Origin of the sequence: Roseibium marinum, assembly GCF_002906165.1 — a bacterium.
Taxonomy (GTDB): Bacteria; Pseudomonadota; Alphaproteobacteria; order Rhizobiales; family Stappiaceae; genus Roseibium; species Roseibium marinum.
Genome location: NZ_PPCN01000001.1, coordinates 399,474 through 630,159 on the forward strand (window position 1 = coordinate 399,474; position 230,686 = coordinate 630,159).

At 60.7% G+C, this 230,686-nt stretch carries 212 protein-coding genes, 2 tRNA genes and 1 other RNA gene (2 of these 215 only partly in view); 142 read left to right on the top strand and 73 right to left on the bottom strand.

Features of this window, described 5'->3' with window-relative positions:
* The 9 genes from CLV41_RS01875 to CLV41_RS01915 form a co-directional block, all read left to right on the top strand.
* Positions 1-20 carry the end of an abortive infection family protein gene (locus CLV41_RS01875; protein WP_103220576.1) on the top strand. The gene continues 760 nt to the left of window position 1, outside the view, so 20 of the gene's 780 nt are visible here — the last part of the coding sequence; the start codon falls outside the window, past its left edge; the stop codon is at positions 18-20.
* A 156-nt stretch (positions 21-176) separates the two neighbouring features.
* On the top strand, positions 177-461 hold the full coding sequence (locus CLV41_RS01880; RefSeq protein ID WP_103220577.1) for a helix-turn-helix transcriptional regulator: 285 nt from the start codon (positions 177-179) through the stop codon (positions 459-461).
* Positions 458-964, top strand: a complete 507-nt coding sequence (locus tag CLV41_RS01885; protein ID WP_103220578.1) for a DUF2840 domain-containing protein — start codon at positions 458-460, stop codon at positions 962-964. The genes CLV41_RS01880 and CLV41_RS01885 overlap by 4 nt, the downstream gene beginning before the upstream one ends.
* Complete coding sequence (locus tag CLV41_RS01890; protein WP_103220579.1) at positions 961-1,539, top strand: S26 family signal peptidase; 579 nt, start codon at positions 961-963, stop codon at positions 1,537-1,539. The genes CLV41_RS01885 and CLV41_RS01890 overlap by 4 nt, the downstream gene beginning before the upstream one ends.
* 13 nt (positions 1,540-1,552) lie before the next feature.
* Entirely contained in the window at positions 1,553-1,900 is a 348-nt protein-coding gene (locus tag CLV41_RS01895) for a DUF736 domain-containing protein (protein WP_103220580.1), read from the top strand.
* A gap of 22 nt (positions 1,901-1,922) precedes the next feature.
* Positions 1,923-2,606, top strand: a complete 684-nt coding sequence (locus tag CLV41_RS01900) for a lytic transglycosylase domain-containing protein (protein WP_103220581.1) — start codon at positions 1,923-1,925, stop codon at positions 2,604-2,606.
* A 247-nt stretch (positions 2,607-2,853) separates the two neighbouring features.
* The gene (locus CLV41_RS01905; RefSeq protein WP_103220582.1) at positions 2,854-4,611 is read left to right on the top strand and encodes a relaxase/mobilization nuclease domain-containing protein; all 1,758 of its coding nucleotides are present in this window, start codon (positions 2,854-2,856) and stop codon (positions 4,609-4,611) included.
* Between the two features lie 23 nt (positions 4,612-4,634).
* Positions 4,635-6,644, top strand: a complete 2,010-nt coding sequence (locus CLV41_RS01910) for a conjugal transfer protein TraG (RefSeq protein WP_103220583.1) — start codon at positions 4,635-4,637, stop codon at positions 6,642-6,644.
* Positions 6,645-6,652: 8 nt separating this feature from the next.
* The gene (locus tag CLV41_RS01915) at positions 6,653-7,078 is read left to right on the top strand and encodes a ribbon-helix-helix domain-containing protein (RefSeq protein ID WP_103220584.1); all 426 of its coding nucleotides are present in this window, start codon (positions 6,653-6,655) and stop codon (positions 7,076-7,078) included.
* Positions 7,079-7,147: 69 nt separating this feature from the next.
* On the opposite strand, the gene CLV41_RS01920 is transcribed toward CLV41_RS01915, so the two are convergent.
* Positions 7,148-8,449: a hypothetical protein gene (locus CLV41_RS01920; protein ID WP_103220585.1), complete on the bottom strand. Its 1,302-nt coding sequence runs from the start codon at positions 8,447-8,449 to the stop codon at positions 7,148-7,150.
* A gap of 280 nt (positions 8,450-8,729) precedes the next feature.
* Here CLV41_RS01920 and trbB point away from each other — a divergent pair, with 280 nt between their 5' ends.
* Genes trbB through CLV41_RS01975 form a run of 11 tightly spaced genes read left to right on the top strand, consistent with a single transcriptional unit; the run spans position 8,730 to position 18,183 of the window.
* Positions 8,730-9,665 (top strand): P-type conjugative transfer ATPase TrbB, encoded by a 936-nt coding sequence (gene trbB / locus CLV41_RS01925; RefSeq protein WP_208987317.1) that lies wholly within the window; start codon positions 8,730-8,732, stop codon positions 9,663-9,665.
* Entirely contained in the window at positions 9,662-9,991 is a 330-nt protein-coding gene (locus tag CLV41_RS01930) for a TrbC/VirB2 family protein (protein WP_103220587.1), read from the top strand. Before trbB ends, CLV41_RS01930 begins: the two co-directional genes overlap by 4 nt.
* A complete protein-coding gene (locus tag CLV41_RS01935; protein WP_103220588.1) occupies positions 9,991-10,260 on the top strand; it encodes a VirB3 family type IV secretion system protein in 270 nt (89 codons plus the stop codon). The genes CLV41_RS01930 and CLV41_RS01935 overlap by 1 nt, the downstream gene beginning before the upstream one ends.
* Positions 10,261-10,263: 3 nt before the next feature.
* A complete protein-coding gene (trbE, locus tag CLV41_RS01940; protein WP_103220589.1) occupies positions 10,264-12,723 on the top strand; it encodes a conjugal transfer protein TrbE in 2,460 nt (819 codons plus the stop codon).
* Positions 12,716-13,456: a P-type conjugative transfer protein TrbJ gene (trbJ, locus tag CLV41_RS01945; protein ID WP_208987225.1), complete on the top strand. Its 741-nt coding sequence runs from the start codon at positions 12,716-12,718 to the stop codon at positions 13,454-13,456. Before trbE ends, trbJ begins: the two co-directional genes overlap by 8 nt.
* A 5-nt stretch (positions 13,457-13,461) precedes the next feature.
* Positions 13,462-13,734 carry a putative entry exclusion protein TrbK-alt gene (trbK-alt, locus tag CLV41_RS01950; RefSeq protein WP_103220591.1) on the top strand — a complete coding sequence of 91 codons (273 nt, stop codon included), beginning with the start codon at positions 13,462-13,464 and terminating at the stop codon, positions 13,732-13,734.
* Between the two features lie 3 nt (positions 13,735-13,737).
* Complete coding sequence (trbL, locus tag CLV41_RS01955; RefSeq protein ID WP_103220592.1) at positions 13,738-15,021, top strand: P-type conjugative transfer protein TrbL; 1,284 nt, start codon at positions 13,738-13,740, stop codon at positions 15,019-15,021.
* The gene (trbF, locus tag CLV41_RS01960; RefSeq protein WP_103220593.1) at positions 15,021-15,704 is read left to right on the top strand and encodes a conjugal transfer protein TrbF; all 684 of its coding nucleotides are present in this window, start codon (positions 15,021-15,023) and stop codon (positions 15,702-15,704) included. Before trbL ends, trbF begins: the two co-directional genes overlap by 1 nt.
* Positions 15,701-16,738, top strand: coding sequence for a P-type conjugative transfer protein TrbG (gene trbG, locus CLV41_RS01965; protein WP_103220594.1), 1,038 nt, complete (start codon positions 15,701-15,703; stop codon positions 16,736-16,738). Before trbF ends, trbG begins: the two co-directional genes overlap by 4 nt.
* Positions 16,735-17,913: a TrbI/VirB10 family protein gene (locus CLV41_RS01970; RefSeq protein ID WP_103220595.1), complete on the top strand. Its 1,179-nt coding sequence runs from the start codon at positions 16,735-16,737 to the stop codon at positions 17,911-17,913. Before trbG ends, CLV41_RS01970 begins: the two co-directional genes overlap by 4 nt.
* Before the next feature lie 3 nt (positions 17,914-17,916).
* Complete coding sequence (locus CLV41_RS01975) at positions 17,917-18,183, top strand: DUF2274 domain-containing protein (RefSeq protein WP_103220596.1); 267 nt, start codon at positions 17,917-17,919, stop codon at positions 18,181-18,183.
* Here CLV41_RS01975 and CLV41_RS01980 read toward each other — a convergent pair.
* From CLV41_RS01980 to CLV41_RS01995, 4 genes are all read right to left on the bottom strand, one after another.
* Entirely contained in the window at positions 18,157-19,071 is a 915-nt protein-coding gene (locus tag CLV41_RS01980) for a LysR family transcriptional regulator (protein WP_103220597.1), read from the bottom strand. The genes CLV41_RS01975 and CLV41_RS01980 overlap by 27 nt on opposite strands.
* Positions 19,072-19,099: 28 nt before the next feature.
* The gene (locus CLV41_RS01985; RefSeq protein ID WP_103220598.1) at positions 19,100-19,960 is read right to left on the bottom strand and encodes an NmrA family NAD(P)-binding protein; all 861 of its coding nucleotides are present in this window, start codon (positions 19,958-19,960) and stop codon (positions 19,100-19,102) included.
* 74 nt (positions 19,961-20,034) lie between these two features.
* The gene (locus tag CLV41_RS01990) at positions 20,035-20,721 is read right to left on the bottom strand and encodes a helix-turn-helix transcriptional regulator (protein WP_103220599.1); all 687 of its coding nucleotides are present in this window, start codon (positions 20,719-20,721) and stop codon (positions 20,035-20,037) included.
* A gap of 43 nt (positions 20,722-20,764) precedes the next feature.
* A complete protein-coding gene (locus tag CLV41_RS01995; RefSeq protein WP_103220600.1) occupies positions 20,765-21,382 on the bottom strand; it encodes a TetR/AcrR family transcriptional regulator in 618 nt (205 codons plus the stop codon).
* Positions 21,383-21,451: 69 nt separating this feature from the next.
* Here CLV41_RS01995 and CLV41_RS02000 point away from each other — a divergent pair, with 69 nt between their 5' ends.
* Positions 21,452-21,880, top strand: a complete 429-nt coding sequence (locus CLV41_RS02000) for a VOC family protein (RefSeq protein WP_103220601.1) — start codon at positions 21,452-21,454, stop codon at positions 21,878-21,880.
* Positions 21,881-22,180: 300 nt separating this feature from the next.
* On the opposite strand, the gene CLV41_RS02005 is transcribed toward CLV41_RS02000, so the two are convergent.
* A tRNA-Arg gene (locus CLV41_RS02005) sits at positions 22,181-22,257 on the bottom strand.
* Positions 22,258-23,332: 1,075 nt separating this feature from the next.
* Complete coding sequence (locus tag CLV41_RS02020) at positions 23,333-23,749, bottom strand: septal ring lytic transglycosylase RlpA family protein (protein ID WP_103221477.1); 417 nt, start codon at positions 23,747-23,749, stop codon at positions 23,333-23,335.
* 339 nt (positions 23,750-24,088) lie between these two features.
* Here CLV41_RS02020 and CLV41_RS02025 point away from each other — a divergent pair, with 339 nt between their 5' ends.
* From CLV41_RS02025 to CLV41_RS02045, 5 genes are all read left to right on the top strand, one after another.
* Positions 24,089-26,233 carry a GGDEF and EAL domain-containing protein gene (locus CLV41_RS02025; protein ID WP_208987226.1) on the top strand — a complete coding sequence of 715 codons (2,145 nt, stop codon included), beginning with the start codon at positions 24,089-24,091 and terminating at the stop codon, positions 26,231-26,233.
* A gap of 507 nt (positions 26,234-26,740) precedes the next feature.
* Positions 26,741-27,667, top strand: a complete 927-nt coding sequence (locus CLV41_RS02030; RefSeq protein ID WP_103220603.1) for an ABC transporter substrate-binding protein — start codon at positions 26,741-26,743, stop codon at positions 27,665-27,667.
* A gap of 65 nt (positions 27,668-27,732) precedes the next feature.
* The gene (locus CLV41_RS02035; protein ID WP_103220604.1) at positions 27,733-29,334 is read left to right on the top strand and encodes an amino acid ABC transporter permease/ATP-binding protein; all 1,602 of its coding nucleotides are present in this window, start codon (positions 27,733-27,735) and stop codon (positions 29,332-29,334) included.
* Between the two features lie 116 nt (positions 29,335-29,450).
* Complete coding sequence (locus CLV41_RS02040; RefSeq protein WP_103220605.1) at positions 29,451-30,692, top strand: acetamidase/formamidase family protein; 1,242 nt, start codon at positions 29,451-29,453, stop codon at positions 30,690-30,692.
* Positions 30,693-30,778: 86 nt separating this feature from the next.
* Complete coding sequence (locus tag CLV41_RS02045) at positions 30,779-33,088, top strand: acetamidase/formamidase family protein (RefSeq protein WP_103221479.1); 2,310 nt, start codon at positions 30,779-30,781, stop codon at positions 33,086-33,088.
* A 241-nt stretch (positions 33,089-33,329) separates the two neighbouring features.
* Here the strand turns inward: CLV41_RS02045 and gyrB are convergent, their stop codons facing one another.
* The 8 genes from gyrB to mutM all read right to left on the bottom strand — a co-directional run bounded on the left by gyrB (position 33,330) and on the right by mutM (position 43,453).
* A complete protein-coding gene (gene gyrB / locus CLV41_RS02050) occupies positions 33,330-35,783 on the bottom strand; it encodes a DNA topoisomerase (ATP-hydrolyzing) subunit B (protein ID WP_103220606.1) in 2,454 nt (817 codons plus the stop codon).
* 131 nt (positions 35,784-35,914) lie between these two features.
* Positions 35,915-37,063, bottom strand: a complete 1,149-nt coding sequence (gene recF / locus CLV41_RS02055; protein WP_103220607.1) for a DNA replication/repair protein RecF — start codon at positions 37,061-37,063, stop codon at positions 35,915-35,917.
* A gap of 46 nt (positions 37,064-37,109) precedes the next feature.
* Entirely contained in the window at positions 37,110-38,228 is a 1,119-nt protein-coding gene (gene dnaN, locus CLV41_RS02060) for a DNA polymerase III subunit beta (RefSeq protein WP_103220608.1), read from the bottom strand.
* 305 nt (positions 38,229-38,533) lie between these two features.
* Positions 38,534-39,997, bottom strand: coding sequence for a chromosomal replication initiator protein DnaA (gene dnaA, locus CLV41_RS02065; RefSeq protein ID WP_103220609.1), 1,464 nt, complete (start codon positions 39,995-39,997; stop codon positions 38,534-38,536).
* A gap of 157 nt (positions 39,998-40,154) precedes the next feature.
* On the bottom strand, positions 40,155-40,595 hold the full coding sequence (locus CLV41_RS02070; RefSeq protein WP_103220610.1) for a rhodanese-like domain-containing protein: 441 nt from the start codon (positions 40,593-40,595) through the stop codon (positions 40,155-40,157).
* Between the two features lie 645 nt (positions 40,596-41,240).
* Entirely contained in the window at positions 41,241-41,507 is a 267-nt protein-coding gene (rpsT, locus tag CLV41_RS02075) for a 30S ribosomal protein S20 (protein WP_068408966.1), read from the bottom strand.
* Positions 41,508-41,685: 178 nt separating this feature from the next.
* Positions 41,686-42,459, bottom strand: coding sequence for an enoyl-CoA hydratase (locus CLV41_RS02080; RefSeq protein WP_103220611.1), 774 nt, complete (start codon positions 42,457-42,459; stop codon positions 41,686-41,688).
* 100 nt (positions 42,460-42,559) lie between these two features.
* Positions 42,560-43,453, bottom strand: a complete 894-nt coding sequence (mutM, locus tag CLV41_RS02085) for a bifunctional DNA-formamidopyrimidine glycosylase/DNA-(apurinic or apyrimidinic site) lyase (RefSeq protein WP_103220612.1) — start codon at positions 43,451-43,453, stop codon at positions 42,560-42,562.
* 239 nt (positions 43,454-43,692) lie between these two features.
* Between mutM and ubiE the strand changes: the two genes are divergently transcribed.
* Positions 43,693-44,496 carry a bifunctional demethylmenaquinone methyltransferase/2-methoxy-6-polyprenyl-1,4-benzoquinol methylase UbiE gene (ubiE, locus tag CLV41_RS02090; RefSeq protein ID WP_103220613.1) on the top strand — a complete coding sequence of 268 codons (804 nt, stop codon included), beginning with the start codon at positions 43,693-43,695 and terminating at the stop codon, positions 44,494-44,496.
* Between the two features lie 3 nt (positions 44,497-44,499).
* Positions 44,500-46,083, top strand: a complete 1,584-nt coding sequence (ubiB, locus tag CLV41_RS02095; protein ID WP_103220614.1) for a 2-polyprenylphenol 6-hydroxylase — start codon at positions 44,500-44,502, stop codon at positions 46,081-46,083.
* Positions 46,084-46,125: 42 nt separating this feature from the next.
* Here the strand turns inward: ubiB and CLV41_RS02100 are convergent, their stop codons facing one another.
* The 3 genes from CLV41_RS02100 to CLV41_RS02110 all read right to left on the bottom strand — a co-directional run bounded on the left by CLV41_RS02100 (position 46,126) and on the right by CLV41_RS02110 (position 49,001).
* Positions 46,126-47,301, bottom strand: coding sequence for a pyridoxal phosphate-dependent aminotransferase (locus CLV41_RS02100; protein ID WP_103220615.1), 1,176 nt, complete (start codon positions 47,299-47,301; stop codon positions 46,126-46,128).
* A 15-nt stretch (positions 47,302-47,316) separates the two neighbouring features.
* On the bottom strand, positions 47,317-47,967 hold the full coding sequence (locus CLV41_RS02105; protein WP_103220616.1) for a TetR family transcriptional regulator C-terminal domain-containing protein: 651 nt from the start codon (positions 47,965-47,967) through the stop codon (positions 47,317-47,319).
* Positions 47,968-48,044: 77 nt separating this feature from the next.
* Positions 48,045-49,001, bottom strand: coding sequence for an NAD(P)-dependent oxidoreductase (locus tag CLV41_RS02110; RefSeq protein ID WP_103220617.1), 957 nt, complete (start codon positions 48,999-49,001; stop codon positions 48,045-48,047).
* A 141-nt stretch (positions 49,002-49,142) separates the two neighbouring features.
* Between CLV41_RS02110 and CLV41_RS02115 the strand changes: the two genes are divergently transcribed.
* The 3 genes from CLV41_RS02115 to CLV41_RS02125 all read left to right on the top strand — a co-directional run bounded on the left by CLV41_RS02115 (position 49,143) and on the right by CLV41_RS02125 (position 51,861).
* Positions 49,143-49,904 carry a class II aldolase/adducin family protein gene (locus CLV41_RS02115; protein WP_103220618.1) on the top strand — a complete coding sequence of 254 codons (762 nt, stop codon included), beginning with the start codon at positions 49,143-49,145 and terminating at the stop codon, positions 49,902-49,904.
* Between the two features lie 583 nt (positions 49,905-50,487).
* The gene (locus tag CLV41_RS02120; protein WP_103220619.1) at positions 50,488-50,688 is read left to right on the top strand and encodes a hypothetical protein; all 201 of its coding nucleotides are present in this window, start codon (positions 50,488-50,490) and stop codon (positions 50,686-50,688) included.
* A gap of 237 nt (positions 50,689-50,925) precedes the next feature.
* Positions 50,926-51,861, top strand: a complete 936-nt coding sequence (locus tag CLV41_RS02125; protein ID WP_208987227.1) for a hypothetical protein — start codon at positions 50,926-50,928, stop codon at positions 51,859-51,861.
* 35 nt (positions 51,862-51,896) lie between these two features.
* Here CLV41_RS02125 and CLV41_RS02130 read toward each other — a convergent pair whose 3' ends face one another.
* Positions 51,897-52,523, bottom strand: a complete 627-nt coding sequence (locus CLV41_RS02130) for an alpha-ketoglutarate-dependent dioxygenase AlkB family protein (protein WP_103220620.1) — start codon at positions 52,521-52,523, stop codon at positions 51,897-51,899.
* A gap of 276 nt (positions 52,524-52,799) precedes the next feature.
* On the opposite strand from CLV41_RS02130, the gene dnaK reads away from it, so the two are divergent.
* The 29 genes from dnaK to pnp all read left to right on the top strand — a co-directional run bounded on the left by dnaK (position 52,800) and on the right by pnp (position 84,566).
* Positions 52,800-54,722 (top strand): molecular chaperone DnaK, encoded by a 1,923-nt coding sequence (gene dnaK, locus CLV41_RS02135; RefSeq protein ID WP_103220621.1) that lies wholly within the window; start codon positions 52,800-52,802, stop codon positions 54,720-54,722.
* 163 nt (positions 54,723-54,885) lie between these two features.
* A complete protein-coding gene (dnaJ, locus tag CLV41_RS02140; protein ID WP_103220622.1) occupies positions 54,886-56,004 on the top strand; it encodes a molecular chaperone DnaJ in 1,119 nt (372 codons plus the stop codon).
* A 241-nt stretch (positions 56,005-56,245) separates the two neighbouring features.
* Positions 56,246-56,908, top strand: coding sequence for a class I SAM-dependent methyltransferase (locus tag CLV41_RS02145; RefSeq protein ID WP_103220623.1), 663 nt, complete (start codon positions 56,246-56,248; stop codon positions 56,906-56,908).
* A 103-nt stretch (positions 56,909-57,011) separates the two neighbouring features.
* A complete protein-coding gene (locus tag CLV41_RS02150) occupies positions 57,012-57,593 on the top strand; it encodes an NADPH-dependent FMN reductase (RefSeq protein ID WP_103220624.1) in 582 nt (193 codons plus the stop codon).
* A gap of 224 nt (positions 57,594-57,817) precedes the next feature.
* Positions 57,818-58,378 carry an ATP-dependent protease subunit HslV gene (hslV, locus tag CLV41_RS02155; protein ID WP_103220625.1) on the top strand — a complete coding sequence of 187 codons (561 nt, stop codon included), beginning with the start codon at positions 57,818-57,820 and terminating at the stop codon, positions 58,376-58,378.
* A 127-nt stretch (positions 58,379-58,505) separates the two neighbouring features.
* Entirely contained in the window at positions 58,506-59,810 is a 1,305-nt protein-coding gene (gene hslU, locus CLV41_RS02160; protein WP_103220626.1) for an ATP-dependent protease ATPase subunit HslU, read from the top strand.
* A gap of 69 nt (positions 59,811-59,879) precedes the next feature.
* Complete coding sequence (locus tag CLV41_RS02165; RefSeq protein WP_103220627.1) at positions 59,880-60,374, top strand: universal stress protein; 495 nt, start codon at positions 59,880-59,882, stop codon at positions 60,372-60,374.
* Positions 60,375-60,562: 188 nt separating this feature from the next.
* Positions 60,563-61,120 (top strand): NifU family protein, encoded by a 558-nt coding sequence (locus CLV41_RS02170; RefSeq protein WP_103220628.1) that lies wholly within the window; start codon positions 60,563-60,565, stop codon positions 61,118-61,120.
* Positions 61,121-61,330: 210 nt separating this feature from the next.
* A complete protein-coding gene (gene tsaB, locus CLV41_RS02175; protein ID WP_103220629.1) occupies positions 61,331-62,008 on the top strand; it encodes a tRNA (adenosine(37)-N6)-threonylcarbamoyltransferase complex dimerization subunit type 1 TsaB in 678 nt (225 codons plus the stop codon).
* The gene (gene rimI, locus CLV41_RS02180; RefSeq protein ID WP_103220630.1) at positions 62,005-62,493 is read left to right on the top strand and encodes a ribosomal protein S18-alanine N-acetyltransferase; all 489 of its coding nucleotides are present in this window, start codon (positions 62,005-62,007) and stop codon (positions 62,491-62,493) included. The genes tsaB and rimI overlap by 4 nt, the downstream gene beginning before the upstream one ends.
* A gap of 147 nt (positions 62,494-62,640) precedes the next feature.
* Positions 62,641-63,090 (top strand): Fur family transcriptional regulator, encoded by a 450-nt coding sequence (locus tag CLV41_RS02185; protein WP_103220631.1) that lies wholly within the window; start codon positions 62,641-62,643, stop codon positions 63,088-63,090.
* Positions 63,083-63,967 (top strand): lysophospholipid acyltransferase family protein, encoded by an 885-nt coding sequence (locus tag CLV41_RS02190; protein ID WP_103220632.1) that lies wholly within the window; start codon positions 63,083-63,085, stop codon positions 63,965-63,967. Before CLV41_RS02185 ends, CLV41_RS02190 begins: the two co-directional genes overlap by 8 nt.
* Before the next feature lie 125 nt (positions 63,968-64,092).
* Positions 64,093-65,577 carry a tRNA (N6-isopentenyl adenosine(37)-C2)-methylthiotransferase MiaB gene (gene miaB / locus CLV41_RS02195; protein ID WP_103220633.1) on the top strand — a complete coding sequence of 495 codons (1,485 nt, stop codon included), beginning with the start codon at positions 64,093-64,095 and terminating at the stop codon, positions 65,575-65,577.
* 91 nt (positions 65,578-65,668) lie between these two features.
* A complete protein-coding gene (locus CLV41_RS02200) occupies positions 65,669-66,730 on the top strand; it encodes a PhoH family protein (protein ID WP_103221481.1) in 1,062 nt (353 codons plus the stop codon).
* Positions 66,731-66,747: 17 nt separating this feature from the next.
* Entirely contained in the window at positions 66,748-67,263 is a 516-nt protein-coding gene (ybeY, locus tag CLV41_RS02205) for an rRNA maturation RNase YbeY (protein WP_103220634.1), read from the top strand.
* Positions 67,264-67,299: 36 nt separating this feature from the next.
* Entirely contained in the window at positions 67,300-68,517 is a 1,218-nt protein-coding gene (locus tag CLV41_RS02210) for a hemolysin family protein (RefSeq protein WP_103220635.1), read from the top strand.
* A gap of 67 nt (positions 68,518-68,584) precedes the next feature.
* Positions 68,585-70,201: an apolipoprotein N-acyltransferase gene (lnt, locus tag CLV41_RS02215; RefSeq protein WP_103220636.1), complete on the top strand. Its 1,617-nt coding sequence runs from the start codon at positions 68,585-68,587 to the stop codon at positions 70,199-70,201.
* Between the two features lie 191 nt (positions 70,202-70,392).
* Positions 70,393-70,797, top strand: a complete 405-nt coding sequence (locus tag CLV41_RS02220) for a helix-turn-helix domain-containing protein (protein WP_068409002.1) — start codon at positions 70,393-70,395, stop codon at positions 70,795-70,797.
* A gap of 113 nt (positions 70,798-70,910) precedes the next feature.
* The gene (gene metK, locus CLV41_RS02225; RefSeq protein ID WP_103220637.1) at positions 70,911-72,083 is read left to right on the top strand and encodes a methionine adenosyltransferase; all 1,173 of its coding nucleotides are present in this window, start codon (positions 70,911-70,913) and stop codon (positions 72,081-72,083) included.
* A gap of 74 nt (positions 72,084-72,157) precedes the next feature.
* Complete coding sequence (trmB, locus tag CLV41_RS02230) at positions 72,158-72,844, top strand: tRNA (guanine(46)-N(7))-methyltransferase TrmB (RefSeq protein WP_103220638.1); 687 nt, start codon at positions 72,158-72,160, stop codon at positions 72,842-72,844.
* A 263-nt stretch (positions 72,845-73,107) separates the two neighbouring features.
* Complete coding sequence (gene rimP, locus CLV41_RS02235) at positions 73,108-73,701, top strand: ribosome maturation factor RimP (protein ID WP_103220639.1); 594 nt, start codon at positions 73,108-73,110, stop codon at positions 73,699-73,701.
* Between the two features lie 76 nt (positions 73,702-73,777).
* Positions 73,778-75,433 (top strand): transcription termination factor NusA, encoded by a 1,656-nt coding sequence (gene nusA, locus CLV41_RS02240; protein ID WP_103220640.1) that lies wholly within the window; start codon positions 73,778-73,780, stop codon positions 75,431-75,433.
* A 140-nt stretch (positions 75,434-75,573) separates the two neighbouring features.
* Complete coding sequence (locus CLV41_RS02245) at positions 75,574-76,230, top strand: RNA-binding protein (protein WP_103221482.1); 657 nt, start codon at positions 75,574-75,576, stop codon at positions 76,228-76,230.
* A 7-nt stretch (positions 76,231-76,237) separates the two neighbouring features.
* Complete coding sequence (gene infB / locus CLV41_RS02250; protein WP_103220641.1) at positions 76,238-78,943, top strand: translation initiation factor IF-2; 2,706 nt, start codon at positions 76,238-76,240, stop codon at positions 78,941-78,943.
* 166 nt (positions 78,944-79,109) lie between these two features.
* Complete coding sequence (rbfA, locus tag CLV41_RS02255) at positions 79,110-79,517, top strand: 30S ribosome-binding factor RbfA (RefSeq protein ID WP_103221483.1); 408 nt, start codon at positions 79,110-79,112, stop codon at positions 79,515-79,517.
* Between the two features lie 117 nt (positions 79,518-79,634).
* A complete protein-coding gene (gene truB / locus CLV41_RS02260; RefSeq protein WP_103220642.1) occupies positions 79,635-80,579 on the top strand; it encodes a tRNA pseudouridine(55) synthase TruB in 945 nt (314 codons plus the stop codon).
* 122 nt (positions 80,580-80,701) lie between these two features.
* Positions 80,702-81,511 (top strand): nucleotidyltransferase domain-containing protein, encoded by an 810-nt coding sequence (locus CLV41_RS02265; protein WP_103220643.1) that lies wholly within the window; start codon positions 80,702-80,704, stop codon positions 81,509-81,511.
* A gap of 251 nt (positions 81,512-81,762) precedes the next feature.
* Positions 81,763-82,032 carry a 30S ribosomal protein S15 gene (gene rpsO, locus CLV41_RS02270; RefSeq protein ID WP_103220644.1) on the top strand — a complete coding sequence of 90 codons (270 nt, stop codon included), beginning with the start codon at positions 81,763-81,765 and terminating at the stop codon, positions 82,030-82,032.
* Between the two features lie 407 nt (positions 82,033-82,439).
* On the top strand, positions 82,440-84,566 hold the full coding sequence (pnp, locus tag CLV41_RS02275; protein ID WP_103221484.1) for a polyribonucleotide nucleotidyltransferase: 2,127 nt from the start codon (positions 82,440-82,442) through the stop codon (positions 84,564-84,566).
* A 179-nt stretch (positions 84,567-84,745) separates the two neighbouring features.
* Here the strand turns inward: pnp and CLV41_RS02280 are convergent, their stop codons facing one another.
* Positions 84,746-87,499: an EAL domain-containing protein gene (locus CLV41_RS02280; protein ID WP_146048478.1), complete on the bottom strand. Its 2,754-nt coding sequence runs from the start codon at positions 87,497-87,499 to the stop codon at positions 84,746-84,748.
* 619 nt (positions 87,500-88,118) lie between these two features.
* On the opposite strand from CLV41_RS02280, the gene dapB reads away from it, so the two are divergent.
* A complete protein-coding gene (gene dapB, locus CLV41_RS02285) occupies positions 88,119-88,922 on the top strand; it encodes a 4-hydroxy-tetrahydrodipicolinate reductase (protein ID WP_103221485.1) in 804 nt (267 codons plus the stop codon).
* Between the two features lie 131 nt (positions 88,923-89,053).
* Entirely contained in the window at positions 89,054-89,674 is a 621-nt protein-coding gene (locus tag CLV41_RS02290; protein ID WP_103220646.1) for a 2,3-bisphosphoglycerate-dependent phosphoglycerate mutase, read from the top strand.
* Between the two features lie 61 nt (positions 89,675-89,735).
* On the opposite strand, the gene CLV41_RS02295 is transcribed toward CLV41_RS02290, so the two are convergent.
* The 3 genes from CLV41_RS02295 to CLV41_RS02305 form a co-directional block, all read right to left on the bottom strand.
* The gene (locus CLV41_RS02295; RefSeq protein ID WP_103220647.1) at positions 89,736-90,737 is read right to left on the bottom strand and encodes an adenosine kinase; all 1,002 of its coding nucleotides are present in this window, start codon (positions 90,735-90,737) and stop codon (positions 89,736-89,738) included.
* A gap of 32 nt (positions 90,738-90,769) precedes the next feature.
* Positions 90,770-91,660: a prephenate dehydratase gene (locus CLV41_RS02300; protein ID WP_103220648.1), complete on the bottom strand. Its 891-nt coding sequence runs from the start codon at positions 91,658-91,660 to the stop codon at positions 90,770-90,772.
* A gap of 90 nt (positions 91,661-91,750) precedes the next feature.
* Positions 91,751-92,497: a 3-deoxy-manno-octulosonate cytidylyltransferase gene (locus CLV41_RS02305; RefSeq protein ID WP_103220649.1), complete on the bottom strand. Its 747-nt coding sequence runs from the start codon at positions 92,495-92,497 to the stop codon at positions 91,751-91,753.
* Positions 92,498-92,684: 187 nt separating this feature from the next.
* Here CLV41_RS02305 and CLV41_RS02310 point away from each other — a divergent pair, with 187 nt between their 5' ends.
* The 11 genes from CLV41_RS02310 (at position 92,685) to CLV41_RS02360 (ending at position 105,887) form a co-directional block, all read left to right on the top strand.
* The gene (locus tag CLV41_RS02310) at positions 92,685-93,236 is read left to right on the top strand and encodes a c-type cytochrome (protein ID WP_103220650.1); all 552 of its coding nucleotides are present in this window, start codon (positions 92,685-92,687) and stop codon (positions 93,234-93,236) included.
* A 147-nt stretch (positions 93,237-93,383) separates the two neighbouring features.
* The gene (locus CLV41_RS02315) at positions 93,384-94,820 is read left to right on the top strand and encodes a diguanylate cyclase (RefSeq protein ID WP_103220651.1); all 1,437 of its coding nucleotides are present in this window, start codon (positions 93,384-93,386) and stop codon (positions 94,818-94,820) included.
* A gap of 112 nt (positions 94,821-94,932) precedes the next feature.
* Positions 94,933-96,843 carry an extracellular solute-binding protein gene (locus CLV41_RS02320; RefSeq protein WP_103220652.1) on the top strand — a complete coding sequence of 637 codons (1,911 nt, stop codon included), beginning with the start codon at positions 94,933-94,935 and terminating at the stop codon, positions 96,841-96,843.
* Entirely contained in the window at positions 96,840-98,735 is a 1,896-nt protein-coding gene (locus tag CLV41_RS02325) for an extracellular solute-binding protein (RefSeq protein WP_103220653.1), read from the top strand. Before CLV41_RS02320 ends, CLV41_RS02325 begins: the two co-directional genes overlap by 4 nt.
* Positions 98,736-98,800: 65 nt before the next feature.
* Positions 98,801-99,922, top strand: a complete 1,122-nt coding sequence (locus CLV41_RS02330; protein WP_103220654.1) for a microcin C ABC transporter permease YejB — start codon at positions 98,801-98,803, stop codon at positions 99,920-99,922.
* A gap of 3 nt (positions 99,923-99,925) precedes the next feature.
* Entirely contained in the window at positions 99,926-101,110 is a 1,185-nt protein-coding gene (locus tag CLV41_RS02335) for an ABC transporter permease (RefSeq protein WP_103220655.1), read from the top strand.
* Positions 101,111-101,141: 31 nt separating this feature from the next.
* Positions 101,142-101,384 carry a hypothetical protein gene (locus CLV41_RS02340; RefSeq protein ID WP_146048479.1) on the top strand — a complete coding sequence of 81 codons (243 nt, stop codon included), beginning with the start codon at positions 101,142-101,144 and terminating at the stop codon, positions 101,382-101,384.
* Positions 101,384-101,875 carry a type II toxin-antitoxin system VapC family toxin gene (locus CLV41_RS02345; RefSeq protein WP_103220657.1) on the top strand — a complete coding sequence of 164 codons (492 nt, stop codon included), beginning with the start codon at positions 101,384-101,386 and terminating at the stop codon, positions 101,873-101,875. Before CLV41_RS02340 ends, CLV41_RS02345 begins: the two co-directional genes overlap by 1 nt.
* Positions 101,872-103,503 carry an ABC transporter ATP-binding protein gene (locus CLV41_RS02350; protein WP_103220658.1) on the top strand — a complete coding sequence of 544 codons (1,632 nt, stop codon included), beginning with the start codon at positions 101,872-101,874 and terminating at the stop codon, positions 103,501-103,503. The genes CLV41_RS02345 and CLV41_RS02350 overlap by 4 nt, the downstream gene beginning before the upstream one ends.
* A 266-nt stretch (positions 103,504-103,769) precedes the next feature.
* Positions 103,770-104,042, top strand: coding sequence for a helix-turn-helix domain-containing protein (locus tag CLV41_RS02355; protein WP_103220659.1), 273 nt, complete (start codon positions 103,770-103,772; stop codon positions 104,040-104,042).
* 135 nt (positions 104,043-104,177) lie between these two features.
* Positions 104,178-105,887 (top strand): SulP family inorganic anion transporter, encoded by a 1,710-nt coding sequence (locus tag CLV41_RS02360; RefSeq protein WP_170107091.1) that lies wholly within the window; start codon positions 104,178-104,180, stop codon positions 105,885-105,887.
* Between the two features lie 60 nt (positions 105,888-105,947).
* Here the strand turns inward: CLV41_RS02360 and CLV41_RS02365 are convergent, their stop codons facing one another.
* The 4 genes from CLV41_RS02365 to CLV41_RS02380 all read right to left on the bottom strand — a co-directional run bounded on the left by CLV41_RS02365 (position 105,948) and on the right by CLV41_RS02380 (position 109,343).
* Entirely contained in the window at positions 105,948-107,162 is a 1,215-nt protein-coding gene (locus CLV41_RS02365) for a lytic murein transglycosylase (RefSeq protein WP_103220661.1), read from the bottom strand.
* A gap of 66 nt (positions 107,163-107,228) precedes the next feature.
* Positions 107,229-107,807 carry a histidine phosphatase family protein gene (locus CLV41_RS02370; protein WP_103220662.1) on the bottom strand — a complete coding sequence of 193 codons (579 nt, stop codon included), beginning with the start codon at positions 107,805-107,807 and terminating at the stop codon, positions 107,229-107,231.
* A gap of 31 nt (positions 107,808-107,838) precedes the next feature.
* A complete protein-coding gene (gene nudC, locus CLV41_RS02375; RefSeq protein ID WP_208987229.1) occupies positions 107,839-108,846 on the bottom strand; it encodes an NAD(+) diphosphatase in 1,008 nt (335 codons plus the stop codon).
* A 77-nt stretch (positions 108,847-108,923) separates the two neighbouring features.
* On the bottom strand, positions 108,924-109,343 hold the full coding sequence (locus CLV41_RS02380) for an HIT domain-containing protein (RefSeq protein ID WP_103220663.1): 420 nt from the start codon (positions 109,341-109,343) through the stop codon (positions 108,924-108,926).
* Between the two features lie 173 nt (positions 109,344-109,516).
* Here CLV41_RS02380 and CLV41_RS02385 point away from each other — a divergent pair, with 173 nt between their 5' ends.
* The 4 genes from CLV41_RS02385 to CLV41_RS02400 all read left to right on the top strand — a co-directional run bounded on the left by CLV41_RS02385 (position 109,517) and on the right by CLV41_RS02400 (position 111,165).
* Positions 109,517-110,149: a LysE family translocator gene (locus tag CLV41_RS02385; protein WP_103220664.1), complete on the top strand. Its 633-nt coding sequence runs from the start codon at positions 109,517-109,519 to the stop codon at positions 110,147-110,149.
* Positions 110,150-110,242: 93 nt separating this feature from the next.
* Positions 110,243-110,340, top strand: an RNA gene (ffs, locus tag CLV41_RS02390) — signal recognition particle sRNA small type.
* Between the two features lie 173 nt (positions 110,341-110,513).
* Positions 110,514-110,780 (top strand): hypothetical protein, encoded by a 267-nt coding sequence (locus CLV41_RS02395; protein ID WP_103220665.1) that lies wholly within the window; start codon positions 110,514-110,516, stop codon positions 110,778-110,780.
* Positions 110,764-111,165: a hypothetical protein gene (locus CLV41_RS02400; RefSeq protein WP_103220666.1), complete on the top strand. Its 402-nt coding sequence runs from the start codon at positions 110,764-110,766 to the stop codon at positions 111,163-111,165. Before CLV41_RS02395 ends, CLV41_RS02400 begins: the two co-directional genes overlap by 17 nt.
* 10 nt (positions 111,166-111,175) lie before the next feature.
* Here the strand turns inward: CLV41_RS02400 and CLV41_RS02405 are convergent, their stop codons facing one another.
* Positions 111,176-111,499 (bottom strand): hypothetical protein, encoded by a 324-nt coding sequence (locus CLV41_RS02405; protein WP_103220667.1) that lies wholly within the window; start codon positions 111,497-111,499, stop codon positions 111,176-111,178.
* A gap of 268 nt (positions 111,500-111,767) precedes the next feature.
* On the opposite strand from CLV41_RS02405, the gene CLV41_RS02410 reads away from it, so the two are divergent.
* From CLV41_RS02410 to CLV41_RS02460, 11 genes are all read left to right on the top strand, one after another.
* A complete protein-coding gene (locus tag CLV41_RS02410) occupies positions 111,768-113,726 on the top strand; it encodes a DNA polymerase III subunit gamma/tau (protein ID WP_408013409.1) in 1,959 nt (652 codons plus the stop codon).
* A 45-nt stretch (positions 113,727-113,771) separates the two neighbouring features.
* Complete coding sequence (locus CLV41_RS02415; protein WP_208987230.1) at positions 113,772-114,137, top strand: YbaB/EbfC family nucleoid-associated protein; 366 nt, start codon at positions 113,772-113,774, stop codon at positions 114,135-114,137.
* Positions 114,138-114,148: 11 nt separating this feature from the next.
* On the top strand, positions 114,149-114,682 hold the full coding sequence (locus tag CLV41_RS27405) for a hypothetical protein (protein ID WP_146048480.1): 534 nt from the start codon (positions 114,149-114,151) through the stop codon (positions 114,680-114,682).
* Positions 114,682-115,293, top strand: coding sequence for a recombination mediator RecR (recR, locus tag CLV41_RS02425; RefSeq protein WP_103220671.1), 612 nt, complete (start codon positions 114,682-114,684; stop codon positions 115,291-115,293). Before CLV41_RS27405 ends, recR begins: the two co-directional genes overlap by 1 nt.
* Positions 115,294-115,583: 290 nt before the next feature.
* Positions 115,584-116,264, top strand: a complete 681-nt coding sequence (locus tag CLV41_RS02430; protein ID WP_103220672.1) for a sulfate transporter family protein — start codon at positions 115,584-115,586, stop codon at positions 116,262-116,264.
* A gap of 178 nt (positions 116,265-116,442) precedes the next feature.
* Positions 116,443-117,378, top strand: coding sequence for a glutaminase (locus CLV41_RS02435; protein WP_103220673.1), 936 nt, complete (start codon positions 116,443-116,445; stop codon positions 117,376-117,378).
* Positions 117,379-117,707: 329 nt separating this feature from the next.
* Entirely contained in the window at positions 117,708-118,106 is a 399-nt protein-coding gene (sdhC, locus tag CLV41_RS02440; RefSeq protein ID WP_103220674.1) for a succinate dehydrogenase, cytochrome b556 subunit, read from the top strand.
* A gap of 10 nt (positions 118,107-118,116) precedes the next feature.
* A complete protein-coding gene (sdhD, locus tag CLV41_RS02445) occupies positions 118,117-118,500 on the top strand; it encodes a succinate dehydrogenase, hydrophobic membrane anchor protein (RefSeq protein WP_103220675.1) in 384 nt (127 codons plus the stop codon).
* A 5-nt stretch (positions 118,501-118,505) separates the two neighbouring features.
* Positions 118,506-120,332, top strand: coding sequence for a succinate dehydrogenase flavoprotein subunit (gene sdhA, locus CLV41_RS02450; RefSeq protein WP_103220676.1), 1,827 nt, complete (start codon positions 118,506-118,508; stop codon positions 120,330-120,332).
* Between the two features lie 13 nt (positions 120,333-120,345).
* The gene (locus CLV41_RS02455; protein ID WP_208987231.1) at positions 120,346-121,185 is read left to right on the top strand and encodes an FkbM family methyltransferase; all 840 of its coding nucleotides are present in this window, start codon (positions 120,346-120,348) and stop codon (positions 121,183-121,185) included.
* 64 nt (positions 121,186-121,249) lie between these two features.
* The gene (locus CLV41_RS02460) at positions 121,250-122,032 is read left to right on the top strand and encodes a succinate dehydrogenase iron-sulfur subunit (RefSeq protein ID WP_103220677.1); all 783 of its coding nucleotides are present in this window, start codon (positions 121,250-121,252) and stop codon (positions 122,030-122,032) included.
* 96 nt (positions 122,033-122,128) lie between these two features.
* Here CLV41_RS02460 and CLV41_RS02465 read toward each other — a convergent pair whose 3' ends face one another.
* Positions 122,129-123,859 carry a phospholipase D-like domain-containing protein gene (locus CLV41_RS02465; protein WP_103220678.1) on the bottom strand — a complete coding sequence of 577 codons (1,731 nt, stop codon included), beginning with the start codon at positions 123,857-123,859 and terminating at the stop codon, positions 122,129-122,131.
* A 256-nt stretch (positions 123,860-124,115) separates the two neighbouring features.
* On the opposite strand from CLV41_RS02465, the gene msrA reads away from it, so the two are divergent.
* Both msrA and CLV41_RS02475 read left to right on the top strand, forming a co-directional pair.
* Positions 124,116-124,760: a peptide-methionine (S)-S-oxide reductase MsrA gene (gene msrA / locus CLV41_RS02470; RefSeq protein WP_103220679.1), complete on the top strand. Its 645-nt coding sequence runs from the start codon at positions 124,116-124,118 to the stop codon at positions 124,758-124,760.
* Positions 124,761-124,866: 106 nt separating this feature from the next.
* Positions 124,867-125,388, top strand: a complete 522-nt coding sequence (locus tag CLV41_RS02475; RefSeq protein WP_146048481.1) for a hypothetical protein — start codon at positions 124,867-124,869, stop codon at positions 125,386-125,388.
* A 25-nt stretch (positions 125,389-125,413) separates the two neighbouring features.
* On the opposite strand, the gene CLV41_RS02480 is transcribed toward CLV41_RS02475, so the two are convergent.
* From CLV41_RS02480 to CLV41_RS02495, 4 genes are all read right to left on the bottom strand, one after another.
* A complete protein-coding gene (locus CLV41_RS02480) occupies positions 125,414-126,133 on the bottom strand; it encodes an outer membrane protein (protein ID WP_103220681.1) in 720 nt (239 codons plus the stop codon).
* 79 nt (positions 126,134-126,212) lie between these two features.
* Positions 126,213-128,102, bottom strand: coding sequence for a DNA helicase RecQ (gene recQ, locus CLV41_RS02485; RefSeq protein WP_103220682.1), 1,890 nt, complete (start codon positions 128,100-128,102; stop codon positions 126,213-126,215).
* Between the two features lie 115 nt (positions 128,103-128,217).
* On the bottom strand, positions 128,218-129,111 hold the full coding sequence (locus CLV41_RS02490) for a GNAT family N-acetyltransferase (RefSeq protein ID WP_103221488.1): 894 nt from the start codon (positions 129,109-129,111) through the stop codon (positions 128,218-128,220).
* A 117-nt stretch (positions 129,112-129,228) separates the two neighbouring features.
* Positions 129,229-129,606: an MAPEG family protein gene (locus CLV41_RS02495; RefSeq protein ID WP_103220683.1), complete on the bottom strand. Its 378-nt coding sequence runs from the start codon at positions 129,604-129,606 to the stop codon at positions 129,229-129,231.
* Between the two features lie 285 nt (positions 129,607-129,891).
* Here CLV41_RS02495 and CLV41_RS02505 point away from each other — a divergent pair, with 285 nt between their 5' ends.
* From CLV41_RS02505 to CLV41_RS02515, 3 genes are all read left to right on the top strand, one after another.
* A complete protein-coding gene (locus CLV41_RS02505) occupies positions 129,892-130,347 on the top strand; it encodes an arsenate-mycothiol transferase ArsC (RefSeq protein WP_208987232.1) in 456 nt (151 codons plus the stop codon).
* A gap of 165 nt (positions 130,348-130,512) precedes the next feature.
* A complete protein-coding gene (locus tag CLV41_RS02510; RefSeq protein WP_208987233.1) occupies positions 130,513-131,010 on the top strand; it encodes a protease inhibitor Inh/omp19 family protein in 498 nt (165 codons plus the stop codon).
* A gap of 76 nt (positions 131,011-131,086) precedes the next feature.
* Positions 131,087-131,866, top strand: a complete 780-nt coding sequence (locus CLV41_RS02515; protein WP_103220687.1) for a DUF7662 domain-containing protein — start codon at positions 131,087-131,089, stop codon at positions 131,864-131,866.
* A 124-nt stretch (positions 131,867-131,990) separates the two neighbouring features.
* Here the strand turns inward: CLV41_RS02515 and CLV41_RS02520 are convergent, their stop codons facing one another.
* The 7 genes from CLV41_RS02520 to CLV41_RS02550 are packed head-to-tail and all read right to left on the bottom strand — an operon-like array spanning position 131,991 to position 138,031.
* Positions 131,991-132,335, bottom strand: a complete 345-nt coding sequence (locus CLV41_RS02520; RefSeq protein WP_103220688.1) for a RidA family protein — start codon at positions 132,333-132,335, stop codon at positions 131,991-131,993.
* A complete protein-coding gene (locus CLV41_RS02525) occupies positions 132,332-133,738 on the bottom strand; it encodes an NAD(P)/FAD-dependent oxidoreductase (protein WP_103220689.1) in 1,407 nt (468 codons plus the stop codon). Before CLV41_RS02525 ends, CLV41_RS02520 begins: the two co-directional genes overlap by 4 nt.
* Entirely contained in the window at positions 133,731-134,036 is a 306-nt protein-coding gene (locus CLV41_RS02530) for a (2Fe-2S)-binding protein (protein ID WP_103220690.1), read from the bottom strand. The genes CLV41_RS02525 and CLV41_RS02530 overlap by 8 nt, the downstream gene beginning before the upstream one ends.
* A complete protein-coding gene (locus CLV41_RS02535; RefSeq protein WP_103220691.1) occupies positions 134,011-135,111 on the bottom strand; it encodes an NAD(P)/FAD-dependent oxidoreductase in 1,101 nt (366 codons plus the stop codon). The genes CLV41_RS02530 and CLV41_RS02535 overlap by 26 nt, the downstream gene beginning before the upstream one ends.
* 8 nt (positions 135,112-135,119) lie before the next feature.
* Positions 135,120-136,208 (bottom strand): TRAP transporter substrate-binding protein DctP, encoded by a 1,089-nt coding sequence (gene dctP, locus CLV41_RS02540; RefSeq protein WP_208987234.1) that lies wholly within the window; start codon positions 136,206-136,208, stop codon positions 135,120-135,122.
* Positions 136,209-136,265: 57 nt separating this feature from the next.
* Complete coding sequence (locus tag CLV41_RS02545; protein WP_103220692.1) at positions 136,266-137,564, bottom strand: TRAP transporter large permease; 1,299 nt, start codon at positions 137,562-137,564, stop codon at positions 136,266-136,268.
* Positions 137,561-138,031, bottom strand: coding sequence for a TRAP transporter small permease (locus CLV41_RS02550; RefSeq protein ID WP_103221489.1), 471 nt, complete (start codon positions 138,029-138,031; stop codon positions 137,561-137,563). Before CLV41_RS02550 ends, CLV41_RS02545 begins: the two co-directional genes overlap by 4 nt.
* 129 nt (positions 138,032-138,160) lie before the next feature.
* Between CLV41_RS02550 and CLV41_RS02555 the strand changes: the two genes are divergently transcribed.
* The 12 genes from CLV41_RS02555 (at position 138,161) to CLV41_RS02610 (ending at position 153,610) form a co-directional block, all read left to right on the top strand.
* Positions 138,161-139,102: a LysR substrate-binding domain-containing protein gene (locus CLV41_RS02555; protein WP_103220693.1), complete on the top strand. Its 942-nt coding sequence runs from the start codon at positions 138,161-138,163 to the stop codon at positions 139,100-139,102.
* 172 nt (positions 139,103-139,274) lie between these two features.
* Positions 139,275-140,456 carry a cell division protein ZapE gene (zapE, locus tag CLV41_RS02560; protein WP_408013414.1) on the top strand — a complete coding sequence of 394 codons (1,182 nt, stop codon included), beginning with the start codon at positions 139,275-139,277 and terminating at the stop codon, positions 140,454-140,456.
* Between the two features lie 172 nt (positions 140,457-140,628).
* Positions 140,629-141,591 carry a malate dehydrogenase gene (gene mdh / locus CLV41_RS02565; protein ID WP_103220695.1) on the top strand — a complete coding sequence of 321 codons (963 nt, stop codon included), beginning with the start codon at positions 140,629-140,631 and terminating at the stop codon, positions 141,589-141,591.
* A 71-nt stretch (positions 141,592-141,662) separates the two neighbouring features.
* Positions 141,663-142,862 carry an ADP-forming succinate--CoA ligase subunit beta gene (sucC, locus tag CLV41_RS02570; RefSeq protein ID WP_103220696.1) on the top strand — a complete coding sequence of 400 codons (1,200 nt, stop codon included), beginning with the start codon at positions 141,663-141,665 and terminating at the stop codon, positions 142,860-142,862.
* Positions 142,863-143,771, top strand: a complete 909-nt coding sequence (gene sucD, locus CLV41_RS02575) for a succinate--CoA ligase subunit alpha (protein ID WP_103220697.1) — start codon at positions 142,863-142,865, stop codon at positions 143,769-143,771.
* 206 nt (positions 143,772-143,977) lie between these two features.
* Entirely contained in the window at positions 143,978-146,968 is a 2,991-nt protein-coding gene (locus CLV41_RS02580; protein ID WP_103221490.1) for a 2-oxoglutarate dehydrogenase E1 component, read from the top strand.
* Between the two features lie 64 nt (positions 146,969-147,032).
* Positions 147,033-148,565: a 2-oxoglutarate dehydrogenase complex dihydrolipoyllysine-residue succinyltransferase gene (gene odhB, locus CLV41_RS02585; protein WP_103220698.1), complete on the top strand. Its 1,533-nt coding sequence runs from the start codon at positions 147,033-147,035 to the stop codon at positions 148,563-148,565.
* Between the two features lie 28 nt (positions 148,566-148,593).
* Positions 148,594-149,208, top strand: coding sequence for a LysE family translocator (locus CLV41_RS02590; RefSeq protein WP_103220699.1), 615 nt, complete (start codon positions 148,594-148,596; stop codon positions 149,206-149,208).
* Between the two features lie 17 nt (positions 149,209-149,225).
* Positions 149,226-149,642, top strand: a complete 417-nt coding sequence (gene lfb1, locus CLV41_RS02595; protein ID WP_103220700.1) for an LIC10280 family protein — start codon at positions 149,226-149,228, stop codon at positions 149,640-149,642.
* 25 nt (positions 149,643-149,667) lie between these two features.
* Positions 149,668-150,426, top strand: coding sequence for an SDR family oxidoreductase (locus CLV41_RS02600; protein WP_103220701.1), 759 nt, complete (start codon positions 149,668-149,670; stop codon positions 150,424-150,426).
* Positions 150,427-150,471: 45 nt separating this feature from the next.
* Entirely contained in the window at positions 150,472-151,875 is a 1,404-nt protein-coding gene (gene lpdA / locus CLV41_RS02605) for a dihydrolipoyl dehydrogenase (protein ID WP_103220702.1), read from the top strand.
* Between the two features lie 199 nt (positions 151,876-152,074).
* Positions 152,075-153,610 carry a hypothetical protein gene (locus tag CLV41_RS02610; protein ID WP_146048482.1) on the top strand — a complete coding sequence of 512 codons (1,536 nt, stop codon included), beginning with the start codon at positions 152,075-152,077 and terminating at the stop codon, positions 153,608-153,610.
* Here CLV41_RS02610 and CLV41_RS02615 read toward each other — a convergent pair.
* On the bottom strand, positions 153,607-154,044 hold the full coding sequence (locus tag CLV41_RS02615; RefSeq protein ID WP_103220704.1) for a MerR family transcriptional regulator: 438 nt from the start codon (positions 154,042-154,044) through the stop codon (positions 153,607-153,609). The two genes, CLV41_RS02610 and CLV41_RS02615, sit on opposite strands and share 4 nt — an antisense overlap.
* Before the next feature lie 78 nt (positions 154,045-154,122).
* On the opposite strand from CLV41_RS02615, the gene CLV41_RS02620 reads away from it, so the two are divergent.
* The gene (locus CLV41_RS02620; RefSeq protein ID WP_103220705.1) at positions 154,123-154,761 is read left to right on the top strand and encodes a cation transporter; all 639 of its coding nucleotides are present in this window, start codon (positions 154,123-154,125) and stop codon (positions 154,759-154,761) included.
* A 71-nt stretch (positions 154,762-154,832) separates the two neighbouring features.
* Here CLV41_RS02620 and CLV41_RS02625 read toward each other — a convergent pair whose 3' ends face one another.
* The 3 genes from CLV41_RS02625 to CLV41_RS02635 form a co-directional block, all read right to left on the bottom strand.
* Positions 154,833-155,069, bottom strand: a complete 237-nt coding sequence (locus CLV41_RS02625; protein ID WP_103220706.1) for a hypothetical protein — start codon at positions 155,067-155,069, stop codon at positions 154,833-154,835.
* Positions 155,070-155,188: 119 nt separating this feature from the next.
* The gene (locus CLV41_RS02630) at positions 155,189-155,596 is read right to left on the bottom strand and encodes a serine/threonine protein kinase (protein WP_103220707.1); all 408 of its coding nucleotides are present in this window, start codon (positions 155,594-155,596) and stop codon (positions 155,189-155,191) included.
* Positions 155,597-155,741: 145 nt separating this feature from the next.
* Positions 155,742-156,701: a tyrosine recombinase XerC gene (locus CLV41_RS02635; protein WP_103220708.1), complete on the bottom strand. Its 960-nt coding sequence runs from the start codon at positions 156,699-156,701 to the stop codon at positions 155,742-155,744.
* A gap of 278 nt (positions 156,702-156,979) precedes the next feature.
* On the opposite strand from CLV41_RS02635, the gene CLV41_RS02640 reads away from it, so the two are divergent.
* From CLV41_RS02640 to CLV41_RS02670, 7 genes are all read left to right on the top strand, one after another.
* Positions 156,980-158,503 carry an ABC transporter substrate-binding protein gene (locus tag CLV41_RS02640; RefSeq protein WP_103220709.1) on the top strand — a complete coding sequence of 508 codons (1,524 nt, stop codon included), beginning with the start codon at positions 156,980-156,982 and terminating at the stop codon, positions 158,501-158,503.
* 67 nt (positions 158,504-158,570) lie between these two features.
* On the top strand, positions 158,571-159,512 hold the full coding sequence (locus CLV41_RS02645) for an ABC transporter permease (protein WP_103220710.1): 942 nt from the start codon (positions 158,571-158,573) through the stop codon (positions 159,510-159,512).
* A 3-nt stretch (positions 159,513-159,515) separates the two neighbouring features.
* Positions 159,516-160,373: an ABC transporter permease gene (locus tag CLV41_RS02650; RefSeq protein ID WP_103220711.1), complete on the top strand. Its 858-nt coding sequence runs from the start codon at positions 159,516-159,518 to the stop codon at positions 160,371-160,373.
* Position 160,374: 1 nt separating this feature from the next.
* Positions 160,375-161,484 carry an amidohydrolase/deacetylase family metallohydrolase gene (locus tag CLV41_RS02655; protein ID WP_103220712.1) on the top strand — a complete coding sequence of 370 codons (1,110 nt, stop codon included), beginning with the start codon at positions 160,375-160,377 and terminating at the stop codon, positions 161,482-161,484.
* Positions 161,481-162,479, top strand: coding sequence for an ABC transporter ATP-binding protein (locus tag CLV41_RS02660; protein WP_103220713.1), 999 nt, complete (start codon positions 161,481-161,483; stop codon positions 162,477-162,479). Before CLV41_RS02655 ends, CLV41_RS02660 begins: the two co-directional genes overlap by 4 nt.
* A complete protein-coding gene (locus tag CLV41_RS02665) occupies positions 162,472-163,455 on the top strand; it encodes an ABC transporter ATP-binding protein (RefSeq protein ID WP_103220714.1) in 984 nt (327 codons plus the stop codon). The genes CLV41_RS02660 and CLV41_RS02665 overlap by 8 nt, the downstream gene beginning before the upstream one ends.
* Positions 163,424-163,921 carry a RidA family protein gene (locus CLV41_RS02670; protein ID WP_103220715.1) on the top strand — a complete coding sequence of 166 codons (498 nt, stop codon included), beginning with the start codon at positions 163,424-163,426 and terminating at the stop codon, positions 163,919-163,921. Before CLV41_RS02665 ends, CLV41_RS02670 begins: the two co-directional genes overlap by 32 nt.
* Positions 163,922-163,923: 2 nt before the next feature.
* On the opposite strand, the gene CLV41_RS02675 is transcribed toward CLV41_RS02670, so the two are convergent.
* Entirely contained in the window at positions 163,924-164,694 is a 771-nt protein-coding gene (locus CLV41_RS02675) for an IclR family transcriptional regulator (protein ID WP_103220716.1), read from the bottom strand.
* A gap of 73 nt (positions 164,695-164,767) precedes the next feature.
* On the opposite strand from CLV41_RS02675, the gene CLV41_RS02680 reads away from it, so the two are divergent.
* The 7 genes from CLV41_RS02680 to CLV41_RS02710 all read left to right on the top strand — a co-directional run bounded on the left by CLV41_RS02680 (position 164,768) and on the right by CLV41_RS02710 (position 173,923).
* Positions 164,768-165,991 (top strand): aminotransferase class V-fold PLP-dependent enzyme, encoded by a 1,224-nt coding sequence (locus tag CLV41_RS02680; RefSeq protein ID WP_103220717.1) that lies wholly within the window; start codon positions 164,768-164,770, stop codon positions 165,989-165,991.
* A 417-nt stretch (positions 165,992-166,408) separates the two neighbouring features.
* Positions 166,409-168,607: a primosomal protein N' gene (locus CLV41_RS02685; RefSeq protein ID WP_103220718.1), complete on the top strand. Its 2,199-nt coding sequence runs from the start codon at positions 166,409-166,411 to the stop codon at positions 168,605-168,607.
* A 286-nt stretch (positions 168,608-168,893) separates the two neighbouring features.
* Positions 168,894-169,454, top strand: coding sequence for a F0F1 ATP synthase subunit delta (locus tag CLV41_RS02690; RefSeq protein WP_103220719.1), 561 nt, complete (start codon positions 168,894-168,896; stop codon positions 169,452-169,454).
* Complete coding sequence (gene atpA, locus CLV41_RS02695) at positions 169,454-170,983, top strand: F0F1 ATP synthase subunit alpha (protein WP_103220720.1); 1,530 nt, start codon at positions 169,454-169,456, stop codon at positions 170,981-170,983. The genes CLV41_RS02690 and atpA overlap by 1 nt, the downstream gene beginning before the upstream one ends.
* Before the next feature lie 34 nt (positions 170,984-171,017).
* The gene (locus CLV41_RS02700; protein ID WP_103220721.1) at positions 171,018-171,902 is read left to right on the top strand and encodes a F0F1 ATP synthase subunit gamma; all 885 of its coding nucleotides are present in this window, start codon (positions 171,018-171,020) and stop codon (positions 171,900-171,902) included.
* A 25-nt stretch (positions 171,903-171,927) separates the two neighbouring features.
* Positions 171,928-173,352: a F0F1 ATP synthase subunit beta gene (gene atpD / locus CLV41_RS02705; protein WP_103220722.1), complete on the top strand. Its 1,425-nt coding sequence runs from the start codon at positions 171,928-171,930 to the stop codon at positions 173,350-173,352.
* 163 nt (positions 173,353-173,515) lie between these two features.
* Positions 173,516-173,923 (top strand): F0F1 ATP synthase subunit epsilon, encoded by a 408-nt coding sequence (locus tag CLV41_RS02710; protein ID WP_103220723.1) that lies wholly within the window; start codon positions 173,516-173,518, stop codon positions 173,921-173,923.
* 85 nt (positions 173,924-174,008) lie between these two features.
* Here CLV41_RS02710 and CLV41_RS02715 read toward each other — a convergent pair whose 3' ends face one another.
* From CLV41_RS02715 to CLV41_RS02765, 11 genes are all read right to left on the bottom strand, one after another.
* Positions 174,009-176,621 carry a sensor domain-containing diguanylate cyclase gene (locus tag CLV41_RS02715; RefSeq protein WP_103220724.1) on the bottom strand — a complete coding sequence of 871 codons (2,613 nt, stop codon included), beginning with the start codon at positions 176,619-176,621 and terminating at the stop codon, positions 174,009-174,011.
* Positions 176,622-177,023: 402 nt separating this feature from the next.
* Positions 177,024-177,230 (bottom strand): hypothetical protein, encoded by a 207-nt coding sequence (locus CLV41_RS02720; RefSeq protein WP_068409120.1) that lies wholly within the window; start codon positions 177,228-177,230, stop codon positions 177,024-177,026.
* A gap of 246 nt (positions 177,231-177,476) precedes the next feature.
* Positions 177,477-179,093 carry an NTP transferase domain-containing protein gene (locus CLV41_RS02725; protein ID WP_103220725.1) on the bottom strand — a complete coding sequence of 539 codons (1,617 nt, stop codon included), beginning with the start codon at positions 179,091-179,093 and terminating at the stop codon, positions 177,477-177,479.
* Positions 179,090-179,785 carry an XdhC family protein gene (locus CLV41_RS02730; RefSeq protein WP_103220726.1) on the bottom strand — a complete coding sequence of 232 codons (696 nt, stop codon included), beginning with the start codon at positions 179,783-179,785 and terminating at the stop codon, positions 179,090-179,092. Before CLV41_RS02730 ends, CLV41_RS02725 begins: the two co-directional genes overlap by 4 nt.
* A gap of 3 nt (positions 179,786-179,788) precedes the next feature.
* Positions 179,789-180,415 carry a LysE family translocator gene (locus tag CLV41_RS02735; protein ID WP_103220727.1) on the bottom strand — a complete coding sequence of 209 codons (627 nt, stop codon included), beginning with the start codon at positions 180,413-180,415 and terminating at the stop codon, positions 179,789-179,791.
* Between the two features lie 9 nt (positions 180,416-180,424).
* On the bottom strand, positions 180,425-180,760 hold the full coding sequence (locus CLV41_RS02740) for an XdhC family protein (RefSeq protein ID WP_103220728.1): 336 nt from the start codon (positions 180,758-180,760) through the stop codon (positions 180,425-180,427).
* A gap of 179 nt (positions 180,761-180,939) precedes the next feature.
* Positions 180,940-182,550 carry a phosphoenolpyruvate carboxykinase gene (locus tag CLV41_RS02745; RefSeq protein WP_103220729.1) on the bottom strand — a complete coding sequence of 537 codons (1,611 nt, stop codon included), beginning with the start codon at positions 182,548-182,550 and terminating at the stop codon, positions 180,940-180,942.
* A 401-nt stretch (positions 182,551-182,951) separates the two neighbouring features.
* Positions 182,952-183,695, bottom strand: a complete 744-nt coding sequence (locus tag CLV41_RS02750) for a GntR family transcriptional regulator (protein WP_103220730.1) — start codon at positions 183,693-183,695, stop codon at positions 182,952-182,954.
* Between the two features lie 34 nt (positions 183,696-183,729).
* Positions 183,730-185,013 carry a TRAP transporter large permease gene (locus CLV41_RS02755; RefSeq protein WP_103220731.1) on the bottom strand — a complete coding sequence of 428 codons (1,284 nt, stop codon included), beginning with the start codon at positions 185,011-185,013 and terminating at the stop codon, positions 183,730-183,732.
* Entirely contained in the window at positions 185,013-185,465 is a 453-nt protein-coding gene (locus CLV41_RS02760; protein WP_103220732.1) for a TRAP transporter small permease, read from the bottom strand. The genes CLV41_RS02755 and CLV41_RS02760 overlap by 1 nt, the downstream gene beginning before the upstream one ends.
* Before the next feature lie 202 nt (positions 185,466-185,667).
* Entirely contained in the window at positions 185,668-186,648 is a 981-nt protein-coding gene (locus CLV41_RS02765) for a C4-dicarboxylate TRAP transporter substrate-binding protein (RefSeq protein ID WP_103220733.1), read from the bottom strand.
* A 381-nt stretch (positions 186,649-187,029) separates the two neighbouring features.
* On the opposite strand from CLV41_RS02765, the gene CLV41_RS27410 reads away from it, so the two are divergent.
* The 18 genes from CLV41_RS27410 to CLV41_RS02850 all read left to right on the top strand — a co-directional run bounded on the left by CLV41_RS27410 (position 187,030) and on the right by CLV41_RS02850 (position 209,250).
* Positions 187,030-187,233 carry a hypothetical protein gene (locus tag CLV41_RS27410; RefSeq protein ID WP_146048483.1) on the top strand — a complete coding sequence of 68 codons (204 nt, stop codon included), beginning with the start codon at positions 187,030-187,032 and terminating at the stop codon, positions 187,231-187,233.
* A gap of 3 nt (positions 187,234-187,236) precedes the next feature.
* Complete coding sequence (locus CLV41_RS02770; protein WP_068409253.1) at positions 187,237-187,935, top strand: response regulator transcription factor; 699 nt, start codon at positions 187,237-187,239, stop codon at positions 187,933-187,935.
* A 96-nt stretch (positions 187,936-188,031) separates the two neighbouring features.
* Positions 188,032-189,849: a sensor histidine kinase gene (locus CLV41_RS02775; protein WP_103220734.1), complete on the top strand. Its 1,818-nt coding sequence runs from the start codon at positions 188,032-188,034 to the stop codon at positions 189,847-189,849.
* The gene (locus CLV41_RS02780; protein WP_103220735.1) at positions 189,846-190,313 is read left to right on the top strand and encodes an HPr kinase/phosphorylase; all 468 of its coding nucleotides are present in this window, start codon (positions 189,846-189,848) and stop codon (positions 190,311-190,313) included. The genes CLV41_RS02775 and CLV41_RS02780 overlap by 4 nt, the downstream gene beginning before the upstream one ends.
* 222 nt (positions 190,314-190,535) lie before the next feature.
* Positions 190,536-190,940 (top strand): PTS sugar transporter subunit IIA, encoded by a 405-nt coding sequence (locus CLV41_RS02785; protein ID WP_103220736.1) that lies wholly within the window; start codon positions 190,536-190,538, stop codon positions 190,938-190,940.
* Positions 190,941-190,947: 7 nt separating this feature from the next.
* Positions 190,948-191,232 carry an HPr family phosphocarrier protein gene (locus CLV41_RS02790; protein WP_103220737.1) on the top strand — a complete coding sequence of 95 codons (285 nt, stop codon included), beginning with the start codon at positions 190,948-190,950 and terminating at the stop codon, positions 191,230-191,232.
* 76 nt (positions 191,233-191,308) lie between these two features.
* Positions 191,309-192,598, top strand: a complete 1,290-nt coding sequence (locus tag CLV41_RS02795) for an SAM-dependent methyltransferase (RefSeq protein WP_103220738.1) — start codon at positions 191,309-191,311, stop codon at positions 192,596-192,598.
* Positions 192,599-192,743: 145 nt separating this feature from the next.
* Positions 192,744-193,409, top strand: a complete 666-nt coding sequence (locus tag CLV41_RS02800) for a SatD family protein (RefSeq protein WP_170107094.1) — start codon at positions 192,744-192,746, stop codon at positions 193,407-193,409.
* A gap of 27 nt (positions 193,410-193,436) precedes the next feature.
* Positions 193,437-193,886: a hypothetical protein gene (locus CLV41_RS02805; RefSeq protein WP_103220740.1), complete on the top strand. Its 450-nt coding sequence runs from the start codon at positions 193,437-193,439 to the stop codon at positions 193,884-193,886.
* A 201-nt stretch (positions 193,887-194,087) separates the two neighbouring features.
* The gene (gene ahcY, locus CLV41_RS02810) at positions 194,088-195,476 is read left to right on the top strand and encodes an adenosylhomocysteinase (protein WP_103221491.1); all 1,389 of its coding nucleotides are present in this window, start codon (positions 194,088-194,090) and stop codon (positions 195,474-195,476) included.
* A gap of 413 nt (positions 195,477-195,889) precedes the next feature.
* On the top strand, positions 195,890-198,232 hold the full coding sequence (locus tag CLV41_RS02815) for a PAS domain-containing sensor histidine kinase (RefSeq protein ID WP_235867041.1): 2,343 nt from the start codon (positions 195,890-195,892) through the stop codon (positions 198,230-198,232).
* Complete coding sequence (tsaE, locus tag CLV41_RS02820) at positions 198,233-199,759, top strand: tRNA (adenosine(37)-N6)-threonylcarbamoyltransferase complex ATPase subunit type 1 TsaE (RefSeq protein ID WP_103220741.1); 1,527 nt, start codon at positions 198,233-198,235, stop codon at positions 199,757-199,759.
* Between the two features lie 58 nt (positions 199,760-199,817).
* Positions 199,818-200,552, top strand: a complete 735-nt coding sequence (locus CLV41_RS02825; protein ID WP_103220742.1) for a nucleotidyltransferase family protein — start codon at positions 199,818-199,820, stop codon at positions 200,550-200,552.
* Between the two features lie 2 nt (positions 200,553-200,554).
* Complete coding sequence (gene addB / locus CLV41_RS02830) at positions 200,555-203,698, top strand: double-strand break repair protein AddB (protein ID WP_103220743.1); 3,144 nt, start codon at positions 200,555-200,557, stop codon at positions 203,696-203,698.
* Entirely contained in the window at positions 203,695-207,207 is a 3,513-nt protein-coding gene (addA, locus tag CLV41_RS02835; RefSeq protein ID WP_170107095.1) for a double-strand break repair helicase AddA, read from the top strand. Before addB ends, addA begins: the two co-directional genes overlap by 4 nt.
* Positions 207,208-207,292: 85 nt before the next feature.
* A complete protein-coding gene (gene trxA, locus CLV41_RS02840; protein WP_103220745.1) occupies positions 207,293-207,613 on the top strand; it encodes a thioredoxin in 321 nt (106 codons plus the stop codon).
* A 145-nt stretch (positions 207,614-207,758) separates the two neighbouring features.
* Positions 207,759-208,391 carry a nucleotide exchange factor GrpE gene (gene grpE, locus CLV41_RS02845; RefSeq protein ID WP_103220746.1) on the top strand — a complete coding sequence of 211 codons (633 nt, stop codon included), beginning with the start codon at positions 207,759-207,761 and terminating at the stop codon, positions 208,389-208,391.
* Positions 208,392-208,638: 247 nt separating this feature from the next.
* Positions 208,639-209,250: a trimeric intracellular cation channel family protein gene (locus CLV41_RS02850; RefSeq protein WP_103220747.1), complete on the top strand. Its 612-nt coding sequence runs from the start codon at positions 208,639-208,641 to the stop codon at positions 209,248-209,250.
* A gap of 626 nt (positions 209,251-209,876) precedes the next feature.
* Here CLV41_RS02850 and CLV41_RS02855 read toward each other — a convergent pair.
* From CLV41_RS02855 to aroA, 7 genes are all read right to left on the bottom strand, one after another.
* Positions 209,877-210,242: a lipopolysaccharide assembly protein LapA domain-containing protein gene (locus tag CLV41_RS02855; protein WP_103220748.1), complete on the bottom strand. Its 366-nt coding sequence runs from the start codon at positions 210,240-210,242 to the stop codon at positions 209,877-209,879.
* Positions 210,243-210,318: 76 nt separating this feature from the next.
* Entirely contained in the window at positions 210,319-210,618 is a 300-nt protein-coding gene (gene ihfB, locus CLV41_RS02860; protein WP_103220749.1) for an integration host factor subunit beta, read from the bottom strand.
* A gap of 15 nt (positions 210,619-210,633) precedes the next feature.
* Positions 210,634-211,620, bottom strand: a complete 987-nt coding sequence (gene sppA, locus CLV41_RS02865; protein ID WP_103220750.1) for a signal peptide peptidase SppA — start codon at positions 211,618-211,620, stop codon at positions 210,634-210,636.
* Between the two features lie 327 nt (positions 211,621-211,947).
* On the bottom strand, positions 211,948-212,376 hold the full coding sequence (locus CLV41_RS02870) for an FKBP-type peptidyl-prolyl cis-trans isomerase (protein ID WP_103220751.1): 429 nt from the start codon (positions 212,374-212,376) through the stop codon (positions 211,948-211,950).
* Between the two features lie 174 nt (positions 212,377-212,550).
* Positions 212,551-214,248: a 30S ribosomal protein S1 gene (gene rpsA / locus CLV41_RS02875; protein ID WP_103220752.1), complete on the bottom strand. Its 1,698-nt coding sequence runs from the start codon at positions 214,246-214,248 to the stop codon at positions 212,551-212,553.
* Between the two features lie 282 nt (positions 214,249-214,530).
* A complete protein-coding gene (cmk, locus tag CLV41_RS02880) occupies positions 214,531-215,148 on the bottom strand; it encodes a (d)CMP kinase (RefSeq protein ID WP_103220753.1) in 618 nt (205 codons plus the stop codon).
* Positions 215,145-216,500: a 3-phosphoshikimate 1-carboxyvinyltransferase gene (gene aroA / locus CLV41_RS02885; RefSeq protein WP_103220754.1), complete on the bottom strand. Its 1,356-nt coding sequence runs from the start codon at positions 216,498-216,500 to the stop codon at positions 215,145-215,147. The genes cmk and aroA overlap by 4 nt, the downstream gene beginning before the upstream one ends.
* 323 nt (positions 216,501-216,823) lie before the next feature.
* Here aroA and CLV41_RS02890 point away from each other — a divergent pair, with 323 nt between their 5' ends.
* Together CLV41_RS02890 and CLV41_RS02895 are read left to right on the top strand one after the other, a co-directional pair.
* Positions 216,824-217,213, top strand: coding sequence for a TIGR02300 family protein (locus CLV41_RS02890; RefSeq protein WP_103220755.1), 390 nt, complete (start codon positions 216,824-216,826; stop codon positions 217,211-217,213).
* 150 nt (positions 217,214-217,363) lie between these two features.
* A tRNA-Ala gene (locus CLV41_RS02895) sits at positions 217,364-217,439 on the top strand.
* Between the two features lie 119 nt (positions 217,440-217,558).
* Here the strand turns inward: CLV41_RS02895 and CLV41_RS27910 are convergent.
* Genes CLV41_RS27910 through CLV41_RS02910 form a run of 3 tightly spaced genes read right to left on the bottom strand, consistent with a single transcriptional unit; the run spans position 217,559 to position 221,007 of the window.
* A complete protein-coding gene (locus CLV41_RS27910; RefSeq protein ID WP_208987238.1) occupies positions 217,559-218,977 on the bottom strand; it encodes a mechanosensitive ion channel family protein in 1,419 nt (472 codons plus the stop codon).
* A gap of 30 nt (positions 218,978-219,007) precedes the next feature.
* A complete protein-coding gene (locus CLV41_RS02905) occupies positions 219,008-220,015 on the bottom strand; it encodes a zinc transporter ZntB (protein WP_170107096.1) in 1,008 nt (335 codons plus the stop codon).
* Between the two features lie 44 nt (positions 220,016-220,059).
* Positions 220,060-221,007 carry a cation diffusion facilitator family transporter gene (locus tag CLV41_RS02910; RefSeq protein WP_103220757.1) on the bottom strand — a complete coding sequence of 316 codons (948 nt, stop codon included), beginning with the start codon at positions 221,005-221,007 and terminating at the stop codon, positions 220,060-220,062.
* Here CLV41_RS02910 and CLV41_RS27700 point away from each other — a divergent pair.
* On the top strand, positions 221,007-221,165 hold the full coding sequence (locus tag CLV41_RS27700) for a hypothetical protein (protein ID WP_170107097.1): 159 nt from the start codon (positions 221,007-221,009) through the stop codon (positions 221,163-221,165). The genes CLV41_RS02910 and CLV41_RS27700 overlap by 1 nt on opposite strands.
* Before the next feature lie 127 nt (positions 221,166-221,292).
* Here CLV41_RS27700 and CLV41_RS02915 read toward each other — a convergent pair whose 3' ends face one another.
* Positions 221,293-221,763, bottom strand: coding sequence for a DUF992 domain-containing protein (locus CLV41_RS02915; RefSeq protein ID WP_103220758.1), 471 nt, complete (start codon positions 221,761-221,763; stop codon positions 221,293-221,295).
* Between the two features lie 480 nt (positions 221,764-222,243).
* Between CLV41_RS02915 and CLV41_RS02920 the strand changes: the two genes are divergently transcribed.
* Complete coding sequence (locus tag CLV41_RS02920; RefSeq protein ID WP_103220759.1) at positions 222,244-223,131, top strand: LysR family transcriptional regulator; 888 nt, start codon at positions 222,244-222,246, stop codon at positions 223,129-223,131.
* Positions 223,132-223,334: 203 nt separating this feature from the next.
* On the opposite strand, the gene CLV41_RS02925 is transcribed toward CLV41_RS02920, so the two are convergent.
* From CLV41_RS02925 to CLV41_RS02950, 6 genes are all read right to left on the bottom strand, one after another.
* Positions 223,335-224,192 carry a thymidylate synthase gene (locus tag CLV41_RS02925; RefSeq protein WP_103220760.1) on the bottom strand — a complete coding sequence of 286 codons (858 nt, stop codon included), beginning with the start codon at positions 224,190-224,192 and terminating at the stop codon, positions 223,335-223,337.
* Between the two features lie 13 nt (positions 224,193-224,205).
* Positions 224,206-225,015 carry a dCTP deaminase domain-containing protein gene (locus CLV41_RS02930; protein WP_103220761.1) on the bottom strand — a complete coding sequence of 270 codons (810 nt, stop codon included), beginning with the start codon at positions 225,013-225,015 and terminating at the stop codon, positions 224,206-224,208.
* Positions 225,016-225,538: 523 nt separating this feature from the next.
* Entirely contained in the window at positions 225,539-227,218 is a 1,680-nt protein-coding gene (locus tag CLV41_RS02935) for an ABC transporter ATP-binding protein (protein WP_103220762.1), read from the bottom strand.
* Positions 227,215-228,087, bottom strand: coding sequence for a metallophosphoesterase family protein (locus tag CLV41_RS02940; RefSeq protein WP_103220763.1), 873 nt, complete (start codon positions 228,085-228,087; stop codon positions 227,215-227,217). The genes CLV41_RS02935 and CLV41_RS02940 overlap by 4 nt, the downstream gene beginning before the upstream one ends.
* Before the next feature lie 174 nt (positions 228,088-228,261).
* Positions 228,262-229,809 (bottom strand): ABC transporter substrate-binding protein, encoded by a 1,548-nt coding sequence (locus tag CLV41_RS02945; protein WP_103220764.1) that lies wholly within the window; start codon positions 229,807-229,809, stop codon positions 228,262-228,264.
* Positions 229,810-229,874: 65 nt separating this feature from the next.
* Positions 229,875-230,686, bottom strand: the 3' portion of a protein-coding gene (locus tag CLV41_RS02950; protein WP_103220765.1) for an ABC transporter permease. 79 nt of this gene lie beyond the right edge of the window; 812 of the gene's 891 nt are visible here — the last part of the coding sequence; the start codon falls outside the window, past its right edge; its stop codon occupies positions 229,875-229,877.

Consider the following 230,686-nt stretch of genomic DNA (forward strand, 5'->3'; position numbering starts at 1 on the left):
ACGACGAAATCCCGTTCTGATCGAGCCCGTCTAAGCACCGACATCCCGGATCATTCGGGGGTGACGTTTTCGCCATCCGCTGATCGTCATCCCTCCCGGCGCGCATCTTACGCTTTTCTCGTCTCCGACAGTCCCGCGCTTCCCGCAGCGGGATGGCCTAACCGGAGACGCGACCCATGCCCGATCCCAATGCCGGACTTCCCCCACGCTACTTAAGAACGCCCGAAGCGGCCCGTTTTCTCGGCCTTTCGGGGAGAACGCTCGAAAAACATCGCACCTACGGCACGGGACCGCGCTACTCGAAAATCGGCGGGCGTGTCGTCTACGCGATCGAGGATCTGCAAGCCTGGGTTAGCCGGGGAGAGAAGAACTCGACCTCGGATGACACCGGCGACGAAGTTCTGCCCGCCAAGCGGCATGCAGCGCTCTCACCCGCCTATGCACGGAAAGCCCGCTCATGAGCGGCGGCGCCACCGTCGAGCTCGTCTGGATCGAGAAGCAGATCGAGCACTGGATTCGCTTCGGCCGGATCGTGCGGACAACGATCCAGAGCCGCAGTCGCAGCACCGTCGCTTTCGACCCCGGCGCCGTCTTCGCCTTCGTCCGCTGGCAGGCAAATGATTTCAGTACGGCGGAAAGCCGGATCGACATCCTGCGCGCGCCGCGAACTGGTGAACCCTATGCGACCGTGCCGCAGGTGACGCCCGGCGGCGAAAGTCTGCTGCGCCAGTCCGGCTGGCCCAAGGTCGAGCGGGTTCTTCAGTTCGCCGATGTGATCGAAGCGCTCGGCATCGACCCGGCTGACGCCGCGCCGGACTATTGGCGCCACGTTCACAACAGGCTGTCTGCAGGCTTGGAGCCGCGCGGCTACACACCCGCTCAGCATCGCGCCTGGCTTCTGCGCCAAGCCTGTCCGCCCGATCCACTGTCATTGCACGCCGCGTCGGCGGGGAGCGCGTCATGACCCGCTTCGGCTACGTCATGACGACCTATTTCTCGGTGCTCGCGATCGGCGGACTGGCCTTCGTTCATGTGAGCCCCAAGCTGATCTGGAACGCATCCGCGAGTGCGCCGATCGGACTCTACGCCGTCGCATCGGACAACGATCTTGTCGTCGGCGATCTGGTCGTTGTCGATCCTCCGAAATCACTTGCGATCTATCTCGACGAACGCGGCTACTTGCCCGAAAGCGTGCCGCTCCTCAAGCACATCGCGGCGCTTCCCGGACAGCGTGTCTGCCGCGATGGCGCCGCTGTCACTGTCGACGACATCACCCTGGCGCAGGCGCAACCAAGCGACCGCTTCGGACGCGATCTGCCCGTATGGCAGGGATGCCATATCGTCGCCGAGACAGAACTCTTCCTCCTGAATCCCAGTCATCCCGACAGTCTCGACGGTCGCTATTTCGGCGCACTCCCGGCCGACGCCGTGATCGGACGCGCCGTTCCGATCCTCACCGATGAAGACGGCGACGGCCGCTATGTCTGGCGCGCCGATCACGACGCCGACGCTCCAGAAAATTCTTCCGACCGCAAATGAAAGGAACTTCCCCATGGCTCAGATCGGTCAATTCACCTGCACGGAATCTGGCTTCACCGGACGCCTTCACACGCTCATTCTCTACCGAGAACTCACGCTCGTCCCGGCAACATCGTCGGACAGCGAAAACGCGCCCGACTATCGCATCCATCACGGCGATGAAGACGGACCGGAGATCGGCGCCGGTTGGAAACGCACCGGCGAGAAGGCTGGCGAATACATCTCTTTGCAGATCGACGACCCGACCTTTGCATTTCCGATCCGCGCCAATCTCTTCAAATCCGACGCCGAGGACGGACACTGGGCGCTCTATTGGAACCGCTCCGCAAAGCGTTCCGAGAAGCGTGATGAGCGCGGCTAGACCGTCTCGGCGCTGCGCGACGATGGCGAAGTTCCTCCTCTGCGGTCTGCTCTCCGGCGTGGTTGTCTCTCACGCCGTATCAGCAGAAACCGCGTCCGCCAGGACGGAACAAGGCGGCAGTCTCTATGCTGCCTATATCGCCGAAGCTGCGCAGCGATTCGGCGTCCCGGCGCATTGGATCCTCGCTGTCATGCGCAGGGAAAGCGCCGGCGACGTGCGCGCCGTAAGCGAAAAAGGCGCGATAGGGCTGATGCAGATCATGCCCGATACCTGGGATGAGCTGCGCGCGCGTTACGGTCTGGGGCGCGATCCGTTCGATCCTCGCGACAACATTCTCGCGGGCGCCGCTTATCTCCGTGAACTGCATGACCGGTTCGGATCGCCGGGCTTCCTCGCCGCCTACAATGCGGGACCGACACGCTATGCCGAGCATCTAACTACAGGCCAACCGTTGCCACGAGAAACCCGCGATTATGTTGCGGCGCTCGCGCCGCTCATCGGCGCATCAGTTGCAGCGGCACTGCATGAACAGAGTGTGCTTCTGACCGTGGACTGGCGCGCGGCGCCGCTCTTCACCGCGCATACTGATCGGCAGACGGCTGCTGACGAAACGCATCCAGGCAGCGGCGCCGATGCTTATTTTCCGCATACAACCGGGGTTTCGGACAGCCTATTCCCGCCACATGGAACTGGGGATCAGCGATGATCCCCCTTTTCGCATTCCCGCGCAGTCCGTCGCGCGATGGCGTGCTTCCGGGAGGAAGGACGGGGACGGACGGCGCAACAACAACGGGAGGGCGAGATAAAAGGCGCGGCACGGATGCGCGCTATGTCATTGTTGTTGTTGGGCATTTCGCCCGCTGCGGTCATGGGCGCAGTGCCGCAGATCGGCTCAACCCACTGTTTTTACGCGGGTTTCACCGTGCCGCGCGCTTTCAAGCGGGCGCTTTGTCATGAGCGACCGCGATAATGACATGCGCATCCGGCCCGGCCGCATCCGCAACAAGGGGACAAGCGTCCGCAGGGCTCAAACCTTTGTCGGCCAGGTCATGGGCGCCGCCCGCAAGGCCGGACACACCGGATACAAGCTGAACGGTTCGAAAGGACGTCGTCGCAGATCGCAATTCGGCCGAGGCCGCTTCCCCGGCGCAGCGCGCGGACTGTCACGCACCCAGCGGCGCGTCGTCATCAAGGCGCGCGTTGTCCGTCATCGAGGCGCACGCTTCCGGTCCGCCCCGCTCGCCAAACACATTGCCTATCTCAAGCGTGAAGGCGTGGCCCGTGACGGTCGCGACGCGGGCATGTTCAACGCCGAAGCAGACAGCGTCGATGATCGCGCCTTCGCCGAACGCTGCGAAGAGGATCGGCATCATTTCCGCTTCATCGTCTCGCCCGAAGATGCCGACCGCCTTGAAGACCTGCGCGCCTACACGCGCGACCTGATGCGTCAGGCCGAGCATGATCTCGGCACGAAGCTCGACTGGATCGGCGTCGATCATTGGAACACCGACAATCCGCACATCCATGTTCTCGTGCGCGGCCGCGCCGACGACGGCAAGGACCTCGTCATCGCCCGCGACTATATCAGCCGAGGATTCCGCAGCCGCGCCGAGCAATTGGTCGAACTGGAGCTCGGGCCGCGCACCGAGCAAGAGATCGCATCCGGACTTCAAGCGGAGGTGAAAGCCGAACGCTGGACGGGTCTTGACCGCGCGCTACAGGGGCTCGCCGATGACGGCGCCGGGGTTGCTGATCTGCGTCCCGGCTCACCGGAACCGCGCGATCCGGAATTGCGCAAACTTCTTATTGGTCGCGCCCAGACGCTGGAACGGCTCGGCCTCGCCGACAGGCTCGCCCCGGCGGTTTGGTCCCTGAAACCGGGCACACAGGAAACGCTGCGCGATCTCGCCGAGCGTGGCGACATCATCAAGACCATGCACCGCGCCATGGCGAGCGGACCTGATCGCGCGCAAGCGGACTTCGCGATCGAGGACACACCGGCCGCCCCAGTACTTGGACGGCTTGTCGAGCGCGGTCTGCATGACGAGTTGCGCGGCGAGGCCTATGCCGTGATCGACGCGGTGGACGGCCGGGTCCACCATCTGCGCTTCAGCGATCTCGACGCCACGGGCGACACGCCCGAAGGCGGGATCGTCGAGACACGGGTCTGGCGCTCGGACGATGGCGGTCGTCAGCGCATGGCCCTCGTCGGGCGTTCCGACCTCAACCTCGAAACCCAGATCGGCGCGAACGGCGCGACCTGGCTCGACCGGCTACAACTCGCCAAAACCCAAGCGCCGCTCAGCATGGGCGGCTTCGGCGCCGAAGTTCGCGACGCGCTCGACCGGCGCGCCGATCATCTGGTCGACGAAGGGCTCGCATCCAGAAATGGCCGGCGCGTCACCTTCGCCCGCGATCTCCTGAAGACATTGCGCGAACGGGAGCTCGACGCAGCGGCGGCCGCTATCGAAGCCGAGACAGGCTTGCCTCGCAGAAATTCTGCAGAAGGCGATCGCATCTCGGGAACCTATCGCCAGCGGCTCGATCTCGCCTCAGGCCGTTTCGCCATGGTCGATAACGGCCTCGGCTTCGAACTCGTCCCGTGGAAACCCCAGCTCGAACGTCACCTCAGCCAAACCGTGACGGGAACGATGACGCCCGGCGGCGGGATCGACTGGAGCCTTGGCCGCAAGCGCGGGCTCGGCATCTGAGCATTGCCCCGGAAGGAAAAGACATGCCGATCAAGACACAGCCAACACAGGACACCAAGATCCTCTGGGGCCAGATCGTCATCGTCTCGCTTGTCGTAGTCGGTTTCATCTGGGCTGCGACACAGTGGACTGCATGGCGGCTCGGCTTTCAGCCTCAACTCGGCGCGCCGGTGACGGACATTCTTGGATGGCCGGTCTATCCGCCCTGGAGCTTCTTCGTCTGGTGGTATTTCTACGATGCTTATGCACCACGTGTGTTCGTCGAAGGCGCGGTCATCGCGGGCAGCGGCGGGATCGCCGCGATCGGTGTCGCGATTTTCCTCTCCGTCCTCCGGGCTCGCGAGGCGCGCGACGTCACCACCTATGGCTCGGCCCGATGGGCGGAGAGAAGAGACGTTGAATCGTCCGGGCTGTTTGCCGCGGACGGCGTCGTGCTTGGCCGCTTCGAGAACCACTACCTCAGGCACGACGGCCCGGAGCATGTGCTCTGCTTCGCCCCAACCCGCAGCGGCAAGGGCGTCGGCCTCGTCGTCCCTAGTCTTCTGACCTGGCCGGGCTCGGCGATCGTGCATGACATCAAGGGCGAGAACTGGCAGCTCACGGCCGGATGGCGGGCGCGGTTCACCCGCACCATCCTGTTCGATCCGACCAATCCAAACAGCGCGGCTTACAATCCGCTGCTCGAAGTCCGGCGCGGCGACAGCGAAGTACGTGACGTCCAGAACGTCGCCGACATCCTGGTGGACCCCGAAGGCCTGCTCGAACGCCGGAACCATTGGGAGAAGACCAGCCATTCGCTACTTGTCGGCGCGATCCTTCACGTCCTCTATGCAGAGGCCGACAAGACGCTCGCCGGCGTCGCCGCCTTCCTCTCCGATCCTGGCCGGCCGATCGAGGCGACGCTCGCGGCAATGATGCGCACGCCGCATCTGGGGGACCGGCCGCACCCTGTCGTGGCGCAGGCGGCGCGCGAACTCCTCAACAAGTCGGAGAACGAACGCTCAGGCGTCCTGTCCACGGCGATGAGCTTTCTCGGCCTCTATCGCGATCCCGTCGTCGCCAGGGTCACCAGCCGTTGCGACTGGCGGATCAAGGATCTCGTCTCCGGCGCGCGGCCGACCACGCTCTATCTCGTCGTGCCGCCCTCCGACATCAGCCGCACCAAGCCGTTGGTCCGGCTTGTGCTGAACCAGATCGGACGCAGACTGACCGAAGAACTGAACACCGACAGTAAGCGCCACCGCCTCTTGCTGATGCTCGACGAGTTTCCGGCGCTCGGGCGTCTCGATTTCTTCGAGAGCCAGCTCGCCTTCATGGCCGGGTATGGGATCAAGGCATTCCTCATCGCCCAGTCCCTCAATCAGATCGAGAAGGCCTACGGTCAGAACAACGCCATCCTCGACAACTGTCATGTGCGGGTGAGCTTCGCGACGAATGACGAACGCACCGCCAAGCGCGTGTCCGACGCCCTCGGCACGGCGACCGAGATGCGGGCGATGAAAAACTATGCCGGACACAGATTGTCACCCTGGCTCGGCCATCTCATGGTCTCCCGGCAGGAGACCGCGCGACCTTTGCTGACGCCCGGCGAGATCATGCAATTGCCGCCGGACGATGAAATCGTGCTCGTCTCCGGCGCGCCGCCGGTCCGGGGGAAGAAGGCGCGCTACTACGCCGACCCCCAGCTCAAGACACGCATCCTGTCGCCGCCGGACCTGATTGCTGAAGCAACCACACCGAATCAAGTGACGATGGATGATTGGAGCGGCCGGGCGCCGATCGCCGCGCCCAAGCCCCGGAAGAAGACGTCCGTCGATGCGGGCGAAGACGCAGACGGGGGTATCCGCCGCGAGCCTGAACTGCCCGAACATGAAGACATCGCACCGGAGCCGGCGCTATCGGCACGGGAAGAGTTCGCAGGGCTCGACGACGAACCCGATGACGATGCGCAGCGCGCACGCCAGATGCAAGGTCGGTTCCGAAGTATCGCGCGTCAGGCCTCGCTCGATCCCGATGACGGCATTGAGATCTGAGGTCCGCCATGAAGAAAGATCGACTGAATGTGTATTTCGATCCAGCGTTGTCGCCGGAGCTCGACGCTTTGGCGGCGCGTCGCAAAGTCTCCAAGTCCCAGATCGTTGAGGCGGCGCTCGCCTCCTATCTCTCGCCGGATGCCGCCGATCAGCGCGAGGCTGCGATCACGCGGCGCCTCGACCGGCTGACACGCGCCGTCGAACGCCTAGAGCGGGATGTGACCATCGGCAACGAGGCGCTGGCTCTATTCGTCCGGTTCTGGCTCACAACCACGCCGCCGCTACCAGATACGATGCATGAGGCGGCGCAGGCGAAAGGTCGGGAGCGGTACGAGGGGTTTGTTGAGACGCTCGGTCGACGCTTAGCTAAGGGGAGCACCTTTGCGAGGGAAGTGTCGGAGGACATCGCTGGCATCCGTCCTGAGCGACGATAGCTTGAACACTCCCAGTCGATGCCGCATCCTTCGCGAATGTCGGTCTGGGGGCACATGATACGAGAAACCCTACATTCTGGCTTCACGCTTTTCGATCGTCCGTTCATGCATCAAATCAAAGATGCATCCTTGCTGAACTTGCCATATGCCCTCATAGGTAGATATTGCGATTTCCCCACTAGCCGTATGGCAGAAGGCCAAGATCATAAAATCGCCGCCAACATCTCCCTTCAGGCTCTGGCCTTTCATTCGAACACGCGCCTCCGCCCGAGCGACTGTTGTCTGAGACACTGAAAGGATCTCAAACTCAACGAGCTTCATATGCTCCGCATCTGCGCGCATACGCCCCGCGAGATGACCGTGCTTCTGCCGTGTGATATTGACGGCTCGCATCGCCATGAGGCCGAAGTTCCTAGTTTGCCAACCAGTGAGGAACTCGTGAAACGCGAACGGTGGCTCATGTTCAGCCAAGTCTCCAGCGAACGGTCCCTCCCAATTTCGAGGCACGAACGCCTCGATAGCCGCCTTGTCGGACCGGTTCTTCTGCAACGATGAGGAGATGTCGCCCCAGTTTGTGGATCGTCGTTCTTCGTCTTTGGTCAGCCGAGCCTCCTCGTCTCGTTTGTCTGCCGCCCAGTCCACCAGCGCGATCATCAACATCCATGCCTTTCCGCAAACCGCACGGTTCGCATAGCCTAACGAACGGCCGTGAAGAATGCCGTGCCGGAGCGGCAAGGAAAGCGCATCGTCGCTCGATTTGCGAACCCCTTTCGTAATCCGCGCAATTGCTGCGGGAAGCGAAGATGGGTGAGCCACCATCGAGTCGAAAAGGCTTAGGTCTGCGTTCTTCTCGAACGGCGAGGTCCCCAATACGTCGGACGCAAAACCGTCGGACGCAATCAGGACCAGCGGAACCGCGGACCAGTAGCGGCCTTCCTCAGTCAGTGCGAGTGCTTCGCGTAGCTGATGCCACCGGCCGTGGACATCGCTGAACGATTTGCTCCGCGTGATGGCGAAGAGGTTGATGGTCTCCGGATCAAGTATCCAGTCGAGTATTACCTTTTCCCCCGCATCCGTATCGCCCTCTTCATGCTTCTTCAAAGCAGTACGCATTGCGTCCACCGACATCGATGCCGTCGCAATCCAACCGCGTTCCACAAATACTGCGTTGAAGCGGTCGGGAAGAGAGAGAATGTCGGACTGGAGAAGAAGCTGATCCGCACTGTCCATGATTTTTCGCGCCTTTTCTCCACCAAGGCCCGTTCTGAGGGCTAGGTTCGCTAATCCCCGAACCGCTCGCACGGCGGGCAATACAGTTGAAAGCTCCCGCGCGGACGGGAGATCAATAATTCGTTCGTCTTTCTTCGTCATCTCAGCCGCCCTGCGTGTTTCGACATCGACATTTTCATATAGAAGAATAAGCGGACGCCAAATTGGCAACAACCGCCGACAGATTCTTCTGAAAAACTGTCATCATTCAAACCTGCAACCTACGCGCTTTCCTGCCTTCGCGCGCACTCGTACTACTACGCCTTCTAAGTTGTTGCCGCTGAGCCTTTAACGGTCTTCTTGATCGACCCCGTAATCAAACGCGGGGCCGCCAGTGACCGTCCACACATTCAAATCCGAAGCGCTCGCCCGTGGCGCGCGCATGCTCAGAACCGCTCTGGGGGCCGACGTCGCCGCATGGCTCGAAGACCCTGCCGTTGTCGAGGTGATGCTCAATCCGGACGGACGTCTTTGGGTGGACCGGCTGAGCGAAGGCCTCGCCGACACGGGCGTAGAGCTCTCCGCCGCTGACGGTGAGCGCATCGTCCGTTTGGTCGCACATCATGTCGGCGCGGAGGTCCATGCAAGATCCCCGCGCGTGTCCGCGGAGCTGCCGAGAACGGGGGAGCGGTTCGAGGGGCTGTTGCCGCCGGTCGTCGCCGCGCCTGTCTTCGCGATCCGCAAGCCGGCCGTCGCCGTCTTCACGCTTGAAGACTATGTCCGCGCCGGGATCATGCCGGACGATGCCGCGGCGGCATTGTGCGACGCCATCACATCCCGCGCCAACATCCTTGTCGCTGGCGGTACCTCGACCGGCAAGACCACGCTCACCAATGCATTGCTGGCGGAAGTCGCCAGGTCCTCCGACCGCGTCGTTCTGATCGAGGATACACGCGAGCTCCAATGCCTGACGCCTAACCTTGTCGCTCTGCGGACCAAGGATGGCGTCGCGTCGCTTTCCGATCTCGTTCGCTCCTCGCTGCGCCTGCGGCCTGACCGCATTCCCATCGGCGAGGTGCGCGGCGCCGAGGCGCTCGATCTCCTCAAAGCCTGGGGCACTGGCCATCCCGGCGGCATCGGCACCATCCATGCCGGCTCGGCCGTCGGCGCGCTGCGCCGCCTCGAACAGCTCATCCAGGAAGCCGTCGTCACCGTGCCCCGCGCGATGATCGCAGAGACGATCGACTTGATCGCCGTCCTCTCGGGACGCGGATCGGCGCGCAGGCTTTCCGAGCTCGCCCGCGTCGAGGGCCTCGATGCGACCGGGGACTACCAGATTCAACCGCTTCTTCACCCCCACACAGGAGACCATCCATGACCAAAACCACAATTCTCTATCCACGCTGGCCGCTCTACGCGACGGCGCTTGCGTTCAGCCTTCTGGTCGTCGCACCCGCCCATGCGGCGGGATCGGGCATGCCCTGGGAGGCGCCGCTTCAGTCAATCCTGGAATCCATAGAAGGGCCGGTCGCCAAGATCGTCGCGGTGATCATCATTATCATCACGGGACTGACCCTCGCCTTCGGCGACTCATCCGGCGGCTTTCGCCGCCTCGTGCAGATCGTCTTCGGCCTCTCCATCGCCTTCGCGGCGTCGAGCTTCTTCCTGACCTTTTTCTCCTTCGGCGGCGGAGCGCTGATCTGATGCGGGAGCTGGCCGATATTCCGGGCTTTTACGCGCCCGTCCACCGCGCTCTGATCGAGCCGATCCTGCTCGGCGGTGCACCGCGCACGATCGCTATCGCCAACGGCACGCTCGCAGCGGCCGTCGGACTTGGCCTCAGGCTCTGGGCAGTCGGGATCGCACTTTGGCTTGTCGGCCATTTCCTCGCGGTCTGGGCCGCAAAACGCGACCCCCAGATCGTCGATGTTGCGCGCCGGCATCTTCGTTTCCCAACCTGGTTCGGAGTCTGAGCGATGATGCGCCTCGCCGAATATCGCTCGACCGCCTCCCTACTGGCAGATTTTCTTCCGTGGGCGGCGCTCGTCTCGGAGGGCGTCATCCTCAACAAGGATGGCAGTCTGCAACGCACCGCAAAGTTTCGGGGGCCTGACCTCGACTCCGCGACACCGTCAGAGCTCGTCGCCGTGTCTGGCCGCCTCAACAACGCCCTTCGCCGGCTCGGATCGGGCTGGGCGGTGTTCGTCGAAGCGCAGCGGGCGCCGGCGCGCGACTATCCGCTCTCACATTTTCCCGATGCCGTTTCCGCCCTCGTCGATGCGGAGCGCCGGGCTCAATTCGAGGAGGCGTCGAGTCATTTCGAAAGCAGCTACTTCCTCACTTTCGTCTGGATGCCGCCGCTTGACGATACGAGCCGCGCGGGACGATGGCTCTATGAGGACGCGCCTTACAGCAGCCTCAATCCGCAAGAGCATGTCGAGAGCTTTTCGGCGCGAACAGATCGTCTGCTCGATCTCCTGGACGGCTTCATGGCGGAGGCCGCCTGGCTCTCCGACGAAGAGACACTGACCTTTCTGCATTCGACCGTGTCGACGCGCCGCCAGCGCGTGCGCGTCCCGGAAACGCCGATGCATCTCGATGCGCTCCTGGCCGATAGCGCGCTTGTCGGCGGGTTGGCGCCGAGTTTGGGCGGGGCGCATCTGCGCAGCCTCTCCATCATCGGATTCCCCACGGCCACATGGCCGGGGCTGCTGGATGAGCTCAACAGTCAACCCTTCGAATATCGCTGGGTCACGCGCGCTATCTGCCTCGACAAGACCGACGCCACCAAACTGCTGACGCGCATTCGCCGGCAATGGTTCGCTAAGCGCAAATCCGTCGCCGCGATCCTGAAAGAGGTGATGACCAACGAGGCGTCGACGCTGCTCGATAGCGACGCGGCGAACAAGGCCGCCGACGCCGATGAAGCCTTGCAAGAGCTGGGCGCCGACATGGCGGGCGCCGCCTACATCACCGCTACAGTGACCGTCTGGGATGAGGACGAAGCTGTCGCGGACGCAAAGCTAAAGGCGGCGGAAAAAGTCATTCAGGGTCGTGACTTCACCTGCATGCCCGAGACTTTGAACGCGATTGAGGCGTGGCTCGGCTCGTTGCCTGGCCATCTCTACGCCAATGTCCGTCAACCGCCAGTATCCACGCTCAATCTCGTTCACATGATTCCGATTTCGGCAGTGTGGGCGGGACCGGCGCGCAACGATCATCTGGATGGCCCGCCGCTCTTCTATGCGGAGACGGAAGGCTCGACCCCGTTCCGCTTTTCGCTCCATGTCGGCGATGTCGGGCACACGCTGGTCGTCGGTCCGACCGGCTCGGGCAAATCCGTGTTGCTGGCGTTGATGGCGCTGCAATTTCGTCGCTACGGGCGTAGCCAAGTCTTCGCCTTCGATTTCGGCGGCTCGATCCGCTGTGCGACCGTCGCCTGTGGTGGCGACTGGCAGGATCTCGCCGGCGGGCTCTCAGATGACGAAGCCGCCGTCCAGCTTCAGCCGCTGCGCAACATCGACGATATCGGCGAACGCGCCTGGGCGCAGGACTGGTTGTCCGGCCTGATCGCGCGCGAAGGCGTCACCATCGATCCGGTTGCACGGGATCATCTCTGGTCGGCGCTGACGTCGCTCGCCTCGGCGCCCGTCGGAGAACGAACGCTCACGGGGCTATCCGTCCTGTTGCAGTCGACCGAACTCAAACAGGCGCTCGCGCCATTCTGTCTTGGCGGTCCCTTCGGGCGTTTGCTCGACGCCGAAACCGAAGAGCTCGGAACAGCCGACTTCCAGGCCTTCGAAACCGAGGGGCTGATCGGGTCCCCGGCGACGCCCGCCGTGCTCGCCTATCTGTTTCATCGGATCGAGGATCGCCTCGACGGACGGCCGAGCCTCATCATCGTCGATGAAGGCTGGCTCGCGCTCGATGACGGGACGTTTGGCGGGCAGCTCCGTGAGTGGTTGAAGACGTTGAGGAAGAAGAACGCCTCCGTCCTCTTCGCCACGCAATCTCTCGCTGATATCGACAATTCCGCGATTGCACCCGCCATCGTCGAGAGCTGCCCGACGCGCATCTTCCTGCCGAACGAACGCGCCTTCGAGCCTCAGATCGCCGACATCTACCGCCGCTTCGGCCTCAATGAACGCCAGATCGAGATCGTCGCGCGGGCCATGCCGAAGCGCGACTATTACTGCCAGTCGCGGCGCGGCAATCGGCTTTTCTCGCTCGGCCTCGGCGAGGTCGCGCTCGCCTTCACGGCCGCATCCTCGAAGACCGATCACGCCGCCATCACCGAAATCCTCGCCGAACACGGACGAGACGGTTTCGCCGCAGCCTGGCTCGCCCGTCGCGGCCTCGATTGGGCCGTCGAACTGCTCGGCCCAATCCCCGCTCCAAATGCCTCAACCCAAACTCAGGAGACTACTCATGCGTAAGAAAATCGCCGCCCTCATGCTGACCGGGGCCATCGCTTTGGCACCGATGCAACCGGCCTATGCGCTATTCGGCGTCGGCGACGTTGTCATCGATCCGACCAACCTCGCGCAGAATATTCTCACCGCCGCACGCACCCTCGAAATGATCAACAATCAGATCATGCAGCTTCAGAACGAGGCGCAGATGTTGATCAACCAGGGACGCAACCTGACCAATCTGCCTCACTCATCGTTGGCGCGTCTCCGCTCGATCATGCAGCAGACGGAAGATCTGTTGGGCGAGGCGCAGCGCGTTGGATACGTCGTCTCCGAAATCGAACGCGTCTTCTCAGAACAATATGGAGACGCCGCAGCAACGGGCGATTTCGCCGCCATGAACGCCAATGCCGAGGCGCGCTGGCGGACCTCGGTTGCAGGCTATGAAGACGCATTGAAGGTCCAGGCCGGCGTCGTCGGCAATATTGAAGCGACGCGCACGGAATTGAGCACTCTCGTCTCGCAAAGCCAGGGTGCGGTCGGCGCCTTGCAGGCAGCGCAGGCGGGCAATCAACTGCTCGCATTGCAAAGCCAGCAGATGATGGACCTAACCGCCGCCATCGCCGCGCAGAACCGTGCGGACGCGCTGGACGCGGCTCGGCACGCCTCCGCTGAAGCGCAGGGGCGGGAGAACCTCAGCCGTTTCCTCGATTACGGGACCGGCTACACGCCAACCGCCGTCAGCATGTTCCGGTAAGTTCCGTGCGCAGTTCTCCCGACCAAATCATCAGGCTCGTCGCAGTCGCCCTGGGCGGGCTCGCTGCACTCTTCGCCGCGGTTGAGCTGGCGAACACGGTCGCTCCGGAAACGCCGGCGAGACCGTCGGCGAGCAACGATCCGTTGCAGGCTGCGCTTGCAAGCTGCCGGACGATGACGCCGGAAGAGCTGGACACCGACAAGTCCTGTCGCGCCGCTTGGGCTGAGCAACGCCGCCGATTTCTCGGGCTTCCCGACGACGAGCCCGAGAAGGAGTAGGACATGGGCGGCGTAGGCGTCATCGACCGGTTCCTGCAGGTCTTCACCTCCTACATCGACAGCGGCTTCGGCCTGCTCGGCGGCGACGTCGCCTTCCTCGCAACGACGCTGATCGTCATCGACGTGACGCTCGCCGCGCTCTTCTGGGCCTGGGGTGCCGACGACATTCTCGCCCGGCTCATCAAGAAAACGCTCTTCGTCGGCGTCTTCGCCTACATCATTGGCAACTGGAACGCACTCGCCCGCATCGTTTTCGAAAGCTTCGCCGGGCTTGGCCTCATCGCTTCGGGCGGCAGTCTCAGCCCCGGCGAGCTGCTTCAGCCCGGCCGCATCGCGGAGATCGGCCTTGATGCCGGCCGTCCGATTCTCACATCGATTTCCGATCTGATGGGGTTCGTCTCCTTCTTCGAGAATTTCCTCCAGATCATCATCCTGCTGTTCGCCTGGCTGGTCGTCCTCCTGTCCTTCTTCATTCTGGCGATCCAGCTCTTCGTCACGCTGATCGAGTTCAAGCTCGCCACGCTGGCTGGCTTCATCCTCGTGCCATTCGGCCTCTTCAACAAAACCGCCTTCATGGCCGAGCGGGTGCTGGGATTGGTGATCTCGTCCGGCGTCAAGGTGCTGGTGCTTGCCGTGATCGTCGGCATCGGCTCGACCATCTTTGGCGAGTTCACCGCCGGGTTCGCGGGCGAGCCGACCATAGAGGACGCCATGGCCATCGTTCTGGCCGCGCTTTCGATGCTCGCGCTCGGCATCTTCGGTCCGGGCATCGCCAACGGCATCGTCTCGGGCGGACCGCAACTCGGCGCAGGCGCGGCGGTTGGCGCCGGTCTCGCCGCCGGCGGGCTTGCTGTCGGCGGGGTCGCTGGCACCCGGATGGCCGTGGGAGCAGCCGGCGCCGGAGCACGGGGCGCGGCGGCAGTCGCTGGTGGCGCCTCGACGGCCTACAGCATGGGAAACGCGGCCGCTGGCGGCGGCGCTTCCGGTGTCGCCGCCGGTCTCGCTAGCGTTGGAAAAGCGGGCGTCAGCGCCGCAACGAACCCACTTCGCCGTTCCATGAGCGAAAGCTACCGCTCAGGTTCGCGCGCAGCCTTCGAAGCGACCGGCGGCAAGTTCAGCAACAGCCCCGAGCCCGCCACGTCGACGAACGACGGGCCGCCAGCCTGGGCGCGCCGCATGAAACAACAGCAAACCCTTCACCACGGCGCCGCCGTCGCCGCCCATGCCGTTCGCTCTGGCGACCATGGCGGCGGCGGGACCGCTGTCAGCCTTTCGGAGAAATCATGATGTTCCGTCGCCCGAGCGTTCGCTATTCGAAAACCCCCGAGCCCGTCACGCCCTACCAGAAAGCCGCACAGATCTGGGACGAACGCATCGGGTCCGCCCGCGTGCAAGCCAGGAACTGGCGACTGATGGCGTTCGGCTCGTTGCTGCTCTCAGGCGGGCTTAGCGCCGCGCTTGTCTGGCAGTCCACACAAGGGACGATCACGCCCTATGTCGTCGAGGTGGACAGGCTCGGCGCGGCGCAAGCCGTGGCGCCCGCCGCCGCCGACTTCCGACCGACCGATCCGCAGATCGCTTACCACCTCTCGCGCTTCATCGAGAATGTGCGCCAAATCCCGGCCGATCCGATCGTGCTGCGCCAGAACTGGCTGCACGCTTACGACTTCACGACCGACAGAGGTGCGCTGGCGCTCAACGACTACGCAAGGGTGAACGACCCCTTCGCCAAGATCGGTGACACGCAGATCTCCGTCGAGGTCTCCAGCGTTATCCGCGCCTCCGAGAGCAGCTTCCGCGTCGCCTGGATCGAGCGCCGCTACGCCAACGGCCAACTCGCCGCGACCGAACGCTGGACCGCCATTCTCACCATCGTTCTGCAGCAGCCACGCGATGCCGAGCGCCTGCGTAAAAACCCACTCGGCATCTTCGTCAACGCCATCAACTGGTCCCGGGAGTCCGCCCAATGATAAAAACACTTCGCCTGAACAGAGCCTCCATGACGGTCCTCCTCGCCGCGACAGCGCTCTCCGGATGCGCGACGTTCAAGCCGCCCGAAATCGCCTACGACACCCCTCCGATCGAAGCGACGCTGCTCCCGGAACCGGAGCGTCCGGTGCGGATCGTCGAGCGCACCAGCCCTCTGCCGCTGCCCGGTCAACTCAAGCCGCTCAATGGGGGAGAGAGAGCTCCGGAATCTGCCGATCCCGCCGAACGGGTGAGCGAAGCGAACGCCGCCGCTCGCATGGAGCCGGTGCGCGACGGCTTCATCAACGCCGTCCAACTCTATCCTTACAGCGAGGGCGCACTCTATCAGGTCTACGCATCGCCGGGGCAGGTCACCGATATCGCCCTGCAGCCCGGGGAGAGCCTTGTTGGCTCCGGACCGATCGCGGCCGGCGACACGGCGCGCTGGATCATCGGCGACACGCAAAGCGGTTCAGGGGATGATCAGCGCATCCATATCCTGGTCAAACCCACGCGGCCCGATCTTCAGACCAATCTCGTCATCAATACCGACAAGCGGACCTATCATCTCGAACTGAGGGCGAATCCGTCCGCCTATATGGCGTCCGTATCCTGGACCTATGCCGAGGATGCTTTGATCGCGCTCAGGCGGCGCAACGCCGAGGCGGAAGCAGCCTTGCCGATCGGACGCGATGTCGCACTGGATTCCTTGCGCTTCCGCTATCGGATCGAGGGCGACCGCGCGCCCTGGCGGCCGCTTCGCGCTTTCGATGATGGGCGGCAGGTCTTCATCGAGTTCCCGCGCGGGATCGGTCAGGGGGAAATGCCGCCGCTCTTCGTCATCGGACCGGAAGGCGAAGGCCAGCTCGTCAACTACCGCATCGCCCGCAACTACATGATCGTCGATCAGCTTTTCGCCGCCGCCGAACTGCGGCTTGGCGACAGGCAGAAACGTGTGCGGATCGTCCGTACCGATGGGGTGAACCGCGACACCCGTACCGCGTCGCGTCCTGGCGCCGTGGGGCCGCGCAAATGAGCGAGGATAAAGAACTCCGTGAGGAAAAAGAGATCGCCGCCGCTTTGCGGCTGCGCGCCGATCCGCCAAGGGTCATGCGTCTCTCGCGTCGCACGCTAACGGTGCTTGGTGCGGTCGGTGGCCTCGGTCTCGGCGCAATCCTGATCGTCACTTTACAAGACCGCAAACCCGTCCATGGACCGCCGGAGCTCTATTCGACCGAGCGCATTCAGGCGGCCGAAGGTCTGTCGCGCCTTCCGACCGACTATACACGCATACCTCAACTTGGACCGCCACTGCCCGGTGAGCTCGGGCGGCCGATCCTGTCAGCTCAACAACGCGGTCAGCCCGTGCCGGCGGTCGTCACTGCGCCTGCCGTCGATCCTGACGAACAGCGCCGGTTGCAGGAGTTGGAGGCAGCCCGGCTCAGTCGTCTTTTCGCCGAAGCCAAGACCGCCATTGGCGAACAACCGCAATCTTCGCCGGTGGTCACTCCCGTGCTGTCCGGCACCGGATCATTCTTTCCCGCGAGTGCTACGGACACCTCTCCAGACGCGACAGACAGGCGGCAAGCATTTCTCGACGAGCCCGCTGATCGTCGCACGACGAGCGCCGATCGGCTCATCGATCCGCCAAGTCCTTACGTGGTCCAGGCAGGCGCAGTCATCCCGGCAGCGTTGGTCACGGGTCTGCGCTCGGACCTTCCTGGTCAGATCACCGCCCAGGTGACATCCAATGTCTATGACAGCCCAACCGGGCGCTTCCTGCTGATCCCGCAAGGCGCGCGCCTCATCGGTGAATACGATAGCCGCGTTGCCTTTGGACAGAGCCGCGTGCTGTTGGCCTGGACGCGCCTGATCCTAACCAATGGACGTTCCATCGTGCTCGAACGCCAGCCCGGTGCCGACCAGGCCGGCTATGCCGGCCTCGAAGACGGCGTGAACAACCACTGGGGCCAGTTATTCATGGCGGCCGGCCTCGCCACTGTCCTGAATATCGGCGTGGAACTGGGCGCCGACGATGACGATGACATCGCTCGCGCCATTCGTGAGGGAACCCAGGACACAATCGGGCGCGCCGGAGACGAAATCGTCCGCCGTCAGATTTCCATCCCGCCGACCTTGACCATTCGCCCCGGATTCCCAGTGCGCGTGATGGTCACGCGTGACCTCATCCTCGAACCCTATCGGAATTGATCCATGAGCAAACTAAAACTCGGCGCCATACCTGATGACAAACCTGTCAAACTGAACATTGAGCTTCCCGCCGATGTGCATCGCGATCTTGTCGCCTACGCTGACGTGCTGGCCCGTGAGACCGGGCAGAAGAACGAGCCCGCAAAACTGATTGCTCCCATGCTTGCGCGTTTCATGGCCACAGATCGCGGGTTTGCAAAAGCCCGCAAAGGAAACGATCTGCGCTTCCCAGCGCATGGGGCATCAACCACGGCAGACAGCGGCGTTTGACATCGCGCGCGCCATACTCAGGAGGCGACGGAGTGCCGGATTGTCGTTCCGGGGAGACCAGATCGCGCTAAACGAAATTGTTTCACCAGCAATCGGTCGATAAACAACGCCTGGGTAACTCGCGACGGTTGTCGCTTCGCTCGTGAGTGTGAGCCCTCTGCCCACGGCTACGAGGGATAGAAGATTGTCCCGACTTACCTGCTGAGTGTCGATCTCGGGTTGATGGTCGAGGTTAGCAAGACGGCTCATAAGAAAGTCATGGATATCCGGACCCGGTCCTGTTCGAGGAACAATAAAGCGTTGAGACTTCAAATTATGCCAGCTTAACTCATCCTTTTCGACAAGGGGGTGACCCTGAGGAAGCACTGCAAACACCCGTTCTGACCACAGCAGATCAGTCTCACAGTTTGAGCATTCCCTCGTTCCCGTGATGAACGCTACATCAATCTGAATCTGCCTGACCGCTGCTATATGCTCCGTTGGGTTTCCATCAATGAAGGCGATGTGAACCCCATCATGATCCTTGCAAAATGCCCTTAGCAGATCAGGTAAGAATCCAGATGCAAGCGACGAAAATATGCCGACCTTGATTCGTCCATCGGCGCAGCACCCAATCGCTGTAAGATCTCTGATGCCTTCGCCAATTTGGTGGAGCGCGCTTCGGGCCCTCTCGAGAAATCGCTGACCAGCCAAAGTGAGGCAGACTCCATTATTGTGTCGCTGGAACAGAGAGACGCCGAGGCGATCCTCAAGATCCCGCACAGTACGACTGATGGTCGATTCCTGGACTTCAAGAGCAGCTGCGGCCTTTCGAAAGCTACCGTACTCATGAGCGTACACAAAGTAATGAAGATGACGGAGTTCGATTGGAGGAGACGGAATCCCCATGGCACGTTCTCATTTCATCAGCGCTTTGTTAACCCGATCCCGTAACGCTTCGAATGTATTCGCGTAGCGTCGTTGCGCCGCGCTCCGGACTATTGGGTGTTTCCACCAAACCATCCACAACGACTGCGGTCATGCAGGCGTATGATGCAGCAGCAGCCCTCGAGAAACCGATCTGCGTGAAAACCTCCTCCCATGCATTGCGGGGGATCGTTTCAACCGCCACCTTCTTGCCAAACACCCCCGCCAGCGCATCCGCCACGTCCTGAGGCATGTAGCGATCCGGCCCTTCGATATGACGCAAGGCGACATCATCGACGGGCTCCAGCAGGCGGCGTGCAGCCGCTTCACCCAAGTCTTCCGGAGCGACCATCGAAAGCATGAGATCCGCCGGAAAGAAGCTTTGCAGTACCGCGCCCTCGCGGACAGCTTCGATCATGCCGCACCAGTTGCTCATATAGTAAGCCCCGCGATTGATCGCGGCCGGGATCGGTTGGGCGCGCAGGTGCTCTTCAAACTCAAAGAGGACGGTCAGATCGCCGCATCTCTCGCCGGGGCGAGCGCCATAGGTCGAAGCGGCCACAACTTTCTCGAGACCGGACCCGTCCAGAGCTGTGATGATCGCTGCGACATTTGCACGTTCCTCAACGTCGGTATCGCCGGAGGGGTCGGCTGGTGGATTGATCAGGAACGCCCTTTGCCCTGAACGGAAGACTTCGCGCAACCTCGTCACATCCCGAATGTTGGCAACAGCAACTTCCGCGCCTGCCTTCTGAAGGGCGACTGCTTTCTTTTTATTGCGCGTAACAACCGTGACCTGTTCGCCCCGCCTTAGTAGCGAGCGGGCGACGGCCGAACCGACCTGTCCTGTTCCTCCAAGAATGATGTACAACTGGACGCTCCTATTCTTCGAACCAAACATTATCCTGATATCAGAGCGCTGCGACAGAAGATGTCAGGAACAGGTCAGATGTCAGCTTCTGGCTCCGCAGCGTGATACTCTGCGAGCAGGACACGGCGCGGCCTCGGCAACCTGTCTTCCAGAGCGTGAAACGAGGTGATCCGATCCAGACGGAAGTGCCTAAAAGCCTCCCGGCACTCACACCAGGCGACCATGATCTCTGTTTCAGCAAAAAAACCCAGCGCCGTCGGCCATACGATCCGCTCAGTCACCTGTTCTGATGTGTCGCGGTAGGTGATCCGGACTTTTCGCTCGCTAACTATCGCTTTTCGGACACGGCCGACCAGCTCCGCTTCATCACGGCCGGTTGGTCCGACCGCAAGTCCGTTCGTCCGCATCACGCGCTCGGTTTCGGGGTCGAGTATCGCAGCTATTTTTCCAAGCGTCGTCCCGGCTGCATCAGCAAGCTCCTGATCGGCGCGCTTGGCAACGAAACGTAACCCGAGGAGCAGGGCATCGGCTTCCAAATCCGTCAAGGCAAGCGGCGGTAGAAAGAACCCGGGCTTCAGGATGAAGCCGACACCCGCCTCGCCCTCAATGGGGGCACCAAGTTCCCTTAACGTGCCAATATCGCGATAGATTGTGCGATCCGAGAGATCGAATTGGCGCGCCAGCTCGATAGCCGTCACGGGTCGCTTTCGTACCCGAAGAGTTTGCAGAATGGCGAGAAGGCGACCCGTTCTTTTAGGCATTGTTTATTGTTTCAAAAACTTCCATTGCATTGAAATACTGGACTTAGGGCGTAAGCACATTCGAGAAAGCTGTCCGGTCGCATTGACAGGTGAGCATCGTGAGGAGACTGGCAAGCGCGTCCTCATAGGCTCTTGCATCCGCCCCGGCATTGCAGGCGAGCACGGCCCTGTCGAACATCGCTGAGACAAGATCGGCGATCGTATCGACCTGTGCCGGCGGCGTGTCGGGTTGCAATGCGTCCTCGATGCCTTGGCGCAATTCTCGTCCCCCCGTTTCCAGATCAATCCGCCGCATTACCTCCGCTCCCAGAATGGCCGGACCATCGAGAAGCATCAAACGCACCCGATGGGGGTCCTGCATCGCGACAAAGTAGGATCTCGCACCCAGAAGCAGGGCGGCGTGCGGCGTTTCGGCACCGGACGAACCTTGTTCGATTTCTGCGGCTATCTGCGCGGCCTCCAGTTCCACGATCGCCTGGAACAAGGCCTTTTTGTCCTTAAAATGGTGGTAGAGTGCGCCGCGTGTCACACCCGCCCTTTCGACGACCTCGGGCGTGCCGGTCGCCGCGTAACCCTTCTCGAGAAACAGTTCACGCGCGGCCGCAAGCAGTACGCCTCGCGTCTCTTGGCTCCGGTCGGCGTTGGAACGTCGCTCTTGCATGCATGCAGCCTGTATGTTATTTCCCAGATACATACAGACAGTATGTTTATTTCAGTGGGAGCGCAAGCGATGAAAACGACGCAGTACTATCCGGTCCTTATGGTGGCGAATGTTGCCGAGGTCAGCGCCTTCTATCAGGTGCATTTTGGCTTCATCCCGCAGTTCAAGAGCGATTGGTATGTGCATCTCCAATCCAGCGCCGACGAAAAGGTCAACCTGGCCATCCTGGACGCCAATCACGAAACCATACCGAAAGACGCTCGGGGCAGCCTTGCTTCAGGACTGCTTCTGAACTTCGAGGTTCCCGATGTTGATGCGATTTACGCGGAGATGACTACGAAGGATTTGCCAATCCTCCTCGCCCTGCGCGACGAGCCATTCGGCCAGCGGCACTTCATCACGCACGACCCGGCTGGTGTGCTGCTTGACGTAATCACACCAATCCCGCCGAGCGAGGAATTTCTTGCCCAATATCAGACCGACGCAGTGCCTAGCTAAGTCGAACTCGTGTTTTATCGTCGCTGCCAATACCCCGTTCACCGAGCGGTTGGAGGCGAGAATAATTGATCTATCGGGTTCGGAAATCCGACGAAATTCGAGCTTTGGCGAAGCACTTCGCCCCGACAAATGCGAATATCTGGGAATTCCAGAAAAGCCTGCAATCAGGAGCAGCACCGTAATTCCCAAGGCACCGGCGTGCGAACGTATACACGAAGCGGAAGCAACGCATCAGACTGGGACTGCAGGCCATTCTAATGGCGTCACAATGGGTGGGAGGCCCAGCTTTTGGTTGGAAGTTGGCGCACCCGACAGGATTCGAACCTGTGGCCTTCGCCTTCGGAGGGCGACGCTCTATCCAGCTGAGCTACGGGTGCATACCGTTCGCGAGGTGCTTACGCCATGCTTACGCGAGATTTTCGTCGGCCTAAAGAGCGAACCCGACATCCACTCAAGCCGTTGTTTAGTCACTTCTTTCTTCCAACACCAGCAACCACCGCCAGACTTGACATCCGCCTTCGGAGGGCAGCGCTCTATCCAGCTGAGCTACGGGTGCGTGCGCGTCGCGGTCAGGCCGCGCGGCGGATAGAGCGACCTGATACTAGATCGGGCGGTTGCAGGCAATGGCTTTGTGAGAATTTGGGCAGGATATCCCGCCGGCCGCCGGTGACTGCGGCGGGTGCTCGGCGGCGCGGTCCCCGGGGTGGGTCCCCGGGTGCGGTCATTGAGGATGGTTTTGGAGCCTGATCCCGAGGCCCTGTCCCGGCTATCTGGTACGGGAATCCGTTGGGGTCCGGCACGGGGACCAGCCGGGGCGGGCCTCCAGCAGAAATCTTCAGTTCACGGTGATACGGAGCCGGCCGGGATGCGTATAGAGGCAAAGAAACTGTAGATAAAATGTACCGAACATGACCAAACCCGGCTGCTGCCGAAATCCTGTCCTGATCCCTGGGGATCAGCTGTGACCAGTGCGACCCGGCTGAAAGGAAAGCCGCGTGTGAACCGGGTCGGCGCGGCAAGGTCGAAGATGAAGGCGGAAAAATGAATGACCGCGTAAACAGTGCCAGCGGCAGTCCCGCCCGCCTCCATACCGGTGACATCGTCTGACGGCGCTGCGAGGCGCGACCGGCCGGCATCCGTGCCTTGGATCCTGAGCGTTATTTAGGAAACCAAAAAAAAACGCGCAGCCAATAAGACTGCGCGAATAAAGTTACTGTGCACGTGGCCCCATCGACCACGGCGGCAACTCTACCGGCATCTTTCGCGAATGTCATTACCGTAAAATATTTTATTTTTTGATTCACTGTAATGCGACTGATCGTTATTCATACTGAGTTGACTGTGAAACTAGTGAAAATTGCGATGACCGGCGCAAAAGCAAAGTTTTATAGACACCGCCGAAAGAAAATAGCACCGATTGACGTGGATCACCTGTCGCTCGAAGCGGAATAATTATTGGCAATTTTGTCCATGGTGTTTTTTGCTTGGGAGGGTTGTTCCCGAAACCTGCACACGCGTGACGCCCCTGCGGATGAAGCCCAGTTCCTTCGCGGCTGCGCGGGTCACATCGATCACGCGGCTCTTGGCGAAAGGCCCACGGTCGTTGATGCGCACGGTCACCGCCTTGCCGTTGGCGAGATTGGTGACCCTGACCAGGGTGCCGAAAGGCAAAGTCCGGTGCGCCGCAGTCAGTCCGGAGGGATCGGCCCGTTCGCCGCTCGCCGTCACGCCGCCAAGCTTGTACCAGGAAGCCTTGCCGCATTGCTGAAAAGCGCCGGCCGAAGCCGGTGCGCCAGGGCTCAGGCAAAGCAAAGCGAGGGCCCAAAGGACAGCCCCGCGGCGCCCCCGTGAACGGATTGATAAACGCATATTTGTCCCTTCAAGCCGGAAAAGCGCCACTTGCGGAATTGCGACCGGATTTTTCAAGCTTTTGGTTACCATTAGGCACGGGCGCCTATAAGACGGGAGCGTGATCAAAATGTGACGTGTTTTCAGAAGCAAGGAATCCTGAAAGAAGTAATTGAATAAAATTTTACTTAAATTGAAGGCAATTCAACACAAGTCTTGTTAATTATAGTTTTTCATAGATTTGTGGGTATTTTGCGGTGCTCTGAATTCCCAAATAAACTGTGATAATAATCTGCCTCAAATGAAGTGCGCACCGTAGTGAGTTCGCGCCTTCGGACGTTTTTTTGAAAGGGCGGTTTGGTGCAAGTCAGCCAACGGTTTATAGGTGACCGGCGGGAGGGTTCCGGTCATCCGGAGTTTCATACTCCCGCGGGTTTCCACGCCTCCCTGCTGGAGGTGCTGCCGCACGCTGCCGCCTATGTCGCGCAGGACGGAAGCATTCTTGCGCGGAACGGCCGGCTTAAGGCGGTCTGCGCCGCCCTCGGCGTCGATGACGTCCCCGCCCGGCTGAGCGATCTGTTGTCCGCCGACAGCTGGAAGCGCTGCGAGACGGTTCTGGCGGCCGCCTTCAACGGTGTACCGTCCGAAGCGAGCGGCCGGATGTCCGTGAAGTCCGGCGCTGCCTTTTGCCGAAATGTGATCTGCACCTCCTTCCTGTCGCTTTCCCGGGACCGGAGGGCCGTTCTTGTCCAGTTCGACATGAGTGAAGCGCACCAGGAGGAGCCACAGGACGGCCCACGGGAAGGACAGCCGGAGAGAGCACGGGAGATGCCGGGGGAGGCACCGATGGGGCTCTCCGGCACCCGGACCGTTTCAGGCAGCGCGGCACTGAACAAGTGCCTGCTCGACCATTTTCCCGATGATGTTGTGGTTTTCAACGGCTCTGAAAGCATTGCGGAAAGGTCCGCCCTGCTGCTCGACGTCCTCGGCGGTGATTATGAGGCTGGTTTTCTGGCCGCCGCCCTGGAAGAGCTCAAAGGCCATCCGCCGCAAACGCTCTATATACCGCAGACCCCCAGTTTCGAACCGACCGCTTATGAAAACGACCGCAAGATGTGTGAAATCCGCCTGGTTCCGCTGCCCGGACAGGACGACGGCGACAGCGGTGCCGGCAAGACGATGGCGATCATCCGGCGGAATGTCGACTGTCCTCATGAGGCTGCGGAAAACAGGCGGCTGGCCTATCTGGACCCGCTCACGGGACTGGAAAACCGCAGGGCGTTTACCAAGGCGCTCAAGCGGGAACTGAAGCGCCTGGCCTCGGAGGCGGAAACGGGCCTTGCCGTTTTCTATATCGATCTGGACGAGTTCAAGAAGGTCAACGATCTCGGCGGTCATGACGTCGGCGACGACATGCTGCTGCGTGTGGCCGCCTGTCTGACACTGACCCTCGGGGAGTCCGGCACGGCGGCACGGATCGGCGGCGACGAATTTGCCGGGATGCTGCCGGTGGCGGACAAGGAGGTGGCGCTTCAGGTTGCCGAAGAGATTCTTGAGGGGTTCGACAGGATCCGGCTGGAGGTTCACGAACGGATTTTCACCATCGGCGGCTCCATAGGCGTTGCCTTTGTCGATGGCGGAAGGCCGTTGCGCGAGGTCGACGCCTCCGTGCTTCTGGGCCTGGCCGACCGGGCCTGCCTGCGCGGCAAGCGGTTCGGTGGCCAATCCGTCCAGATCCACAATGTGCATTCGGCCGACGATCAGGTGTGCGCCGCCGAATTGACCGCACTGCCGGAGCCGGGAAGCTTTCGCGCCAGCGAACTCACGCTCTATGCCATGCCGATCATGCATCTGAAAAAGGGCAGGATTTTCGGGTCGGAGGTGCTTTTGCGGCTGCAGGGCGAGCGGGCGGGCGAGCTGTCCTCGCGTGCCTGGATCGCCGCGGCGGAGAGGTCGGGGTTTATCGCCCAGGTGGATGCCTGGACTCTGGACAAGGTCCTGAACGCGGCGGACCGCCATCCGGCCAGGATGACCCTGACGATGAACGTCTCGGCGGATTCGGCGCGCGATCCGGGTTTCCGCGAGGGTTTCCATCAGCGTCTGTCGGCCAACCCGCTTCTGGCGTCGAAACTGTGTCTGGAAATTTCAGAAAAGGATTTCCTGCGCGAGCCGTCAACCGTGGAATCCTTCTTCAGATACGTGACGGATCTGGGCTGCCAGACGGCGATCGACGATTTTGCCGGGCACTGGCCGGTTCTGTCCCGGCTCACCGGGCTCCGCGTCGTATGGCTGAAACTGGAATCCGGTCTCACCCGGCAGGTGACCGCGTCGCCGGCGAAAGCGGCGATCCTCGCCGGACTTGTCAGGGCGGCGCATGAACTCGGCATCAAGGTTGCCGCAAAGCATGTCGAGACGGCCGAGGAGGCCGATCTGCTCCGCACGCTCGATATTGAAGCCGCGCAAGGCTATTTTTTCGGCAAGCCGGTGCCCTGGCCGGAAGGCTGATCCGGACATAAACGACGGCATCCCGGCCGCGCCCGACAGCCCCCATTCAAACTGTAAAATTTCAAGACATGATTGGCGCACCGAAACTGCGTCAAGATTGGGTCAACGGCTTGCGCTCAGGTCCGCATAGCCACGGGGGATCATCGCCCTCTTCATTGCCGGGACCATTTCTGATTGTCCTGCACAGACGCCCATTATCGACCTTCACTAACCCAGGGTACCACCACCCTGCATAAGACAACTTGAATGCTAAACTTCAGGAATAATTAGAACAGACAGCAGTGGGCTCTTCACTGCATATCTTCGGGCGCTGAAAGAAAGTTTATAATAGTATCAGAGTGGCTTAATATTAGGCTTATTTTGAATATTTATTGTGCAATTACGAGATTTGACAATAAAATTACAATAAGAAGTGCGGCCACAGACAACATCTTTTCCGAAAATTGAACCTACGCTCCAACGGTCGAATTTAGACAGCAGTCTTTCAGCCAGTATACGGAGCAGGAAATGAAAACCCCAGGATTTGCCAAGTCATCCAGTTTGGGAAGATCAGCAGTCGGCACTCTCTTTGCCGCGCAGCTTTTTGTCGCTGCATTCAGCGGCTCTCTTTTCGTCGACATCAATCAGGCGGAAGCCGAAACGGCCATGCCGGCAGCCTGTGCGGACCTGCAGGCCAAATACCCTTCCCTGAAGGGCAAGACACTGGTCAACGCGGTGAACCCGCATACACCCGGTTATGAATCTCTCGACCCAAACGATCCGACCAAAATCATCGGTTTCGACATTGATCTCGGCGAAGCGCTCGGCGATTGCCTTGGTTTCGACCTTACATACAAGTCCGTCACCTTCGCAGCTCTTCTGACCACACTGCAGGCCGGTCAGGCCGACATCGTGATTTCAGATATTTACGCAACCGTCGACCGTGCAAAGGCCGCCGACTTTATCACCTATCTGAAGGTATTCGATGGCGTTCTTGTCGCCAAGGGCAATCCCAAAGGCATTACCGGCATCAACACGAGCATGTGCGGAACGGTCGCTGCAGAAAATACAGGTTACGTTGAAGTTCCACTGATTGAGGCACTGGCCGCAGAATGTGAAGCCCTCGGCAAGCCTGCGCCGGAAATCCAACTTTACGACAACAATGCCAACTGCATTCAGGCGATCCTGTCTGGCCGCGCTGACACCTATGTCAATGACGTGAACACCGTCGACGGCGCTGTAAAAGCCTACCCTGACCAACTGGAAAAGGCGACCGCAGTCACCCTGCCTTACTCAGTTGGCATAGCGGTCCCCCGCGACAACCTGGAATTCCGCGATGCCATCATGGCCGCGCTGACAGAGATCCAGAAATCCGGCCTTCAGCTTGAGCTGATGGCGAAATGGAACCTGCCCGCAGAGCAGCTCGAAGCGCCGAAACTGGTGCTGGCCGAGTAATCAAGTCTGGTGATCCGGCTGAACGGGCGGATCACCTCACCCTTCCGCAAAGAGCGCAGGACTCCATGGATCTCTTTTTACATTATGTCAGCCAGCCATATCTGTTGACGGGCATTCTTTACACCGTACTCATCACCGTGTTCGGACTGGCCGGCGGAGCGGTGATGGGGATCGTGCTTGCCGGAATGCAGCTCAGCCGGTTCCGCGCTCTGGCTGTTTTCGCACGCATCTACGCGGTCATCTTCCGTGGGACGCCGCTGATATTGCAGATGATTTTCTGCTACAATGCGCTGCCGATGATTGGCATCAAGTTGACGGCCGTCGAAGCTGCCTGCCTGGCGCTCGCTCTCAACGAAGCGCCGTTCATCGCCGAGATCATCCGAGGCAATATTATCGGCGTCGACCGCGGTCAGACCAGCGCAGGACAGGCGCTCGGCATGACACCGATTGTCACCATGATCCGCGTTGTCATCCCCCAGGCCTTTCGTTCGATGGTTCCGGCCCTTGGTAACGAAGCCGTCAGCGCGCTGAAGAATTCGTCTCTCGCCTCGGTGGTCTCGGTTCAGGAACTCACGCTGCGCAGTACCCAGCTTGCCTCGGCAACATTCGATTTTTTCTCAATCTTCTTTGCCTCGGGCCTGATGTATCTCGTGCTGGCCGGCACAATCGCGATCATTCAGATCGTCGTCGAGATCATGCTGGATCTGGACCACCCGGAGCCAGGCGCCCGCTTCGCCCGGCTGTTGCCATGGTATCGCAGGCCGATACCCGCGGCCGGCGTGGAAGAGAAAGAAGAAGCGCCCGTCTGGACGCCGCTTCCCCCTGAAACGCCAAAAGCCGCCCACCCGATCAACCGCCAAAAGCGCGCGCAGGCCATCGCCGCCAGCCGCCCGGCCGTGGAAATCGAAAATCTCAAGAAAAGCTACGATGGCCGCATTGTGCTTGACGGGCTCGATCTCACCGTTCGCCTCGGCGAAGTCGTGGCTCTGCTCGGCCCCAGCGGATCCGGCAAAAGCACGTTGCTGCGCTGTATCAACCGTCTTGAACCGTGGGACAGCGGCACCATCCGCGTGACCGGCCGCCAACTCGGTGTAGACGAATACGGTCGTGCCCTGTCTCCCCGTTCAATCGCCAATGCGCGTGCTGCGGTCGGTGTCGGCATGGTCTTTCAGAACTTCAATCTCTTCGCTCACATGACCGCACGGGAGAATATTGCCGGCCCCTTGCGCTGGGTTCAACGTGTGTCCGCCAAGGAAGCCGGCCGGCAAGCGGATGAACTGCTGGAACGCGTGGGGCTTGCTCACCGGGCCGATGCCCTTCCCCGCCACATGTCCGGCGGCCAGCAGCAACGGGTCGCGATCGCCCGTGCACTCGCGCCCAACCCCGCGGTCCTGCTGCTTGACGAGCCAACCTCCGCCCTGGATCCGGAACTGGTCAATGAAGTGCTGGAAGTCATCCGTCGCCTCGCCGTTGAAGACGGCCTGACCATGCTGATTTCGACGCACCAGATCAGCTTTGCGAAAGACGTCGCCGACCGGGCCATCTTCCTGGCGGACGGATCGATTGTTGAAGAAGGCCCGGCGCAGGAAATGTTGACCCGACCCGGTAATCCACGCACGCGCCAGTTCCTGCAGGTCATGAAGGACGATTCCACCCAGCTCGCCTGACCTCTTCACTTCAAGCTGCCAGACACCAGACCAGCCAGACACCAGACCAGCCATCGCCGGCCGCTTCCCCCTCTTTGCATGCCAGCCAGTCGTGGCACGATTTTTTGGAGAAACTGATGAAACACCACAACCTCCCCGTATCGCCTGAAACCGTCCACTGGGGTTATTTCAGCAAAGCGGTGCAGCCGGCCATCACGGTCAGATCGGGAGACCGGGCAACCATCGAAACACTGACCCACCACGCAAACGACGATTATGAGCGCATGATTCAGGGCGATCCTGCGGCCGAAGCCATCTTCCATTGGACGAAAGAACAGAAAACGATATCCCGCCGCGGATCCGGTCCAACGGAAGGCCCGTTCAAACTCGGTGCGGGAGAGGGAATTGGCGTTCACCTGATGACAGGACCGGTGGCCGTGGAAGGCGCGGAACCTGGAGATGTGCTCGAGGTTCGGATCCTTGATGTCCGCCCCCGTCCGAGCCAGAGCGCCTGCTATTGCGGACGCTGTTTCGGCTCCAATGCCGCCGCTTCCTGGGGTTTTCACTATCATGACCTGATCGAAGAACCCAAACCGCGCGAAGTCGTGACGATCTTTGAACTCGATACGGCAGGCGAGCCTTATGCAAAGGCGGTCTACAACTACGTATGGACCCCGCAAACGGATCCGGACGGCATCATCCACTCAACGATTGATTATCCGGGTGTACGGGTCGATCACAATCTGGTCACCAAGCGGGAAAACATCCTTCAGGACATAAGGGTGCCTGCGCGCCTTCATTTCGGCACCATGGGTCTTGCCCCGTCCGAAGAAGACTTCGTCAGTTCCATTCCCCCATCCTACAGCGGCGGCAACATTGACGACTGGCGCATCGGTCGTGGCGCGCGCATGTACTATCCGGTCGCCGTGGATGGCGCTTACTTCTCGGTCGGCGATCCCCATGCAGCTCAGGGCGACAGCGAACTTGGCGGGACCGCGATTGAAACCTCATTGACTGGGGATTTCGAATTCATCCTTCACAAGAAGAATGATCTGGGCGGAACCGTGCTCGAGGGGCTCGATCACCCGATGCTGGAAACCGACGAGCAATGGTCCGTTTACGGTTTTACCTATCCCAACTACCTTGAAGCCCTGGGCAAGGATGCTCAAACGACCATTGCCCATCATTCCAGCGTCGACAAGGCAATGCGCGATGCTTTCCGCAAGATGCGCCGGTTCCTGATGACCGCCCACAACATGAGTGAAGACGAAGCAATTGCGCTGATGTCCGTTGCCGCGGATTTCGGCGTCACTCAAGTCGTTGACGCCAACTGGGGAGTGCATGGCTCGATCCGGAAGAACATCTTCAAATGTTATTGAGGACAGGGATGGCATTCCTCTCTTCGCAGGTGCAATATCAAACGGTCGGCGCCTTCTCGATGCCGACCGGCGCCGTGGAACAAGGAATGAACATCAAGCAGTTTATCAGTGAATCCTATCCGCAGGATGCGCGAGGAGATGCCTGGAGCGAATTGCTTGCGGGATTGCATTTGCGTTCGAATTCGCAAAACGAAAACTTCGCTTCGTTTGCCGTCGCCGCAGTTCGGGGGCAACCAGACGGCATCCTCATCGGCCATCTGGTTGCAGACGCTCAAACCCTGACCCCGATTTCACAGAGGGACCGTACGCTGATTGCCCTGATCTCTCTTGATGAAGAAATCGAGATCACGGCAGAAAACGTCAACTTGACGGTAGCCCCGAACGAACTCGCCATTTTACCCACGGACAAGTCCTGGGAAACCTGCTTGCCGAGAAACACGCGCCTCGTTGTCGTCTGCATGTCGGAAACGGCCCTTCAGGCCCAACGTTTCGGTTTGTCGCCAGTCGTGACACCGCTGCTGTTTCCGGCCAGGGGACTGGCCAGTGTCTTCATCCGCTCCGTGGCCAGTGCGGCAGATGAGCTCGACACCCTGACCTCTTTGGAGTGGCAATCCGTGGAACAGGTCATAGCGGACCTCTATCTGACCATGATTGTCTCCGCCGTGCCGTCCGAGACCGGCGTCAACTCAACTCAAGCCGCCCTGTTCAGCCGGCTCGCCCTGTCAATCGAACACCACCTCTCCGATCCTGACCTGTCCGCCGGTCGCGTCGCACGGCAAGAAGGGATCTCCGAACGCTACCTTCAAAAGCTGTTTGAACAGAATGGCGAGAGCTTTACCCATTACCTGCGCGAACGCCGCCTCCAAAGGGCCAGGATGGCGCTTGTTGCGCCGGATGAGTTGCGGATGCCCGTGGCCGAAGTTGCCTACAGTTGCGGTTTTTCGGATGCCGCTAATTTCAACCGCCTGTTCAAGGAACGGTTCGGGTTGCCGCCCGGCGCCTTTCGCACGCATCACGTAAAAAACCTTACGGAAACGGCCAGCGCAGAACAGCGCGGCTGGCCGCTCAAAGCCCTCAACAACCGAAAGGCGAAAAAGCGCAGCGCGATTGACGGCGCCGCTTCGGAAGTCTCCCAGCTGAAAGACAGCCGTGAGGCCGATGGCACTCATCACCACCTGTCCGCAAGTGCAAAGACGGTTCACTGGGGTTATTTCAGCCGGTCGTTGCCGCCTGTCCTGGAAATTTCCTCCGGGGATACCGTTGAAATCGAAACACTGACCCAACACGCTTCAGATGCTCCGGATCTCATGATCAAGGGAGATTCGGCCGCCGAAGATATTTTCTACTGGGATGGTGAAACGAAACATGTTGATCGCCGCGGCGCCGGCCCGATCGATGCCTCGATCTTTGGTCGCGGCGCTGGTGAAGGCTTTGGCGTTCATGTCTGCACCGGGCCGATATTCGTCAACGGCGCGGAACCGGGCGATGTTCTTGAAGTGCGCATCGACGACATGATACCGCGTTCAAGTCGCAATCCGGAATACGACGGAAGGTATTTCGGTAGCTCGGTCTCTGCATGGTGGGGCTATCAATACGGCGAACTGCTGCAGGAACCGAAGCCGCGGGAAAATGTCGTGATCTTCGAGATTTTTCCCGATGATGACGGCTTCGGATACGCAAAGGCTCATTATTCGTACCGCTGGCAAACCCAGACAGATCCTTTTGGCGTCGAACACAAGACCTACGATTACCCGGGCGTGCCTGTTGATCCGGCAAAAATTCAGCCGCTGCTTCCGGCCATGCACGACCTGCGCATTCCCCTGCGTCCCCATTTCGGTGTGATCGCGGTTGCGCCGCGCGAGGCAGACCCGGTGGATTCGGTGCCGCCGGCCTATTTCGGCGGCAACATTGACAACTGGCGCCTGGGCAAGGGGGCATCGGTCTACCTGCCCGTATCGGTACCGGGCGCGCTCCTGTCGATCGGCGACCCCCATGCAGCGCAAGGCGATGGCGAGGTTTCCGGAACCGCCATCGAGTGCTCCATGACCGGGCGCATCACCGTGACCGTACACAAGAAGGGCGGGCGGTTTTCCGATCTCACCTATCCGTTGATCGAAACGCCGGAGGAATGGATCCTCACCGGGTTCAGCCATCCCAACTACCTCGCGGAATTCGGTCCCAAGGGGCAGGGAGAGGTTTACATGCAGTCTTCCCTGGACCTGGCAATGAAGGACACGTTCCGCAAAACTCGCCGGTTTCTCATGGGCGCATATGGATTGAACGAAGACGATGCCATCACGCTCATGAGTGCAGCAGTTGATTTTGGCGTCACTCAGGTCGTGGACGGAAACTGGGGTGTCCACGCCATTCTAAGGAAGTCGATTTTCTCGGAATAGCTGGAATGTTTCGCGTATGCGCTCGCTGAATACAGCCAGCGGGCGTTTTCCAAGTTTAAACGCGGAAGTGCTTCCCGGAAATTCCGGCCCGGGGCGATCCCAAGACGGGCAGCACTTCAAGTTGGGACCAGACTAACCTCAAAACGCGGAGTTTTCAGAGGGGCACGTCAGTCCATGCCAAGTCATCGCTTAGCGAAATTTTATGCGCTCGGCGAAATGATATATGCTTCCCTACAGTCGGTCAGATATCGAGATTGGCCACCGAGAGGGCGTTGTCCTGAATGAACTCGCGGCGCGGCTCCACCTCATCGCCCATCAGCTTGGTGAAGATGTCGTCGGCGTCGTCTGCCTCGCGCACCTTCACCTGCAACAGCGAACGGACATTCGGATCGAGCGTGGTTTCCCACAGCTGCTCCGGGTTCATCTCGCCAAGGCCCTTGTAGCGCTGCAGGGAGATACCCTTCTGGCCGAAGGCATAGACCTGTTGAAGCAGGGCTCTGGGGCCGCGTATTTCGCTCGAGCTGTCCTTGCGGCGCAGAACGGCGGCTTTGCCGTAAATCTCGCTCAGGTGGTTCGCATGCGCCGCCAGGTGGCGGGCATCGGCCGAACCGAGCAGTGCCGCGTCGATGGTCGCCGTTTCCTCGACGCCGCGGACGGTGCGCTTGAAGACAAGGCTGCCGTCCTCCAGCGCTTCTCCGCTCCAGCCGCGTTCGAACTCGTCCGCCAGAATGTCCAGGCGGCGGGCAATATAGGCCGCCGCTTCTTCCGCCTTGGCGGTGTCTTCCAGGATCTCGGGAGTAAGTGCGCTGGCGATCGCCGCCTGTTCCACGACGTCGCGATTGTAGCGCGAATGCAGGCCGTCGAAGATATCGGAGATCTTGCGCGCGGTCTCCAGCACGGACAGCAGGTCGTGGCCGGTGCGCACCTCGCCGCCGGCAAGGGTCAGCGAGGCCTCGTCCAGACCTTGGGCGATGAGATAATTCTCCAGCGCCAACTGGTCTTTCAGATACTGCTCCGACTGGCCGCGCTTGACCTTGTAGAGCGGCGGCTGGGCGATATAGATATAACCGTTTTCGATCAGATCGGGCATCTGGCGGAAGAAGAAGGTCAGAAGCAGGGTGCGGATGTGGGCGCCATCGACGTCAGCATCGGTCATGATGATGATCTTGTGGTAGCGCAGCTTCTCGATGTTGAATTCTTCCTTGCCGATACCGGTGCCGAGCGCGGTGATCAGGGTGCCGATCTCGTTGGAGGACAGCATCTTGTCGAAGCGCGCCCGTTCCACGTTGAGGATTTTGCCGCGCAGCGGAAGGACAGCCTGATTTTCCCGGTGGCGGCCCTGCTTCGCGGACCCGCCTGCGGAATCGCCCTCCACCAGGAAGAGTTCGGCTTTCGAGGCGTCCCGTTCCTGGCAGTCGGCCAGCTTGCCGGGAAGCGAAGCGATGTCGAGCGCGCCCTTGCGCCGGGTGAGTTCGCGGGCCTTGCGGGCTGCCTCGCGGGCGGAGGCGGCCTCGACCACTTTGGAAACGAGTATCTTGGCGGGGGCCGGGTTTTCCTCCAGCCATTCACCGAGCATCTGCGCAACCAGATTTTCGACAACCGGCCGGACCTCGGAAGACACAAGTTTTTCCTTGGTCTGGGAGGAGAATTTCGGATCCGGCACCTTGACGGACAGGACGCAGGTGAGGCCTTCGCGGCAATCATCGCCGGTGAGCGATACCTTTTCGCGTTTCATCAGGCCCGTCGCCTCGGCGTAACCGGTGACCTGACGCGTCAGGGCCCCCCGGAAGCCGGCAAGGTGCGTGCCGCCGTCGCGTTGCGGAATGTTGTTTGTGAAACAAAGAACATGTTCGTGATAGCTGTCGTTCCACCACATGGCCGCTTCGACGGTGATGCCGTCGCGCTCCGCCTTCATGTTGATCGGGGTTTCGATCAGGGGATGCTTGGCCCGGTCCAGATAGCGGACGAAGGCTTCCAGGCCTCCCTCGTAATAAAGCTCCTCGACCTTTGTTTCCACGCCGCGCTTGTCGCTCAGGATGATCCGGACGCCCGAATTGAGGAAGGCGAGCTCACGCAGCCTGTGTTCCACCGTGCCGAAGTCGAATTCGATCCGGGTGAAGGTTTCCGGCGACGGCAGGAAGGTGACTTCCGTGCCTTTCTTGCCGTCGGCGGGGCCGACAACCTCCAGGGGGGCCTGGACTTCGCCATGGGCGAAGGTCATGAAGTGTTCCTTGCCGTTGCGCCAGATGCGCAGATCCAGCCTGGTGGACAGGGCATTCACCACCGAGACGCCGACACCGTGAAGTCCGCCGGATACCTTGTAGGAATTCTGGTCGAACTTACCGCCGGCGTGCAACTGGGTCATGATGACCTCCGCCGCGGAGACGCCTTCTTCCGTGTGGATGTCCGTGGGAATGCCGCGCCCGTTATCGGTCACGGTCACCGAGCCGTCCGGATTAAGGGTCACCGTCACATGGTCCGCATGGCCGGCAAGCGCCTCGTCGATGGCATTGTCCACCACCTCGTAGATCATGTGATGCAGCCCGGAGCCGTCATCGGTGTCGCCGATATACATGCCGGGCCGTTTGCGCACGGCATCCAGGCCCTTCAGAACCTTGATGCTGTCCGCGCCGTAGTCGGCGCCGTTGTCGGTTTCCGGGGTCGGAATGGGCTCAGGCGTGGACGTGTCGCTCATGCGAATCAATCACCAATCAGTTTATTTTTATCCCCCCGTTATACGGGGTTCCGGCAGGGGTTCAACCGCGCGCGTTCCATAGGCAAGCCAGCAAAGGGATTATGGTGGAAAACCATAAGAATCAGGCGGATTTAAGGGGCCTTTCCCGCACGGATCAAACTGCCGGCTCCTTCCCGGATTTCGAATATTTCCGCCTCTCGCGGCAAAGCCTCGAAAAGCGCCTCGTCCGTACCCGTCATGAATACCTGAACGCCGAGCGAATTCAGCTTGACGAACAGCGCCTCCCGGCGGTCCGGATCGAGATGGGCCGCCACTTCATCCAGCAGCAGCACGGGCGTCATGCCGGAGAGTTTCGCGGTCAGTTCCGCGTGGGCCAGGATAAGCCCGATCAGGAGCGCCTTCTGCTCGCCGGTCGAGGACTGTGCGGCCGGCATGTTCTTCGCCGCGTGCAGAACTTTCAGATCGCTCAGATGCGGTCCGTTCAGCGTTCGCCCCGCGGCGCGGTCGCGCGCGCGCCCTTCCCGCAGCATTCGCCGGTAGACATCCTCGCGGTCAGCGGCCCTGAGGCCGATCGTTTCGGCCTCGAATGCCCCTTCAAGCGCGACGGAGGCGTGCGGAAAGGGCAGGGCCTCGCCCGCCTGCCCGGAGATCATCCGGCCAAGCAGGCCGACGGTCTCTCCCCTGGCGATGGACACCGCCGTGCCGAGTTCGGCAACCTGCTGCTCCAGGGCGCCGAGAAAGGAATCGGACCCGCCCTGGTCGAGAAGGCGGTTGCGCTGACGCAAGGCGGTTTCGAAGTCGCCGACCCGGCGCCCGTGGGACGGATCGATGGCCAGGGTCAGCCTGTCGAGAAAGCGGCGCCGGTCGGAGCCGGGCCCGGTGAACAGGCCGTCCATGGCCGGCACGAGCCACAACACCCGCATGTAGTCGAGCAGGCTTTCGGAGCCGCGCACTTCCGCCCCGTCGATGCGCACCTTGCGCCCGGTGGTTCCGGCAACGAGCCCGGTTCCGATCCGGGTCTCCATCCCGTCGAGCAGCACGCTGGCGGCAACGCTCCAGCTGCCGTCGCCACCCAGCCGGGCAATGTCGCCGAGCGCGGCCCGGCGCAGTCCGCGGCCGGCGGTCAGAAACGAAATCGCTTCGAGGATATTGGTCTTGCCGGCGCCGTTGGGGCCCACGAGGGCGATCAGTTTCGCGCCGAGCGGCAGCGCCAGGGTGGCGTAGTTGCGGAAGCCGGTCAGGGACAGACGGGTCAGCTGCGCCGTCCTGAACTCTGTCATGAACCCACTTCCGCTTTTGAGCCTTCTGTGTTCAAGGCTCCGGTCGTCAGACCCGCATCGGCATCAGGACAAACAGGCAGTCGTCGACCGTGCTGTCCTGAATGAGTGTCGGCGATCCGGAATCCGCCAGCCGGAACAGGGCGGTGTCGCTGCCGAGCTGGTTGGCGATGTCGAGCAGGTAACGGGAGTTGAAACCGATTTCCAGCGGCTCGGCGTCAAATTCGACGGCCAGTTCTTCCGTTGCGCTGCCGGAATCGGGATTGTTGACGGTCAGGACCAGCCTGCCTTCGCTCAGCGCGAGTTTCACGGCGCGGCCGCGTTCGGAGGAGATCGTCGAGACGCGGTCCACGGCTTCCTTGAACTCGTCCCGGTCGACGCGCATTTCCTTGTCGTTGCCTTGCGGGATCACCCGGCCATAGTCGGGGAAGGTGCCGTCGATCAGTTTTGACGTCAGCACCACGGATCCGGTGGTGATCCGGATCTTGGTATCCGACAGTTCGATCTGCACATTGGCTTCCGGGTCTTCCAGGAGTTTCTGCATCTCGCCGACGGTCTTGCGCGGCACGATGATGCCCGGCATGCCGGCGGACCCGGAGGGAGCGGGCACTTCGGCCTGCGCCAGACGGTGACCGTCGGTGGCCACGGCGCGGAACTGCGGGCCGCCCGGCGTGTCCACCGTGTGCAGGTAGATGCCGTTCAGATAGTAGCGCGTCTCTTCCGTGGAGATGGCAAACTGCGTCGTGTCGATCAGCTTGCGGATATCGGCCGCGGACAGGGAGAAGCCGTGGCTGAAGTCGCCGGCGGTCAGGTCGGGGAAATCCGTCTCCGGCAGGATCTGCAGAGTGAATCTCGAGCGCCCGGCGCGGATCTCCAGCGTGGCGTTGTCACTTGTCGTTTCCAGGACCACCTGGGAGCCTTCGGGCAGTTTGCGCACGATCTCGTAGAACATGTGTGCCGGAACCGTGGTGGCTCCCGGCATTTCGATCATGGCGGGCACGGATTCGACGATTTCCAGGTCGAGATCCGTAGCCTTGAGGTTTATCGCACCGCCATCCGCGCGCAACAGGACGTTGGACAGGATGGGAATGGTATTCCGGCGCTCGACCACCCGGTGAACATGGGTCAAGGACTTGAGGAGGTCGGTCCGCTCGAGGGTCGCTTTCATACACTCGTTCCGTACTCGTGAAACGCCGGGCAGGGCTGCCTGGCAAAACTGGACAATTGGGCTCCGGTTGGGAGCGGGGTGGAAGACACTGCCCTTAACCGGGTTCAAAAGCAAGGGGCCGTCCGGTCCGAACGCCCCCTATTTTGGTGGAATATCAGGCATTCAAAATCTGAAACCGGTCGGCTTCTCGGCTTTCCCGCGCGCTCGCATGAAAACAGGTTAATCCAGACTGTCCCGCGTTCGCAAGAGCGCGGTCAGGTTGCCCGTTTCAAGGTATTCGGGCAACCTGTCTGCGTACTGCCGGCCTAGGCGTCGAGCATGCGTTTCAGCAGCTCGAGTTCCTGCGCAAGAGCGTAGTCCCCCCGGGCCAGTTCCTCGATTTTCCGCACCGCGTGCAAAACTGTGGTGTGGTCCCTGTTGCCGAACCGGCGGCCGATTTCCGGCAGCGAGCGCGGCGTCATCACCTTGGCGAGGTACATGGCAATCTGACGCGGGCGGACGATGGTCCGGGTTCTGCGTGCCGACAGCAGGTCCGCCTTGGTGACGTTATAGTGCTTGGAGACCACCCGTTGGATGTCCTCGATTTTCACCCGGCGCGGTTCGCTGGAACGGACCAGATCGCGAAGGGTCAACTCCGCCATTTCCTGGGTGATCGGCTGGTTGGTCAGCTGATTGTGGGCGATCAGTCGGTTCAGGGCGCCTTCCAGGTCGCGGCCGGAGGAGGCGACGTGACGGGCCACATAGTCAAGGACGCCTTCCGGCACCTCGAATTGCGGATAGGTTTTGCGGGCGGCTGCCACGCGCGAGTTCAAGATGCTGCGGCGCAGGACGAAATCCGGCTCCTGTATGCCCACCACGAGGCCGCCGGAAAGACGGGAACGGACCCGGTCGTCCAGAGTATCCAGTTCCGAGGGAGCGCGGTCAGCTGCAACGATCACCTGGCGTGCGCCGTCGATCAGGGCATTGAGGGTATGGCAGAACTCCTGCTGAACCTGTTTGCCGTGCAGGAACTGCATGTCATCGATCAAGAGCAGGTCGATGGTACGCAAGGTGTCCTTGAAGGCCAGCGCCGACTGGGACTTCAGGGCCGCGACAAATTTGTACATGAAGTGCTCGGCGGTCAGGTAGAGCACCTTCCGGCCGCCTGCCCGTGCCTTCGCGGCGACAGCCTGCATCAGATGGGTTTTGCCGAGACCGACGGCGGCATGCATGTAAAGCGGGTTGAAGGTGACTGATCCGCCCGAGGCAACCTGCCGGGCCGCGGCCAGCGCAAGATTGTTGGATTCACCCTCGACAAAGGTGTCGAACGTATATTTCGGATCGAGCGAGGCTCCCTGCAGGACGTCGCGAGGCGTGTCGGCGCCTGTGTCGCCGCGGCCCAGGGCCGCGGTCGCCGCTTGTGCACGGGTCACCTGGGAGGCTTCCGCCAGCCCATCGGCCGCCGCCGGTTTTGAACCGGACGACAGGGCAAGGTTCGGCTGGGATACCGGCGCCTGACGGGGCCGGATGGCCCCGCGGACCGTCAGCTCGATGCGGTGCACATTATCGCATTCACGCTGCCACAGTCCCATCAGCTGATCGTTGTAATTATTCTGGATCCACTGTTTGAGAAATCGGGTGGGAACGGACAAGCGCACAGTGCCGTCCTGATGTTCCTCCAGATCTACGCGTGCAAACCAGCTGGTAAAGACGTCATCGCCCAATTGCGCACGAAGATGTTTCTTAACGCGCTTCCATTGTTCCGAGCCGCCTGCCTCCTGAACCTGCATGTTATCTGCCTCCTGTATTCGGTGAAGAACCGTCCGCCACAGCCGTTCTTCTACCTACGCCTTGCCGCTTTTGCGGCATTATGTTGTCCCTTTTGGGACGGTTTTATTGTTGGCGGCGGGAAATCTCCCGTCGCCCTGTCCCGTCAAATGCGGGTATCTAATTTTGAATCCAGGGCAGTCCGGCCGCCTTCCACCCGGACCTGATACCGCGATGGCCTTCTGCATCGAGCGGGCCTTCGAAACCATCGGAAATATTGAAGCACTGGGTGTAGCCGGCCTCAGTCAGGGCTATCGCCGCCGCCTGGCTCCGGGCACCGGAGCGGCAGAGAAAATAGATTGGCGCGCTTTGGTCAAGTCCTTTTTTGACCAGAAGGTCGGAAACTGTCGCCGTGAATTCCGGATCGGGTCCGGAGGACGGGAAGCTCTGCCATTCTACAAGGAGTGGTTCTTTCCCGATCGGACGTAAGTCGGGCAGGCCGACAAAGGCCCATTCCGCTTGCGTGCGCACATCCACAAGGGTCGCGTCCTGCGTGTTGGACAGCTCGGTGAAAGCCTCCAACGCTTCGACGTTTCCAGCGTAGCCACCCACAAAATGCACTATTGCCCCCTTACAATAGCCGAGAGCTATTGATTTAAAGAAAAAACAAAATTTTCGGAAAGAAGATCGGGCCTGAGCCTAAGCTAGGCGCCGTGGGTGCTGAATAAACTAATGTATTCATCCAGAGGTCTGGGGACCGAGTGCTTAGGTTTGTATTTGAGAGACTTATGCATTGTTGATCCAAGCACCATTTTTGAGTTGTCCGCTGGTCTTTCCCCGCCAGCCGTTTGTTAATATACAGACAGCGCCCGGCGGAGCAACAGCGCGTTTTGGCGAATACGGGAAGTTACCTGTTTCTGCCCCAACGTCACAGAAATCTGGCCGGCTGTGGGCGACGGAACAAATGCTTTTTGCCCCAATGACTTTTGCCTCCGAGACGGCCTGTCATAATGCAAAAACAACAATTTTTAAAAAAAAATTGGCACGCATACCTTGACTCGTATCGAATCCGGTTTGAGCGGCTTCCTCAATCTCTACATGTACATAAGGCATTGGAAATGTGTGGTAATCCATGACAGCATTTTGGGGGGCTGAAATGCCGGAAATGCGCGCTCAGGTTGTCTGCGCGCGTCATCCACAAAATTACACGGCTAAAAAAAACCCGGCACGCTGGCCGGGTCTTTTTGACGGTCATGTGACGGAGTGTTACGCGCCGAGTGCCTTGATGCGGGCATTGAGACGGGAAACCTTCCGGGACGCCGTGTTGGCGTGCAGAACGCCTTTTGACGCGGCGCGCATGAGTTCCGGCTGTGCGGCCTTGAAAGCTTCGCTGGCAGCGCTCTGATCGCCGGAAGCAATTGCTTCTTCAACCTGGCGCAGGTAGGTGCGCATGCGGCTCCGGCGGGCTTTGTTCGTGGCCGTCCGGCGGGCAATCTTTCGGGCCGCCTTCTTGGCCGATGGTGTGTTGGCCATGGGCTCTATCCTGATCGGTATTTTGGGACTGGTGTCCGGTGGCGATCGGGACCGAAACGCAAGGGCGGCAAGACCCGATCAAAACAACAACGGCGGCGAAAGTCCGCCACCGGTTGGGCGCAGCTTATAATGGCGGTTAGGTCCGCCGTCAACGGCTTTATCGTTGAAACCGGCAAGATTATTTGTTCCGGAACTGAGGCGTCCGTTTCTCGGTAAAGGCGCTCATGCCTTCCTTCTGATCCTCAAGCGCGAACATCGCCTGGAACACACGGCGTTCGAATCGGATGCCTTCCGACAATGTGGTCTCATACGCCCGATCGACACTTTCCTTGGCCATCATGACGACCGGCAGCGAGAAGTCGGCTATCTTATCGGCGGCTTTAAGCGCTTCCTCGATCAGGTTGTCCGCCGGCACGATCCTGCTGACCAGTCCGCTGCGCTCGGCTTCCTGCGCGTCCATCATGCGCCCGGTCAGCACCATTTCCATGGCTTTCGACTTGCCGACGAAGCGTGTCAGCCGTTGTGTGCCGCCGGCGCCGGGAATGACGCCAAGGGTAATTTCCGGCTGGCCGAATTTGGCGGTGTCCGCAGCGATGATGAAATCGCACAGCATGGCAAGTTCGCAGCCTCCGCCCAGGGCATAGCCGGCAACGGCGGCAATGATCGGCTTGCGGTTCCGCGATACCCTGTCGAACGGCGTGATCAGATCGTTCTGGTAGGCGGAGGAGAAATCATGCGGCTGCATTTCCTTGATGTCCGCACCGGCGGCGAAAGCCTTTTCCGATCCGGTGATCACGACGCAACCGACCCGCTCATCCGCGTCGAACCCGTCCAGGGCCTTGCCGAGTTCCCTGATCAGGGCGGCATTCAGCGCGTTCAAGGCTTTTGGACGGTCCAGAGTGATCAGTCCGACCTTGCCGCGTTTTTCAACGCGGATGTTCTCATATCCCATATCACCCGCTCCTGTGCCGGGATGTGTCAAAGCTACGGGCCATGCGTAGCCGACCTGAGGCTGGTCTGGCAAGGCTGGCTCTTCGGCTACCGGCCAATCCTTATGCCTGACAGGAAGGGCAATAAAATGTCGATCGCCCGGATTGCACCATCCGGGCGACCGTTCCTGGACAGCCCGGCGTCCTGCAGGCTTCGCCCTCCCGGTCGTATACGGCAAAGGAATGCTGAAAATAGCCGAGCGTGCCGTCGGTCTGCGTATGGTCCTTCAGGGAAGAGCCACCCGCCTTGATGGCCTCTTCGAGGATCGCCCGGATGTTCGTGGCAAGCAGGTCGGCCTTCTTTGCCGGCCGGCCGGATTTTGTCGCAAGCATGCCGGCGGGGAGTTGCGGGCCGAGGCCTGTCCGCCACAAGGCCTCGCAGACATAGATATTGCCGAGACCGGCGATGAACTTCTGGTTCAAAAGGGCGGCCTTGAGGGGCATCTTGCGCCCCGCGAACAGCCGCGCCAGGGTTGCCCCGCTCAACTCATTGCCGAGCGGCTCCAGCCCGAGATCCTTGAAATAGGGATGCACGGCCAGTTGCTGCCGGGACACAAGATCCATGAAGCCGAAGCGGCGCGGATCGTTATAGACGATGCGCGCTGCGGGTCCCGCCGCTGTTTCCAGATGGAACACCACATGGTCGTGCTTCGGATTCTTGCCGCGCGGATGGGCGAACCGGCCCGGAAGATCCTCCTCGAGGCCGGCTTCGATCCGGAATGATCCCGACATACCCAGATGCATGACCAGCACGTCGCCGCTGTCGATGTCCGCAAGCAGATATTTCGACCGGCGGGAGAGCGCAGTCACCCGGCACCCGGTCAGCCGGTCTGAAAAGCCGGACGGAAACGCAAAGCGCAGGTCCGGGCGGTTCTGCTCGACCCGCGCAATGAGCGCACGTTCGAAGGTCGGCGCGAGGCCCCGCTTGACGGTTTCGACTTCCGGCAGTTCAGGCATACGAAGCTTCTCGTGGTTGGCTGTCTGTGTTCATCGGATCGCAGATAAGTTGCTCTCAGGGTCTGGTTTCAGTTTCCGTTGCGCGCTATAGGCCTGCGTCATATGGCTTTTCGATCCTGACGAAGATAGCGCTTTGCAGGGGCTTGTACTATGGTCCGGCGCACTTTGACGAGAGACAGATCCCGCACCAGCATTTCGCGTTCACAGCAACGCGGAAAAGTTGACCTTGGAGGCGCTTCATGACGCAGCAGGCACACGGGCAAACCGGCGGATCCAGCCGTTCGCCGGAAGACATGCCGACCAGCTTCGGCTTCACCAGGGTTGACGAGGGCCGCAAACAGGCCCTGGTGGACGATGTCTTTCACAAGGTCGCCGAGCGTTACGACCTGATGAACGATCTGATGTCCGGCGGCTTCCACAGGGTGTGGAAAGACGCGATGGTCTCGTATCTTGCGCCGCCGAAATCGGGTGGCAGAGGCTGGCGTCTTCTCGATGTGGCCGGCGGCACCGGCGATATCGCCACAAGGGTCGTGCGCCGGTCGGGCGAAACGGTCGAGGCCGTCGTCTGCGACATCAACGAATCCATGCTGGGCGTCGGCCGTGACCGGGCCGAAAAGGCCGGTCTCTCCGATCTGATCACCTTTTCACAGGGCAACGCGGAAGAGCTGCCGTATCCCGACAGGAGCTTCGATGCCTACACGATTGCCTTCGGCATTCGCAACGTGCCGGACATCCCCAAGGCGCTCGGCGAGGCGTATCGTGTTCTGAAGCGGGGAGGGCGGTTCCTCTGCCTGGAGTTTTCGGAAGTCGAGGTCCCGCTTCTCGACAAGGCCTATGACGCCTTTTCCTTCAAGGCGATTCCCGCGATAGGCAAGATGGTGACCGGAGACGGCGATCCTTATCAGTATCTGGTGGAATCGATCCGCAACTTCCCGAACCAGGAGCGTTTTGCCGAGATGATCCGCGAGGCCGGGTTCGAGCGGGTCGGGTACCGCAACTATTCCGGCGGCATCGCCGCCCTGCATACCGGCTGGAAACTCTGATAGATGGCGCTTCCGGTCATGCCTTTCTTCCGTCTGGTGCGGGCGGGATTTGTAATGGCGCGCGAGGGCGTGTTCGGCCTGGTCTCGCTTCCCGACCTGCCGGCGGGGCCCAGGTTCGTCATCGCTTCTGCGCGGCTGCTGGAGCGCCGGGCGGTCAGGAGCAAAAGCGCGGATCTGCGCCTCTCGGACGCCCTTAACAGGCTGGGCCCTTCCTACGTCAAGCTCGGCCAGTTCCTTGCGACCCGCGCGGATGTGGTCGGCAAGGATGCCGCCCGCGAGCTGTCGGCGCTGCAGGACAGGCTGCCCGCCTTCGATCACGATGCCGCCCGCAACGCCGTTTCCGAACAGCTGGGTCAGCCGGTGGAGGAGATCTTTACCGAGTTCGCAGAAGCGGTCGCGGCCGCATCCATCGCGCAGGTGCATCCCGCCGTGATCCGCGACAGGGACGGTGTGGAGCGGAAAGTCGCGGTCAAGATCCTGCGTCCCGGTGTCGCCCGCCGGTTCCAGCGGGACCTGGAAAGCTTTTATCTGGTCGCGCGCCTGGCCGAACGGTTCCATGCCCCCTCCCGCCGCCTCAGGCCCGTTGCCGTCATCGACACGCTGGCGCAATCCGTCGCCATGGAGATGGATTTCCGTCTCGAGGCGGCGGCCTTGTCGGAAATGGCTGAAAATACCGCCGAGGACCCGGGCTTCCGGGTGCCCGGCGTCGAATGGCTGCGCACCGCCAAGGGCGTGCTCACCATGGAGTGGATCGACGGCCGCAAGATGTCGGACGTCGAGGGCATGCGCGAAGACGGCCATGACCTGGAAGCGCTGGGCGCTGCGGTCATCCAGAGCTTCCTGCGCCACACGCTGCGGGACGGCTTTTTCCACGCGGACATGCACCAGGGCAATCTGTTCGTGCAGGCCGACGGCACACTTGTCGCCGTCGATTTCGGCATCGTCGGCCGCCTGAACAAGCGCGAGCGCCGCTTTCTGGCGGAGATCCTGTTCGGCTTCATCACCCGCAACTACAAGCGGGTCGCGGAAGTGCATTTCGAGGCCGGATACGTGCCGGCCCATCAGGATGTCGATATGTTCGCCCAGGCGATCCGCGCCATCGGTGAGCCGATCCACGGGCACGACGCCAGCGAGATATCCATGGCCCGGCTGCTCACCCAGCTGTTCGAGGTCACCGAACTCTTCGAAATGCGCACCCAGACCCAGCTGCTCATGCTGCAAAAGACCATGGTCGTGGTCGAAGGCGTGGCCCGCTCGCTCAATCCGAACCTCGACATGTGGCGAACAGCCGAGCCGGTCGTGGGAACCTGGATCAGGGAAAATCTCGGCCCGGCGGGCAAGCTCCGCGACGCGGGCGACGCCCTTTCCGCGCTGGCCCGGATCGCCAACGACATGCCGATGTTCGCCGACAGGGTCGGCCGCATGTCGGAAGAACTGGAAAAGATGACCGCTCGCGGTCTTCGTTTCGACCGGGAAACGGCCGAAGCCATCGGCAAGGCGGAAGCGCGCCACACCCGCTCGGGCCGGATCGCGCTGTGGGTTATCGCCCTGTCGCTGGGCGCCATCGCCGTGCATATGATCTTTTGACCGGTTCGTCCGTCCCGGCCGCGGACTGAGTGTCTCAGGAGGTCAGGCAGCAGCGCGGGCATCGGCGAAGGCATGAATGCGTCGCATCGCCTCGCGCAGCGTTTCGTCCGGAACGGTCAGCGCCACCCGGATCAGGGATTTCGCGTTCTGTCCGAACGAGGGGCCGGGCATGACCGCAACTCCCTGGTTCTCAAGAAGACTCCAGGCGAATTGTTCGCCGTCCAGTCCGGTCCCGGAAACGTCGATCATGATGAACATGCCGCCGGACACCCTGCAGGTCTTGAGAGAAGCGCAACCTGTAAGTTCGCGGGAAATCAACCGGGCCCGCGCGGCGTAGCTTTTGCGCATGCGTTCCGCCGTATCGAAATCGCCGCGCAGGGCGGCTTCGGTCATGTCCGCGATGAAGGGCTGGTTGCCGAACAGAATGGTTTCGGAAATCGGCAGGAGCTTCGTGCAGAATTCTTCCGGTCCGACCGCCCAGCCGCTGCGAAAACCCGTCGCCGCGAATGACTTGGAGATGGACGAGGTGACGACCGTCCTCTCTCGAAGCGCCTCGATCTCGAGCGGTGAGGCGAATTCGCCCTCGAATATGAGGTCCTCGTAAACCTCGTCGCAGACGATCCACAGGTCGTGGCTGCAGGCAAGGGCTCCAAGCTCAACGAGCGTATCCCGGTCGAGCAGGGATCCGGTCGGATTGTGCGGTGTGTTGAGCAGCAGAACACGGCTTGCCGGGGTGATGGCGCGTGCGAGGTCCGACGGGCGCATGATGAACCCGTCCTCGATATTCAGCGGGACGGGCTGCAGGATCGCGCCGGGCGCTCGAACGACACCTTCATAGGTCGCGTAATAGGGATCTCCCACCAGAACGCCGTCTCCGGCGCCGGCAAGCGCTGTGATGACGGCATACAGAGCGGTCTGGGTTCCCGGAAAGCAAAGGATATTGGCGCTGGTGATCCCGGGAAAACGCGGCGCGTATTTCTCGATCAGCGCGTTCAAAAGGCCCTGTTCGCCGCGCCCGTTGGAATAATGGGTCCGGCCCCGGCGCATGGAGGCCGCGCAGACATCGACCAGTTGCGGGTCGACGGCTATGTCCGGTTCGCCGATCGTCAGTTCGATCACGTCCTCGCCGGCGGCTGTCTTTTCCCGGGCGGCGTTGTGAACAGCCCATTTTTCTCCGCCGAGGTCGGCGAGGCGATCGGTGATACCTGCGTAGCGCATGTGGACGTTCCTGTTTTAGGTGTGCTGCTTGCCGCCCGAGAGGCTGCCTGCGGGCAAATTGAGCAGGCGTTCGCCTGCCTCTATGATGAGATCAGGCAGGATGGCGCGGCTGTAGAGACCCGAATTGAGCGAGCCCTCCATCCACAGACCGTCGATCAGCCCGTTCAGCGCGATGGCATGACGCCGGCACTCGGCGGAGCTTCGGGGAAGGTCATGTGCTGCAAGGACTGGCTCGATCAGGCTCTCCAGAAGGGTCAGATAGTCCCTGTAGCCTTCGCGGTGAATGTCGGCGAAATCGGTGTCGTACCGGACGCGGCCGATAAAGGTTGCCCACAAGGAAACTTTCTCTTCCGACAGGTTGGGCATGGTCATGTTGGCAATCAGGAAGTGGCGCAACTGATCGTTCGCGCCGCCGGTGAACTGACGTGCCCTTGTGTCTGCTTCGGCGGTCAACTGGCCGATCAGGTAGGCGTAGGCGCTGGTGATCAGACCGTTCTTGCTGCCGAAATAATGGCGTACGAGGCCTGCGGTGACGCCGGCCTCTTCCGCGATCCTGCGCACGGTCGCCCCCTTCAGACCTTCTTGCGCGACACAGGTCAGCGCCGCCTCCAGAAGGGTGCGTTTGCGCTCGTCAAGCGTCAGTCGGCGGAATGCTTTTCGGCTCATCGCAATATGGTTCTATTTCTCTTGTTATACAATTGTATAAAATTTTGAAAGGCACAAGCCGGTACCGCGTTGCCGGGTCAGTAACCCTGATGCCTGTCGATCGCCAGCTGCGGCCGCTTGCCCTGAAGAAGCTCGACGGCAGATGCGCAGATCTGTTCCGCCACCACACTCGGTGTGGAATCGCTGGCGATATGGGGTGTGATCCTCAGCCGGTCATCGTGCCAGAACGGATGACTTTTCGGCAGGGGTTCTTCGCGGAAGACATCGAGGCTGGCCCCTGCCAGTTGGCCGTTGTCCAGAGCCGCCGCGAAATCGGCCTCGTGCAGGTGCTCGCCCCGGCCGATCTGGATCAGCCAGGCTCCGGGTTCAAGCTGATTGAAAAGTCGGCCGTTCAGGATGTTTTCCGTCTCATCGGTCAGTGGCAGCACGTTGATTGCGATCCGGCTGCCCTTGCAGGCCATGTCCAATGCGTTGGCGCCTGAATGGTAGCTGATGCCGGCCTGCGGCTCCCTTGGTTCGCAGCGGCAGGCGACGGTTACGGAAAATCCCATGGCGGACAGCGCGCGGGCAATCGCGGCTCCCATCGTGCCGTTGCCAAGCACCGCGATCCGGGTTTCCTTCGGCGGTGACATGGGGAGCGGGTTCCAGATGCGCGCGCTCTGCTGGTCCTTCATCAGCGTGAACGAGCGTAGAAAATGGAGCGCTTCATGGGCCGCGTATCCAGCCATCAGATCCGCCTGGTGGGGATCGCGTACCCGGCAGATCAGGGAGTCTTCAGCGAGACTTGGATTGGCGAGGAGAGCGTCGACGCCCGCTCCGACGGACATTGCCATCTGCAGGTTCGGATAACGGGCAAAGGCGTCGTCGTCCGGCAGCCAGCAGACCGCGAAGCGGATGGACGCAGGATCGGACACTTCATGCGGGTCGAACAGCCGCACCTGGCTGCTGCTGCCCGTGAAGTCGAGGCCGTAGAAGCTTTTCAGATCCATTGTGCTGCTCAAAAGCACGCCACCGATTGTCTCTGTCTGTTCCAAGTGATGTCTCCTGCGGCGCTTGTCGGAATTTTCTCTTGCTCCTGGCGCTTAGTTATACAAGTGTATATCAATGAGTAAAGCGTTTGGCAGGTCTGCATTCGCAAGTGCGATGCGGCCGCAGTCACCTGAAGGGAAAAATCGATGTTGCAGACCAGCCGGGCCGGCGATGTGAGCAAGGCTGAGTATGAAGCCCGGGTCGAGCTTGCGGCCTGTTACCGGCTCGCGGCGCATTTCAGGATGACCGACCTTATCTATACCCACATTACAGCGAAGGTGCCCGGAGAGCCGGGACATTTCCTGATCAATCCCTATGGCTATTTGTGGGAGGAGATCACGGCATCGTCGCTGGTGAAGATCGATGTGGAGGGCAACAAGGTCTGCGACAGCCCGAACCGGGTCAACCCGGCGGGCTTCACGATTCACAGCGCGGTTCACAGGGCCCGCAGCGACGCGGCCTGGGTCATGCACACGCATACGCGGGCAGGGGTCGCCGTTTCCTCGTTGAAGGACGGGCTGCTGCCGTTGAACCAGATCGCCCTGCAGTTCTACGGCCGCATCGGCTACCACGACTATGAAGGAATTGCGCTCGACCTGGAGGAGCGCGAACGGATTGTCGAAAGCCTGGGGGCATTTCCCGCCCTGATCCTGCGCAACCACGGCCTGCTGACCGTGGGGGAAAGCGCCGGGCAGATGTTTTCCGGCATGTTCTATCTCAACCGGGCCTGCGAAATTCAGGAATCCACGCTGTCGATGGGATTGCCGCTCGCAAAGATCGAGGAAGCACTGGCGGGACATGTCACCCGGCAATACGACAAGATGGCCTTCGGCGACGGAGACTTGCTGCTTGAATGGGAGGCAATGATGCGCCTCGCGGATCGCCTCGGCGATGATTTTCGCGAGTAGACAAATTTAGTAGATTTTTCAGCCCTTTGTAATGTTGGTGTCGTATTTTCATGAAAGTGTTCAGCAACATATAAATTGTTGCTGAATTTTTGTCTTTGCCTACAAAACAGTCAGGCAAGTCCTTGACTTGGCGGATCTGCGTGTTAGCCTCGCCGTATCCTGATTTGCCGGTAATTCGGCATTTCACGGGCAGAAAATGTTTGATCTGGTCTGTGTCGCTCAGGAATGAGCGATTGGAAACACTGTCAGGCAGCCGCCCGTGAAACTAAGGCAGAGGTTTGAAATGTCGCCGGCTCCCCGGCGATGTTGGGCCAAGAAATGATGAGAGCCCGAACCTCCTGGTTGCGTCTTCTGTAGCTGACCAGTTTGCCAAACAAGCACACTTTTTCCGGTGAGCATTTCAGACATCTGGAATGCAAGCCACCGGGCCACAGGGAAGCTGGCCGACAAGAGTCCGGCTTGGGGAACCCGTGTCCTTGCCGGAAGGCCGGAGCCCGTCAATGTGCCTCAGGCAGCGGCGAAACCTGTCGGGCCTGCGGCAAAGTATCAGCAAGCGGTTAAAGCAAGCCAAGGAACTGGATTGATGGAAGTTACGAACGCTATAGACTGCAACGGATTGTCCGCAGCACCGACCCTTTTGCGTATCAAGCAGGCGCTGGTGGGACTGGTCGATGACGCTCTGCCGTTGGAGATCCTGGTGGACGCCGATTGCGACCGTGACCGCTTGCGCCGTTCGCTCGGGCTACAGGGTGATGCCGTCCGCCTGGTGTCCCGGCCGCAATAGCGCCCTTCTCGGGACAAGCTCTTCTTCGCGAAGTCTCACCATTCCCAAGGTCATTTCATCCTCATTTATGAGTTCGTGAGCTGACGGCTGTCCGCATCGCCACACGCGGACAGCTTTGTCCGGTGCGTCTCCCGCGCCGGGAAATTTACCAAAACACATCGATGTCCGGAACGGCAGGGAGCTTGCCGGCCGGGTGCGGCAGCCGGCTCGACGCGGCCGGCAAACAAGGAAATGATTTTGCCTGATCTGAATGTTGACGAAATGCCGTCCGGAACGTCCGTTCCGGTTCCTGCAAAAGGGGTCAGTCCGGAAGTGCCTGATTTCGCTTTCGATCCGACCGATCCCTGGACGGAGACTTTCCAGAAAGGTCTGGAGCGCGCCGGGCTGTCCGGCAAGCGTATTTACGAAGTGGGTATCGGCACCGGGACCAATGTGGCCTTTCTCCTGCGCATGTGCGGTGCCGCGCATGTGTCGGGCAGCGATCTCGACCCGCGGCTGGTTGTTCTGGCCGAACGCAACGTCAGGAGTCTGGCTCCGGAAAAAGCGAATCTGTTTCATCCGGTCAGGGGCGCGGTGAGCCTGATCGATACGGAGGAAGCTCGAGCCCGGATCGCCGAGACCGACGTCATCATCGCCTGCCTGCCGCAGGTTGGCGATCCTGGCGACAGGCGGCTGACAGCTTTCCGCAAGGCCCAGGCCGTCGAGTTGCCGGAGGGCGCGGGCGAAAAGGCCGACGACCACATCGCTCATTATTATCCGTGGGCGGCTTTCGACGAATATCCGTTCAATTCGGTTGGTCTGGGTTTGAACGAGGCGCTGCTGCACCGCATTCGGGATCACGCGCCGACCGCGCAGGTGATCATGAATTTCGGCTGCCGGATCGGAACCGACATCATTTTCGAACTGTTCGAAGCCAATGGGTTCCGGCCGGAAAAGCTGCATTCCCAGATCGTCCGCCAGGATGCGGGGACCGATATTTCGTTCTTTGTAATGCTTGAAAAAGCGTTGAGGGGAACCGGGCTGGAAAAGGATCTGGTCTGCGCGTTCTTCGCGGATGAAGGTGCGCTCAGGCCTTTGTCTGCCAGCGAAGCACAGGACCTGCTTGACCGGGATCCCGATACGCCACTCTACCATGAGGTTTGTGTGATCCGCGCCGTACCGGTGGCGGCGTGACGGCACTGTCATGAATGGAGACGACTGACCGGCATTTACATGGGCTGTGTAACCCGTCTGAGCGTGAGATTGATCCGGCCGCCGTTTTTCAGAAGCGTCGAGGTGCCGGCCAGGACCCTGTCGATACCGTGAAAGGCAAGGCGGGCCTCGCCGCCGAGCACGACCACATCGCCCGACTGCAGCCGGAAGGACTTCGTCGGGTCCTTCCGGCTCAGGCCGCCGACCCGGAAAGTGGCCGTGTCGCCGAGGGAGACCGAAATGACCGGGGCTTCAAAAGTCTGCTCGTCGCGATCCTGGTGCAATCCCATCCGGGCGGTGTTTTCATAATAGTTGATGAGACAGGCCTCTGGGTCAGGCGCTTCCGGGGCGAGATCTTTCCACAGGTTCGTCAAAAGCGCCGGCATCGCCGGCCAGGGATTTCCGCTGTCCGGATGATGAGGCTGATAGCGGTAGCCGCTGACATCCGAAACCCATCCGAGCGGTCCGCAATTGCTCATCCGCACAGTGAAGGCTTTGCCGGTCCTGGGCATTGCCGGCCTGTAGAAAGGCGCGCGGGCGACAACCGCCCGGATTTGCTCCAGCAATGTCTCCTGTGCGGCGCGACTGAAATAGCCGGGCAGATAGCTGAGGCCGCTCAGGCCGTTGACGGACAAATCGTTCATGGGAATCTTTTAGCGCAACGCAGGAATTGCCGCAGTCCCCGCTTCCGGTAACTTTCTGGGAAGAAATATAGGGCAAGAGAAGACATGTTTGCTATGTGTCCGTCGACAGATGGCTTGCAGGCAAAGTTTCATCCACCTATATAGCGTTCAAGCTTCGCGCCAAATCCTGAACCGAACGTTCGGGCGCGATGTCCGGGTAAATCCCGGAACCCAAGTGAGAGGAGCCGGACTGACGCCTTCATGGGTCTATCCGGTTTGCTAGAAAGAGAGGCAGATATGGCAAAGGTCATTGGTATCGACCTCGGCACGACCAATTCGTGCGTCGCCGTCATGGACGGCAAGGATCCCAAAGTTATTGAAAACGCCGAAGGCGCCCGAACCACCCCTTCCATGGTGGCATTTTCGGACGACGGCGAGCGTCTTGTCGGTCAGCCGGCGAAACGCCAGGCGGTCACCAACCCGACGAACACCCTGTTCGCGGTCAAGCGCCTGATCGGCCGTCGGTATGAAGACCCGACCGTCGACAAGGACAAGAAGCTTGTTCCGTTCGAAATCGTCAAAGGCGACAATGGCGATGCATGGGTGGAAGCCAACGGCGATAAATATTCCCCGTCGCAGGTCTCCGCGTTCATTCTTCAGAAGATGAAGGAAACGGCTGAAAGCTTCCTGGGCGAAAAGGTCACCCAGGCCGTCATCACCGTTCCGGCCTACTTCAACGACGCTCAGCGTCAGGCAACCAAGGACGCCGGCAAGATCGCGGGCCTTGAAGTCCTGCGTATCATCAACGAGCCGACGGCCGCGGCGCTCGCCTATGGCCTCGACAAGAACGAAGGCAAGACCATCGCGGTCTACGACCTTGGTGGCGGCACGTTCGACGTTTCCGTCCTGGAAATCGGCGACGGCGTCTTCGAGGTGAAGTCCACCAACGGCGATACCTTCCTCGGCGGTGAAGACTTCGACATGCTTCTGGTCGACTACCTTGCTTCCGAATTCAAGAAGGAACAGGGCATCGACCTGAAGAAGGACAAGCTGGCTCTGCAGCGCCTCAAGGAGGCGGCCGAAAAAGCCAAGATCGAATTGTCTTCCTCGTCCCAGACCGAAATCAACCTGCCGTTCATCACGGCGGATGCCTCCGGTCCGAAGCACCTGACCTTGAAACTGACCCGCGCGAAATTCGAATCGCTGGTGGAAGAACTGGTCAAGCGCACGATCGCCCCGATGAAGGCGGCTCTGAAAGATGCCGGCCTTGCCCCCGGCGAAATCGACGAAGTGGTTCTGGTCGGCGGCATGACCCGCATGCCGAAGATCCAGGAGACGGTGAATACCTTCTTCGGCAAGGAATCGCACAAGGGCGTCAATCCGGACGAAGTCGTCGCCATGGGCGCGGCCATCCAGGCCGGTGTCCTGCAGGGCGACGTCAAGGACGTTCTTCTGCTCGACGTCACTCCGCTGTCGCTCGGCATCGAGACCCTCGGCGGTGTCTTTACCCGCCTGATCGACCGCAACACGACGATCCCGACCAAGAAGGGTCAGGTGTTCTCGACCGCTGAGGATAATCAGACGGCCGTGACCATCCGCGTCTTCCAGGGTGAGCGCGAAATGGCGGCGGACAACAAGGTCCTCGGCCAGTTCGATCTCGTCGGCCTGCCACCCGCACCGCGCGGCGTTCCGCAGATCGAGGTCACCTTCGACATCGACGCCAACGGTATCGTCAACGTGTCCGCCAAGGACAAGGGGACGGGCAAGGAACAGCAGATCCGCATCCAGGCCTCCGGCGGCCTCAGCGACACCGACATCGAGCAGATGATCAAGGACGCTGAATCACACGCCGACGAGGACAAGAAGCGCAAGGAGCTGGTGGAAACCAGGAACCAGGGCGAATCCCTGGTCCACTCCACCGAAAAGTCGCTGAAGGACTATGGCGACAAGGTTTCCGAAGACGACAAGTCGGCGATCGAAACCGCTCTGGCTTCCCTGAAGACGTCTCTGGAAGGCGAGGACCTGGAAGACATCAAGGCCAAGACGCAGGCCCTTGCCGAAGCTTCGATGAAGCTTGGCGAAGCCATGTATCAGGCTGCCCAGGCCGAAGCCGAGGCTGATGGCGAAGGCGAAGGCGGCGAAGAAGCCGAAGCCAAGGACGACGTCGTCGATGCGGATTTCGAAGAAGTCAAAGACGAAGACGACAAAAAATCTGCATAAACCAGAACTGCGGCCGGCCCGGTAACGGGCTGGCCGCGTAATTCCTGGCGCCGGATGCTTGATTGCCTGATGACAAGGGCGCCTGTGCCCGGCGCCTTCGCCGTAATGGGCGCCGGATAATTCCTGGCAGCCGGCGGTGCAACAACAAGACCGAGAGATCTTGATGTCAAAACGTGATTTCTATGAAGTGCTGGGTGTTTCGCGCGATGCGGATGGCAAGGTGCTGAAAAGCGCCTATCGCAAGATGGCCATGCAATTTCACCCGGATCGCAATCCGGGCGACTCCGAATCCGAAGCAAAGTTCAAGGAAGTCAACGAAGCCTACGATGCGCTGAAGGACGAGCAGAAACGGGCTGCCTACGACCGCTTTGGCCATGCCGCCTTTGAAAATGGCGGTTTCGGCGGCGGTGGCGCGCACGATTTCTCGTCGACGATGTCGGATATATTCGAGGAATTTTTCGGCATGGGTGGTGGCCGCCGGTCGGGCGGCCGCGAACGCGGCGCGGACCTGCGCTACAATCTCGACATCGCGCTGGAAGACGCCTTCACAGGCAAGACGGTGGAGATCGAGGTTCCGACCAGCATCACATGTGACGATTGTACCGGTTCGGGGGCAAAGCCCGGCACCAGCCCCTCCGCCTGCCGCACTTGCGGTGGCGCCGGCCGCGTGCGGGCCGCTCAGGGCTTCTTCACGCTGGAGCGCACCTGCCCCACCTGTCAGGGCCGCGGGCAGGTCATCACGGATCCGTGCGAAAGCTGTGGCGGTTCCGGACGCAAGACCCAGGAACGCACGCTGTCCGTCAATATACCGGCCGGCATTGAAGACGGCACCCGGATACGGCTTGCCGGCGAGGGCGAGGCCGGTGCGCGCGGCGGTCCGGCGGGCGACCTCTACATTTTCCTGTCGGTCAGGCCGCATGAGCTGTTCCAGCGCGACGGCGCGGATCTTTACTGCAGGGTGCCGATTTCCATGTCGACGGCAACCCTTGGCGGCCAGTTCGATGTGCCGACCGTCGACGGCTCCACCAGCCGGGTGAAAGTCCCGGACGGTACGCAGACCGGCAAGCAGTTCCGTTTACGCGGCAAGGGCATGCCGATCATGCGCTCCAGCCAGCATGGCGACATGTATATTCAGGTGACGGTTGAAACGCCGACCAACCTGACCAAACGCCAGCGTGAACTTCTTGCTGAATTCGAACAGGAAGCCTCGGGAGAAAATCATCCCGAATCCGCGGGTTTCTTCTCCAAGGTGAAGGATTTCATCGACAATCTTGGTGCGTAATACCAAAGAGTGTTGTTTATGACTCATTTGATGGCCCATTTGCGCCCGCCGGACTTTGTTGCACCGCTCGCCCGGTCAACCAGACCGCGCGACGCGATGCGCCTCGCCGGCAGACGGAAATGAGTCATTAGATGAGTCATAAACAACACTCTTTGGTATTAAGCGTGCAATCCGTGCGCTCGCATGTGGTATCTGCCTGCAAACCTTCCTATATTCCCTTCATGGATGACGGTGAGGTAACATGCTGAAGCGTAACGGTAATCGCGGGGAAGCCCTGAGACAGAAACTCAACAGGGTCAATGCCGTGCGAACCAGGGTTCTGGATGAGGTCAAGTTCATCCGCTCCTGGGCGCAGAACCCGCTGCGAACCGGTGCCGTGACCCCGTCCGGCCCGGATCTGGCCGCCAGGATGGCCTCCTTTCTGACCCCGCTGCCGCAGTCGCGTGTGGTGGAGCTTGGGCCGGGCACGGGCGTCGTGACCAGGGCGCTTGTCGATCGGGGTTTTACCCCTCACCATCTCAATCTGGTCGAGTACAGCGCCGATTTCTGCGAACTCCTCAACAGGCGCTATCCGGGGCTGACGGTTCTTCAGGGAGATGCCTATGCCCTGCGGGCGACCCTTAAAAAGCCGGGCGGTTTTCTGTCGGACAGCGAAGAACACAGTCACATGCTTGACGGTATAGTCTCCTCCCTGCCGCTCCTGACACGTCCCGAGCCCGTCCGGCAGGCGCTGCTGGCGGAGGCCCTGGATCTTCTCAAGCCCGGAGCGCCGTTCATACAGTTTTCCTACGGCCTCGCCGCGCCGGTCAAACTGTCCGGCCGCGGGGTTTCGGTATTTTCTTCCGAGTGGATCTGGAAAAACCTTCCGCCCGCGCGCGTGTGGGTCTACCGCAAGGGGCACTGAACCGGAGGGATATTTCTCCTGTTGCTCTTGAGGCGGAGAACCTGTGCCGGACCTTTACAGTGCTATCCGAACCCTGTTTTGAACTCCGGATTGGAGGCTTTCCATGCGACATCCCAGAATACTCGTCTGTTCCGGCTCCACACGGAGCGGTTCCCTGAATGGCAAGCTTGCCGCTCTGGCGGCAAAGAGGCTGGCCATTCTCGACGCCGAGGTCACCCTGCTTTCGTTGAAGGATTATCCGCTGCCGATCTATGACGGCGATCTGGAAACCACGGGCGGCGTTCCGGAGAATGCCAGAAAACTCAAGCGCCTGCTGGAGGGGCAGGATGGCGTATTCCTGGCATGCCCGGAATATAATGCCGGTATCACTCCGCTCCTGAAAAACATGCTCGACTGGATCAGCCGGGTGAAGGAAACGGGCGGGGCCTTCACGAACAAGGTCTTCGCGCTGGGCTCGGCCTCTCCCGGCGTCTTTGGCGGCATGCGCGGGCTGATCGGCACAAGGACGATACTGGAGGTTGGCCTTGGCGCCATGGTCCTTCCGCAGATGATCCCGGTTGCAAGGGCCGCGAGCGCCTTCGACGAGACCGGTGACCTGATTGATGAGCGGTCGGATGGCCAGCTCGACAAGCTGGTGGAGGAACTTCTGCGGGTCTCAAGGTCCTATCCGCACAAAAATGGTTGAAATTGCGGGGATCGAAACCTCCGGCAAGAGTGCCGCGAAGCATTCGCGGACGCCTTGCCGTTTTCCGGGGACGGGATGTCGCACCGATCCAGGAATGGCCATGCTGAAGGCGTGGCGGCGAAGCCATCCTCGTTGAAGGTCCGTTGAAGGTCCATTGATTGCTTGGAAAAGCCGCGATTGCCGCCTACATAGGGCTGCAGCGACAAATGACTCAAGAGGATTGAATGAGCGAAACGCGCGAACCGGCCGTATGGCACGGTACGACGATCATGATGGTGCGCAAGGGCGGCAAGGTCGTGATTGCCGGAGACGGCCAGGTCTCTCTCGGCCAGACGGTGATCAAGCATTCCGCCCGCAAGGTTCGGCCGCTTGCCAAAGGCGAGGTGATTGCCGGATTTGCCGGCGCCACCGCCGATGCCTTCACGCTGTTTGAACGCCTTGAAGCCAAGCTGGAACAATATCCGGGCCAGCTCATGCGCGCCTGCGTCGAACTTGCCAAGGACTGGCGGACCGACCGCTATCTGCGCCGCCTGGAAGCGATGATGCTGGTGGCCGACAAGAACGTGTCGCTGGTGCTCACGGGTACGGGCGATGTCCTGGAGCCGGAAGGCGGCATGATGGGCATCGGCTCCGGCGGCAATTATGCGCTCGCGGCCGGTCGTGCGCTGGCCGATTCGGACCATGACGCGGAAACCATTGCCCGCAAGGCCATGGCCGTGGCAGCGGAAATCTGCGTCTACACCAATGACAGCGTCACCGTCGAAGCGCTGGACACGGCCGAGTAGACGGTGAGGGTCTCGTTCCCTCCGGTCACGCGTGAAGATCTTCCGAGACTCACGGACCGGATGACGCGGCCACACGGGCGACAGCCTGCTAATGGAACTCGTAAACACGGAAGGCGTGTCTTAGAAAATGAGCGATTTTTCTCCGCGTGAGATTGTTTCAGAACTCGACCGCTACATTGTTGGCCAGAAGGACGCCAAGCGCGCTGTCGCGATTGCCTTGCGCAACCGCTGGCGGCGGCAGCAGCTTCAGGGCCAGATGCGTGAGGAGGTTCTGCCGAAGAACATCCTGATGATCGGGCCGACCGGCGTCGGCAAGACCGAAATTTCCCGCCGTCTGGCAAAACTGGCCAATGCCCCTTTCACCAAGGTGGAAGCGACGAAATTCACCGAAGTGGGTTATGTCGGCCGCGACGTCGAACAGATCGTCCGGGATCTGGTGGAAACCGGCATCACGCTGATACGCGATCAGAAGCGCGAGGCGGTTAAGGCGAAGGCGCATATCCTCGCCGAGGAACGGGTTCTCGACGCCCTTGTCGGCAAGAATGCCAGTCCGGCGACTCGCGACAGTTTTCGCGCGAAACTGCGCGGCGGCGAGATGGACGACAAGGAAATCGAGGTCGAGGTCCGTGCCCAGGCGCAGATGCCGAGCTTCGAAATGCCGGGCATGCCCGGTGCGAGCGTCGGCGTCATGAATGTGTCCGATCTGCTCGGAAAGGCCTTTGGCGGACAGACCAAGACCAAGCGGACCAGCGTGAGCGAGTCCTACGAACTGCTGATCAACGAGGAATCCGACAAGCTCCTCGACGAGGACAAGGTCGTCGCGGAGGCGATTTCCCTGGTCGAGAATTCCGGCATCGTGTTCCTGGACGAGATCGACAAGATCTGCGCGCGCGAAGGCCGGGCGGGGGGCGATGTCTCCCGCGAGGGCGTGCAGCGCGATCTGCTGCCGCTGATCGAGGGAACGGTTGTCTCCACCAAGCACGGACCGGTGAAGACCGACCATATCCTGTTCATTGCCTCCGGCGCGTTCCATGTCGCCAAGCCGTCCGATCTCCTGCCGGAACTGCAGGGACGTCTGCCGATCCGGGTGGAGCTGCGCGCGCTGACGAAGGAGGATTTCCGGGCCATCCTGACGGAACCGGAAGCCAGCCTGATAAAGCAGTATGTGGCGTTGCTGGAAACCGAGAAGGTCACGCTCTCCTTCGACGAGGATGCGATCGAGGAGATTGCCTCGGTTGCGGTTGATTTGAATGCGTCGGTTGAGAATATCGGCGCCCGCCGTCTGCAGACGGTGATGGAGCGGATCCTGGACGAAATTTCCTTCACCGCCCCGGACCGTCCTGGGGAAGCCATAGAGATCACCGGTGAATTCGTCCGTGACAATATTGGCGACCTCGCCAAGAACATCGATCTTTCGAGGTTCATTCTTTAACGGGCAGGCGCGTCGCCAGCGGTCATTTGACCGCTTGCGATGCGCTCGCGCTGGTGGCAGCATGCGCCAATGGTAGCTATTCGAAAAAGCAATGAGGAAGGCCACCGCCGGAAATTTCTGGTGGTGATCGACGATACGCCCGAATGCGACCGGGCGATCGTTTACGCCGCCAAGCGGGCGGCCCGCACCGGTGGCGTCGTGACGCTGGTCTATATCATCGCGCCTGGGGACTTCCAGCACTGGTTGGGGGTCGAGGACATCATGCGGGCGGAAGCGCAGGAAGAAGCCGAATCGACACTTGCCAAAGCCGCCGAGCGGGTGCGCTCCGTCGCCCGGACGGAGCCGGAAACCGTCGTGCGCGAAGGCAGCATCGGGGAAGAGATCCTGGAATTGATCGAATCGGATGCCGATATCGCAATCCTGGTCCTGGCGGCAGGCACGGGATCGGAAGGGCCGGGACCTCTTGTCTCGTCCATTGCCGGAAAATCGGGAAGTCCCTTTCCGATTCCGGTGACGATCGTGCCGGGCAACCTGGATGACGATTCCATCTCGGCCCTGGCATGACCCGGGGGCGGAATTGAGGAAAGAAATCCGCTGGAAAGCTTGACCGGACGGGATTTCTCCCTATCTAGTTTTTAATTGTTCCAAACTGATCGAAGATGCGTTAGAAGCATTCATCGGTGTTTTGCGATGGAGAGACGCAAGGCACGACGGCAACTGGACGCGTTGAACCAGCGCGAGGACAACACAAGATGTTCATTCAAACAGAAGCAACTCCGAATCCGGCGACCCTGAAGTTTCTGCCGGGCAAAGTGGTCTTGCCGGAAGGCACCTACGACTTCCGCACGCGGGCGGATGCCGGCGTGTCGCCCCTGGCTCAGAAACTGTTCGATGTCCCCGGAGTTCTTGCTGTGTTCTTCGGTCACGACTTCGTGACGGTGACCAAGGACGATACCGACTGGCAGCATATGAAGCCGGCGATCCTCGGTGTCATCATGGAGCAGTTCATGTCCGGCCAGCCGGTCATGTCCTCGGGTGAGGGCGAGGATACCGAGGAAGGCGAATTCTTCGAGGAAAGCGATTCGGAGACCGTCAACACCATCAAGGAACTTCTGGAGACGCGGGTTCGCCCGGCCGTTGCCCAGGATGGCGGCGACATCACCTTCAAGGGCTTCAAGGAAGGCATTGTCTATCTGTCGATGCGCGGTGCCTGTGCCGGTTGCCCTTCGTCCACCGCGACGCTGCAGCACGGAATTCAGAACCTTTTGCGGCATTTCGTGCCGGAGGTTGAGGAAGTTCGCCCGATCTGAGCGGAATTTCTTTTTGATTTCAAAGGTCCGGCCGGTGTGCCGGGCCTTTTTTATTTTGGACGCCCGATCTCTGTGGAAGGCAAGCCCCCCTTTGGACTTAGGTCCAAAGCGCGGCTCGACTCCGCAAGCCCCTCGGGGTAGTGGCATGGAGAGGGGTTCCGGCGGCGGCATGTGCCGCCCGCGATCCGAACGAACAACGATTGACCTGAAATGCGTGTCCTGGCCATCGATACCGCACTTGCCAATTGCGCCGCCGCTGTTCTCGACAACGGCGCCGGAACGGCGTGTTTCGAGGCCTGCGGCGAGGAAATCGGCCGCGGCCATGCGGAACGGCTGATGGACATGATCGGCGAAGTGATGGCCGAAACCTCAACCGCCTTCCTCGATCTGGACCGGATCGTCGTCACGGTCGGGCCGGGAAGTTTCACCGGACTGCGTGTCGGCCTTGCCGTAGCCCGCGGGTTCGGACTTGTCCTCGGCAAGCCGGTTGTCGGCGTCACCACGCTCGCCGCCATTGCCCGGGAAGCCGCACCCCATGATGGGGGAGCGTCGGTGCTTGTCGCGCTGACAGGCAAGGCTGACGAGGTTTACTGCCAGGAATTCACGTCTTCGGGAACCCCTGCCGGCGAGGCCGGGGTCCGCAGCTTGAAGGATCTTGCGGCGACATTGCCGGAGGGAATAAGATTGGCCGGATCCGCGGCCGGCAGCGTCGCGGAGACGCTCGCCATACCGGCGGAACGGATTTTGTCTCGCAGCGGTTTTCCGTGTATTCGGGATGTAGCCGAGCTGGGGCTCGCCGCGGTTCCGGCGAAATCATCGCCTTCGCCGCTTTATCTGCGGCCACCCGACGCAACGCCGCAGACCAAGGGAAGGATTGAACGGCAATGAGTTTTTGGTGGTTCTGGACCCAGCCGCCTGTCGTGGAAGAGGCGCTGGACGAGGATCTGCCGAAGATAGCCGAAATTCACGCAGCCTGCTTCGCACACAACTGGAATGTGGACGAACTCGGGCGGATGAAAGCCCAGGACGGCGTCACCTTCCTGGTCGCCCGCCGGGCCAGCCCTTACGGGACACGCGCGCCGCTCGGTTTCCTGATCCTCAGAACGGTCGCCGACGAGGCGGAAGTCATCACGATTGCCGTGAATGCCCGCCAGCGCGGCCGGGGGATCGGCAAAAAGCTGATGGAAGCGGGGCTTTTTCGTCTTTACGCGGAACGTTGCGAGCATCTCTTTCTTGAAGTCGATGCGGCCAATGACGGCGCATTGCTGCTTTACCGGTCGCTTGGCTTCAAGGAGGTCGGACAGCGCAAGGGGTATTACAGCGAGAGCGGCGGGGACGGTACAGCGCTTGTCATGCGCATCGATCTTCGATAAGCGCTGTAGCTGGATCAACGGACTTCCGATCGGGATCGATTGAAGGTCTGAAAGCGGATCGATCGAAAGTGTTTGAGCATCTTGTGTGCGTTCAGATGAATGCACGATGCTCTGGCGAACTAAAGAATACCAGCGGGCGGCATCTCAATGGCGGACGAAGAGCAACTAACGCTAGCGGATATGTGTATCGCAAAGGGCATGCGCATGACCGAACAGCGGCGTGTCATTGCCACGGTCATTGAGGAAGCCTCGGACGAGCACCCGGATGTGGAGGAGCTTTACCGCCGTTCCGTGTCGATCGATTCCAGGATCTCCATTTCGACGGTATACCGGACGGTGAAACTGTTCGAGGATGCCGGGATGATCGAGCGGCACGATTTCAGAGACGGCCGCTCGCGCTATGAAACCGTTCCGGACGAACACCACGATCATCTGATCGACCTGCGCAGCGGTCAGGTTATTGAATTCCGCAACGAGGACATCGAAGCCCTGCAGGAATTCATTGCCAGGAAGCTTGGATACAAGCTGGTCGACCACCGGCTGGAACTCTATGGCGTTCCCCTCGATCCTTCGAAGGACGAAAAGGACGATGGCTGAATTCAAGGCCGCTCTGATAATTTTTCTTCTGACGATCGTCTCGTTGATCCTCATTCCGCTGCAATGGATCGCGATCCGGCTGCAGCTTCCGGTGCGCAGGAAACTGCCGCAGATCTGGCATCTGATCGCCACGCGGCTGGTCGGTATCCGTATCCGCCAGATTGGCCGCCCGTGGCCCGACAGGCCGCTGCTGATTACCTCCAATCATGCCTCCTGGGTCGATATCACGGTCATCGGCTCGCTCATGCCTTTGTCCTTCATCGCCAAATCCGAGGTCTCCGGCTGGCCGGTGTTCGGACTGTTCGCAAAACTTCAGCGCACAGTGTTCGTCGACCGGACAAGACGGGCGCGGACGGCCGAGGTGACCGATACGATTGCCGGCCGCATGTCGGCGGGCGACGCCATGGTGCTGTTCGCCGAAGGCACATCCAATGACGGCAACGGCGTTCTGCCCTTCCGCTCGGCTCTCTTCGGCGCGGCGACGCGCGCGGTCGGCAACGGTGGCGGCGAGAAGGTCTGGGTTCAGCCCCTGTCGGTGGCCTATCAGGGCTTTTACGGTCTGCCGATGGGCAGGGCGCACCGGCCGCATGTCGCCTGGTATGGCGATATGGAACTTGCCGGTCACCTGTGGGGTATCTTCTCCCGTGGAGCGCTCGATGTGATCGTGCGCTGGGGCGAGCCGGTCCTGGTCGACAGCGGCACCGACAGGAAGGCGCTTACGCGCCGGCTGGAGGGTGAAGTGCGGGCTATGACAGTCGCTTCCCTGCTGCAAAAGCCGATTGAAAGCGAAGATTCCGGCGAAAGCGGCGATTCGGGCGAAATCGGGCCGTTCGAGTTCTTCTCAAACGCGGAAAAAACCGGTAAAGCTGGCGCCTGAATTTAGCGAGTGCCGCTGCAGCCATGCTTGAGCGGAAAGAATGGGCGCGAAGGATATCAGGATCCCGCCCGACGGCGCTTACACTCACGACATGCCGGCCGCGTGACGCAGGCCATGAGGAGCGAATGACAAGCCGCCCGGAAGCAGACCAGGAAACGACCGCATCCGCCGTTTCCCTGACCGCAGAGAAGACAGCAGCAGTGACAGGAAACACGCGCAAGGTATTCGTGCGCACCTATGGCTGCCAGATGAATGTTTATGACAGCGAACGCATGACCGATGTGCTGGCGCCGGAAGGTTTCCAGGCGACGGAAAACATGGAAGACGCGGATCTGGTCATTCTCAACACCTGCCACATCCGTGAGAAGGCCGCCGAGAAGGTCTATTCCGAGCTCGGCCGCATCCGCAAGGTGAAGGAAGCGCGCGCGAAATCCGGCAGGGAGATGATGGTCGGCGTCGCCGGCTGCGTGGCCCAGGCGGAAGGTGAGGAGATTTCCAGGCGTGCGCCGATTGTCGATCTGGTCGTCGGTCCCCAGAGCTACCACCAGCTTCCCGCGCTTCTGGACAAGGTCCGCCAGGGCAAGAAGGTTGTCGAAACCGAATTCGACATCGATGCGAAATTCGATCACTTGTCCGCGCGCGCCCAAACACCTTTGAAAAAGCGCCCGCCTTCCGCTTTTCTGACCGTGCAGGAAGGCTGCGACAAGTTCTGTACCTTCTGTGTCGTGCCCTATACCCGCGGCGCGGAAGTGTCCCGCTCCGTGGCGCAGATCGTAAGCGAGGCGGAGCGCATGGCCGCCTCCGGTGTTCGGGAGGTCACGCTGCTCGGCCAGAATGTCAACGCCTACCACGGCGTTTCGCCGGATGGCGCGACATGGGGACTTGGCCGCCTGCTGCGCCGGCTCTCCGAAATCGACGGTCTGGACCGGCTGCGCTACACGACCAGCCATCCGCGCGATATGGACGACGATCTCATTGACGCGCACCGGGACCTGAAAACCCTGATGCCCTATCTGCATCTGCCGGTGCAGTCCGGATCCGACGCGATCCTCAAGGCCATGAACCGCCGGCATACACGCGATGAGTATTTCCGTCTGATCGACCGGATTCGCGACGCGGCGCCCGGCATCGCGCTTTCCGGCGACTTCATCATCGGCTTCCCGGGGGAAACGGACCGGGATTTCGAGGATACGATGGATCTGATCCGCCGGGTCGGTTACGGCTCGGCCTTTTCGTTCAAATACAGCCCGCGGCCCGGCACGCCGGGAGCGGCCATGGACGATCAGGTGCCGGAAGATGTAAAATCCACACGTCTGGCCGCCTTGCAGGATCTGGTGAGCGAACAGCAGAAGGCTTTCAACACGTCCCGGCTCGGCATGACCTGCGACGTGCTTCTGGAAAAGGTGGGCCGCAATCCAGGTCAGCTCGTCGGCAAGTCACCGTGGCTGCAGCCGGTGCAACTGGACGCTCCGGAGAATCTGATCGGCGGCATACAAGCGGTGGAAATCGTGGGGACAGGATCTAATTCGCTGTTCGGACGCCTGATAGACGGGCAAGATGAAACTGACTTTACCGGGGCCATCCCGGCTCCGGCGGCTCAGGCCGGATGACTACAGGAGACGTCGTTTGACGCGTGACAGCCAATCCTCTCCCCGCAAGTCTTCGGACCCGTCTTCTTCCGCCGCCGCTTCGGCCTCCGATATGACCCACATCGTCCTTGCTTTTGAAGACAACCGGCTGATTGGAGATCTCTTCGGTCAATTCGATCAGAACCTGGCCCTGATCGAGCAGCGGCTGGGCATAGACGCGATCGCGCGTGGCAACCAGGTCACCCTGAAGGGCTCCCAGGCCGGCTGCGCGCAGGCGCGCACGGCGCTGGAATCCATGTACCAGCGGCTGCTGCAGGGGCAGGAGATCCATCCGGGCGATGTGGATGGCGCCCTGCGCATGGCCGCTGCCACGGAAGCGCAATTGCCCCTGCCGACACTGGAGCCCAAGTCCCGGCTGGCCTTCGCCCAGATCGCCACCCGCCGCAAGACCATCGTCGCGCGGACGCCGACGCAGGACGCCTATATCCGCGCCATGGACCGGGCCGACCTGATCTTCGGCACAGGCCCGGCGGGCACAGGCAAGACATTCCTGGCCGTCGCCTATGCCGCCGCGCTTCTGGAGCGCGGCGATGTCGCCCGCCTGATTCTGTCGCGTCCGGCTGTTGAAGCCGGCGAACGGCTCGGCTTCCTGCCGGGTGAAATGAAGGACAAGGTCGATCCCTACCTGCGTCCGATCTACGACGCGCTCTATGAAATGATGCCGGCGGAAAAGGTGGACCGCGGTCTGCAGTCCGGGATGATCGAGGTCGCCCCGCTCGCCTTCATGCGCGGCCGCACCCTGTCGAACGCGGTTGTGCTGCTCGATGAAGCCCAGAACACAACCTCCATGCAGATGAAGATGTTCCTGACGCGCCTTGGTGAAGGCTCCAAGATGATCGTGACCGGTGATCCCAGTCAGATCGATCTTCCTCCCGGGCAGAAATCCGGCTTGCGGGAGGCTCTGGGGCTTTTGACGGACATTCGGGAAGTCTCCCATATCCGCTTCAATGAAACCGATGTCGTCCGTCACGAGCTGGTCGGCCGGATCGTCACCGCCTACGACAATGCCTCCCGTGAGGAATCGGAGGCCCGCGAAAAGCGCTATTCCGAACGCCGGCGCGGCGCGCCCCTGGAGGAAGCAACTCCTCGCGCCCGTGAAACCGCGGCGACCTGAAGGGCCTTGGAACCGTGATGCCCGGCCAGTTGCCCGATGGATTTCTGATTGATCTCGCGTTAGAGGCGGGGGAATGGCCCGAAGAAATCGAATTGTCGCGGCTGGCAAGCCGGGCGATTTCGGCGGCTTTCGTCGAAACCCGTCTGCAGGTGGTTGAAAACACGGAAGTCTCGCTTCTCTTCACCGACGATGCCGGGATCCGGCGGTTGAACGCCAAGTGGCGGGACAAGGACAGGCCGACGAACGTCCTGTCTTTTCCCGGCGGCAATCCGGACGGTGATGTCTACGGACCGCTGCTGGGGGATATCGTATTTGGATACGAGACCGTTTCTCGGGAAGCGGGGGAATTGGGAATTGAATTCGGCGACCACCTTTCCCATCTGATTGTTCATGGTTTACTTCACCTTTTCGACTATGATCATCAGGATGATGAGGAAGCAGAGCTGATGGAGCGCCTCGAGAAAGCCATACTGGCGTCTCTGGGCATCGATGACCCTTACGCGGACAGGCCCCTTGTGGCGGACGGCGATTAAGTGGCATCATGAAACATGTTGTTTTTGTATTGATGGATGATGAACGCAGTTGAACCGCAAAGTCCGGCGGGCGAGCCGAAGGCCGCCACGCCAGGACAATCTCAGGACGGGGAAGACCCGCAACAGACCAGGCCGCAGCGATCTGCGGCCTTGCTCGGAAATCTCAAACGCGTGCTGCGCTTGGGGCGCCAGTCATCGTCGCTGCGCGAAAATCTTGAAGACGAGCTGGCGCGGGAAGGCAGCGACAATGCGTCGTTCTCTCCGGAAGAACGCATGCTGCTCGGCAATATTCTGCGCCTTCGGGAACTGCGTGTCGACGATGTCATGATCCCGCGCGCCGATATCGAGGCGGTCGATGTGGGCACCAGTTTGAGCAGGGTGATGGAACTGTTCCAGAAGAGCGGCCATTCCCGCATGCCGGTCTACGAGGATACGCTCGACGATCCTCGCGGCATGGTGCACATCAAGGACCTGATGGCCTTTATCGCCGAACGTGCCGCAACTGCCAGGCCTGCAACTGCTGTGGACAAAAATACCGATGCGCCCGACGGGGAAACCCCTCTTCCCAATGGTTCGGCGCGCAATGGCCACAACAGGCCGGACCTTGATCTGTCCGGCGTGGATCTGTCGGTCACCTTGAAGGAAACCGAACTTCTGAGGGATCTGCTGTTCGCGCCCCCCTCCATGCCCGCTACCGATCTGATGGCGAAAATGCAGGCCGACCGGATCCAGATGGCGCTGGTCATAGACGAATATGGCGGTACGGACGGTCTCGTGTCGCTGGAAGATCTGGTCGAAGAGGTCGTCGGCGACATCGAGGACGAACATGACGAGGCTGAGGAGGCCATGCTGACCCCGGAAGGAGAAGGCATATGGATCGCCGATCCGCGCCTGACCCTGGAGGATCTGGACGAGGCGCTCGGCACCGATCTGACGAACGGCGAAATCTCCGAGGATGTCGATACCCTGGGCGGCCTGCTCTATGTCTCCGTTGGCCGGGTTCCGGTTCGAGGCGAGCTGCTGTTCGTGCCCGACGAGATGCCGGGCTTCGAATTCGAGATCATGGATGCGGATCCGCGGCGCATCAAGCGGCTGAAGATCCGCCGCCGCCGCGCGGAGCCCCGTCAGCAGGAATTGCGCCGCCGCCCGAAACGCGCCGACGGGCCTTTGAGCGAAACCGGTCGCGACAAGGACGCCGACCCGGACGGGTCGGCCGTTTCCGAGGGACACGGGCCGACCGGCAAACTTTCATAATATGCCTTGACCGCCTTGCGGCGAGACGACAAATCTCCTGACCTCTGAAACAGGAGAGCAGTCCCAAATGCACTGGTTGTCTCAACGCCTGACCGTTCTGCCGAATTTCTTCCTTCTGGCCTGGGGCTGGCAGCGCCGCGTATTGTGTCTGCTGTGCGGAGCGGCGACGGCGTTTGCGCTGCCGCCTTACGGGCTGATACCGGTTCTGGCGATAACCTTTCCCTGCCTTGTCTGGATGCTGGACGGCGCTGTTGAGCCGGGGCCGGGAAAGGCGCGAAAACGGCTGCGCACCGGTTTCGCCCTCGGCTGGCTGTTCGGCTTCGGCTACTTCCTGTCCGGGCTCTGGTGGATAGGCGCGGCCTTTCTCGTCGAGGCGGAGCGCTTCGCCTGGCTGATGCCCTTCGCGGTTCTGGCAATGCCTGCCGGCCTGGCGCTGTTCACCGGGCTCGGTGTTGCGCTTGCGGCCTTCTTGTGGACGGATCGGTTCTACCGGATTGCGCTTCTGGCCGCCTGCCTGTCCCTTTCGGACTGGCTGCGCGGCCATGTGCTGACGGGCTTTCCCTGGAATGCCTTCGGCTACGGGGTTTCCGGGTCGCTCACACTATCGCAGACCGCGAGCCTTGTCGGCATTTACGGCCTGACCTTCCTGACGATCGCGCTTGCCGCTGCCCCGGCCGTCCTCGCCGATGCAAGACCCTTGCGGCAACGGCTCGCCGCGCTGGGCGCCGCAATCGCCGCGCTGGCCCTTGTCGCGGTTTACGGCTCTGTCCGTATCGCCACGGTGGAGATGCGGGATGCGGCGCTGGATATCCGCATCATTCAGCCGTCGATCGGCCAGAAGGACAAGTGGCGGCCGGAGTTCAGGGACAAGATTTTCCAGACTTACCTGGACATGACCGAGACGCCTCTTGGCGGCAGTGCCCGTGTCGGCATGCCGAGGCTTGTGGTCTGGCCGGAATCGGCCGTGCCTTTTCTGCTGACACAGGAGCCGGGCGCCTTGTACCGGGTGGCAAGCGCTCTTGGTGAAGGGAGCGAACTGGTGACCGGAGCCATTCGCGCCGAAGCCGGAGGCGATGGCGCCCTTTACTTCAACAGCGTCTATCTGATCGGCGGCGATGGCACCGTTCGCGGCATATACGACAAGGTCCGCCTGGTGCCGTTCGGAGAATATGTGCCCTTTCGCTCCCTGCTCGACAGGCTTGGAATTTCCAGCCTGGCCGGTCCCCTGGAAGGGTTCGAAGCGGGATATCAGCGGCGCGCCATGTCCACTGCCGGCGGTTTAGATTTTCTACCCCTGATTTGCTATGAGGCGATATTCCCGGCCGATCCGCCGGAAAAATCCGGCGCGCCGGCATTTCTCCTGAACGTGACCAACGATGCCTGGTTCGGACGCACTCCGGGTCCCTACCAGCATTTCGCGCAGGCCCGCATGCGGGCGATCGAAACGGGTTTGCCGCTCATCAGGGCAGCGAATACGGGCATTTCGGCGATCGTGGACGGGAAGGGGGAAGTGATTGAGGCTCGTTCGGTATTCGAAAAGGGTGTGATCGACGGCAGGCTGCCGCAACGCCTTGATAAAACTTTCTACGGTAAATTTGGCGATGCAACTTTTCTTCTGGTGGCGGTATTGCTCGTGTTTTTTGCGATGGTGCTTGGATACAACCGGCACTCGCGTTTAAATTGATATTTTTTGTTTGAGTTGAGTGAAGGAAGTGTGATACAACCGTGAAATAGCCGATTGAGGGCTGCTTCATGTACAAGTGAAGGGTTGCGGGCAAACTTCGGTCTCTTGGGTCTGGTGGGAGGATACCGGGAGAGCTTGTGCTAACGACAACGAGCGGACATTCGCCGCGAAAACAAGAAAGTGCGACGTAAATGCCGAGTAAGAAGTCTCCGAATCCGATTGATATTCATGTTGGCAGCCGTGTCCGGCTCCGGCGCATGATGCTTGGCATGAGCCAGGAAAAGCTGGGCGAAGCCCTTGGCATCACCTTTCAGCAGATTCAGAAATATGAAAAAGGCACCAACCGGATCGGCGCCAGCCGCCTGCAGCATATCGCGACTGTGCTGAAAGTGCCGGTGGCCTTTTTCTTCGAAGATGCTCCGGGCACCCCGGATGAAGCTGAAGGCTTCGGGGAAACGCAGCCAACCTCGTATGTCGTGGACTTTCTGTCCTCTTCCGAGGGACTGTCTCTCAACAAGGCGTTTGTGCGGATTGAAGATCCGAAAGTCCGCAGGCGGATCGTTGATCTTGTCCGCTCTCTCGCCGGCGATGAGTGACAAAAATTCATCTCGCGCTTGACGTGGCGAATAACTTCTAAGATTGATGCTTCTCGAAGCGGCGATGTCATTCGCCGCTTCAATAATATTCATTCCCAGAAGGACGATCGCCAATGGCACGTCAGAATTATCTCTTTACCTCCGAGTCCGTGTCCGAAGGACACCCGGACAAGGTCTGCGACCGAATTTCCGATGCGGTCGTGGATGCTTATCTGAAAGAAATGCCGGAAGCCCGTGTGGCCTGCGAAACGCTGGCGACCACCAACCGGATCGTCATTGCGGGTGAAACCCGTGGTCCGGCGACCATCACCAGCGACTATATCGCTCATCTGGCGCGCATGGCCGTGAGGGACATCGGTTACGAGCAGGATGGTTTCCATTGGGAAAACTGCGAAGTCGCCGTCCATCTGCACGCGCAGTCCGCCCACATTGCCCAGGGCGTGGATGCCGGTGGCAACAAGGATGAAGGCGCGGGCGACCAGGGCATCATGTTCGGCTACGCCTGCCGCGAGACCGAAGAACTGATGCCGGCTCCGATCCTTTATTCGCACAGGATTCTTCATCTGCTTGCCGATGCCCGCAAATCCGGCAGGGAGCCCACGCTCGGCCCGGACGCTAAGAGCCAGGTCACGGTCCGCTATGAAAACGGCAAACCCGTCGGCGCGACCTCCATCGTCCTGTCGACCCAGCATCTGGACCCGGCACTGACATCCGAGGATGTCAAGAGAATCGTCGAGCCTTACATTCGCACCGCGCTGCCCGAGGGCTGGATCTCCGGCGATACCGTCTGGCACGTGAACCCGACCGGCGCTTTCGTCATCGGCGGTCCGGACGGCGATGCCGGCCTGACCGGCCGCAAGATCATTGTCGACACCTATGGCGGCGCCGCGCCGCATGGTGGCGGTGCCTTCTCGGGCAAGGATCCGACCAAGGTCGATCGCTCCGCTGCCTACGCGGCCCGTTATCTTGCCAAGAACGTCGTGGCCGCGGATCTTGCGGACCGCTGCACCATCCAGCTTTCCTATGCGATCGGTGTCTCCGACCCGCTGTCCGTCTATGTCGATCTGCATGGAACGGGCCGGTGCGACGAAGCCAGGCTGGAAACGGCGCTTCGCGATGTCATGGGTCTCAGCCCGCGGGGCATCCGCGAGCATCTGAAGCTCAACAAACCGATCTACGAGCGCACGGCGGCCTATGGCCACTTCGGCCGTGAGCCGGATGCGGACGGCGGATTCTCCTGGGAAAAGACCGACCTGGTCGACCAGCTTCGCCCGCTTGCCGGATAACATCGCGAAAGCGTACTGAAAGAAAAGGATCGCCGGCCAGTCGCCGGCGATCCGCTGTTTGAAGTTGTTGCAAGATGGCTGACCGCTACGAAGGTTCCTTTTTCGGCCGCCGCATAGGCAAGCCGCTGACCCCGCGCCGTGAGGCGCTGATGAAAAGGGAACTGCCGCGCCTGGGACTGGACCTTGGCAGGCCCGCTCCCGCCGATCTGCGCGATCTGTTTGAAACGGACATCCGGGATATCTGCGTGGAAGTCGGTTTCGGCGGCGGCGAGCATCTGCTGCACCGCGCGCGCAGCAATCCCCGCACCGGTTTCATCGGTGTCGAGCCATTTGTCGGCAGCATGGCCAAGGCTCTGGCCGCGATAGTGGAAGAGGGGCTGAAAAACGTCCGCCTCTATGATGACGATGCGGTTACCCTGCTCGACTGGCTGCCGGAGGCTTCCGTGGATCTGGCCTATCAGCTCTACCCCGATCCCTGGCCGAAATCGCGGCACTGGAAGCGCCGTTTCATCAATCGGCTCAATCTTTCCCGCTATGCCCGGGCGATCAGGCCGGGATGCGAATTCCGCTTCGCCAGCGACATCGACACCTATATCGACTGGACCCTGCGCCATTGCCGCGATCATCCGCAATTCGAATGGACGGCGGAAACGGCGGCTGACTGGAAGACGCCCTGGGAGGGGTGGCCGGGCACGCGATATGAAGCCAAGGCGATCCGCGAGGGACGTATCGGCCGCTATCTGACGTTCCGGCGGGTGTGACGGCCGGTTTTTGGGCACGAATGGACTTCTTTGCGGGATTCCTGTCTGCGGCTCTTGCCTTTTTGCGGTCTTTGGCGTTATACAGCCGGTGTTTCACCTCAACGGCTTATCTGGGCATTTGAGAGTGGGCCCGCCGGGGACCCGCTCTTTTCCGCTTACTTAAACCGGAAACTGAAGAATTCGAGCAGGATTGCCCTATGTAAACCGACAGTCAGGCATATCTGATGCTCTAGGCCGGAAACGGCCGCAAACGGGAGCCAAGTGTGAGCGCACACGAACCGAGGATTGTGACGGAACAGGGTGTTGACGCCCGTGTTGCCGCGATAGTGGAGCCGGTCATCGAAGACCTGGGCTACCGCTTGGTGCGCACCAGGATCAGCGCGGCCAATGGCTGCACGCTGCAGATCATGGCCGAACGCTCTGACGGTACGATGTCCGTTGAAGACTGCGAAACCGTCAGCCGTGCCGTGTCTCCCGCCCTGGACGTTGAAGACCCGATCAACCGGGCTTATCATCTGGAAGTTTCGTCTCCCGGTATCGACCGCCCTCTGGTGCGCTCCGGCGATTTTGAGCGCTGGGCCGGCCATGAGCTGAAGGTCGAAATGGCTGTCATGCTCGATGGCCGCAAACGGTTCCGGGGCACTCTGCTTGGCGTGGAAAACGGTGCGGCGAAGATCCGCCTTGCCGATGCGCGCGAGGGCGGGGAAGACACGGTGGCCTTGCCGCTCGAAAATATCGGCGAAGCCAAGCTGGTGCTTACCGACGATTTGATTACCGCGGCTCTTAAGGCGGAAAAGGCGGCTCTGGCTGCCCGCGAACCGCAAGAAGAGCTGACACAGGACAACGCGCCCAACTAAGCACACGGCTTGGCGGCAGGAAGATTAAAGCGCCCGGTACGGACCCGACACGAAAAAGGCGCAAGAGGAGTGGAATATGGCAATCAGCGCGAACCGGCTGGAACTGCTGCAAATCGCTGACGCGGTCGCACGGGAAAAATCGATCGACCGGATGATCGTCATCAACGCGATGGAAGATGCGATCCAGAAGGCGGCCCGCTCCCGTTACGGCACGGAAACGGAAGTTCGCGCCGAGATCAATCCGAAAACCGGTGAGATCCGTCTGCAGCGTCTTTTGCAGGTTGTCGACGCAGTCGAGAACGTTTCGACCGATATTTCGCTGGCGGATGCGCTGGCGCGCAACCCGGAAGCAAGCCTTGGCGATTTCATCGCCGAACCGCTGCCGCCGCTCGACTTCGGCCGTATCGCCGCGCAGTCCGCAAAGCAGGTCATCGTGCAGAAAGTGCGCGAGGCCGAACGCGACCGCCAGTTCGAGGAATTCAAGGACCGCGTCGGCGAAGTCATCAATGGCGTCGTCAAGCGTGCGGAATACGGCAACGTGATTGTCGATCTCGGCCGCGGCGAGGGCATCGTGCGGCGCGACGAACTGATCCCGCGGGAAATCTTCCGCACCGGCGACCGGATCCGCGCCTTTATTTATGACGTCCGCCGCGAGCAGCGCGGTCCGCAGATCTTCCTGTCGCGTACCCATCCGCAGTTCATGGCCAAGCTGTTTGCCCAGGAAGTGCCGGAAATCTACGACGGCGTCATCGAGATCAAGTCGGTTGCCCGTGACCCGGGCTCGCGCGCCAAGATCGCAGTGATCTCCAAGGACAGCTCCATCGATCCGGTCGGTGCCTGTGTCGGCATGCGCGGCAGCCGCGTACAGGCGGTCGTCGGTGAGTTGCAGGGCGAAAAGATCGACATCATTCCGTGGAACGAGGAAGCGGCAACCTTCATCGTCAACGCGCTGCAGCCGGCGGAAGTCGCCAAGGTTGTTCTGGATGAGGATGCCGAACGTATTGAAGTTGTCGTGCCGGATGACCAATTATCACTGGCGATCGGACGCCGCGGACAGAACGTGCGTCTCGCCTCCCAACTGACCGGCTGGGCCATCGACATCATGACGGAGCAGGAGGAATCCGACCGCCGTCAGAAGGAATTCCAGGAACGCTCGCAGTTGTTCATGGAAGCTCTTAACGTCGATGAGATGGTCGGCCAGCTTCTGGCGACCGAAGGATTCTCTTCCGTCGAGGAAGTAGCCTATGTGGAGCCTGAGGAAATCTCGATGATCGAGGGCTTCGATGACGATACGGCTGTCGAGATCCAGGCCCGCGCCCGCGACTTCCTCGGTGAACTTGAGGCGAAACAGGACGAGGAGCGCATCGCGCTTGGCGTTTCCGATGAGCTTCGGTCGATCGACGGCCTGACGACCGCCATGCTGGTTGCCCTCGGCAAGGAGGGCGTCAAGAACATGGAAGATCTGGCTGGCTGTGCGGCGGACGATATCGTCGGCTGGGTCGAGCGCAAGGACGGCGAGACGAAACGCTTCGAGGGCGCGCTGTCCGAATTCGACGTTTCGCGCGCCGACGCCGAGAACATGGTGATGTCGGCACGCCTGGCGGCGGGCTGGGTCACCGAAGAGGAACTGGCGGCGAAGGCGGCCGAGGGGGAAGTCGACGAGGAAGTCGACGTCGAGCCTGTCGAGGCCGCCCAGGAAGAAGTGCCCGGTGGCGCCATCCTGAACGGGTGACGCACGGGGCGAAAGCCCTGGCCGGAGCCTCCCGCGGCCGCATGAGCGCGGCGCGGGAGCTCTGACAAATTAAGATTGATCAGCTTTTCTGCTTTCATGTGGAGTTGGCTGAGAGCAGGTTGATCCGGGGGAGTGGCCACGTGCCCAGGAAGAATGAACCAACCGAACGGCAATGCGCCGTCACCCGGGAGGTTCGGCCCGTGAGTTCGCTGATCCGGTTCGTCCTTGACCCTGAGGGAGAGGTCGTTCCGGACCTGAAGCGGGTCCTGCCCGGACGCGGTGTCTGGGTAACGGCGTCAAGCGATGTTGTCGCTGTCGCCGAAAAGGACCGGAAGAAAATTTTCGGCAGGGGCTTCAAGGGTGAAGCCCGTGTCGAGCCCGGACTGGCGGATCGTGTCGATGCGCTCATGGAACGGTCTGCGCTGCAGGCGCTCTCCATGACGCGCAAGGCGGGCGGGCTGGTCACCGGGTACGCAAAGGTTGATGCGGCACTGCGGCGGGACCCGGTTATCGGGTTGTTGCATGCCTCGGATGCCGCTGACGACGGGGTACGAAAGCTGGCGGCGGTGGCCGCGGGCAGAGAGGAACCGGCAAACGGATGCGAAATCGTTCGTTTGTTCGATTCGGCTCAATTGGATTTGGCATTGGGCCGGTCTAATGTGATACATGCTGCACTGCTTGCGGGGCAGGCGAGCGAAAATTTCCTGTCACGAGTGCGTGACTTGGAGCGTTTTCGCAGCTATTCCGACGCAGACGGCACTAATAGCAACGCTGAAAAGGCAGTTGCGCAGGACTGAAGGCAATATGAGCGATACGAAAACTCCAGGCGACAAGACAATCAGCGTTGAGCGTGGCAAGACGCTTGGCCTCAAGCGCGGCGGTGGCGATCAGGGAACTGTTCGGCAATCGTTCTCGCATGGCCGGACAAAAGCCGTCGTCGTGGAAAAGAAGAAGCGCCGTCTCGTAGGTCCGGGGCAGGAGTCCAAGCCGGAAGCGCCGGCAACGGCGACCCAGCGTCTTGATACGCCGTCCGAAGCGCCGCGCAAGCCGCAGCAGCCGGATTCACAGGCCGCCAAGCAGGCCCGCCAGTCCGCCTCAGGCCATCGTCAGAAAGGCAATGGCAACGTCCTGCGAACCTTGACCAAGGAAGAAGCCGCGGCCCGTTCGGCTGCGCTTGAGATGGCCAAGGTGCGTGAGGTCGAGGAAAGCAAGCGCCGGCTGGAAGATGAAACGCGCCGGGCTGCTGAAGCCGCGCAGCGCAAGATCGAAGACGATGCCCGCGCCAAGGTGGAAGCGGAAGAACGCGCGAAGTTCGAAGCGGAAAACGCCCATCTTGCGGAAGCCAAAGCCAAGGAAGCCGCTGCTGCACCGGAACCGGCCACCGGCGCCGAAGCTGCGCAACCGGCAGGCGGACGTCAGCCGGCCCATGCCGATGGCGGCAGACCGCCCAACCTGAACGAAATGGGCAGGCGGAAAGCTCCCGCCGAAGACACTTCCGCACTGGCTGCACGCCAGCCGGGTGAAGAAGATGATCGCGGCAAAAAGGATCTGCGCGCGGTCAAGCGCCCGAAACAGGCTCCGGCCCCCACCACGGCACGTCCGCGCGCTGGAGACGATCGCCGTCGCTCAAAACTGACGATTTCCGCCGCCACCGGTGGCGATGACGGTCAGCGTGCGCGTTCGCTCGCGTCCATGCGCCGCCGTCAGGAAAAAGCCAAGCGCGGCCAGCAACAGGTGGTGCGCGAAAAGATCTCCCGTGAAGTCGTGCTGCCGGAGGCCATCACAATCCAGGAGCTGGCCAACCGTATGGCCGAGCGTGCTGTCGATGTGATCAAGCTGCTGATGAAGCAGGGCCAGATGCTCAAGATGAACGACGTGATCGATGCCGATACGGCCGAGCTGATCGCCGAGGAAATGGGCCACACGGTCAAACGCGTTTCGGAGTCGGACGTGGAAGAAGGCCTGTTCACACAGGAAGACGACGCGTCCACAAAACAGCCGCGTCCGCCTGTGGTGACCATCATGGGCCATGTCGACCACGGCAAGACATCCCTGCTCGATGCGCTGCGCAAGTCGAAGGTGGTCACCGGCGAAGCCGGAGGCATCACCCAGCATATCGGCGCCTATCAGGTGGACCAGGACGGTCAGAAGATCACCTTCATCGATACGCCGGGTCACGCCGCCTTCTCGCAGATGCGTGCCCGCGGCGCCAAATCGACCGATATCGTGATCCTGGTCGTTGCTGCCGATGACGGTGTCATGCCGCAGACCAAGGAAGCGATTGCGCATGCCAAGGCCTCGGACGCTCCGATCATTATCGCGATCAACAAGATGGACAAGCCGGAAGCCGATCCGAACCGGGTCCGCACCGAACTCCTGAGCGACGAACTTGTCGTGGAATCCATGGGCGGTGATGTCATCGACGTGGAAGTGTCCGCGAAGACCGGTCAGGGCCTCGACAAGCTTCTGGAAATGATCCTGCTGCAGGCGGAAGTTCTCGAACTTCAGGCCAACCCCGACCGCACCGCGGAAGGCATTGTCATCGAGGCGCAGCTGGACCGGGGCCGTGGTCCCGTCGCCACCGTTCTGGTGCAGAAGGGCACGCTCAAGCCAGGCGATATCGTGGTGGCAGGCTCCGAATGGGGCCGTGTCCGCGCCATGCTCGACGAAAACGGCAAGCAGGTGAAGGAAGCCGGTCCCGCCAAACCCGTCGAGGTTCTGGGCTTCCAGGGCACGCCGGAAGCCGGCGACATGGTCGCGGTCGTCGAAAACGAAGCCCGTGCCCGTGAGATCACCGACTACCGTCAGCGTCAGGTCCGCGAAAAGGCCTCTGTGGTCGCCTCCGGCGCCCGCGGGTCTCTCGAGCAGATGATGAACAGGCTGCAGGAAACCGGCAAGAAGGAATTCCCGCTGGTTCTCAAGGCCGATGTGCAGGGCTCCGCCGAGGCGATTGTCCATGCGCTTCATGAACTCGGCACCGACGAGGTCGGAGCACGTATCCTGCTCTCCGGTGTGGGCGGTATCACGGAAAGTGACATTACCCTTGCGGCGGCTTCCAAGGCGCCGATCATCGGCTTCAACGTGCGTGCGAACAAGCAGGCCCGCGAAGCGGCGTCTCGTGACGGTATCGAAATCCGGTATTACAACGTGATTTACGATCTCGTCGACGACATCAAGGCGGCCATGTCCGGCCTGTTGTCGCCGGAACGCCGCGAAACCTTCCTCGGCAATGCGGAGATCAAGGAAATCTTCCACATCTCCAAGGTCGGCAAGGTCGCGGGTTGTCTGGTTACCGAAGGTGTTGTGGAACGTGGCGCGAACGTCCGCCTCATCCGCGACGACGTGGTCATCCACGAAGGCGAACTGGGCACGCTCAAGCGCTTCAAGGACGAAGTCAAGTCGGTCGAGTCCGGTCAGGAATGCGGCATGAATTTCGTCAAGTATCAGGACATGCGTGCAGGCGATGTCATCGAGTGTTTCCGCGTCGAGCAGATCGCCAGAACGCTTTGATCCTGAACTAGGATCAAACCGGTCCAAAATCAGATATGAGGGCGCGCGAAAGCGCGCTCTTTTTACAATTGGACGCGCCAATGGCGCGGCATAAGCGCCGGATTGCCGATCGGTGCGCGGGATGGAACTGCGCGCGTCCGCAATCACGGCGGTCAGGACAACAACAATGGCAAAACATCCCGGACAAGACAGCCGCGGCCCGTCCCAGCGTCAGTTGCGCGTCGGTGAAACCGTGCGCAAGGAGCTGTCGGACATTCTGACCCGAGGTGAATTCTCCGATCCGGATCTGGAAGGGGTCATCGTCACCATTCCCGAAGTCCGCATGACGCCGGACCTGCGCCTGGCGACCTGCCTCGTCATGCCGCTCGGCGGGAAGAATGCCGACAAGGTTGAAAAGGCCCTCAACCGCAGCGCCAAGTTTCTGCGCGGTCAGGTCTCCCGGCGGCTGACGATGAAATACATGCCCGACCTGCGTTTCGTGCTCGACACGCGCTTCGATGACGACGACCGCATCGATACGCTGCTGCATTCGTCCGTTGTCGCGAAGGATCTCGGCAAGGACGAAGAGGAATAGCGGCGAAAGCGCTTTTCTCACTTCGGTGAAGTGTCCTTCCCGGTCCGCCCGAACCGGGAGGACAAGGAGAGCGTCTGTATTTTCTTAAGGGCCACAGCATTCTCTAACGGACCCGACATGGCACGGCAAAAACAGGTCAAAAGAAAAAAGAACGCCATCAATGGCTGGCTTGTGCTCGACAAGCCCTTCGGCATCACGTCGAACGAAGCCCTCGGCAAGCTGAAGCGTATCTTTTCGCCGCAGAAGGTCGGTCATGCCGGCACGCTCGACCCGCGTGCGTCCGGCCTGTTGCCCGTGGCCTTTGGAGAGGCCACCAAGACGGTGCCTTTCGTCATGGACGGCCGCAAGATCTATCGCTTCCAGGTGACCTGGGGCGCCGAGACCGATACCGACGATACCGAAGGCAAGGTGGTCGCGACCTCGGATCTGCGCCCGGAACCTGACGCGATCAACGCGGTTCTAGGCGAATTTGTCGGGACCATCCTGCAGGTGCCGCCGAAATTCTCGGCCATCAAGGTGGCGGGAGAGCGGGCCTACGATCTGGCGCGCGAGGGGGAAGAGGTCGAACTCGCGGCCCGTCCCATCGACGTTCACCGCCTGGATCTCGTTGAATGCCCCGATGCCGACCGCGCCGTTTTCGAAGCTGAATGCGGCAAGGGCACCTATGTGCGCGCGCTTGCCCGCGATCTCGGCCGCCGGCTCGGCACCCGTGGTCATGTCACCGAACTCCGCCGCCTGCTGGTCGGCCCGTTTGGCGAGGACGATCTGATCGGACTGGACGAGATCCTGGAAGCCGCCGAAGAGCTGGCGGAAGGCGAAAGCGTCGAGGCGCTTGTCGCCGAATTCGTCCTGCCGGTGCGCGAGGCGATGGACGATCTGGTTGAACTTGCCGTTTCCGAAGAGGACGCGGCAAAAATCCGCAAAGGCATGGCGGTGCTCCTGCGCGGCCGCGATGCCCCGCTCAACACCGAAGTCGCCTTCGCCAGCCACGCTACTGTTCCCGTGGCGATCGGTTCGATTGAAAAAGGCCGGTTCCAGCCGACGCGGGTGTTCAACCTGTAAGCCGTATATGAACTGCGCAGGCGTCCGAACCCGTCGGCACGGCGGCTGAATGGAAGCCAATTCACCGATATTGACCCTCCGGGCGGGAATGATAGTCTCCGTGCGAATTCGGAGCAGTCCTGATGGAGAGCCACCAAGTCATCGAGCTTATTGCCGGAAAGCTCAGATCGGAAAAACAGGTGCAGGCACTCTGTTTGAGCGGAAGCTACGGCGCCGGTTTGGAAGACGGGTTCAGCGACATCGATTTCCTGGCCGTTCTGGACCACGGAACACTGGATACTTTCGCGCAAACCTGGCGCGCGATCCTGTCGGACATTGGCGAAATTGTACTTTGGAGAGAATTCAAGAGGACAGATCTTCTTGTCAATGCGGTTACGGCGGATTGGCTCAGGATCGATTTGCTTGGCGTGAACGCTGACCGGATCAAAATCGGCCGTGCCCGCAACGGTCTTGAGGTCCTTTTTGACCATGCGGGGCTTTTGGGAGCGCTGCCTGAAGTCCTGGAGGATACCGGCCCCGATCCAAAACAGATGCAATACCAGTTTGAGGAATTCATTCGTATCCTCGGGCTGATGCCGGTCGCCATGGGGCGGCGGGAATACTTCAATGCGATTACAGGTGTGTTCCACCTTCGAAATCTGCTCGTCAGTCTTCTCATCGAGGAGACAAGGGCACCTCACAGAGGCGGAGCGCTGCACCTCAACAGGTTGATCACACACGAGCAGAAAGAGCTCCTCGCCTCCTTGCCTGCGCTTGTTCCAGGCCGGGAGACGGCAATTGAAGCGCATCTTGCCTACGCGGCGGCATATCTTCCTCGGGCGCGCAAATTGGCGGACCGTTACGCAATTCAGTGGCCGCAAAGATTTGAACAAGTGACTTTGAGCAACCTGAGCTCGAAGCTCGGGCTCGACGTTTCACATTTGCTCGACTGAGAATGCTGGCCGAAGCTTTCAGGCAGGCTTTACCTGCGGCCTGGCCGAATGGAGTCTTGTGAAAGATACCACTAGCTTTTCCCGGCGTTTTCCGACATATATCGCCGCCATTGGGCATTTCAGCCCAATTCGTCCGTAGGAATCCTTTGCTGAACGACATCTCGGCTCTGGAAACTCGCGGATCAGGCCGGTCCTCCGGCAGTTCAACGCGTCCGGTCAACGGACCACCACTCTTTGAAAGGAAAAGAGCGATGTCGATTACAACAGAGCGTAAAGCCGAGCTCATGAAGGAATTCGCCACCAAGGAAGGCGACACCGGGTCTCCTGAAGTACAGGTCGCCATCCTGACCGAGCGCATCAACAACCTCACCGAACACTTCAAGGATCATGGCAAGGACAATCACTCCCGCCGCGGTCTCCTGAAGATGGTTGCGCAGCGCCGGTCCCTTCTGGACTATGCGCGTGGCAAGAGCGAAGAGCGTTACAAGACACTCATCGAGCGTCTCGGCATTCGCCGCTAAATTCCCAAAAGAAAAAACGCGGCGGGAAAAACGCCGCGTTTTTTTGCATCGGGCCACGCCTCTCCGATCGCATTACGCAAGTATGCCGGTTTGTGGGACGGGAAGGCCCCTTGCGCTGAAATGCGAGCAGATCCACCCCTGTCGCCGATCCCTCCGGATCTGTGTTCCGGGTTTTGCTCTTGAGTGTTTCCATTTTACCGGCAAACGCTCTATAGAGACCTCGTGACACGTCATGGGGCAGGATTGCCGGCTTCTTTCCAGGTTCAGCTCAGAAAGCAGCCCGTTGTCTTGCCCGTGGCATGTCCGCCGGTAACCGGCCCATCCGGGGCCGACCGGGAATGTGTCTGTCCCGAGAGTGTGCTGCACCGAAAGCAGCCGCGGGACGGGTAAATCTGTAAGGACAGATGATGTTTGATGTTCATCGTGTAGAAGTTGAGTGGGGCGGCCGTCCGCTCGTGCTCGAGACGGGCAAGGTTGCCCGCCAGGCCGATGGCGCCGTGATGGCGACCTATGGCGAAACCAAGGTTCTGGCGACAGTCGTTTCCGCCAAGCAGCCGAAGCCGGGCCAGGATTTCTTTCCGCTCACCGTGAACTACCAGGAAAAGGCCTTTGCCGCCGGTAAGATCCCGGGGGGCTTCTTCAAGCGCGAAGGCCGCCCGTCGGAGCATGAAACGCTGACGTCCCGCCTGATCGACCGTCCGATCCGCCCGCTGTTCGCCAAGGGCTACAAGAACGACACCCAGATCGTCATCACCGTACTGTCCCACGATCTGGAGAACGCACCGGACATTCTGGCGCTGGTTGCCTCTTCCGCGGCCCTGACACTCTCCGGCGTTCCCTTCATGGGACCGATCGGCGGCGCGCGCGTTGGCTATATCAACGGCGAATATGTGCTGAACCCGCTTGTCGACGACATGCCGGAATCCTCCCTGGATCTGATCGTCGCCGGCACAGGCGATGCGGTTCTGATGGTGGAGTCGGAAGCCAAGGAACTTGATGAAGACATCATGCTCGGCGCCGTCATGTTCGGCCACAAGGGCTTCCAGCCGGTTATCGACGCGATCATCAAGCTCGCCGAAACGGCCGCAAAGGAACCGCGCGATCTGGTTCTCCCGGATCATTCGGATCTGTTCGCGAAAATCAAGTCCATTGCAGCGGACGATCTGACAGCCGCCTACAAGATCACCTCAAAGACCGAGCGCAAGAACGCGGTCGATGCCGCCAAGGCAAAGGTCGTCGAGGCGTTGGTCACCAACGCCGCCGAAGGCGAAGCGGTCGAATCCATCGTGCTTGGCGATCAGTTCAAGAAACTGGAAGCGGAAATCGTCCGTGGCGCCATCCTTGACACGGGCACCCGTATCGACGGGCGCGATCTGTCCACCGTCCGTGCGATTTCCTCCGAGGTCGGCATTCTGTCCCGTGCGCACGGCTCCGCCCTGTTCACCCGCGGTGAAACCCAGGCCCTCGCGGTCGCCACCCTCGGCACCGGCGAAGACGAGCAGTTCGTCGATCTTCTGGAAGGCACCATCAAGGCGCACTTCATGCTGCATTACAACTTCCCGCCCTATTCCGTGGGCGAGACCGGCCGCATGGGCTCCCCGGGACGCCGCGAAATCGGCCACGGCAAGCTCGCCTGGCGCGCCATCAATCCGATGATGCCGCCGCATCATGACTTCCCCTACACCGTCCGCGTTGTATCCGAGGTCACCGAATCCAACGGCTCGTCCTCGATGGCGACCGTTTGCGGTACTTCTCTGGCACTTATGGATGCCGGCGTTCCGCTGAAGGCGCCGGTGGCCGGTATCGCCATGGGTCTCATCAAGGACGGCGAGCGCTTCGCGGTTCTCTCCGACATTCTCGGCGATGAGGATCACCTCGGCGACATGGACTTCAAGGTGGCCGGAACCGAAAACGGCATCACTTCCCTGCAGATGGACATCAAGATCGACGGGATCACCGAAGAGATCATGAAGGTCGCTCTGGGCCAGGCGAAGGACGGCCGCGTTCACATTCTCAGAGAAATGTCGAACGAAATCACCGAAGCCCGTGCCGAACTCGGCGAGCATGCGCCGCGCATCGAAGTGATGAAGATCCCTGTCGACAAGATCCGTGAAGTCATCGGTTCCGGCGGCAAGGTCATTCGTGAGATCGTCGAGAAGACAGGCGCCAAGGTCAATATCGAGGACGATGGCACCGTCAAGATCGCTTCGTCCGACGGCAAGGCGATCAAGGCTGCGATCAACTGGATCAACTCCATCGCCGCCGAACCGGAAGTCGGCGTGATCTACGAAGGCACCGTTGTGAAATGCGTTGATTTCGGCGCATTCGTGAACTTCTTCGGCGCCAAGGACGGCCTGGTCCACATTTCCCAGCTGGCTCCCCAGAAGGTTGCCAAGGTCACCGATGTGATCAAGGAAGGCGACAAGGTCTGGGTCAAGCTCATGGGCTTCGACGAGCGCGGCAAGGTGCGCCTGTCCATGAAGGTTGTCGATCAGGAAACCGGCAAGGAAATCCCGAAGGAAGACGGCGAATAAGCCGCTTCATCCGGAACGTAATATAGAAACGGGGGCCTCCATGGCCCCCGTTTTTTGTTTTTAGCGCGACACTTTAGAGCACCGCACGTTCAACTGAACGCATTTCAAACGCTCTATCATTTTAAGATCGATCAGCTTTTGAACGCCAGCCGAACTGGACTCTTCCCTCTTCGGCTTTTTCAACCGGCTCTCGCCGCGGCATTGTCCACGCCGTTAATACGGCCGAGATACTGGCGGAAGTTCTCCGCGGACATGGGCCTGGCAATGCCGAAGCCCTGAATGAGGGAGCAGCCGAAAGAAGACACCAGGCTACATTGCTCGCGTGTTTCCGCTCCTTCGCAGATGACCGAAATACCGAGCGAGCGCGCCATGGAAACGATCGCCTCGACGAGTGCCTGTCCATCCGGATCCCCTTCAATGTCCTTGATGAAAGTCCGGTCGACCTTGAGTGTGTCGATGGGCAGGCGTTTCAGGTAGCTCAGCGAGGAATAACCGGTGCCGAAATCGTCGAGGGAAATCTTGACGCCCAGTGCGCTGATCGCCTGAAGGATATCGACGGGATTGACGCGCTGGTCGTCAAACATGATGCTTTCGGTGATTTCGAGCTGAAGGCATGATGGCTCAGTTGCCGTCTCGCCGAGTATGTTCTGAAGCTGGTTGACGAACCCCGTTTCGCGGCATTGCCTTGGTGAAATATTGGCGCTGATGCTGTCGAGCTGCAGCCCGTTTTGGTTGCAGGACTGGAAAAAGGCGCAGGTTTCGCGCAACACCCACTCGCCCAGCGGAACGATCAGCCCGCTTTCCTCGGCGATCTTGATGAATTCGACTGGATGAACGACACCCAGTTTCGGGTCGGACCATCTGGCCAGCGCCTCGCAGGAGACGATCCTGCCCTGCGGGAAATCCATGATAGGCTGGAAATTCAGATGCAGATTTCCCTGTTCGATGGCCTCTCGCAAAGAGATCTCGATCTGACCCCTGCGCGCGGTCTGTTCGTTCATCCGGGTGGCGTAGAACCTGTAGCTGGAACCGCTTTCCGCTTTCGCCTGATACATGCTGGTGTCCGCTTGCTGAAGCAGGGCCTCGTCCTCCAGGCCATCGTTGGGCGAAAGCGTGATGCCCAGGCTGCCGGACAGGACGACGCGGGTGCTGTTTTCCAACGTGATCGGTTTTTCGACTTCGCTCAGGATATCGCGGACGGTCTGCTCGATCTGCCAGCGGTCTTCCGGGTCGGTCAAAAGGATGGCGAATTCGTCACCGCCCATGCGGGCAACGGTCTGGTCCGGCCCGAGAACTTCGGTCAAACGCGTTGCCACGGTCACGATCACATGGTCTCCGGCGTTGGGTCCGTAGGTTTCGTTGACGGTCTTGAACCGGTCGAGATCGAGGATCATCAGGGCGGTCAGTTCGCCGAGCTGCCTGTTGCGCTGCAGGGTCTGCCGCAGACGGTCAATCATCAGGCGGCGGTTTGGAAGCCCGGTGAGGATGTCGAAATTTGCATTCTTGGTTGCGAGCTGTTCCTGGCGTTTGCGCTCGCTGATATCGGTTATCGTCGCGTAATAGGCAGGCGCGCCGTTCCAGTCGGTGACGCGGACATGCTGCTCAAGCCAGACGGTCCGCCTGTCCTTGCGTATCCCCTTGACTTCATAGGCTCTGGGCGCACCGTTGGTTTCGCTCGCATTGTAGTAGCTGCTCAGGCGGCCGTGTTCCTCCGGCGCGTAAATCGCCGGGGCCGGCGCGCCGACGAGTTGAGCGGGAAAGCCAGGGTCGTAGCCCAGCATCTTCAGCAGCGCGTCGTTCACATAAAGAATGCGGTTGTCGGCATGCACCAGAACCCCGTGCAGTGAGCCATCGATCATGTCCTTGAACTGGGCATCGCGGACGCGCACGGATTCGAACGCCGCCTGGAACATCCGGGCCAGCTTGTTGAATTCGGAAATAAGTCCGGGTTTCGGCGGCGCGACCAGTTGTTCCTTCCGCAGGCTCGTAGCGTAGGCCACAAGACGCCCGAGCCCCGCACTCGTGATCCTGTTGACGAGCAGGGCGGCCCCGATCGCTAGGACGGTTGTGTATATCAGGAAGGGTGTGAACATCCGGATATAGGTTTCCCTGACTTTCTCCATCGTGTCTATCGGCTGCTTGGTCACAGTTGAGAGCAGATGTCCGTCAAGGCCCTTCATGAGCGGAGCGTAGACATAGAGATTGTCGTCGCGCAGATAGTATCCTGTCTCGTCGCTGGCCGTTATGAGGCCGTCCGGCAGGCTCTCGCTCGTCAGGTCGCCGATACCGGCAATAAGTTTGTCGTCGTGATAAAAAGCAAGATCCTGCGCGTGAAGCGTTTTTGCCAGCTCTCCGGGCAGGGTGAAGGAATCGGTGACAGTTGTTCCGCCGTAGATCCTTGCAATCGCCTCGCCGGATTCCGGATCCAGAACCAGGATGGACAGAGCGGCGGTCACGGCCACCGGCTCCGAATTATGGCTCGTATAAGTCACCCAGATATCCGGCGGCATGGCGGCGCGGATATTGGCCGGCAACTGGTGGCTCAGGTCGATCAGGCCCAGGCTGCCGTTGACCCAGCTTGCGTCATTCGGACGATCGATCAGCAGGATGTCGAGAACCGCGCTTGTCATTCCCTCCGTCGCCCGCTCGATAGCCTTTTTGGCGGTGGCCTTGTCATCTGTTTCAAGCGCGCGGCGTATTTCCGGATCGGCCGCGACGGCGCGGATATGACCTTCCAGCTTTTCCAGATGCTGCGTGAAGACCAGTCTGGAAAGGGTGGCTTTGGATCTGGCGCTGCGGGCAATTTCATGTTCCGCGATTGAAAGGCTGCCCAGATAGGTAATCCAGAAGAGGGCAATCGCCGTTCCGATCAGCCCGAAGGTGAACAGCGCCATGACAAGCCGGTTAAACGGTATTGAAAAACCTTTTTTCAATTAGGCTCTCCATACGTTCCGTGGGGAAACTGCACGAACGGAAGGGCGTGTGACATGTGCATTGTCATGGCCTTTTGGAACCAGGAACCTCCCGTGCGTATCGGCTGGAGCACTTTTGAGAAACACGCGCCTCCGGTGGGTCAAATCAGCCCATCTCCGGCGTTGCCACGCTTGTCCGATACACCGTATCGCACTGCGCGCCGCGCCTTGGATATAAGCTGATTTGACTCCATCAAATGTTTCCGTGTTTCTTAAAAGTGCTCTGGCGGTTGAGCCGGTAATCTGTTCGCAAAAGTTATGTTTGTACGCATTGCATGCATATAAAAAGAATAACATGAAAAATTGATTGAGATTTGCAAATACATGAATAGGTCATCTGATTCTTGGGAATATTTTTTATAGTTTATCCGCGATATAGGAAGGGTTTGAGCTAGATTACTCAATATTGGTAATTTAACTTATCATTTATCGTGAGTAAAGCTCAGATTCTATCGCTATATTTTACAATTTATCTTCACGGGCAGGCGCTGCCGCAAGCTTGCGATCAGGCGTTTTCCTCCCAAGGTGAAACTGATATACCCCCTTGCGATAGCTGCATGAAAGGAACGGGATGAGGCAGATGCGCTTGGTTGTCGTCGGAGCTGGGGGCCGGATGGGCCGCGCCTTGACGCGCGCCGTGACCGAAAACGCGGGAACGGAAATCGTCGCGGCTGTCGAAAGGGAAGGTGCCGAGGTCCTTGGCCGGGATGTCGGAGACCTGGCCGGCGTCGGCACTCTGGATGTTCCGGTGACCGACGATCCCCTGACGGCTTTTGCCAACGCCGACGGGGTCCTGGATTTCACGGCTCCCGCGGCAAGCCTTTGGTTCGCCGAACTGGCGGCTCAGGCGCGTATCGTCCATGTGATCGGCACCACCGGCTGGGCCGAGGGTGAAGACGAGCCGCTTCAGGCGGCTGCGCGTCATGCCAGGATCATCAAGTCGGGCAATATGAGTCTGGGGGTCAATCTTCTTGCAAACCTCGTTCGCAGGGCCGCGGCGGCCCTTGACGCCGATTTTGACATCGAGGTTCTTGAAATGCATCACAGGCACAAGGTCGATGCGCCTTCGGGAACCGCACTGCTGCTCGGCCAGTCCGCGGCGGACGGAAGGGGTATCGATCTGCAAGCGCATTCAGTGCGTTCGCGTGACGGTATCATGGACCCTCGTAAAACCGGCGACATCGGTTTTGCCACCCTGCGCGGGGGATCGGTCATCGGCGAACATTCGGTGATATTCGCAGGAGAAGGCGAGCGCATCGAACTGACCCACCGCGCGGAAGACCGGCAGTTGTTCGCGCGCGGCGCCGTCAAAGCGGCTCTTTGGGGTTTTGATCAGAAACCGGGATTTTATTCGATGGCCGATGTGCTCGGCCTGGAAAATTGAGCTGGCGGGGACTCTGGAGTATTCCGCCTTCGGTAGAATGCGGACAATATGCACTAACATATTAGGATAATTACCTTTCTGCTTTCATATGGCTATATGTGAGCAGGCAGAACTAGTTTAAGGAGACTGGCATGGATCGCCTTCTTGTGCTTGTCCGTCACGGACAAAGCGAATGGAATTTGAAAAACCTGTTCACAGGCTGGAAGGACCCGGGCCTGACCGAACAGGGTATTGCGGAAGCTCATCAGGCAGGTCAGCAGCTTCGGGATCTGAAACTGACATTTGATCTGGCGTTTACCTCCGTCCTGTCCCGCGCGCAGAAAACCCTGGATATTATCCTGGAGGAACTCGGCCAGACCGGTCTTGAAACCTACAAGGACCAGGCGCTGAACGAACGCGATTATGGCGACCTGACCGGCATGAACAAGGACGAGGCCCGCCAGCAGTTCGGCGAGGAACAGGTTCACATCTGGCGCCGCTCCTTTGACGTTCCGCCTCCCGGAGGCGAAAGCCTGAAGATGACCGCCGAGCGCGTTCTGCCGTATTACAAGTCGGAAATCCTGCCGAAGGTCCTGGCCGGAAAACGGACGATCGTGGCCGCTCACGGCAATTCCCTGCGCGCGCTCATCATGGATCTGGAAAAACTTGGCCAGGAAGAAATCCTGAAGCGGGAACTCGGTACCGGAACGCCGATCATCTACCGGCTCGACGAAAACGGCGAAGTCCTCAGCGTTCAGGACCTGGCGGACTGAACCGTCTGAAAAGGCAACGCTTTTAAGGAGAAAAGGGGCGGTTTCGCCCCTTTTCTTGTTGTCAGACCTCGAAGCCGCTCTGGGCGGCGGTCGTTTTCAACGGCCATTCCGGGCGGGCGCCGACGTGACTGATCACGCTTGCGGCGCATATGCAGCCGAGTTCGGCGGCGTCGGAAAGTTTGTAATCGCGGGCAAGACCGAACAGGAAACCGGCGGCGAACAGATCGCCCGCGCCGGTCAGATCCACGACATTGTCCACCGACAGGGCGCTGATCTTCGCCGTCTCGTCCTTCGTGATGACCATCGCGCCTTCCGCGCCGAGCGTGAGCGCGGTCAGAGCGCCGGTCTCCTGGGCACCGGAGATCGCCGACCCGAGATCGGACGTTTCATAGAGCGCTTTCAGCTCGTGTTCATTGGCAAACAGAAGATCGACAACCCCGTCGGACAACAGCGACTGGAACTCGCTGCGGTACCGGTCGACACAGAAGGAATCCGAAAGGGTGAGGGCCACCTTACGTCCGTGCGCATGCGCGACTTCGGCCGCCTTCAGGAAGGCCTTCTTGGCCTCTTCCGGATCCCAGAGATAACCTTCCATATAGGTGACCGCTGAGGCCGCAACCACCGTCTCGTCGACGTCGGACGGAGAGAACTCGGTACAGGCGCCGAGATAGGTATTCATCGTCCGCTCGCCATCCGGCGTGATCAGGATCATCGACCGCGCGGTCGGCTTGCCGTCCCTCAGGCGCGGCGTGTTGAAATAGACGCCGGTGCCGTTCATGTCGTGAGAGTAGCTGTCGCCCAGTTCGTCTTCGGCGACCTTGCCGAAATAGGCGGGCCTGCCGCCGAGCGACGCGATCCCGGCTGCCGTATTGCCGGCGCTGCCGCCCGATATGCGGACTGTCTGGCCCATCTTGTCGAACAGACGTACGGCTTCTTCCGTATCGATCAGGCGCATGGATCCCTTGATAAGGCTCTCCTGAAGCAGGAAGTCTTCCTCGACATGCGCAAATACGTCGCAAATGGCATTGCCGATACACAAGGCGTCAAATCTGGTTTCGGTCATATGGTCCTCTGGTGGCGCCGGCGTGTGCGGCTTCAGGAATGGGGATTGGGCCTCAGGGCACGGTTGGCTTCCGGTTCCTTGATCTTTTCCCGGAAAGGGCTGGCGCGGTAGACGCCGAGCATATTCAGCTCCGCGCAGAAAAAGGCGAGTTCCTCAAGCGCCAGCGCGACGGAGGGGTCCTCTGGGTGGCCTTCGACATCCGCGTAGAACATGGATGCGAAGAACTGGCCTTCGAGCTGATAGGATTCCAGCTTCGTCATGTTGACGCCGTTGGTGGCAAAGCCGCCAAGCGCCTTGTAGAGCGCGGCCGGCACGTTGCGGACCCGGAAGATGAACGTGGTGATGACCGGCTGGCCGTTATAGGCCGCTTCCATCTTGTCTCGCGAGAGGATGACGAAGCGGGTGGTGTTGTGAGCGGCATCCTCGACATCGCGGCGCAGAATATCCAGGCCGTAGATCTCGGCCGCCATTTCAGGCGCAATGGCGCCGACGCTCGGATCGTTGAGTTCCGCGATCTGGCGGGCGGATCCCGCAGTGTCGCCGCCCACAACTGCGGTCAGGCCGAACTCGCGAATGACTTTGCGGCACTGGCCGAGCGCGTGAATGTGGCTTTGGACCTTCTTGAGGCCATCCAGCGTCGCCCCCCTGGGCGCCATGAGCTGGAAGCGGATCGGCATGAAATATTCGCCGATGATATGCAGGTCGGATTTGGGCAGCAGATGGTGGATGTCGGCGACGCGCCCGGCCACCGAGTTCTCGATCGGGATCATGGCAAGGTCGGCCGTGCCGTCCGCCATGGCCGAGAAGCAGTCCTCGAACGTCGCGCAGGGAATGGCTTCGTAGTCGGGATAGACACTCCGGCACGCCATATGTGAATTGGCGCCGGTTTCTCCCTGGAAAACTATTTTTTTTCTGTCGTTCATTTTTCTTTCCGCCTCCGGGCAGGATGCTCTGACACTTTAAAATTCATCCGATTTTCCGCTTGTGCACGGTTCCTTGCGACAGCGGCCGGTCTAGGCGGCCTGATATGCCTCGCGGGCGCGTTCCAGATCCTCAGGGGTGTTCACGTCCATGGGCGCGCTGTCGATGATCGACGCGTCGATCCGCATGCCCGCCTCTAGCGCGCGCAATTGCTCCAGCTTCTCGCGCATCTCCAGGGGAGAGGGAGGCAGCCTGACGAAATCGGCCAGCGCGGCGCGGCGGTAAGCATAGATGCCGATATGCTGGTAGAGAGGACCGTCTCCGCTCGGCGCGGTCGCGCGGGTGAAATAAAGCGCGCGGTGGTGGCCGAGGCCATTGGGGGTCGTGACGGCCTTGACGAAATTCGGATTGTCGCGGAATTGCGGATCGGTCAGTTCCGTCATGATCGTGCCGATGGCCACCTCGGGAAGGGTCAGCGGAGCGAAAGCCGCGCGAATCGCCTCGGGCGCGATCAGCGGCACGTCGCCTTGCACATTCAGGACGACGTCATACCGGCCGTCCGGATCCACAAGGTTCACCGCCTCCTGGATGCGGTCCGAGCCCGAGGGATGATCGGGCCGGGTCATGATGGCCCTGCCGCCGTGGTCCTGAACCGCGTCGGCGATATCCTTGTCGTCGCAGGCAACGGCAACTGGGCCGATATCCGCGTTCTGCGCCTGTTCAAGCACCCTTACGATCATGGGTTTTCCGCAAATATCGGCGAGAGGCTTGCGCGGCAGACGGGTTGCCGCGAGGCGGGCTGGAATGATGACGAGTGCTGCGGTCAAAAGGGTCTCCATGGGGCCGGACGGTCCGGCGGGATTGCGAAAAATGCCTGCCGCGTCCGTTTGTCATATCAGATGTCCTTTTAAAGCTATGGACAGCAAGGTCAAAAAATTTGTAGGTTCCGGCAAATTTTAAAAAGCTGATAGGGTCCGCAGCCTCATGCTGCGGGCTCGGACGCGTATGAGCTTGGAGCCGGAGAGAATGGATTCCTTCACGCTGAACAAGGCCGCAGGTGCGGTTCTGATGGTTCTTATCCTGACTATGGGTGTCGGTATTGTCTCCGACATCATTTTCCATCCGACGATTCCGGGTAAACCGGGCTACGAGATTGTCGTCGCCTCGGCGGAAGATGCAACCTCGGAAGTGGAAGCGGTTCCGGAGGAAACGCCGATTTCCGAACGCCTTGTGGAAGCATCCGCTGAAGACGGTGCGAAAGTCGCCAAGAAATGCGCGGCCTGCCATGACTTCTCTCAGGGCGGCGCCAACAAGGTCGGACCGGCTCTGTGGGGCGTTGTCGGTCGCAAGCCGGCCAGCCATGAAGGTTTCAGCTATTCCTCCGCGATGACCGCGTTCGGTGCGGAAAATCCGGAATGGTCATTCGATGAACTCGATCATTTCCTGGTTGCCCCGAAAAAGCATGTTCCCGGAACGTCGATGGGATTCGCGGGTCTGCGTAAACCTGAAGATCGCGCGGATATAATCGCCTATCTCAATGAGCAGTCCGACTCACCTGTGCCGGTGCCATCTGAGTAATACTCAGAAAAGATCACGTAGTATCACTGAATATTTGAAAAGCCGGGTTAGTCATCCGGCTTTTTTTATTTAAATAGCTTGAAAAATTAACATATCTTCCGTTACGTAGTGTATTGTCAGAACAGGTAAGGGTTGGGCAAGAGCCGTATGGATTTTAATCTGGCACGAAATATATTTTCCAGTTCGAAGGGAGCATTTACCGCTTTCATCGTCGCGATAGTGTGTTTTCTCGCCGGAATCGCGGTCACCGCGCATGTCGGACAGCTCGTGCGAAACGAACTGGTCGCGCAGCACAAGAAGGATGCGGTCGCCGACCTGTCCGAGGCGCGCGCGCGCCTTGAGGGTGAGATCAGCCGGACGGTCGCGCATGGTTTCGGCATCAGGGCCTATGTGACCCAATTCGCCGACCAGCCGTTCGAGATGGAGCACTATCGGGAGATCGCGAGCGATCTGATCGAGGAAAATCCCTCCATACGGTCAATCGGCCTTGCTCCCAACAACGTCCTGCGGGCCGTCTACCCGCAAGAGCCGAACCGGGCGGCGATCGGTCTGAACTATCGGATGAACAGCGCACAGTGGCCGGCGATTCGCGATGCGATGATAAGCCGTGAGGTGGTGATCGCCGGTCCGCTTGAACTCGTTCAGGGAGGACGGGCACTGGTGATCCGGATCCCGGTTTTCCCGCCTGCTTTTCCCGGCCAGCCCGTGAACGACCGGTCCTACTGGGGTGTTGCGACACTGATTCTCGACGAGGCGGGCATGATGGCGGCCGCGGGCATGAAAGATGTCGTCAACGGTATCCGCACCGCGGTGATCAACAAAAATGCGGTCAGCACGGCAAACAGCGTCATATTTGGCAGCCAGTCCGTTCTGGAAGCCGACTTCGTCTCTCTCCCTCTTCACCTTCCAGGTGGTCTGAATTGGCAATTGCTCGGCTACCCGCAGGGTGGCTGGTCTGATTATGGCGATGAAGTGTGGATGACCCAGCTGATCGGCAGCCTGATCTCCCTGGTCTTCGGCACCATGGCCTTTCTTTTGATCAACGAGGTCTACAAGGTGCGCTCGATGGCGCTGCACGATCCTCTGACCGGACTGGCGAACCGGCGCCTTCTGGAAGAACGCATGTACCAGCTTGCCACCATGTGCGAACGCTCTGGAGCCGGATTTGAGATTTTCTACGTCGATCTGGATGCGTTCAAGCCGGTCAATGACAATTATGGCCATTCGGTCGGGGACCAGCTGCTGATCGAAATCGGCCAGAGGCTGCAGCACCAGACGCGCCAGAGCGACACGGTCGCCCGTGTCGGCGGCGACGAATTCATTGTCCTGACGCCTGGCAATATGCGCTACCAGGAAAAGGATGCCTTCCTGAAACGTCTGTCGGAACGTGTCGATCAGGCCTTCACCTTCGCCGGGATCAAGATTGACGTGAAGGCCAGTATCGGCAGCGCGAGCTACCCGGGGGACGCGTCGTCGGTCGACGATCTGCTCAGAGTTGCCGACGGGCGCATGTATGCCCAAAAGGCGAAATCCAAGCAGAACGAAGAGACGCCGCCCGAAAAGGGCGTTCCCCAGACAGGTTAAATTTCTGTCATATCGTCATCCGGCAGGTGACGTTTGGCCGGCTGGTCCCTAAACTGGTTCATGACAGCCCAATTCATCCGGGCTGAGGAACGGGAAAGGGACACAGAAGCCGATGATGTTCACATGGCGCGCTTTGAATACGGCCGCGGCGCAGATCGCGCTTGCAGGTGCAATGTCCATCACAGGCCTGACATTGGCCGGCGTGACGATCGGGAGTCTTGCGTCAGGCGCTGCATTCGCCGATGAGCCCGAGTGGCATCATGCATCCGCGCTCAACGGAACACCCAAATACGGGCCGGACGTTTCCCATTTCGACTACGTCAATCCGGACGCGCCGAAGGGCGGCGTTGTCAGGCTGGCGAGCAGCGGCGGTTTCGACACCTTCAACATTCTCGCCCAGAAGGGCAATATCGCACCGGGAATTCTGCAGGTGTATGAAAGCCTGATGGAACCGTCGCTGGATGAAGACGACATCAGCGCGCAATACGCCGTCCTTGCGAATGCCGTCCGGTTTCCCGACGACTATTCCTGGGTCGAATACAGGATCGACCCGGATGCAAGATGGCATGATGGCGAGCCGGTAACGGCCGAAGACGTCGTCTGGTCGTTCGAAAAGGCGATCGAACTCGACCCGCGCCGGAAATTCTACTACCAGAACGTCACATCGACCGACATCGTCGCCGACAACACCGTCCGGTTCACCTTCGATTCTGCGGACAACCGCGAGCTGCCGAAAATCATGGGCCAGCTCACCGTTCTGCCGAAGCACTGGTGGGAAGGCACAAACGCCAAGGGAGAGCCCCGCGACATTTCCCGGGCGACCCTGGAGCCGCCTCTCGGGTCGGGCCCTTACCGGATCGAGGATTTCTCACCCAACCGTCAGGTCGTCTACGAGCGTGTGGAGGACTATTGGGGCAAGGATCTGCCGGTCCGGGTCGGCACCAACAATTTCGACGAGATCCGCTACGTTGCCTTCCTTGACGACGCCGTCCAGTTCGAGGCGTTCAAGGGCGATCAGTATGACTTTCACGTCGAGCGCAGTTCCAGCCAATGGGCCAAAAGATATGATTTTCCGGCCGTCAGGGACGGCCGGGTCGTGAAGGAGATTTTCCTGGATAAGTCCACCGGCGTCATGCAGGGCTTCTTTTTGAATCAGCGTCGGGAAAAGTTCCAGAACCCGGATGTCCGCAGAGCGCTCAACTACGCTTATGATTTCGAAACGACCAACGAGATCGTCTCGGCTAACCTGCTGAAACGGGTCAATTCCTATTTCGCGGGAACCGAGCTTGCCTCCTCCGGATTGCCGCAGGGCAAGGAACTGGAAATTCTTGAGGAAGTCCGGGATCAGGTTCCGCCCGAGGTGTTCACCGAGGAATATACCAATCCTGTCGGCGGAAACCCGCAGAATGTTCGCGCCAATCTCCGCGAGGCCGTGAAGCTGCTCCGCGGGGCCGGGTTTGAGCTCAAGGACAGAAAGATGATCGACCCGGCGACCGGCGAGCAGTTCACTGTTGAGTTCCTCTACCGGGACAAGGCCAGCGAACGGACGCTGCTGCCCTATGCCAAGAACCTGGAGAGCATCGGCATCAACCCTGTCCTGCGTCTGGTCGACGTGTCCCAGTTCATCAACCGGGTTCGCAGCAGGGACTTCGATACCGTCGTTCTGGCGATCGGCCAGTCGCTGTCTCCGGGCAACGAGCAGCGCGAATACTGGGGATCGGATTCGGCTGACAATCCAAGTTCGGCGAACTACGGCGGTATCAAGAACCCGGCGATCGATCACCTGATCGACAAGGTGATTTTCGCGCAGGACCGGGAAACGCTCGTGGCCGCGACCCGTGCTCTCGACCGGGTTCTCCTGTGGAACCACTATGTGGTGCCGCAATTCTATTCTGACGAAACCAGGACCGCCCGCTGGAACCGGTTCAGCCATCCTGACGAGATGCCCGAATACAGCACCGGCTTCCCGACCATCTGGTGGTACGACGGGGAACTGGCGGAAGAGACAGGAGCGGAAAGATGACCGGGTTTTCCTCTCCCTCGCGCCGGCGGCTGCTGCAACTGACCGGCGCCGCCGCGGTGGCGGGCCTGGGGCCGTGGTCCGCCCGCGCCGGGGCTGCCGCGTCGAGTGCGGCCGGGAAGGGACCCCAGCACGGCCTGTCCGTTTTCGGGGATCTCAAATACGGGCCCGGTTTTACCCATTTCGACTATGTTAATCCGAATGCGCCGAAGGGCGGCACGTTCTCCTTTACCGCCCCCTACTGGTACTTCAACCAGAACCCGCAGACCTACAACACCTTCAATTCCTTCATTCTCAAGGGGGACGCGCCGCCGCGCATGGAACTGTGTTTCGACACGCTCATGGTCCGCGCCCAGGATGAGCCGGACGCTGTCTACGGTCTGGTGGCCGAAACGGTCGAGGTATCGGAAGACGGAAACCGCTATTTCTTCAATCTGCGTCCGGAGGCGAAGTTCCATGACGGTTCCAAGCTGACGGCGGAGGACGTCGCCTTCTCCATTCTGCTGCTGAAGGCGGACGGGCATCCGCTTCTCAGCCAGCCTCTGGCGGCCCTGAAGGATGCCGAGGTCCTGGGCGAGAACCGGGTGGCCCTGCATTTCGACGGCACCCAGGCCCTGCAGCTGGCGCTGGTCATCGCCACCGACTATCCGATCTTTTCCAAACGCTATTACACCGCTTACGACTTCAAGCAATCCACTCTGACGCCGCCGCTGTCCTCCGGCCCCTACAAGGTCGGCAAGCAGGCGGTTGGCCGCTACGTCGAATACCACAGGGTTGAAAACTACTGGGGCCGGGATCTGCCGGTGATGGCGGGCCAGTGTAATTTCGCGGCCATCCGGCTTGAGTTTTTCCGCGAGCGGCAGGTTGCTTTCGAGGCGTTCAAGAAGGGCAATCTCCTCTATCGCGAAGAGTTCACCTCAAAGAACTGGGCGACGGAATATAATTTCCCGGCGATTGAAAACGGCGAGGTGATCCGGAGGGAATTTCCCGACGGACGACCTTCGGGGGCGCAAGGCTGGTACTTCAACACGCGCCGCGAAAAATTCAAGGATCCGAGGGTTCGCCAGGCGCTCGGTTATGCCTTCGATTTCGAATGGTCGAACAAGAACCTCTTTTACGGACTTTACGACCGGACCGTGTCGTATTTCGAAAATTCCGAGATGAAGGCCGAGGGGCTCCCATCGGCGGAAGAACTGGCCCTGCTCGAACCGTTCCGCGATCAACTCCCCGAAGCGGTTTTTGGCGAAGCCGTCATCCCGCCGGTGAGCGACGGCTCCGGCTACGACCGGTCCCTGTTGCGCAGGGCGAGCGATCTGCTGAGCGAGGCGGGCTACACGCGCGACGGCACGGAACTTGTCGGTCCGGACGGCAAGCCGCTGGAAATCGAGTTCCTGAACAACACCACCGCCTTCGAGCGGATCACCAATCCGATGATCAAGAACATGCAAAGGCTGGGTATCAAGGCCAGTCTGCGCGTCGTCGATCCGGCTCAGTACCAGTCACGCCTCAACGACTACGATTTCGATGTCGCCAGTCAAAGGGTCTCGTCCTCCGCGACGCTTTCCGACGACGTTCGCGAACTTTGGGGCTCCCGGGCGGCGGAAATACCGGGTGCCTACAATATTGCCGGAGTTGCCGACCCGGTTGTCGATGCCCTGCTCGACAAGGTGATCGCCTCGCGGAGCCGCAAGGAGATGAACACCGCCGCGCGGGCTCTGGATCGGGTTTTGCGCTCCGGTTATTACTGGATCCCGCAGTGGTACAAGAACATCCACACTGTCGCCATGTGGGATGTCTACGGCTATCCGGAAAAGACACCGCGATATCTTTTCCCCATCGAAGAACTCTGGTGGATAGACAAGGAAAAGGCCGCAAAACTGGGTAAAGCCGGTTAAGCTTCACAAGTGACACCTCGGGCCCGCTTCAGAAGGCCGGTTGATAAAGGGACTGCACAGTTTCCATGGGCGCTTATATCCTTCGCCGTTTATTGCTGATGATACCGACGCTGGTCGGGATCATGGCCATCAACTTCTTCATCATTCAGTTCGCGCCGGGCGGACCGGTCGAGCGGGTCATCGCCCAGCTTTCCGGCACCGATGTCTCGGCAACGGCGCGCATCAGCGGCGGCAGCAGCGACATGATGGGCGCCGGCAACGATGCCTCGGGCGGCAGTGGTGGCGGATCGGACAGCGTCACCTCGAAATACCGCGGGGCGCGGGGGCTCGACCCGGAATTCATCAAGGAACTCGAAGTCCAGTTCGGCTTCGACAAACCGCCGCTGGAACGCTTCCTGAACATGCTCTGGAACTATGCCAGGTTCGACTTCGGCGAAAGCTATTTCCGCGACATCCGCATTCTGGATCTCATCGCCGAGAAGCTGCCCGTCTCGATCTCTCTCGGCTTGTGGATGACCCTGATCTCCTATCTGGTGTCCATCCCGCTCGGTATCCGCAAGGCGGTGAGCGATGGCTCCCGGTTCGATATCTGGACTTCCGGCGTGATCGTTGTCGCCTATGCCATTCCGGGGTTCCTGTTCGCGGTGTTGCTTATCGTGCTCTTTGCCGGCGGTTCCTTCTGGGACTTTTTCCCGCTGGTCGGCCTTGTGTCGGAAAATTGGGAGCAGCTCTCGTGGCCCGCGCGCATCGCCGACTATTTCTGGCACCTTGCCCTGCCGCTCACGGCCATGGTGCTCTCGGCCTTCGCCACCACCACCTTGTTGACGAAAAACTCCTTCCTGGACGAGATCCGCAAACAGTATGTGACCACGGCGCGGGCCAAGGGGCTGACCGAACGCCAGGTGCTTTACGGTCACGTTTTCCGAAACGCCATGCTGATCGTGGTCGCCGGATTTCCGGGCGCCTTCATCTCGTCCTTCTTCGCGGGGTCTCTTTTGATCGAGACGATCTTCAACCTAGACGGTCTCGGCCTGCTCAGCTTTGAATCGGTCATCAACCGCGACTACGCCGTGGTCTTCGCCACGCTCTATATTTTCTCGCTGATGGGGCTGCTGGTGAACCTGCTTTCCGACCTCACCTACACCTGGATCGATCCGCGCATCGATTTCGAGAGCAGGGAGGTCTGATCGATGGATTCACGCCTCACCAAGGACATGGAAGACGCGGGCTACGACGTGCTCAATCCCCTGGCGGAAGAGACAGCGCCGCCGCCGCGAAAAATGCGTCTGTCGCCGATCAACCAGCGCAGGCTGACGAATTTCAAGGCCAACAGGCGCGGTTTCTGGGCGCTCTGGATCTTTCTGGTGCTGTTCGTGCTGGCGATGCTCGCCGAGTTCGTCACCAACGACCGGCCGATCGTGGCGTTCTATAACGGCGAATTGCTGGCTCCGGTCTTCGTCGACTACCCGGAAGAAAAATTCGGCGGCTTTCTGGCGGTGACCGACTATCGCGATCCGTTCATTCAGGAAGAGATCGCCGCCAATGGCTGGATGCTGTGGCCGCCGGTCCGCTATTCCTACCGTTCCGTGAACCACGACATTCCGATCCCGGCGCCGGCGCCGCCGTCCTGGTCGATGGACAAGGAAAAACGCTGCTCGCGTTATCCGCTCGGCGCGCAGGACCCCAATTGCAACATGGGTAACTGGAACTGGCTCGGCACGGATGACCAGGGCCGCGATGTCCTGGCCCGTCTTGTCTACGGCTTCCGGATCTCGGTGCTGTTCGGCCTGGCGCTGACGCTGGCCTCCTCCGTCATCGGCATCGCCGCCGGAGCGGTGCAGGGCTATTACGGCGGCTGGGTGGATCTTCTGTTCCAGCGCTTCATCGAGGTCTGGACAGCGATCCCGACGCTGTATCTGATCCTGATCGTCTCCTCGTTTCTGGTGCCGGGTTTCTGGACCCTGTTCACGATCCTGCTCGCCTTTTCCTGGGTGGCGCTGGTGGGCGTGGTGCGGGCGGAGTTCCTGCGTGGCCGGAATTTCGAATATATTTCGGCGGCCCGCGCGCTCGGCGTCTCCAATCCGGTCATCATGTGGCGGCATCTGCTGCCCAACGCCATGGTGGCGACACTCACCTTCATGCCGTTCATCCTGAACGGCTCCATCTCGACCCTGACCGCCCTGGATTTCCTCGGCTTCGGCATGCCGCCTGGCTCCGCCTCTCTCGGGGAACTGCTGGCGCAGGGCAAGAACAATCTCCAGGCGCCCTGGCTCGGCATTACCGGCTTCATCGTCATCTCGCTGATGCTGAGTCTTCTGATCTTCATCGGCGAGGCCGTGCGCGACGCGTTCGATCCGCGCAAGAGCTTTTTATGATAGATATTGAAGGCCACAAATGGAGACGGCCATGAACAGGATCGTCAGAAAGCATTTCCCGGTAGACAAGCTGCCCGAAGAACTTCGGGAAGGTTTACCGGAGGGCGTCGAGGTCACGGTAACTCTTGAAACCGAGTTGGAAACACAAGCTGATTTCGATAAAGACCGGTTTCAGGACGATCTTGACCGGGTTCGGGCGACATTGAAACAGACTGTTTCCCTGGAAGAGGCAACTCATCGCATTCGTGACCTTCGTGACGAGTGGGATGATTGATGGAGCCGATAAAACGACTTTACCTGGATACGAACATGTTCATTCTTCTGGGGGAGGGGCATGGAGATGCCCGGCGGAGCCACTTGATTGACATTGTCAGCGCGGCACCAGCAAGAGACAGTGCGTTCCTTTGTACGAGTGAGTTCACGCTTGCCGAACTGCTTGTCGTCCCGTTTCGCCAGAAAAACCATCAATTGATAGAACTTTACAAGGGTTGGGTTCATCCTGGTTCACCTTGGTTGGAAGCCGCGCCCGTCGAGCGTGATCTGTTGATCCATGCGGCTTTATTCCGCGACCAATATCCAGGAGTAAAAATGCCGGACGCAATTCACCTGACGACGGCGCTTTTTTTGACGGCAGACAAAGGAATTCCGAGAACGTCACGAATAACGATGCCAGGTCCGAAGGGCTTCAGCCGGACATCTGAAGACCTGGCGGCGATCGAGCCCACTGTTGAGAATCTCAAATCGATTTCGGCGCAATTACAATGAAAAACCAGACCCTGCTTTCCGTAGAAGATCTCTCCGTTGCCTTCACCCAGGGAGGCCGGGAGACGCTCGCCGTCGACAGGATTTCCTTCGACATCGAAAAAGGCGAAACCGTCGCTCTGGTGGGTGAAAGCGGGTCCGGCAAGTCGGTTTCCGCGCTGTCGGTTCTCAAGCTGCTGCCGTATCCTTCCGCCTCGCATCCCTCCGGCAGGATCCTCATGAACGGCCGGGATCTCCTGCAGGCCAATGACGGCGACATGCGCAAGGTGCGCGGCAACGACGTCTCGATGATCTTTCAGGAGCCGATGACCTCGCTCAATCCGCTGCATCCGGTGGAAAAGCAGATTGCGGAAATCCTCAGGATCCATCGGGGCATGGGTGAGAGCCAGGCGAGGACACGCGTTCTGGAATTGCTCAATCAGGTCGGTATCCACGAACCGGAAAAAAGGCTGAAGTCCTATCCGCACCAGCTCTCCGGCGGACAGCGTCAGCGGGTGATGATCGCCATGGCGCTCGCCAACGAGCCCGACCTTCTGATTGCCGACGAACCGACCACGGCGCTGGATGTGACGGTGCAGGCTCAGATCCTGGAATTGTTGAAGGACCTGAAGCGCAAGCACGGCATGGCCATGCTGTTCATCACTCACGATCTCGGCATCGTGCGCAAATTCGCCGACAGGGTCTGCGTGATGACGGACGGCAGGATCGTCGAACAGGGTCCTGTCGCCGACATCTTCGACAACCCGCAACACGATTACACCAAACACCTGCTCGCCGCCGAACCCAAGGGTGAGCCGCCCGCGACCGACACGCAAAAGCCCATCGTGGTTCAGGCCGACGACCTGAAGGTCTGGTTCCCCGTCAAACGTGGTTTCTTGCGCAAAACCGTCGATCACATCAAGGCGGTCGATGGCATCGACATCACCGTCCGCGAAGGCCAGACCCTCGGGATTGTCGGCGAGAGCGGGTCGGGCAAGACGACGCTCGGTCTCGCGATCCTGCGGATGATTTCCTCCACCGGGCGCATCGCCTTCAACGGACAGGAAATCCAGACTCATTCCTGGAAGGAAATGCGCCCGCTTCGGCGCGACATGCAGATCGTCTTCCAGGACCCCTACGGCGCGCTCAGCCCGCGCATGTCGGTCGCCGAAATCGTCGGCGAGGGCCTGAAGGTGCATTTTGCGGGGATCAGCGCGCAGGAGCGCGACCGCCGGGTGGCGAAGGCGCTGGAGGAGGTCGGGCTCGATGCCGCGACCCGGAACCGCTATCCGCACGAGTTCTCCGGCGGTCAGCGCCAGCGGGTCTCCATTGCCCGCGCCATGGTGCTGGAGCCGAAATTCGTCATGCTGGACGAGCCGACTTCCGCGCTCGACATGAGTGTGCAGGCCCAGGTGGTCGATCTCCTGCGCGACCTGCAAAAGGCGCATGGCCTGGCCTACCTGTTCATTTCCCACGACCTGAAGGTGGTGCGGGCGCTCGCCAACGAGGTCATCGTCATGCGTCAGGGCAAGGTGGTGGAATCCGGATCCGCGGAACAGATTTTCGACGCCCCGCGGACGGACTACACCAAGGCCCTGATGGCGGCGGCATTCCGGCTTGAGGCCGCGCCGGAAGGCATCGTCAGCGCGTGATCCGCACTGCCTGCAAGGGCCGGTAGCCTGTCGAATTTCCCTCTTTTTCAGTCGCCATCCGCAACGACCACGCGATCCCGGTCTTGAGCCGCGATCCGCCGTGAGGCCGCGGCTCAACGCCGGGGAGGCAAGGTGTGGCGGCGCGCGCATTCCGGTTTTCAGCTCCGGAAGAGACCAAGCACGTATCTGGTGCTGTAATACTAATGCTTGAAACATGACTATAGATATGTCAGATAGTCATTCTAAGGGGCGAAGGATAAGATTGCATGATCACAGCCGCACAAATGCGCGCCGCCCGCGCTCTTGCCGGTATCGACCAGAAGACACTCGCGGAAAAAGCCGGTGTCTCGGTGCCGACGATCCAGCGCATGGAGGCCAGCGAAGGCAATGTGCGCGGCGTGATCGAGACGCTGACGAAGGTTATCGAAGCGTTCAATGGCTGTGGCGTTGAAATCATCGGCGACAATCAGCAAAGCACCGGCGGCGGTCGTGGTGTCCGGCTGATCCAGCCAGGCTCATCCGGTACCCTGACAAAGTGATGTGCGGAAAATTCCCTGGCGACGACGACCGCCGGCTCTGGCGCGGACGGTCACGCCGCCTTCAAACAAGGCTGGATTGACAGGATGAACGCTCCTCGGCAGGCGCAATCGGTGCCTTCGGCAGGTGGACCGGGAATGGATCATTTTCCCAAGCCGACCTTTCTCGAACTCTTCACGCCCAAGCTCGTTACTGTTTTCAGGGAAGGCTATCACTGGCCGCAGTTCCGCGCCGACGCGATTGCCGGGCTGACCGTCGCCATCGTCGCCCTGCCGTTGTCGATGGCGATTGCCATCGCTTCCGGTGTTTCGCCTGAACGGGGTCTGTTCACCGCCATCATCGGCGGCTTCCTGATTTCAGCTCTTGGCGGCAGCCGGTTCCAGATCGGCGGTCCGGCGGGCGCTTTCATCGTGCTGGTCGCCGCGACCGCGCACCTCCACGGCATCGAGGGTCTGCTGCTCGCCACCATGATGTCCGGCGTCTTCATGCTTGTCGGCGGTTACCTGCGGCTCGGCACCTATATCAAGTTCATTCCCTATCCGGTGACCGTCGGCTTTACCGCCGGCATTGCCGTGATCATCTTCGCCAGCCAGCTCAAGGAACTCTTCGGGCTGGCATTGCCCGGTGCGGAACCTGGCGAGTTTCTTGAAAAACTGGCCGTGCTTTCGGCGGCGGCGCCCACGGTCAATGCTGCCGCTGTGACGGTCGCCGCGCTGACAATCGTCTCGATCCTCGTCCTGAAACGTCTGCGGCCGGGATGGCCGGGCATGCTGATCGCGGTAGCCGCCGCTTCCCTGGCCGCCACATTGTTCGCGCTGCCGGTGGAGACAATCGGCACCCGCTTCGGCGGTATTCCCCGCAGCCTGCCGCTGCCTTCGCTGCCGCCGCTCGATGGCGGGCTGATGCTTGCCGTCCTGCCGGACGCGATTGCGTTCGCGCTGCTGGGGTCGATCGAATCCCTGCTGTCCGCGGTAGTTGCCGACGGTATGACCGGGCGTCGCCACCGCTCCAATTGCGAACTCGTTGCGCAGGGTGTTGCCAACATTGCTTCTGCCCTCTTCGGCGGCATCTGCGCCACCGGCACAATCGCGCGCACGGCGACCAATGTCCGCGCCGGGGCGCACGGCCCGATCGCGGGCATGCTGCATGCGCTGTTTCTGCTCGGCTTCATGCTGGTGGCCGCGCCGCTGGCCAGCTACATCCCGCTTGCCGCTCTTGCCGGCGTTCTGGCCGTCGTCGCCTGGAACATGGTTGAAAAGCAGGCTTTCATCGCCCTCATGCGTTCGTCGCGCGGCGATGCGCTTGTTCTGCTCGTGACCTTTCTGCTGGTCGTTTTCCGCGACCTCACGGAGGGCATCGTCGTCGGCTTCGCGCTCGGGGCCGTCCTCTTCATCAACAGGATGTCGAAGACCATTGCCGTTGAAGCGCATCTCCCCCCGCCCCTCGACGATGTTGCCGACAGGACCAACGGCGACCGCTATGCCTATCACGCCGAGAGCGCCAGCGATCCTCACACAGTCATCTACCGGATCTCGGGAGCTTTTTTCTTCGGAGCCGCCGCCACCGTCGGCTCGGTGCTCGACCGCATCGCCGATCAGCGTCGCAACTTCATTCTGGACTGCTCGGCGGTGCCCTTCCTCGATTCAACCGCTGCCAGCGTCATAGAGGGAACGGTGCGCAAGGCCCATCGCGCCGGGGTGCGCTTCTTCATCACCGGTGCCACCGAGCAGACCCGCCGCATGCTGGTCACGCACAATGTCCGCCCGCCCCAGGTGCGTTACAAGGCAACGATTGAAGCGGCGCTGCGGCAGCTCAAGACGGAAGGCGAAACGGGCCCGGATCTGTAATTACGGCGCTTGTCGAATTGCCGGGATGCCGATGTACAGAGATCCGCGCGAAATGCCGCTTCACCCAACCCAGCAAGTGGCGAAGAAGCCGTTCTTTTCCTGATCCTTGCCGATGGAGCGCCGGGTCTTGAAGCCGATCAGGCCGTCGGCGCCGCCAACGTCATGGCCGAGGCCTTCAAGCCGCTGCTGCAGGTTGCGCACCGCGCCGCGCGTGGTTTCCTTCATCGGTTTCCACTCCCCGGCAAAGCCTTTGTTGCTGCCGTAGCGGTCGGCAAGATGGCCTATGAAGAGCGCATAGGTATCGCTCTCGTTATAGTCCTTGATCACGTAGAAATTTTCCGTGGCGATGAAGGCCGGGCCATAGCGGCCGGCAGGCAGGAGAATGTTGCCCGGCCGGTTCAGTTCATGATCCGGAAAGGGTTTGCCGCTGACCCGCCTGACGCCTTCGCGGACGAATGCGGAGATCTTCTGGCGGTTGTCCGGCCCCTCGCGGGTGCACGATACGCTCTCGGGCAGAATGACCTCATAGCCCCAGTCCCGGTCCTTTGCCCAGCCATGTTCGGATAGGTAGTGCGCGATCGATGCCATGGTGTCGACTTGCGACGTCCAGATGTTGCGTTTGCCGTCGCCGTCGAAATCGACGGCGTATTTCAGGTAGGACGACGGCAGGAATTGCGGCTGGCCCATCGCTCCGCCCCAGGAGCTTTTCATCGCCTGCCGCGATATATCGCCGTTCTGCAGGATTTTCAGCGCGGCGATCACCTCGCCTTTGAAGAAGTCCGGCCGCTGGCCCATGAAGGCCTGCGTCGCGACAACCCTGAGAGCGTCATGCGGGATCTTCGCTCCGCCGTAACCGCTCTCCCGCGCCCAGATGGCCAGGATGATGCGTCCGGGCACACCGTATTGCGCTTCGATTTTCCGGATCGTTCCGGCATGCTTTTGCATCAGGCTGCGCCCGCGCGGCACCAGCGCGTTGAACTGGCTGTCGCGGAAATAACGGGCGGGCGACTTGAATTCGGATTGAAAGTTGACCTTCGGCGGAGACCCCTTGCCGCCCGGGCCGACGAGGCCGGGCAGGGACGTGTCCGGCGTGAGGCCGGAAAGCTCCCGGTCGAGCGTCGCCTGGGAAACCCCCGCCTGCCGCGCGGCGGGCACGATCTCGGTGTTCAGAAACTGCCGGAACTGCGCGTCATATTGACCGGCCTGAAGCTGGAAGCCGGAAAAGACGAAAGCGGCAAGGACGGCTGAGCACAGCGTGGCAAATCGGCGGATCAAGACAGGCTCCGGAAGTTGACTCTCTGCGGCGAGCCTAACACGTTACAAGCCTGAGTTGGACTGTACCTATAGCTCTGTCCAGTTCAAATTGCGGCCTGTCTGGTCCGTCAGCCAGGCCTTGTCGAACCGGAACCAGCTGCCGCCGCGCTTCTGGTCGTGTGTCCTGGAGATCGGCGCGCCCATCAGGTGGCACATCAAAAGCGTACCGACGCCGCCATGTCCGGTAAAGAGAACGGGGTCGGCGTCCGGGACATGGCGCAGGGCGCTCCTGATTCCGGTGACGATCCGGTTCTGCGCATCGATCGCCCGCTCCCAGCCGCGCACGGACTTGTAAGGATCCGCGAAGAAAATATTTGCGGTTTCCTCAAACTCCGCGGGCGGGAGAAAACCCGTGGCGCTGCGGTCGTTCTCGTGCAGGAAGGGCAGGACCCGTTGAAAGACATTCAGGCGGGCCGCGAAGGTCTGCGCGGTTTCCACCGCCTTGGTCTCGCCGCTCGAAATCACGCTGCGGATGTCTCCGGCAAACGGCAGGAAAGCGGCCTTTGCCGCCCGTTGCCTGCCGGCATCCGACAGTCCCCATTCAGGGACAGGAACCTCGGGGTCGATCTTGACCTCCGGATGGGTCAGGTACACGCACCAGGTCATGCCGTTCCATCCTCGTATTTCGGGCCGGGACCTAGATCCTGTTATCCATCCAGCCGGCGATCAGCTCATAGGCAATGGAGATCGACGGCGGGATCCTGTGGCCTTCCGGATGAGTGCCGGACATCATCTGGCGAACTTCCTCCCGGCCGCACCATTTGCACGCCTCCAACTCGTCATCCTCGATCTCGATTTCGGAAGATATCGCCGTGCCGGTGCAGCCGATCATCAGGTTGGCCGGAAACGGCCAGGGCTGGTTGGCGATCAGCTGCACTTCACCGACCCTGATGCCCGATTCCTCCAGGGTTTCTCGGCGTACGGCCTGCTCAACGGTTTCCCCCGGTTCCATGAAACCGGCGAGCGTGGTGTACATGCCCTCCGGCAGCCGGGCCGGTCGGCCGAGCAGCGCGCGCTCGCCGTCGGTGATCAGCATGATCACGCAAGGGTCCGTGCGCGGGAAATGCTGGCCGCTGCAGGCAGGGCAGTCGCGCCGGTACCCGGCTTCGGCCATGACGGATTTTTCGCCGCAGCGCGAGCAGAACCGGTGGGTCCGGTGCCAGTGCACCAGCGCGCGGGCCTGGGCCAGCGGCCCGAGATCCTGCGGCGGGAGCAGCTTCTGCAGCGCCAGTGTCCTCAGGTCCACCAGTCGCAGGTCCGGCCGTGTTTCCAGATCCTCGTCGCTGTGCGGCAGCGTGGCCGCGAACAGTGCCTGACCGGTCTCGGGGCGCAATCCCAGGAAAACCATTTCGTCTGGGTCGGCTCCCAGCACCTTGGCGGCGTCAAGCCCATGTCCGATCGCAAGCGTCTCTGTGGCATGAAAGACCAGTGTCGTGTCGGTCGATAGCACGACTTGCGTGTCCGGCCTGTTCAAAAGACCGGAGAGATAGCTCCGGTCGCCGCGCCGCGTCGACTGCCGGTCGAGGCTGTTGCCGAGAAAGCTCATCTCCATCGGCAGGAGACCGGCGGCGCTGGCTTGCATGTTCTGATCCTTGGAGAGGTTCTGGAAGGAGGTGTGCTGGCTGGAGGTGTGCTGGTTGGGCATCGGTTGCCGCAGAGACTAGGACGGCAGGAGAACAGTGTCCAGACGGCCGGCTCCGGTCAGGCAGGGCGCCGCCGTCGTTATTCGTCTTCCGATGAAAAGGCGTCCCGGAGCTGTTCGATCAGGTCGTCCGCCTTTTCCGGATCGTAGTGCTGCGCGGGAACCGCGCCCCAGACCGGTCCCGGCCAGGCGGCGTCGTCCCGGAAGCGGGCAATGACATGCACATGCAACTGGGACACCTGGTTTCCGAGCGCGGCGACATTCAGCTTTTCGCAATTGATCACGGAGCGCAGCACCTTGCTGGCGCGCGCGATCTCCCTCATGAGCTGCTGCTGGTCCGCGTCGTCGAGATCGATGATTTCGACCAGGTCCTGCTTGCGCGGGATGAGCATAAGCCACGGATAATTGGCATCCTTCATCAGGCGCACGGCGCAGAGCGGCAGATCGGCGACAGGATAGCTGTCGCCTTCAAGGCGTGGGTTGAAATTGAAAAAGGACATGTTTCTTCATCCAAAGGCATTCAGGAATGGCATCGCCGGTTCAACCGGATATGGGCAAGGGTGCTCACAGTTGCCGATTGCGTTTGCCCAGCATATGGCTAGATTTGACGGGATGTGAAATTGTTTTCACACCGCACCTCTCCTTTATCGTTTACCGCCCGGAGTGACGCGCCATGCCATTGGAAACGGTCTTCAGTTTCGTGCTGGTCACCAGCCTGCTGGTGATGTCGCCCGGTCCGAACGGGGTTTTGATCGCCAAGACCACGCCCACTTCCGGACGGGCCGCTGCCTTTAGCAATGTCGGCGGATTCGTGACGGCCTTTTTCCTGCACGGAACCCTGTCGATCCTCGGCATCTCGGTTCTCCTGGTGCACTCGGCGGAAGCGTTTTTCGCCGTGAAGATGCTCGGTGCGGCCTATCTGTTCTGGATCGGGCTGAAAGCACTCAGGGACGCCTTTTCAGGAAAGGGAATCGCGCCTTCCGTTGCGCCGGCCAGACGCAGGCGGACGTTGACCCGCGCCTATGGCGAGGGCTTTCTGACCAATGCGCTGAACCCGAAGGTCTCCATGTTTTATCTGGCGGCCTTTCCGCAATTCATTCCGGCGGGAGACGGGGCCATTTCCGCCGCCTTCTCGCTGGTGGCGGTTCACTCAATCATCAACGTCCTCTGGTTCAGCTCCCTGATCGTCCTCTTGTCCAGAATGACAAAGGCCGCCCGCAACGGGGCTTTCCAGCGCTGGCTCAAGGGCGTCACCGGACTTGTCTTCATGGGGTTCGGGCTGAAACTGGCGACGCTCCGCCCTTAATCGAGTTAATTTGCAGGACCGGTTTTCCGGCAAACAAAAAACATCGGCTGCCCCCTTGCCAACCCCCATGGGGGATCTGATATAAGGCGCTCGGGAGGTTGGTGGTGGACGAGCCACTCGCCAACCGGGTCAGGTCCGGAAGGAAGCAGCCCTAACGAGCCTCGGCACGGGTCGCCGTGCCAGCCTCCCACCCAACAGACCGGTCGTCACCGGTTATAGAATGTCAAAGCACCGCCGGATTTCCGCGGTGCTTTTTTATTTCCGCGCGCCGGACCGGCGCGCGCGCAGGGCCGCCATCAGCGCTTGCGCGGTCGCATGGGGCTCTCAATTGACAAATTGGTAGATTGGTACCAATATAACACCGATGAAGACATCGGTCGAACGCGTTCAAACAGGCATGCGTCTGGAAAAACGGCTTCTCAAGGTTCTGAAGGGGCTGGCGGAACATCTGGATATCACGCTGGGCGATCTGATCGAGGCAATCGCGTTGCACAGCTTTGAGAACAACCCGCCGTTTTCGGACGGTACGCTGGAAAAGATCCGGCAGCTCAAAAGCGTCTACGATCTTCATCTCGATGCCTCGGACAGCCACAAGCTGAAGGACGACGGAGAAAATGAGTCTGTACCCTAAGGATTATTCCGCCCTGGCGGAGCGTTTCGAAACGCACGCTCTTCAGGCGGAGGGTTTCACGCATGTCGATCATATCGGCGTCGCCTGCCAGATGCTGCAGAAATACGATTTCCTCGATGCGGCGGCCCGCTACGGCGCGTCTCTCAAGACCCTGGCGGCGCGGGCTGGCGCACCAGGCAAGTTCAACACCACCCTCACGCTGGCGTTCCTGAGCATACTTCGCGAGCGCATGGCCGATACCCCGCACGCAAGCTTCTGCGAGTTTCTGGAAAAGAATCCCGAACTCGTGTCGCGAACCCTTCTTTCCGGCTGGCACTCGGACGAAAGACTCGGTTGCCAACGGGCGCGGGACGCTTTCGTGATGCCGGACCGGTTCCGGACCTGAGGCCGTCTGTTCAGCCTTTGCCGCCATTCAGGCGGCGCTCGTTGGAGCGCACGCGTTTTGCGTAGGGTTTCACCGCCGCCGCCGCGAGCGCTTCGCCATGCCGGCTGGAAAAGTCCGGCTGTTGGCCGAGGCTCATGGTTCTGAAAAAAGCCAGACCCTGGAGAGCCATGGTGCTATTGATGGCCAGGGCGCTTTCGATGGAGGCCTCGGCTTTTTCAAACACCATGCGGTTCATTTCGGTTGCATCGTGTGCTTCACCCGCAAAAGCGGATGCCGCCATGGATTCGCACCGTTTTGCGATGACCATCGGCGCGTGAAACCACAGGCTGAACATGTCGTTCGCAAGATTTGATTTTTTGGTTATGACGGTGTCTCCGTGAGAGGAATGCCTGGCAGCGATAAAAAGCAACCGCCGTGGCCCGCATGATGCGGTAAACATGTAAAGAATACTCTACATATGGCCCCTTGGTTCCATAAAATAAGGACTGGGTTAAAAGAGCGCTGCATAACCGGTGGCATTTGTGGAGAACCCGACCTGCCATTCACAGAAAAACTTTCGAAGGCCCGTCCCACTTTGCAAAAAAATCGCTATGGTGCAGCCCATGGATGAGACAGGCTTTCCGCAGGAAGGCGCCATAGCGGCGCCGGGACCGATGGGCGATCAAGACACCGCCAAACCGGCTTCGAAGGATGGGGCATACCGCGTTCTGGCGCGCAAATACCGCCCGAAAAACTTTGAGGATCTGGTCGGCCAGGAACCGATGGTGCAGACGCTGGAAAACGCGTTCGACACCGGACGCATCGCCCAGGCGTGGATGCTGACCGGCGTGCGCGGTGTCGGCAAGACCACAACGGCCCGCATCCTCGCCCGCGGCCTCAACTACGAGGTGCCCGGCACCGCCCACAAGCCGACGGTCAGGCTCGACCGGGAAGGCACGCACTGCCGGGCCATCATGGAAGGGCGCCATGTCGATGTCATCGAGATGGATGCCGCGTCCCATACGGGCATCGGCGACATCCGCGAGATCATCGATGCGGCGCGCTACCGTCCGGCGACGGCCCGCTACAAGGTCTACATCATCGACGAAGTGCACATGCTTTCCAACGCGGCCTTCAATGGTCTTTTGAAGACGCTGGAAGAGCCGCCTGAACATGTGAAATTCATTTTCGCCACGACGGAGATCCGCAAGGTTCCCATCACGGTTCTCTCCCGCTGCCAGCGCTTCGACCTGCGCCGGATAGAGCAATCGAAACTGATCGGGCTGCTGCGCCGCATCTCGGACGCGGAAAACATCCGGATCTCCGATGACGCGCTGTTGCTGATCGCCCGGGCCGGTGAAGGTTCGGCCCGCGATTCGCTTTCCCTGCTCGATCAGGCGATGGCCCACGGAGCCGGCGCGATCGAGGCGGAGGACCTGCGCCAGATGCTGGGTCTTGCCGACCGGGGCCGGGTGATCGACCTCTTCGGTCATCTGATGGCCGGCCGCATCGACGAGGCGCTGGGCGAACTCCAGGCGCAGTACGAGGTCGGGGCCGATCCAGCCATCGTGCTGACGGATCTGGCGGATTTCACCCATCTCGTGACGCGCATGAAGGTTGCGCCGAAATCGGCGGACGAGGCGTCCGTGACCGAAACGGAACGAAACCGCGGCCGGGAATTCGCCGAAAAGCTGTCCGTCCGGCTGCTCTCCCGTGCCTGGCAGATCCTTCTGAAAGGCGTGCAGGAAGTCCACGCCGCCTCCAAGCCTCTGGCCGCCGCCGACATGGTGCTGGTGCGTCTTGCCTACGCCGCCGATCTGCCCGATCCGGGCGATCTGATGGAACAGATCCGCAGCGGCCGGAACCCGCTTGAGGGGGGCGCCCCCCAGGGCGGTGCTCCCTCTGGTGGCGCGCCATCATCCGGAGCGCCCGCAGGCGGGGGAGCGCCCACTGGCGGCGGCGCGCAGGCCATGGCCGTCGGCATGCCGCGCGGCTCCGGCATGCAGGGCGATGGCCCCACCATGCAGGGAGCCGCTTCGCAGGAGCGCGGGACAAGACCTCAGCTCTCGACCATTCAGGGCGGAATGCCGCAACAACAGGCCGCGCCGCAGCCGCAAGAGAATGCGCCACCGGCCCACACTCTGCGCAGCCTTCAGGATTGCGTCGCTCTTGCCTCCGAAAAGGGTGACATTCCGCTCAAGGTCAAGATCCAGCGGCAAATGCGGCTGGTGAAGTTCGAGCCCGGCAAGATCGAGATCCAGCCGACCGACGATGCGCCCGCCGATATCGCCGGTGAATTCGGCCGCAAGCTGACGGAATGGACGGGCCAGCGCTGGTTCGTGGCCGTTTCGCGCACCCAGGGACGCCCGACCCTTCACGAGGAACAGGACGCCAACCAGCAGCAGCTTCTGTCCGATGCCAGATCTCATCCGACCGTTGCCGCGCTGCTCAGCCAGTTTCCCGGTGCCAGGGTTGTCGATGTGAAGGTGCAGGTCACCGAGGAAGATGAAGCGGCCCTGGCAGATCCGCTTTTGAACGATCCTCTGCTGAACGAAGCGCTCGGCAACGACGAAGACGATTGATCTGCGGTCATTGTTCTTCTAAATGCTGACCAGAAGACAAACGGCATGCGGCGGCAGCCGGCGAAATCAGGTTTTAGAAGGAGAAGTTCCGTGGATTTCCTCAAGATGATGAAGCAGGCCAAGGAAATGCAGTCCCAGATGGGCTCCCTGCAGGAACAGATCGTCGAGATCGAGGTCGAGGGATCCTCCGGTGGAGGACTGGTGACCCTGCGTCTCAACGGCAAGGGCGATCTCAAGGGCCTGAAGATTGACCCCTCGCTCCTGAAGGAAGACGAAGTTGAAATCCTGGAGGATCTGATCGTCGCGGCCCATACCGAGGCCCGCGCCAAGGCCGAGCAGGCGATCCAGGAAAAGACCCAGGAACTCATGGGCGGTCTCGGCCTGCCCGAAGGCATGAAACTGCCGTTCTGAGGTAAACCCCGATGTTGGATTGGCTTAATTCAGTTGCTTTTGGTTTAATTGCTGGATCAGCCATTTCGTTTTTTGGCGTATATGCCGGAATAATGCTTACCTTTACAAAGGAAAATAATAGAAAACATAAAAACTCAAGAACGTTGATTGTTTGGATATTGAATAGAACTGTCCAGATCTCAGATGAGATAGATCAACATTTACGAGAATTGCAAGATTTACAAGCCCCAATGGCTATGTATTCAATGAAACTTAAAGACCAAATAGATCTTTTCTGGAGAAATGTATCAGATTTAATTCAGTCAGACCTCAGTGAGTCTGAAAAAAATGAAGTTTTTTCCTTAATGGAGCAAATTGCAGTCCAGCTTAGGCTCTTTGAACTGCATTGTGGTTTGACGAATTTTGATATGAATGTGTCTGAAGATAAAATGGCGGAGAGAATAAACGAATTTAGGATAAGTATAGATAATATAAAAAATAGTTATTCTGAAATTTCTAGAATATCAAAATTGACTTCAAAGCTCTTGAAACGAATAGAAAAATAATGGCGCAGAAAAGTGTTGCTGGTCCGGAAATCGAGCGGCTGATCCAGCTGCTGGCAAAACTGCCGGGCCTCGGCCCGCGCTCCGCGCGCCGCGCCGCCCTGCATCTCATCAAGAAAAAGGATCAGCTCCTTGTGCCGCTGGCCGACGCCATGGGCGTCGCGGTGCGCGAAATCGGCATCTGCTCCACCTGCGGCACGGTCGATACCTGCGACCCCTGCACCATCTGCTCCGATCCAAGGCGGGAGCAGGACGTGCTGGTGGTTGTCGAGGATGTCGCCGATCTCTGGGCGCTGGAACGGGCAAATGCGGTCAATGCCCGCTATCACGTTCTCGGCGGCACGCTGTCGCCGCTCGACGGCATCGGCCCCGACGACCTCAATCTCGGCTCCCTGATCGACCGCTGCGGCACCGAAGGCTTCACCGAAATCATCCTGGCGATCAACGCCACCGTGGAAGGGCAGACTACAGCCCATTACATCATGGACCAGCTCTCGCATCTGGATGTCCGGGTAACCCGGCTGGCCCATGGCGTGCCGGTCGGGGGCGAACTCGATTATCTCGACGAAGGCACGCTCACGCAGGCGCTAAAGGCCCGCACACGGTTCGATTAACTGTCAGAAATAAAAATATAAAAGCAGGCACTGAAAAGACGCGCATCAGGATGGAGATGCAGACAACGCCGGTACGGCCGCGAAAGCGGCCAGTGTGACAAGCGGGGTGGCCCCGGACGCGCCAATCCGGAATGGGGCTTGCAGGTCACCGGATCTGCATGTAGCTGTCGTCAAACCCCGCAACACCGCAGAAAAATGCGCGGCCGCAGGCGTGCTGCAGGCTTCGGCCTTGCATCGCCCTCGCTGCGCGCTTATCTCGAAGCGGTCATTCACAGATCGTCGAAGGTTCCATGTTCCAAGCCGCTTCCCGTGCCATGTCCGAGGTTTTCGAGCAGCCCTTCCGGGCGATTTTCTGGAAAATGCTCGGCTTCACACTGGGTGTTCTGCTGGTGATCTGGATTGCCCTTCAGGGACTGGTCGCGAATTTCGTCGAGCTTCCCTACGGCTGGATGGACACGGCCCTGTCGGTTCTCACCGGCATAGGCGCGGTCTTCGTGCTGGGCTTTCTGATCGCACCGATTTCCGCGCTGTTCGCGGGCCTGTTCCAGGACGAGATCGCCGACATTGTCGATCAGAAAGACTATCCGGGAGACCGGCCGGGCAAGGCGCTGCCCTTCGCGCAGTCCGTCGGCCAGACGATCAAATTCACAGGCGTGGTGGTGCTCGGCAACCTGTTTGCCCTGCTGCTGCTTCTGGTGCCGGGCGTCAACCTGATCGCCTTCTTTCTGGTCAACGGCTATCTGCTCGGACGCGAGTTCTTCGAATTCGCCGCCATGCGTTTCATGCCAGCCGCCGAGGCCAAGGCGTTCCGCAAGGCGCGCGGCGGCACCGTGTTTCTGGGCGGGCTGGTGATTGCCGCGTTGCTGGCGGTGCCGATCCTCAACCTGGTCACGCCGATCTTCGCGACCATCTTCATGATGCATCTCTTCAAACGCCTGGCTTCCAGGCAGGTCGGGCGTTCCTCGGCTTGAACCGCCAGACGCCGCAAACCCTGTCAGGGACCTTCCTCCAGCGCCGCCCCGGTCTTGAGCCGGGGCCATTTGCCGGTTGAGGGCAGGTCCCGGCTCAAGGCCGGGACAGCGCGATTGTGCAATCTGACCTAGCTTTTCTGATTATCTTTCTGCAAAGGTCTCCTCAACGGAGAACCACATGCAGGACCTGTTGAGGGAAATCGCCGAAGCCGCGGCGGCAGAAGCGGACAAAGGTAATGTCGCGACCTATATTCCCGAACTTGCCGGAATAGATACCGGTCAGTTCGGAATTGCCGTTGCGACGGCGGACGGAAAGCTTTTTTCCGCCGGTGACGCCGATGTGCCGTTTTCGATCCAGTCGGTTTCCAAGGTCTTCGCGCTCGCCCTGGCGCTCGGCCGCGTCGGCGAGCAGATCTGGCGGCGTGTCGGACGGGAGCCCTCCGGTCTGTCCTTCGATTCGGTGCTGCTGCTGGAACGCGAGAAGGGCATTCCCCGCAATCCGTTCATCAATGCCGGCGCCCTGGTGGCCACCGACACCTATCTGGCCAGCTCCAGTCCACGCGCGGCCTTGGGGGAATTGCTGACTTTCATCCGCGCGGCGGCGGATGACGAGGCAATACACATCAACGAAACGGTCGCCCTGTCGGAAATCGCCACCGCGCACCGCAATTTTTCCCTGGCCCACTATCTTGCCTCGTTCGACAACCTCCACGCCTCTGTCGACAAGGTGATCGGCACCTACAGTCACCAATGCGCGGTCGAAATGACCTGCCGGCAGCTGGCGATGGCGGGCCGCTTTCTGGTGGACGCGCCGAAAATGCCGGCGCTTGTTTCCGACGAGCGCCGCCGGCGCATCAATGCGCTGATGATGACATGCGGCCATTATGACGGTTCCGGGGACTTCGCTTTTCGTGTCGGCATGCCCGGCAAGAGCGGTGTCGGCGGCGGTATTCTGGTGATTTCCCCAAGCCGGGCCTCGATCGCGGTCTGGTCGCCCGGGCTCAATCCCTATGGCAATTCCAAGCTTGGAACCGAAGCCATGCAGACCTTTTCGCACAGGACCGGATGGTCCGTGTTCGGCGTTCCGCACAGGGGGCAGCCCCACGGCGGATAGGGAAGTTTTGTCACAGGTTCGATTTTAAACGATTCAAAAGTGGTTTCAGTGAAATTAGCCCTATAGGATATTTTGACCTTTCGAAGCGTTGGCGCTAGAACCCTTCTGAACAACGCTTTGATTTGCTTACGTTTACGCGAACGTAAACTAAAACGGCGGAACTCGGGAAAAACTGTTCGATGGCGGCAAACGGGCCAACGGCAGGGCTTCTATCAACGGGTTTTCGCCGAGTTCATGCCGCTCGGAAATTTAAGATCGATCAACTTTTCTGCTTCATATGGGTCCATATGAAAACATGTTGATCCAGCGTCGTACGGGAGAGGAATTCCATGTCGAACGCCGATCTGCGGGGCAACCGCCCGCTGTCGCCCCATCTTCAGATCTATAAACCCATTCTGACGATGGTCATGTCGATCCTGCACCGCATCACGGGCGCGGCGCTGTATTTCGGTACTGTCCTTCTCGCCTGGTGGCTGATCGCCGCCGCGGCCGGCCCGTCCTACTTCGATTTCGTCAACGGCATCTACGGCTCCATTCTGGGCCGGCTGGTTCTGTTCGGCTTCACCTGGGCGCTGGTGCATCACATGCTCGGCGGCCTGCGCCACCTGATCTGGGCCATGGGCGCCGGATTCGGCAAGGAAGCCCGGGAATGGATGGCCAAGGCCACGATCATCGGTTCCGTTTCCCTGACCCTGATCCTCTGGGTCATCGGTTACCTGGTTCGTTAAGGAGAGCGTCATGAAAGATTTGCGCACGCCGCTGAACAAGGTCCGCGGCCTCGGCTCCGCCAAGGAAGGCACCGATCATTACTGGAAGCAGCATGTCACCGCTTTCGCCAATGTCTTCCTGATCAGCTTTTTCGTGATCATGGTGATCGCGATGCAGGGGTCCACCCACGGCGAAGTCATCGAGACACTGAAAAACCCGCTCGTCTCGATCGTCCTGCTGCTGGTGATTCTCTCCGGCGTCTATCACATGAAGCTCGGCATGCAGGTGATCATCGAGGACTATGTGCATGGCGAAGGCATCAAGTTCCTTTCCCTGATGGTGAACACCTTCTTCTGCGTCTTTATCGGTTTCGGCTGCATCTTCGCAGTGCTCAAGATTGGCTTTGGAGGCTGACCCGGATGGCCAAGACTTACGAATTCATCGACCATACCTATGATGTTGTCGTTGTCGGCGCCGGCGGCGCGGGCCTGCGCGCGGCACTCGGTATGGCCGAGCAGGGCCTCAGGACCGCCTGCATCACCAAGGTCTTCCCGACACGCTCGCACACGGTTGCCGCCCAGGGCGGCATCGCTGCCTCTCTCGTCAACATGACGCCGGACAGCTGGCAGTGGCACATGTACGACACGGTCAAGGGGTCCGACTGGCTCGGCGACACCGACGCCATGGAATACCTTGCCCGTGAAGCACCGAAAGCCGTTTACGAGCTGGAACACTACGGTGTGCCCTTCTCGCGCACCGAGGAAGGCACGATCTACCAGCGCCCGTTCGGCGGCCATATGCAGAATTTCGGTGAGGGCCCTCCCGTACAGCGCACCTGCGCCGCGGCCGACCGGACCGGTCATGCCATCCTGCACACGCTTTACGGCCAGTCCCTGCGCCACAACGCGGAATTCTATATCGAGTATTTCGCGCTCGACCTGATCATGTCCGATGACGGTGTCTGCCAGGGTGTGATCGCCTGGAACCTCGACGACGGCACGATGCACCGCTTCGCCGCCAAGACAGTGGTCCTGGCGACCGGCGGCTACGGCCGGGCCTTCTTCTCGGCGACGTCCGCCCATACCTGCACCGGCGACGGCGGCGGCATGGTCGCGCGCGCCGGCCTGCCGCTTCAGGACATGGAATTCGTCCAGTTCCACCCGACCGGCATCTACGGCTCAGGCTGCCTGATCACCGAAGGCGCGCGCGGCGAGGGCGGCTATCTGGTCAACTCCGAAGGCGAGCGCTTCATGGAGCGCTACGCGCCCTCGGCCAAGGATCTGGCGTCCCGCGATGTCGTCTCCCGCTGCATGACCATGGAAATCCGCGAAGGCCGCGGCGTCGGTCCGAAAAAGGACCATATCTTCCTGCATCTGGATCACCTCGATCCGGCGCTGCTGGCGGAACGTCTGCCGGGCATTTCCGAATCGGCGAAAATTTTCGCCGGTGTGGATCTGACCAAGGAACCAATCCCGGTCCTGCCGACCGTTCACTACAACATGGGCGGTATTCCGACCAACTACTGGGGCGAGGTGCTGAACGCGGACGGTGACAATCCGACCCGCATCCAGCCGGGCCTGATGGCTGTCGGCGAAGCGGCCTGCGCTTCCGTCCATGGCGCCAACCGCCTCGGCTCGAACTCTCTGACCGACCTAGTGGTGTTCGGACGCGCCGCCGCCATTCGGGCGGGTCAGGTGATCGACAGGAATGCCGCCATACCGACGCCGAACGAGGCGAGTTGCGACAAGATCATGGAGCGCTTCGACAGTCTCAGGAATGCCAATGGCACGATCCCGACGGCGGATCTGCGCGACAAGATGCAGCATGCCATGCAGGAAGACGCGGCAGTCTTCCGCACCCAGGAAAGCCTGTCGCAGGGCTGCAAGCGTCTTTCCGAGATCTGGGGTGAACGCAAGGACCTCAAGGTGACCGACCGGTCGCTGATCTGGAATTCCGATCTGGTGGAAACGCTGGAGCTGGAAAACCTGCTGGCCAACGCGATCACCACCGTCTACGGCGCCGAAGCCCGCAAGGAAAGCCGCGGGGCGCATGCCCGCGAGGACTTCAAGGACGGTCCGTTGTCCGGCCGCGACGACGTGAACTGGCGCAAGCACACGCTGGCCTGGGTGAATGAGGCCGGCGACATCAAGCTGGACTACCGCCCGGTCGTAACCGATCCGCTGACCACCTTGGAAGAAGGTGGTATCGACCCGAAGAAGATCGCGCCGAAAGCGCGCGTCTACTGACGGGAGGGGTCGGTTGAGCGAGGCAGCAACACTTCTGGACACAAGAAGTCCGTTCGGCACCTATCCTGTCGAGCGGATGGTCCGGGCTGCGTGGCGTCTGGCCGACCGGCATGAACTTTCAAAGGGCCTGCGCCGGCGCATCCGCGCTCTGGTCGCGCGTTTTTTCAAGGGGCCTTACGATCTGGAAGCGGACGGTCTGAAATTCCGCATCTATCCGGGCGAGAATTATGACGACCGCAAGATCCTGTCCAAGGGGCGTTTGCCGGAACGCGAGGAACACAGGCTGATCGCCCCGCATCTGGGCGAGGGCAAGGTGTTTGTCGATGTGGGAGCCAATATCGGCTCCTACGCGATCTTCGCCGCCGACCTCGGCGCGCGGGTGGTCGCGATCGAAGCCAATCCGCAGACGGCGGACAAACTGACGTTCAACGTGCGGGCCAACGATCTGGACAACGTCACGGTCGTGCGCTCGGCCGTCGGTCCGCGCGACGACACGCTGCCTTTGTGGCAGGAGCCGAGCAATTGCGGCTTCGCCACCTTCGTCAAGGATCTGACCACCGGGGAATGGGCGGGCGACTGGTCGCCGACTTTCGTGAAAGTCCGGCCGCTGACCGCCCTGTCCGACGAGTTGGGTCTGCGCAAGATCGATGTATTAAAAGTGGATGTGGAAGGGTTCGAGGACCGGGTGGTGCTTCCTTTCCTGCGGCACGTGGACAGGGACCTCTGGCCCCGTGTGATCCTTCTTGAAACCAACTGCCGGCCCTACTGGTCCGAGGATTGCCTGAGCGAACTGGCAAACCGGGGCTACCAGGTGACCGGCCGGACGAATGACAACATGGTCTTCGAGCTTTGAGCTTGAGCCAGAAGACCAACCGGCCCGGACGCGAAACCAGGGCCCAACGCGGAGCAGTAACGATATGGTTCAGCTGACGCTTCCCCGGAACTCCCAGGTGACGGAAGGCAAGGTGTGGGACAAGCCGGAAGGCGCAACCAACCTGCGTGAGTACCGCATCTACCGCTGGAACCCGGATGACGGGCGCAACCCCCGGGTCGATACCTATTTCATCGACGTGGACGACTGCGGGCCCATGGTCCTGGACGGACTGATCTTCATCAAGAACAGGATCGACCCGACCCTGACCTTCCGCCGGTCCTGCCGCGAAGGCATCTGCGGGTCCTGCGCGATGAACATCGACGGCACCAACACGCTGGCCTGCACCAAGGGCATGGACGAAGTCGCCGCCGACGTGGTCAAGATCTATCCGCTGCCGCACATGCCGGTGGTGAAGGATCTCGTGCCGGACCTGACCCGCTTCTACGCCCAGCACCGTTCCATCGAGCCGTGGCTTCAGACCGTGTCGCCGCCGCCGGAAAAGGAGTGGCTTCAGTCCCACGAGGACCGGGTGAAGCTGGACGGTCTCTATGAGTGCATCCTGTGTGCCTGCTGCTCGACGTCCTGCCCGTCCTACTGGTGGAACGGCGATCGATATCTCGGCCCGGCGGTCCTGCTTCAGGCCTACCGCTGGCTGATCGACAGCCGCGACGAGGCGACAGGCAAGCGCCTGGACGATCTGGAAGATCCGTTCCGCCTCTATCGCTGCCACACCATCATGAACTGCTCCCAGGCCTGCCCCAAGGGGCTCAACCCTGCCAAGGCGATCGCGGAGATCAAGAAGATGATGGTCGAACGCCGGGTGTGACACCCGGGCGGACTGTCAGATTCCCCAAAATAAAGGCCCTCCCACGGGATGGCCTTTTTCCATTCCCGAGACATGACCGGCAACACGGCTGGCGGATTACCGGAACATCGTCCGCCGCCGTTCGTGGTAGGTGCCCGGGGTGAAATAGGTCCGGGTCCAGCCGTCCGTCGGATCGAGATTGGAGACGGGACGGGTGTCGCCGCCGGATCTGCCGCGCTGCTGGCGCGCCCTGCGTATGGCGACGGTCCTGAAATAGAAGTGGTTGAACATGCGCATGAATTCGTTGAGGTAGATGTCGGCCGAAACCCGTGCCTCGCCGCCGCGGATCAGCAGCATGTTCTCGTCATTGGACTCAACCGATCCGGTTGAGAAATTCGCCGATCCGGAAAGAACCTGCGGATCTTGTCCCAGCGCATCGATCAGCATGTATTTGGTGTGCACATAGAAAATGTGCCCCTTCTTGCGGAAATGCTCCTCTTCCCTGAACCATTGGTCCAGCCGGAAACCGCCGGTCTCCAGCTTAATGGCGTCACGGTTGAAATGCTGTCCCAGCGCGATGCGGGTGTCGCGGTCCCGTTCGATCAGCCGTTGCTCATCCGGGTTCCTGTCCGGCTTTTCCATCAGCAGGAAGCGCAGGAAATCCCGGTCCTCGCCGAACTTTTCCGCAAGCTCCGTCGCAACGCCGAAAGCGGCGGTGAACATCACGCTGGAGCCGGCGGCGGCCAGCCGGTTCGCGTACCACTCCATCATGCCTTTCCGGCGCGGTGAAAAGATCGTCGTCGTGCCCTCCGGCGGCGGCGCATCCGGTGGGGTCGGGAATTCGGCCGTGTTGAAGGTCTTGAAGCCGCGGGTGGCCGGATCGCGCGCGAATTCCTCCCAATAGGTGTTGTAGCGGCCGGCGACTTCCGGAACGCGCACAAGGTGGCCGACATTGCTCTGCCCGAGGAAACCGGACGGGGTGAAATTGGTGGAGCCGGTCCAGACCGCCCGTGGCTGGCCGTCTTCCAGAAGCAGGATGAACTTGTTGTGCGAGATGCCGGAATAGCGCGTTCTGGGATACAGCGTCACATTGGCGGCGCCGTCCAGGCCGGCCGCGCCGATGGCGGCGGCGTTCTCGGTGCTGATTGATGTCGCGCTTATGCTGCCGTCGCGCTTGCGGTCTCCGCCGTCATAGCAGACCTGCACCTTCGCACCGGTGCCGGCGGCGATACGCAGGGCATTCAGGATCGGCTGATAGTAGAATTCATAGGCGGCGACACGCAGTTCGAAACGCGGGCCGTTGGCTTCCGAGATGAAGGAAAGCGCGGCTTCAAGAAGACCCCGGGACAACCATTTTACCTTGTCGTTGTCCGGATCGTTTTTCTCGTCGTCGTTCGGGCCGGCATTTCCGAAACGATCCGCGAAGGCCTGGCTGGGAATGGCGCCCCGGTTGAAGAAAACCGCGTGCCGCGAGCCGCTTTCACCATGGGTGCGGACCGTCACTTCCACGTCAGGCCCGGGAACAAGGTTTTCCGGAGTTCCGTAAAGCGGACGGAAGACATAGGTGAAGGTCTGATCCGGGCCGGCGCTGTAATCGCCCCAAAGGAAACTCTGAATGGGATGTTCCAGCGTCGAGCGGCGTTCTCCGGGCTGCGGATCGGGGACCGTCTCGGCAAAGAACTTGAAGCCCCGTTGCCAGCGGATGCGGCCGTCTCCGGCGCGCTTGCCGAGGGCGAAGCCGAGAAGTCCGATGCGGGCTTCCTCCGTGGCGTCGAGGCCGAACAGAACCGACCGTGTTCCCGGGATCGCGTGGATGCTGATGCCGCCATTTTCCGCCCTGATACTCATTGCGCTCTCCCTGTCGCGACCGGTCGGATTGAAATGATGTCAGATAAATCGGAACTATACGTGACAGAAAGTTTCAATCAATAAGGGTGGGCGGGTTATGTTGAAACCGACGACATGACAGGGTGAGTGCGAGGAGCGGAAAGGCATGGGACCGCTCACGATGGTTTCACGCTCTTGTGCAGCAGTGCGCAACGGAGTTGAGTTGTGTCGGCGCCCGAATTGCGTACCTCTTACCGCAATTGATGGAGGATCTATTATGAAGCGCCTGTTGCCGCTATCTTTCGTTGCCGCTCTTGCCGTTGCTGCCCCTTTCACTCAGGCGCAAGCGGAAACCGCGATCCTTGCCGGCGGGTGTTTCTGGTGCGTGGAATCGGATCTGGAAGCCCTTCCCGGCGTCCGTGAAGTCGTCTCGGGGTATGCCGGCGGAACGACACAAAACCCCACCTACAAGACTTACGAGCATGGCGGTCACCGGGAGGTGGTGAAAGTCGATTTCGACGAAAGCAAAATCAGCTATGGCGATCTGGTCGGGATCTTTCTGCGCACCATTGACGTGACGGACCCGGGCGGCCAATTCTGCGACCGCGGTCATGGCTATTCCTCGGCGATCTATCCGCTCGACGAGGCACAGGCCGGGCAGGCCGAAGAGGAAATCGCACAGGCGCGCAAGATCCTCGACGCAAAGGTCGTCACTCCGGTCGAGGCTTCGGCCATCTTCTGGCCGGCCGAGGACTATCATCAGAATTATTACAAGAGCGATGTGCGCACGCTGACACGTTTCGGTTATGTCTCGCGGGCCGATGCCTACAAGGGCTACCGGAAGGGATGTGGCCGGGATGCCCGGGTGAAATCCGTCTGGGGCGCGGAAGCCTACAAAGGGCTGCCCAAGGCCGGATCCTGATGTTCTTTCGCACACAAGCCAGATTGAGAAATTGACATAAAATTTGCCGTTGCGGAATTTGTGACATACATTTTTCCGGTGGGCTCACGTCTGAGAGGACGGTGTCATGCTTGGTTTATTTGGAAGTCCCGCATTAAGGGAGCCGGAATTCATTTCGGAACTCAGAGCCGTCGAAACGGAAGACCGACTTCGCGTGAAGACCGCCGGCCTGATGGAGGCCGCCGGGCTGGAGATCCGCGACTCCAACACGCCGACGGAGTTTGCCGCGGCGGCCACGGTCGCGATCATGAGGCTGGTGCTCACGACAGCCGACCGAGACTTTGACGACCTGTCCTTTGAAAACCGGTTCGTGACCGGCCTCTTCGGGTTTCTCATGGCGCATGATCTGTCCCGGCGAACCAATGCCGATCTTGGCGTCGTGCTGGGCATCGCCGGTCTCGATCTCTTCTCGCGTGAGGAAATCGATCAGATCTACACGCTCGGCAAGTCCTACCGGCGCCTGCGCCAGCATCGCAAGATACATCTGGCGTTGCGCGGAGTCATCAACGACTTCCTTACACATCCCGATCGCGAGACCCTCGGCGACCTTGTCGGCGTATATCAGCTATGCCTGCGCGACGATGGCTGATACCAACGGCAGTCAAGTGCCGTGATCAGTAGCGGTAACCAAGGCCAAGATTGAACACATCGATATTGTTGCTTGCTGTCATTGTCGTCGCCGGAAAGCCATCCAGATTGAACTGGATGTCATCAAACCGGAAGTGCTTGTAGTCGGCGCGCGCGAAAAATCCGTCGTGAATACGGGCTTCGAGCCCGCCGCCGAGCACCAGTGCAAGGGCGGTCTTGGAATAGGAGGCTTCCAGTTGGCGCGCCGCTGGCGGTGATCCTAAATCGTCTTCCGCGAGCATGGCGCGTGTTTCGTGGTCCACCTGCAGGCGTCCGTAGCCGACCCCGGCGGAAACATACGGCATGAACCTTCCGGCATCGAAGCCCAGACGTACGGTTCCCGAACTCAGCCACTTGCCCTGCACGGAAAGATCTTTCGATGCGTCGCTGGGAAAATTGGTGACCATGCCCTCCAGATGAGCGCCCAGAACCAACTGGTTGAACTGGTGATCGTAGCCGATCGAACCGCCGAATGTCCCGGACCGCTCAAAATTGCTCTCTTTATTGGTATTATATGTGGACTCCGCGGTTCCCGAAACGTTCAGAAACGCGCCTCCGGCAAAAAGGACGCCGCTGAAGCCCGACCAGTCGGAGCGCTCGAGGCGGAGGTTTTCCACGGTTCCGAACGCGACCGCAGGTGCATCCGCAGCCAGGGAGGACGAAGTAGAACCAAGAAGAAACAATCCGAGAATAGGTAGGAAGCGCATTTGTAAACCCCCGCGAAAAGATCAGCCCGAATCTTTCATATCGCGAAAAGGGTCAATGCTTCGTTAAGGTTAACAATCTTCAAACGCCTGCTTCGAAAGCCTCGACGAGATCGAGGAAGGCCTCGCCGTATTTCTCCAGCTTCGACTGGCCGACGCCGGACACAGAAAGCAGCGCATCCTTCGTCACCGGACGCGCGGACGCGATGCCGGCCAGGGTGGCATCCGGGAACACCACGTAGGAGGGCACTTTCTGATCGCGTGCGATCTGGGTCCTGAGCCGGCGCAACCGCTCGAACAGAAGCTTGTCTTCATTGTCGAGGTCATCCGCGACCGAGCCCGTGCGGGAGGTGCGGGTCTTTTTCAGACCCGCGGCGTTGCGGTCCTTGCGCAAGGCAAGTGTTTCCTCGCCGCGCAGCACGGACCGGGCTTTTTCCGTCAGCACCAGCGCACCGAATTGAGTATGGTCGACATCGACAAACCCGGCGGCGACAATCTGTCGGGCAATGGACTGCCAGGTCTTCTGCGGCAACTCCGCGCCGATGCCGAAGACGGACAGGTTGTCATGGCCGAAGCGGGTCGTCTTCTCGTTGCTCTTGCCGAGCAGCACGTCGATGACATGGCCGGTTCCGAAGCGCTGACCGGTGCGGTAGATGGCCGACATCAGCTTTTGAGCCGCTTCCGTCCCGTCCCATGTCTCCACCGGCGACAGGCAGGTGTCGCAATTGCCGCAAGGCTTCGGGTAGGTTTCGCCGAAATGGGCCAGCAGTGCCTGGCGCCGGCAGCCCGAGGTTTCGCAAATGCCCAGCAAGGCGTTGAGCTTGGCGTTTTCGGCGCGTTTGACCTCGTCCGGTGCATCGCCTTCGGCAATCATGCGCCGCCGCTGCACCAGATCGGCCATGCCATAGGCCATGAAGGCTTCGGCCGGGGCGCCATCCCGGCCGGCCCGTCCCGTTTCCTGGTAATAGGCCTCGACGGAGGAAGGCAGATCCAGATGGGCGACATAGCGCACGTCCGGCTTGTCGATCCCCATGCCGAAGGCGACGGTGGCCACCAGGCACAGATCTTCCTCCAGCAGGAAGGCGTCCTGATTGGCCGACCTTTGTTCCGCCGGCAGCCGCGCGTGGTAGGGAAGGGCCCGTATGCCCTTTTCCGTCAGCCACGCGGCGATGTCTTCGACCTTGGCCCGTGACAGGCAGTAGACGATGCCGCTTTCGTTTTCGTGCTTCTTCAGGAAATCCAGAAGCTGCTGACGCTGGTTGGTGCGTTCGACGATTTCGTAGCGGATGTTCGGACGGTCGAAACTGGTGGAGAAGACCTCGGCGTCCTCAAGCTGCAGCCGCGCCAGGATGTCCTTTTGTGTGTGCGGATCCGCCGTCGCCGTCAGGGCAACCCTTGGCACGCCCGGATAGCGTTCCGAAAGGCAGGACAGCGACAGATATTCCGGTCGGAAATCATGGCCCCACTGGCTGACGCAATGGGCCTCGTCGATGGCGAAAAGGGAAATTTCAAGCGTGTCGAGAAATCTGCGGAAAGCCTCGATGCTCAGCCGTTCGGGCGTCACGTAGAGCAGGTCGATCTCCCCGCGCTGCAGCTCCGCGCGCAGGGCGGCCTGATCTTCAGGAGACAGCGTCGAATTCATGGCGGCGGCATTGACACCGGCAGCCTTGAGCGCTCCGACCTGATCCTTCATCAGCGCGATCAGCGGCGAAACGACGATGCCGACGCCGCGCCGGCAAAGCGCCGGAATCTGGAAGCACAGGGATTTGCCGGCCCCGGTCGGGAACAGCACGACCGCGTCCTTGCCGTCGACCAGAGTGTCGATGACGGCCTGTTGCTTGCCGCGAAAGCTGCTGTATCCGAAGACCTTTTGCAAAACCGCGAGCGGCTTCGGCTCCGCGCGGATCTGCGGAGCGGCGGGATGTTGAAGTGGAGCAACTTCATCCGCGGCGGCCGCGGGCGAAACAGACATGGGGCAGCGGGTTCCTTTGAGTTTCCCGAACCATGTCCTATTCGCGCCGGAAGGGCAATCTGCACCTGTGGATGACCCCGGTCTTTGCCAGGGAAAACTTTTCTGGAAATTGCCTTTAAAATTCCGCGTCCGGATCGCTGGCCAGGGTTTCGGCGCAATGGACGCGCATCTGTTCCGTCAGCTCGCCGAGGTCGCCCTGAAGCCGTTCCGGCCGGATGGGCTTGCCGAAATGCACGTTGAATTTGGCGTGTTTCTTGTTGAGCAGCTCGTTGAAGACGGTCATGTCGCGCAATTCGGTCGATACCCGGGCGAGGAAATAGAAAAGGCCGGAATTGCGCCCGCCCATATGCATCGGAATGACCGGCGCCTTGTTCTTGCGGGCGAGCGCCAGGGCGGAACTCATCCACGGGCGTTCGGTCAGCTTGCCGCCGTGCCAGTAGGCAAGCCGGCCGGAAGGAAACAGCACCACCACCCGTTCCTTGGTGAAGGCGGAGGAAGCGATCTTCAGCGTTTCCTTGGACTTTTCCCGGCTCTTGAAATCCGCCCGCCATTCGACCGGGATAATCATCTCGGCAAGGCGCGGATTGATGCGGATGGCATCGCGATTGGCGAATATCGCCAGATCGTCGCGCCGGGCCTTGATCGCATCATAGAGAACGATACCGTCGGCGATGCCTGTCGGATGGTTGGAGACCAGTACGACGGGGCCCTCGCTCGGCACGCGGTCAAGACCGAGCGTCGTGACGTTCAGCTTCAAAAGGTCGCTCAAATGGGCAAAAACGTCGAGCGCATCCATCGGGGCGATCGTATCGGCCATGCTGACCGCGGACTTGTAGCGTAAAAAGTTATGCGCGACGGGTCTGATGAACGGCCACCATGGGCTCGCCATCACCAGTTTTCCGCGTTCTGCGATCAGGGTATCGACAATATGACGTTCGGCAAGCTGCCGCTTCACCGCTGACTGGTGGCGCGAAGACAGGGTGTCCGTCGTCTGATCTGTCGTCCGCACAATGTACCTCTGCCTACCGAAAAACCACATTACTCTTTTGCATCGTTAACGAAATCGGCTCTTTGGTGCAAATGCTCGTTGGACTATTTCGGGTTTCGCCGGGCCCCGGAGCGCTCCTCAGCTCCACAGGGAACTGGTGAACAACGCCACGATTGTCAGGAAGGACGCTGCCCAGGCGAGCGAACGCGGATTGGCCCGGTCGGCCCAGTAACAGGCAATGTAGATCAGCCTGAGCGCGATGAACAGGACGGCAAGACGGTCTATCCAGGCCGGGTCTCCCCCCTGGCTCATCGCGACGAATACGGCAACGGCGAAAAACGGGAAGGCTTCAAATCCATTTGCCTGCGCGCCTTGCGCCCGCGCCCGGAAGCCCTGCCGCCAATAGTCCTGGTCCCTTGGGTTGGCATTGTCGTAGTCCTTGCCCAGTTTGGCGGGAAACACCGACAGGACAGGCAGGATGGCGGCAATCAGCACACACCAGAGAGCAAACGGCATGAAGTCTTTCCTCAGGTCGGGACAGCCGGTGAAAGCGGACCGGCGGGTTTCGCATCCTGACAGAGATCGGGGTCGAAGTCCCCATATGCAAGGAGATGATTTCGCCGCATTGGGATCTTGTAAATGCGCTTGGAGGAAATCCTCATCAAATTCCCGATCGCCGCCGTTTCGTCATAAAGATTTCCCTCCATAAGTGTAGATGACGCCGAAAGCGATTTTCAATCCAGGTCTGTCCCCTGTCGGGCTGAGAACGCTGTTCCCGGCGATTTCATGAAGGATGCTCCCGTGTCAAAGACCACAATCCTGTTTCTGTGCCCGGACAACAGCTTGCTGGGGCTGCTGGCGGAAGCCTATCTGAATTTCAGGGGAAACGGGCTGGTGCGGGCGTTTTCCGCGGGGCTGGAACCGACGGACCGCCTGAACCGCTATGTTCACAGGCTGTTGCGCGCGGAAGGTATCGACGCCCGGGGGCTCGCGCCGAAACCGGTCGACATTTTTCTGATGCCGCATGCGGTTGTGCCGGACAGGGTGATTTATCTTGCCGAAATGGCCGCGATCGCGCTGCCGGCGCACTGGAAGGCCACAACCTCCAGTCATTGGTGGAGCATTGCCCGGAAACCGCCCTTTCCCGGGACGTTCAGCGTCTGCGCGGATTATTTCATCCACATCAAAAAGGCCATTGATCGTCTGGTCGAGCCGCCCCGGTTCCTGGGCCGGTCTCCCATCGCAAAGGTGGCATGATACTTTGGATCATGCCCTTGAAGATGATTGAAAAGACCGGTTCCACTGGACAAAGTCCCGGGATTTTGGATTTTCGACAAATTCTGGGCTAAGGATGCATTCATTGTAGGCCGAAAGGTGAGGGACTGATTCGTCATGATGCGCGCGGGAAAACTTGTTTTAGTCGTGGGACTGGTAGTCCTGGCCGCCGGATGCCAGCGGTTCTCCGGAGGGCGGAATTACGCCGCGCCGTTGCCGGCGACCCCGACCACGCCGGTCGGCTCCGGGTCTCTTGCCCCGCTCGATCCCAATGCACCGCCGGTCGCGACCGCCGGACTGGATCCGGCCGCGGCCCCGGCCGATCTTGCCAGCAACCCGGTTGCCGCGCCGTCCGGCGCCCAGGACATCGGCAGGACGGATCTTCTCGGCGGCTGGGAACTGTCGTCCGCGGGCGAAAATTGCAAGGCCTTCATGACCCTGACGACATGGTCCGGCGGTTACCGCGCGAATACCAGAGGTTGTGCGACACCTGCGCTGACAGGCATTGCCGCCTGGGACCTGAACGGCAATCAGGTGGTCCTGAAAGACGGAACCGGACTGATCGTCGCACAGCTCTATTCCAGCGCTCCCGGGCGGTTTGACGGGCAGACTTCCACCGGATCTCCGATCTCCCTCTACCGTTAACAATCATCGGTATTTTTTACTGGACAATGCCCGCTATGAGTGTACATTTTGAACAGCTATCGGAAAGGCTGTGCAAATGTCGAAATACGAACCACTGCGGGAACATCTGGCGCGTCTGGTGGATGTCGTCTGGGCTGCGAAGCTGAATGAGGTCGAACAGATTATCGGGACCTCCCTTCCCAAAAGCGCCCGGGAACATCGCACCTGGTGGGCCAATTCCGGTGGCAGTCTGGTTCATCAGAATGCCTGGCTCGACGCCGGCTGGCGGGTAGAGCGCACGGATCTGATGCGCGACGTGATCGTCTTTCGCCGCCTCAGGATCGGCGGCACGGTGATCGCCGGTCAATCGGCCCGGTCAGAGCAAACCGTTAGAAATCCCCAGCGCCTTGCGGAAAAGCGCCTGGCGAAGGAACTGGCGGCACTGCGGCAGCCGACCACGGTGACGCTCCGCTCCGAATGGACCACGCTCGGCGACGTTCAAAGAACCCCGTGCTCGAGCGCTGCCATTCCCTCGGACGCCGGTGTGCTGCGGTTCGCGGCCATGGACGGCGATGACATCGTCACGGCCCTTGTCGCGGCCCGCTCCGTCCAGCAGGTCTACCGGAGCCTGCGCCTGCGTACTACGGGCCAGGAAAATAGCGACGATAGCGGCTTCGGTGCCGCGCTTCTGGAAAAAGCCGGCTTCGACCCCAAGGCGCCGATCGAATGCGATGTCGTCAAGCCCGGCAATGCCTGGCTGCTGACCGACGGCCGCGGCCGCAAGGCCAATCTTGACGACACGGACGAATGCCATCTCGTCGCCCAGCTGCTCTATATCCAGGAACTGCAGAACGGCCGTAAATCGGTGTTGATGTAGCGCTGAAATTCCCGTTGGTTTTGCGTCGTTTTTTGTTTCCGCAAGAAACGGAGAAAAGGACCGGACCTGAAGCGCGAGAGCCGTTGCAGCGGGCTCCGTCCGGGTGAAGAGCGGTTGTGTCCGCTCAGGCCGGATACGCCGCGGTAACGATGATCTCTACCTTGAGATCTGAACGCGCTAGCTTCGCCTCCCCGCAGGCTCTGGCCGGGGCGTGTCCTTCCGGGACCCAGGCGTCCCAGACCGAATTCATCTCATCGAAATCCGATATATCGGCAAGCCAGACGATGGCCTGCAGGATCTGGGTGCGAGACGATCCTGCCTTTTTCAGCAACGCGTCAATCCGCGACAGGCAGTCGCGCGTCTGCTCCGCGACGCTCTGGCCGTCTCCGACCTGACCGCAGAGATAGGCGGCACCATTGTGCTTGACGATCTTGCTCATACGCGTGCCGGTTTCGAGGCGCTCGATCATTGGGCAGTTTCCTTTTCATCTTCAATCTGTTTGGCCAGCCCCGCCAGTTCACCAAGGGTGACAGGTTTTATGGGCGGGCGGATCCGATAATAACCGGTGTCCTGGGGGGACAGTCCATTGGCCGCCGCGAGCAGTTCGGTCACCGTCAGTCCGCAGTAGCGTCCCTGGCAGGGGCCCATGCCCGGCCGTCCGAACGCCTTTGTCTGGTTCGGACCGCGGCAGCCTATTTTCGCGTATTTCCTGATGTCGCCGGCGGTGACTTCCTCGCAGCGGCAGATAATGGTTTCGTCCGCCGGTGACAGGGCGCCGCCATAGGGTGGATAGGCCCGGTCGATGAACGGGCGCGCAGCCAGTTCTCTCCGCAAATCGCGGCGCAAGGGCAGGGCAGCCGCGTCGCGTTCCGCCTGCGTTATCGCTCCAAGCTCGCCTGCTATCGCCAGGGCCGCAATCCGGCCTGTGATTGCAGCCGCGTCGGCACCACCGATACCGGCGCCGTCGCCGGCTATGTAGACTTGCGGGTGAACTGTGCGGCCCCATTTGTTCTTTTCCGGAACGAAAGCGCGCTGCAGTTCGTCCCAATGATGCGGTACGCCTATCGACCGGGCAGTCTGCGTATTGGCAACGACGCCGTGATGCAGGAGCACCGTGGAGCATTCCACTCGCTGCCGCCGCCCCCTGGCTGTGAAGCGGATGGCCTCGACATGTTCCGACCCTTCGATCGCAATTGCGGAGGCACCGGTGAAACGCTTCACGCCGGATGAGCGAAGCTCCGACAACAGGCCAAGCCCTTTTGCAAGCTGGCGCCAGCCCTGTATGGCTCCCATCCCGTGGTGCAGGACGGCGGCAAGGATATTCGCCGTCGACTGGGTCTCAACGAGGGCCTGCGGCGGCGTGCCGGCCCGGCACATCTGCGCCGCAACGAGATAAAGCAGCGGCCCGCAGCCGGCGAGGACCGCGTTTTCGACGAGCATGCCGGACTGCTTGAGCAGGATCTGCGCGGCGCCCGCGGTCATTGCACCGGGCAGGGTCCAGCCGGGCACGGGTATCGGCCGTTCCAGAGCGCCGGTGGCAATCAGCAGGCACTTCCCGGTGACGAAGGAAGCTGCGCCTTCGACAGTGTAGGCGACACGGGTGTTCCGCTCGATCTGCCAGACCGTCGCGCCTGTGATGTGATGGATGTTCGCATGCCGGAGAGCGTGGACCAACTCCAGGCCCTTGTGGAAGTCCGGTCCGAGGATATCGGCGCGCACCTTCGCGGCACGCACCACGTCCCGGTAGATCTGCCCCCCGGCCTTTCTCTGCTCATCCAGCAATACCACGGAAAGACCTGCATCAGCAGCGGCGCGGGCGGCCGACATTCCGGCTGGACCCGCACCGATCACAACGAGATCCGCTTCAGTCATGCTCGGCCTCCCCGGCAGCAGGCCTTGAGATACTCAGCCCCTCCCGCACCTCCATCATGCAGGCCTGGCGGATGACGCCGTCGATCTCGACCAGGCAATCGAAGCAGGCGCCCATCATGCAGTAGGGATTGCGGGGTGCGCCGGAAACGGGCGTGTAGCGAAAGGGGCCTATGCCCGCGGCAAGCATCTCCGCCGCAAGGTTGCCGCCCTCACGAAGCTGAAAATCGGTTCCGGCAAAGGTCACGCGGACCAGTCGACTGCCGTCGGCAAGCTTACGCAATTGCGAAGCGGTCTTCATTGAACACCTCCAGATCGGGAGCATCCGGAGTTTCCTCCAGCCACTCCGGAATGAAACGCGCATGTGCTGCGGCCAGCGTGATGCCGCTGTGGCAGGTCACCAGATAGGCACCGGGCATTTCCGTGCTTTTCTGGTAGATTGGCAGTCCGTCCGGGGACAGGACCCGCAATGCGCCCCAACTGCGCACAAGCTGTGCCTTGCCCAGCACGGGATAGGTTTCAATGGCTGTTTCGGCGAGGCCGGCAAGACCTTCCAAAGTGACCGTGTCGTCAAATCCGACTTCTTCGTTCGTCGCACCGATCTGGACCCCTCCTTCCTCGACCTGACGCGCAATCAGTGACGGCCGGTTCATGATCCTTGGAAGCTTCTCGGTAATCAGAACCTGTCCGCGCTGCGGGCGTATCGGAGCCTTGAAGCCCATATTCGGCCCGAGTTCGGTTGCGCCGAGGCCGGCCGAAAGAACGGTTTTTGCGGCCTCGACCGTCGTTCCGTCACTGCATTCAAGCTTGAAGCTTCCAGTCCGGCTGACCGACTTCACGGTCTTGTCGTTGAGGATGCGGCCACCGAGACGGCGCACATCGTCCGCCAGCGCCTTGAGCAGCTTCAGCGGATTGGCATGACCGTCCTGATGATGAAGGATCGCTCCAATGACCTTCGGACCGATCTCGGGCTCTTCCCTGCGCAACTCGTTGTGTCCAAGGATCTCATACGGATAGTCGCCGTTCAGTTTCGCTTTCAGCGTTTCGTATTTCCGGACGGTTTCGGCGAGCGTCTCCTCGGAGAAATGGAAGTCGTATCCGCCGTTTTGTTCGAGGCCGACGTCGTAACCGGTGTTGCCGCGAAGCTCGTCGGAGAATGCGCGCCACGCCTTTACCGACTGCTGGGACCATTGCGCATAGCGCGGCTGGTTCATGCCCTTGGACTGGACCCATACCAGTCCGAAATTTCCCCGGGAAGCTCTGAAGCTTCCGTCATCGCCATCGATGACCGTCACGGATCTGCCCCGCTTGAGCAGCCCCCAGGCGACGGAGAGCCCGACAACTCCCCCACCGATGATGGCGTAGTCCGATTCCATGATGTGTCTCACGCATGCGCTTGAAATTCCGGCCGGCAAACCTGTTGCCGGCCGGGCGGTGGCCCTTGGAAGCATATTGTCCGCGTTCGATTGAACGCAGGATGCTTAGTTCCGGGCCTTGTCCAGGATGTGCTGGCCCCATTCCGCATCGATGTCGGCGAGCACCTGCGCCAGACGTCCTGGCGAACCTTGGCGCCCATGGCGGCAAGCTGTGCGTCGGTCAGTTCGACGACATTGGTGCCCAGTTCGTCGGCAAGGCGTTTTTCCCACTTGCCCTGGTCTTCCTCCGCAACGATCCAGCGCTGGGCCTCGAAGTCCGCGGCCGCCTTTTTCAGGGTCTCCTGGTCTTCCGCGTCGAGGGAGGCCAGCGACTCGTTGGAAATGATCATGAACCAGACTTCAAAATGCGTGTTGGCCGGAATGTAGCTCTTGGTCACATCGCGGAAGGACGCGTAGTAACCCTCTGCTCCCGAGCCGATGACGCCGTCGACCACCCCTGTCTGGATGGCGGTGAATGCCTCGGAAAACGGGATCGGCGCGGGAATGTATCCGAGCGCCTCACCGGTGAGCTGGAAGCTCTTGATGCCGGGAACGCGTACCTTGATGCCATTCGATTTCGACGGATCTCCCGGATCGACCGGGTCGCGATTAAGCGAGATTCCACCGAAGTAAACGGGATAAGCTGCCAACATCGTTATGTCCTGCTTGGCATAAAGCTCGGCCATGGTCGAATGAAGGATGCCATCAGGACCGTAGATCTTGCGTGCCTCGTTCCAGTTGGTGGCAAGGTATGGGAAGGACGCAATCTGCATCTGCCGGTCCGTGCCCGTGGCAGCTGGCTGGGTGGCCATATCGATGGCGCCGACGGAGACGGCTTCCTGGACGACGGTGTAGTCGCCAAGCGCGGAGGCGGCGAAAATCTGAATGTCGATATCGCCACCCGTTGCGTCCTTGACGGACTTGGCGAAGTCCTTCAGCTCGACATCGATCGTCGCTCCCTGAGGACGGACGTGGCTCATCTTGAATTCCGCGGCCTGGGCAGTGCAGGCGAGGCCGACAACGGCGGCGACGGCAGTCGCTCCCAAAAGTATCTTCATGATATTTCCCTTTCTGGTTTTGTGGTTCGGCGTTCCGTTCTTTCTTGACGAAGCGGTTCAGTAGCCGAACAGTCGTGGCAGGTAGAGCGAGAGGTCCGGCCAGAAGGAGGTCAGGAAGACCACCGGGACATAGCCGAACAGGATCAGGAGCATGGCGGGAGGTATGACCTGGGTGACCTTGACGTTGCCGATCCGGGCGCCGAGATAGAGGATGGACGCATAGGGCGGGGTCACGCCGCCCATGGCGGTATTCACACCCATGATCGCGGCAAACTGCACCGGGCTCACGTCAAGCGCCTGCATCAGAGGCAGCAGAAGCGGTGCGACAAGCAGGATGGCTGTCGCGTCATTGACCACCATCCCCACCAGAAACAGCAGGATGTTGATCAGGATCAGCAATATGACCTTGTCTTCGGTGATACCGAAAATCACGCTGACCAGCTGTTGCGGAATGCCTTCGTAGATGAACATCCGGCCGAGGATCATCGAAAACAGGATCATCAGCATGATGGCGCCGACAGCCGTGGCCGCGTTCTTGCCTGCAGCAAGGAAATTGTCGAGCCGCAGGCCGCGATAGATCAGGAACCCGACGGGGATCGCATAGATCACCGCCACCGCCGCGGACTCCGTCGGTGTCATGATACCGCCGTAGATGCCGCCAAGGATGATGACCGGCATGAGCAGCGCCGGAAAGGCGTGGATGCCTCGTCTGGCCACTTCTCCGGTAAGTTCGGCGGCGGTCGGCTTTTTGTCCAGCACAAGGTTGAACTTGCGTGCCATCCACAGGTTCACCACCGAAAAATTGAACATGATGAGCAGGCCCGGACCGAGCGTTGCCAGGAAACAGGCGGCAATCGAGGTATCGGTGACCCAGCCATAGAGGATCATGGTTGCCGATGGTGGAATGAGGAGACCGAGTATGGACGAGTTTGAAATCAGCGCGGTGGCATAGGCGCGCGGATAACCGCGTTTTTCCATCTCCGGAATGAGCAGTGGGCCGATCGCCGAGACACCGGTGAGACCCGAACCGGAGATTGCGCCGATGACCGCGCAGGTGACAGCCGCCACCACGCCGAGCCCGCCGCGCACATGGCCGACGAAGGCGTTGACAAACCTGAGCAGCGAGGCGGCGATGCCGCTTTCCGACATGATGGTGCCGGCCAGTACAAACAGGGGAATTGCAAGCAGGACCGGATTGCCGAGCTGCTGGAACCCCCAGAGGACCATGCCTTTCATGGTGACGTCGCCGATGAAATACATCGTCATCAGGGCGGCGCCGAAGCACCAGGGAAGCGGCACTCCGAATGTGAGTGTGACGACCAGGAGCGCAATGGCCAGAAGCGCGATATCGATCATCGTGCGCCTCCGTTCACCAGGGTCCTGATATGGCCCAGAAGATAAAGGGTCGTGTAGACCATCATCAGGAAAAGGCCGGTGACCAGGGCGATGTCGGCATAGAAGGTGGGAATATAAAGGGTCGGACTTTCCCGCCAGACGCGCCAGGCGTATCCGGTGTAATCCCAGGCCCAGTACAACAGCCACAGACCGACTGCGAGACTGATGATCTCACCGATGATCGCAAGGATCGTGTGCTGGCGTTCGGTCTTGAGAAAGATCTCCAGTACATTCGCGCGAATGTGCGTGTTTTCGCGTGACGCGTTGACCGCGCCGAGAATGTAGAGCCAAAGGGTCGGAAACAGGATCGTCTCTTCCAGGCCCATGACCGGGACCTGAAGGACATAGCGCGTAATAACCTGAACAAACTGGCCAAGCGCCACACAGCATATTAATGCCGTGAGCAGCCACTGTGCGAATTTTTCCAAAGTTGTTCCCCAACGGTCGTCGGCCTTTTGACAGGCCATTGCGTATTTTTCGCGAGTTTAGAGCTCGCCAACACATAAATACAAATCGGAAATATTGCTATTTTGATAGAGTGACTTTATGGAATTCACATGAACCTGTCCTTCCGCCAACTCCAGACGTTTGTCGAAGTGATGCGAACCGGCTCGGTATCCGAGGCGGGCCGGACGCTCGGCCGGACCCAGCCGGCAATCAGCGCAATGATCTCGGGACTGGAAAGGGAGATAGGTTTTCCGCTCTTCGAACGCGAAAGACGGCGGCTGGTCCCCAGGCCGGAAGCCTATTATTTCATGGAAGAAGCGGAGTTCATGATCAAGCGCATGAACCAGTCCGCGCAGATCCTGCAGGAAATTGGAAATCTCGACAAAGGCAAGCTAAAGATCGCCTGCAATCCGGCGGCCTCCAACTATTTCCTGCCGAGGGTCGTTGGCGACTTCACTCAGGACAAATCCGGCATCGAAGTGTCCCTCATGATGCGTTCTTCGCCGGTCGTCGCGGAATGGATCGCCTCTCAGCAGTATGATGTCGGCTTCGCGGAAACGCCGGAACCGCGCAGTACAATCCGCACGGAAGATTTCGCCTTTCCCTGCGTTTGCGCAATGCCGGAAGGGGATCCGTTGGCGCGGAAATCGGTGATCACACCGAAGGATCTCGACGACAAGCCGATGGCCGTGCTTTTCAAGGAGCACCTGATCAGCGTTCAGATACGCAAGGCGTTCGAGGACGCCGGTGCTCGCCTGAGGCAGAGATTCGAACTCAGGACATTTCTCCCCGCGCTGCAGCTCGTCGCCCAGGGCCGTTGTTACACGATCTGCGAAAGCCTGAGCGCCGTCAGCCACGCCAGGATTTTCGGTGACAGGAGCGCCGTGACCTTCAGACCGTTCAGTCCCGGCCTTTTTCTCAATATGTCGGTGATGACGCCGGCGAACCGTCCGGCATCGAGGCTCGCTCAGGCATTCGGGGCCCGCTTGCATGAAGAGATATCGAGACTTGTGAGCGGTGTGGATGAGGAGCTGTTCTCGATCCGGAATTAGACCGTGAAACAGCGTTTACCGCCCGCTCGGCTGAACACCTTGCGTTTCAACCGGTTAAAACCGGTGCTTCGGCCCCCGGCAGGCGTCTTCGACCATATCATGACTTGCATCTGCGGCGTTTTGACCTTATTCCGCCGTGCATCTGGATTAACTCGCGACCCCATGAGTTCTCATGGAGGGAGTATCGCCGTTGAAGATGGAACTGCCGGTCAACCGCGCGATGAGCGCCCGCTACGACGCGCTGATCGCATCCGGCGAGATTTCGGAAGACCCTGTCCAGCGGCAGGCGGTGCGCCAGCTCGATCTCCTCAACACCCGCCTGGCGGAAACCCGGCTCGCGTCGAAGAAAAGCTCGCTCGGCTGGCTGTTCGCCAACAAGAAGAACCAGCTCTGGTCGGCGGTGCAGGGGCTCTATATGTGGGGCGGCGTCGGACGCGGCAAAACAATGCTGATGGACCTCTTTTACGAGGTCACGGTGATCCGCCGCAAACGCCGGGTGCATTTTCACGAATTCATGACCGACGTGCATGAGCGCATTCACGCCCACCGCCAGGCGCACAAGCGCGGTGAGGTGAAGGGCGACGATCCGATCCCGCCCGTCGCCGAGCAGATCTCCGAGGAAACCCGGCTGCTGCTCTTCGACGAGTTTTCCGTTACCGACATCGCGGACGCCATGATCCTCGGCCGCCTGTTCACCCAGCTTTTCGAAAAGGGTGTGATCGTGGTGGCGACTTCGAATGTCGAGCCGTCGAAACTTTACAAGGACGGCCTCAACCACCAGCTGTTTCAGCCTTTCGTCCAGATGCTGACCACCAGGGTCGAGATCCTTCATCTGGATTCGCCGACCGACTACCGTCTGGAAAAGCTTGCCGGCGCCCCGGTCTACATCACCCCCCTCGGCGAGACGGCCGATGCGCGGATGGACGAGATCTGGACGAAGCTGACCCACGGCATGAGGCCGCATACCGCGGAACTGGAGAACAAGGGGCGCAGGATTGCCGTTCCCTGTGTGGCCGCCGGCGCGGCGCGGTTCACCTTCGACGACCTGTGCATGCAGCCGCTTGGAGCGAGCGACTATCTGCGCATCGTTCATGCGTTCAGCACCGTGTTCCTGGACAACGTGCCGGTCATGTCGAAAGCCCGGCGCAACGAGGCCAAGCGCTTCATTATCCTGATCGACACGTTCTACGACAACGGCGTCAAGCTGATCGTCTCGGCGCAAGCCGAGCCCCAGAATCTCTACACCTCGGACGACGGAACCGAAGCGTTCGAATTTGACAGGACGTCATCCCGGTTGATCGAAATGCGGTCCGAGGCCTACCTCGCGGGAGAACGACCGGAAACCCGCGCATAGGTATATATTCCCTATAGGGCATGTATGCGGGCGGGAAGATATGAGAATTTTTGCCGGGCAGCGCGCAATAATCTTTTGGCGAGGTTGCGCGGGCGCGGCAAAGGGAGTAGTGCCATCGTCAGTCATCGGCGGATGGCATGGAGTTCCATCTTACGTAAAGGGAAACTTTAAAATGGCGCGGAACAAAATTGCCTTGATCGGCTCCGGTCAGATCGGCGGCACGCTGGCACATCTGGTAGGTTTGAAGGAACTGGGAGACATCGTGCTCTTCGATATCGCGGAAGGCGTTCCGCAGGGCAAGGCGCTCGACCTGGCTGAATCCTCGCCGGTCGACGGCTTCGACTCCAAACTGGCGGGCGCCAACAGCTACGAGGCCATCGAAGGGTCCGACGTGGTCATCGTCACCGCGGGTGTACCCCGTAAGCCCGGCATGAGCCGCGACGATCTTCTGGAAATCAACCTGAAGGTCATGGAACAGGTCGGTGCCGGCATTTCCAAATACGCGCCAAACGCTTTCGTCATCTGCATCACCAACCCGCTCGACGCCATGGTCTGGGCCCTGCAGAAATTCTCCGGCCTGCCGAAGAACAAGGTCGTCGGCATGGCCGGCGTTCTCGACAGCTCGCGGTTCCGCTACTTCCTGGCGGAGGAATTCAATGTCTCCGTGGAAGACGTCACCGCCTTTGTCCTGGGCGGCCATGGCGACACCATGGTGCCTCTGACCCGCTACTCCACCGTTGCCGGCATTCCGCTTCCCGATCTGGTCAAGATGGGCTGGTGCACCGCCGAGCGTCTGGAAGAGATTGTCCAGCGCACCCGTGACGGCGGCGCGGAAATCGTCGGTCTTTTGAAAACAGGGTCCGCCTTCTACGCTCCGGCCGCTTCCGCCATCGCGATGGCGGAGAGCTACCTCAAGGACAAGAAGCGGGTCATGCCTTGCGCCGCGGCCCTCGACGGCCAGTATGGCCTCAAGGACACCTATGTCGGCGTGCCGGTCGTGATCGGTGCCGACGGTGTCGAGCGCATCATCGAAATCGACCTTCACGGCGACGAAAAAGGCAATTTCGACAAGTCCGTTGCGTCAGTCAACGGTCTGGTCGAGGCCTGCAAGAAAATTCAGCCGGCGCTGGCATAAGCGGCGGTCCAATGGAATAGCGGCCGTTCCTTCCCCATGGAGGAACGGTTCTCCGACAACGGGGGAGACACATGAATATTCATGAATACCAGGCCAAGGCCGTGCTGAAGGAATTCGGCGCACCGGTGGCCGAGGGCGTTGCGATCTTTTCAGCCGACGAAGCCGAAGCTGCTGCCAAGAGCCTTCCGGGCCCGCTCTGGGTCGTCAAGTCCCAGATCCATGCCGGCGGCCGCGGCAAGGGCAAGTTCAAGGAACTTCCCGCCGACGCCAAGGGCGGTGTCCGCCTGGCTTTCTCTCTGGATGAAGTCAAGGCACATGCGCAGGACATGCTCGGCAATACGCTGGTCACCAAGCAGACCGGTGACGCGGGCAAGGTCGTCAACCGTCTCTATATCGAAGACGGCGCCGACATCGAGCGCGAGCTTTATCTCTCCATTCTGGTCGACCGCACCGTCGGCCGGCCGGCCTTCGTCGTCTCCACCGAAGGTGGCATGGACATCGAGGCGGTTGCCGAAGAGACCCCGGAAAAGATCATCACCCTGCCGATCGATCCGGACACCGGCGTGACCGCGGCGGACGCGGGCAAGCTCTGCGATGCGCTTGAGCTTTCCGGTGCCGCCCGCGAGGACGGCATGAAGCTGTTCCCGATCCTGCACAAGGCCTTTGTCGAAAAGGACATGAGCCTTCTGGAAGTCAACCCGCTGATCGTCATGAAGGACGGCCGTCTGCGCGTGCTCGACGCCAAGGTCTCTTTCGACGGCAACGCGCTTTTCCGCCACGAGGACATCTTCGCCCTGCGCGACGAGACCGAGGAGGACGCCAAGGAAATCGAGGCGTCCAAACACGATCTCGCCTATGTGGCCCTCGATGGCGACATCGGCTGCATGGTCAACGGCGCCGGCCTGGCCATGGCGACCATGGACATCATCAAGCTCTATGGCGCCGAGCCGGCCAACTTCCTCGATGTCGGCGGCGGTGCCTCCAAGGAGAAGGTGACGGCAGCCTTCAAGATCATCACCTCCGATCCGAAGGTAAAGGGCATCCTGGTCAACATCTTCGGCGGCATCATGCGCTGCGACGTGATCGCGGAAGGCGTGGTTGCGGCCGTCAAGGAAGTCGGCCTGCAGGTTCCCCTCGTTGTCCGCCTGGAAGGCACCAACGTGGAACTCGGCAAGAAGATCATCAACGAAAGCGGCCTGAACGTCATTGCCGCTGACGATCTCGACGACGCCGCCCAGAAAATCGTGAAAGCCGTGAAGGAGGGCGCGTGAATGTCCATCCTCGTCAATAGAGACACGAAAATCATCGTTCAGGGCCTGACCGGCAAGACCGGCACGTTCCACACGGAACAGGCACTTGAATATTACGGCACCAAGATGGTGGCCGGCGTCCATCCCAAGAAGGGTGGCGAGACCTGGTCCTCCGGCGTCGAGGGCGCAGCCGAGCTGCCGATCTTCGCCACCGTGGGCGAAGCCAAGGAGGCAACCGGCGCCGACGCTTCCGTGATCTACGTTCCGCCGGCAGGCGCGGGCGCCGCGATCATCGAGGCGATCGATGCGGAGATCCCGTTCATCGTCTGCATCACCGAGGGCATCCCGGTGGCCGACATGATCAAGGTCAAGGCAAGGCTGGATAAATCCAGTTCCCGCCTGCTCGGCCCGAACTGTCCGGGCGTCCTGACGCCGGAAGAGTGCAAGATCGGCATCATGCCGGGCTCCATCTTCAAGAAAGGCTCCGTCGGTGTTGTTTCACGCTCCGGCACGCTGACCTACGAGGCCGTCTTCCAGACCTCCAATGCAGGTCTCGGCCAGACGACCGCCGTCGGCATCGGCGGCGATCCGGTCAAGGGCACCGAATTCATCGACATTCTGGAAATGTTCCTGGCCGATGACGAGACCAAGTCGATGATCATGATCGGCGAGATCGGCGGCTCCGCGGAAGAAGAGGCCGCCCAGTTCCTGATGGATGAGGCGAAGAAGGGCCGTTCGAAGCCTATGGCCGGTTTCATCGCCGGACGGACCGCGCCTCCGGGCCGCACCATGGGCCATGCAGGCGCGGTGATTTCCGGCGGCAAGGGCGGTGCGGAAGACAAGATCGCTGCGATGGAAGAGGCCGGCATCAGGGTGTCGCCATCTCCCGCGAAGCTCGGCGAGACGCTTCTCGGGGTCTTGAAGGGTTGATATCCAAGAATTCTTTGCGGCAGGGGACGTAAACTGTTTACGTTTCCTGCTGCATGATGGAAGGATGGGTCGCGGCGCGAAAACAGTGCCGCAACTGATTTTCGAGGGGGCCGGTGTTTATATACCGGTCTTTGTAGGGAACCGGCCGCGGGCCAATTACGGCTCGCCATAACAAAAAGGGCGGAGCAGCCCTCCGCTAGATGGACATGGCACGGCAGGAAGCGAACAACGTATTCGCACTGACGTCGTTGCTTTACGGCGCCAACGCAGCCTATATCGAAGACCTCTACGCACAGTACAAGACGGATCCGAACTCGGTGGAAGCCGAGTGGCGGGATTTCTTCGCGTCCTTTCAGGACGAGAAGGAAGCCGTGCTGAAGGAAGCGCGTGGAGCAACCTGGAAACGCAAGGACTGGCCGATCGAGGCCAATGGCGACCTCGTCAACGCCTTTGACGGCAATTGGGCGCCGATCGAACAGAAGCTTGGCGAAAAGCTGAAGAAGAAGGCCGAAGCCGGCGGCGAACCTGTTTCGGAAATGGAAGTTCATCAGGCGACCCGCGATTCCGTCCGCGCCCTGATGATGATCCGCGCCTACCGCATGCGCGGCCATCTCCATGCCGATCTCGACCCGCTCGGGCTCGCCGGCAAGGGCGATCACGAGGAACTGCACCCGTCTTCCTACGGCTTCACGGAAACCGACTGGGACCGCAAGATCTTCATCGATCATGTTCTCGGTCTCGAATACGCCACTATCCGCGAGATGCTGGATATCCTGAAGCGGACCTACTGTTCGACGCTCGGCGTCGAATTCATGCATATTTCCGATCCGGCGGCCAAATCCTGGATTCAGGAACGCATCGAGGGACCGGACAAGCACGTCGAATTCACGGCCGAGGGCAAGAAGGCGATCCTGAACAAGCTGGTCGAGGCGGAGGGGTTCGAAAAATTCCTGGACGTCAAATACACCGGCACCAAGCGGTTCGGCCTGGACGGCGGCGAGGCGCTGATCCCGGCTCTTGAGCAGATCATCAAGCGCGGCGGCCAGCTGGGTCTGAAGGATATCGTTCTGGGCATGGCGCACCGCGGCCGGCTGAACGTTCTCTCCCAGGTGATGGGAAAGCCGCACCGGGCCATCTTCCACGAGTTCAAGGGCGGTTCCGCCGCGCCGGACGATGTGGAAGGCTCCGGCGATGTGAAATATCACCTCGGCGCTTCCTCCGACCGGACTTTCGACGGCAACAACGTACACCTGTCGCTGACGGCGAACCCTTCGCATCTGGAAATCGTCAACCCGGTGGTGCTCGGCAAGGCCCGCGCGAAGCAGGACCAGCTCTCCTCGGCCGAGGACGGCAAATTCATCGACACCACGGAAGTCGACCGCGGCACGGTTCTGCCGCTGCTTCTGCATGGCGACGCGGCCTTTGCCGGCCAGGGCGTCGTTGCCGAATGTTTCGGCCTGTCGGCCCTGCGCGGCCACCGCACAGGCGGCTCGGTCCATGTGATCATCAACAATCAGATCGGCTTCACCACCAATCCGCGTTTTTCCCGCTCTTCTCCCTATCCGTCCGACATGGCGAAGGTGATCGAAGCGCCGATCTTCCACGTCAACGCCGACGATCCGGAAGCCGTGGTGTTCGCGGCCAAGATCGCGATTGAATTCCGGCAGACCTTCCATCGTCCGGTGGTCATCGACATTATCTGCTACCGGCGTTTCGGCCACAACGAGGGCGACGAGCCGGCCTTCACGCAGCCGATCATGTACCGCAAGATCCGCAAACACGCGACGACCCTGCAGCTTTATTCCGAGCGCCTGATCAAGGAAGGTGTCCTCAGCCAGGAAGAAGTCGACCGGATGAAGGCCGACTGGCGCAAGCACCTGGACGATGAGTTCGATTCCGGCCAGGCCTTCAAGCCGAACAAGGCCGACTGGCTGGACGGCAAGTGGGCCGGCATGAAGCGCGCGGATAACGAGGACGATCCGCGCCGTGGCCAGACCGGACTGCCGATTGAGGAAGTCAAGGAGATCGGCCGCGCATTGACCCGTGTGCCGGAGGGTTTCAACATCCACCGCACCATCGCCCGGTTCATGAAGCACCGCGAACGCATGATCGAATCCGGCGAGGGCATCGACTGGGCGACGGCCGAGGCGCTGGCGTTCGGTTCGCTCCTGAAGGAAGGCCATCCGGTGCGCCTGTCGGGACAGGACTGCGAACGCGGCACCTTCTCGCAGCGCCATTCCGTGCTTTACGACCAGGAGGATGAAAGCCGCTACATTCCTCTGAACAACGTCGCGCCGGGCACGCAGCAGCGCTACGAGGTCATCAACTCGATGCTTTCGGAAGAAGCGGTGCTCGGCTTCGAATACGGATATTCGCTGGCCGAGCCGCGTGCCCTGACCCTCTGGGAAGCCCAGTTCGGCGATTTCGCCAACGGGGCACAGGTGCTGTTCGACCAGTTCATCTCCTCGGGTGAACGCAAGTGGCTGCGTATGTCCGGCCTCGTCTGCCTGTTGCCGCATGGATATGAGGGCCAGGGGCCCGAACACTCTTCCGCGCGGCTGGAGCGCTTCCTGCAGATGTGCGCGGAAGACAACATGCAGGTCGCGAATTGCTCGACCCCGGCAAACTATTTCCACATCCTGCGCCGTCAGCTGCGCCGCGAAATACGCAAGCCGCTGATCCTGATGACGCCGAAGTCCCTCCTGCGCCACAAGCGGGCGGTGTCCACGATCGCCGAATTCGGACCGGACTCCTCCTTCCACAGGCTGCTGTGGGACGATGCGGAATACAATCCCGCTTCGGAAACCAAGCTGGTTGCGGACGACAAGATCAAGCGCGTCGTCATGTGCACGGGCAAGGTCTATTACGATCTTTACGACGAGCGGGAAAAGCGCGGCATCAACGACGTCTACCTGCTGCGTGTCGAACAGCCTTATCCGTTCCCGAAAAAGGCCTTGATGCTCGAACTTGCCCGCTTCCCGCAGGCCGAGATGGTCTGGTGTCAGGAAGAACCCCAGAACATGGGCTGCTGGTTCTCCGTCGAGCCCTATATCGAATGGGTACTCGGACAGATCGACGCCAGGCACAAGCGTCCGCGCTATGCGGGCCGTGCCGCCATGGCTTCGACCGCAACCGGTCTGATGTCCGCGCATCTGGCTCAACTGCAGGCGTTCCTCGAAGAGGCTCTTGGAAACTAATCGTTGAGAGGGCCTTCGGGCCCTCTTTCAAAAACTGGCCAGGTAATTTTAAGAGAAGGCGACCATGGCAACCGAAATTCGCGTGCCCACGCTGGGAGAATCCGTTTCAGAAGCAACGATCGCACAGTGGTTCAAGAAACCCGGTGAGGCCGTCCAGCAGGACGAGCCGCTCGTTGAACTGGAAACCGACAAGGTCACCGTGGAAGTCCCCGCTCCGGCGGCGGGCACTCTGGAAAGCATCCTGGTGAAGGAAGGCGATACGGTCGAAGTCGGTGCGCTGCTGGGCCAGATCGCCGAGGGCGCTGCCGCCGCTCCCAAGGCCGAAGCCGCTCCTGCGAAGGCGGAAAGCAAGCCTGCAGCGAAATCTCAAAAGGCCGAACTCGTCGATGTCGTCACGCCGAGCGCCGGTGAATCAGTCACCGAGGCGGAAGTCGGTGAATGGAGCGTCAAGGTCGGCGACATGGTCAAGGCCGACGACACGCTCGTCGAACTGGAAACCGACAAGGCGGCCCAGGAAGTTCCGGCACCGGTCGCCGGCAAGGTGGTCAGGATCGCCGCTGAAACCGGCTCCACCGTCGAACCGGGTGTTCTGCTGTGCCAGATCGATCCTTCGGGAGAAGGCGCCGCGGCGGCTCCGGCCGAAAGCAAGCCGGCCCAACCTGCTCAGGCCCAACCCGCTCAGGCCGTATCCGCCGGTTCTTCCATGCCTCCGGCTCCGTCGGCCGCCAAGATGATGGCGGAAAACAGTCTTTCCTCCGGTCAGCTCGCCGGGTCCGGCAAGCGCGGGCAGGTTCTGAAGGGCGACGTCATCGGAGCGATCGCCTCCGGCGCGACGGCAAGCGCTTCCGCACCTGCGCCGGCGCAGGTTTCCCGCGGTCCGGTCGCGGCCCAGGACGAGGCGCGCGAGGAACGCGTGCGCATGACCAAGCTGCGCCAGACCATCGCCCGCCGCCTCAAGGACGCCCAGAACACCGCCGCCATGCTGACCACCTACAACGAGGTGGACATGGGCCCTGTGATGGAACTGCGCAAGCAGTACAAGGATCTGTTCGAGAAGAAGCATGGCGTCAAGCTGGGCTTCATGGGCTTCTTCACCAAGGCGGTGACCCATGCCCTGAAGGATATCCCGGCGGTCAATGCGGAGATCGACGGCACCGACATCATCTACAAGAACTTCTGCCACATCGGCGTGGCCGTCGGCACCGACAAGGGCCTGGTGGTTCCGGTCGTGCGCGATGCCGACCAGATGTCCATCGCCGAGATCGAACAGGAAATCGGCAATCTCGGCAGGAAAGCCCGGGACGGCAAACTCGGCATGGCTGACATGACCGGCGGCACCTTCACCATCTCCAACGGCGGGGTGTATGGTTCGCTCATGTCGTCGCCCATCCTCAACGCGCCGCAGTCCGGCATTCTGGGCATGCACAAGATCCAGGAGCGGCCGATGGCGGTGAACGGTCAGGTGGTGATCCGGCCGATGATGTATCTGGCGCTTTCCTACGATCACCGGGTTGTCGACGGCAAGGAAGCGGTGACCTTCCTGGTTCGTGTCAAGGAAAGCCTGGAAGATCCGCAGCGCCTGGTTCTGGATCTCTGATCCGGAAAGACCCTGGAGAAACCGGTAGATGAGCCTTGATTTTCTGATCACCGCGCTGATTGTGGTGCTGGTTCCCGGAACCGGTGTCGTCTACACGGTGGCGGTCGGTCTCGGCAGGGGGCGGCAGGCATCTGTCGCCGCCGCCTTCGGCTGCACGCTCGGCATCATCCCGGCGATCCTGGCCTCCGTCATCGGTCTGGCGGCGCTGATGCATACCAGCGCGCTGGTGTTTCAGGCGGTCAAATATGCCGGTGTCGCCTATCTGCTTTATCTCGCCTGGCAGACTTTGAAGGACAACGGTCCGCTGGACATGAAAGCCGACAGGAGCGCGGGCGCAAGTTACGTGGCGACCGCGCGAACCGGATTACTGATCAACATTCTCAATCCGAAACTGACCGTGTTCTTCCTCGCCTTCCTGCCGCAGTTCGTCAGCCCGCAAGCGCTCAACCCGACGCTCGACATGCTGTTCCTCGGCGGGGTCTTCATGGCCATGACCTTCGCGGTCTTCGTGATTTACGGACAATTCGCCTCGCTGGTGGGCGAAAGGGTTCTGCGCAGCGATACGGTCATGGTGTGGATGCGCCGGACGGTTGCCGCGGCCTTTGCCGGCTTCGGCCTGCGGCTGGCCTTGGCCGGTCAATAATGCGACGGGAGGCGCTCTTGGCAAACCGGACTTTCACGCGACGATGCAAGACATACGCGCGCGCGCTGATACTGGGCGCCTGTGCGGTGTTCGCGGCCATGCCCTTGACGGGCGGCGCACCGGCGCCGGCCCATGCGGCTCCCAAAGCCGTCTTTGCTCCGCAGATCGAGGGCGCCTATTCCGTCCAGGGGCTGAACCCCAACGGAACCCGCTACGAGGGCGGCGTGACCATCACGGTCAAGGGCGATACGGCCTTCTTCCGCTGGACGATCTCCGGCCAGACTTTCCACGGTCAGGGACCGCTTACCGGCAACAGGCTTGTCATCGACTGGGGTGAATCCGATCCCGTATTCTACACCATCAACGCCGATGGAACTCTTTCCGGTACCTGGGCGGCCGGCAAGGCATCGGAAACGCTTCGTCCCCTCAACTGAATGAACGGCCTCAACCGGAGGCGGAATGTCTGAAGAGATTGTCATAGTCACCGGCGGAAGCCGCGGAATAGGGGCCAGTGTTTGCCGCAAGCTTGCGGCGAATGGCCGGAAAGTGCTTGTCAATTTCGCTCAAAATGCCGGCGCGGCCGACAAACTCGTCGGTGAAATCCGGGCTGCCGGCGGCTCGGCCGTGGCAATCCAGGGCGACGTCGGCAAAGAGGCGGATGTCCTGAACCTGTTCAGCGAAGCCGACAGGCTCGGAACCCTGACGGGTCTGGTCAACAACGCGGGTGTTGTCGATCTTTCGCGGCGCGTCGACGAAATGTCTCTCGAGCGCCTGACCCGGATGTTCTCCATCAATGTCTTCGGATCGTTCCTGTGTGCCCGCGAGGCGGTTCGGCGGATGTCGACCCGCCATGGCGGCAAAGGAGGGACGATCGTCAATCTCGGCTCGGCGGCCTCCAAGCTCGGTTCGCCGAACCAGTATGTCGACTACGCGGCGGCGAAAGGGGCGATCGACACCATGACCGTCGGACTGGCGCTGGAAGTCGCGCAGGAGGGGATCCGCGTGAACGCGGTCCGTCCGGGGATTATCGATACGGAGATCCACGCTTCGGGCGGCGCGCCCGACAGGGTGGCCGAGCTCCAGTCCCGACTGCCGATGAAACGCGCGGGCTCCGCCGAAGAGGTGGCCGATGCGATTGTCTGGCTGATGTCAGACCTTTCAAGTTACACGACCGGCGCAATTCTGGATGTTTCCGGAGGCCGGGCAATCCTACCATGATCCAGATTCCTGGACGCACACTTAAAGAGGCAAAGGCGGCCCAACATGTCCCAATATGATCTTGTCATCATCGGAACCGGCCCGGGTGGCTATGTTTGCGCGGTCAAGGCCGCGCAGCTCGGTCTGAAGACGGCTGTCGTCGAAAAACGCGCAACGCTCGGCGGCACCTGCCTGAATATCGGCTGTATCCCCTCCAAGGCCCTGCTGCATGCTTCGGAAATGTTCGAGGAAGCCGGTCACGGCTTTGAGCAGATCGGCGTCAAGGTGCCCAAACCCAAGCTCGACCTGCCGGTGATGATGAAGCACAAGAGCGATGTGGTCGACGCCAATGTCGGCGGCGTCGCCTTCCTGATGAAAAAGAACAAGATCGACGTGCACACCGGAACGGGCAAGGTCCTGGGCCAGGGCAAGGTCGAGGTTACCGGAGAAGACGGCGCGGCGACGGTTCTTGATACCAAAAACATCGTCATCGCGACGGGCTCCGACGTCATGCCGCTGCCGGGCGTCGAAATCGATGAAAAACTGATCGTCTCCTCCACCGGCGCGCTGGACCTTGAAAAGGTGCCGGGCAAGCTGCTTGTCGTCGGCGGTGGCGTGATCGGTCTTGAACTCGGTTCGGTCTGGAACCGGCTCGGGTCCCAGGTCACCGTGGTCGAATTCATGGACAAGATCCTCGGGCCGATGGACGGCGATGTCTCCAAGAACTTCCAGCGCATGCTGAAAAAGCAGGGCATGGAATTCAAGCTCTCCTCCAAGGTCACCGGTGTCGAGAAAAAGGGCAAGGGTCTGGCGGTCACCGTCGAGCCGGCCAAGGGCGGCGACAAGGAAGTTCTGGAAGCCGACATCGTTCTGGTCGCCATCGGCCGCCGTCCCTATACCGAGGGTCTGGGACTGGATACGGCCGGTGTGGCGCTGGATGACCGCGGCCGCGTTCAGATCGACGCCCACTACAAGACCAATGTCGACGGCATCTATGCCATCGGCGACGTCGTCGCCGGTCCGATGCTGGCGCACAAGGCGGAGGACGAAGGCGTCGCGCTGGCCGAGATCTTGTCGGGACAGGCCGGCCATGTGAACTACAATGTCATTCCGGGCGTCGTCTACACCCAGCCGGAAGTCGCCTCCGTCGGCAAGACCGAAGAGGAACTGAAAGCCGCCGGCATCGAGTACAAGACCGGCAAGTTCAACTTCTCCGCAAACGGCCGCGCGCGCGCGATGAACAAGACCGACGGCTTTGCCAAGGTCCTGGCCGACGCCAAGACCGACGAGGTCCTGGGTGTGCATATTCTCGGCTTCGGAGCCGGCGAGATGATCCATGAAGCGGCCGTGCTGATGGAATTCGGCGGCTCTTCCGAAGATCTTGCCCGGACCTGCCATGCCCATCCGACCATGTCGGAATCCGTCAAGGAAGCAGCCCTGGGCGCTTTCTTCAAGTCGATCCACTCCTGAGGACCGGCCCGCGCCGGGGCTGCGGGTGAAGGATGAAGATTTTCAGCCGCAGGCTCTTGAGCGACAAGATCTGCGGCTGTTTTCTTGACAGATTTGCACATTGCCCTCCAGTCCGGCGTAAAGTGGAGATCCGGGACGGCGGCATATTCCAGCAAATGGTGTTTATGGGTTTGGCTCCGGGATATTCACGGGTGACCCCATGAAACAGACGGTGGTGGAAAAAAGCGGATCTTTGGGGCTGTCACCGGCCTGGCTGATTGCCATTGCCGGAGTGCTTCTGCCGGCGATCTGCGGGCTGGTGTTCTTTTGGCCGGAACAGACCATCGCCAATGTGGACGATCTGTTCTTCGTGCCCTGGGCACTGGAATTCGCGTCCGGCGGACGGCACTGGAACCCCCTGCTGGCCGTTCAGTTTCCGGGTCTGGAGAGCTATCATCTGCAGCCGCGTCTTCATCTGGTTTTCGCGGGCTGGTTCTTTGCCGTGGCGGGTGCGGGAACCGCGACACTCGTGCTCTTCGAATTCGGCTGCTACGTGCTCACCAGCCTGATCTTCGTGCTCCTCTGCCTCAAACTCAACCTTCGGCTCGCGGCGCTCTTCACACCGCTTCTGTTCGCACCGATGTATGTGATTGCCGGCTTCCGGCTTGAGTTGAGCGGCGCGCTGATCTGGCTGCTCGGCCTGCTCGTATCCCTGCCGTTGCCGGTCAGGGCCGTGTCGGGAGACCGGGTTCGGGCGAAGCGGGTCACCGCGGCCGGTATCTTTGGAAAGGCTCTCCTGGGTATCGCGCCGCTTGCCGCACCCGCGCTCTTCGCCTGGAGTCTTGGCGCGATCGCTGTGCTTGAAACCTGGAGGCTGGTGTCCCGGCAGGCCGGTCCCGTCAGGATCATGGTCGAGGGATGGGCCGCCCTTGCCATCGCCTTGACCGTGTTCGCGGTTTCCATCGATTTCGAGTTTGCGGAATTTCTGCGGCAGTTTACCTATCATGCGGGCCGCTCGACGGGCGGCGGGGTGAATGGCGAGGCGGTCATTCGCGCGTTTCTTTACGCTGGTGCGGCCGCGTTTCTTTTCCGCAAATCGCGGGTCGCTTCCGCGGTCTGCCTGAGCCTTGCCGCCGGCCAGCTTCTTGCGGCGTTTCTGCACGACAAGGCGCTTGTGCGCAACCTGGCGGCTTCCATGGTGTTCCTGATGGTCGTGGACGCCGCGTTTTCGCATAGATGGGCCGGTGCCAAGGCGGCGGTCTTCGCCACTGTGTTCCTGGTCCTTTCCGCCAATTTCCTCAGTTTCTATTTTTTTTCCCAAGACATCGGAAACCGGGAGGTGGTCACAGCGGCTTATCGTCAGGATCTCGCGGAAGGCCGGCGGGTTTTCATCGACGAGACCATGGCCCAGCATTTTCTGGACCAGCAAACCGGCGGCGCCCTGTCCTGGACGTGGGGAGGCACCTTCCCGAAGGGCCGCCCGACATCGATGGCGGAACTTGGCGAGGGCGATGTCTGGTATATCAGCGATTACACGCTGCGGGGGTACCTCAGGGGGCGTCACGACGTTGCGCAAAAGACTTTCGCCGGGCCGGATTACCGGCACGTGCCGCAAATTCCCTGCCTCCTCGGCCGCCAATCCTGCCGCCTGCCTGAAAAACGCTGGTCGATCCTGCGGCTGGAACGGCGGTCGGGCGTGGTGAGGGTCCAGGCTCTCGGCGAGGAGGCCGCGCCGCGGCCGCTGGTCGCCGATTAGGTCTTTATCGGTTTATGGTGATCGTCCCGGCAGAGACTGTGATCGCCGAAGGCTTTGAGGACGTTGCAGTCGGTCACGGTATGCGCTCCCTGGCAACTTGCGGCGATCCGCACCAGTTCCGCCTCGAGCTTCCTCAGATGGGCGATGCGCTCGCGCACGGATTGCAGCTGGGTGGCGGCGATCCGGTCCGCTTCCCGGCAGGGCTTGTCGGGATGCTGGCCCAGTTCGATCAGGTCGCGGATGGCCGGCATGGGCAGGCCGAGATCGCGGCAATGCCGGATAAAGCCGAGCCGGTCCAGATCCGCCGCGCGGTAGCGCCGCTGGTTGCCCTCCGTGCGCAGCGGCACATCGAGAAGGCCTTCCTTTTCATAGTAGCGGATGGTCGGCACCTTGACGCCGGTCCGCTTTGCCAAATCCCCGATCGAAAAATCCATGAAGACCTCTTGAAGCTCTAGTCGCTATAGGGATTACAAGGCTTCAGAAGCAGGATTTCAAGTGCATTGGAGCTATTTATGGGCGCATGTTGCGGACATTCTCACGGAACTTTCGACGGCCTGTCGCGGGATTACCGCCGCCGTCTCTGGCTGGTCATTGCGCTCAATGCCGGCATGTTCGCCGTTGAAATGGTTGCCGGCCAGGCCGCCGGGTCGAAATCCCTTCAGGCGGATGCGCTGGATTTCTTCGGCGACGCGGCCACCTACGGCCTTTCCCTCGCCGTGATCGGGGCGTCCTTGAAGACCCGCTCGCTGGCGGCGCTTGCCAAGGGCGCCAGCCTGCTTTTGATGGGGACCTGGGTTGCGGGCTCGACGCTTTACCATGTTTTCACGCTCGGTGTTCCGCAAGCCGCTGTCATGGGGTCTGTCGGATTTATGGCGCTTGCCGCCAATCTCGCCAGCGTTCTGCTGTTGGTCCGCTACAAGGACGGCGACGCCAACGTGCGCTCTGTCTGGCTGTGCTCGCGTAACGACGCGATCGGCAATGTTGCCGTCATGCTGGCGGCCCTGGGCGTCTGGGGAACCGCCACTGCCTGGCCGGACCTGATCGTTGCCGGGCTGATGGCAAGCCTCTTTCTCAGCTCCTCGGTCCAGATCCTCCGACAGGCCATCGGGGAATATCGCCACAACACGGCGCATGTCGCGACCCAGACCTGAGACATTGGGTCGGCACAAAAAAGACCCGCTGCGGAGCAGCGGGTAGCTTGGAGCAATTCTTCAAGTCCTGATCACTCGGCGGGTTTTTCGCCCGGAACCGGCAGGACAGACATTTTCCGGAGTGTTTCATCGCTCAGATCATTGGTCGCGATGGCGGCTTCGGTGTCGAATTGCGGCAGCGTTGTCACTTCCGCGACCGTCATTTTCTGCTTGGCTTGAGCGGTCTTGTCCCAGGGACAGGCACTTGCCGGCGCGACCGCAAATGCTGTCAGGGCGAGGGCCGCGATACCAGTGGTCAATAGACGCATCTATACCCCTCCGTTTGTATCACTGCGCAACTTCGCGCAATAAAGAAAAGAGTAGGGCGGCACGCCCGTTTGGCAAGCACAAAGAGGCGAAAGCCGGTGGTAAAGGGTAACGGTGGGGATCATTTCCGCGTGAGATTATAGGTTTTTTCAATGCGCGGTTGAGACAAGTCGTTGGTGATGTTGATCACATGAACATCGAGCATGTCGCCGAAGACCTTCATTGTGAGCTGTTTGCTGCTCAAAAAACCGATGAGAAGCACCTGGATTGCCCCGTCCGACCGCCGCCCGGCCTCCGTCCAGCCCCATTTGCAATCGCGTGGAATGCAGGAGGTGAATGCGCGCGCGCGCACATGAACCTGCTCGTCCTGGCACCGGCTTTCGATCTCCACGCGGCTGATCTGCTTCGGCTCCGCGTCCTTGTTGATCCAGATGCCGTCTTCCGGCAGCGGGCAGTAGACGCGCTCCTGCGCGAGCGAGGCAGCGGATGACAGCAGAAGAAGGCCGGCGGCGAGAATAATCAGACGCATTCGCACTCTCCTGATTGCGGCACGGATCGGCAGGCTGACGGCCTCCCGGCAAAACTCTAACCGTTTGCCGCCCATGCCGCCAACCCTTGGCTCTTTCTCATTTAACCCGGGTGACCTGACCTCAGGCTGATCTGGGGTCCGTACCCTAACGCCGCGGATGTGCCTTGTCGTAAGCGCTCAGGAGATGTGCACTGTCGATCTCCGTATAGATCTGCGTGGAGGCAAGGCTCGCATGCCCGAGCAGTTCCTGAATGGTTCTGAGGTCGCCGCCGCCCGCCAGAAGATGCGTCGCGAAAGAGTGCCGCAGCGCGTGCGGTGTGGCGCTGTCGGCAAGCCCGAGTGCGCCGCGCAGCTTCTCCATCGCCAACTGGATCAGACGCGGGTTCAGCGGCCCGCCCCGCGCGCCCAGGAACAGCGGGCCTTCCGGACCGATCGCATAGGGGCAGAGCTTCAGGTACTGTTCGACCGCCTCGCTGACGACGGGCAGGATCGGCACGATCCGCTCCTTGCGCCCCTTGCCGACGATCCGCAAGGTCCTGGTGCCGTGCCCGGGAGCCATTTTGCCGGTGAGCGACAGGGCTTCGGAAATGCGCAGGCCGCAGCCGTAAAGCAGGGTCAGGACGGCGGCGTTGCGCGCTTCGATCCAGGCTTCGCTTTCCATGGCCAGATCGCCGCTGGTGATGCCGATGGCGTCTTTCGAGGACACCGGCTTGGGCAGGGACCGGGCCTGACGCGGCGGACGAACCGCTGCGGAGGCGGCGGCATTCACCTCGCCGCGGCGCTCCAGAAATCTCAGGAAGGACCGGATGCCCGCCAGTCCGCGGGCAAGCGATCGGCTCTGAACGCCCTGCCGCCTGCGGCTTGCCAGAAATCCTCGGAAGTCGGCGGGCCTGAGCGCGGCGATATCCTTGAGCGAGGGCGCGCCGCCGAGATGCCCGGTCAGGAAGCGCAGGAATTGCCGCAGGTCGCGTTCGTAGGCAAGCAGCGTCTTGTCGGAGAGGCGCCGCTCGTCCGACAGATGGTCGAGCCAGAGTCCCACACGCTGATTGAGATCAGGCCTGGCCGTTACGAGAAGGGCATCCTTGTCTGCTGTTTGCGCGCACATGCCGTCAGTGTGACCCGGAAGCTTGTACGGTTCGGTTAACGGGCTTGCGTATTTTATACAGGGTCTTCCTCTGTCGGCTGCAAACGCCCGGACGCCCACGCCGGGCGGTCTGCCTTTTCGCGGGCAGGATCTGTCCCTCAGGCGCTTCACATTCTGGCGTTTCGCATCGTCACGCAGGAGGCATGGAAGACCGGTGGATCAAGTGCCCTTGACGCAATGATTAAATTCGGTAAAGATTACCTTACTAGGATATATATTACCTAATAAGGGAGTATGAAATGCGAATTCCACATCCTGTTGCGTCCAGGTTCGCCGCTGCCTTCTTGATGGGCGCGAGCCTGTCCATTCCGGCCTACGCGGAAGAGATAAATGTCGCGATTGTCGGAGAGCCGGATACATTCGACCCGATGATGTCTACCAAGGATGTGGTGAGCATCGTCACTCAGCATCTCGTCGAGACATTGTTCACCTTCGACGACACCTGGGCGGTCGCACCGCTCCTGGCCAAGGATTTGCCGGAAATCAGCGATGGCGGAAAGACCTACAAGATCGCTTTGCGCGAGGGGATCACTTTCCACGACGGCTCGGCAATGGACAGCGCCGATGTCGTCGCGTCCCTCAAGCGCTGGCTTGAGGTCGCGACACGGGGCAAGGGCGTGGCCGACAAGATCGATGACGTCGTGGCCACCGGTCCCTACGAGATTGAAATCCGCATGAATGAGGCATACTCGCCGCTTCTGTCTCTGCTGGCATTTTCAAACAGCGCTGCGGCGATCTATCCCGAGGAGATTCTCGGCGAAACGATTGACCAGGTCGTGGGCACGGGACCGTATCGGCTGATCGAGCACGTGCCGGATCAATACATCCAGCTTGGCCGTTTTGACGGTTACGTTTCAAGAGAGGAAGCTTCGGACGGAGCCGCCGGCGCGCGCCAGCAGATTGCCGACGAAATCCGCTTCCTGCCGGTGCCCGATCCTAATACAAGGGTCGAAGGACTCCTGTCCGGCCAGTACGATTTCGCCGACAGCCTTCCGGCCGAATCCTATGCGCGTCTGGAAACTGCCGAAGGCGCTGAGCCGATGCTTCTGAAGCCCTTCGGCTGGCCGATCTTCGCGATCAATCACAAGGCCGGGCTGCTGACCGATCTGGAGATCCGCAAGGCGCTCCAGGCAGCGCTGCCAATCGATGACATGCTCTTCGCCGCCTTCGGCGACGACAACTTCTTCGTCGTCGACGGGCCGCTTTATCCGGAAGGCTGGGCGTGGCGCAACGATGCCGGCATCGAGAACTATAACCAGAACGATCAGGCCAAGGCCGCCGACCTTCTCAAGCAGGCGGGATATGACGGCACGCCGCTGCGAATTCTGACATCACGCCAGTACGAGTTCCATTTTAAGATGGCCGAGGTTGCGAAGGTTGCGCTCGAAGCGGCCGGCTTCAAAGTGCAGATGGACGTGGTCGACTGGGCAACCCTCGGGCAGAGGCGGAACGACCCGGCGCTCTGGGATATCTACATCACCCATTCGCCCTTCTTGCCGGAACCGGCCTTGACCAGCATGTATGCGCCGACCTCCCGGCTTGGCTGGGCCAACGAGGAAAAAGATGCCATCCTGACCGCCTTCACCACCGAAACCGACACAGCCAAGCGGCAGGAACTGTTCAGCCAGCTTCAGGGCCAGGTCTTCGAGGATGTGGGTTTCATCAAGATCGGCGGCTTCAACGCCCTTATGGGACACAAGTCCGGCTTGACCGGTGTGACCCCGTCACCTTGGCCTTTCTTCTGGAACGCGAAAACCAACTAGGCCAGTCTGCGAGAGCCGGTGTTTCCTCCGCCGGCTCTCGTTTTTTTCCGCGTTCAGGTGTCTTGCAATGCCGTATTATCTATTCCGCCGCTTCGTCGGCATGCTGGTCGTCATCCTGATGGTTCTGACGATCGCCTTCGTGATCGTGCGGCTGGCGCCCGGCGATCCGGCCGCTTTGATGCTGGGTCCCGAGGCGACGGTCGAAGATGCGGCCGAACTCAGGGTGCGGCTCGGTCTCGACAGGCCTATCCTGATCCAGTATCTGAGCTTCGCCGCGGCGGCTTTCCAGGGCGATCTCGGCACATCGATATTCTTCAACCAGCCCGTCACCAGCATCCTGGCCGCGCGGGCCGAGCCGACGATCTTCCTGTCGCTGTTTTCGCTCACTTTCGCGTTACTCATCGCAACGCCCATCGGCATTTATGCCGCTTACAGACGCGGTTCGTTTGCCGACCAGAGCGCGATCTCAATCGCCATGCTCGCGGCATCCGTGCCGAGTTTCTGGACCGGCCTGATGTTCCAGCGTTACCTCGCAACCGAGCTCGGCTGGTTCCCCGCCGCGGGATATGGCGAACCGGGCGCGGATTTCCTCGAACGCATGCGCCACCTGATCCTGCCGTCCATCGTCCTCGGCATCGTTAACTCGGCGCTGATCCTGCGCTTCACCCGCGCCTCGATGCTCGACATTCTCGGTGAGGACTACATTCGTACCGCCAGATCCAAAGGCATGGGCGAGCGGCGCGTCGTGCTGCGGCACGCGCTGAAGAACGCCGCGATCCCCATCATCACCGTCATCGGCCTGACCTTCGCGCTTCTGGTCTCCGGTGCGGTGGTGACCGAACGGGTGTTTAATATTCCGGGCATGGGCAACCTCGTGGTGTCAGCCGTGCTCCGGCGGGATTATCCGGTGATCCAGGGCACGCTGATCGTCGTGGCGACGCTCTATGTCGTCATCAATCTCATCACCGACCTGCTCTACCTTCTGGTCGACAAGCGGGTGAAATACTGAGCCATGGCCGGAACATCATTTGCTGGCGAGCCGAAGTTTCTAGACCTCCTGTTCTCGCGCCGCGCGGTGCCGGTGGCGCTGGCAATCTTCGTCCTTATTCTGACCCTGTGCGTGTTCGCGGGTTTTATCGCTCCCTCGGATCCCGACAGGATGTCGGTCAGAAGCCGGCTGACTCCGCCGGGCGCGGATTTCTGGCTTGGCGCCGACGCCTTCGGACGCGATGTGTTGTCACGCCTGCTCTACGCCGGACGGGTCTCGCTTGGCATCGGGCTGGGCGTCGCGCTCATCTCGTCGGTCATCGGCATAGCGATCGGCCTGAGCGCCGGGTTCTTCAAGCGGCTCGACGGTGCGTTGTCACGGCTGATCGATGCGATGATGGCGTTTCCCGACATCCTGCTCGCCATCGCGCTGGTATCGATCCTGGGCGGGTCGATGGTGAATGTCATCATCGCGCTGTCGATCGTCTACGCCCCCCGCATTGCGCGCATCGTCCGCGCCTCGACGCTGGTGATCCGGGAATTGCCCTATGTCGAGGCGGCGCGGGCGTTGGGATCGTCGACGCTGTCGATCATGTTCAACCATGTGCTGCGCAATATCCTGTCGCCGATCATCGTGCAGGGCACCTTCATCTTCGCCTATGCCATGCTCGCCGAGGCGGGGCTGTCCTTCCTCGGCGTCGGTGTCGACCCTTCGACCCCGACATGGGGCACGATGATCAACGAGGGACGGCAATATATCGATCAGGCGGCTTTCCTGATTTTCATTCCGGGTATCGCGATCTCGGTCTCGGTCCTGTCGCTGCAATTGATCGGCGACGGACTGCGGGACGCGATGGACCCGAGGCTGGCGAAGGAACTCTGACATGGCGTTGACGCTCACCAATTTTAAGCCAGTCGGACATGTCGAAACCGCTGGGAAAATATTCATCGGCGACGACGGCAACGTCTGTGCCGAGGCGGTTGACGGTGCCGAGACCGTAGACTGCGGCGGCCGTTTTCTCTCGCCGGGCTGGTGCGATCTGCATGTCCATGTCTGGCATGGCGGCACCGACATCTCGGTTCGCGCGGACGAGGCCGGACGCGGCACCGGTGTTACGGCAATGGCCGACGCGGGGTCGGCGGGCGAAGCCAATTTCCATGGTTTGCGTGAATACGTGATCGACCCAGCCGCCGAAACGATCCGCGCCTTTCTCAACATCGGCTCGATCGGTCTGGTGGCCTGTAATCGCGTGTCTGAACTGATCGACCTGCGCTCGATCGACATCGACCGGTCGCTCGAGACGGTCGAGGCGAATCGCGATGTTATCTGCGGCATCAAGGTCCGGGCCTCGGGCGTCATTGTGGGGAGCTGGGGCATAACGCCGGCGAAAATCGCCAAGCGTGTGGCGGAGATCGCCAGCCTGCCGCTGATGGTTCATGTCGGTGAGCCGCCGCCGCTCCTCGATGAGGTTTTCGATATCCTCGGCCCGGGCGACATCGTCACCCATTGCTTCAACGGCAAGAAGGCAGGGTCGATATCGGACACGCGCAAGCTTTTCGAGCAGGCGCGGCAGCTTCAAAAGCAGGGTGTGGTGATGGATATCGGCCACGGCCAGGCCTCCTTTCATTTCGAGACCGCCCGGCGCGCCATCGGCGAAGGCTTTTTGCCCGACACGATCTCGACCGACCTGCATTTGAGAAATATCCGCGGTCCGGTCCATGACCTTGCGCTGACGGCTTCGAAGCTGTTGGCGGTCGGGATGGAATTCGACGCCTGTATCGAGGCGATCACAAACCGTCCACGCGGAATTCTCGGCCTGCCGCGCGGCGCCGGGATCGGCAACCGGGCGGATTTCACGATTTTCGGGCTGGAGGATGACGAAATCCCAGTGAATGACAGTCTTGGCAACAACATGGTGCTGGAGCGTGTGCTGGTCCCTCACTCGACGGTCATCGGACAGTCGCTGGCGCAGGCGACAAGGCGGCAGCCATGACCGCGCCAGTGCTCGAGGTTCGCAATCTGACGGTCGATTTCCGCTCACGCCACCACAGTGTGACCGCGCTTCGCGATGTCAGTTTTTCACTCGGCGCGGGACGCACCCTCGCGCTGGTCGGCGAGTCCGGTTCCGGCAAGTCCGTCAGTTCGTTGTCCATTATGGGGCTGCTTCCGCGCAATGGCGAGATCACCGGCGGAGCCATCGTCTATCGCCGGAAAAACGGTGGCGAGCTGGCACTGAACGGGTTGTCGCAACGCGCCTACCGCAACATCCGCGGCGCTGAGATGTCGATGATCTTTCAGGAGCCTATGTCCTCGCTCAATCCTCTTTTTACGGTCGGCGACCAGATCGGCGAAATGCTGATGCTGCACAGCGATCTGGATGCCGCCGCGCGGCGCGGACGCGTGCTTGAAATGCTGGAGCTGGTCGAGATACCCGCCGCCGCTTCGCGTCTCGACAGTTATCCGCATGAGTTGTCGGGCGGCATGCGCCAGCGCGTGATGATCGCGCTGGCACTGGTCTGCAATCCGGCACTGCTGATCGCGGATGAACCGACCACGGCACTCGATGTCACCATTCAGGCACAGATCCTCGACCTGATGCGGCGCCTTCAGCACGAGTTGGGCATGTCGATCCTCTTCATCACCCACGACATGGGAGTGGTCGCGGAAATGGCGGACGATGTTGCGGTGATGTATGCGGGCACGATCGTGGAGAGCGCCACGGCAGGTGACCTCTTCGCGAATCCGAGCCATCCCTATACGCGCGGGCTTTTGAATTCGATCCCCCGGCCAGGCCGCGATCCGGGCCAGCGGCTTGTGCCGATCCCCGGTACGGTGCCGTCCCTGTCCGCGATGCCGCCAGGATGCGCGTTCGCGCCGCGCTGCGGCTGGGCAGGCGAGGAGTGCCGGAAACCGGTCGTGCTGGAAGCCTTCCACACCGGGCATGATGTGGCCTGCTTCAAGACCCGGGAGGTTGCCGGGAATGCCTGACGCGCTGGTCCAGGTCAGGAACCTGACGAAATCCTTTTCCACACCCGCCGGCAAGGTGCACGCGGTCAATGACGTGAGCTTCGACATCCCGCGCGGCTCGATCACGGGGCTCGTGGGCGAAAGCGGATCGGGCAAGACGACACTCGGGCGCGTGCTCCTGCGACTCATCGAGCCGACCGGAGGGAGCACCATCTTCGATGGCCAGGACCTCAACCGTCTCGATGCGCGGGAGCTGCGCGACATGCGCAAACGCATGCAGATCATCTTCCAGGATCCGGTATCGTCGCTGAACCCTCGGCTGAAAGTCGGCGCGATCGTCGCCGAGGGGCTGGTCGCGCATCGCGTCGGCACCAGGCGTGACCGCAAGGATCGCGTCGTTGCCCTGCTTGAAGAGGTTGGTTTGCAAGCCGATCACATGCACCGTTTCCCGCATGAGTTTTCCGGCGGCCAGCGGCAACGGATCGGCATCGCCCGGGCGCTGGCGCTCGAACCGGAATTCATTGTGGCGGACGAAAGTGTCTCCGCACTCGATGTTTCGATCCAGGCACAGGTTTTGAACCTGCTTCTGGACCTGCGCGAGCGGCGCAACCTGACGATGCTTTTTATCGCGCATGACCTTTCCGTGGTCGAGTATCTCTGCGACCAGACCATCGTGATGTATCTGGGAAAGATAGCCGAGATCGGTCCGTCGCAGGCGCTCTATCGCGATCCGGCGCATCCCTACACGCAGGCTCTGCTTTCAGCGATTCCGATTCCCGACCCGGCGCGGCACGCGGAACGGTCCCACCTGAAGGGTGACATCCCGAGCCCGCTTTCGCCGCCTTCGGGCTGTGTGTTTCGAACGAGATGCCCCATGGCGCTCGATGAATGTTCCCGCACCGTTCCGCCCCCCATCAGCCGCGGAAGCCATCATGAATCTTACTGTATAAGAACCGAGGCAAGGTATGAGCCAACTTCTCCAATCCAACACCCCTGAAGCGCGCCTGCGGGACATGGGGCTGACTCTGCCCCAAAGCCCGCCGAATCCGATCGGATCGTTCTGCAACGCGCGCAGTGCGGGCGGAATGGTCTACGTGTCAGGGCAGGGGCCCGTCGACGCTCAAGGCGTGCTGCGCACCGGTACCGTTGGGGCTGACGTCAGTGTCGACGAGGCGCGTCAGCATGCCAGGCTCGTGGCTCTGAACATTCTCTCGGCGCTCCGCGCCCATTGCGGCAGCCTTGATCAGGTTGCCGGCGTGGTCAAACTGCAGGGCCTGGTCAACGCGACACCCGAATTTGCCGAGCATCCGGCGATAATCGACGAAGCGTCGAACCTTATTGCCGGTGTCTTCGGAAAAAGTGGGGTGCATGCCAGAACGTCGTTCGGAGTTGCCTCGCTCCCGAACCGGATCACCGTGGAGATCGACGCGATCTTCGAACTGGCCGAGGGACCGGTCCAGTGATTTCAGGCGGCTTTGCTTCCCAACACGCGTTCAACCGCAAGCGCGGACTTCTGCACCAGATCGACAAGCTCGCTCTTTCTTTCCCGCGCGCGCTGTTCGGACAGGACGACCGACATTGTTAAAACGCAGGCCCCGCTCATGTCGCGTATCGGCGCGGCGATGCAGGCAACGGAGTATTCCGAATTGCTGATCTGGATGGCAAGATTGGCTTCGAAATCGGCCCGCGACTGTTTGGCCAGTGCCGAGGGATCGATTTCAGCCCTGCCCGTTTCGGACGGGCTCGCTGACTTGGAGAAAATTTCGACCCTCTCCTCGTCGGGCAGATGCCCCAGAAGAAGCCGGCCCGAAGCGGTCCAGTTCAGCGGGACACGCGTTCCCACATCCGAGGTGACCCGGAAATGACCGTCGCCGTTGGCCATGGCGAGAACCACCATCATGTCGCCGTCCCGGCCGCAAATCTGGACGGTCTCGCCCGTCCTCTGGCAGAGCGTGTTCATCTCTCGGCGCGCTTCGCTGAACATGTCCATATTCGCCCGGTAGACGAGCCCGTATCGCATCAGCCGGGGTCCCAGCCAGATCGCGGAATTTTCGCCGCGCGACAGCATGTCCCGTTCGACAAGTTCGTCCACCAGCCGGTATACGGTCGAAATGGGGGCTTTGGTCGCTTTGGACAACTCGTAAGCCGTCATGGGCTTCTGCCCGTCAGTCAGCACATCCATGATCTGCAGCGACCGGTCGATTCCGCTGGTTCGTTTGCGCCTGGCATCGGGCATGGCGATGATTCTCTCTGATAGGGTACGTGTATCATAATTATGGAAAAGCGTGAGCGTTGACAAGGAGACTGGAATGTCGCTGCCGACCGACAAGGACAAATTGTGGACCTGGCACAACCGGAACGGTTTTCGCCGGATAATCAACGTTTCGGGAACGATGACCGGGTTGGGCGCTTCGGTTACGGGGCAGACGGTACGCGATGCAATGTGCGAGGCGACCCGGCACTTCGTGGGAATACACGAATTGCAGGCCCGCGCCAGCAGGACAATCGCCGGCCTGACCGGCGCCGAGGCGGGTTTTCTCACCGCTTCGGCCGGCGCCGGTATTACGTTGGCCGTTGCCGGTGCCATGACGGGCTTCGACCCGGCCCGCGCCGAGGCGCTGCCCGTCACCCCGGGTCCGAAAAGCGAAGTGGTCGTCCAGCTCGGTCACCTGTGTGGTTACGGAGCTCCGATTGAAACCGCCATCGCCCTGTCCGGCGCCACCCCGCGAGCGGTCGGCCAGTCCACGCTGACGATGGACCATCAGCTGATCGGTGCTCTTGGCGAACGGACCGCCGCGGCGCTTTATGTCGTCTCGCATCACGTCGTCCACTACGGTCAGATCCCTTTCCCGCGTTTCGCCGCGATTTGCCGTGAAGCGGGTGTGCCCGTCATTGTCGATGCCGCTTCGGAATATGACCTCAAGGGGTTCATCGCCGCCGGCGCGGACATCGCGATTTACTCCGCGCACAAGTTCTTGAGCGGCCCGACGGGCGGTATTGTCGCCGGCCGCAAAGACCTCGTGCGTGCCGCATATTTGCAGAACATCTCAATCGGACGCGGTATGAAAATCGGCAAGGAAAGCATTGCCGGCGCGATCGCGGCGATGGAGGACTGGATGAACCGCGACCACGAGGCGGCGCGCGCCCGGGAAACGGAGACACTGGAGAGCTGGCGCGCGGCAATAGCGGACATCCCCGGCATCGGGGCGCAAATCGTTGCCGATCCGACGGGAAATCCGCTCAGCCGGCTGCAGGTGAATGTCGACCCGGCGAAAGCCGGAACAACGGCGGCGGCCTTCGCCCGCGCCTTTTCCGAGCAGGATCCGGCCTTGATTGTACGCGATCACGAAGTCGAGCTGGGGTACTTCCAGCTCGATCCCTGCAACCTTCTGCCCGGTCAATCGGCGATCGTCATCGACACGTTGCGGGAAGTCCTGCGTTCAGGCGACACCATTTGTGAGCGCGAGAGCGATCTGGCGCGCGCGCGCAATGGCGGCGTTGGAGGTTATCTCGCCTGGCTGGAAGACAAATGACCCATCGGCAACGCGCCGGAGCATCTTGGGATCGATCGGCGGACGTTCATTCCATTTCGATTGAACCTCCGCCGATCCGGTAGGGGCTTTCAACAGGCCCGATATATTCGGGCGAAGGTCTGAAAAGCGCGGATTGACCGACTGATCTCCGAGGAGCTTCAACGGCCGCCTGTGCCGTATATCTGAAGCCGGGCAAAACAGTTGCGCTGCCGGAGGCGCTTTCTTTACCCTGCGAACATGACGAGAAGAACGCCTGATTCTCCGGTGGATGAATTCCCTGCGGCGCGTATCTCACGCGCGGACAGTCTTGCGCGGGCGCGGCGGCCGGGCAATGACGGGTGAACCTGAAACACGGCGGAATGCGCCACCGGCGGAAGGTGGTAACACCAACCGTCGCTAACAGGGACCTGATCTGCCGTGCTGTTCGATGATCCAGACATCAAGGAGACGATTGCCAGCGTCCTGGTGCCCGTCGCTGTGCCGGGGGCCTATACCTACAAGGTTCCGCCGGGCCAGTCCGTGGTGCCCGGAACGATTGTCAAGGTTCCGCTCGGCTCGCGTGAAGTGATCGGGGCTGTCTGGGACATCGAGCCGGACGCCGCCATCAACCCGAACAAGCTCAAATATATCTCACGCGTCTATGACACCACGCCGCCGCTCGACAAGGATCTGCGCCGGTTCGTGGACTGGGTCGCGAACTGGACCCTCGGCGCGCCGGGCATGGTCCTGCGCATGGTGCTGAGGTCGGAGGAGGCCCTGGAGCCGGAAGCGCCTGTCCCGGGCGTGCGCCGGATCGAGGGCGCCGAACCGGAGCGGTCCACTGCCGCCCGCAGCCGGGTGCTGGCAACCATGGAAGACGGTTTTGCCTGGACCAGAAGCGGCCTGGCCCATGCCGCCGGGGTCTCGGCTTCGGTGATCGACGGTCTGCTCCATCACAATGTCCTGGAAGCCGTCCTGCTGCCGGCGGCGCCGCCTCCGCCGAAACCTCAGCTGGACTATGCCCGCAAGACGCTGACCCCCGCCCAGGAGGCGGCCGTGGCAGGTCTGGTGAAATGTTTCGACACGGCCACCGGCAGCGTGAGCCTGATCGACGGAGTGACGGGCTCCGGCAAGACCGAGGTCTATTTCGAAGCGATCGCCGAGGCGCTGCGCCGGGACAGGCAGGCGCTCGTCCTGCTTCCGGAGATTTCCCTGACGGAACAGTTTCTGCGCCGCTTCGAACAGCGTTTCGGTGTCTATCCCGCCGAATGGCATTCGGAGATCACGGTGAAGAACCGGACGCGGGTCTGGCGGGGCGTTGCCTCCGGCGATGTCCGCGTCGTGATCGGGGCGCGTTCCGCGCTGTTCCTGCCCTTCAGGGAACTGGGACTGATCATTGTCGACGAGGAGCATGACGCCGCCTTCAAGCAGGACGACCGGGTGCCCTACAGCGCGCGGGACATGGCGGTGGTGCGCGGCCACCTGTCGAAATTTCCTGTCGTGCTGGCCTCCGCGACACCGTCCGTCGAAAGCCGGGTCAATGCCGACCTCGGCCGTTATGAGCTCTTTGAATTGCCCGAACGCGCTTCAGGGGCCGATCTGCCGGAGCTGGATGCCATCGACATGCGGGTGGAGGGGCCCGAACGGGGGCGGTGGCTGGCGCCGCGGCTTGTCCATGCCCTCAAGGACACGTTTGCCGCGGGCGGTCAGTCGCTTCTGTTTCTCAACCGGCGCGGATACGCGCCGTTGACCCTGTGCCGCACCTGCGGCCACCGGTTTCAGTGCGCCCATTGCAGCGCCTGGCTGGTGGAGCACCGCTTCCAGAAAAAACTGGTCTGTCACCATTGCGGTCATTTCGAGAAGGTTCCCGACAAATGCCCGTCCTGTCAGGGGGTGGATACCCTGGTGGCCTGCGGTCCGGGGGTGGAAAGAATCGCGGAAGAAGTCTCCGACCTTTTTCCGCAGGCGCGCACGCTTGTCCTGTCCTCCGACCTGCCGGGCGGCCCCGAGCGGCTGAAACGGGAAATGAAGATCGTCGAGGAAGGGGGCGCGGACATTGTCATCGGCACGCAACTGGTCGCCAAGGGTCATAATTTTCCCAAGCTGAAACTGGTCGGTGTCATCGATGCGGATCTCGGACTGGCCCACGGCGATCCGCGGGCGGCGGAAAAGACTTTTCAGCTTCTGGCCCAGGTGACGGGCCGCGCCGGGCGGGTGCATGGCGGCGGTATCGGGCTGCTGCAGACCTACTGCGCGGAACACCCGGTCATCCGGGCGCTGCTCTCCGGCGACAAGGCTGCTTTCTACAAGGCGGAGATCGACGCAAGGCGGTCCGCCGGGCTGCCGCCTTTCGGACGTCTGGCCGCGGTGATCGTGTCCGGTCCCGACAAGACCTTCGCCGAAGGCTACGCACGCGCTCTGGCAAGAGCCGCGCCCGCCGACCAGGCCGTCACCCTGCTGGGCCCCGCCGAGGCCGCCCTTGCCATGGTGCGCGGCAGATACCGCTTCCGGCTTCTGGCAATGGCGCCGCGGCAATTCGACCTGCAGTCCTATCTGCGCCACTGGCTCGCCTGCGGCCCCAAACCGTCCCGTGGATTGCGGGTCCAGGTGGATATCGACCCGCAGCACTTTCTCTGAGGTCCGCCAGGCGGCAGCTGAGAGATACCGCCTAAAGGTTTATGACGCCCGTGAGACATTGATCCGCAAGGCTTTTTGGGAACGCGCGCCAAAAAACACCGATGAATCCGCAACAAAGGTCATTTGGCGAAGTTGCACACTTAGAAACCCTGTGCTAATTGAGGCGCGGCTTTGGGGAGACGGTTTAACCGTCATATCTTCCGGCCTGAAAATCATTCGTTTTTTCAATGCTTTGCGGACGTTGACCGTTTTGCGGGCATGAAAGAAGTCAGAGAGCACGGACCTGGTGACTGACAACGTATCTCTCGTATCCGGCGTGGCGCGGCGTTATGCGTCCGCCCTTCTCGACCTCGCAGAGGACGAAGGCCTAACGGCTGACGTTGAGCGGGACCTGACGGCTTTCGAAGGCATGCTTGCCGAAAGCGGGGATCTCGTCCGTCTGGTGAAGAGCCCGGCATTCAGCGCGGAAGAGCAGCTTGCAGCGCTCACCGCCCTGCTCGACAAGGCCGGCATCTCCGGTCTTGCCGCGAATTTCGTGAAGCTGGTCGCCCGCAACCGGCGCCTCTTCGTACTACCCGACATGATCAAGGCGTTCCGCTCCCAGCTTGCTGAAAAGCGGGGCGAGGCGACGGCCGAGGTGGTATCCGCCAAAGCCCTTTCCGACGAGCATGTCGCTGCGCTCAAGGAAGCTCTTTCCGCTTCCACGGGCAAATCCGTAAATATCGCAGCAAAGGTTGATCCTGCACTGATCGGTGGCCTCGTGGTCAAGGTCGGCTCCCGCATGATCGACACGTCCCTGCGTACCAAGCTCAATTCACTCAAGTTCGCGATGAAAGAGGTCGGCTGATGGAAATTCGGGCCGCGGAAATTTCCGCAATCCTCAAGGACCAGATCAAGAGCTTCGGCCAGGAAGCCGAAGTTACCGAGGTCGGTCAGGTGCTCTCCGTCGGTGACGGTATCGCCCGTGTTTATGGTCTGGACAAGGTCCAGGCCGGTGAAATGGTCGAGTTTCCCGGTGGTATCAAGGGCATGGCCCTGAACCTGGAAACCGACAATGTCGGCGTCGTGATCTTCGGCTCCGACCGTAGCATCAAGGAAGGCGACACCGTCAAGCGGACCGGCGCCATCGTGGAAGTTCCGGTCGGCAAGGGCCTGCTCGGCCGCGTTGTCGATCCGCTCGGCAACCCGATCGACGGCAAGGGCCCGATCGAGGCGACGGAAAAGCGCCGTGTGGACGTGAAGGCGCCGGGCATCCTGCCGCGCAAATCCGTGCACGAGCCGATGTCAACCGGCCTCAAGGCCATCGATGCGCTGATCCCGGTCGGCCGCGGCCAGCGCGAGCTGGTCATCGGCGACCGTCAGACCGGCAAGACCGCGATCCTTCTGGACACGTTCCTGAACCAGAAATCGCTGCATGCCACCGACGACGAAAACGCCAAGCTCTACTGCATCTATGTCGCGATCGGTCAGAAGCGCTCCACCGTCGCCCAGTTCGTCAAGACCCTGGAAGACGCCGGCGCTCTGGAATACTCCATCGTCGTGGCGGCGACCGCTTCCGATGCCGCTCCGCTGCAGTACCTCGCACCGTTTTCCGGTTGCGCGATGGGCGAGTTCTTCCGCGACAATTCCATGCATGCCGTGATCGGTTACGACGATCTGACCAAACAGGCCGTTGCCTACCGTCAGATGTCCCTGCTTCTGCGCCGTCCGCCAGGACGTGAAGCATTCCCGGGCGACGTTTTCTACCTGCATTCCCGTCTGCTGGAACGTGCGGCGAAGCTGAACGAAGACAACGGCAGTGGTTCACTGACCGCGCTGCCGGTCATCGAAACCCAGGGCAACGACGTGTCCGCGTTCATTCCGACCAACGTGATCTCGATCACCGACGGTCAGATCTTCCTGGAAACCGACCTGTTCTATCAGGGTATCCGTCCGGCCGTGAACGTCGGTCTTTCGGTGTCCCGCGTCGGCTCTTCCGCGCAGATCAAGGCGATGAAACAGGTTGCCGGCCCGATCAAGGGCGAACTGGCGCAGTACCGCGAAATGGCGGCTTTCGCACAGTTCGGCTCCGACCTCGATGCCACCACCCAGCGACTGCTGAACCGCGGCGCCCGCCTGACCGAGCTTCTGAAACAGCCGCAGTTCTCGCCGCTGAAGACGGAAGAACAGGTCGCGGTGATCTATGCCGGCGTGAACGGTTACCTGGACAAGCAACCGGTTGACCGGGTGCGCGATTTCGAGGAAGGCCTGCTTCTGTTCCTGCGCGGCGAGCACAAGGAACTGCTCGACGCCATCTGGGAAAAGAAGGCGCTCGACGACGAACTGACGGGCAAGCTGAAAGCCGCCGTCGACAAGTTCGCCAAGAACTTCGTCTAAGGACCACACGCCGGGATAAGGAGCAGGGGCGGCCATGCCGAGCCTGAAGGACTTACGAAACCGCATCGCTTCCGTGAAGGCGACGCAGAAAATCACCAAGGCCATGCAGATGGTGGCCGCGGCGAAGCTGCGTCGTGCTCAGGAAGCCGCGGAGGCCGCGCGCCCTTATGCGGAACGCATGGAGGCGGTGCTGGCAAACCTCGCGGTTGCCTTCGAGGGGCGCGATGACGCTCCGAAGCTGATGTCCGGTACGGGCAATGACCAGGTGCATCTCCTGGTCGTCGCCACCGCCGAACGCGGGCTGTGCGGGGGCTTCAACTCCAATATCGCCAAGCTGGCGCGCGAGCGGGCGCGCAGCCTGATCGCACAGGGCAAGACGGTCAAGATCATCTGTGTCGGCAAGAAGGGTTACGACGCCCTGAAGCGTGAGTTCGGCCAGCTTGTGATCAAGACCATCGATCTGCGCAGCGTCAAGAATGTCGCTTTCTCCAACGCGGATGAAATCGGCCGTGAAGTGCTCGCCATGTACGAAAATGGCGAGTTCGACGTCTGCACGCTGTATTATTCGACCTTCAAGTCGGTGATCGCGCAGGAGCCGACCTCGCAGCAGCTCATCCCGGCTCAATTCGACACGGGAAAAGCCGAAGCGGACGAAGGGGCCGGCGCGGTTTACGAATACGAACCTGACGAGGGCGAGATCCTTGCGGATCTGCTGCCGCGTAACATCTCCGTCCAGATTTTCCGGGCGCTCCTGGAAAATGCGGCATCTGAGCAGGGTGCGCGCATGTCCGCAATGGACAATGCGACGCGCAACGCAGGCGAAATGATCGACAAGCTGACGATCACCTACAACCGCCAGCGTCAGGCACAGATCACGACGGAACTGATTGAAATTATCTCGGGCGCTGAAGCGCTCTAACCGGATCGAGACGAGGATTAGGGATATGGCTGACAAAACGGTCGGACGGATCACCCAGGTCATCGGCGCCGTTGTCGACGTCAAGTTCGATGACCACCTGCCGCTGATCCTGAACGCTCTTGAAACTGACAACCAGGGCAACCGCCTTGTGCTTGAGGTCGCTCAGCACCTTGGGGAAAATACGGTTCGCACCATCGCGATGGACTCCACCGAGGGTCTCGTCCGCGGGCAGGAGGTGATCGACACCGACGGTCCGATCGCGGTGCCGGTCGGGGACGGAACCCTGGGCCGCATCATGAACGTGATCGGCGAACCGGTGGATGAAGCCGGCGAGATCAAGTTCGAGGAACGTCGCGGCATCCACCAGGAAGCTCCGGAATTCGTCGAACAGTCGACCGAGGCTGAAATCCTCGTCACCGGCATCAAGGTCGTCGACCTGCTGGCACCTTACGCGAAGGGCGGCAAGATCGGCCTGTTCGGCGGCGCCGGCGTCGGCAAGACCGTTCTGATCATGGAACTGATCAACAACGTCGCCAAGGCGCACGGCGGTTACTCCGTCTTCGCCGGTGTTGGCGAGCGGACCCGTGAAGGCAACGACCTTTACTGGGAAATGATCGAATCCGGCGTGAACAAGGAAGGCGGCGGCGAAGGCTCCAAGGCAGCTCTTGTCTACGGCCAGATGAACGAGCCTCCCGGAGCCCGCGCACGTGTTGCCCTGACCGGTCTGACCGTGGCGGAACATTTCCGCGACAAGGGCCAGGACGTTCTGTTCTTCGTCGACAACATCTTCCGCTTCACGCAGGCCGGTTCCGAAGTGTCCGCGCTGCTTGGCCGTATTCCTTCCGCTGTGGGATACCAGCCGACGCTCGCCACCGACATGGGCTCCATGCAGGAGCGCATCACCACCACCAACAAGGGCTCGATCACGTCCGTGCAGGCCGTCTACGTTCCGGCCGATGACTTGACCGACCCGGCGCCGGCCTCGACCTTCGCCCACCTGGACGCGACCACGGTTCTGAACCGTTCGATCGCCGAAAAAGGCATTTACCCGGCCGTGGATCCGCTGGATTCCACCTCGCGCATGCTGGATGCCCGCATCATCGGCGAAGAGCACTACAACACGGCGCGTGCCGTTCAGGTGACCTTGCAGCGCTACAAGGCGCTGCAGGACATCATCGCCATCCTGGGCATGGACGAACTGTCCGAAGAAGACAAACTGGCCGTGGCCCGCGCCCGCAAGATCGAGCGCTTCCTGTCCCAGCCGTTCTTCGTGGCAGAGGTCTTCACCGGTTCCCCGGGCAAGCTTGTAGCTCTGGAAGACACCATCAAGGGCTTCAAGGGCCTGGTGGACGGTGACTACGACCATCTGCCGGAAGCGGCTTTCTACATGGTCGGCTCCATTGAGGAGGCGATCGAAAAAGCCCAGCGTCTGGCCGCGGAAGCCGCCTAAGATCCTGGAATTGACCGGACGCCCGCAAGGGCGTGCGGTCTGCCTCATGCTGGATGGCGTGGCCATCCGAAACAGATCAGGTTGATCGATCTGAAGATGTTAGGGCGTTCTGTCCGCGTTTCGCGCAAAGCAGGATGCTCCAGACTGACAAGGAAAACGCCAAATGGCTGAACTTTTCCAGTTTGAGTTGGTCTCGCCGGAGCACCAGCTCCTGTCCGCGCATGTTGCCGAGGTGATCGTTCCGGGAACCGAAGGCGAGTTCGGCGTTCTGAAGGACCACGCTCCGGTCGTCTCCACCATCAATCCGGGCATTCTGAAAGTCCGTAACGACGATGGTGCCTGGGCCGAGTATTTCGTCCGCGGCGGTTTTGCCGAGGTATCGTCCGGCGTGCTTTCCGTTCTGGCCGAGCAGGCCGTTCCGGTCAGCGAGATCAGCAGGGATCAACTCGACCTGGCGATCCGGAATGCGGAAGAAGACGCGGCCGACGCCAAGGACGATCTTGCCAGGCAAAAGGCTGAAATGACGCTGTCCCAGCTCAGGGACGTTGTGGACGCCCTCAAAACCGCCTGAAGATCCTAACTTTATTGTGAAAATAACGAAACGCGGTCCGGCAACGGGCCGCGTTTTTGTTTGAACCGGCTCTGTGAGAAGGGCTCTACCCGTTGACGGTCCGGCGAGAAGCCAGTTCTTCAAAGAACTTGAAACCGTTGCGTCCGTTTTTCTTCACTTCGTAAAGCGCAATGTCGGCACTCTTGAAGACCGCGCCCGCGTCCTGTGTTTGGCCATCGATTGAGGCGATGCCGATGCTTATGCCGACGGAGACGGATTGCCCCTGAACCTTGAACGGCGAATGAAGCTTTTCCACGATGCGGCCGGCGATTTCCGAGGTATGGAAATCGGTCGGTCCGGTTCCGCTCAGGATGATCGCGAACTCATCTCCGCCGAGCCTGGCGACGAGATCGGTGGACCGCACGCAATCCTGCAGCCGTTTTGAGACCAGCTTGAGCAGTTCGTCACCGGCATCGTGCCCATAGGTGTCGTTGATCGGCTTGAACTTGTCGAGGTCGAGCAGCATCAGGTTCCCCCGCTTGTCGAGAGTGGCGGCTTTTTCCAGGGCTTCTTCGAGCTTCAGGTTGAACTGAGACCGGTTAGCAAGGCCGGTAAGCGGGTCGTGATGCGCGGCATGGGCGATTTTCTGCGCCGCCCGCTCATTCAGCGTTATGTCTTCATGGGTGCCGATCCAGCCACCATCGGGCAACGGCGCCTGAACGCTGCTGATAATCTTGCCGTCCGGATGCGTGAACTTTGAGCGGACGACCTCGCCGGCAGTCATGCGGGTGAACAGGTCCATGACATGATCATGCACATTCCCTGAGAACTCGCCCCGCTGTTCTTCGGCTTCCAGCAGGTCCGTCAGGCTGACGCCGTCATGGACCTCGCCTTCGGGTTTTCCGAATATTTCGATATATTGCCTGTTCCAGAGTGTCAGGTGCCCCCGGTTATCAAAGACACTGACCCCTTGCCGCATGTTGGCAAGAATGACTTCGAGCTCTTCCAGCCGGTGCCGGGCGAGCCGTTCGTTTTCCGCAAGCTGCCCTTCCATGTGCTTGCGGGCGGTAACATCGAAGAAGTTGTAGATCCCGCCGCCGGTGGGAAGCGGCGTGCTGCGAACCTCGAGGAAGTGCCCGCTTAAGGTTTGCCGTTCGTAGTTGAGCGCCTTGCGTTTCACCACGAGCTCGAACCGTTCCTGCGCAAGTTCTTCAGGTACGCCCGGTCCCAGGTCGCCTCTTTCAGCATTGAACTTGAGAAATTCCAGAAGATGCAGTTTCTGGTCGATCATGTCTTGCGGATAGCCCAGGAGACGCTGGAACTCGGCATTGCACGAAGCCAGCCTGTAGTTTTCGTCGTAATGGGCAAACCCGCCTGTAAAATTGTCGAATACGACCTTTAGGGTCTCTGCCTGCTGTTTGGATTCTGTAATATCCGCCAGCGAGACGACAATATCGTCCAGCCCGTATTCATGCTGGGGGTCAATCGGTTCAGCGTTCAGGCGCAGCCAGGTTTTATGAGGGTTTTGAGGCAGTTTGAGGCTGACTACAAAATCCGTAACGGCGTCCGGATCTCGCGCCGCCAGCGCCAGCGGATCGGTACAGTCCTTGGAGTCCGGTGAGCTGCACTTGAAGTCCAGGCTCAGATAGCTCACGCATTTGCCTGTAACATCCATGCCGGCGAAGCCTAGAATTTCCAGCGCTGCCGGATTGGCGGACTGGATGTTGCCTGAACGGCTGAGAAGAAGGATGCCCTCGCTCAGGGCTTCGAGCGTTGTCCGCTGCACGGCCTCCGAATGCTGGATCGCCTGCTCGGAAAGCTTGCGTTCGGTAATATTCTGAAAGGCGCCGACAATACGCGTGACCGAACCGTCTTCCGTGATCGGCCGCCCGACGGCCCGGACCCAGATATGACGTTGCTTTGCGGTTACCAGAGGCAGTTCGATGTCCCAGCCGACATTGTTTTCAATACCGTCATGAACGGCTTTGTTGATTTTGTCTCTGGAGTCAGGCGGGTAGAATGAAAGAGCCTCGTTGATATTGGGCACGAAATCGGGGTCAACTTCATGAATTTCCCGGGTCTTGTCGGTCCAGGTCAAGATATTGGCGGCAATATCGACTTCCCAGCCCCCGACGCCGGAAAGATTTGCAATTTCCTCGATAAGTTCACCTTCGCTAACCGCTTTCCGGCGTGCTACTTCGGCTTCGAGAAGGGCTTCCCGCGTTTCAATTTCCGCCCGGTGAGCTTTGAACAGTCCTTCAACGATTTTACCAAGGCGGCGGAGCTGCCGCAGCTGGCTGTCACTGGGAACCTGCGGCTTCCGGCCTATGACACAGAGTGTTCCGAGCCTGTTGCGGCCATCGATGGAAAGCGGGCAACCCGCGTAAAACCGTATGTGTGGCTCGCCGGTGACCAGTGGATTTTCCTTGAAACGTTCGTCCTCAAGCGCATCGGGAACGATAAGCAGGTCATCGAAGAGGATTGTGTGCTGACAGAAGGAAACGTCCCGGCTGGTCCCGTCGGCATCCAGACCGCAACGGGCCTTGAACCACTGATCTTCCTTGGCAACGAGGGAGATGAGCGCGATCGGGCAGTCGAAAATCTCGGCAACTGTTTCGACAACGGCATCGTATTCCTGAAGGCGCGCGGAATGCAGGATCTCAAGCGAATGCAGAGCGTCAAGACGCTCCTCCTCGTTATATCCCCGCGCGTTCTCCATTAGACGCCAAGTCTCCTAAATAACCTGCCAGTAAATTATTTCACGTCAAATTTAAAAGTTACATATAAAATCAAAATAAAAGATTAAATTTACTAACTTCATGATTTTACCATAGCGTTACAAGAAACAAGAGAAGTTACTAGGCATTTTTTACTATATTAGTATTTGTTACGATGTTGAATAGAGGTTTTGTTAGAAAATAAAGACATAATATTGTAAAAATTGACAATATTACTCGAGGGTAGTCACCTGGGTCGTCAGAGCCCTTCCCGGCAGTGTGGGCCAATCTTACCGGGAGGGACGCCAGGCCATCAGGCAACAAAAAACCCGGCCATCAGACCGGGTTCAAGGTTCGCGGAAGCACCACGAAATATCTGCTTTTATTCTAAGCAGCTGTAACTTTTAGGCAGCCCGGCGGAATGACAGGCTCATGCCGCCACCGGAGCGGCTGCGGCGGCGTTCTTCCGGCGGAATATACACGATGGCACTGTGTTCGGTGCAGTAGGACACACCGGCCTCAACGCGCGTCGAGCACGGAAAGATGTAGTTGCCTGCATCACCTTCCGCCCATTTGCAGCAGCCCGGACGCGGGAGAGACATGTCAGCCATTTCGTATTTCCTTTATTCTTGTACCATGCAGCAAAAACGCTCGAGCATCCTCGTGAAAGGATCCGAACAGCTTTTGACGGGAATCGGATGTAATCGGCGCTCGGGACGTCATCCGTTGTCCACCGGTGAGGGTGCTCTGCAGCAAGCGCACGGCTTACATAAGCGGCATGTCACAAAAATGCAATAGATTAGCTTGAATGTCCGGCCTGCGTTTCACGCATACCGGGTTAACGTAGGCTAACTATTTCACCCGAAATGCCGCGGTAACGTTCCTCCGGCCCTGCGCAGGGCCTCGGGCGTGTCGAGGTCCAGTCTCGCGGCCTCACCGATTTCGACTTCCCTGACGAAGCCCGCATTGTCGGCAATGATGTGCCGGGCGCCGACGTCTCCGCTCAGGGATGTCAGCGCCTCGAAAAAGCGGCTGTCCCACAGAACCGGATTGCCACGCTTGCCGTCCGCCGTGGCCGTGACAATCAGGCCCGCGTCATTTTCCCGGTAGGCAGCGATGAGCCTTTGCAGGATCCCGGCATCGATCCGGGGCATGTCGCCGAGCAGAATGATGACCGCATCGGTATCCGCGGAAAGCGCGTTCATGCCGGTTCGGATCGAAGCGGCCATCCCGTCCGCGAAATCCGGATTGTGCGCAACCTCAAGCGCGAGATCGAACACAGTGCCGCCGACCGCGTCCGCAAGGTGCCCTGTGACCAGGACGACCTGGGCCAGTCCGGCGCCGGTGGCGGCTTCGGCGACATGGCGGACAAGCGGTTTGCCCTCCAGTTCCGCGAGAAGCTTGTTCGACCCGCCCATCCGGGAGGATTTACCCGCCGCCAGCACAATTGCCGCAATCTTCGATTTCCTGCTCTGGCTGCCTGTTTCACGCGGCTGCGGGCGGCTAGCGATTTCCATCAAAAGGCCTCCAACGCCCATCGCGGTGATATCGTCCGGCCCGACATCGACCCCGGCGAGAAGCCGGTCGAGCACCCAGTCGAAGCCATTTTCCTTCGGGCTGCGGGCGCAGCCCGGTGCACCGAGGACCGGCACGCCATCCAGCACTCCGAGCATCAGGAGGTTGCCCGGATCGACCGGCATTCCCAGATGCCGCACCTGGCCTCCCGCACAGTCCAGGGCCGCGGGCAGGACATCGTGACGGTCGACAATGGCCGAAGCGCCGAACAGGATCAGGAAGTCGGCGCCCTCGCGCACCAGTTCGGCCATTGCGCCGGCAACCGCTTCCTGCGCATGGGGAACCCGCTTTTCCGCGATGACGCTGCTGCCGCTCGGCCGCAGGCGGTCTTCCAGGACCCGGCGGGTCTTGTCCAGCGTGGCGGCTTTCACATGCGGCAGTTCGGTCGCGACCAGCCCCACCTTGTGCTGTTTGAAGGCGGCCACGCGCACAGCGCCGCGAAGCGCCTTCGCGGCTGTTTCCACCAGATCCCCGGCCACGGCGAAGGAAATGATCTTGGCTGTCGCCACCATGCGCCCCCCCGCCACCCTGCTGTGGTTCGCCAGCGTCGCGAAGGTGATGGCCGGATCGATCCGGTTTGCCGCGGTCACCGCGTCAGGGTCGACCACGAGAACGCCCCCGGTCGCCGCGTAAAGGTTCACCCGTCCGGTGAAGGCGGTGTCTTCCTCCAGCCCCTGACCTTTGGCCGCCAGGGCAAGGCGTTCCGCCGCCTCGTCCTCGCCGATATCGCCGGGCTCGAGGGATGCCACCACGACCCGCGTCTGTCCGGCTGCGGCGAGGTCGGTGCAATCCCTTTCTGTAAGGATATGGCCTTTCTTGAGGGTTCTGTCCGCCAGCCTGGTCTTGTGCGCGAGAATGCACCCGGCGGCCTCTTCAGGCGGACGGGGACCGAATTTCATGCCGCGGCCTCCGGTCCCTTGCGAAGTGCATGGATAATGGAGCCGAGCACGGCAACAGCGATTTCCTGCGGCGAAGCCGCGCCGATATCGAGACCGATCGGGGCGTCGATCCGTTTGAAAAGGGCCGGGTCGAGACCGGCCGCCTCAAACCGCTCCAGCCGCTTGCCATGGGTTTTGCGGCTGCCCAGCGCCCCGACATAAAAGCATCCGGTTCCGAGCGCCTCCATCAGCGGAAAATCGTCGATTTTCGGATCGTGGGTCACGGCGGCAACAGCCGTGTAGGCATCGAGGGGAGCCTCCTTGAAAACGTCTTCCGGCCAGTCGCCTCTCAGCATGCCGCCCGGAAATCTTTCCTCTGTGGCAAAGGCCGTGCGCGGATCGATCACCGTCACATCCAGCCCGGCGATCTCCGCCATTGGCACCAGCGCCTGACTGATATGCACGGCGCCGATAATCACCAGCCGGGGCGCGGGAACGGAAACGGTCAGAAAGACATCGCCGCTGTCCGTTTCAACCGTTCCGGATTTTCCGGACCGGAAGCGCTTGCGCAATTCATCCGCCAGCGGATCGGAGGAAAGATCGTCTTCGGCGCGCACCAGTCTCTGGCGGCCGTCCTGAAGACCGGTCACCAGAATGGCCGCGCGCCGGGCGGAGCGAAGTTCGTTCAGGTCCGTGAGAAGCGTCAGGTCCATGGGTCAGGCGCGGTCCGTTGCCAGTTTCACGCCAAGGCCGCACAGCAGCGAGCCGCCCAGCCAGCGGGTCAGATCCTGGTATCGGGAGTTTCTTGTCAGGCGCCTTTTCACCTCCGATGCAAACAGGACAGTCACCAGGTCCGCGGACGTGAAGGCGCAATTGACAAACGTCCCGAGGATCAGGAACTGCGCCCAGATCGGCAGGCCGGCGTCCGGACTGACGAATTGCGGCAGGAAGGCAATGAAAAAGATGGCGACCTTGGGATTGAGGATTTCAACCGCAACGCTGTCGGCGAATGCCCGGCGGGTCGATTTTTGCGGCAGGTCCGGCAGGGGACCGGCGGTCACCCGGGTGCGGATCATCTGGATGCCGAGGAAGATCAGGTAGAGACCGCCCACCAGTTTCAGGGCGAAATAGAGCACCGGCACCACGGTGAAAATCGCCGACAGTCCGAAGGCGGCAGCCATGACATGGACATAGCAGCCCAGATGAATACCGGCGACCGCCAGGAATCCGGCTCGCCTGCCGCGGGAAATCGTCTGGGCGGCAGTGTATAGAACCGCGGGACCCGGCATGTAGGCGAACAAGGCCGTTGCGGCAATGAAGGCAAGAAGGGTTTCAGTCGTCATCACACCAGCCTAGATCACGGGTTCGACATACACACGGATGCGTCCGCCGCAGGAAAGACCGACCTGCCATGCGGTTTCGTCCGCGACGCCGAATTCCAGCGTTGCGGGTTTTCCGGTTTCTATCACGTCGAGCGCTTCGGAGACCACAGCGCCTTCCACACAGCCGCCGGATACCGACCCTTCGAAGTTGCCGTCGGAATCGATCACCAGATGGGATCCGACCGCGCGCGGCGCGGAACCCCAGGTCTCGATCACGGTCGCCAGCGCGACGGCCCGGCCCGAGCCACGCCAGGCTTCCGCCGTTCTGAGCACATCTGCAAGGGGAGAAGTATCGGTGGCAGGCATGTCGAATGTCCCTTTATCGTCGATACCAATATAGACTTTTCCCGCCGCGATGAAATACCGGCGGGCGGCGAATATGACCCGATTTTCCGTACGCCCATTGCGACGACACTCCCCAAATGGAAACGGCGCCTGCGGTCACAGGCGCCGTCCGGGTTGGCGTGGGCTCGATTTGGGGGCGTTTATTCCGCCGCGAGTCTCTGGGCCGGTGCGGCGCTGAGGACCGCGCCGTCCACGTGAGCCTCGAAGGCTTCGAAGTTGCTGACGAACATCTGCACCAGTTTCGCGGCCTGCGCGTCATAGGCGTCCTTGTCGCTCCATGTTTCCCGGGGCGTGAGGATCCTGCCCTCGACACCTTCGACGGCGACCGGAACGTCGAAGCCGAAATTCGCGTCGGTGCGGAAGTCCGCCTGTTTCAGGCTGCCGGAGAGGGCTGCCTGCAACAGGGTGCGGGTGGCCTTGATCGGCATGCGCTGTCCGGTGCCGTAAGCGCCGCCGGTCCACCCGGTATTGACCAGCCAGCAATCCACATTGTGCCGGGCGATCAGATCTTTCAGGAGATTGCCGTATTCGGACGGATGCCGCGGCAGGAACGGTGCCCCGAAGCAGGTGGAGAAGGTCGCCTGGGGTTCGGTGACGCCCTTCTCGGTTCCGGCCACCTTGGCCGTGTAGCCGGACAGGAAGTGGTACATGGCCTGTGCCGGGGTCAGGCGGGCGATCGGCGGCATGACGCCGAAAGCGTCGGCCGTCAGCATGATGATGGTTTTGGGCATCGGCGCGCGGCCGGTGGGACTGGCGTTGGAAATGAAGTGGATCGGATAGGCCGCGCGGGTGTTTTCCGTTTTCGAGCCATCGTCGAAATTGGGAACCCGGTTTTCATCCAGCACTACATTTTCGAGCACCGTGCCGAAGCGCTGCGTCGTGGAGTAGATCTCCGGTTCTGCTTCGGCCGACAGTTTGATGGTTTTCGCATAGCAGCCGCCTTCGAAATTGAAGACGCCGCTTTCGCCCCAGCCATGTTCGTCATCGCCGATCAGCGTACGGTCCGGATCGGCGGAAAGGGTCGTCTTGCCCGTGCCGGACAGGCCGAAGAAGATCGCCGTATCGCCGTCCTCACCCACATTGGCGGAGCAATGCATCGGCATCACGCCCTTGGCCGGCAGCAGATGGTTGAGCATCGTGAACACGGATTTTTTCATTTCGCCCGCATAGGAACTGCCGCCGATCAGGATGATCTTCCGGGTCAGGTCGCAGGCGATGACCGTTTCGGTCCGGCAGCCGTGGCGATCGGGCACGCCCTTGAAGCTGGGAAGATCGACAATGGTCATTTCCGGGTCGAATCCGGCCAGGTCACCGCTCTCCGGCCGCAGCAGCAGGTTGCGGATGAACAGCGAATGCCAGGCATATTCGGTATAGACCCGTACAGGCAGCCGATGGGTCTCATCGGCGCCGCCGTAAAGATCCTGCGCGAACAGCTCGAGGCCTTCCGCGTGATCGAGAAAATCTGCCAGCAGAAGGTCGAACTGCTCCCGGGACATCTGCCCGTTGTTGTCCCACCAGACAGTGTCCCTGGTTTCGTCGTCGAGAACGACGAACTTGTCCTTTGGAGAGCGGCCGGTATGAACGCCGGTTTCGGCGACGAGGGCTCCTCCGGAAGTAATTTGCGCTTCGCCGCGGGAGACGGAATATTCGTAAAGCACAGGCGCGTGCTGGTTCCAGTAGAGCGCCTTCAGGCCCTTGAAGCCGAAGGTTTCGCAGCCAATGGAGGGATTTCTGACACCTGTTTCTTGCATTGTTCCCGCAGTCCTCGTGATTTGGGCATGTCGCCTCCGGAAACTGGCAAGAAATGCGAAGGTCAATTCTCGCCAGATCCGGCTGTAAGGGCTGCGACCGTAGTGGAATGGCAGAAGGGCAGCAAGACGGCTTAAGGTGCTATGTCTTTGTTTAATCGATTAAAATATGGTGTTATGTGCCGGTTGTTTAATTTGGACGTCGAACTAAATATCGAAACCTTCAAAATGTTCGATTTGCCGGGCGAACCGAAAGAGAGTGCGTCCAGAGCGCAAGTCTCCAGCGCGCTTTCAAGAAACACGGCCTCATGGAGGGGGAGAAATGACATCGGTTCCGGAATGAACAGGACCGGGTGGGCAGGTGCCCGGATGCCGCCCGGATGCCGCCCAGATACCGATTGACCTTACGCTTGAGCGCTCAGCTCTGCTTCGCCGAAATATTGCGGATGCGATGCCATGATCATGGGGATCGACGCCAGGGTTCCCGAGAGATGTTCCCGCATGCAGGCCTCGACCCTCGCGAGGTCACCCACGGTAATCGCCGCGAGTATACGCTCATGGGCATCCAGAACCGCGGAGATCTTTCCCGGATCCGGCAGGTTCAGCCGTCTCAATCGGTCGATATGGCCGGAGCGGCCGGCAATCAGGTGCCACAACGACGACACCCCTGCCGCCTGGAACAGCGACATGTGAAACAGCCGGTCCAGGGTAGTGAATTCCGAAATGTCCCGGTCCTCGCCAGCCATCTTCTGCATTCTCAGCAAGCGCGACGAGGACAGCAGCAGCTCCGGGTCGCGGCGCTCGGCCAGGGTCTTGGCGACCTCCAGTTCAACACTCAGCCGCAGGAACTGCGTCTCGCGGGCATGGTCGACATTGATTTTCGTGACCAGGGTCTTGGACTGGGGATAGGAAACGACAAGGCCTTCCTGTTCCAGCTTCTGGATGGCTTCACGCACCGGGGACTGGCTGACCCCGTGTTCTTTTCCGATGTCAGCGCGCGACAGCACGGTGTCCGGCAGAAGGTCCAGCGAAATGATCCGCGCCCGCAATCCGGTGTAGACACGCCCGGCCGCCGAACCCTGCGGGCTCGGGCCTGACAGTTCGTCTGATGCTTTGACCAGAGCCTCGGACAGCGAGCTGACAACCATGTTCAATCGACCTCTCATATAACGCTGCAAAGGTTTACATCAGTTGGTTCGGCATAAAAAGCGACAGTGCCGGGAATGCGACCAAAGCGGCGAGAAACACGACAAGAGCAAGAAAATACGGAACGGATGCTTTTGAAAATGCACCGGTTTTGACGTTCAGAATACCGCATACGGTGAACATGATGACGCCGACCGGAGGTGTGAGGCCGCCGATATTGATCAGCGTAACCATCAATATGCCCATATGGACAGGATCGAACCCCGCCTGGATCAGGACCGGCAGGACGATGGGCGTGACAAGCAGAATGTTGGCGGCGCCTTCCAGGAACATGCCGCTGATCAACAGCAGCAGCAGAACCAGGATCAGGATGAAATACGGGTCCTGAGTAAGCCGGGTCACCATTTCCGCGATCTGCTGCGGGCCCTGCTCGATCGTCACCGCGTACCCCAGGACAGCCGCCATCATGATCAGCAGCATCACCATGCCGAGATCCGAGATCGTGTGTTTCATGGCCTCGTAGAGCCTGGTCAGGGTGAGCTCCCGGTAAATGAAAAATCCGATGAACAGCGCATAAAAGACCAGGAACGCACCGGCTTCGGTCGCTGTGAAGAAACCGAACCGGAACCCGACGATCAGAATAACCGGGAATGCGAGCGCCCAGATACTCTCCTTGAAGCTTGCAAGAAGCTCGCGGAACGAGGGAAGCTCCGACAGGTCTTTTGAAAAGCCTTCGCGTTTGGCAACGAACCAGGCGGTCGTCATGAGGGTCGCGGTCAGCAGCACGCCGGGAACGATGCCCGCCAGGAATAGCCTGCCGATGGACACCTCGTTTATGAAGCCGAACAATATCAGCCCGATGCTGGGCGGTATCGTTGCCGTGATGATCGATCCGAACGCCAGCACGGCCGCGGCGGCCGCGCTTGAATACCCGCCCTTGGAAATCATGCTGGGCCCGAGGAGGCGCGCTTCCATGGAGGCATCGGCCACGGCCGATCCGGATATACCGCCCATCATCAGGCTGAGCACAATGGAAACCTGCCCCAGGCCGCCGGCCAGCCAGCCGGTCAGCAACCGCGCGAAGGTGACGAGACGCTCCGTGATGCCGGTCGCGTTCATCAGGTTGCCGGCGAAGATGAAGAACGGCACGGCCAGCAGGGGATAGTTTTGCGTCGCCGTGACCATTTTCTGGATGGCGACGGTCGGCGGCATTGTGCCGGTCAGCACAAAGACCGGAAACGATGCGAGCGCCAGCGCGAAGGCCACCGGCATTCCGGAAATCAGAAACAGGACAAACAGTCCGGCGATCAGGAGAAGCATCACGTCCCCGCCTTGTTTCGAACGGCCCGCACGAGTTGGACGGTGAGTGTCCGGACCATCAGGACAATCCCGATCACCATGCTTGCATGAAAATACGACCCCGGCGTCTGCAAGGCTCCATCGAGCCGCGGATGCATGAGGATCATGTTTTTCCAGGCGAACCTGAACAGATAGGCAAGCAGGCAGATCATCACGAAGAGGTTGAAGATTTCCATGGCCTTTCGGCCGCGTTCCGGCAGATTGTCGAGGAGTATGGCGATGCCGAAATGACGGTCGTGCTGCAAGGCCAGATCGATTGAAAATATGCACAGCCACAAGAACAGCAGCTGCGCGATTTCTATCGACCAGATGATGGGTGAACCGGCGGCCCGGGCGACGGATGCCACGGCGACCAGCACCACCACCGCCGCAAGCAATGCGGCGGCGCAGAAGAATTCAAGACGTTTGAACATGGGATCTACCCGGTTGTTGCCTGCGCCGACGGGTGGATGGAACCTCCGCATTCAACTGAATGCGCACAGGATGCACCGACACTTTTAAAATCGATCGACTCCTGGACCTCCAATCGTTTCCGGCTGGAGGTCCGCTGCTCTTTCATTTCAGGACCGATCAGCTTTTGGTCGTTCATTCGATTTCGATTGAACGTCCGCCGATCTAGCGTCCGAGCACCCGATTGACGATTTCCACTTCGGGCTCGAGCTCAAGCAGACCGTAGACACCGGCTACGGCTTCCTTGAAGGGCGCCAGGTCGATTTCCGACACGGTGACGCCGGTTGCGGCGACATCCGCAAGCGCCTGTTCGCCCAGGTCGATGGTGAGTCCGGAAGCGTAACGCCCGTTCTCGACAGCCAGATCCCGGACGATTTTCTGATTTTCCGGGGAAATCTGGTCCCAGGCGTCGGCTGCCACGACAAGGGCGGTCACAAGCTGGATGTGGCCGGTTTTGGTCACATACTTGATGACCTCATAAAGCTTGGAACCCTTGATCGCCGTCGGCTGCGCCTCGGCAGCGTCGATAGCGCCGAGCTGCAGGGCCGAATAGACCTCGCCCCAGGCGATCGGCGTCGGTTCGGCGCCCATCGCACGGATGGTTTCGATCCAGATCGGCGCACCGATGGTCCGCATGCGCACGCCGGCAAGGTCGGCGGGAACCGAGATCGGCTTCTGCGTCAGCGCGTGGCGGGGCCCCTGGTACCAGTTCGACGCCAGCATCACGAGGCCGGACTTGTCCTTGAGCTCGTCGCCCCAGGCCAGATACTCGTCCGAGAGAGCGAACTTGTCCGCATCGTCATAAGTATCGAACAGGAACGGCGCCGACATGATGGCCAGGGAAGGCACGAAACTCGACAGCCGGGCGACGTCGGTGACGGTGCCGACATTGGCGCCCGCGCGTGCCTGGTCGATCATTTCCGTGGTGTCACCCAGTTGCGAGTTGTGAAAGACCTGAACCTCGACGTCGCCGTTGGTCGCTTTTTCAACTTCGGCTTTGAACTTTTCAAGTCCCTGTCCCATGGGGTCGTCGGGAGCGAGGACCGTGCCGATGCGCAAGGTCGTGGCGGCGGATGCGGGCATGCTTACGCTCAGCATCGCCGCGGCGGCGACGCAGAGCCCGAGCGTCTTGATCGACATTTTCATATGTTCCTCCCAAGAAAATTGCGATCTGAATATAATTGATATTTTAGTTACATTAATATTTTACTTTTTCGGTAAGTGTTGTGTCAACTGATTTTTGGCGGTTTTCGGCGCGTTACCAAGGCTCCCGACGGTCCCGCCGGATACAGACAAGAGTCGGCGGAGTGATTACGCTTCCCGATGGTGACCGCACCGCGAGCAGGCAGGTCAAGCGTATTCATCAGCGCCAGAGTGCCGCCAGAGTGCCGCCAGAGTGCAGCCTGAGTGCCGCGCAAGCGCGGATAATTTCCTTACTTTCCGCCGCCGGGTTTTCAGACCGCGAAACCACCGATCGAAGTCGATTGGCGCACTGAAAGCCTATCGATTTTAACGTGGTGGAGCATCTTGTCTGCGTTCGACGGATCGAGCCGGACTCTTGAAATTCAGTTGAACGATCCCCACCATGCGAAGAGTGTACTCGCCATTCCCGCCCCTGAGTGCCGGAAATGGCAGTTTGCCTTAATTTATGCGCATTTAGCAGGCCAAACGCTCTATGTTACAGTGAAGCCGATGCGTGCCATCGGTGCGTTGCCGGAAATGGAAAAATAAAGCATGCCGACAATTGCCCTGGTCGATGACGACCGCAACATTTTGACTTCGGTCTCTATCGCGCTGGAAGCGGAAGGATATCGCGTCCAGACGTATACGGACGGAACCTCGGCCCTCGACGGACTGCAGAGCGATCCGCCGGAGTTGGCTATTTTCGATATCAAGATGCCGCGCATGGACGGTATGGAGCTGCTGCGCCGTCTGCGTCAGAACTCGGATCTGCCGGTGATTTTCCTGACCTCGAAAGACGACGAGATCGACGAACTTTTCGGCCTGAAAATGGGCGCTGACGATTTCATCCGCAAACCCTTCTCCCAGCGGCTTCTTGTCGAACGGGTCCGTGCGGTTCTGCGCCGGGCGCAGCCGAAGGACGCTTCCGCGCCGCGCGACGACGCCGACAAGCTGCTTGAACGCGGCCAGCTGGTGATGGACCAGGAGCGTCACACGTGTACCTGGAACAATAAACCGGTGACGCTGACGGTAACCGAGTTCCTCATTCTTTCCGCCCTTGCACAGCGTCCGGGCGTCGTGAAAAGCCGGAACGCCCTGATGGATGCCGCTTATGACGATCAGGTCTATGTGGACGACCGGACCATCGACAGCCACATCAAGCGCCTGCGGAAAAAGTTCAAGGTTGTTGACGACGACTTCGACATGATCGAAACCCTTTATGGTGTAGGCTACCGCTTCCGGGAAGCCTGAAGCGGCCGTAAAGTGAATTTCGATCGGACCAAGCATTTGATGAGGGGAAACCGGCCCACCGGCGTCGTGGCACCGCTTGCCCTCGTGGTGGGGTAGATGGCGGTTGAAAGCGAGAGCGCCGATGGCATTGCCGCCTCCGAACCCGCGAACGGGTCGGACCGCTCCCGCTTGCGCCGTCTCGGCAACAAGCGCATCCGCCGCCGGCTGCTGAACCAGTTCGGACGCATTTTCGGCACCTATGTCCTGTCCTCCCTGACCCGGCGGATCATAGCCATCAACCTCGTGGGCCTGCTCGCCCTGGTGATCGGCATCCTCTACCTGAACCAGTTCCGCGCCGGTCTGATCGATGCACGCGTGCAAAGCCTTCTGACCCAGGGCGAGATCATCGCGGGAGCGATTGCAGCCTCCGCGACGGTGGATACGGGAACGATCACGGTCGATCCCGAGCGCCTGCTCCAGCTTCAGGCAGGCGAAAGCATCACCCCCACGGGCGACGATCTGGACAGTCTCGATTTTCCGATCAATCCGGAACGTGTCGGCCCGGTTCTGCGCCGCCTGATCTCGCCAACCAAGACGCGCGCGCGGATCTACGATCCGGAGGGCATTCTGATCCTCGATTCCCGCCACCTTTATTCCAGCGCCCAGATCCTGCGGTTCGACCTGCCGCCGCCCAACGCGGAGGAGGAGGGCTTCTGGGACACGCTCTGGCAATGGACCAAGCGCTGGCTGCGGCAGGGGGATCTGCCGCTTTATCAGGAAGCCGGCGGCGGGGACGGACGTATCTATCCCGAAGTCGAGGCCGCTCTTGCCGGGTCGCCGGCGAGTGTCACGCGGATTTCCCAGCGCGGGGAACTGATCGTGTCGGTCGCCGTGCCGATCCAGAGGTTCCGGGCGGTGCTCGGCTCACTGCTTCTGTCGACCCAGGGCGGCGATATCGATGCCATCGTGCGCGCAGAACGCATCGCGATCATCCGGGTGTTCCTGTTCGCCGCAACGGTGACGATCCTCCTGTCGATCCTGCTCGCCGGCACAATCGCCGGGCCCGTCCGGCGCCTTGCCGCCGCGGCCGACCGGGTGCGGCGCGGCTCGACCTCGCGCGAGGAAATTCCGGACTTTTCCGACCGTCAGGACGAGATCGGCCATCTGGCGCGCTCCTTCCGCGAGATGACCCATGCGCTTTACAACAAGATCGACGCGATCGAGCAGTTCGCGGCGGACGTCGCGCATGAGCTGAAAAATCCGCTGACGTCCCTGCGCAGCGCGGTGGAAACCCTGCCGGTGGCGAGGTCGCAAGAGTCGAAGGACCGGTTGATGGAGGTCATTCAGCACGATGTCCGCCGGCTCGACCGGCTGATCAGCGACATTTCTGATGCCTCCCGCCTCGATGCGGAACTGGCCCGGATCCAGGCCGAACCGCTCGATCTGGCCGAGTTTCTGCGCAACATGGTGGCCGAATCCAACCAGAGGGCGGGCCCCGGGGAAGCCAACGTCAAGCTGACGGTTGCCGATGCTCCGGGACCCAGACCCTATCTGGTCCAGGGGCACGATATCCGGCTCGGTCAGGTGATCAGCAATCTGTTCGACAACGCCCGGTCCTTCTCGTCCGCTGACGGGACCGTCCGCGCAGATCTTTCCCGCGAAGGCCGGCGGATCAAGATCACCGTCGATGACGATGGTCCCGGCATCCGGGCGGAGAACACCGAGCGCATCTTCGAGCGCTTCTATACGGACCGCCCCGATGGCGAGGGTTTCGGCAACAATTCCGGCCTCGGCCTGTCGATTTCCCGGCAGATCATCGAAGCCCATGGCGGAACGATCATCGCGACCAACCGCCTTGAACCGGGCGACGGCAACAAGCGGAAAATCGCCGGCGCCAGATTCACCATTTATCTGCCTGCCGGGACCGGCAAGTGACCGGTCAGAGCATTCATGCGAACTGCGTGATTGTCGGGACCTGCGGCGTATTGATCCGCGGCGCTGCGGGGAGCGGCAAATCCTCGCTCTCCGAAGCCCTCATCGAAACGGCCCGGGTAAGGGGCAACTTCGCGGCCCTTGTGGCCGATGACCGCGTCTTGCTGAGCGCGGACGGCAACCGGCTGCTGGCGCGGGCACCCGATACGATCCGCGGCAGGATCGAGATCCGTGGTTTCGCGTTGGAGGACACGGAGCACGCGCCGGTGGCGCGGGTCCATCTGGCCGTTGACCTGCGGCCGCTGGATACTCTGGACCGTCTGCCGGAAACGGCGATTGCGCGGGACCTGCTGGAAGGGGTTTCCGTGCCGGTGATAACCTCTCCCTCAAATCGTCCGGCCATCAGTCTGCGGCAGATCCGCTGGGCCTTGCGCAAGCTTTTTCCCGGCGGACCGGACTACATTTAAAAACGCCCGGGTCTTTTTTGCTTGCAACTGACGGACCGGTTGAAGAGAGTGCTTCTGACTGATAAACGCCCGGCTCCGCGAAGAGAGCTTACCGCACTCCGGATCAACCTGTTTTCTTGTGGAAGCGCAGGAAAGCGGAAATGTCGATCGATTTATAATGTTAGAGTCTCTTTCCCGTGTCCTGCTGTTTGCAGGATGCTCTAGGATCAGGTCAAAAGACGTATGATTGGACTAGTACTTGTTACCCACGGACGCCTCGCTGAAGAATTCAAGGCGGCGCTGGAGCATGTTGTCGGTCCGCAAGAACAGGTCGAAACCATTTCCATCGGGCCCGATGACGACATGGAGCAGCGCCGGCAGGACATTCTGGCGGCGGTCGAAGCTGCCAATACCGGCAAGGGCGTGGTGCTGCTGACCGACATGTTCGGTGGCACGCCTTCCAATCTTGCCATCTCCGTGATGGACGGCAAATCCGTGGAAGTGGTGGCCGGTGTCAATCTGCCCATGCTGATCAAGCTCGCCAGTGTCCGCGCCGACCGCGATCTGGCCGACGCCGTGGACGAGGCCCGCCAGGCAGGACAGAAATACATTTCCGTCGCAAGCCAGGTGCTGTCGGGGCAAAACTAATACGAATATGGCCACTGCAAATCTGCTGGAAAGAAACCTGACGATTGTCAACCGGCGCGGGCTTCACGCGCGGGCTTCCGCAAAACTGGTAAAACTCGTCGAGACATTCGACGCCGATGTCCACGTCTCCAAGGATGGCCAGACGGTAGGCGGTACATCGATCATGGGCCTGATGATGCTCGCGGCCAGTCCGGGCTGCTGCATCCGGGTCTGCGTAAGCGGCACGGACGCCGAAGTGGCGATGGCCGCGATTTCAGACCTTGTTGAAAGCGGATTTGGCGAGACGGACTGAACCCGGCAGCGTTGTACGGTTTGCCTCAGGTCCGTCCGCATTTTCACGCATTTTTGTATGAATTTCAGGAGCGAACATGGCGGATAGTTCAGCCGACACCACCCGGAAGGTTCTCGCCCATATCCATGAGGCTCTCGGTGCGGACTTCGCCTTTGAACTGGCTGACGGAACACTGATCCCGTCAAGCGCGCCTCACGGTGGTCTGCGCCTGTTCGTTTCCGATTTCGCTCTGCCGAGGCTCCTGCGCGCTCCCGGCCTGAAAACACTCATTGACCTTTACGCCGCCGGTGATATCGACCCGCGTGGCGGCACGATCTTCGACTTTGCCGACAGGCGTCCCGCGGTGAAGGGCCGGGCGCTTTTCGCGAAGCTCGACAAGCGCCTGCTGCTCGGCGCCGCCTGGAAGCTTTTCTTCGCGCCCCGCGGCACCAAATCGCCCGCTGGCGTGTCGGACAGCAAGAACTCCTCTGCGGGGGCCGGCAGCGGCAAGGCGGATATCGCCTTTCACTATGACGTTTCCAACAGCTTCTACCGGCTCTTTCTCGATCCGGAGATGCTTTACACCTGCGCCTATTATCGCGATTGGGAAAACGATCTGGCGACGGCACAACGCGACAAGCTGGAGATGATCTGCCGCAAGCTCAGGCTGAAGCCCGGGGACCGGCTTCTGGACATCGGCTGCGGCTGGGGCGGTCTTATCTGCTATGCGGCGGAACATTACGGTGTCACGGCGCTTGGCGTGACGCTGGCGGAGGAGCAGGCGAAACTGGCCCGTGAGCGAATTCGGGAGCGGGGCCTGGAAGACAGGGTCAGCGTGGAGCTGAAGGACTACCGGGAACTGGACGGTCAGTTCGACAAGATTTCCTCGATCGGCATGTTCGAACATGTCGGCCTCGATAATCATGACGATTATTACCGTCACGTGCGCCGCCTTCTGAAGCCGCGCGGGCTGTATCTCCATCATGCGATCACCCGGCGCGGCAAGAAGAACTTTGCGAAGTTCCGCCGCAAGAGACCCGAGTACCGGACCCTGGTGCGTTACATCTTTCCGGGCGGCGAGGTCGACCATATCGGCTGGACACTGACCAATCTCGAGGCGCATGGCTTCGAGGTTCACGATGTCGAGGCCTGGCGCGAGCACTATGCCCGCACCACCCGTCTTTGGGCCGAAAACCTCATGGCGGCGAAAGACGCCGCCATCGCCGAGGTCGGGGAACGCAAATACCGTCTCTGGCTTGCCTATCTGTGCGGTGTGTCGCTCGGCTTTCGGCGTGGCACCATCGGCATATTCCAGACAGTGGCCACCCGGCGCACCAAGGGGCCGTCCGGCCTGCCGCCCACACGGGAAGATCTCTACCGGCCGTGAAACGGCCGAGGCGTCCCCTTTCGAAGCAAATTCACTTCACAGTCGCGAATTGAAGTAATTTCACTTCATTAATTGAAATTGAAGTAATTTTGCTTCATTCTGACCGGCAGAGTCGAAAACCTTCCGCCCGGACTGGATGCAAGCGGTGACGGCAACACATAAACTTTCCGTCCTCATGGGGGATATCGTCGGCAGCGAGCAAATGGATCGCGGCAAGCTGCATTCCGTTTTCAACGAGGAAATCGGCCGCGCGAATGAAACCTTCCGGCCGGATCTGGTCTCTCCGCTGACCATCACCCTCGGTGATGAATTTCAGGGACTGGTGCGGACTTCCGCCCAAGCCTTCAAAATTGCCAACATGCTGCGGCTGGACCTGCTGATAAGGGGGGTTCCCTGCCGGTTCGTCATCGGCCAGGCCGACATTGAAACACCGGTCAATCCGAAGAAAGCCTGGAACATGCTTGGAGCCGGATTGTCGGCCGCCCGCGACAGGCTCGACGACAAGAAGGACGAGGGCGCCTACAGGTTTTCCCTGCTGGGTGCGCCGGACGACGCCAAGGCGGCGGCGCTTCAGGCCCTTCTGGACGCGCTCGGCGCCGCGTTGAGCGATATGGAGGCAGGCTGGTCGGCAACCCAGTTGAGGACCATTGCGCTCTGGGTCCGCTATGGCGGCAATGCGGATCAGGTCGCGAAGTTCAGGAATGTCACTAATCGGTCGGTCTATTATGCTTTGGAAGCGGCTGGCTGGGAGACTTATATAAAACGCCGCGACGCGCTTCATGCGTATCTGGCCACCTGCCTGGCTCCCTGACCTTTCCTCGGGCTTTGGACACGTTTCATGCAGATTTTGCTTCAGGCCTCCGGCTACATCGTCCTTGTCTATCTGCTTTGGGACACCGGCACGTGGTTCACGAAACATGTGCTGGAGATCAGTGGGGCCGGCAAGCGCGAGCGGGATCTGGAAGAGAAAAACAAGGACGACAAGCCGGCGGGCGGCAATCATGCCGGAAAATATATCGGTCTGCTGGAGCGCACGCTGATCGTTGCCGGACTGGTGCTGAACAACTGGGAGGTCATACTCGCCGTGATCGCCCTGAAGACCGTTGCCCGGCACGACGACCTGAACAAGAAGATCGATGCGGAATATTTTCTGATCGGGTCCTTCGCCAGCATCCTGTGGGCGATCGCAATCGCGATCCTGCTCGTCCTTTACGACCATTATCTCGGACTGGATGTCCTGCCCGTCGCCTGGCTGTTTGCTCCGGAGGGCATGGCGTCACCTGTTTGACGAAGATATAAAGAATTCTTTATATCTTTATTGCGCGATGTCTCCGCGGGCGCTATAACCCCTCCCAATGATTTTCGGGAATTGCCGGAAATCGGCAGACCGTGACCGACAGCCTCCATCGGCTCTCCTTCCCGTCAGAAGGATCGGTTGCCTTCAAAAGGCCTGGCGCTTGAAGCCGGCTCAAAAAAGCAGGACACTTTCATGACCGACTACATTATCAAAGATATCGGGCTCGCGGACTGGGGGCGTACCGAAATCGAGATCGCCGAACACGAGATGCCGGGCCTGATGGCCTGCCGTGAGGAATTCGGTGAGTCCAAGCCGCTCAAGGGCGCCCGGATTGCCGGTTCGCTGCACATGACGATTCAGACCGCTGTTCTGATCGAGACCCTGACCGCGCTGGGCGCGGAAGTCCGCTGGGCCTCCTGCAACATCTACTCCACCCAGGATCAGGCTGCCGCGGCCATCGCCGCCACCGGCGTTCCGGTTTTTGCCGTCAAGGGCGAAACCCTGGAGGAATACTGGGACTACGCCGACAAGATCTTCGATTTCCCCGACGGGGCGAACATGATCCTGGACGACGGTGGCGACGCCACCCTCTACATCCTGATCGGTGCGCGGGTGGAAGCCGGCGAGACGGATCTCATCGAGAACCCGACATCGGAAGAAGAGGAATGCCTCTTCGCGCAGATCAAGAAGCGCATGGCTGCCAACCCGGGCTGGTTCACCAGGCAGAAAGATCTGATCCAGGGAGTTTCGGAAGAGACCACCACCGGCGTTCTGCGTCTTTACGAAATGCAGAAAAAGGGCGCGCTGCCGTTCCCGGCGATCAACGTCAATGACAGCGTCACCAAGTCGAAATTCGACAACCGTTACGGCTGCCGTGAATCCCTGGTCGACGGCATTCGCCGCGGCACCGACGTCATGATGTCGGGCAAGGTTGCCGTTGTCTGCGGCTACGGCGATGTCGGCAAGGGCTCCGCCCAGTCGCTGGCCGGCGCCGGCGCCCGGGTGATCGTCACCGAGATCGATCCGATCTGTGCCCTGCAGGCGTCCATGGACGGTTTCGAGGTCAAGACCATCGATCAGGTCCTGCCGGAAGGCGACATCTATGTCACCGCAACCGGCAACAAGGACATCATCACCTTCGACCACATGCGTGGCATGAAGGACATGGCGATCGTCTGCAATATCGGCCATTTCGATAACGAGATTCAGGTCGCGGCGCTGAAGAACACCAAGTGCCGTCCGGTCAAGGACCAGGTCGACATGTACGAGTTCCCGGATGGCAAGCGCATGATCCTGCTCTCGCAGGGCCGTCTGGTGAACCTGGGCAATGCGACCGGTCACCCGAGCTTCGTGATGTCCGCGAGCTTCACCAACCAGGTCCTGGCGCAGATCGAACTCTACTCCAAGGGCGATCAGTATCAGAACGAGGTTTACGTGCTGCCGAAGCACCTGGACGAGAAGGTCGCGCGCCTGCATCTGGAAAAGCTCGGCGTCACGTTAACCGAACTGACGGACGGACAATCTCAATATCTGGGGATTAACAAGACCGGTCCGTTCAAGTCTGAACACTACAAATACTGATTGAGTGAAGGCGATACACTAGATGTAGTCATCGCCTTGATTCGGCACTGTGAACAAAAAAATGCAGGACCCTTCAATTTGAAGGGTCCTGTTAACTTTTCGGAAACGGACTCTTCTGCGTGATTCTCAAAAAGGTTATGGTTTAAGCGAATCAGAGGCCAGGAGGCGATTGTCTCTGATTTGCTCCCATAATCCGGGAGCTGTGCCCGCAAAGGCGGGACATGGCGGCATAAGGGGATCACAGAATGCCGAAAGGCAGCAGGGACGGCGCGCGATCAAGTGCGGCGTGGCGAGATTGGAGTCTGAACACGGTCAAGGCCGGCGGCGCCGCAATTGCGTGCCTCGGGCTGTCTTCCGGTCCGGCATCCGCCGATATGCTCGCCGACACGGTCGCGGCGATAAATCCTGATAGCATGATTCTTTTTGGTGCGCTCGGCGGAATGTGTGCCTTTGCCGTGACCGCCGCGACAGCCCTTGTCCGGCATCGCAAACAGTCCTCCGTCCTGACCGAAACGCTGGAAAAGGAAAAGGGCGATCTGAAATTCCGGGTGGACCGCCTGGAGGCCATGCTCAATACCGACGAGCAGCGTGTGATCGTCTGGACTGGCAACGGCGCCATGCCGCAGATCTGGGGCGTCCTTCCGGAAAAATCCGGCGTTCCGCGTCCGCCGGTGCAGCTCCTGGCCTTCGGCAGCTGGCTGACGGCCAAATGCGCGAGCGATCTGGAACGTTACCTGGACATGCTGTTCCGCTCCGGCGAAGCTTTCACCACCACCTTGAAGACCCGCACCGGCAGCTATGTGGAGGCACTCGGCCGCACCACCGGCGGCGCCGTCGTCCTGCGCATGCGCGACCTGACCGGCGAACGGCAGATGCAGGCCGAACTGGCGGCGCGCAACGCCAAGATCTCCGGCGAACTGCACATGCTGCACGCGCTTCTGGATGCGATGCCGGCGCCAGCCTGGCAGAGGGATGCGGAAGGCGCGCTCATCTGGGCGAACGCAGCCTATGCCGAAGCCGTCGAAATGCCGGATGCGGTAAGCGCCGTGAAGCAGGGCGCGACCTTCCTGGATGCGGCGGCCCGCACCGCGATGGCCGTTCAGCGCACGGAAGATGGCTGTTTCAACGCCCGCATTCCGATTGTCGCCTCCGGCGAGCGCCGGGTGTTCGAGGTGACCGATGTCAACGCGAATGTCGGCGGCGCCGGCATTGCCGTTGATATCAGTGAGCTGGAACAGGCGCGCAAGGAACTCGGCCGTGCGGAAGAATTCCATGGCCGCACCCTGGATCAGCTCGCGGCCGCCGTCGCCATCTACGGCAATGACCGCAAGCTGCAGTTCTATAATGCCGCTTTCCGCCAGCTCTGGGATCTCGATCCGGCGTTTCTGGAAGGTCATCCGGAGGACGGGGCAGTCCTCGACGCCTTGCGCGCCACACGCAAGATCCCGGAACAGGCGGACTACCGCGTCTGGCGCAACAAGATGCTGGAGAGCTACCAGTCTCTGGAGGCAAGGGAAAGCTGGTGGCACCTGCCGGACGGGCGGACCCTGCGCGTCATCGCCAACCCGCATCCGCAAGGCGGCGTCACCTATATCTACGAGAACGTCACCGAGCAGCTCGATCTGGAAAGCCGCTACAATGCGCTGACCCGTGTGCAGGGCGAAACCCTCGACAATCTGTCCGAAGCAGTCGCCGTGTTCGGCTCAGACGGCCGCCTGCGTCTGTGGAACCCGGCGTTCGGGCGTATCTGGGACCTGCTGGAAGACCAGCTCGCGGAATTGCCCCACGTCAAGGAAGTGGTCTCGGCCTGCACCTTGAATGCAACCGAGGAAGCTGCCTGGGAGCAGCTGGCCGGCAATGTCACCGGACTTCTCGACAACCGCACGCAAAAGGTCAGCCGTCTGGAACGCCACAATGGCGATGTGCTCGACTACGCGACCGTGCCGTTGCCCGATGGCGGCACGCTTGTGACCTTCGTCGATGTCACCGACAGCGTGAATGTGGAACGCGCGCTGCTTGAGAAGAATGACGCGCTGGAACAGGCTGACCAGATCAAGAACGCCTTCATCCAGCACGTGTCCTACGAATTGCGCTCGCCACTCACCAATATCATCGGCTTCGCCCAGCTTCTGTCCGACCCGAAATTCGGCGATCTGTCCGACAAGCAGGGCGAATACGCCGAATATATCCAGTCCTCCTCCTCCGCCCTGCTAGCCATCATCAACGACATTCTGGATCTGGCGACGCTCGATGCCGGCATCATGGAACTGGACCTTGGCGAGGTCGATGTGGCCTCGACCGTCTCCGCGGCCGTCGAGGGCCTGAAGGACAGGATCGCGGAAGCCCGGATCAATCTGCGAACCCAGGTTCCGGATGATATCGGCATGATGGTCGCGGACGAAAGGCGCCTGCGCCAGGTGCTGTTCAACCTGATTTCCAACGCGGTGCGTTATTCGGAAGCCGACGGCGTCGTCGATGTGAGCTGCAGCCGGGAAGAGGATTCCGTCACTTTCGTCGTCAAGGATCACGGCTATGGCATCCCGGCTGAAATCCTGACCCAGGTGTTCAACCGGTTCGTCGGCCACGACACCGGCGCCCGGCGCCAGGGGGCAGGTCTCGGTCTTGCGATCGTCAAGAGCTTCGTGGAGCTGCATGGCGGCACCGTCGATATCGAGTCCGCCGAAGGCACGGGCACCACGGTTTCCTGTGTTTTCCCCGCAAGGCCCGAACTGTCGGATCAGGCCGCCGCTGAATAAATGGCAGACCGCGACCCGAAGCAGCTGCCGGCTTCCTTCCTCACGATGGATATCCCGGACGAAGCCGCGACACGGCAGATCGCGAACGATCTCGCGCTGGTTCTGAAAGCCGGAGATGTCGTCTGTCTGTCCGGCGATCTGGGGGCTGGAAAATCGACATTCACCAGAGCCCTGCTGCGCTCCTTCGCCGGCGACCCGGAGCTGGAAGTTCCAAGCCCGACATTCACCCTGGTCCAGACCTACACTTTCGACCGGTTCGACCTGTCCCACTTCGATCTCTACCGGCTGGAGGACCCCGAGGAACTCGAGGAGCTGGGTCTGGACGAGCTGCTTCAGACTGGCGCGGCTCTGATCGAATGGCCGGAAATGGCGGGCGGTCTCCTGCCGCAAGATGCGCTGTGGATCCGGATCGGACAGCCGGATGAAGACACCGATGCGCGCGGCTTCAGCTTCTGTTCAACCGCGCCGCAATGGCGGCAGCGGCTGGAACTCACGCGGGATATCCGCGCCTTTGTTGAGCAGACGGAGTTTCACGGCGCCGGCCGCCGTTTTCTTGCCGGGGACGCTTCCTTGCGGACTTTTGAAACGGTGGAGGCCGGGGACAGAACGGCCGTTCTGATGCGCTGGCCGTTTCAGAGCGGTGCGGTTTCCGAAACGGTTCGGACCTACATGCAAAAGGTCCATCTGGCGCAGGATTGCCGCGCCGTCATCGCCATCGGCGGCGAATTGCGCGGACACGGTTTCCTCGCGCCACAAGTATTTGCGGCCGATCCGGAGAAAGGTCTCGTCCTGTCCGGATATCTGGGCAGCGAGACGATCGTCAGAAACGAAGAGCCCGTCCCGGAACGCTATCGCGCGGCGGTCGACGTTCTGGCCCGGATGCATGGCATTGCCTGGCCGGACACCGTCGACACGGGCGAGGGGACAACCTACGAAGTTCCAGTCTATTCGCCCGAAGCCTTGATCACCGAGGCCTCTCTGTTTCTCGACTGGTATGTGCCGGAGACGACAGGCGGTCCCGCGGACGAAGGCACCCGCAAGGACTTTGAAGCGCTGTGGCGGGCCGCGCTGGACGGTCTGGAAGATGCGCAGCGGGGCTGGGTGCTGCGCGATTTTCACTCGCCCAATCTGCTCTGGCAGCAAGGCGCGGCCGGAACGGACCGCATCGGCCTGATCGATTTTCAGGATACCGTCATCGGACCGGTGGCCTATGATCTTGCCTCCCTGACATTCGACGCCAGGGCGGATATCGCTCCGGAGCTGGAAACCGCGCTCCTGGAGGCCTATCTCAGTGCAAGGGAAAACCAGGCTTCCGGTTTCGACAAGGCAGGATTTTCAAGGGCCTATGCGGTCATGGCCGCGCAGCGGATTTCAAAGATCCTGGGGATTTTTGTCAGGCTGGCGCGGCGCGATCACAAGCCGGCTTATCTGGCTCATCTGCCGCGCATGCAAAGTTACCTCGACCGGGTGCTTGACAGACCCGCCATGTCGGATTTGAAAGACTGGTACGCACGTTACCGTCCCTGAGTTTCGCCCCGGAAAAAGGGGGAGGAACAGGGCCGTTTGCAATCAACCGAGTGACATCATGACAGACACGCGCTACCGCCCGAAAAACGCAATGATCATGGCCGCAGGCCTTGGCAAGCGCATGCGTCCGCTGACGGCGACGACCCCCAAGCCGCTGATCGAGGTCAATGGCCAGGCGCTGATCGATCACGGCATGGACAGGCTTGCCGCGGCAGGTGTGGAGAAATGCGTCGTCAACGTGCATTACCTTGCCGATCTGGTGGAGGTGCATGCCCGCCGCCGCCACGACATGGAGATCGTCATTTCAGACGAGCGCGACCGGCTGCTTGAGACCGGTGGCGGCATCAGGAAGGCTCTGCCTCAGCTCGGAAGCGAGCCGTTCTTCCAGCTCAATGCCGATACCTGTTATTGGGTGGAAGGCGTCAAGCCCAACCTGGAACACATGATCGACGCCTGGGACGAGACCCGCATGGACGCCTTGCTTCTGATCGCCGAAACCGTGAAGTCGGTCGGCTATTTCGGCCGGGGCGATTTCGACATGGCCAGGGACGGTTCCCTGACCCGGCGGCAGGAAAAAGGCGTGACACCCTTTGCCTATGCCGGTGCCGCGATCCTGCATCCGCGCCTGTTCGAGGGCGCGCCGGACGGCCCGTTCTCCATGAACCTGCTGTTTGACAAGGCGATTGAGGCCGGACGGCTGTTTGGCGTGGAGATGGAGGGGCTCTGGCTCCATATCGGCACGCCCGATGCCATCCGCGCCGCTGAATACGCCGTGCGGGAAAGTGCTGCCTGAGGATGGATGAACGGCCGCGCCTCTTTTCCGTTTCTCCCGCCGTTCCCTTTCTCAAGACGCTTGTCGACACGCTTGTGGACGGAACGCTCGTCCCAGGCTTCCGTCCCCTCGATGACCCGCTGCTGCTGTCCACGGCAACGCTTTATCTGCCGACCCGCCGCGCCGCCCGCCTGCTGCCGGAGCTCTTTCAGCAAAAATTCGGCGGCCGTCCGGTGCTGTTGCCCGCGATCCGGCCTGTCGGCGATGCCGATGAAGACGCGCAGAGCCTGACAAACGAGCCGGATATGGAAGCCCTGCCGCCCGCCATGCCGCTGCTTGAACGCCATCTGGCGATGACCCGGCTGGTGAAGGCCTGGAAGGGCATGTTGCGCCGGGAGGCGCTGAGCCTCCGGTCCGACGAACCCCTCGGTGTGCCCGCCTCGACAGCCGATGCCGCCTGGCTCGCCGGCGACCTGCTCACCCTGATGGACGAGGTCGAGACGGAAGAGGCCGACTGGTCCGAACTTGCCGGACTGGTGCCGGAGGACCATGCCCGGTACTGGCAGATCACTCTGGATTTCCTGAAGATCGTCCAGGAGGCCTGGCCCGCGCATCTGGCCGAGCTGAAGCAGATGGACCCGAAGGCGCGCCGCTCCGCCCTTATCCGCCGTGAAGCGGTGCGCCTGTCCGGCAGCGCGCCGTCCGGGCCGGTCATCGTGGCGGGGGTGACGGGATCGGTCCCGGCGACGGCGGAACTCCTGAAAGTCGTCGCCGGCCTTGCGCGGGGTGTCATCGTCCTGCCGGGTCTGGACCGGCATCTGGACGATCGTGCCTGGGCCGCCCTGGGCGCGCGCAGGGCACCGGCGGCAGGGCCGCTTTTTCAAAATGGCGAAGCTTCGCTCCCCTCTCACCCGCAATATTCCCTGAAGCAGCTTCTCGACCGCCTCGGTGTCGCCCGAACCCAGGTCGCAACGCTTGGACCCGAGCCGGCCGCCGATCTCGTCCTCCGCGAGGAACTCGTCTCAGAGGCCCTGCGACCGGCGGATACGTCCGACAGATGGACCGCGTTTCTCGACGTGAGATCCGAAGAGCAGAGAGCGGAGGCTCTTGAGGGCGTCGCGATCATGACCGCCCGCAACGAGGCGGATGAGGCTCTGGGTGTCGCCATTGCCTTGCGGGAAACCATCGAGCGCGGCGAAACGGCCGCCCTGATCTCCCCGGACCGGATGCTGACGCGCCGTGTGGCGGCGGAACTGGCCCGCTGGAACATCCAGGTGGATGACAGTGCGGGCCGCCCGCTCGACCAGACCGCTCCGGCGATCCTCGCCCTTCTGGCGGCGAAACTGGCGCTGAACGGCTGTGATCCGATTGACCTGCTGGCGCTCCTCAAACATCCGCTTGCCAGGCTGGGCTTGCCGATCAGGGACATCCGCTCCGCCGCGCGCGCCCTCGAACGCAGGGTCATTCGCGGACCGCGCGCCCGGCCCGGAACGGAAGGATTGAAGGCCGCGATTGAAGCCAGCCGCGCGGCGGCGGGCGAGGCCCATGTGCCGCGCTGGAAAAAGATCCACGAGGGAGACTGGGATGTGATCGCCGATCTGGCGGAGCGTCTCTGCGCTGCCCTCGCGCCGCTCGAAGAGCTGTCGGCGCTGGCGGAACCGGTCTCCATCATCGAGCTTGCCGGCCGCCATGTGGACGTGCTTCAGGCGGTCGCTGTGGACGAGGCAGGATCGGTCGATGAACTCTTTGCCGGAGAAGCCGGAGAGGCATTGGCCCAGTTTCTGACCGGCCTTCTGGAAGCCGAAGCCAGCGGACTGGAAATTCCGCCCGGCGAATGGCCGTCTGTCCTGCCGGCCCTGATGTCCGGTCAGGCTGTGCGCCGCAGGCTGCCGGGTGATCCCAGGGTGCAGATCCTGGGTCCTATGGAAGCGCGGCTGCAATCTTTCGATTTCGTGGTTCTGGGTGGCCTGAACGAGGGCATCTGGCCGCAGCGTACCCGCAACGATCCCTGGCTCAATCGGCCGATGAAACGGGGCATGGGGCTGGAGCCGCCTGAACGCAGGCTCGGCGCGTCGGCGCATGACTTCGCGCAGGGCATGGGCGCAACGCGGGTGATGCTGACACGGGCGGCCCGGGCCGATGGCGCCCCGACCGTCGCCTCGCGCTGGCTGCAAAGACTGACCACCCTGGCGGGTCCAGCGGTCACGGAGCAGATGGAGCGCAAGGGCGCGCGCTACACGCGGTTCGCCGCCCTGCTGGACCGCCCCGAGGGTCCGGTCAGACCTGCTGCCCGGCCCAATCCGCTGCCGCCGCTGGCGGCCCGGCCCAGATCCTTGTCGATCACCGAAATCGAACGCCTGATCCGGGACCCCTATGCCATCTTCGCCCGCCATGTCCTGGAAGTGCAGCCGGTCGATCCCATCGGCGGCGAGCCGGGGGCCGCGGACAAGGGCAACCTCATCCACGACGCTCTGGCGGAATTCCTGATGACATGGACAGGTCCGTTCGACGATACTGCTGTCGCGGCACTGACCGGTATCGGGGAGACGCTCTTCGAACCGCTGGATGCCTTCCCGGCCATCCGGGCGCTGTGGTGGCCGCGCTTCCAGAGGATTGCCGCCGGCTTCGTCGGCTATGAGGCGGAGCGGGCAAAGCGCGTCGGCAGGCGCTTTCTGGAAATCGGCGGCGGTGTGGAGATGAAACTGCCCGGCTTCGAGTTCCGCCTGCGCGGCCGGGCGGACCGGATCGATCTGATGGACAGCGGCGGCCTGGCGGTGATCGACTACAAGACCGGTCAGGTTCCTTCCCAGAAACAAGTCGAAGCCCTGCTGTCACCGCAATTGCTGCTGGAGGCGGCGCTGATCAAACGCTCCGGGTTCAAGGATGTGCCCGCGGACGCGGAGATCTGCGAGCTGCTCTATCTGCAACTGAAAGGCGGAACGGAGCCTGTCATCGAAGCGCTGCGCAATCCGAAGGAGACGCTTCTTGAGGATCTGGTCGAGGACGCCTGGACACGGCTGGAGCAGTTGATCGCTCATTATGCGAAGGAGGAAACCGGCTATCTTTCCCGCGCCCGTGTCATGCGCGAGCGGCAGCTGAGCGGGGATTACGACCATCTCGCCCGCACCCAGGAATGGGCCCTCGGGTCGGAGGAAGACCCGGCATGAGCGGACTTGAAATCCCGAAGCTGACGAAAGAACGGCAGGACCTGGCCTCCCGCCCGCGCGCGTCCGCCTGGGTGAGCGCCAATGCCGGATCCGGCAAGACCTTCGTCCTCTCCCGCCGCGTGGTGCGCCTGCTGCTCGACGGTACGGACCCGGCCCGGATCCTGGCACTGACCTTCACCAAGGCGGCCGCCGCCGAAATGGCCACCCGCGTCTTCCGCATCCTCGGCACCTGGGTGACGATGGAAGACGCGGCCCTGGCGGCGGAGCTTGAGGAGATCGAGGGCCGGAAGCCCAATGCAGCGCGCCTCGCCCTGGCACGGCGGCTTTTCGCCAGGGCGCTGGAAACCCCCGGTGGGCTGAAGATCCAGACCATCCACGGGTTCTGCGAGGCCCTGCTGCATCAATTCCCGCTCGAGGCCAATGTCGCCGGGCATTTTTCCGTTCTGGACGACCGGGTCGCCGCCGAGTTCATGGCCGCCGCCCGCGCCAGCGTGCTGCACAAGGCGGAGATAGAACCGGACAGCGCTTTCGGTCACGCTCTTGCGTCCGTCATCGACCTGATGAGCGACGGCGGGGCGCAGAAGGCACTGGACGAACTCATCCAGAACCGCGACGCCTTCCGCCGCTGGACGGTCGACGTGGGAGACCTGCATGCCGCGCTTTCGGAACTGGCCGGCCTGCTTGAAATCGATCCTTCCATCCGGCTGGACACGTTCGACCGGCGGTTCAAGGACGAATGCCAATTCGACCGGTCTGTCTGTCTCGGCTATGCGGAAGCCCTGAAGAGCGGCGGCAAAACGGATCAGGTCCGGGCGGAGGCGCTTGTTGCCGCCGAACGGCTGCACGATCCGGTGGCTTTCCGCGAAGTCTGGCTGCAGATTTTCCTGACGGCAAAGCTGGAACCGCGCCAGTCGCTCGCCACCAAGAAAGTGGCGGCGACGTTTCCCGATATGGTCGAGGCGCTCGTCAATGAGCAGGCGCGCTTGCTTGCGCTTCTGGACGAGCGGCGCAATGTCGTGACCTACGAAGGCACCGTTGCCCTGCTGCGACTGGCCGATGCCGTCATCCGTCACTATGAGAGCGCCAAGACGGCCAGGGGCTATCTCGACTTCGAGGATCTCGTGGTCAAGACGGCCACGCTTCTGAGGAAGTCCGACGCGGCGCTCTGGGTGCAGTACAAGCTCGACCAGGGCCTCGATCATATTCTCGTCGACGAGGCCCAGGACACCAGTCCGCGCCAGTGGGAAGTGGTCCAGTCCCTTGCCGCGGAATTTTTCGCCGGCGCCGGAGCGCACGAAAGAACGCGGACGCTATTTGCCGTGGGCGACGAGAAACAGTCGATCTATTCCTTTCAGGGCGCGGTTCCGGCCTATTTCGATGCCATGCGACGGGAATTTTCGCAGCAGGCGGTGTCGGCGGGGCAGGAGTTTCATTCCGTCAATCTTCAGCTCTCCTTCCGCTCCACCCCGGATGTTCTCGGCGCCGTCGACAAGGTGTTCCGGGACGAAAGCGCGCATAAGGGCCTTTCCAAGGAGACAACGCCACCGGTTCACGAGGCGATCCGCCGGGATCCCGGCATTGTCGACCTCTGGCCGCTGGAGACGGAAGCGGAGGTCGTGGAGCCGGAAGACTGGCGCCAGCCGGTCGATCATGTCGGCTCGGGAAGTCCGATGCTCAAGGTCGCCAGACGCATCGCCGCCGAAATCGCCGGCTGGATGCGCAACGGGACTGCGGAGCCCGGCGAGGTCATGATCCTGGTGCGCAAGCGCGGCCCGTTTGTCGATGCGCTCAACCGGGAACTCAAGCAACTGGATATTCCGGCGGCCGGCAGTGACCGGCTGGTGCTGACCGAACATATCGCGGTACAGGATCTGGCGGCTCTCGGGCGGTTCCTGCTCCTGCCGGAGGACGATCTCTCCCTGGCCTGTGTCCTCAAGAGCCCGCTGTTCGACCTGACGGATAACGATCTTCTTGAGATAGCCCGCGAAACACCCGAAAATCTCCGCCCCGGCACGCTCTGGCAGATGCTGGTCAAACGCTCGGAAGGATCCGGGAAATGGCAGGCGGTGCGGGAAAAACTGGAAGACTGGCGCGGGCGCGCGGACTTCGTTCCGCCTTATGAGTTCTATGCCCGGCTGATCGGCGCCGATGGGGGCCGCCGGGCGTTTCGCGCAAGGCTGGGTGTCGAGGTCGACGATGTTCTCGACGAATTCCTGGCGCTGACGATCGCCTATGAGCAGACCGGCACACCGGGTCTTGAAGGATTTCTCGCCTGGATGGCCGCCGCGCCGACGGAAATCAAGCGCGAGCTGACCAGCACCAAGGGCATGGTGCGGATCATGACCGTTCACGGCTCAAAGGGCCTGGAGGCGAAAATCGTCATTCTGGTCGACCCGGGAGCACCTCCCGTCAGTGCGATCCACGATCCGTCGTTTCTGCCGCGCAGGCGTCTGGAAAACGATCTCCTGCCGCCCGCGCTGGTCTGGCTGCCGCCCAGGATCGACCGCACGCCCTGGCACGAGGAAGCCGTTCAGGGGCTTCGCCAGACGCAGGAAGAGGAATACCGCCGCCTTCTTTATGTGGCGCTGACCCGGGCCGAGGACCGGTTGATCGTCTGCGGCTGGGAACCGAAACGCGGCGCGCATGAAAGCTGCTGGTATTCGATGGTAGAGCGGGCGCTGAAGCCCGACGCGAGGGAACTGAAGGATCACGCGGGCAACGTCATTGCCTGGCGCTGGCAGCAGGGCTCCGGTGAGCCGCAAGGCGGCGCACCGGTTGAAGGTCAGGCGGCAGCCACAGCCGGACAGGCCGCAGAACCGTCACTGCCGTCGTGGCTGTCCGAACCCGTTCGCTCCTTGCCGAAGAAAAAACGCCTGCAGCCCTCGCGCGCCTTCGAGGCCATGGAGGAAAAGCAGGGCCTGGAACCGGTTCCGGCGCTCTCCCGTCTTCAGGCGCGCCGGGAACCGGCTTCCTGGCCGCTGGAGCGGGGCCGTCTCGTTCACCGGCTCCTGGAGCTGCTGCCGGATATCCCCGAAGCGGATCGCCTCACCGCTGCCGGAGCCTATCTGCAACAGGCCCTGAAGCCCGAGTTCGAACGCTATGGGGAGCGCCTGCTCGCCGAGGTCGGGGCCATACTCGATGAGGAGGCGTTCAGGCCGCTCTTTGCCGCGCCGGCGCGGGCGGAAGTGCCGCTCGTGGGGACGATTCGCGCAAACGATGGAACGGAAATCGAGATATCGGGCCAGATCGACCGGCTGCTCGTGGAGGCGGACCGCGTCTCGATTGTGGATTACAAGACCAACTTCCATCCTCCTGAAACAGTAGCGGCAGTCCCGCTGGAATACCGCGCACAACTTTGTGTTTACCGGCAAATGCTGAAGCAGATTTACCCCGACAGGCGGGTTTGCGCCTATCTGCTGTGGACCGCCGGACCCGTGCTGATGGAAATTCCCGGAGAGATCCTGGAAGAAACCTTCGCGGCTCTGCGTCCGGATGGCACAGCAGCTTGACGGCGGGGCAATCGCTACCTACTTTCGGACCAACTGATACGCTTACATCGGGTAGGCGTGACGAACAGAACCACGAGATCTTGTTATGGCAACAACACAAGTCACCGATGCTTCCTTTGAATCGGAAGTTCTCAAATCCGACAGCCCGGTCGTCGTAGACTTCTGGGCGGAATGGTGCGGACCGTGTAAAATGATTGCGCCGGCTCTGGAAGAAATTTCCGACGAGATGGGCGCTCAGGTGAAGATCACCAAGCTCAACATCGACGAGAACCAGGACATGGCCATGAAATACGGCGTCCGTTCGATTCCGATGCTGATCCTGTTCAAGGATGGCGAGCCGATGGCCACGCAGGTTGGTGCTGCCCCGAAAGGCAAGCTCTCCGACTGGATCAAGAGCGCCCTTTAGGCATTTCCTCCGCGCAGCCTTCCGGTTGCCGGCCAATATGAGCGCATCCGGCGGGTAAGCGACAGCCTATCCGCCGATCCTCTTTGAAAAACCGGCAACCGGCTTTATAAGCATCCGCAAACAGTCCGAGCCAAACGGAACATTCATGAGCGACGAAAACAAAAACCCGGAAGAACAACCGGCCGAGGCATCCCCGGAAGCCGAAGCCCCGGCTGCACAGCCTGAAACCGCCGAAGAATCCGGAGTGGATCCGATCGAAGTTCTGAAAACAGAAAACGCCGGTCTGAAGGACCGCGCCCTGCGGGCGATGGCGGATATGGAAAACCTCCGCCGGCGTACTGAAAAGGAAATCAAGGACGCGCGCCAATACTCCGTGTCCGGCTTCGCGCGCGATATGCTGAACGTTTCGGACAACCTGCGCCGCGCTCTGGAAGCCCTCCCGGAAGACGACCGCAAGAACGCCGATGCCGGTGTTGCCGCCCTGATCGAGGGCGTTGAGATGATCGAACGCGATCTGCTCAATCAGCTCGAAAAGAACGGCGTGAAGAAGCTGGAACCCGAGGGTCAGAAATTCGATCCGAATTTCCATCAGGCCATGTTCGAGGTTCCCAACACCGAAGTGCCGAACAACACGGTGGTGCAGGTCGTCCAGGCCGGATACGTGATCGGCGACAGGGTCCTGCGCCCGGCCATGGTGGGCGTTTCCAAGGGTGGACCGAAGGAGGCTGCCCAGACCTCCGACGCGGAAGCCGGACAGACGGTCGACAAGAGCGCCTGAACCCGAGCCGAGAGCAAGCTTTTGATAAAGCCGTTCCTGCCACAGGGCAGGGGCGGCTTTGTGTTTATCGGGTTTGCCGGTTAAGAACAGAACCACTGAAAACCCCCACCGCTGACCCCTCCCTCTATCTCCCAGGTCCGGAGAGTGAGGAGGAGCAGGGTGGGTGGTTACCGGGCCGCGGCCGGTGCAAGGGCATTGGGCGGCTACGCGACTGACGAGGCACGGTTCCGGGAAACGAGGCGACAAGATGCTGCTGCAGGTGCTGGATTATTTCGGGGTCGCGGTCTTTGCCATTACCGGCGGCATCGTCGCGTCGCGCAAGCAGCTCGACTTCATCGCCTTGCTGTTCTTCGCAACCGTGACCGGCATCGGTGGCGGCACCCTGCGGGATCTGCTGCTCGGTGTGCCGGTGTTCTGGGTGGAGAACGAGGGTTACCTGCTGATCTGCCTGATCGTCAGCATCTTTCTGTGGTTTTCCGCCCACTGGGTCGAACGCCTGCACAAGCCCCTGCGCTGGGCCGACGCCATCGGTATTTCGGCCTATTGCGTCATGGGAGCCGCCAAGGCCATGACAGTGGGCGACACGGTGCTGGTCGCGATCCTCATGGGCGTCTCCACAGCCACGTTCGGCGGCATTCTGCGCGACACGATCGCCGGTGAACCGTCTTCGATCGTCAAGCCGGAGATCTATGTGAGCGCCGCATTCACCGGAGCCAGCGGCTTTGTTGTGCTGGTGCATCTGGGGCTGCCGCCAGCCGTATCGGCCGCCGTGGCGGCCTCTCTGGCCCTGGTGCTGCGCGGCGGCGCGATCGAATTCGGCTGGACCCTGCCGGGGTATCGCGGCAGAACCAAAACCTGACCAGGTTTCGCCGTGCGCCCTTCGATGTGCCCGGTATCGGCCGGATCGTCATCGTCAAGGATTCCGGCGGTGCCGTTCAGGGGCGGATGACCCCGGTTGAAACGGCGCAACAGGTCAATCCGCTTTCATATCTTTCCATATGAAAGCGGAATGGATTACCAGTCTTCAAGTCCAAACCACCCCGCGTTCGTGTGAACGCAGGGTGTATCAGTAGACAAGGCCCGAACAGGCTGAAACATAGTAGATCAGTCCGAGCGCAATTGCCGGAAAGCTTGCCGAATAGGCAAGTGTGGTCAGCATCTCAAGCTCCTTTGCGATACGACAGTCGGGAACGCGGAGCCGTGTCGGCCGATTGGCCTCGGTCGGCATCTGGGCGACATTATGAAATGTCCGCTCCCGCTAAATTCCCCCTGCCGCAATGCAATATGGGAAACGTGGACGCGAAGTTCCAGAGCCTGGAGCCTGTCTTTTTTAAGATTGAACCAATCGATGGGGTGAAAGGGTTCAACCGGCAAGGCGGGACACGCAGCGCATCGGGCAGGCGTTACAACGCGACCGACAGGCAGTCCCTCGTCACCCGTGAACAAGAAAAGCTATTGAAAACAAGCACCGAACGGGTCGGCGGCTCAGGCCGCCGAACGATTGTCCGGACCGGTCAGGCCCTTGACGCCGGAAACCGGCTGCGCGGCGGGAGTGATTTCCCGAAGCTGGTCGGCTTCCTTGTGCCACTTGTCGGCTTCACGGCGCTTGACGCGGGCTTCCTTGCGCCAGCGGCCCTGTTTGGCCCAGGCGCCCAGCCCGCCGACGATCACGCCGATGCCGAGGCTGGCGAAAATCACCCAGAACAACGGGATGTCGGTAAGGGTCAGGCGGGGGTCCTGGGGATCGAAAGGATTCAGGGACAGGGAAACGGTGTGCCGGTTGGCAACCGAAAGAGGAACCAGAACAACCGCGATTGCGAACAAAATCACGTTCTTGACGAAACGGGTCACTGTGGTCTCCCGGGTGTTTTCAGATCAGAATTCAGTTTCGAACGGGGCAGCGAAGCATCTTGCGGCGTGTGTGCGATCATTCGTCGCCGTGATCCACGCCGCCGTTCAGCCGTACACGCATCTCCTTGCCGGTCTTGAAGAAGGGGACGAATTTTTCATCCACTTCCACCTTCTGACCGGTGCGGGGATTGCGGCCGACACGCGCGGGGCGGTTCTTGACGCTGAAAGCGCCGAACCCGCGCAACTCGACACGGTCTCCCCGCATCAGGGCCTCGGTGACCTCATCCAAGATGGCGTTGACGATATTCTCAACGTCCCGCTGATAGAGATGCGGATTCTGTTCGGCTATATGCTGAACAAGCTCAGATTTGATCATGAAGAGCCCCCTCGCTTAACGTTTATTGTCTGCCGCGTCAGAAGCCTGCCAAACGGATACCAGTCCGTCAAGCGTAAGGCCTCGTGGAATCAGCCCCTTAGCTTCATTAATGGGATTTAGGAGGGCCGAACCGATCCCTTTTCCGAATTCTCGCGAGACGCGCGAGGAGAATGGAAGCTCCTCCAGATTTTCCTTTGCCGTCCAAGTGACGACCGGAAGGTCCTCCGCGACCCCCTTTTCCGTTTCCAGCCAGGCGATTGCCTTGTCCTCGCCGCCGATAGCGTCAACGAGCTTCTCGCCAAGCGCCTCATGACCGGTCAGGATACGTCCATTGGCAAGTTCCCGCGCCTTGGCGGGCGTCAGCTTGCGGCGCTCGGCGACAAGGCCGACGAACCAGTCGTAGGAATCCATCACCAGCGTTTCCAGCATGGCGCGCGCTTCCGGTGTCGCCGGGGAATAGAAGTCCGGTTCCGCCTTCAGGGGCGCGCTTTTGACGGCATCCATCTGAATGCCGACGGTCTCCAGCAGTTTCTGGACGTTGCCGAACTGGAACAGAACGCCTATCGAGCCGGTAATGGTGTTGTAGCGCGCAACGATGTGATCGGCCGAGATGGCGATCATGTAACCCGCGGAAGTCCCGATCGTGCGGATTTCCGCGACCACCGGCTTTTTCTCCGCCAGCTCGCGCAGAGCCTGGTACAGCGCCTCGCCGCCGGTCGTGCTGCCACCTGGCGAATTGATCGAAATCACCACGCCCTTGACCGCGTTCGACTTGCCGATCTTCTCGATCATCTGAAGGGTTTTGCGGTCTTCGATAATCACCCCTTCGACCGGAATGCGCGCGATATGGGCCGAGCGCTTGGAGAGTCCGGCCACGCCCGATACGTAAACAAGACCGCCGACAAGCGCCGCGGCGATCACGACAAATGTCGCCACCCGCCAGAACGTCACTTTGCGTCTGAGGCGCCGTCTGTCTACGAGCGCGTCGATATCAACGGACATGAATGCGGTGTCTCCGGACAAATCGTACCAAAACCAGCAACCTAAATAGGGTGACCCTCACGGGAATTGCAATCGCCTTCTGATATTTACATCAGTTTGAGGACGTTTCAGGCAACTTTATGGAGAATATTCGCAATAGGTCAACGTGACCCGGTCCGCAAAGCCGGGGCGATGATGGAATGGCCGGCAAGAAGGTGACCTGCAATGGCGGGCAAGAAGCCGAGCCCTTGCCGTCCTCATCCCGGATACTCGCGGAGCTGCATCCGGGACGACGGTCTGAAGGTCAGCCCGCGGTCCGGCCCCCGCGGGAAACCGCGGGGCCTGCCGTCAATTGATCGCGGTGAGCTGGATTTCGAAGGTCAGGTCCTTGCCTGCCAGGGGATGGTTGGCGTCCAGGACGACTTCCTCTTCGGAAACGTCGACGACCGTGACGCTCATCATCTGCCCCGTTTCGGTCTGCGCCTGGAGCTGAAGTCCGACGGTGACCTCGACATTTTCCGGCATGTTCGCCCGTGGTACCGCCTGGCGGGCGTCCGGGTTCAGCGGTCCATAGGCCTCGGCGGCCTCGACCTTCACGGTTTTCTCGTCGCCCACCTTCATTCCGGGAATGGCGCGCTCGAGGCCGGGGATGATCTGGCCGGTGCCGACCGTGAATTCCAGCGGATCCCGGCCTTCGGAACTGTCGAAGACGGAACCGTCGTCCAGGGTGCCCTTGTAATGTAGACGAACCGTGTCGCCGCTCTTGGCTTCGCTCATGGTGCTTATCGCAATTCTGTCTGGGAGGTGAGTTTTGAGGCCGCGTGCATCTGGCGGGTGCTCGTCGCAAGTCTTCAGCCTAACGGAGCATCGTAAAATGTAAAGAGTGGGGCCTGTTGGGCAACAAAAAGCCCGGCGTTTCCGCCGGGCTTTCGCGTTTTCCGATCTGTTGATCTAGTCGTCGGTTGCCTGCTTCAGGGCGGCACCGAGGATGTCCCCAAGGGAGGCGCCGCTGTCGGTAGATCCGTACTGTGCGACGGCCTGCTTCTCTTCGGCGATTTCCAGCGCCTTGATGGACGCGGTCACCTTGCGGGTCTTCTTGTCGAACTGCGTGATGCGGGCGTCGAACTTGTCGCCAACGGAGTATTTCTCCGGACGCTGTTCTTCGCGGTCGCGGGACAGGTCGGCACGGCGGACGAAGGCGGTCAGGTCGCTGTCTGCGATCTTGACTTCCAGGCCGCTGTCCTTGACCTCGATGACCTCACAGGTGACGACGACATTCTTGCGAATTTCGCCGGCCGCACCGGATTCCATCGGATCGCCGGAGAGCTGCTTGATGCCGAGCGAGATACGCTCCTTGTCGACATCCACATCCAGAACGACGGCCTTGACCATGTCGCCCTTCTTGAACTCCTCGATGACCTGCTCGCCCGGACGGTTCCAGTCGAGATCGGACAGGTGAACCATGCCGTCCACGTCGCCTTCGAGGCCGATGAACAGGCCGAATTCGGTCTTGTTCTTGACTTCGCCTTCGACTTCGGTGTTGACCGGGAACTGCTCGGCAAACGCATCCCACGGGTTCTGCAGGGTCTGCTTGAGACCGAGCGAGATGCGGCGCTTGACCGGATCGACTTCCAGGATGACCACTTCCACTTCCTGGGAGGTGGAAACGATCTTGCCCGGATGGACGTTCTTCTTGGTCCAGGACATTTCCGAAACGTGGATCAGGCCTTCGATGCCCGGCTCCAGTTCGACGAACGCGCCATAGTCGGTGATGTTGGTCACGCGGCCGGTGAACCTGGTCTCGATCGGGTATTTGGCTTCGATGCCGTCCCACGGATCGGTTTCGAGCTGCTTCATGCCCAGGCTGATGCGGTGCGTTTCCTGGTTGACGCGGATGATCTGCACCTTGACCGTCTGGCCGATGCTGAGGACTTCCGACGGATGGTTGATGCGGCGCCACGCGATGTCGGTGACGTGCAGCAGGCCGTCGATGCCGCCGAGGTCGACGAACGCACCGTAATCGGTGATGTTCTTGACCACGCCTTCCACGGTGTGACCTTCCTCGAGGCTCTGGACCAGTTCCGAACGCTGTTCGGCGCGGGTTTCTTCCAGAACGACGCGGCGGGACACCACGATGTTGCCGCGGCGCTTGTCCATTTTCAGGATCTGGAACGGCTGCGGGGTGTGCATCAGCGGCGTGACGTCGCGCACCGGACGGATATCGACCTGCGAACGCGGCAGGAACGCCACGGCGCCGTCCAGATCGACGGTGAAGCCGCCCTTGACCTGGTTGAAGATCTGGCCGGTGACCTTTTCGTTCGCTTCGAAAGCGACTTCCAGACGGATCCAGCTTTCCTCGCGGCGTGCTTTTTCGCGCGACAGGACAGCTTCGCCGAGAGCGTTCTCGACGCGCTCCAGGTAAACTTCAACTTCGTCGCCCACGACCATTTCGCCGTCGCGGCCCTTGGCGCCGAATTCCTTCAGCGGCACACGGCCTTCAACTTTCAGACCGACGTCGATGACGGCCAGGTCCTTTTCGATGGCGACAACGATGCCTTTGACCACGGCACCTTCATAAAGGTCGTTATGGACGAAGGACTCTTCGAGAAGAGCGGAAAAATCCTCGGTTGAGGGATTGTAATCAGACATTTATTCTCCTGAGCGCCTTTTGGCGCGCCGCCGGCGGGTTGGTGTTGCACTCCGGACTGTCAGTCTCCCGGGATCGCGGTTTGCGCGTGATCCTTCCGCTTCACAAAGCGGGCCGGCGGGGCGGGAGACGGAAAATCCGGTCTCGTCACAGGCCGCCCGAAACAGGCGCCCTGCCGATATTCCTTGGTCGTTCCTAAAGAACTTGTGGTCTCAAGACCGAATACGTTCGCGATGCGCAAACAGGGGCACACCAAGGGTGAGCCCCGTCCTGATCTGGCACCGTCAGGCGCGCGATACGATATCCACCGCCGCCTGGAACGCGGTTTCTATATCCATTTCTGTCGTATCAAGCAAGACCGCATCTTCAGCTTGTTTCATCGGAGCCACTGTTCTCTGGCTGTCGCGTTCGTCCCGGCGCTTCAGATCTTCCAGCACGGAGACGTAGTTCGCCTCCTGTCCCTTGGCGATCATTTCGTCGGTCCGGCGGCGCGCGCGCGCTTGCGCCGAGGCGGTGACGAAGAGCTTCACCGTGGCGTCCGGGCAGACCACAGTGCCGATGTCCCGCCCGTCGAGTACCGCGCCGGGGGGCTTTTCGGCAAACCGGCGCTGCAGATCGACCAGCTCCTTGCGCAGGCCGCCGAGAACCGCGATCCGCGAGGCGGCCTCGCCGATCTCGTGCGACGCCAGAACGGACTTGTCCATCTGCGCCAGGTCGAGATTATGCGCGATCTCCACGGCAATGGCCTCGTCGCCCAGCGGCAGGCCGTTGGCCAGCAGCGCGGCGGCGACCGCGCGATAGGTCAGGCCGGTGTCCAGATGGCGCAGACCGAAATGACGCGCCAGCCGCCGTGAGAGCGTTCCCTTGCCCGAAGCTGCCGGACCATCGATTGCGATAATCATGCGGCCTCGCTGGCGCCGGCCGCGAATTTCGCGCCCAGTCCCGAAAACAGCGCGGTGAAATCCGGGAAGCTGGTGGCGATCACGGCGCCATCGTCGACCGTCACCGGCTTGTGCGCGGCCATTCCCAGCACCAGGAAGGCCATGGCGATGCGGTGGTCCAGATGGGTCACCACCGTGCCGCCGCCGATGGCGTTGGCGCCGCCCGTGACGGTAAGCGTATCCTCGGTCTCCACGCAGGGAATGCCGTTGGCCTCAAGGCCCCGGGCGACGGCCGCCAGACGGTCCGACTCCTTCACGCGCAGTTCTTCCAGCCCGGGCATGAACGTGTCGCCCTGGGCGAACGCCGCGGCGACGGCCAGCACGGGATATTCGTCGATCATCGACGGGGCGCGTGTCGCGGGTACGGTGATACCCTTCAGCCGGCTGGCTTTCACCCTGAGATCGCCGACTTCCTCGCCGCCGGTTTCCCGCCGGTTGACGATTTCGATATCGCCGCCCATCTCGATCAGCGTGGTGATGAGACCGGTGCGGTGTTCGTTGAGCAGCACGTTCCCGATAATGACGTCGGAGCCCGGAACGGTCAGCGCGGCGACGATGGGAAAACCCGCGGACGACGGGTCGCCCGGCACGTCGATATTCTGGGGCTTCAGCTCCGGCTGGCCTTTCAGCCGGATGACCCGCTCACCGGCCTCGTTCAGGCTCACGGAGATCTCGGCTCCAAAGCCGGCCAGCATCTTTTCCGTATGGTCGCGGGTGGGGATCGGTTCGATCACGACAGTCTCGCCCGGCGCGTTGAGCCCGGCGAGAAGCACGGCGGATTTCACCTGGGCGGAGGGCATCGGCACGCGGTAGGTGAGCGGCAGGGCCTGTTCAGGACCGCGTATGGAGGCCGGCAGGCGGTCGCCGTCGCGGGCGATCACATTCGTGCCCATGTCGCGCAGCGGGTTGAGCACCCGGCCCATGGGACGTTTGGAAAGCGATGCGTCGCCAATAAAGGTCGCGGCGATGTTGTGGCTGCCGAAGATGCCCATGGTCAGGCGCACGCCTGTGCCGGCGTTGCCGAAATCGATGACATGCTCCGGCTCCAGCAGGCTGCCGAGGCCGATGCCGTCGACCGTATAGGATCCGTCCGGCTGTTTTTCGATCCGGGCGCCGACCGCGCGCATGGCACTCGCGGTGGCCAGAACGTCTTCCGACTCAAGCAGGCCTTTTACGGTGGTGCGTCCGACGGCCAGGGTGCCGAACATCAACGATCTGTGGGAAATGGATTTGTCGCCCGGCACGCGGATGGTGCCGGTCAGCGGAGTGCCCATGCTGGACGTGAGGGGCGCGGGCGCGGAATCATGTGACATTTTCAATGTCCGGAACTTGGATAGGTTGTCAAAAGGTGTCACGTCCTATCATGTGGATGCAGCGCCGTCATCCATTCGCGCGCTTGAAATTTGCCGCGCAACATGCAGAACAATGGAAGGAATAAGGAATTTGTATGATTTGCCTTTGACAGGGGACCGGCTTGACGCTATGGGGCGGCCCACAATTTCTGGAGCGTCTGCGATCTATTGAACGCAGGCACGATGCTCTACCACTTTTGAATCGATCAACTTCCCGATGATCAGTCGAGCCCGATTGGACATCTGTTGATCTCGACAGCGACATAACGATGAGGGTGAGCACAGTGGCAAAACCTGAACTTGGCACAAAGCGGCTGTGCCCAAGCTGCGGCGCGAAATATTACGATCTCAACCGGGATCCGATTACCTGTCCGAAATGCGGCACGGTTTTTGAAACCGTGATGACCTCGCGCGCTGCGAAAGCGGCGAAGGTCGCGGAAAAGCCCGAGGAAGAGGAAGAGGACGACACGCCGGTTCCGGACACCGTGCCGTTGGAAGAGGCTGACGCGGAAACCGAAGACACCGGCGAAGTTGTACCGGATCTGGAAGACGCGGAAGTCGAAGTCGATGACGACGACGATGCCGATGACGGCGTTTTCATCGATGACGAAGACGAGGACGAGGACGAGGTTCCGCCGATCCGGGTCGAAATCGACGAAGATCCGGACCGCTAAACCCATGATCGGGCAGGGTTTTGTCCCTGCCCCTGCGGTTCCGGACGTTGCGGAAAATTTCGTTCCATTTTCTGCTTGATCTTGCCTGGAGGTGTGACTATGTTCCGCCTCCATCGACGCTGGAGACCCGATCCGGCCGGTCAGGAACATGGGGCCATAGCTCAGCTGGGAGAGCGCTTCGCTGGCAGCGAAGAGGTCAGGGGTTCGATTCCCCTTGGCTCCACCATTCCTCTCGTCGAGAAAATTTTCCTGTAAATTCAAATATATGTCGTGAGCGCATCTTCATGTGCCGAAGCGGTGCGCTCGGCACCTTGCAAGGTTCGACAATGCACTTTTCGTCTTCGCTCAACTTTCGCTTCCACTCTCCGCGGAAAGTTTGATCGGTACCGAACTGGAGCGGATATGCAGGTCGCGTTGCGGGAAGGGAATTTCGATTCCGTATTTTGTCAAAGCGGTTTCCAGCGCCCAGTTGTAGTCCGCGTTGACCTTCGCGGGTCTGCTCACCGATTCAGGTTTGATCCAGAGCACCAGTTCAAAATCCAGACTGCTTTCCCCAAAGCCGACAAGCCAGACTTCCGGCGGTTTGACCTTGTTGCCGGTGAGCATGTGAGGCACGGAGCTGGCTGCTTCCAGCGCGGCTTTCCGAACCAGGTCCTTGTCGGTTCCGTAGGCGACGCCGAAGGGAATGCGCGTGCGTTTGAAATTCTCGTGCAATGTCCAGTTGGTGACGCGATTGTTGATGAATTCCGAGTTCGGAACCAGGATGTCGACGTTGTCGTTTGTCGTGACCCGTGTCGAGCGAATGTTGATTTCGCGGACTTCTCCGGTCAGGCCGGATTCCAGTTCGACAAAATCGCCAACCGTGATGCTGCGCTCGAACAATATGATAATGCCGGCGACCAGGTTGCTGAAGATTGCCTGCAGACCGAAGCCGATGCCGACACCGACCGCGCCCGAAAAGACGGCGAATGCCGTCAGGTCCACGCCAATGGCATTCATCGCGAACATGATCGCGGCGAAGAACATGGCGATCCGCACGGCCTGGCTGATTAGCGTCCTGACCGACGGCGTCAGATCATCCTGCTGATTGACACGGGCCTGAATGAAACGGCTGACCAGCGACGCCAGCCAGACAAGCAGTCCGAATATGATGACGCCCTTGATGACCATGTAGACCGACAGGCGCGTCTCACCGAAACTGAGAGCGAAATTGTCGAGAATCGCGATGGTAGGATTGAGAAGCCGGAGAATGTTAAGCGCCGCGATCAGCCAGGCAATCGTCGCGAAAGTCCTCGACCAGAGCGGATCGCGGACAAATGCGGAGAACAGGCGAATGAGAATCCAGGCCTGGAGCAGGCTGGCGACAAGCCGTACCAGGTCGTTTCCTGTTCCCAGCGAGCGGAAAACGGTTGCGCCGATCCACAGCAGCAAAGCCAGAAGTGTCGGAAATATCAATTTCTGAACGACGGAGAAGGCGTTTCGAAGGAATGATTTTGTCTCGTCCGACTGCGGCCAGAAACCGGCGACCATCTGTTTCACCGGTCGTGCCGCCAGCCATGCGAGCGTTGCCGAACCGGCGATCAAACCGACCTGATAAAGCCCCTGATAGGACAGCAACTGGTCGGCCACTTGAACGGTGGTGTCGACGATGAACTCGACAACCGGCGTTATGCCCGAGGTGACATCCTCGATAATCGCTTCGGCGGTTTCGGGTTGCGTGTCCGCCGTTGTTGACACCTGCTCCGTCACGGAAGGGCTAGCCATGGTCGATCCCCCTGTGTTGTTTTTTTAATATTACAGCCATCCGAGGCGGCGGAATATCGCCAGCTCGCCGGCCAGCACAAGCAGCATCAGGACGCAGAAAATCCAGAACGCATTGTCGTTTTCCGCAGCCGGTATGCCGCCGATATTTATGCCCAGCAACCCGGTGAAAAACGACAAGGGCAGGAATATTCCCGATATGATTGCCAATATGTACAAGGTCTTGTTGGTTGCTTCCGCGAGCTGATTGGCGATGTCGTCCTTGATCACCATCGCCCGCTCGCGCGCCGCATCGATTTCCTCGACATACCGCACCACACGATCTGTCGTTTCACGCAATCTCAACCGGCTTTCATCGTCAAACCACGCTGGCGGCTCGATCAGAATGTTTGTCAGGGCTTCCTTTTGAGGAGAGATATAACGGCGAAGCGCTGCGCCTTCCTGCCGCAGGACCGACAACTGCCTGCGCTGCTCGCTGGCCAGGGCGATATCGATGCTCTCTTCGATCTGAAAAAGACGATTGTCAACGGAAGCCAGGACCTCGGCCATCCTCTCGGTAATTCGATGGATGAGCCGCTCATATAATTGCGACGCGGTTGTCGGTCCGGTTTCCGTTTCCATCAGCTGGCGCAATATGTCCCGGGGTGTCAGCAGCCGTTGTTGCCTGATCGTGATCACCCGATGGCCATCGGACCACATCCGCATGGCGATCATGTCGGTCGGGTCCTCATCCGGATTGGTGTTCACCCCGCGCAATATTGTCACAAAACCGCGCTTTCCCCGAAATACCCGCGGCCGGGTTTCTTCCGCCAACAGCGCCTCGACGGTTGGTCCGGTGAGAGTGCTTTCATGTTTCAGCCAGTTCTGGACACGCTCGGAGTCACGATCAAGGTGTATCCACAAGGGAGGACCGGTTTCCGACCATGCCTCGACCTCGCGCCAGTTCACAATGGTCGCGCCGCCTTTGCCGTCCAGCAAACAGCCAAACAGAAGGCCGTCTTCCTCCAGGGGATCACCCGGACTGTTGAGAACATCGGTCATTGAAAGCCTCCATGCCATTTCACCCTCATTTATGAGTTTGCGATCTAACCCTCCGAATCTCGGGATTCAGCGTCATGCGCATGTGCTTTCCAGCCCTGAGCCTCGATAAATATACGCCGGATGGATGGAAAACGGCTCTTGATTTCCCTTTCGAACTCGGAAATCGCCGCTTCGACATCCTCGGCCGGCATTCCATCGACAAAGTCGAAACTGGCATTGAGCAGGATTTCATTCGGGCCGAGATGCATCGTCAGCAATTCATTCGTGTTGCTGATCCGCTTGTCGTCCTCGAAGATTTTCCGGATGCTCGCGACAACTTGCGGGTCCGCGCCTTCGCCGATCAGAAGTCCCTTGCTTTCGATCGCAAGAAGGACAGCGACAGCCGCAAGAACGATGCCGATCCCGATCGAGGCTGCTCCATCGAGTTCATGGATCTGGAAGACGTGGCTGCCGATGACGCCGATGAAGGCGATGACCAGACCGATCATCGCGGCGGTGTCCTCGAACAGCACGGTGAAAACGGTCGGGTCCTTGGAACGCCTGATTTCGTGGAAAATCGATGCTTTCCCCCGAACGCGGTTGAACTCCTTGTAGGCGATGGTCCAGGCCACGCCTTCAAAGACCATGCTCAAGGCCAGGACGATGTAGTTCACGGTCGGGTCGGTAATCGCTTCAGGATGCTGCAGGCTCTTGACACCTTCGTAGATCGAAAGCCCCGCGCCGATGGCGAAGATCAGGATGGCGACGACAAAGGTCCAGAAATACAACTCCATTCCGTAACCGAACGGGTGATGCGCGTCCGGTTTCTTCTTGGCGCGTCTGATCCCGTGCAGCAAAAGCACCTGGTTGCCGGAATCCACCACGGAGTGAATTGCTTCCGACAGCATGGCCGAAGAACCGGTAAGGCTGGCCGCGATGAACTTGCTCACCGCAATCAGGCTGTTCCCCGCCAAAGCGGCATAGATGACCTTTTTCGAATGGCTGGCCGACATTGATTTTCCTGGAAAATTCACTCGATGGTGAAATGCTGGATGTTAAAGGGCGCCGGAACGCCGCCAATGCGCCGCTCTCCAGCGCTATCGCGGCCTTGCCGCAATCAACATACGCCTTCGGGATTATCGAAAAGGCGGCGGAGGCGGAAACAACCTGACAGAACGGCATGCAGCTGCTCCGGGCAAACGGCTTGCCTGGGTTGGACGCTGCAGCTTGCCCGGTGGCATCTCATGCCGGCAGGGCGGAAGATTTCCGCCCCCCGTGAACCTTGGTGGCCGTAAACCTTAAGCCGGATTGAGCGTCAGCGACGAAACACCAACGGCGATGTTCAGACCGGTGCCGCTTTCCACGCTCAGGGGCTGAAGGCCGATGTTCTTGAGCTGGCCGCCAACGAGCGCATTCGCGCCAAGGCCGATACCGAGCGACACACCGGTTGAAACGCCAACATATTTGCCGGCGAGAGCATGTGTACCGATTTCGCTGCCGGTCGGCGTAACCACGACCCATTTCAGATAGGTCTCACCCGTAACGCCGATATCGATGCCGATCTTGCTGATGGTGCCGGTGTAGGTTTCGACGGCTCCATCGGCCTGGATGAACGTGCAGGTGCCATTCTTGCTCGATCCAAGCAGCAGGCCGATGCCGCCTTCGATCGTGCATTCAAGAACGCCAAGTCTGGTCTGCTCGGCGGCGGAAGCTCCGACAGGGGCCGCGATAGCGGCTGCGATCATTGCGGCGAGAATTGTGGTTTTCATTTTTCTTCTTCTTTCATGTTGGCCCCCCAATCGCACTGGCAATTGGCGGACTTCGGGCGATGCTTGGTGACAAGAGACGTAGGTGCCGGTTCCGGCGCGGCTTTCAGGTGAAAGCACCGCGTTTAGTTCAGGTGCTCTCAAACGCTGCCGCGACCATTGGAGCATCGTGCGTTCATTTGAACGCACACAAGATACTCCAACACTTCCGGATTGATCAACTTATGGATGTTTAATCCATTCCAATATACCATTCGTTGATCAAGTCTCACTCCGGAGAAGCCTTCGACTGCGGTGAGCCATCGTTGGCCCATATGTCGTTGCCGTCCCCGCGCTCGTTGCCTTTGGCGCGGGACGTCCGATGGCTTTCCCTGGCGCTGAGCCGGTTTTCGCCCTGCGCTGTGAAATAAACTTAGGCCCATTCAATGAATAAGACAAACGAATAATACTTGTAGTTTAAACAAGAAATGCTTATGCAAAGTAATGGATATCATACTGGCCAGAACCTATCTGGAAGTCATAGCGGCGGGCAATTTCGTCAATGCCGCACGCCGGTTGAACATCACCCAGTCCGCGGTGTCGCTGCGCATCAAGAAGCTGGAGGAACTGCTGGGCCAGCCTGTCTTCATGCGGACAAAGTCGGGCACGTCCCTGACCCCGGCAGGCCGGCAATTCGAACGGTTTGCGTTGACGCTTGTCAAGGTCTGGGAAGAGGCCCGTCATCAGGTTTCGGTGCCGGCCGGTTACACGGAACGCCTTGTTATCGGCGGCCAGTACAGTCTGTTGCCCGGCCTGACGATGCGCTGGTTCGGCCGGCTCGAGCAACGGCTTCCGGACGTCGCCTTTCGGATCGAAGCCGGAATGGCCGACAGGCTTATCCGCCAGATGGTGGAAGGCGTTCTGGATATCGCCATCATGTATCGCCCGCAACTTCGGCCGGGTCTGGCGGTCGAGCAGATTCTCGGCGGCGACCTGGTGATGGTCTCCGCCGACCCCGATTTCGGTCCTGAGCTGGACGAACGTTATATTTTCATGGACTGGGGGGAAGAGTTCGTCGCGGCGCATAATGCCGCGTTTCCCGATCAGGATATCCCGAGATCGAGTTTCGCCACCGGGGCCTTGAGCCTCAACTTCATCGTCAATACCCACAAGGCGGCCTATTTCCCCGCGCGTCTGGTCCGCGATTATCTCGATACCGGCCAGCTCCACCTCGTCAACGGCGCGCCTTCCTTTTCCAACCCGGTGTTCGTTGTCTACCAGACCGACCTGGACCCGTCCTTGAGAGCCGCCGCACTCGAGGAACTGCACGCGGTCGCCAAACTGGCCGACGCGGCAACCCAGGATGTGTTGAGGGAATTGGACGCGGGTTAGGACGGCGGGTTTTCGGTCAAAACTTTGGAAATGTTGATTGCCTTGCGGTGCATGCGGTCCCCAAATATACTTTGGTCCGGTACAAGGGCACGTTGAGGGGCTCCAAACGTGAACAACGCTAACTTTTAAGCGCTTCACTAAAGAGAGAAACTCACTCATACTGACGCCGCCTTGTAAGCGTATTCTGCAACTATTTATTGCTCTTAAGCAGATTTTTCGTATTTTCTATATCTGTAATTTAGAAGGCTATCTATATATATCTGTAGTTCAGGATCTTTTGGGATATTCGTCCCGCCAAGCCTAATGATTTCTTCTATTTCGGCAAGTCGATAAAAAGCTGATTCAGAACTTAACTTCGGGGATTCGCCTGAATTGAAATTTTTTTCTTTTTCTATAGCTGCGCAAGAAGCCATGTTCCTTTCATACATGTGTAACGAGGTGGCAAAATGTCGGTAGCTCCCCATTTTGATTTTTAAGCGCAAACTTATAAATTCCAAGAGGTTGGTAAATAAAAATACATCATATGGAACACCGAGGAATACGTCATTGCTGCGCATCAGTGTAAACATGTGAAGTGAATCATTTCTTATAAGTAATTGAATGCTGTTTACGCAGCTTATGTCTTTTGAATTTTCGAAATCTGCAAGATTGTCAATAAAGGATACCGTGGCTCTTCTTGTGGATGGGTCGGTATTCAAAAGGTTGATCATGCGGGACAGGTGATCCGGATTTTTGGGGGTGCCACCTAACAACTTTTTCCCGTAGCAGCTACCTTGAACACGTTTTCCATCATCTGAAAATTGAAGCCAAGAATTTGCATAATATGCTAACTTAGCTACGTCATCATCACCTCGCAGGTGCCAGCAAAGCTCTCCTATTGCCAGTGGTAGGCTAAATCGGCGCGAAGGAAGTGTAATTATTCGGTTCTTGGGGTTCGAAAGTGTGAATTGCACACCCAGGACTTCTCTTGTTGACTGACCGCGCGGCGCTATTTGCTCGCCTTCAAAAAGAGTGAGTCTTGTTAACGCCACTAAAGCTTGGTTAGAAGAATGAAATTCCATCCGGCTACCTAAATTATTTCCCTAAACCTGCCAGTTGGGCCTCAATTTCATTGAGGCGGTCCTCGATGCCCTTTATCTCATACACTTGGGTCTGGATGCTAGTCTTCGTACCTGTCGATAGTTCCCTCGTCTGCTCATCGAGTCTGTCAATGCGCTGCTGCAAAGATGTGAAATTCGCTTGATATGCTGCTCCGTTTCCAGGCAAGAAATAGGCCGCTAACGAAGCAAAAAGGGCAAAACCAGCAAGCCCAAATCCGAGCATTGTCACATAAAACGCAGCCCTTGGCGCAAACGATCCGAAGAGTTCTTTTTTTACATCTTTTGCTATGCTCTTAACATCTAGGAAAGTGCTTCCGAATATTTCTATTGCATCTTTTCTTTTGTCTTCTTGATATTCATAGCGTTTCTTCGTTATCGGTTTGAATATCTCAGAATTACTGTGTCTGTAAAAGGATAATCTTAAAAAACTTTTAGTTGGAGATAGGTAGTAGTTTGATTTTGAGAAATTTATTATCGCGGTAGCGAGAGGGCCATTCCAGCCGGGGTCGATGATCCCGATATTAAGTGCGAGCAAGCCCTTGTTGCACAGACTAGTTTTGATCGTAGCGTGAGCTGTGATGTCGTGGGGAAGAGAAACAATCTCTTTTGAGGTCACCCAGACAATTTCCTGTGGTTTTATTGTGTATCCGTCGCCTTTGTAGACTTCTCCTTCTGAATCAATGATTGCATCAGGTAGTAAATTGTAAGATGTGGAGCCGAAGCTTTCTGAGTTTTGGTAGGTTATCACACCCGCAGCTTTGATTTCGGTGTCTGTTAGTAGCATAGCGTTGCTCTGAAATTAGTTAGGTAAAAGCCTACATTGCGCCTTTTTGCGCACTTTGCAAGAGGTGCAATTGCTTGAAGTCAACCAACTTATGATGGAGATGAAGAGATAGGACGTTACCATCGTAATCTGAAGAAACACTAGTGTCAGTGTTATTCACCACGAGACGTAAAACGACGAAAATTCATGAAGACATTCGAAGCGAAGTCAGGTGTAAAGTATTGTGAGGCGACAAACTGGAATGTCAGATAATTCAGAAATTGGCATTGATCTCACAGTGAAGTTGACGATCGAGACCACGAATAGAAGAAGATTCGCCGAAATCTGGCAGTTGGTCGCCCCGAAAAACGGGAACTACCGAGCGCCCTATCGGTTGGCCTTACGAACACGAACAGGAGTCTGCATGCCGAAGATCACCACGATCAACTCCGCGACAGGGAAAAAATCCGGTTCTACGACCTGATGAGCGAGGCCGAGACGATTGACCGGCTTGAGCAAAATCGAATCCAATCACCCAAAGACGCTACCCGGAAGCAGACAGATACGCCGGTGTTTCTCCCGCGCTAACACCCGGCGCCTGCTTGCGGCGCCTGACCGGGATGCCGGAGGGTACGGCAGCGAGGAGACGCCTTGTGTAGGCATGTCTCGGTGCGGCCAGCAGCTGGGCGGCGGGGCCGGTCTCGACGATCTCGCCCTTGTACATGACCGCGATCCGGTGGCTGACGCGCTCGACGACGCCTATGTCGTGCGAGATGAACAGAAAGGCGAGACCGTCGCGGTCCTGCAGTTCCAGCATCAGGTCGGTTATCTGGCGGGCAATCGAGACGTCGAGAGCCGAAACGGCTTCATCCGCAACGATCAGCTTCGGTTCGACCGACAAAGCCCGCGCGATGCACAGCCTCTGACGCTGGCCGCCGGAAAACTGATGCGCGAAACGATGGATGGCGTCGGTTTCAAGACCGACCCTTGCGACGAGCCGCGCCGCGAGGTCCTTCTGATCCTTGCGCGAGACAAGACCGTGTATCCTTGCCGGTTCGGTGATCAGTTCATGGACCGGAAGGCGTGGGTTGAGGCTCGCATAAGGGTCCTGAAAAATCATCTGGGCGTTTTTGCGGCTCCGCCTGAGTTCCGCTTTCGAGGAGCCGGTGAGATGTTTCCCATCGAGAAGGACCGTGCCGGATTCCGGTTCGATCAGGCGCAGGATGGAGCGCGCCAGGGTGGACTTGCCGCAGCCGGATTCCCCGACCAGACCGAGTGTCTCGCCGCGCGCGACCTTGATGGACACTCCGTTCACGGCCAGAACACCGTCGGCGGCTTTTGAAAACAGGCCCGCTTTAGAGGCGAAGCGTGTCGACAGGCTGTCGACCTGAAGCACAATGTCCGTGCCGGCCGCGCGCGTGCTGCTGCCGGTGCCCGGTTTCGGCGTCGCGGCCATGAGCCTCTGCGAATAGGCCGCTTGCGGGCGCGCGAAGAGATCCTCAACGAGCGCTTCCTCGATCTTTTCGCCGTTTCGCAGCACGACAACCCGGTCGGCCATCTCGGCGACCACGCCCATGTCGTGGGTGATGAACAGGACGCCCATGCCGATCTCGGCCTGGAGGTTCTTGATCAGCAAAAGGATTTCGGCCTGGGTTGTCACGTCGAGGGCCGTGGTCGGCTCGTCGCAGATCAGTAGCCTTGGCCGGCAGGCAAGCGCCATGGCGATCATGACGCGCTGACGCAGGCCGCCGGAAAGCTCATGCGGGTACTGGTCCAGCCGCCGGGCCGGTTCGGGAATGCGAACCTGGTCCAGAGCGTCCTGAGCGGCTCTCAGCGCATCCCGGCGGGAGAGACTCCGGTGCCGGATGAAAACCTCGGCAACCTGATCGCCTATTTTCAGAACCGGATTGAGCGAGGTCATCGGCTCCTGAAACACCATGGAGATGGCATTGCCGCGCAGCCTGGTCAGCTTCGCATCGCCCAGTGTTCTCAGGTCCAGGGTGGTGTCGCCGTCATCCAGCAGGATGCGGCCTGACCGAATGGTGCCGCCCTCCCGCTCGATCAGGCGGAGGATCGCGAGAGCCGTCGCGGATTTGCCTGAACCGGATTCCCCGACCAGGGCAAGCGTCTCGCGTGCATGAATGTTGAAGGACAACCCCTTGACCGCTTCGTGCGTGCCGAAGGAAATCCTGAGGTCCTCAACGGCAAGTACAGGTCCGCTCATGTGAGGTCTCCGCGTCTTTTCGCGGCGAATTCGGCATGTTGGCTGAAGTCCGGCAGAGGCGGCGTCCAGCGGTTCGCCGTTGGCCGGAAGGAAAAGGCGAAGGGATCGATCCCCTGCACCTGCCAGGAAACGGTTTCATCGAGTTCGAGCAGGGCGAAGGCAGCGGCGGGCTCGCCGCTGGTGGTGAAGCTCTCGGTGAGCGATTGCTGGGTCAGATGGGTGATGCCGTCGACCGTGGTGACGGTGTTCCAGTGCACATGACCGGACAGGCAGACAACCGGAAACCGCGACTGGGCAAGGGCCGCCCGGGCACGCTCGGCCATCGGATAGCTGGAAGAGGACGGATTGCGTTCGAAATAGTAATTGCCGGTCTGGGCATGGCCGGACACCGGCACGTGGCTCAGGACTAGAAGCGGCCGGTCGGCGGTCTGCGCGACGCGCGACAGCCACAAGAGGTCCGCCTCGCGCAGGATGAAACCCGTGTGTTCGGGCGTGCGCAGGATCTTGCTGTCCGCGCGCCACACAACAATGCGCCAGCCGCCGGCATCGAAGGTGGTGTTCACCATCGGCTGGCCCAGGATGGCCTCGTTGTCGGCAACCTCCAGATGGTCGCGGTCATGATTGCCGTTGATGTGATGGATCGGGGCTTCGACGGCCTTGAAGGCTTCGGCGACTTCCCTTTCAAGGCGAAGGTCCTCGTCCCGGCCGATGTCGGAAATGCGGTCGCCGAGGTCGATGACGAAATCCGGCCTGGCGTCATTGGCGAAACGGGCAAAGTCGGCCATCAGGTCAAGCGCGGCATCGCCGCGCTTGGTGGCGGAGGGCGCGCCGTGATGAATGTCGGCGACAACGGCAATACGAACTGACACGGGCGATTTTCCTGATTTGAAGGCGTGTTTTGAAGGAAGCGCCGCCGGCGGACCGGCGGCGCTCGTCCTGCCTAGATCGACAGTCTTCCAATCGGACTCGATTGGAAGACTAAAAGTTGATCGATTTTAGAGTGTTAGAGCATCTTGTCTGCGTTCAATTGAATGCGGGATGCTCTAATTGACGGCGATGGACCCGGCGCGGAAATCGAGCACATAGGGGATGTGGCCCGGCTTCGGCGCCCAGTCGATGTTGGTCTTCATCGCCCAGCTTTCATAAGGGCGGTAAAGCGGCAGAACCGGCGGATCCTGCTTGATACGCTCCATCAGCTCGGCATAGGCCGCACGGCGCAATTCGGTGTCTCCGGAGAAACGGAACTGTTCCCAGGCCTTGGCGTAGTCTTCGTCGGTGTTGAAGCGGCCTTCGGATTCGGACGGACCGTGCGGAGCCCACATGACGCCGAAAGAGCCGAACGGATCGGCGAAATACATCGGGTTGGACCAGTTGCGGGCCATCATGTCCGCGGACGAGCCGCTCCATTTGTCCTGAACGTTGACCCGGCCCTCGATGCCGACCTCGGCCCACATTTCCATGATCGCCTGGGCTGCCAGAACACCGTTGGTGTAGTAGCTGGGGGCCGTATCGTAGGTGATTTCAAAACCGTCGTAGCCGGCTTCCTTCAGCAGTTCCTTCGCCTTTTCCGGGTTGTATTCGAAGGTCGTCAGCTCCGGCTGGTACAGCTCGCCGAATTCCTTCAGCGTATGGGTGGAGGGCACCACGGCCTTGCCGCCCCACAGGGCTTCGTTGAGCGTGTCGCGGTCGATGGCGAGCGACATCGCCTGGCGGATGCGGGGATCCTTCAGCTTCGGATGGTTCACGTTCATGATCATGACGTGGAACAGGGCGGTGGCGCTGCCGGCTGCCTTCATGTCCGGATCGTTTTCGATCAGGCCGAGCTGGTCCGGAGCGATGTTGGTGACGATATCGGCTTCACCGGTCTTCAGCGAGGTGATGCGCGAGGCCGTTTCCGGCATGTGCTTGACAGTGACCTTGTCGAGAGGCGCCTTTTCGCCCCAGAAGTCGTCGAAACGTTCCCAGACGACGCGCTCGCCCGGAACGAAATCGACAACCTTGTAGGGACCGGTGCCGACCGGCTTCAGGGAAAAGGCTTCGTAGTCGTCATGCTCGATCTTGTCCGGATCGCCGGCAAGGCTTTTGGTGTAGTCCAGCGGAATGATCATGACCTGCTGCAGGTTCAAAAGCGTTTCCCAGAGCGGCTCGGGGCGCTTTGCGGTGATGCGCACGGTGTAGTCGTCGATCTTCTCGGCCTTCTCGAAATTGCCGAGACGATCGCGGGCACGCACCTGGTAGGGCGGGAAGTCGGCCTGATACATGCGGTTCAGGGAGAAGACGACATCGTCGGCCGTCATGTCTTCGCCATTGTGGAACTTCACGCCTTCGCGCAGCTTCAGTTCCATCACGGTCGGATTGATCAGCTTCCACTCGGTCGCCAGACCCGGGAGCCACTCGGTGTCGGTGGTGTCGTGGTTCTTTGCGATCAGCGTGTCGAAGGCGTTGTAGTAGAACTGCGAGCCGACATTGGAGTGGTCGCGGCCCGGATCGAGGTAGCTGGACACGTTGGCGGCGCCAACGGTGAGTTCGCTCGCGAATGCGCCGGTCGCGATTAGCGACGCCAGTGCGGTGGTTGCCAGTAGTTTCGTCATCTTGAGCCTCCAAGGCTTCGGGGGGTGTTGCTTTGGCCGTTCCGGCTTCTGTTGTTGTTGCGGGATCAGCGGGTCCTGAGACGGACATCCGCCTTGTCGCGCAGCCAGTCGCCGAGGATCTGGACTGCGAAGGTGAGGAGCAGGATCGCGGCGGCGGGGACGAGCACGATCCACGGAGCGGTCGGCAGGTAGTCGCGGCCGATGCCGACCATCGACCCCAGGGTCGCCGTCGGCGGCTGAACGCCGAGACCGAGGAACGAGAGGGTCGATTCCAGGATCACGATGTTTGAGAAATTCAGGGTGAACTGGACGACGATCGGCGACACGACATTGGGCAGGATGTGGCGGAAGGCGATCCGCAAGGGCGTCGCGCCTGCCGCCTGGGCGGCCTCGACGAACGGCATCTGGATCAGCTTCTTCACTTCCGCCCGGACAATCCGCGCGTATTGCTCCCAGCCGTAGACGCCCAGAACCAGGATCATGACATCGAGAGACGATCCCATGACCGCCAGAATCAGAAGCGCGATCAGGGTGAAGGGAATGGCGATCTGGATATCGACCATGCCCATGACCAAGTCTTCAAGGACGCCGCCGGCGATACCGGCCAGCAAACCCAGCGTGCCGCCGATCAGGAGGCCGATGATGGAGCCCGCCAGGGCCAGCGCGAAGGTGAGGCGCAGGCCGTAGATGCAGCGCGAGAGAATGTCCCGGCCGAGTTCGTCCGTGCCGAGAAAAAAACCGTCCTTGTAGCGCTCGAAGCCGAGCGGTGGCCGCAGCCGGGAAATCAGGCTCTGGTCATTCGGATCGAAGGGCGCGATCAGCGGTGCGGCAAGAGCCACGACGATCAGGGCCAGCCCGACGAGGAGGGCGATCCGCA

Excerpts from the sequence above, each read along its gene's own strand:
- sppA (WP_103220750.1), bottom strand. The coding sequence starts at position 211,620 with ATGTCCGTTGATATCGACGCGCTCGTAGACAGACGGCGCCTCAGACGC.
- CLV41_RS02870 (WP_103220751.1), bottom strand. The coding sequence starts at position 212,376 with ATGAGCGAAGCCAAGAGCGGCGACACGGTTCGTCTACATTACAAGGGC.
- CLV41_RS02000 (WP_103220601.1), top strand. The coding sequence starts at position 21,452 with ATGAAAACGACGCAGTACTATCCGGTCCTTATGGTGGCGAATGTTGCC.
- CLV41_RS02525 (WP_103220689.1), bottom strand. The coding sequence starts at position 133,738 with ATGACTGAAGCGGATCTCGTTGTGATCGGTGCGGGTCCAGCCGGAATG.
- CLV41_RS02765 (WP_103220733.1), bottom strand. The coding sequence starts at position 186,648 with ATGAAAATGTCGATCAAGACGCTCGGGCTCTGCGTCGCCGCCGCGGCG.
- CLV41_RS02355 (WP_103220659.1), top strand. The coding sequence starts at position 103,770 with ATGATCACAGCCGCACAAATGCGCGCCGCCCGCGCTCTTGCCGGTATC.
- ybeY (WP_103220634.1), top strand. The coding sequence starts at position 66,748 with ATGCCCGGCCAGTTGCCCGATGGATTTCTGATTGATCTCGCGTTAGAG.
- CLV41_RS02370 (WP_103220662.1), bottom strand. The coding sequence starts at position 107,807 with ATGACCTGGTGCGTGTACCTGACCCATCCGGAGGTCAAGATCGACCCC.
- CLV41_RS02700 (WP_103220721.1), top strand. The coding sequence starts at position 171,018 with ATGCCGAGCCTGAAGGACTTACGAAACCGCATCGCTTCCGTGAAGGCG.
- CLV41_RS02710 (WP_103220723.1), top strand. The coding sequence starts at position 173,516 with ATGGCTGAACTTTTCCAGTTTGAGTTGGTCTCGCCGGAGCACCAGCTC.
- CLV41_RS02850 (WP_103220747.1), top strand. The coding sequence starts at position 208,639 with ATGCTGCTGCAGGTGCTGGATTATTTCGGGGTCGCGGTCTTTGCCATT.
- CLV41_RS02635 (WP_103220708.1), bottom strand. The coding sequence starts at position 156,701 with ATGTGCGCGCAAACAGCAGACAAGGATGCCCTTCTCGTAACGGCCAGG.
- nudC (WP_208987229.1), bottom strand. The coding sequence starts at position 108,846 with ATGCCCAACCAGCACACCTCCAGCCAGCACACCTCCTTCCAGAACCTC.
- CLV41_RS02785 (WP_103220736.1), top strand. The coding sequence starts at position 190,536 with ATGATTGGACTAGTACTTGTTACCCACGGACGCCTCGCTGAAGAATTC.
- CLV41_RS02720 (WP_068409120.1), bottom strand. The coding sequence starts at position 177,230 with ATGGCTGACATGTCTCTCCCGCGTCCGGGCTGCTGCAAATGGGCGGAA.
- atpD (WP_103220722.1), top strand. The coding sequence starts at position 171,928 with ATGGCTGACAAAACGGTCGGACGGATCACCCAGGTCATCGGCGCCGTT.
- CLV41_RS01880 (WP_103220577.1), top strand. The coding sequence starts at position 177 with ATGCCCGATCCCAATGCCGGACTTCCCCCACGCTACTTAAGAACGCCC.
- CLV41_RS02040 (WP_103220605.1), top strand. The coding sequence starts at position 29,451 with ATGAAACACCACAACCTCCCCGTATCGCCTGAAACCGTCCACTGGGGT.
- CLV41_RS02035 (WP_103220604.1), top strand. The coding sequence starts at position 27,733 with ATGGATCTCTTTTTACATTATGTCAGCCAGCCATATCTGTTGACGGGC.
- CLV41_RS02360 (WP_170107091.1), top strand. The coding sequence starts at position 104,178 with ATGGATCATTTTCCCAAGCCGACCTTTCTCGAACTCTTCACGCCCAAG.
- hslU (WP_103220626.1), top strand. The coding sequence starts at position 58,506 with ATGAGCGATTTTTCTCCGCGTGAGATTGTTTCAGAACTCGACCGCTAC.
- CLV41_RS01920 (WP_103220585.1), bottom strand. The coding sequence starts at position 8,449 with ATGACGAAGAAAGACGAACGAATTATTGATCTCCCGTCCGCGCGGGAG.
- CLV41_RS02430 (WP_103220672.1), top strand. The coding sequence starts at position 115,584 with ATGTTCCAAGCCGCTTCCCGTGCCATGTCCGAGGTTTTCGAGCAGCCC.
- CLV41_RS27405 (WP_146048480.1), top strand. The coding sequence starts at position 114,149 with ATGTTGGATTGGCTTAATTCAGTTGCTTTTGGTTTAATTGCTGGATCA.
- CLV41_RS01990 (WP_103220599.1), bottom strand. The coding sequence starts at position 20,721 with ATGCCTAAAAGAACGGGTCGCCTTCTCGCCATTCTGCAAACTCTTCGG.
- CLV41_RS02625 (WP_103220706.1), bottom strand. The coding sequence starts at position 155,069 with ATGCGTCTATTGACCACTGGTATCGCGGCCCTCGCCCTGACAGCATTT.
- CLV41_RS02145 (WP_103220623.1), top strand. The coding sequence starts at position 56,246 with ATGCTGAAGCGTAACGGTAATCGCGGGGAAGCCCTGAGACAGAAACTC.
- CLV41_RS02660 (WP_103220713.1), top strand. The coding sequence starts at position 161,481 with ATGACCGCGCCAGTGCTCGAGGTTCGCAATCTGACGGTCGATTTCCGC.
- trxA (WP_103220745.1), top strand. The coding sequence starts at position 207,293 with ATGGCAACAACACAAGTCACCGATGCTTCCTTTGAATCGGAAGTTCTC.
- sdhD (WP_103220675.1), top strand. The coding sequence starts at position 118,117 with ATGAAAGATTTGCGCACGCCGCTGAACAAGGTCCGCGGCCTCGGCTCC.
- CLV41_RS01890 (WP_103220579.1), top strand. The coding sequence starts at position 961 with ATGACCCGCTTCGGCTACGTCATGACGACCTATTTCTCGGTGCTCGCG.
- CLV41_RS02530 (WP_103220690.1), bottom strand. The coding sequence starts at position 134,036 with ATGAAGACCGCTTCGCAATTGCGTAAGCTTGCCGACGGCAGTCGACTG.
- rpsA (WP_103220752.1), bottom strand. The coding sequence starts at position 214,248 with ATGTCTGATTACAATCCCTCAACCGAGGATTTTTCCGCTCTTCTCGAA.
- trbL (WP_103220592.1), top strand. The coding sequence starts at position 13,738 with ATGGGCGGCGTAGGCGTCATCGACCGGTTCCTGCAGGTCTTCACCTCC.
- CLV41_RS02675 (WP_103220716.1), bottom strand. The coding sequence starts at position 164,694 with ATGCCCGATGCCAGGCGCAAACGAACCAGCGGAATCGACCGGTCGCTG.
- addB (WP_103220743.1), top strand. The coding sequence starts at position 200,555 with ATGGATGAACGGCCGCGCCTCTTTTCCGTTTCTCCCGCCGTTCCCTTT.
- CLV41_RS02520 (WP_103220688.1), bottom strand. The coding sequence starts at position 132,335 with ATGATCGAGCGCCTCGAAACCGGCACGCGTATGAGCAAGATCGTCAAG.
- CLV41_RS02670 (WP_103220715.1), top strand. The coding sequence starts at position 163,424 with ATGAGCCAACTTCTCCAATCCAACACCCCTGAAGCGCGCCTGCGGGAC.
- CLV41_RS02920 (WP_103220759.1), top strand. The coding sequence starts at position 222,244 with ATGGATATCATACTGGCCAGAACCTATCTGGAAGTCATAGCGGCGGGC.
- hslV (WP_103220625.1), top strand. The coding sequence starts at position 57,818 with ATGAGCGAAACGCGCGAACCGGCCGTATGGCACGGTACGACGATCATG.
- CLV41_RS02475 (WP_146048481.1), top strand. The coding sequence starts at position 124,867 with ATGCTTGGTTTATTTGGAAGTCCCGCATTAAGGGAGCCGGAATTCATT.
- CLV41_RS02345 (WP_103220657.1), top strand. The coding sequence starts at position 101,384 with ATGGAGCCGATAAAACGACTTTACCTGGATACGAACATGTTCATTCTT.
- CLV41_RS02310 (WP_103220650.1), top strand. The coding sequence starts at position 92,685 with ATGGATTCCTTCACGCTGAACAAGGCCGCAGGTGCGGTTCTGATGGTT.
- CLV41_RS01980 (WP_103220597.1), bottom strand. The coding sequence starts at position 19,071 with ATGGGGATTCCGTCTCCTCCAATCGAACTCCGTCATCTTCATTACTTT.
- metK (WP_103220637.1), top strand. The coding sequence starts at position 70,911 with ATGGCACGTCAGAATTATCTCTTTACCTCCGAGTCCGTGTCCGAAGGA.
- CLV41_RS02100 (WP_103220615.1), bottom strand. The coding sequence starts at position 47,301 with ATGCGCTACGCAGGTATCACCGATCGCCTCGCCGACCTCGGCGGAGAA.
- CLV41_RS02290 (WP_103220646.1), top strand. The coding sequence starts at position 89,054 with ATGGATCGCCTTCTTGTGCTTGTCCGTCACGGACAAAGCGAATGGAAT.
- CLV41_RS01910 (WP_103220583.1), top strand. The coding sequence starts at position 4,635 with ATGCCGATCAAGACACAGCCAACACAGGACACCAAGATCCTCTGGGGC.
- trbJ (WP_208987225.1), top strand. The coding sequence starts at position 12,716 with ATGCGTAAGAAAATCGCCGCCCTCATGCTGACCGGGGCCATCGCTTTG.
- CLV41_RS02045 (WP_103221479.1), top strand. The coding sequence starts at position 30,779 with ATGAACATCAAGCAGTTTATCAGTGAATCCTATCCGCAGGATGCGCGA.
- zapE (WP_408013414.1), top strand. The coding sequence starts at position 139,275 with ATGGAGGGAGTATCGCCGTTGAAGATGGAACTGCCGGTCAACCGCGCG.
- mutM (WP_103220612.1), bottom strand. The coding sequence starts at position 43,453 with ATGCCTGAACTGCCGGAAGTCGAAACCGTCAAGCGGGGCCTCGCGCCG.
- CLV41_RS02615 (WP_103220704.1), bottom strand. The coding sequence starts at position 154,044 with ATGGATTTTTCGATCGGGGATTTGGCAAAGCGGACCGGCGTCAAGGTG.
- CLV41_RS27910 (WP_208987238.1), bottom strand. The coding sequence starts at position 218,977 with ATGGCTAGCCCTTCCGTGACGGAGCAGGTGTCAACAACGGCGGACACG.
- CLV41_RS02730 (WP_103220726.1), bottom strand. The coding sequence starts at position 179,785 with ATGGACCTGACGCTTCTCACGGACCTGAACGAACTTCGCTCCGCCCGG.
- infB (WP_103220641.1), top strand. The coding sequence starts at position 76,238 with ATGAGCGATACGAAAACTCCAGGCGACAAGACAATCAGCGTTGAGCGT.
- CLV41_RS02300 (WP_103220648.1), bottom strand. The coding sequence starts at position 91,660 with ATGAACGACAGAAAAAAAATAGTTTTCCAGGGAGAAACCGGCGCCAAT.
- CLV41_RS02335 (WP_103220655.1), top strand. The coding sequence starts at position 99,926 with ATGGATTCACGCCTCACCAAGGACATGGAAGACGCGGGCTACGACGTG.
- CLV41_RS01970 (WP_103220595.1), top strand. The coding sequence starts at position 16,735 with ATGAGCGAGGATAAAGAACTCCGTGAGGAAAAAGAGATCGCCGCCGCT.
- CLV41_RS02295 (WP_103220647.1), bottom strand. The coding sequence starts at position 90,737 with ATGACCGAAACCAGATTTGACGCCTTGTGTATCGGCAATGCCATTTGC.
- CLV41_RS02755 (WP_103220731.1), bottom strand. The coding sequence starts at position 185,013 with ATGCTTCTCCTGATCGCCGGACTGTTTGTCCTGTTTCTGATTTCCGGA.
- CLV41_RS02190 (WP_103220632.1), top strand. The coding sequence starts at position 63,083 with ATGGCTGAATTCAAGGCCGCTCTGATAATTTTTCTTCTGACGATCGTC.
- CLV41_RS02460 (WP_103220677.1), top strand. The coding sequence starts at position 121,250 with ATGGTTCAGCTGACGCTTCCCCGGAACTCCCAGGTGACGGAAGGCAAG.
- CLV41_RS02630 (WP_103220707.1), bottom strand. The coding sequence starts at position 155,596 with ATGCGTCTGATTATTCTCGCCGCCGGCCTTCTTCTGCTGTCATCCGCT.
- recR (WP_103220671.1), top strand. The coding sequence starts at position 114,682 with ATGGCGCAGAAAAGTGTTGCTGGTCCGGAAATCGAGCGGCTGATCCAG.
- CLV41_RS02515 (WP_103220687.1), top strand. The coding sequence starts at position 131,087 with ATGTCGAAATACGAACCACTGCGGGAACATCTGGCGCGTCTGGTGGAT.
- CLV41_RS02465 (WP_103220678.1), bottom strand. The coding sequence starts at position 123,859 with ATGAGTATCAGGGCGGAAAATGGCGGCATCAGCATCCACGCGATCCCG.
- CLV41_RS02775 (WP_103220734.1), top strand. The coding sequence starts at position 188,032 with ATGGCGGTTGAAAGCGAGAGCGCCGATGGCATTGCCGCCTCCGAACCC.
- CLV41_RS02415 (WP_208987230.1), top strand. The coding sequence starts at position 113,772 with ATGCGGCGGCAGCCGGCGAAATCAGGTTTTAGAAGGAGAAGTTCCGTG.
- CLV41_RS02320 (WP_103220652.1), top strand. The coding sequence starts at position 94,933 with ATGATGTTCACATGGCGCGCTTTGAATACGGCCGCGGCGCAGATCGCG.
- aroA (WP_103220754.1), bottom strand. The coding sequence starts at position 216,500 with ATGTCACATGATTCCGCGCCCGCGCCCCTCACGTCCAGCATGGGCACT.
- CLV41_RS02935 (WP_103220762.1), bottom strand. The coding sequence starts at position 227,218 with ATGAGCGGACCTGTACTTGCCGTTGAGGACCTCAGGATTTCCTTCGGC.
- CLV41_RS02340 (WP_146048479.1), top strand. The coding sequence starts at position 101,142 with ATGAACAGGATCGTCAGAAAGCATTTCCCGGTAGACAAGCTGCCCGAA.
- dnaA (WP_103220609.1), bottom strand. The coding sequence starts at position 39,997 with ATGCAGGTTCAGGAGGCAGGCGGCTCGGAACAATGGAAGCGCGTTAAG.
- tsaB (WP_103220629.1), top strand. The coding sequence starts at position 61,331 with ATGCGTGTCCTGGCCATCGATACCGCACTTGCCAATTGCGCCGCCGCT.
- CLV41_RS02555 (WP_103220693.1), top strand. The coding sequence starts at position 138,161 with ATGAACCTGTCCTTCCGCCAACTCCAGACGTTTGTCGAAGTGATGCGA.
- CLV41_RS02715 (WP_103220724.1), bottom strand. The coding sequence starts at position 176,621 with ATGGAGAACGCGCGGGGATATAACGAGGAGGAGCGTCTTGACGCTCTG.
- truB (WP_103220642.1), top strand. The coding sequence starts at position 79,635 with ATGGCACGGCAAAAACAGGTCAAAAGAAAAAAGAACGCCATCAATGGC.
- CLV41_RS02580 (WP_103221490.1), top strand. The coding sequence starts at position 143,978 with ATGGCACGGCAGGAAGCGAACAACGTATTCGCACTGACGTCGTTGCTT.
- dnaN (WP_103220608.1), bottom strand. The coding sequence starts at position 38,228 with ATGAAAGCGACCCTCGAGCGGACCGACCTCCTCAAGTCCTTGACCCAT.
- CLV41_RS02745 (WP_103220729.1), bottom strand. The coding sequence starts at position 182,550 with ATGCAAGAAACAGGTGTCAGAAATCCCTCCATTGGCTGCGAAACCTTC.
- CLV41_RS02210 (WP_103220635.1), top strand. The coding sequence starts at position 67,300 with ATGATGAACGCAGTTGAACCGCAAAGTCCGGCGGGCGAGCCGAAGGCC.
- CLV41_RS02650 (WP_103220711.1), top strand. The coding sequence starts at position 159,516 with ATGGCCGGAACATCATTTGCTGGCGAGCCGAAGTTTCTAGACCTCCTG.
- pnp (WP_103221484.1), top strand. The coding sequence starts at position 82,440 with ATGTTTGATGTTCATCGTGTAGAAGTTGAGTGGGGCGGCCGTCCGCTC.
- CLV41_RS02405 (WP_103220667.1), bottom strand. The coding sequence starts at position 111,499 with ATGTTCAGCCTGTGGTTTCACGCGCCGATGGTCATCGCAAAACGGTGC.
- CLV41_RS02760 (WP_103220732.1), bottom strand. The coding sequence starts at position 185,465 with ATGTTCAAACGTCTTGAATTCTTCTGCGCCGCCGCATTGCTTGCGGCG.
- CLV41_RS02665 (WP_103220714.1), top strand. The coding sequence starts at position 162,472 with ATGCCTGACGCGCTGGTCCAGGTCAGGAACCTGACGAAATCCTTTTCC.
- dnaK (WP_103220621.1), top strand. The coding sequence starts at position 52,800 with ATGGCAAAGGTCATTGGTATCGACCTCGGCACGACCAATTCGTGCGTC.
- rpsO (WP_103220644.1), top strand. The coding sequence starts at position 81,763 with ATGTCGATTACAACAGAGCGTAAAGCCGAGCTCATGAAGGAATTCGCC.
- CLV41_RS02610 (WP_146048482.1), top strand. The coding sequence starts at position 152,075 with ATGAAACAGACGGTGGTGGAAAAAAGCGGATCTTTGGGGCTGTCACCG.
- CLV41_RS02130 (WP_103220620.1), bottom strand. The coding sequence starts at position 52,523 with ATGAACGATTTGTCCGTCAACGGCCTGAGCGGCCTCAGCTATCTGCCC.
- CLV41_RS02165 (WP_103220627.1), top strand. The coding sequence starts at position 59,880 with ATGGTAGCTATTCGAAAAAGCAATGAGGAAGGCCACCGCCGGAAATTT.
- CLV41_RS02265 (WP_103220643.1), top strand. The coding sequence starts at position 80,702 with ATGGAGAGCCACCAAGTCATCGAGCTTATTGCCGGAAAGCTCAGATCG.
- recQ (WP_103220682.1), bottom strand. The coding sequence starts at position 128,102 with ATGTCTGTTTCGCCCGCGGCCGCCGCGGATGAAGTTGCTCCACTTCAA.
- cmk (WP_103220753.1), bottom strand. The coding sequence starts at position 215,148 with ATGATTATCGCAATCGATGGTCCGGCAGCTTCGGGCAAGGGAACGCTC.
- CLV41_RS02080 (WP_103220611.1), bottom strand. The coding sequence starts at position 42,459 with ATGGGATATGAGAACATCCGCGTTGAAAAACGCGGCAAGGTCGGACTG.
- ahcY (WP_103221491.1), top strand. The coding sequence starts at position 194,088 with ATGACCGACTACATTATCAAAGATATCGGGCTCGCGGACTGGGGGCGT.
- mdh (WP_103220695.1), top strand. The coding sequence starts at position 140,629 with ATGGCGCGGAACAAAATTGCCTTGATCGGCTCCGGTCAGATCGGCGGC.
- rbfA (WP_103221483.1), top strand. The coding sequence starts at position 79,110 with ATGGCAAAACATCCCGGACAAGACAGCCGCGGCCCGTCCCAGCGTCAG.
- trbE (WP_103220589.1), top strand. The coding sequence starts at position 10,264 with ATGATGCGCCTCGCCGAATATCGCTCGACCGCCTCCCTACTGGCAGAT.
- CLV41_RS02655 (WP_103220712.1), top strand. The coding sequence starts at position 160,375 with ATGGCGTTGACGCTCACCAATTTTAAGCCAGTCGGACATGTCGAAACC.
- CLV41_RS01900 (WP_103220581.1), top strand. The coding sequence starts at position 1,923 with ATGGCGAAGTTCCTCCTCTGCGGTCTGCTCTCCGGCGTGGTTGTCTCT.
- CLV41_RS02120 (WP_103220619.1), top strand. The coding sequence starts at position 50,488 with ATGGAAGTTACGAACGCTATAGACTGCAACGGATTGTCCGCAGCACCG.
- CLV41_RS02590 (WP_103220699.1), top strand. The coding sequence starts at position 148,594 with ATGAGCCTTGATTTTCTGATCACCGCGCTGATTGTGGTGCTGGTTCCC.
- ubiB (WP_103220614.1), top strand. The coding sequence starts at position 44,500 with ATGGCGCTTCCGGTCATGCCTTTCTTCCGTCTGGTGCGGGCGGGATTT.
- trmB (WP_103220638.1), top strand. The coding sequence starts at position 72,158 with ATGGCTGACCGCTACGAAGGTTCCTTTTTCGGCCGCCGCATAGGCAAG.
- CLV41_RS02200 (WP_103221481.1), top strand. The coding sequence starts at position 65,669 with ATGACCCACATCGTCCTTGCTTTTGAAGACAACCGGCTGATTGGAGAT.
- CLV41_RS02020 (WP_103221477.1), bottom strand. The coding sequence starts at position 23,749 with ATGCGTTTATCAATCCGTTCACGGGGGCGCCGCGGGGCTGTCCTTTGG.
- CLV41_RS02115 (WP_103220618.1), top strand. The coding sequence starts at position 49,143 with ATGTTGCAGACCAGCCGGGCCGGCGATGTGAGCAAGGCTGAGTATGAA.
- CLV41_RS02790 (WP_103220737.1), top strand. The coding sequence starts at position 190,948 with ATGGCCACTGCAAATCTGCTGGAAAGAAACCTGACGATTGTCAACCGG.
- CLV41_RS02480 (WP_103220681.1), bottom strand. The coding sequence starts at position 126,133 with ATGCGCTTCCTACCTATTCTCGGATTGTTTCTTCTTGGTTCTACTTCG.
- CLV41_RS01995 (WP_103220600.1), bottom strand. The coding sequence starts at position 21,382 with ATGCAAGAGCGACGTTCCAACGCCGACCGGAGCCAAGAGACGCGAGGC.
- CLV41_RS02680 (WP_103220717.1), top strand. The coding sequence starts at position 164,768 with ATGTCGCTGCCGACCGACAAGGACAAATTGTGGACCTGGCACAACCGG.
- CLV41_RS01930 (WP_103220587.1), top strand. The coding sequence starts at position 9,662 with ATGACCAAAACCACAATTCTCTATCCACGCTGGCCGCTCTACGCGACG.
- CLV41_RS02315 (WP_103220651.1), top strand. The coding sequence starts at position 93,384 with ATGGATTTTAATCTGGCACGAAATATATTTTCCAGTTCGAAGGGAGCA.
- CLV41_RS02410 (WP_408013409.1), top strand. The coding sequence starts at position 111,768 with ATGGATGAGACAGGCTTTCCGCAGGAAGGCGCCATAGCGGCGCCGGGA.
- CLV41_RS02305 (WP_103220649.1), bottom strand. The coding sequence starts at position 92,497 with ATGGAGACCCTTTTGACCGCAGCACTCGTCATCATTCCAGCCCGCCTC.
- CLV41_RS01885 (WP_103220578.1), top strand. The coding sequence starts at position 458 with ATGAGCGGCGGCGCCACCGTCGAGCTCGTCTGGATCGAGAAGCAGATC.
- CLV41_RS02930 (WP_103220761.1), bottom strand. The coding sequence starts at position 225,015 with ATGCTACTAACAGACACCGAAATCAAAGCTGCGGGTGTGATAACCTAC.
- lnt (WP_103220636.1), top strand. The coding sequence starts at position 68,585 with ATGCACTGGTTGTCTCAACGCCTGACCGTTCTGCCGAATTTCTTCCTT.
- CLV41_RS02770 (WP_068409253.1), top strand. The coding sequence starts at position 187,237 with ATGCCGACAATTGCCCTGGTCGATGACGACCGCAACATTTTGACTTCG.
- CLV41_RS01975 (WP_103220596.1), top strand. The coding sequence starts at position 17,917 with ATGAGCAAACTAAAACTCGGCGCCATACCTGATGACAAACCTGTCAAA.
- CLV41_RS02400 (WP_103220666.1), top strand. The coding sequence starts at position 110,764 with ATGAGTCTGTACCCTAAGGATTATTCCGCCCTGGCGGAGCGTTTCGAA.
- CLV41_RS02640 (WP_103220709.1), top strand. The coding sequence starts at position 156,980 with ATGCGAATTCCACATCCTGTTGCGTCCAGGTTCGCCGCTGCCTTCTTG.
- recF (WP_103220607.1), bottom strand. The coding sequence starts at position 37,063 with ATGACAGAGTTCAGGACGGCGCAGCTGACCCGTCTGTCCCTGACCGGC.
- CLV41_RS02735 (WP_103220727.1), bottom strand. The coding sequence starts at position 180,415 with ATGACGACTGAAACCCTTCTTGCCTTCATTGCCGCAACGGCCTTGTTC.
- CLV41_RS02220 (WP_068409002.1), top strand. The coding sequence starts at position 70,393 with ATGCCGAGTAAGAAGTCTCCGAATCCGATTGATATTCATGTTGGCAGC.
- CLV41_RS02795 (WP_103220738.1), top strand. The coding sequence starts at position 191,309 with ATGGCGGATAGTTCAGCCGACACCACCCGGAAGGTTCTCGCCCATATC.
- addA (WP_170107095.1), top strand. The coding sequence starts at position 203,695 with ATGAGCGGACTTGAAATCCCGAAGCTGACGAAAGAACGGCAGGACCTG.
- sdhA (WP_103220676.1), top strand. The coding sequence starts at position 118,506 with ATGGCCAAGACTTACGAATTCATCGACCATACCTATGATGTTGTCGTT.
- CLV41_RS02945 (WP_103220764.1), bottom strand. The coding sequence starts at position 229,809 with ATGACGAAACTACTGGCAACCACCGCACTGGCGTCGCTAATCGCGACC.
- CLV41_RS02380 (WP_103220663.1), bottom strand. The coding sequence starts at position 109,343 with ATGTCCTTTTTCAATTTCAACCCACGCCTTGAAGGCGACAGCTATCCT.
- lpdA (WP_103220702.1), top strand. The coding sequence starts at position 150,472 with ATGTCCCAATATGATCTTGTCATCATCGGAACCGGCCCGGGTGGCTAT.
- atpA (WP_103220720.1), top strand. The coding sequence starts at position 169,454 with ATGGAAATTCGGGCCGCGGAAATTTCCGCAATCCTCAAGGACCAGATC.
- CLV41_RS02535 (WP_103220691.1), bottom strand. The coding sequence starts at position 135,111 with ATGGAATCGGACTACGCCATCATCGGTGGGGGAGTTGTCGGGCTCTCC.
- CLV41_RS02385 (WP_103220664.1), top strand. The coding sequence starts at position 109,517 with ATGCCATTGGAAACGGTCTTCAGTTTCGTGCTGGTCACCAGCCTGCTG.
- CLV41_RS02915 (WP_103220758.1), bottom strand. The coding sequence starts at position 221,763 with ATGAAAACCACAATTCTCGCCGCAATGATCGCAGCCGCTATCGCGGCC.
- CLV41_RS02620 (WP_103220705.1), top strand. The coding sequence starts at position 154,123 with ATGGGCGCATGTTGCGGACATTCTCACGGAACTTTCGACGGCCTGTCG.
- CLV41_RS02350 (WP_103220658.1), top strand. The coding sequence starts at position 101,872 with ATGAAAAACCAGACCCTGCTTTCCGTAGAAGATCTCTCCGTTGCCTTC.
- rpsT (WP_068408966.1), bottom strand. The coding sequence starts at position 41,507 with ATGGCCAACACACCATCGGCCAAGAAGGCGGCCCGAAAGATTGCCCGC.
- CLV41_RS02150 (WP_103220624.1), top strand. The coding sequence starts at position 57,012 with ATGCGACATCCCAGAATACTCGTCTGTTCCGGCTCCACACGGAGCGGT.
- CLV41_RS02395 (WP_103220665.1), top strand. The coding sequence starts at position 110,514 with ATGAAGACATCGGTCGAACGCGTTCAAACAGGCATGCGTCTGGAAAAA.
- sucD (WP_103220697.1), top strand. The coding sequence starts at position 142,863 with ATGTCCATCCTCGTCAATAGAGACACGAAAATCATCGTTCAGGGCCTG.
- CLV41_RS02030 (WP_103220603.1), top strand. The coding sequence starts at position 26,741 with ATGAAAACCCCAGGATTTGCCAAGTCATCCAGTTTGGGAAGATCAGCA.
- rimI (WP_103220630.1), top strand. The coding sequence starts at position 62,005 with ATGAGTTTTTGGTGGTTCTGGACCCAGCCGCCTGTCGTGGAAGAGGCG.
- nusA (WP_103220640.1), top strand. The coding sequence starts at position 73,778 with ATGGCAATCAGCGCGAACCGGCTGGAACTGCTGCAAATCGCTGACGCG.
- CLV41_RS02545 (WP_103220692.1), bottom strand. The coding sequence starts at position 137,564 with ATGATCGATATCGCGCTTCTGGCCATTGCGCTCCTGGTCGTCACACTC.
- miaB (WP_103220633.1), top strand. The coding sequence starts at position 64,093 with ATGACAAGCCGCCCGGAAGCAGACCAGGAAACGACCGCATCCGCCGTT.
- CLV41_RS02805 (WP_103220740.1), top strand. The coding sequence starts at position 193,437 with ATGCAGATTTTGCTTCAGGCCTCCGGCTACATCGTCCTTGTCTATCTG.
- dnaJ (WP_103220622.1), top strand. The coding sequence starts at position 54,886 with ATGTCAAAACGTGATTTCTATGAAGTGCTGGGTGTTTCGCGCGATGCG.
- CLV41_RS01895 (WP_103220580.1), top strand. The coding sequence starts at position 1,553 with ATGGCTCAGATCGGTCAATTCACCTGCACGGAATCTGGCTTCACCGGA.
- trbG (WP_103220594.1), top strand. The coding sequence starts at position 15,701 with ATGATAAAAACACTTCGCCTGAACAGAGCCTCCATGACGGTCCTCCTC.
- dapB (WP_103221485.1), top strand. The coding sequence starts at position 88,119 with ATGCGCTTGGTTGTCGTCGGAGCTGGGGGCCGGATGGGCCGCGCCTTG.
- CLV41_RS02910 (WP_103220757.1), bottom strand. The coding sequence starts at position 221,007 with ATGTCGGCCAGCCATTCGAAAAAGGTCATCTATGCCGCTTTGGCGGGG.
- CLV41_RS02105 (WP_103220616.1), bottom strand. The coding sequence starts at position 47,967 with ATGAGCCGAAAAGCATTCCGCCGACTGACGCTTGACGAGCGCAAACGC.
- CLV41_RS02600 (WP_103220701.1), top strand. The coding sequence starts at position 149,668 with ATGTCTGAAGAGATTGTCATAGTCACCGGCGGAAGCCGCGGAATAGGG.
- tsaE (WP_103220741.1), top strand. The coding sequence starts at position 198,233 with ATGGCAGACCGCGACCCGAAGCAGCTGCCGGCTTCCTTCCTCACGATG.
- CLV41_RS01935 (WP_103220588.1), top strand. The coding sequence starts at position 9,991 with ATGCGGGAGCTGGCCGATATTCCGGGCTTTTACGCGCCCGTCCACCGC.
- dctP (WP_208987234.1), bottom strand. The coding sequence starts at position 136,208 with ATGAAGATACTTTTGGGAGCGACTGCCGTCGCCGCCGTTGTCGGCCTC.
- CLV41_RS02170 (WP_103220628.1), top strand. The coding sequence starts at position 60,563 with ATGTTCATTCAAACAGAAGCAACTCCGAATCCGGCGACCCTGAAGTTT.
- sdhC (WP_103220674.1), top strand. The coding sequence starts at position 117,708 with ATGTCGAACGCCGATCTGCGGGGCAACCGCCCGCTGTCGCCCCATCTT.
- CLV41_RS02435 (WP_103220673.1), top strand. The coding sequence starts at position 116,443 with ATGCAGGACCTGTTGAGGGAAATCGCCGAAGCCGCGGCGGCAGAAGCG.
- ubiE (WP_103220613.1), top strand. The coding sequence starts at position 43,693 with ATGACGCAGCAGGCACACGGGCAAACCGGCGGATCCAGCCGTTCGCCG.
- gyrB (WP_103220606.1), bottom strand. The coding sequence starts at position 35,783 with ATGAGCGACACGTCCACGCCTGAGCCCATTCCGACCCCGGAAACCGAC.
- CLV41_RS02325 (WP_103220653.1), top strand. The coding sequence starts at position 96,840 with ATGACCGGGTTTTCCTCTCCCTCGCGCCGGCGGCTGCTGCAACTGACC.
- CLV41_RS02185 (WP_103220631.1), top strand. The coding sequence starts at position 62,641 with ATGGCGGACGAAGAGCAACTAACGCTAGCGGATATGTGTATCGCAAAG.
- CLV41_RS02825 (WP_103220742.1), top strand. The coding sequence starts at position 199,818 with ATGACAGACACGCGCTACCGCCCGAAAAACGCAATGATCATGGCCGCA.
- CLV41_RS02495 (WP_103220683.1), bottom strand. The coding sequence starts at position 129,606 with ATGCCGTTTGCTCTCTGGTGTGTGCTGATTGCCGCCATCCTGCCTGTC.
- trbF (WP_103220593.1), top strand. The coding sequence starts at position 15,021 with ATGTTCCGTCGCCCGAGCGTTCGCTATTCGAAAACCCCCGAGCCCGTC.
- ihfB (WP_103220749.1), bottom strand. The coding sequence starts at position 210,618 with ATGATCAAATCTGAGCTTGTTCAGCATATAGCCGAACAGAATCCGCAT.
- odhB (WP_103220698.1), top strand. The coding sequence starts at position 147,033 with ATGGCAACCGAAATTCGCGTGCCCACGCTGGGAGAATCCGTTTCAGAA.
- CLV41_RS02740 (WP_103220728.1), bottom strand. The coding sequence starts at position 180,760 with ATGCCTGCCACCGATACTTCTCCCCTTGCAGATGTGCTCAGAACGGCG.
- trbB (WP_208987317.1), top strand. The coding sequence starts at position 8,730 with ATGCTCAGAACCGCTCTGGGGGCCGACGTCGCCGCATGGCTCGAAGAC.
- CLV41_RS02905 (WP_170107096.1), bottom strand. The coding sequence starts at position 220,015 with ATGACCGATGTTCTCAACAGTCCGGGTGATCCCCTGGAGGAAGACGGC.
- CLV41_RS01915 (WP_103220584.1), top strand. The coding sequence starts at position 6,653 with ATGAAGAAAGATCGACTGAATGTGTATTTCGATCCAGCGTTGTCGCCG.
- CLV41_RS01905 (WP_103220582.1), top strand. The coding sequence starts at position 2,854 with ATGAGCGACCGCGATAATGACATGCGCATCCGGCCCGGCCGCATCCGC.
- CLV41_RS02330 (WP_103220654.1), top strand. The coding sequence starts at position 98,801 with ATGGGCGCTTATATCCTTCGCCGTTTATTGCTGATGATACCGACGCTG.
- CLV41_RS02725 (WP_103220725.1), bottom strand. The coding sequence starts at position 179,093 with ATGAAATTCGGTCCCCGTCCGCCTGAAGAGGCCGCCGGGTGCATTCTC.
- CLV41_RS02815 (WP_235867041.1), top strand. The coding sequence starts at position 195,890 with ATGATTCTTTTTGGTGCGCTCGGCGGAATGTGTGCCTTTGCCGTGACC.
- grpE (WP_103220746.1), top strand. The coding sequence starts at position 207,759 with ATGAGCGACGAAAACAAAAACCCGGAAGAACAACCGGCCGAGGCATCC.
- msrA (WP_103220679.1), top strand. The coding sequence starts at position 124,116 with ATGAAGCGCCTGTTGCCGCTATCTTTCGTTGCCGCTCTTGCCGTTGCT.
- CLV41_RS02750 (WP_103220730.1), bottom strand. The coding sequence starts at position 183,695 with ATGGTTGTCAGCTCGCTGTCCGAGGCTCTGGTCAAAGCATCAGACGAA.
- CLV41_RS02645 (WP_103220710.1), top strand. The coding sequence starts at position 158,571 with ATGCCGTATTATCTATTCCGCCGCTTCGTCGGCATGCTGGTCGTCATC.
- sucC (WP_103220696.1), top strand. The coding sequence starts at position 141,663 with ATGAATATTCATGAATACCAGGCCAAGGCCGTGCTGAAGGAATTCGGC.
- CLV41_RS02925 (WP_103220760.1), bottom strand. The coding sequence starts at position 224,192 with ATGGAATTTCATTCTTCTAACCAAGCTTTAGTGGCGTTAACAAGACTC.